At 56.3% G+C, this 230686-nt stretch carries 212 protein-coding genes, 8 tRNA genes, 4 pseudogenes, 1 riboswitch and 1 other annotated feature (1 of these 226 running past the window's edge); of the genes and pseudogenes, 88 read left to right on the forward strand and 136 right to left on the reverse strand.

The annotated features are described in order from the left end of the window. The 3 genes from rsmF to ACQUTI_RS04710 all read left to right on the forward strand — a co-directional run. Positions 1–598, forward strand: the end of a protein-coding gene (gene rsmF / locus ACQUTI_RS04700) for a 16S rRNA (cytosine(1407)-C(5))-methyltransferase RsmF (RefSeq protein WP_053810194.1). 836 nt of this gene lie to the left of the window's left edge; only the last 598 of its 1434 coding nucleotides appear in the window; its start codon lies off the left edge, out of view; it ends in the stop codon at positions 596–598. Positions 599–714: 116 nt separating this feature from the next. Continuing rightward, positions 715–954 (forward strand): YebV family protein, encoded by a 240-nt coding sequence (locus ACQUTI_RS04705; RefSeq protein ID WP_002911393.1) that lies wholly within the window; start codon positions 715–717, stop codon positions 952–954. A 97-nt stretch (positions 955–1051) separates the two neighbouring features. Beyond that, positions 1052–1243 carry a YebW family protein gene (locus ACQUTI_RS04710; protein ID WP_002911395.1) on the forward strand — a complete coding sequence of 64 codons (192 nt, stop codon included), beginning with the start codon at positions 1052–1054 and terminating at the stop codon, positions 1241–1243. Here the strand turns inward: ACQUTI_RS04710 and pphA are convergent. Further along, the gene (gene pphA, locus ACQUTI_RS04715) at positions 1240–1893 is read right to left on the reverse strand and encodes a protein-serine/threonine phosphatase (protein WP_023318613.1); all 654 of its coding nucleotides are present in this window, start codon (positions 1891–1893) and stop codon (positions 1240–1242) included. The two genes, ACQUTI_RS04710 and pphA, sit on opposite strands and share 4 nt — an antisense overlap. Before the next feature lie 156 nt (positions 1894–2049). On the opposite strand from pphA, the gene ACQUTI_RS04720 reads away from it, so the two are divergent. Further along, on the forward strand, positions 2050–3018 hold the full coding sequence (locus ACQUTI_RS04720; RefSeq protein WP_004203383.1) for a VirK/YbjX family protein: 969 nt from the start codon (positions 2050–2052) through the stop codon (positions 3016–3018). A gap of 103 nt (positions 3019–3121) precedes the next feature. Continuing rightward, positions 3122–3265: an Ecr family regulatory small membrane protein gene (locus tag ACQUTI_RS04725; protein ID WP_032425946.1), complete on the forward strand. Its 144-nt coding sequence runs from the start codon at positions 3122–3124 to the stop codon at positions 3263–3265. Positions 3266–3913: 648 nt separating this feature from the next. On the opposite strand, the gene ACQUTI_RS04730 is transcribed toward ACQUTI_RS04725, so the two are convergent. From ACQUTI_RS04730 to yobA, 3 genes are read right to left on the reverse strand one after another with little or no spacing between them, the layout of a single operon-like run. Continuing rightward, complete coding sequence (locus ACQUTI_RS04730) at positions 3914–4252, reverse strand: YebY family protein (protein WP_002911404.1); 339 nt, start codon at positions 4250–4252, stop codon at positions 3914–3916. A 16-nt stretch (positions 4253–4268) separates the two neighbouring features. Then, complete coding sequence (gene copD, locus ACQUTI_RS04735) at positions 4269–5138, reverse strand: copper homeostasis membrane protein CopD (protein ID WP_064183814.1); 870 nt, start codon at positions 5136–5138, stop codon at positions 4269–4271. Between the two features lie 3 nt (positions 5139–5141). After that, positions 5142–5516 (reverse strand): CopC domain-containing protein YobA, encoded by a 375-nt coding sequence (yobA, locus tag ACQUTI_RS04740; protein ID WP_004203386.1) that lies wholly within the window; start codon positions 5514–5516, stop codon positions 5142–5144. Between the two features lie 112 nt (positions 5517–5628). Between yobA and ACQUTI_RS04745 the strand changes: the two genes are divergently transcribed. Further along, a complete protein-coding gene (locus ACQUTI_RS04745) occupies positions 5629–5859 on the forward strand; it encodes a DNA polymerase III subunit theta (protein ID WP_002911406.1) in 231 nt (76 codons plus the stop codon). Positions 5860–5937: 78 nt separating this feature from the next. Beyond that, positions 5938–6597 carry an exodeoxyribonuclease X gene (gene exoX / locus ACQUTI_RS04750; protein WP_004203387.1) on the forward strand — a complete coding sequence of 220 codons (660 nt, stop codon included), beginning with the start codon at positions 5938–5940 and terminating at the stop codon, positions 6595–6597. 3 nt (positions 6598–6600) lie between these two features. Here the strand turns inward: exoX and ptrB are convergent, their stop codons facing one another. From ptrB to ACQUTI_RS04765, 3 genes are all read right to left on the reverse strand, one after another. Beyond that, the gene (gene ptrB / locus ACQUTI_RS04755) at positions 6601–8661 is read right to left on the reverse strand and encodes an oligopeptidase B (protein ID WP_004203388.1); all 2061 of its coding nucleotides are present in this window, start codon (positions 8659–8661) and stop codon (positions 6601–6603) included. 120 nt (positions 8662–8781) lie between these two features. Further along, the gene (locus ACQUTI_RS04760) at positions 8782–9441 is read right to left on the reverse strand and encodes a tellurite resistance TerB family protein (protein WP_004203389.1); all 660 of its coding nucleotides are present in this window, start codon (positions 9439–9441) and stop codon (positions 8782–8784) included. Positions 9442–9668: 227 nt separating this feature from the next. Beyond that, entirely contained in the window at positions 9669–10016 is a 348-nt protein-coding gene (locus ACQUTI_RS04765; protein WP_017900213.1) for a YebG family protein, read from the reverse strand. 135 nt (positions 10017–10151) lie between these two features. On the opposite strand from ACQUTI_RS04765, the gene purT reads away from it, so the two are divergent. After that, entirely contained in the window at positions 10152–11330 is a 1179-nt protein-coding gene (purT, locus tag ACQUTI_RS04770) for a formate-dependent phosphoribosylglycinamide formyltransferase (protein ID WP_122543192.1), read from the forward strand. Between the two features lie 57 nt (positions 11331–11387). Here the strand turns inward: purT and ACQUTI_RS04775 are convergent, their stop codons facing one another. From ACQUTI_RS04775 to ACQUTI_RS04790, 4 genes are all read right to left on the reverse strand, one after another. Further along, positions 11388–12029: a bifunctional 4-hydroxy-2-oxoglutarate aldolase/2-dehydro-3-deoxy-phosphogluconate aldolase gene (locus ACQUTI_RS04775; protein WP_002911423.1), complete on the reverse strand. Its 642-nt coding sequence runs from the start codon at positions 12027–12029 to the stop codon at positions 11388–11390. Between the two features lie 38 nt (positions 12030–12067). Beyond that, positions 12068–13879 (reverse strand): phosphogluconate dehydratase, encoded by a 1812-nt coding sequence (edd, locus tag ACQUTI_RS04780; protein ID WP_004203393.1) that lies wholly within the window; start codon positions 13877–13879, stop codon positions 12068–12070. A 222-nt stretch (positions 13880–14101) separates the two neighbouring features. Continuing rightward, positions 14102–15577: a glucose-6-phosphate dehydrogenase gene (gene zwf / locus ACQUTI_RS04785; protein ID WP_004203394.1), complete on the reverse strand. Its 1476-nt coding sequence runs from the start codon at positions 15575–15577 to the stop codon at positions 14102–14104. A 10-nt stretch (positions 15578–15587) separates the two neighbouring features. After that, positions 15588–15737 (reverse strand): hypothetical protein, encoded by a 150-nt coding sequence (locus ACQUTI_RS04790; RefSeq protein WP_032425929.1) that lies wholly within the window; start codon positions 15735–15737, stop codon positions 15588–15590. A 159-nt stretch (positions 15738–15896) separates the two neighbouring features. On the opposite strand from ACQUTI_RS04790, the gene ACQUTI_RS04795 reads away from it, so the two are divergent. After that, positions 15897–16802 carry a MurR/RpiR family transcriptional regulator gene (locus ACQUTI_RS04795; protein WP_072096624.1) on the forward strand — a complete coding sequence of 302 codons (906 nt, stop codon included), beginning with the start codon at positions 15897–15899 and terminating at the stop codon, positions 16800–16802. A 125-nt stretch (positions 16803–16927) separates the two neighbouring features. Next, positions 16928–18370 carry a pyruvate kinase gene (pyk, locus tag ACQUTI_RS04800; RefSeq protein WP_002911440.1) on the forward strand — a complete coding sequence of 481 codons (1443 nt, stop codon included), beginning with the start codon at positions 16928–16930 and terminating at the stop codon, positions 18368–18370. Between the two features lie 59 nt (positions 18371–18429). Here pyk and ACQUTI_RS04805 read toward each other — a convergent pair whose 3' ends face one another. Then, positions 18430–19764: a 2-hydroxycarboxylate transporter family protein gene (locus ACQUTI_RS04805; protein ID WP_053810189.1), complete on the reverse strand. Its 1335-nt coding sequence runs from the start codon at positions 19762–19764 to the stop codon at positions 18430–18432. 416 nt (positions 19765–20180) lie between these two features. Here ACQUTI_RS04805 and ACQUTI_RS04810 point away from each other — a divergent pair, with 416 nt between their 5' ends. The 3 genes from ACQUTI_RS04810 to dcuR all read left to right on the forward strand — a co-directional run bounded on the left by ACQUTI_RS04810 (position 20181) and on the right by dcuR (position 23646). Next, positions 20181–21128: an AEC family transporter gene (locus ACQUTI_RS04810; protein WP_004203397.1), complete on the forward strand. Its 948-nt coding sequence runs from the start codon at positions 20181–20183 to the stop codon at positions 21126–21128. A gap of 62 nt (positions 21129–21190) precedes the next feature. Continuing rightward, on the forward strand, positions 21191–22876 hold the full coding sequence (locus ACQUTI_RS04815) for an NAD-dependent malic enzyme (RefSeq protein ID WP_087832167.1): 1686 nt from the start codon (positions 21191–21193) through the stop codon (positions 22874–22876). Between the two features lie 53 nt (positions 22877–22929). Further along, entirely contained in the window at positions 22930–23646 is a 717-nt protein-coding gene (gene dcuR, locus ACQUTI_RS04820) for a two-component system response regulator DcuR (protein ID WP_428923213.1), read from the forward strand. Between the two features lie 30 nt (positions 23647–23676). Here dcuR and lpxM read toward each other — a convergent pair whose 3' ends face one another. The 3 genes from lpxM to znuA all read right to left on the reverse strand — a co-directional run bounded on the left by lpxM (position 23677) and on the right by znuA (position 27045). Then, the gene (gene lpxM / locus ACQUTI_RS04825) at positions 23677–24648 is read right to left on the reverse strand and encodes a lauroyl-Kdo(2)-lipid IV(A) myristoyltransferase (RefSeq protein ID WP_017900217.1); all 972 of its coding nucleotides are present in this window, start codon (positions 24646–24648) and stop codon (positions 23677–23679) included. A gap of 117 nt (positions 24649–24765) precedes the next feature. Continuing rightward, on the reverse strand, positions 24766–26085 hold the full coding sequence (mepM, locus tag ACQUTI_RS04830) for a murein DD-endopeptidase MepM (protein WP_004203403.1): 1320 nt from the start codon (positions 26083–26085) through the stop codon (positions 24766–24768). Positions 26086–26100: 15 nt separating this feature from the next. Continuing rightward, entirely contained in the window at positions 26101–27045 is a 945-nt protein-coding gene (gene znuA, locus ACQUTI_RS04835; RefSeq protein ID WP_122543190.1) for a zinc ABC transporter substrate-binding protein ZnuA, read from the reverse strand. 111 nt (positions 27046–27156) lie between these two features. On the opposite strand from znuA, the gene znuC reads away from it, so the two are divergent. Both znuC and znuB read left to right on the forward strand, forming a co-directional pair. Further along, a complete protein-coding gene (gene znuC / locus ACQUTI_RS04840; protein ID WP_228958578.1) occupies positions 27157–27876 on the forward strand; it encodes a zinc ABC transporter ATP-binding protein ZnuC in 720 nt (239 codons plus the stop codon). Further along, on the forward strand, positions 27876–28661 hold the full coding sequence (znuB, locus tag ACQUTI_RS04845; protein WP_004203408.1) for a zinc ABC transporter permease subunit ZnuB: 786 nt from the start codon (positions 27876–27878) through the stop codon (positions 28659–28661). The genes znuC and znuB overlap by 1 nt, the downstream gene beginning before the upstream one ends. A gap of 63 nt (positions 28662–28724) precedes the next feature. Here the strand turns inward: znuB and ruvB are convergent, their stop codons facing one another. From ruvB to aspS, 6 genes are all read right to left on the reverse strand, one after another. Further along, positions 28725–29735 (reverse strand): Holliday junction branch migration DNA helicase RuvB, encoded by a 1011-nt coding sequence (gene ruvB, locus ACQUTI_RS04850; RefSeq protein ID WP_004203409.1) that lies wholly within the window; start codon positions 29733–29735, stop codon positions 28725–28727. Positions 29736–29743: 8 nt separating this feature from the next. Continuing rightward, positions 29744–30355, reverse strand: a complete 612-nt coding sequence (gene ruvA / locus ACQUTI_RS04855; RefSeq protein ID WP_002911454.1) for a Holliday junction branch migration protein RuvA — start codon at positions 30353–30355, stop codon at positions 29744–29746. A gap of 79 nt (positions 30356–30434) precedes the next feature. After that, entirely contained in the window at positions 30435–30956 is a 522-nt protein-coding gene (gene ruvC, locus ACQUTI_RS04860) for a crossover junction endodeoxyribonuclease RuvC (RefSeq protein WP_004203412.1), read from the reverse strand. A 34-nt stretch (positions 30957–30990) separates the two neighbouring features. Beyond that, positions 30991–31731, reverse strand: coding sequence for a YebC/PmpR family DNA-binding transcriptional regulator (locus ACQUTI_RS04865; protein WP_002911459.1), 741 nt, complete (start codon positions 31729–31731; stop codon positions 30991–30993). A gap of 27 nt (positions 31732–31758) precedes the next feature. Further along, positions 31759–32202: a dihydroneopterin triphosphate diphosphatase gene (gene nudB, locus ACQUTI_RS04870; RefSeq protein ID WP_002911477.1), complete on the reverse strand. Its 444-nt coding sequence runs from the start codon at positions 32200–32202 to the stop codon at positions 31759–31761. Between the two features lies 1 nt (position 32203). Then, the gene (gene aspS, locus ACQUTI_RS04875; RefSeq protein ID WP_004203416.1) at positions 32204–33991 is read right to left on the reverse strand and encodes an aspartate--tRNA ligase; all 1788 of its coding nucleotides are present in this window, start codon (positions 33989–33991) and stop codon (positions 32204–32206) included. A 267-nt stretch (positions 33992–34258) separates the two neighbouring features. Here aspS and ACQUTI_RS04880 point away from each other — a divergent pair, with 267 nt between their 5' ends. Genes ACQUTI_RS04880 through cmoB form a run of 5 tightly spaced genes read left to right on the forward strand, consistent with a single transcriptional unit; the run spans position 34259 to position 37872 of the window. Further along, complete coding sequence (locus ACQUTI_RS04880) at positions 34259–34825, forward strand: hydrolase (RefSeq protein ID WP_064187744.1); 567 nt, start codon at positions 34259–34261, stop codon at positions 34823–34825. After that, positions 34822–35640 carry a DUF72 domain-containing protein gene (locus ACQUTI_RS04885; RefSeq protein WP_004203419.1) on the forward strand — a complete coding sequence of 273 codons (819 nt, stop codon included), beginning with the start codon at positions 34822–34824 and terminating at the stop codon, positions 35638–35640. Before ACQUTI_RS04880 ends, ACQUTI_RS04885 begins: the two co-directional genes overlap by 4 nt. A gap of 52 nt (positions 35641–35692) precedes the next feature. Beyond that, positions 35693–36088 carry an MAPEG family protein gene (locus tag ACQUTI_RS04890; protein WP_004203421.1) on the forward strand — a complete coding sequence of 132 codons (396 nt, stop codon included), beginning with the start codon at positions 35693–35695 and terminating at the stop codon, positions 36086–36088. A gap of 39 nt (positions 36089–36127) precedes the next feature. Further along, complete coding sequence (cmoA, locus tag ACQUTI_RS04895) at positions 36128–36871, forward strand: carboxy-S-adenosyl-L-methionine synthase CmoA (RefSeq protein WP_004203422.1); 744 nt, start codon at positions 36128–36130, stop codon at positions 36869–36871. Next, entirely contained in the window at positions 36868–37872 is a 1005-nt protein-coding gene (gene cmoB, locus ACQUTI_RS04900; RefSeq protein ID WP_004203423.1) for a tRNA 5-methoxyuridine(34)/uridine 5-oxyacetic acid(34) synthase CmoB, read from the forward strand. Before cmoA ends, cmoB begins: the two co-directional genes overlap by 4 nt. An 80-nt stretch (positions 37873–37952) precedes the next feature. On the opposite strand, the gene cutC is transcribed toward cmoB, so the two are convergent. Together cutC and ACQUTI_RS04910 are read right to left on the reverse strand one after the other, a co-directional pair. Then, complete coding sequence (cutC, locus tag ACQUTI_RS04905; protein WP_094311914.1) at positions 37953–38696, reverse strand: copper homeostasis protein CutC; 744 nt, start codon at positions 38694–38696, stop codon at positions 37953–37955. A 76-nt stretch (positions 38697–38772) separates the two neighbouring features. After that, positions 38773–39342, reverse strand: a complete 570-nt coding sequence (locus ACQUTI_RS04910; protein ID WP_048295107.1) for a VOC family protein — start codon at positions 39340–39342, stop codon at positions 38773–38775. Positions 39343–39578: 236 nt separating this feature from the next. Between ACQUTI_RS04910 and argS the strand changes: the two genes are divergently transcribed. Then, positions 39579–41312 (forward strand): arginine--tRNA ligase, encoded by a 1734-nt coding sequence (gene argS / locus ACQUTI_RS04915; RefSeq protein ID WP_004203428.1) that lies wholly within the window; start codon positions 39579–39581, stop codon positions 41310–41312. Between the two features lie 60 nt (positions 41313–41372). Here the strand turns inward: argS and ACQUTI_RS04920 are convergent, their stop codons facing one another. Both ACQUTI_RS04920 and ACQUTI_RS04925 read right to left on the reverse strand, forming a co-directional pair. After that, on the reverse strand, positions 41373–42512 hold the full coding sequence (locus tag ACQUTI_RS04920) for a glycoside hydrolase family 88/105 protein (RefSeq protein WP_004203430.1): 1140 nt from the start codon (positions 42510–42512) through the stop codon (positions 41373–41375). Between the two features lie 4 nt (positions 42513–42516). After that, a complete protein-coding gene (locus ACQUTI_RS04925; protein WP_049116936.1) occupies positions 42517–44100 on the reverse strand; it encodes an MFS transporter in 1584 nt (527 codons plus the stop codon). A gap of 352 nt (positions 44101–44452) precedes the next feature. Between ACQUTI_RS04925 and uspC the strand changes: the two genes are divergently transcribed. Beyond that, a complete protein-coding gene (uspC, locus tag ACQUTI_RS04930; RefSeq protein ID WP_004203433.1) occupies positions 44453–44881 on the forward strand; it encodes a universal stress protein UspC in 429 nt (142 codons plus the stop codon). Between the two features lie 23 nt (positions 44882–44904). Here the strand turns inward: uspC and otsA are convergent, their stop codons facing one another. From otsA to ACQUTI_RS04955, 5 genes are all read right to left on the reverse strand, one after another. Beyond that, the gene (gene otsA / locus ACQUTI_RS04935; protein WP_004203435.1) at positions 44905–46329 is read right to left on the reverse strand and encodes an alpha,alpha-trehalose-phosphate synthase; all 1425 of its coding nucleotides are present in this window, start codon (positions 46327–46329) and stop codon (positions 44905–44907) included. Further along, positions 46304–47092 carry a trehalose-phosphatase gene (otsB, locus tag ACQUTI_RS04940; protein ID WP_048324860.1) on the reverse strand — a complete coding sequence of 263 codons (789 nt, stop codon included), beginning with the start codon at positions 47090–47092 and terminating at the stop codon, positions 46304–46306. The genes otsA and otsB overlap by 26 nt, the downstream gene beginning before the upstream one ends. A gap of 161 nt (positions 47093–47253) precedes the next feature. After that, positions 47254–48234: an L-arabinose ABC transporter permease AraH gene (gene araH / locus ACQUTI_RS04945; RefSeq protein ID WP_004203438.1), complete on the reverse strand. Its 981-nt coding sequence runs from the start codon at positions 48232–48234 to the stop codon at positions 47254–47256. 14 nt (positions 48235–48248) lie between these two features. Continuing rightward, positions 48249–49763 (reverse strand): L-arabinose ABC transporter ATP-binding protein AraG, encoded by a 1515-nt coding sequence (gene araG / locus ACQUTI_RS04950; protein WP_062914118.1) that lies wholly within the window; start codon positions 49761–49763, stop codon positions 48249–48251. A 60-nt stretch (positions 49764–49823) separates the two neighbouring features. Continuing rightward, positions 49824–50804: an arabinose ABC transporter substrate-binding protein gene (locus tag ACQUTI_RS04955; protein ID WP_004203441.1), complete on the reverse strand. Its 981-nt coding sequence runs from the start codon at positions 50802–50804 to the stop codon at positions 49824–49826. Positions 50805–51696: 892 nt separating this feature from the next. Between ACQUTI_RS04955 and ACQUTI_RS04960 the strand changes: the two genes are divergently transcribed. Further along, a complete protein-coding gene (locus ACQUTI_RS04960) occupies positions 51697–52206 on the forward strand; it encodes a non-heme ferritin-like protein (RefSeq protein ID WP_032425947.1) in 510 nt (169 codons plus the stop codon). A gap of 160 nt (positions 52207–52366) precedes the next feature. Here ACQUTI_RS04960 and ACQUTI_RS04965 read toward each other — a convergent pair. Continuing rightward, positions 52367–52444 (reverse strand): annotated as a pseudogene (locus ACQUTI_RS04965) (succinate dehydrogenase); the annotation flags it as partial. A 65-nt stretch (positions 52445–52509) separates the two neighbouring features. On the opposite strand from ACQUTI_RS04965, the gene ACQUTI_RS04970 reads away from it, so the two are divergent. Beyond that, positions 52510–54021 (forward strand): MFS transporter, encoded by a 1512-nt coding sequence (locus ACQUTI_RS04970; protein WP_004203444.1) that lies wholly within the window; start codon positions 52510–52512, stop codon positions 54019–54021. A 37-nt stretch (positions 54022–54058) separates the two neighbouring features. On the opposite strand, the gene ACQUTI_RS04975 is transcribed toward ACQUTI_RS04970, so the two are convergent. Beyond that, on the reverse strand, positions 54059–54310 hold the full coding sequence (locus ACQUTI_RS04975; protein ID WP_004203448.1) for a DUF2766 family protein: 252 nt from the start codon (positions 54308–54310) through the stop codon (positions 54059–54061). A gap of 147 nt (positions 54311–54457) precedes the next feature. On the opposite strand from ACQUTI_RS04975, the gene ACQUTI_RS04980 reads away from it, so the two are divergent. After that, positions 54458–55879, forward strand: coding sequence for an MFS transporter (locus tag ACQUTI_RS04980; RefSeq protein ID WP_053810180.1), 1422 nt, complete (start codon positions 54458–54460; stop codon positions 55877–55879). A gap of 37 nt (positions 55880–55916) precedes the next feature. Here ACQUTI_RS04980 and ACQUTI_RS04985 read toward each other — a convergent pair whose 3' ends face one another. Beyond that, positions 55917–56555, reverse strand: coding sequence for an RpiB/LacA/LacB family sugar-phosphate isomerase (locus ACQUTI_RS04985; protein WP_004203450.1), 639 nt, complete (start codon positions 56553–56555; stop codon positions 55917–55919). A gap of 187 nt (positions 56556–56742) precedes the next feature. Here ACQUTI_RS04985 and ACQUTI_RS04990 point away from each other — a divergent pair, with 187 nt between their 5' ends. Both ACQUTI_RS04990 and ftnA read left to right on the forward strand, forming a co-directional pair. Further along, complete coding sequence (locus tag ACQUTI_RS04990) at positions 56743–56907, forward strand: hypothetical protein (RefSeq protein WP_227659786.1); 165 nt, start codon at positions 56743–56745, stop codon at positions 56905–56907. A 57-nt stretch (positions 56908–56964) separates the two neighbouring features. Further along, positions 56965–57462 carry a non-heme ferritin gene (gene ftnA / locus ACQUTI_RS04995; RefSeq protein WP_114508275.1) on the forward strand — a complete coding sequence of 166 codons (498 nt, stop codon included), beginning with the start codon at positions 56965–56967 and terminating at the stop codon, positions 57460–57462. A gap of 36 nt (positions 57463–57498) precedes the next feature. Here ftnA and ACQUTI_RS05000 read toward each other — a convergent pair whose 3' ends face one another. Beyond that, a complete protein-coding gene (locus ACQUTI_RS05000) occupies positions 57499–57738 on the reverse strand; it encodes a YecH family metal-binding protein (RefSeq protein ID WP_004203452.1) in 240 nt (79 codons plus the stop codon). 192 nt (positions 57739–57930) lie between these two features. Between ACQUTI_RS05000 and tyrP the strand changes: the two genes are divergently transcribed. Further along, positions 57931–59142 carry a tyrosine transporter TyrP gene (gene tyrP, locus ACQUTI_RS05005; protein ID WP_048324873.1) on the forward strand — a complete coding sequence of 404 codons (1212 nt, stop codon included), beginning with the start codon at positions 57931–57933 and terminating at the stop codon, positions 59140–59142. Between the two features lie 25 nt (positions 59143–59167). Here the strand turns inward: tyrP and ACQUTI_RS05010 are convergent, their stop codons facing one another. The 8 genes from ACQUTI_RS05010 to uvrY form a co-directional block, all read right to left on the reverse strand. Continuing rightward, positions 59168–59836 carry a YecA family protein gene (locus ACQUTI_RS05010; RefSeq protein ID WP_032456330.1) on the reverse strand — a complete coding sequence of 223 codons (669 nt, stop codon included), beginning with the start codon at positions 59834–59836 and terminating at the stop codon, positions 59168–59170. A 98-nt stretch (positions 59837–59934) separates the two neighbouring features. Continuing rightward, complete coding sequence (locus ACQUTI_RS05015) at positions 59935–60816, reverse strand: dihydrodipicolinate synthase family protein (protein ID WP_048295115.1); 882 nt, start codon at positions 60814–60816, stop codon at positions 59935–59937. 1478 nt (positions 60817–62294) lie between these two features. After that, a tRNA-Leu gene (locus ACQUTI_RS05020) sits at positions 62295–62381 on the reverse strand. Between the two features lie 13 nt (positions 62382–62394). Further along, positions 62395–62468, reverse strand: a tRNA-Cys gene (locus tag ACQUTI_RS05025). Positions 62469–62508: 40 nt separating this feature from the next. After that, positions 62509–62584 (reverse strand) — tRNA-Gly (locus ACQUTI_RS05030). A gap of 150 nt (positions 62585–62734) precedes the next feature. Continuing rightward, the gene (gene pgsA, locus ACQUTI_RS05035) at positions 62735–63283 is read right to left on the reverse strand and encodes a CDP-diacylglycerol--glycerol-3-phosphate 3-phosphatidyltransferase (RefSeq protein ID WP_004141115.1); all 549 of its coding nucleotides are present in this window, start codon (positions 63281–63283) and stop codon (positions 62735–62737) included. 57 nt (positions 63284–63340) lie between these two features. Continuing rightward, on the reverse strand, positions 63341–65173 hold the full coding sequence (gene uvrC / locus ACQUTI_RS05040; RefSeq protein ID WP_004203456.1) for an excinuclease ABC subunit UvrC: 1833 nt from the start codon (positions 65171–65173) through the stop codon (positions 63341–63343). After that, complete coding sequence (uvrY, locus tag ACQUTI_RS05045; protein ID WP_002911539.1) at positions 65170–65826, reverse strand: UvrY/SirA/GacA family response regulator transcription factor; 657 nt, start codon at positions 65824–65826, stop codon at positions 65170–65172. Before uvrY ends, uvrC begins: the two co-directional genes overlap by 4 nt. Before the next feature lie 461 nt (positions 65827–66287). Between uvrY and ACQUTI_RS05050 the strand changes: the two genes are divergently transcribed. Next, on the forward strand, positions 66288–66512 hold the full coding sequence (locus tag ACQUTI_RS05050; RefSeq protein ID WP_004203457.1) for a DUF2594 family protein: 225 nt from the start codon (positions 66288–66290) through the stop codon (positions 66510–66512). 67 nt (positions 66513–66579) lie between these two features. On the opposite strand, the gene sdiA is transcribed toward ACQUTI_RS05050, so the two are convergent. The 5 genes from sdiA to tcyJ all read right to left on the reverse strand — a co-directional run bounded on the left by sdiA (position 66580) and on the right by tcyJ (position 70932). Then, on the reverse strand, positions 66580–67302 hold the full coding sequence (gene sdiA, locus ACQUTI_RS05055) for a transcriptional regulator SdiA (protein WP_004203458.1): 723 nt from the start codon (positions 67300–67302) through the stop codon (positions 66580–66582). Between the two features lie 314 nt (positions 67303–67616). Then, positions 67617–68369 carry an L-cystine ABC transporter ATP-binding protein TcyN gene (gene tcyN, locus ACQUTI_RS05060; protein WP_004203465.1) on the reverse strand — a complete coding sequence of 251 codons (753 nt, stop codon included), beginning with the start codon at positions 68367–68369 and terminating at the stop codon, positions 67617–67619. After that, positions 68366–69034 (reverse strand): cystine ABC transporter permease, encoded by a 669-nt coding sequence (gene tcyL / locus ACQUTI_RS05065; RefSeq protein WP_122543178.1) that lies wholly within the window; start codon positions 69032–69034, stop codon positions 68366–68368. The genes tcyN and tcyL overlap by 4 nt, the downstream gene beginning before the upstream one ends. A 15-nt stretch (positions 69035–69049) precedes the next feature. Next, positions 69050–70036 (reverse strand): D-cysteine desulfhydrase, encoded by a 987-nt coding sequence (dcyD, locus tag ACQUTI_RS05070; RefSeq protein WP_004203467.1) that lies wholly within the window; start codon positions 70034–70036, stop codon positions 69050–69052. A 95-nt stretch (positions 70037–70131) separates the two neighbouring features. Next, positions 70132–70932 carry a cystine ABC transporter substrate-binding protein gene (tcyJ, locus tag ACQUTI_RS05075; protein ID WP_004203468.1) on the reverse strand — a complete coding sequence of 267 codons (801 nt, stop codon included), beginning with the start codon at positions 70930–70932 and terminating at the stop codon, positions 70132–70134. A 200-nt stretch (positions 70933–71132) separates the two neighbouring features. On the opposite strand from tcyJ, the gene amyA reads away from it, so the two are divergent. Further along, positions 71133–72620 (forward strand): alpha-amylase, encoded by a 1488-nt coding sequence (gene amyA, locus ACQUTI_RS05080; protein WP_004203469.1) that lies wholly within the window; start codon positions 71133–71135, stop codon positions 72618–72620. 41 nt (positions 72621–72661) lie between these two features. Here amyA and yedD read toward each other — a convergent pair whose 3' ends face one another. Next, positions 72662–73096, reverse strand: coding sequence for a lipoprotein YedD (gene yedD, locus ACQUTI_RS05085; RefSeq protein ID WP_072140493.1), 435 nt, complete (start codon positions 73094–73096; stop codon positions 72662–72664). Positions 73097–73470: 374 nt separating this feature from the next. On the opposite strand from yedD, the gene rcsA reads away from it, so the two are divergent. Further along, positions 73471–74094 (forward strand): transcriptional regulator RcsA, encoded by a 624-nt coding sequence (gene rcsA / locus ACQUTI_RS05090; RefSeq protein WP_004203475.1) that lies wholly within the window; start codon positions 73471–73473, stop codon positions 74092–74094. A 32-nt stretch (positions 74095–74126) separates the two neighbouring features. Here the strand turns inward: rcsA and dsrB are convergent, their stop codons facing one another. Then, positions 74127–74318, reverse strand: a complete 192-nt coding sequence (gene dsrB, locus ACQUTI_RS05095; protein ID WP_004203477.1) for a protein DsrB — start codon at positions 74316–74318, stop codon at positions 74127–74129. Positions 74319–74452: 134 nt separating this feature from the next. Between dsrB and yodD the strand changes: the two genes are divergently transcribed. After that, complete coding sequence (yodD, locus tag ACQUTI_RS05100; protein WP_004203478.1) at positions 74453–74674, forward strand: YodD family peroxide/acid resistance protein; 222 nt, start codon at positions 74453–74455, stop codon at positions 74672–74674. A 299-nt stretch (positions 74675–74973) separates the two neighbouring features. Here yodD and dgcQ read toward each other — a convergent pair whose 3' ends face one another. Both dgcQ and ACQUTI_RS05110 read right to left on the reverse strand, forming a co-directional pair. Next, a complete protein-coding gene (dgcQ, locus tag ACQUTI_RS05105) occupies positions 74974–76653 on the reverse strand; it encodes a cellulose biosynthesis regulator diguanylate cyclase DgcQ (protein WP_428923214.1) in 1680 nt (559 codons plus the stop codon). A 117-nt stretch (positions 76654–76770) separates the two neighbouring features. After that, the gene (locus ACQUTI_RS05110) at positions 76771–77682 is read right to left on the reverse strand and encodes a DUF808 domain-containing protein (protein WP_023318643.1); all 912 of its coding nucleotides are present in this window, start codon (positions 77680–77682) and stop codon (positions 76771–76773) included. Between the two features lie 183 nt (positions 77683–77865). Here ACQUTI_RS05110 and yedA point away from each other — a divergent pair, with 183 nt between their 5' ends. Continuing rightward, positions 77866–78777: a drug/metabolite exporter YedA gene (gene yedA, locus ACQUTI_RS05115; RefSeq protein ID WP_023318644.1), complete on the forward strand. Its 912-nt coding sequence runs from the start codon at positions 77866–77868 to the stop codon at positions 78775–78777. On the opposite strand, the gene ACQUTI_RS05120 is transcribed toward yedA, so the two are convergent. The 4 genes from ACQUTI_RS05120 to drpB all read right to left on the reverse strand — a co-directional run bounded on the left by ACQUTI_RS05120 (position 78752) and on the right by drpB (position 81737). Continuing rightward, entirely contained in the window at positions 78752–79246 is a 495-nt protein-coding gene (locus ACQUTI_RS05120; RefSeq protein ID WP_122543176.1) for a very short patch repair endonuclease, read from the reverse strand. The genes yedA and ACQUTI_RS05120 overlap by 26 nt on opposite strands. Continuing rightward, complete coding sequence (locus ACQUTI_RS05125; protein ID WP_072206876.1) at positions 79227–80627, reverse strand: DNA cytosine methyltransferase; 1401 nt, start codon at positions 80625–80627, stop codon at positions 79227–79229. Before ACQUTI_RS05125 ends, ACQUTI_RS05120 begins: the two co-directional genes overlap by 20 nt. A 76-nt stretch (positions 80628–80703) precedes the next feature. After that, entirely contained in the window at positions 80704–81414 is a 711-nt protein-coding gene (locus ACQUTI_RS05130; RefSeq protein WP_004203487.1) for a phosphohydrolase, read from the reverse strand. Positions 81415–81455: 41 nt separating this feature from the next. Beyond that, positions 81456–81737 (reverse strand): cell division protein DrpB, encoded by a 282-nt coding sequence (gene drpB / locus ACQUTI_RS05135; RefSeq protein ID WP_004203489.1) that lies wholly within the window; start codon positions 81735–81737, stop codon positions 81456–81458. A 537-nt stretch (positions 81738–82274) separates the two neighbouring features. Between drpB and ompC the strand changes: the two genes are divergently transcribed. Next, complete coding sequence (gene ompC, locus ACQUTI_RS05140) at positions 82275–83411, forward strand: porin OmpC (RefSeq protein WP_017900242.1); 1137 nt, start codon at positions 82275–82277, stop codon at positions 83409–83411. Positions 83412–83685: 274 nt separating this feature from the next. Here ompC and ACQUTI_RS05145 read toward each other — a convergent pair. After that, positions 83686–83775: transfer RNA gene (locus tag ACQUTI_RS05145), tRNA-Ser, on the reverse strand. Positions 83776–83865: 90 nt separating this feature from the next. On the opposite strand from ACQUTI_RS05145, the gene mtfA reads away from it, so the two are divergent. Beyond that, complete coding sequence (gene mtfA, locus ACQUTI_RS05150; protein WP_072140495.1) at positions 83866–84666, forward strand: DgsA anti-repressor MtfA; 801 nt, start codon at positions 83866–83868, stop codon at positions 84664–84666. Between the two features lie 100 nt (positions 84667–84766). Further along, positions 84767–84842: transfer RNA gene (locus ACQUTI_RS05155), tRNA-Asn, on the forward strand. 89 nt (positions 84843–84931) lie between these two features. Here ACQUTI_RS05155 and ldtA read toward each other — a convergent pair. The 3 genes from ldtA to nac all read right to left on the reverse strand — a co-directional run bounded on the left by ldtA (position 84932) and on the right by nac (position 87926). Further along, positions 84932–85873, reverse strand: a complete 942-nt coding sequence (gene ldtA / locus ACQUTI_RS05160) for a L,D-transpeptidase (RefSeq protein WP_023318650.1) — start codon at positions 85871–85873, stop codon at positions 84932–84934. Between the two features lie 78 nt (positions 85874–85951). After that, on the reverse strand, positions 85952–86902 hold the full coding sequence (gene cbl / locus ACQUTI_RS05165) for an HTH-type transcriptional regulator Cbl (RefSeq protein WP_004180456.1): 951 nt from the start codon (positions 86900–86902) through the stop codon (positions 85952–85954). Between the two features lie 106 nt (positions 86903–87008). Then, on the reverse strand, positions 87009–87926 hold the full coding sequence (gene nac, locus ACQUTI_RS05170) for a nitrogen assimilation transcriptional regulator NAC (RefSeq protein ID WP_004203498.1): 918 nt from the start codon (positions 87924–87926) through the stop codon (positions 87009–87011). 330 nt (positions 87927–88256) lie between these two features. Between nac and ACQUTI_RS05175 the strand changes: the two genes are divergently transcribed. Beyond that, positions 88257–88332 (forward strand) — tRNA-Asn (locus ACQUTI_RS05175). Positions 88333–88425: 93 nt separating this feature from the next. On the opposite strand, the gene ACQUTI_RS05180 is transcribed toward ACQUTI_RS05175, so the two are convergent. Together ACQUTI_RS05180 and ACQUTI_RS05185 are read right to left on the reverse strand one after the other, a co-directional pair. After that, positions 88426–90060: a Na+/H+ antiporter gene (locus ACQUTI_RS05180; RefSeq protein WP_004203499.1), complete on the reverse strand. Its 1635-nt coding sequence runs from the start codon at positions 90058–90060 to the stop codon at positions 88426–88428. A 139-nt stretch (positions 90061–90199) separates the two neighbouring features. After that, a complete protein-coding gene (locus tag ACQUTI_RS05185; RefSeq protein WP_135698797.1) occupies positions 90200–90481 on the reverse strand; it encodes a hypothetical protein in 282 nt (93 codons plus the stop codon). A gap of 62 nt (positions 90482–90543) precedes the next feature. On the opposite strand from ACQUTI_RS05185, the pseudogene ACQUTI_RS05190 reads away from it, so the two are divergent. From ACQUTI_RS05190 to ACQUTI_RS05200, 3 genes and pseudogenes are all read left to right on the forward strand, one after another. Then, positions 90544–91369, forward strand: a pseudogene (locus tag ACQUTI_RS05190) (TetR/AcrR family transcriptional regulator). Beyond that, entirely contained in the window at positions 91308–92222 is a 915-nt protein-coding gene (locus ACQUTI_RS05195) for an MDR family oxidoreductase (RefSeq protein WP_223171745.1), read from the forward strand. The pseudogene ACQUTI_RS05190 and the gene ACQUTI_RS05195 overlap by 62 nt, the downstream one beginning before the upstream one ends. 118 nt (positions 92223–92340) lie before the next feature. Next, positions 92341–93273 carry a nucleoside recognition domain-containing protein gene (locus ACQUTI_RS05200; protein ID WP_004203502.1) on the forward strand — a complete coding sequence of 311 codons (933 nt, stop codon included), beginning with the start codon at positions 92341–92343 and terminating at the stop codon, positions 93271–93273. Here the strand turns inward: ACQUTI_RS05200 and ACQUTI_RS05205 are convergent. Further along, entirely contained in the window at positions 93184–94806 is a 1623-nt protein-coding gene (locus tag ACQUTI_RS05205) for an alpha/beta hydrolase (RefSeq protein WP_135698799.1), read from the reverse strand. The two genes, ACQUTI_RS05200 and ACQUTI_RS05205, sit on opposite strands and share 90 nt — an antisense overlap. A 270-nt stretch (positions 94807–95076) precedes the next feature. On the opposite strand from ACQUTI_RS05205, the gene pmrD reads away from it, so the two are divergent. Further along, positions 95077–95322, forward strand: coding sequence for a signal transduction protein PmrD (gene pmrD, locus ACQUTI_RS05210; protein ID WP_004203504.1), 246 nt, complete (start codon positions 95077–95079; stop codon positions 95320–95322). A gap of 129 nt (positions 95323–95451) precedes the next feature. Next, positions 95452–96906 (forward strand): AMP nucleosidase, encoded by a 1455-nt coding sequence (locus ACQUTI_RS05215; RefSeq protein WP_004203506.1) that lies wholly within the window; start codon positions 95452–95454, stop codon positions 96904–96906. A gap of 167 nt (positions 96907–97073) precedes the next feature. Here the strand turns inward: ACQUTI_RS05215 and ACQUTI_RS05220 are convergent. From ACQUTI_RS05220 to ACQUTI_RS05230, 3 genes are all read right to left on the reverse strand, one after another. Beyond that, positions 97074–97149 (reverse strand) — tRNA-Asn (locus ACQUTI_RS05220). A gap of 126 nt (positions 97150–97275) precedes the next feature. After that, positions 97276–98712 carry an EmmdR/YeeO family multidrug/toxin efflux MATE transporter gene (locus ACQUTI_RS05225; RefSeq protein ID WP_167878462.1) on the reverse strand — a complete coding sequence of 479 codons (1437 nt, stop codon included), beginning with the start codon at positions 98710–98712 and terminating at the stop codon, positions 97276–97278. 8 nt (positions 98713–98720) lie between these two features. Beyond that, positions 98721–98900: a DUF5951 family protein gene (locus ACQUTI_RS05230; protein ID WP_219633510.1), complete on the reverse strand. Its 180-nt coding sequence runs from the start codon at positions 98898–98900 to the stop codon at positions 98721–98723. Positions 98901–98905: 5 nt separating this feature from the next. Between ACQUTI_RS05230 and ACQUTI_RS05235 the strand changes: the two genes are divergently transcribed. Both ACQUTI_RS05235 and ACQUTI_RS05240 read left to right on the forward strand, forming a co-directional pair. After that, positions 98906–98981: transfer RNA gene (locus ACQUTI_RS05235), tRNA-Asn, on the forward strand. A 281-nt stretch (positions 98982–99262) separates the two neighbouring features. Continuing rightward, on the forward strand, positions 99263–100366 hold the full coding sequence (locus tag ACQUTI_RS05240) for an AarF/UbiB family protein (protein ID WP_017899683.1): 1104 nt from the start codon (positions 99263–99265) through the stop codon (positions 100364–100366). Here ACQUTI_RS05240 and ACQUTI_RS05245 read toward each other — a convergent pair. From ACQUTI_RS05245 to ACQUTI_RS05255, 3 genes are all read right to left on the reverse strand, one after another. Beyond that, positions 100363–101334, reverse strand: a complete 972-nt coding sequence (locus tag ACQUTI_RS05245; protein WP_023318656.1) for a sensor domain-containing diguanylate cyclase — start codon at positions 101332–101334, stop codon at positions 100363–100365. The two genes, ACQUTI_RS05240 and ACQUTI_RS05245, sit on opposite strands and share 4 nt — an antisense overlap. Positions 101335–101539: 205 nt before the next feature. Further along, positions 101540–102376, reverse strand: a complete 837-nt coding sequence (locus ACQUTI_RS05250) for an alpha/beta fold hydrolase (RefSeq protein WP_004203515.1) — start codon at positions 102374–102376, stop codon at positions 101540–101542. Between the two features lie 192 nt (positions 102377–102568). Then, complete coding sequence (locus ACQUTI_RS05255; RefSeq protein ID WP_064183792.1) at positions 102569–103144, reverse strand: hypothetical protein; 576 nt, start codon at positions 103142–103144, stop codon at positions 102569–102571. Positions 103145–103275: 131 nt separating this feature from the next. Here ACQUTI_RS05255 and ACQUTI_RS05260 point away from each other — a divergent pair, with 131 nt between their 5' ends. Beyond that, positions 103276–104190, forward strand: coding sequence for a LysR substrate-binding domain-containing protein (locus ACQUTI_RS05260; RefSeq protein ID WP_049093796.1), 915 nt, complete (start codon positions 103276–103278; stop codon positions 104188–104190). Between the two features lie 5 nt (positions 104191–104195). On the opposite strand, the gene ACQUTI_RS05265 is transcribed toward ACQUTI_RS05260, so the two are convergent. Together ACQUTI_RS05265 and ACQUTI_RS05270 are read right to left on the reverse strand one after the other, a co-directional pair. Next, a complete protein-coding gene (locus ACQUTI_RS05265) occupies positions 104196–104531 on the reverse strand; it encodes a DUF1869 domain-containing protein (RefSeq protein ID WP_043520610.1) in 336 nt (111 codons plus the stop codon). A gap of 4 nt (positions 104532–104535) precedes the next feature. Further along, complete coding sequence (locus ACQUTI_RS05270) at positions 104536–104868, reverse strand: DUF1971 domain-containing protein (protein WP_004203524.1); 333 nt, start codon at positions 104866–104868, stop codon at positions 104536–104538. On the opposite strand from ACQUTI_RS05270, the pseudogene ACQUTI_RS05275 reads away from it, so the two are divergent. Beyond that, positions 104867–105121: pseudogene (locus ACQUTI_RS05275) on the forward strand (hypothetical protein). The gene ACQUTI_RS05270 and the pseudogene ACQUTI_RS05275 sit on opposite strands and share 2 nt — an antisense overlap. Here the strand turns inward: ACQUTI_RS05275 and ACQUTI_RS05280 are convergent. After that, the gene (locus ACQUTI_RS05280) at positions 105092–107002 is read right to left on the reverse strand and encodes a putative bifunctional diguanylate cyclase/phosphodiesterase (protein WP_017899687.1); all 1911 of its coding nucleotides are present in this window, start codon (positions 107000–107002) and stop codon (positions 105092–105094) included. The pseudogene ACQUTI_RS05275 and the gene ACQUTI_RS05280 sit on opposite strands and share 30 nt — an antisense overlap. A gap of 10 nt (positions 107003–107012) precedes the next feature. Then, positions 107013–107510 carry a molybdopterin-dependent oxidoreductase gene (locus tag ACQUTI_RS05285; protein WP_017899688.1) on the reverse strand — a complete coding sequence of 166 codons (498 nt, stop codon included), beginning with the start codon at positions 107508–107510 and terminating at the stop codon, positions 107013–107015. A 304-nt stretch (positions 107511–107814) separates the two neighbouring features. On the opposite strand from ACQUTI_RS05285, the gene shiA reads away from it, so the two are divergent. Together shiA and ACQUTI_RS05295 are read left to right on the forward strand one after the other, a co-directional pair. Next, on the forward strand, positions 107815–109134 hold the full coding sequence (gene shiA / locus ACQUTI_RS05290; protein ID WP_428923215.1) for a shikimate transporter: 1320 nt from the start codon (positions 107815–107817) through the stop codon (positions 109132–109134). A 46-nt stretch (positions 109135–109180) separates the two neighbouring features. After that, a complete protein-coding gene (locus tag ACQUTI_RS05295; RefSeq protein WP_065696908.1) occupies positions 109181–109921 on the forward strand; it encodes a lipoyl protein ligase domain-containing protein in 741 nt (246 codons plus the stop codon). Here the strand turns inward: ACQUTI_RS05295 and ACQUTI_RS05300 are convergent. Next, positions 109881–110837, reverse strand: a complete 957-nt coding sequence (locus ACQUTI_RS05300; RefSeq protein WP_049116300.1) for a LysR family transcriptional regulator — start codon at positions 110835–110837, stop codon at positions 109881–109883. The two genes, ACQUTI_RS05295 and ACQUTI_RS05300, sit on opposite strands and share 41 nt — an antisense overlap. A 116-nt stretch (positions 110838–110953) precedes the next feature. Between ACQUTI_RS05300 and ACQUTI_RS05305 the strand changes: the two genes are divergently transcribed. Next, on the forward strand, positions 110954–111343 hold the full coding sequence (locus ACQUTI_RS05305; RefSeq protein ID WP_004203532.1) for a tautomerase family protein: 390 nt from the start codon (positions 110954–110956) through the stop codon (positions 111341–111343). Between the two features lie 21 nt (positions 111344–111364). Here the strand turns inward: ACQUTI_RS05305 and ACQUTI_RS05310 are convergent, their stop codons facing one another. Continuing rightward, positions 111365–112096, reverse strand: a complete 732-nt coding sequence (locus ACQUTI_RS05310) for an HPP family protein (protein WP_017899693.1) — start codon at positions 112094–112096, stop codon at positions 111365–111367. Positions 112097–112294: 198 nt separating this feature from the next. Between ACQUTI_RS05310 and ACQUTI_RS05315 the strand changes: the two genes are divergently transcribed. Continuing rightward, complete coding sequence (locus ACQUTI_RS05315; RefSeq protein WP_254465435.1) at positions 112295–113404, forward strand: adenosylhomocysteinase; 1110 nt, start codon at positions 112295–112297, stop codon at positions 113402–113404. Positions 113405–113438: 34 nt separating this feature from the next. Here the strand turns inward: ACQUTI_RS05315 and cobT are convergent, their stop codons facing one another. From cobT to dacD, 6 genes are all read right to left on the reverse strand, one after another. Then, positions 113439–114506, reverse strand: a complete 1068-nt coding sequence (gene cobT, locus ACQUTI_RS05320; protein ID WP_254465434.1) for a nicotinate-nucleotide--dimethylbenzimidazole phosphoribosyltransferase — start codon at positions 114504–114506, stop codon at positions 113439–113441. Between the two features lie 27 nt (positions 114507–114533). Further along, positions 114534–115274: an adenosylcobinamide-GDP ribazoletransferase gene (gene cobS / locus ACQUTI_RS05325; protein WP_004203543.1), complete on the reverse strand. Its 741-nt coding sequence runs from the start codon at positions 115272–115274 to the stop codon at positions 114534–114536. A 312-nt stretch (positions 115275–115586) separates the two neighbouring features. Then, the gene (locus ACQUTI_RS05330; RefSeq protein WP_002911883.1) at positions 115587–115910 is read right to left on the reverse strand and encodes a DUF496 family protein; all 324 of its coding nucleotides are present in this window, start codon (positions 115908–115910) and stop codon (positions 115587–115589) included. A 167-nt stretch (positions 115911–116077) separates the two neighbouring features. Then, positions 116078–117136 carry an FUSC family protein gene (locus tag ACQUTI_RS05335; protein ID WP_004203544.1) on the reverse strand — a complete coding sequence of 353 codons (1059 nt, stop codon included), beginning with the start codon at positions 117134–117136 and terminating at the stop codon, positions 116078–116080. A 98-nt stretch (positions 117137–117234) separates the two neighbouring features. Then, on the reverse strand, positions 117235–117708 hold the full coding sequence (gene sbmC / locus ACQUTI_RS05340; RefSeq protein ID WP_017899697.1) for a DNA gyrase inhibitor SbmC: 474 nt from the start codon (positions 117706–117708) through the stop codon (positions 117235–117237). Between the two features lie 185 nt (positions 117709–117893). Continuing rightward, positions 117894–119057: a serine-type D-Ala-D-Ala carboxypeptidase DacD gene (dacD, locus tag ACQUTI_RS05345; protein WP_004203546.1), complete on the reverse strand. Its 1164-nt coding sequence runs from the start codon at positions 119055–119057 to the stop codon at positions 117894–117896. 180 nt (positions 119058–119237) lie between these two features. Here dacD and sbcB point away from each other — a divergent pair, with 180 nt between their 5' ends. Then, entirely contained in the window at positions 119238–120662 is a 1425-nt protein-coding gene (gene sbcB / locus ACQUTI_RS05350; protein ID WP_017899700.1) for an exodeoxyribonuclease I, read from the forward strand. Between the two features lie 199 nt (positions 120663–120861). Here the strand turns inward: sbcB and fusA are convergent, their stop codons facing one another. Further along, positions 120862–122964 (reverse strand): elongation factor G, encoded by a 2103-nt coding sequence (gene fusA / locus ACQUTI_RS05355; protein WP_049092573.1) that lies wholly within the window; start codon positions 122962–122964, stop codon positions 120862–120864. Positions 122965–123204: 240 nt separating this feature from the next. On the opposite strand from fusA, the gene ACQUTI_RS05360 reads away from it, so the two are divergent. Then, entirely contained in the window at positions 123205–123516 is a 312-nt protein-coding gene (locus ACQUTI_RS05360; protein WP_160124934.1) for an ArsR/SmtB family transcription factor, read from the forward strand. 174 nt (positions 123517–123690) lie between these two features. Here ACQUTI_RS05360 and plaP read toward each other — a convergent pair whose 3' ends face one another. The 4 genes from plaP to ACQUTI_RS05380 all read right to left on the reverse strand — a co-directional run bounded on the left by plaP (position 123691) and on the right by ACQUTI_RS05380 (position 127092). Next, entirely contained in the window at positions 123691–125049 is a 1359-nt protein-coding gene (gene plaP, locus ACQUTI_RS05365) for a putrescine/proton symporter PlaP (protein WP_004148994.1), read from the reverse strand. Next, positions 125039–125101: a membrane protein YoeI gene (gene yoeI / locus ACQUTI_RS05370; protein ID WP_096335043.1), complete on the reverse strand. Its 63-nt coding sequence runs from the start codon at positions 125099–125101 to the stop codon at positions 125039–125041. The genes plaP and yoeI overlap by 11 nt, the downstream gene beginning before the upstream one ends. Before the next feature lie 237 nt (positions 125102–125338). After that, complete coding sequence (locus ACQUTI_RS05375; protein WP_017899703.1) at positions 125339–126229, reverse strand: LysR family transcriptional regulator; 891 nt, start codon at positions 126227–126229, stop codon at positions 125339–125341. A gap of 38 nt (positions 126230–126267) precedes the next feature. Further along, complete coding sequence (locus tag ACQUTI_RS05380; RefSeq protein ID WP_004203585.1) at positions 126268–127092, reverse strand: SDR family oxidoreductase; 825 nt, start codon at positions 127090–127092, stop codon at positions 126268–126270. A gap of 175 nt (positions 127093–127267) precedes the next feature. On the opposite strand from ACQUTI_RS05380, the gene hisL reads away from it, so the two are divergent. The 9 genes from hisL to hisIE all read left to right on the forward strand — a co-directional run bounded on the left by hisL (position 127268) and on the right by hisIE (position 134507). Next, on the forward strand, positions 127268–127318 hold the full coding sequence (hisL, locus tag ACQUTI_RS05385; protein WP_004899375.1) for a his operon leader peptide: 51 nt from the start codon (positions 127268–127270) through the stop codon (positions 127316–127318). Further along, positions 127294–127416 (forward strand) — a sequence feature (His leader region). It overlaps the preceding gene by 25 nt. A 47-nt stretch (positions 127417–127463) precedes the next feature. Further along, a complete protein-coding gene (gene hisG, locus ACQUTI_RS05390; protein WP_002912152.1) occupies positions 127464–128363 on the forward strand; it encodes an ATP phosphoribosyltransferase in 900 nt (299 codons plus the stop codon). Positions 128364–128402: 39 nt separating this feature from the next. Further along, a complete protein-coding gene (gene hisD, locus ACQUTI_RS05395; protein ID WP_049004244.1) occupies positions 128403–129707 on the forward strand; it encodes a histidinol dehydrogenase in 1305 nt (434 codons plus the stop codon). Beyond that, positions 129704–130765 carry a histidinol-phosphate transaminase gene (gene hisC / locus ACQUTI_RS05400; protein ID WP_064183786.1) on the forward strand — a complete coding sequence of 354 codons (1062 nt, stop codon included), beginning with the start codon at positions 129704–129706 and terminating at the stop codon, positions 130763–130765. Before hisD ends, hisC begins: the two co-directional genes overlap by 4 nt. Next, the gene (gene hisB / locus ACQUTI_RS05405; RefSeq protein ID WP_043520635.1) at positions 130762–131829 is read left to right on the forward strand and encodes a bifunctional histidinol-phosphatase/imidazoleglycerol-phosphate dehydratase HisB; all 1068 of its coding nucleotides are present in this window, start codon (positions 130762–130764) and stop codon (positions 131827–131829) included. The genes hisC and hisB overlap by 4 nt, the downstream gene beginning before the upstream one ends. Then, entirely contained in the window at positions 131829–132419 is a 591-nt protein-coding gene (gene hisH, locus ACQUTI_RS05410; RefSeq protein WP_002912227.1) for an imidazole glycerol phosphate synthase subunit HisH, read from the forward strand. The genes hisB and hisH overlap by 1 nt, the downstream gene beginning before the upstream one ends. Continuing rightward, positions 132419–133156, forward strand: coding sequence for a 1-(5-phosphoribosyl)-5-[(5-phosphoribosylamino)methylideneamino]imidazole-4-carboxamide isomerase (hisA, locus tag ACQUTI_RS05415; protein ID WP_004200373.1), 738 nt, complete (start codon positions 132419–132421; stop codon positions 133154–133156). Before hisH ends, hisA begins: the two co-directional genes overlap by 1 nt. Continuing rightward, the gene (hisF, locus tag ACQUTI_RS05420; RefSeq protein ID WP_017899707.1) at positions 133138–133914 is read left to right on the forward strand and encodes an imidazole glycerol phosphate synthase subunit HisF; all 777 of its coding nucleotides are present in this window, start codon (positions 133138–133140) and stop codon (positions 133912–133914) included. Before hisA ends, hisF begins: the two co-directional genes overlap by 19 nt. Further along, a complete protein-coding gene (hisIE, locus tag ACQUTI_RS05425) occupies positions 133908–134507 on the forward strand; it encodes a bifunctional phosphoribosyl-AMP cyclohydrolase/phosphoribosyl-ATP diphosphatase HisIE (protein WP_023318677.1) in 600 nt (199 codons plus the stop codon). The genes hisF and hisIE overlap by 7 nt, the downstream gene beginning before the upstream one ends. A gap of 75 nt (positions 134508–134582) precedes the next feature. Here the strand turns inward: hisIE and ACQUTI_RS05430 are convergent, their stop codons facing one another. The 8 genes from ACQUTI_RS05430 to rfbB all read right to left on the reverse strand — a co-directional run bounded on the left by ACQUTI_RS05430 (position 134583) and on the right by rfbB (position 144379). After that, complete coding sequence (locus tag ACQUTI_RS05430) at positions 134583–137840, reverse strand: GT99 family glycosyltransferase N-terminal domain-containing protein (RefSeq protein ID WP_254465433.1); 3258 nt, start codon at positions 137838–137840, stop codon at positions 134583–134585. Between the two features lie 3 nt (positions 137841–137843). Further along, complete coding sequence (locus ACQUTI_RS05435; protein WP_023318679.1) at positions 137844–139166, reverse strand: ABC transporter ATP-binding protein; 1323 nt, start codon at positions 139164–139166, stop codon at positions 137844–137846. Further along, on the reverse strand, positions 139156–139989 hold the full coding sequence (locus ACQUTI_RS05440; protein ID WP_023318680.1) for an ABC transporter permease: 834 nt from the start codon (positions 139987–139989) through the stop codon (positions 139156–139158). The genes ACQUTI_RS05435 and ACQUTI_RS05440 overlap by 11 nt, the downstream gene beginning before the upstream one ends. Before the next feature lie 29 nt (positions 139990–140018). Continuing rightward, positions 140019–140849, reverse strand: coding sequence for a glycosyltransferase (locus tag ACQUTI_RS05445; RefSeq protein WP_023318681.1), 831 nt, complete (start codon positions 140847–140849; stop codon positions 140019–140021). Positions 140850–140939: 90 nt separating this feature from the next. Then, a complete protein-coding gene (gene rfbC, locus ACQUTI_RS05450) occupies positions 140940–141494 on the reverse strand; it encodes a dTDP-4-dehydrorhamnose 3,5-epimerase (RefSeq protein WP_049004240.1) in 555 nt (184 codons plus the stop codon). Between the two features lie 14 nt (positions 141495–141508). Next, a complete protein-coding gene (gene rfbD / locus ACQUTI_RS05455; RefSeq protein WP_049004239.1) occupies positions 141509–142399 on the reverse strand; it encodes a dTDP-4-dehydrorhamnose reductase in 891 nt (296 codons plus the stop codon). Positions 142400–142430: 31 nt separating this feature from the next. Beyond that, the gene (gene rfbA, locus ACQUTI_RS05460; protein ID WP_053810159.1) at positions 142431–143300 is read right to left on the reverse strand and encodes a glucose-1-phosphate thymidylyltransferase RfbA; all 870 of its coding nucleotides are present in this window, start codon (positions 143298–143300) and stop codon (positions 142431–142433) included. 14 nt (positions 143301–143314) lie between these two features. Then, positions 143315–144379: a dTDP-glucose 4,6-dehydratase gene (rfbB, locus tag ACQUTI_RS05465; protein WP_305242645.1), complete on the reverse strand. Its 1065-nt coding sequence runs from the start codon at positions 144377–144379 to the stop codon at positions 143315–143317. Between the two features lie 846 nt (positions 144380–145225). On the opposite strand from rfbB, the gene ACQUTI_RS05470 reads away from it, so the two are divergent. Continuing rightward, complete coding sequence (locus ACQUTI_RS05470; RefSeq protein WP_423692509.1) at positions 145226–146230, forward strand: NAD-dependent epimerase; 1005 nt, start codon at positions 145226–145228, stop codon at positions 146228–146230. Positions 146231–146629: 399 nt separating this feature from the next. Then, a complete protein-coding gene (locus ACQUTI_RS05475; protein ID WP_000429184.1) occupies positions 146630–146752 on the forward strand; it encodes a small membrane protein in 123 nt (40 codons plus the stop codon). Positions 146753–147176: 424 nt separating this feature from the next. Here ACQUTI_RS05475 and ugd read toward each other — a convergent pair whose 3' ends face one another. From ugd to ACQUTI_RS05555, 16 genes are all read right to left on the reverse strand, one after another. Further along, complete coding sequence (gene ugd, locus ACQUTI_RS05480) at positions 147177–148343, reverse strand: UDP-glucose 6-dehydrogenase (RefSeq protein WP_004206789.1); 1167 nt, start codon at positions 148341–148343, stop codon at positions 147177–147179. 242 nt (positions 148344–148585) lie between these two features. Beyond that, the gene (gndA, locus tag ACQUTI_RS05485) at positions 148586–149992 is read right to left on the reverse strand and encodes an NADP-dependent phosphogluconate dehydrogenase (protein ID WP_053810156.1); all 1407 of its coding nucleotides are present in this window, start codon (positions 149990–149992) and stop codon (positions 148586–148588) included. A gap of 210 nt (positions 149993–150202) precedes the next feature. Beyond that, positions 150203–151597, reverse strand: coding sequence for an undecaprenyl-phosphate glucose phosphotransferase (gene wcaJ, locus ACQUTI_RS05490; RefSeq protein ID WP_023282822.1), 1395 nt, complete (start codon positions 151595–151597; stop codon positions 150203–150205). A gap of 55 nt (positions 151598–151652) precedes the next feature. Beyond that, positions 151653–152921 (reverse strand): oligosaccharide flippase family protein, encoded by a 1269-nt coding sequence (locus ACQUTI_RS05495; RefSeq protein WP_071845743.1) that lies wholly within the window; start codon positions 152919–152921, stop codon positions 151653–151655. A gap of 5 nt (positions 152922–152926) precedes the next feature. Continuing rightward, positions 152927–153829, reverse strand: coding sequence for a glycosyltransferase family 2 protein (locus tag ACQUTI_RS05500; RefSeq protein ID WP_023282824.1), 903 nt, complete (start codon positions 153827–153829; stop codon positions 152927–152929). A 10-nt stretch (positions 153830–153839) separates the two neighbouring features. Continuing rightward, positions 153840–154631, reverse strand: a complete 792-nt coding sequence (locus tag ACQUTI_RS05505; protein ID WP_071845742.1) for a glycoside hydrolase family 16 protein — start codon at positions 154629–154631, stop codon at positions 153840–153842. 3 nt (positions 154632–154634) lie between these two features. Next, positions 154635–155330 carry a WecB/TagA/CpsF family glycosyltransferase gene (locus ACQUTI_RS05510; RefSeq protein WP_023282826.1) on the reverse strand — a complete coding sequence of 232 codons (696 nt, stop codon included), beginning with the start codon at positions 155328–155330 and terminating at the stop codon, positions 154635–154637. Beyond that, a complete protein-coding gene (locus ACQUTI_RS05515) occupies positions 155287–156483 on the reverse strand; it encodes a glycosyltransferase (protein WP_064759797.1) in 1197 nt (398 codons plus the stop codon). The genes ACQUTI_RS05510 and ACQUTI_RS05515 overlap by 44 nt, the downstream gene beginning before the upstream one ends. A 4-nt stretch (positions 156484–156487) precedes the next feature. Continuing rightward, entirely contained in the window at positions 156488–157492 is a 1005-nt protein-coding gene (locus ACQUTI_RS05520; RefSeq protein WP_071845741.1) for a polysaccharide pyruvyl transferase family protein, read from the reverse strand. 7 nt (positions 157493–157499) lie between these two features. Continuing rightward, the gene (locus ACQUTI_RS05525; RefSeq protein ID WP_053810154.1) at positions 157500–158537 is read right to left on the reverse strand and encodes a glycosyltransferase family 2 protein; all 1038 of its coding nucleotides are present in this window, start codon (positions 158535–158537) and stop codon (positions 157500–157502) included. A gap of 29 nt (positions 158538–158566) precedes the next feature. Further along, positions 158567–159076, reverse strand: a complete 510-nt coding sequence (locus ACQUTI_RS05530) for a serine acetyltransferase (protein WP_023282830.1) — start codon at positions 159074–159076, stop codon at positions 158567–158569. 34 nt (positions 159077–159110) lie between these two features. Beyond that, positions 159111–160163, reverse strand: a complete 1053-nt coding sequence (locus ACQUTI_RS05535; RefSeq protein ID WP_053810153.1) for an EpsG family protein — start codon at positions 160161–160163, stop codon at positions 159111–159113. Positions 160164–160235: 72 nt separating this feature from the next. Further along, positions 160236–162404 (reverse strand): polysaccharide biosynthesis tyrosine autokinase, encoded by a 2169-nt coding sequence (locus tag ACQUTI_RS05540; protein WP_053810152.1) that lies wholly within the window; start codon positions 162402–162404, stop codon positions 160236–160238. Positions 162405–162421: 17 nt separating this feature from the next. Next, positions 162422–162856 (reverse strand): protein tyrosine phosphatase, encoded by a 435-nt coding sequence (locus tag ACQUTI_RS05545; RefSeq protein WP_071786167.1) that lies wholly within the window; start codon positions 162854–162856, stop codon positions 162422–162424. 2 nt (positions 162857–162858) lie between these two features. Next, positions 162859–163995: a polysaccharide export protein gene (locus ACQUTI_RS05550; protein ID WP_023282833.1), complete on the reverse strand. Its 1137-nt coding sequence runs from the start codon at positions 163993–163995 to the stop codon at positions 162859–162861. A gap of 145 nt (positions 163996–164140) precedes the next feature. After that, positions 164141–165574 (reverse strand): capsule assembly Wzi family protein, encoded by a 1434-nt coding sequence (locus ACQUTI_RS05555; RefSeq protein WP_053810151.1) that lies wholly within the window; start codon positions 165572–165574, stop codon positions 164141–164143. 286 nt (positions 165575–165860) lie between these two features. Between ACQUTI_RS05555 and ACQUTI_RS05560 the strand changes: the two genes are divergently transcribed. Further along, positions 165861–165986 (forward strand): hypothetical protein, encoded by a 126-nt coding sequence (locus ACQUTI_RS05560; protein WP_369744290.1) that lies wholly within the window; start codon positions 165861–165863, stop codon positions 165984–165986. A gap of 547 nt (positions 165987–166533) precedes the next feature. On the opposite strand, the gene ACQUTI_RS05565 is transcribed toward ACQUTI_RS05560, so the two are convergent. Next, positions 166534–167163, reverse strand: coding sequence for a phosphatase PAP2 family protein (locus ACQUTI_RS05565; protein WP_325926415.1), 630 nt, complete (start codon positions 167161–167163; stop codon positions 166534–166536). A gap of 315 nt (positions 167164–167478) precedes the next feature. Continuing rightward, a pseudogene (gene galF / locus ACQUTI_RS05570) lies at positions 167479–168452 on the reverse strand (GalU regulator GalF). A gap of 757 nt (positions 168453–169209) precedes the next feature. On the opposite strand from galF, the gene ACQUTI_RS05575 reads away from it, so the two are divergent. After that, the gene (locus ACQUTI_RS05575) at positions 169210–170793 is read left to right on the forward strand and encodes a TerC family protein (protein ID WP_048295153.1); all 1584 of its coding nucleotides are present in this window, start codon (positions 169210–169212) and stop codon (positions 170791–170793) included. Between the two features lie 418 nt (positions 170794–171211). Here the strand turns inward: ACQUTI_RS05575 and asmA are convergent, their stop codons facing one another. From asmA to alkA, 4 genes are all read right to left on the reverse strand, one after another. Then, on the reverse strand, positions 171212–173059 hold the full coding sequence (asmA, locus tag ACQUTI_RS05580; RefSeq protein ID WP_423692567.1) for an outer membrane assembly protein AsmA: 1848 nt from the start codon (positions 173057–173059) through the stop codon (positions 171212–171214). 30 nt (positions 173060–173089) lie between these two features. Next, the gene (gene dcd / locus ACQUTI_RS05585; RefSeq protein WP_004151145.1) at positions 173090–173671 is read right to left on the reverse strand and encodes a dCTP deaminase; all 582 of its coding nucleotides are present in this window, start codon (positions 173669–173671) and stop codon (positions 173090–173092) included. Positions 173672–173761: 90 nt separating this feature from the next. Further along, a complete protein-coding gene (gene udk / locus ACQUTI_RS05590; protein WP_002912442.1) occupies positions 173762–174403 on the reverse strand; it encodes a uridine kinase in 642 nt (213 codons plus the stop codon). 114 nt (positions 174404–174517) lie between these two features. Continuing rightward, positions 174518–175366 carry a DNA-3-methyladenine glycosylase 2 gene (gene alkA / locus ACQUTI_RS05595; protein ID WP_048295154.1) on the reverse strand — a complete coding sequence of 283 codons (849 nt, stop codon included), beginning with the start codon at positions 175364–175366 and terminating at the stop codon, positions 174518–174520. A gap of 137 nt (positions 175367–175503) precedes the next feature. Between alkA and yegD the strand changes: the two genes are divergently transcribed. The 5 genes from yegD (at position 175504) to ACQUTI_RS05620 (ending at position 180841) form a co-directional block, all read left to right on the forward strand. Continuing rightward, positions 175504–176856, forward strand: coding sequence for a molecular chaperone (gene yegD / locus ACQUTI_RS05600; protein WP_004201546.1), 1353 nt, complete (start codon positions 175504–175506; stop codon positions 176854–176856). A gap of 288 nt (positions 176857–177144) precedes the next feature. Next, the gene (locus ACQUTI_RS05605) at positions 177145–179001 is read left to right on the forward strand and encodes a sensor histidine kinase (protein ID WP_025999156.1); all 1857 of its coding nucleotides are present in this window, start codon (positions 177145–177147) and stop codon (positions 178999–179001) included. A gap of 14 nt (positions 179002–179015) precedes the next feature. Then, on the forward strand, positions 179016–179735 hold the full coding sequence (locus ACQUTI_RS05610) for a response regulator transcription factor (protein ID WP_240709182.1): 720 nt from the start codon (positions 179016–179018) through the stop codon (positions 179733–179735). 237 nt (positions 179736–179972) lie between these two features. Then, positions 179973–180113: a small membrane protein gene (locus ACQUTI_RS05615; protein ID WP_004146563.1), complete on the forward strand. Its 141-nt coding sequence runs from the start codon at positions 179973–179975 to the stop codon at positions 180111–180113. A gap of 116 nt (positions 180114–180229) precedes the next feature. After that, a complete protein-coding gene (locus ACQUTI_RS05620; protein ID WP_114508304.1) occupies positions 180230–180841 on the forward strand; it encodes a helix-turn-helix transcriptional regulator in 612 nt (203 codons plus the stop codon). Between the two features lie 274 nt (positions 180842–181115). Here the strand turns inward: ACQUTI_RS05620 and ACQUTI_RS05625 are convergent, their stop codons facing one another. Further along, positions 181116–182390, reverse strand: a complete 1275-nt coding sequence (locus ACQUTI_RS05625) for a dicarboxylate/amino acid:cation symporter (RefSeq protein WP_004201551.1) — start codon at positions 182388–182390, stop codon at positions 181116–181118. 301 nt (positions 182391–182691) lie between these two features. On the opposite strand from ACQUTI_RS05625, the gene ACQUTI_RS05630 reads away from it, so the two are divergent. The 8 genes from ACQUTI_RS05630 to yegS all read left to right on the forward strand — a co-directional run bounded on the left by ACQUTI_RS05630 (position 182692) and on the right by yegS (position 196569). Then, a complete protein-coding gene (locus ACQUTI_RS05630; RefSeq protein ID WP_004201552.1) occupies positions 182692–183930 on the forward strand; it encodes an MdtA/MuxA family multidrug efflux RND transporter periplasmic adaptor subunit in 1239 nt (412 codons plus the stop codon). Next, positions 183930–187052 carry an MdtB/MuxB family multidrug efflux RND transporter permease subunit gene (locus tag ACQUTI_RS05635; protein ID WP_428923216.1) on the forward strand — a complete coding sequence of 1041 codons (3123 nt, stop codon included), beginning with the start codon at positions 183930–183932 and terminating at the stop codon, positions 187050–187052. The genes ACQUTI_RS05630 and ACQUTI_RS05635 overlap by 1 nt, the downstream gene beginning before the upstream one ends. After that, positions 187053–190130: a multidrug efflux RND transporter permease subunit MdtC gene (mdtC, locus tag ACQUTI_RS05640; protein ID WP_428923217.1), complete on the forward strand. Its 3078-nt coding sequence runs from the start codon at positions 187053–187055 to the stop codon at positions 190128–190130. Between the two features lies 1 nt (position 190131). Further along, positions 190132–191547 (forward strand): MFS transporter, encoded by a 1416-nt coding sequence (locus ACQUTI_RS05645; protein ID WP_064183485.1) that lies wholly within the window; start codon positions 190132–190134, stop codon positions 191545–191547. Continuing rightward, positions 191544–193031, forward strand: coding sequence for a two-component system sensor histidine kinase BaeS (gene baeS, locus ACQUTI_RS05650; RefSeq protein WP_180242008.1), 1488 nt, complete (start codon positions 191544–191546; stop codon positions 193029–193031). Before ACQUTI_RS05645 ends, baeS begins: the two co-directional genes overlap by 4 nt. Beyond that, a complete protein-coding gene (gene baeR, locus ACQUTI_RS05655) occupies positions 193028–193750 on the forward strand; it encodes a two-component system response regulator BaeR (RefSeq protein ID WP_004201558.1) in 723 nt (240 codons plus the stop codon). The genes baeS and baeR overlap by 4 nt, the downstream gene beginning before the upstream one ends. A 318-nt stretch (positions 193751–194068) precedes the next feature. Continuing rightward, complete coding sequence (gene yegQ, locus ACQUTI_RS05660) at positions 194069–195430, forward strand: tRNA 5-hydroxyuridine modification protein YegQ (RefSeq protein ID WP_017899358.1); 1362 nt, start codon at positions 194069–194071, stop codon at positions 195428–195430. Between the two features lie 242 nt (positions 195431–195672). After that, complete coding sequence (yegS, locus tag ACQUTI_RS05665; protein WP_017899357.1) at positions 195673–196569, forward strand: lipid kinase YegS; 897 nt, start codon at positions 195673–195675, stop codon at positions 196567–196569. Between the two features lie 240 nt (positions 196570–196809). Here the strand turns inward: yegS and ACQUTI_RS05670 are convergent, their stop codons facing one another. From ACQUTI_RS05670 to dalD, 10 genes are all read right to left on the reverse strand, one after another. Continuing rightward, a complete protein-coding gene (locus ACQUTI_RS05670; protein WP_428923218.1) occupies positions 196810–197583 on the reverse strand; it encodes an ABC transporter ATP-binding protein in 774 nt (257 codons plus the stop codon). A 10-nt stretch (positions 197584–197593) separates the two neighbouring features. Further along, the gene (locus tag ACQUTI_RS05675; protein ID WP_004175147.1) at positions 197594–198457 is read right to left on the reverse strand and encodes an ABC transporter ATP-binding protein; all 864 of its coding nucleotides are present in this window, start codon (positions 198455–198457) and stop codon (positions 197594–197596) included. After that, positions 198429–199334: an ABC transporter permease gene (locus tag ACQUTI_RS05680; protein WP_004200464.1), complete on the reverse strand. Its 906-nt coding sequence runs from the start codon at positions 199332–199334 to the stop codon at positions 198429–198431. Before ACQUTI_RS05680 ends, ACQUTI_RS05675 begins: the two co-directional genes overlap by 29 nt. Then, positions 199331–200368 carry an ABC transporter permease gene (locus tag ACQUTI_RS05685; protein ID WP_032456380.1) on the reverse strand — a complete coding sequence of 346 codons (1038 nt, stop codon included), beginning with the start codon at positions 200366–200368 and terminating at the stop codon, positions 199331–199333. Before ACQUTI_RS05685 ends, ACQUTI_RS05680 begins: the two co-directional genes overlap by 4 nt. Then, positions 200365–201987 carry an ABC transporter substrate-binding protein gene (locus tag ACQUTI_RS05690; RefSeq protein ID WP_004180553.1) on the reverse strand — a complete coding sequence of 541 codons (1623 nt, stop codon included), beginning with the start codon at positions 201985–201987 and terminating at the stop codon, positions 200365–200367. The genes ACQUTI_RS05685 and ACQUTI_RS05690 overlap by 4 nt, the downstream gene beginning before the upstream one ends. A 119-nt stretch (positions 201988–202106) precedes the next feature. Then, entirely contained in the window at positions 202107–203261 is a 1155-nt protein-coding gene (locus ACQUTI_RS05695) for a mandelate racemase family protein (RefSeq protein WP_080838081.1), read from the reverse strand. Positions 203262–203558: 297 nt separating this feature from the next. Continuing rightward, on the reverse strand, positions 203559–204221 hold the full coding sequence (locus ACQUTI_RS05700) for an HAD family hydrolase (RefSeq protein ID WP_043520368.1): 663 nt from the start codon (positions 204219–204221) through the stop codon (positions 203559–203561). A 49-nt stretch (positions 204222–204270) separates the two neighbouring features. Next, positions 204271–205548 carry a D-arabinitol transporter gene (gene dalT / locus ACQUTI_RS05705; RefSeq protein ID WP_080838084.1) on the reverse strand — a complete coding sequence of 426 codons (1278 nt, stop codon included), beginning with the start codon at positions 205546–205548 and terminating at the stop codon, positions 204271–204273. Positions 205549–205617: 69 nt separating this feature from the next. Then, positions 205618–207081, reverse strand: a complete 1464-nt coding sequence (xylB, locus tag ACQUTI_RS05710) for a xylulokinase (protein ID WP_064187894.1) — start codon at positions 207079–207081, stop codon at positions 205618–205620. Between the two features lie 9 nt (positions 207082–207090). Further along, positions 207091–208458 carry a D-arabinitol 4-dehydrogenase gene (gene dalD, locus ACQUTI_RS05715; protein WP_080838087.1) on the reverse strand — a complete coding sequence of 456 codons (1368 nt, stop codon included), beginning with the start codon at positions 208456–208458 and terminating at the stop codon, positions 207091–207093. 206 nt (positions 208459–208664) lie between these two features. Here dalD and ACQUTI_RS05720 point away from each other — a divergent pair, with 206 nt between their 5' ends. After that, the gene (locus ACQUTI_RS05720) at positions 208665–209606 is read left to right on the forward strand and encodes a sugar-binding transcriptional regulator (RefSeq protein ID WP_004201572.1); all 942 of its coding nucleotides are present in this window, start codon (positions 208665–208667) and stop codon (positions 209604–209606) included. A 21-nt stretch (positions 209607–209627) separates the two neighbouring features. Here the strand turns inward: ACQUTI_RS05720 and ACQUTI_RS05725 are convergent, their stop codons facing one another. Beyond that, positions 209628–210629 (reverse strand): LacI family DNA-binding transcriptional regulator, encoded by a 1002-nt coding sequence (locus ACQUTI_RS05725; protein WP_023318719.1) that lies wholly within the window; start codon positions 210627–210629, stop codon positions 209628–209630. A 255-nt stretch (positions 210630–210884) separates the two neighbouring features. Here ACQUTI_RS05725 and ACQUTI_RS05730 point away from each other — a divergent pair, with 255 nt between their 5' ends. The 3 genes from ACQUTI_RS05730 (at position 210885) to ACQUTI_RS05740 (ending at position 214633) form a co-directional block, all read left to right on the forward strand. Then, complete coding sequence (locus ACQUTI_RS05730; RefSeq protein WP_023318720.1) at positions 210885–211634, forward strand: SDR family oxidoreductase; 750 nt, start codon at positions 210885–210887, stop codon at positions 211632–211634. 27 nt (positions 211635–211661) lie between these two features. After that, positions 211662–213269 (forward strand): FGGY-family carbohydrate kinase, encoded by a 1608-nt coding sequence (locus ACQUTI_RS05735; protein WP_080838091.1) that lies wholly within the window; start codon positions 211662–211664, stop codon positions 213267–213269. A gap of 80 nt (positions 213270–213349) precedes the next feature. Continuing rightward, positions 213350–214633, forward strand: a complete 1284-nt coding sequence (locus tag ACQUTI_RS05740; protein ID WP_060656124.1) for an RbtT/DalT/CsbX family MFS transporter — start codon at positions 213350–213352, stop codon at positions 214631–214633. A 60-nt stretch (positions 214634–214693) separates the two neighbouring features. Here ACQUTI_RS05740 and fbaB read toward each other — a convergent pair whose 3' ends face one another. The 3 genes from fbaB to thiM form a co-directional block, all read right to left on the reverse strand. Next, a complete protein-coding gene (gene fbaB, locus ACQUTI_RS05745) occupies positions 214694–215746 on the reverse strand; it encodes a class I fructose-bisphosphate aldolase (RefSeq protein WP_254465670.1) in 1053 nt (350 codons plus the stop codon). A 147-nt stretch (positions 215747–215893) separates the two neighbouring features. Then, the gene (thiD, locus tag ACQUTI_RS05750) at positions 215894–216694 is read right to left on the reverse strand and encodes a bifunctional hydroxymethylpyrimidine kinase/phosphomethylpyrimidine kinase (RefSeq protein WP_009307429.1); all 801 of its coding nucleotides are present in this window, start codon (positions 216692–216694) and stop codon (positions 215894–215896) included. Next, positions 216691–217464, reverse strand: coding sequence for a hydroxyethylthiazole kinase (gene thiM, locus ACQUTI_RS05755; protein ID WP_080838096.1), 774 nt, complete (start codon positions 217462–217464; stop codon positions 216691–216693). The genes thiD and thiM overlap by 4 nt, the downstream gene beginning before the upstream one ends. Positions 217465–217498: 34 nt before the next feature. Continuing rightward, positions 217499–217596, reverse strand: a riboswitch (TPP riboswitch). Between the two features lie 185 nt (positions 217597–217781). Here thiM and ACQUTI_RS05760 point away from each other — a divergent pair. Further along, positions 217782–218204 carry a universal stress protein gene (locus ACQUTI_RS05760; protein WP_043520354.1) on the forward strand — a complete coding sequence of 141 codons (423 nt, stop codon included), beginning with the start codon at positions 217782–217784 and terminating at the stop codon, positions 218202–218204. Here the strand turns inward: ACQUTI_RS05760 and ACQUTI_RS05765 are convergent. Beyond that, a complete protein-coding gene (locus tag ACQUTI_RS05765; RefSeq protein WP_064189976.1) occupies positions 218201–219115 on the reverse strand; it encodes a LysR family transcriptional regulator in 915 nt (304 codons plus the stop codon). The genes ACQUTI_RS05760 and ACQUTI_RS05765 overlap by 4 nt on opposite strands. 120 nt (positions 219116–219235) lie before the next feature. On the opposite strand from ACQUTI_RS05765, the gene ACQUTI_RS05770 reads away from it, so the two are divergent. Then, complete coding sequence (locus ACQUTI_RS05770) at positions 219236–221047, forward strand: adenine deaminase (RefSeq protein WP_048295199.1); 1812 nt, start codon at positions 219236–219238, stop codon at positions 221045–221047. 2 nt (positions 221048–221049) lie between these two features. After that, a complete protein-coding gene (locus ACQUTI_RS05775) occupies positions 221050–222393 on the forward strand; it encodes an NCS2 family permease (protein WP_004201588.1) in 1344 nt (447 codons plus the stop codon). Here ACQUTI_RS05775 and ACQUTI_RS05780 read toward each other — a convergent pair. Beyond that, positions 222383–223282 (reverse strand): LysR family transcriptional regulator, encoded by a 900-nt coding sequence (locus tag ACQUTI_RS05780; RefSeq protein ID WP_004201589.1) that lies wholly within the window; start codon positions 223280–223282, stop codon positions 222383–222385. The genes ACQUTI_RS05775 and ACQUTI_RS05780 overlap by 11 nt on opposite strands. 183 nt (positions 223283–223465) lie before the next feature. On the opposite strand from ACQUTI_RS05780, the gene ACQUTI_RS05785 reads away from it, so the two are divergent. After that, the gene (locus ACQUTI_RS05785) at positions 223466–223783 is read left to right on the forward strand and encodes an RcnB family protein (protein WP_017899344.1); all 318 of its coding nucleotides are present in this window, start codon (positions 223466–223468) and stop codon (positions 223781–223783) included. Beyond that, on the forward strand, positions 223758–224219 hold the full coding sequence (locus tag ACQUTI_RS05790) for a GNAT family N-acetyltransferase (RefSeq protein WP_017899343.1): 462 nt from the start codon (positions 223758–223760) through the stop codon (positions 224217–224219). The genes ACQUTI_RS05785 and ACQUTI_RS05790 overlap by 26 nt, the downstream gene beginning before the upstream one ends. Here ACQUTI_RS05790 and apbC read toward each other — a convergent pair. Next, complete coding sequence (gene apbC, locus ACQUTI_RS05795) at positions 224216–225325, reverse strand: iron-sulfur cluster carrier protein ApbC (RefSeq protein ID WP_004201592.1); 1110 nt, start codon at positions 225323–225325, stop codon at positions 224216–224218. The two genes, ACQUTI_RS05790 and apbC, sit on opposite strands and share 4 nt — an antisense overlap. A gap of 153 nt (positions 225326–225478) precedes the next feature. Here apbC and metG point away from each other — a divergent pair, with 153 nt between their 5' ends. Continuing rightward, a complete protein-coding gene (gene metG, locus ACQUTI_RS05800; RefSeq protein WP_064150986.1) occupies positions 225479–227512 on the forward strand; it encodes a methionine--tRNA ligase in 2034 nt (677 codons plus the stop codon). Between the two features lie 109 nt (positions 227513–227621). Here the strand turns inward: metG and ACQUTI_RS05805 are convergent, their stop codons facing one another. Genes ACQUTI_RS05805 through ACQUTI_RS05815 form a run of 3 tightly spaced genes read right to left on the reverse strand, consistent with a single transcriptional unit; the run spans position 227622 to position 230541 of the window. Beyond that, entirely contained in the window at positions 227622–228092 is a 471-nt protein-coding gene (locus ACQUTI_RS05805; RefSeq protein ID WP_017899341.1) for a DUF1456 family protein, read from the reverse strand. 47 nt (positions 228093–228139) lie between these two features. Further along, positions 228140–228859: a two-component system response regulator BtsR gene (gene btsR, locus ACQUTI_RS05810; protein ID WP_122543272.1), complete on the reverse strand. Its 720-nt coding sequence runs from the start codon at positions 228857–228859 to the stop codon at positions 228140–228142. After that, positions 228853–230541, reverse strand: a complete 1689-nt coding sequence (locus ACQUTI_RS05815) for a sensor histidine kinase (protein WP_004201596.1) — start codon at positions 230539–230541, stop codon at positions 228853–228855. The genes btsR and ACQUTI_RS05815 overlap by 7 nt, the downstream gene beginning before the upstream one ends. Between the last annotated feature and the right edge of the window lie 145 nt (positions 230542–230686).

Consider the following 230686-nt stretch of genomic DNA (forward strand, 5'->3'; position numbering starts at 1 on the left):
CGGCGCGGCCGATGCCTTAACCGCCGAGGGATTTCTGCATGTCTTCCCGCAGATCTTCGATTGTGAAGGCTTCTTTGTCGCCCGCTTGCGCAAGACGGCGTCGATCGATCCGCTCCCGGCGCCGGGCTACAAGGTCGGCAAGTTCCCGTTTGCGCCGCTGAAGGGCCGGGAGGCCGCCGCGGCGACCGCCGCCGCCCGCGCTGTCGGGCTGGAATGGGACGCGAGCCACACGCTGTGGCAACGGGATAAAGAGCTGTGGCTGTTTCCGCAGTCTATGGAGCCTCTGTTTGGTCAGGTGCGGTTTTCGCGCATTGGCGTGCGTCTGGCGGAACTGCACAATAAGGGTTACCGCTGGCAGCATGAGGCGGTTATTGCCTTTGCCGCGCCGCAGCGCGCCTTCGAGCTGACGCTGGAGGAAGCGGAGGAATGGTATCGCGGACGCGACGTCTATCCGCAAACCCCGCCAGCGCAGGATGAAGTCATTGTCACCTTCCAGGGCGTGCCGCTGGGCCTGGCCAAGCGCGTCGGCTCCCGTCTGAAGAACAGTTACCCGCGCGAGCTGGTACGCGATGGGAAACTTTTTGCCGGCAAGGTGTGACGCCGCGCAAAAAATACGCACTTTTTGACTGGCGGTTTTCCCCCCATTGACTACGCTGAAAAATGACGGCCGCAACTGGTCGTACCACAACTCAGCTGAAAAAATGGGGTGAAGCGATGAGTAAAACCAATGTCCGCATCGGCGCGTTTGAGATAGACGATGCCGAACTGCATGGTGAACATCAGGGTGAGCGAACGTTAAGCATTCCCTGCAAATCCGATCCAGATTTATGTATGCAGCTTGACGCCTGGGATGCCGACACCAGCGTTCCCGCGATTCTCAATGGTGAGCATTCCGTCCTCTACCGTAAACATTACGACCGCCAGTCCGATGCCTGGGTCATGCGCCTTGCCTGACGCCAATGAACCCGTCGCCTGAGACGGGTTATTTATTTCCCCGTCCCGCCGTCATCCCCTACACTAAACAGTATGTCCCCCCGAACATGAGGCCAGGATGTTTGCCTTAGTGTTGTTTATTTGCTATCTGGATGGCGGCTGCGAGGACATTGTGGTTGACGTCTACCGCGAGGAAACGCAGTGCCTGGTGGCGATGGAAGATCAGCGGATCCGCCACGGCGGCTGCTACCCGATAGAAGATTTTATTGACGGCTTCTGGCAACCCGCCAGCGAATACAGTGACTTTTAGTCTGCCGACTGCAGCGCCACCAGCGTCAGCGTGCCGCCGAACACAGCGCCGGTGTCAATATAGTGTTGATTGTCGTAGTCATAACGCGCGCGAAGCGGCGTATGGCCAAACCAGAAATGGTCAGCCCCGGCGATAGCGCCATGACGCCCGGCCAGATGTTCACTCAGACGATGGCGGCTCCACAGGACCCGCTGGGGATCCACCGGCTGCTGCCAGCGATAGACCGGCGCCGGATAATCGGCATGGGCGATCACATGCCGCGCTTTTGCGCACTCCACTTCAATAATCAACGGCAGCCGCTGACAGCGCGCCAGCAGGCGATCGACGTCATCCCGCTGCCGCACGTTGCTCCGGGCGTACCAGTCGCCGCCGTTCATCTGCCAGAGCGTCATATCTCCGCTCTCCAGCGCCTCGAGCGCCATCTGCTCATGATTCCCGCGCACGGCCCGGAACCAGCGGCTGCGCAACAGGCCGAGACAGTCAGCGCTTTGCGGCCCGCGATCGATCAGATCGCCCACCGAGATCAGCAGATCGGCCCAGGGATCAAAGCGCAGTCGGCGCAGGCGAGCCATCAGCAGCGCAAAGCAGCCATGCAGATCGCCCATCAGCCAGATATTACGCCAGTCTCTGCCATTAATACGCTGATACATATAATTACCTCTCTGCTGTAATTATAGGTAATTCCAGCTTATAGCCGCTGTTTTTTATTTACACCTCAATCGATTTTAAACAAACGGCAAATATAGTCGGCCAGAGGATTAAGCTTATCAGCGCCTCGTTTTAAAATAGCAGGAAATAACAACGAGGTGTTTATCGTGACAGACAATAGCCTGCATTCATCCAGCGTGCTTACGCCGCGCTCGCATCTCATTGCCGATCTGGTGATGGGTAGATTAACACCCGCACCTATATGGCGGCAGAAAAATTACCGCTTTAAATTTCTGCTGCGCACGGCATTATTTTATAGCCCGACCAAAGCGATGCTGGAGGCGCTGAGCGCTCGTGACGATTTTAACCAGCTGCTGGCGGCGCAGGCGACGCTGCCGGGGAAAGTGCACCGTCAATATCTAACGCGCGATCTCAACGCCTGGCAGCGAGCGATGGCGGTAATAAGCCATTATCGCTATGTCGATACCCTGCGCGGTTCCCGGCTGGCGCATGCCATGACCGCGGTGTGCGAGGTCCCGTTGCTGACGCTCAATGGAAAGGATGAGCGCCAGTTTTCCCTCTCGGCCTCTTCGGCCGGGAAGGCCGAGCGTGAGGGTGAAACCACCCTGTGGCTGCGCGACAGCGATCATACCCTGCTGGCCAGCGCCACCTTCAGCGTGACCTGGGATGGCGAAGCCTGGCAGCTGATCATCGGCGGCTTGCAGGGACCGCGACGCCACGTTTCTCACGAGGTGATCAAGCAGGCGACCCGCGCCTGCTACGGTCTGTTCCCGAAGCGCCTGCTGCTGGAGTTTATCTGGCTGCTGGCCGCTCGCAGCCATATCGCAGCGATTTACGGCGTTAGCGATAATGGCCATGTGTTTCGCGCCCTGCGCTATCGCCTGAGCAAGGGGCGCCATTTCCACGCCAGCTACGACGAATTCTGGCAATCCATCGACGGCAAGCCGGAAAGCCCCTGGCGCTGGCAGCTACCGCTGCGTCTGGAAAGAAAACCGCTGGAGAGCATCGCCAGTAAAAAACGGGCCGAATACCGGCGTCGATTCCAGCTGCTGGATCAGCTGGCGGAGCAGGTGGCAATATTGACGCAGCCGCTGCCGGGCGAGTAATTTCACGACCAGTGAACTCGCCCCGTCACGCGGCGTTTGCTTATTATGTTCTTATTTCGCTACTATCATGGTCCCCGCAGACCACTGGATAGTCGTTAGCATGATGAGTAAAACCGAAATTTTCCTGCTGATTATTCTCGCGGTCGTGCTGCTGGGCAGCATATGGTTTATTTTCAGCGATGAAATTTGGCTTCTACTCTGCTATCTGGAAAGTCAGATATTTCCCACCTTCAGCGTTCCGGAATAATACCGGACGCTCGGAACTACGCCCCTCAATATTATTTCCCGCCCTTTCGTGGGGCGCGGACGGCTAATCGCATGAATTGCCAAATCAATAAGGTTTTGTTTATTCTATTTATCATACAAATATGTATACTAGCAGCCTTCCGATGTTGGCCCGCCAGTTAACCTGCACGCCGGGCCTGTTTAGGTGCAGGTTTTTTCTTTTCCTCTCCCCTCGCTTACGGTTCCGCCTTCCCCATAACGTTCTTCCGCAGGATGCAATTTGTGTGTAAATGAATTGTGTATGCTAAAAACGGTGTGCTATAACGGGACATCCAGAGGCCAGCCTGGTGATTGACTGAATTGACTGACAGGATGTCGCTGGTGATCGCGAAAGCAGACAGATTAAGATAAAAAGAGACCGAATACGATTCCTGTATTCGGTCCAGGGAAATGGCTCTTGGGAGAGAGCCGTGCGCTAAAAGTTGGCATTAATGCAGGCTAAGTCGCCTTGCACTATAAGAATAGTTTAACGCGTCAGCTTTTCCAGTCTGCGGCCAATGTGGCCGAATAATTCCTGGAAAAGTGGGCGCTGCCAGCCAAAAAACCGCCACTGCCGTTGTCCGGCAAGGGCGGTTTTTTTTATGCTATTACAGCGAGATAGCGCAAAAATCTAGCAGAGCTTCTGCGCGCGCTCGATAAACGGCGCGAGGCTCATTTTTTGCCCAGGATGCTGCGGATCGTCGATCTGGATCACTGAGATCGGCTGGGCGGTGGTTTTGCCGGCTTTGACCTGCTGCTCAGCCACCTCATTGAGCGGATACTGGACCAGAGTGCTCGGGTTGATAGCGTAAAGGGCATTGCCCGGACGACAGGTCAACATCACCTCTTCACGGTTGAACGCCCAGCTCTCCTTCCCTACCTCAAAGCGGCTCACGGTGATAATTTGCGGCGCCGCCAGTGCAGCGCCGGAGCTTGCCAGTAACAACATGGTCAGAACAATTTTTTTCATGATTTTGCCAGTTAATTCAATAAGGTTCCCAGGTGGCAAACAGACTGACGGTCAGCAGCGCCAGCGCGCCCAGCCCTATCTCAGCCTGCGTGGTTCGCAGGATCAGACTTTCCGCCCGCGAACCGCTTGCCGACATGCGCGGTACCAGAACATACCTGTTCACTAACGCAATTACCACCATCCCGGCCACCAGCGCACATTTGATCAACAGCAGACGTCCCCAGGGCGATGCGCCAATCATCCCTCCCTGGATCAACAGCGCATTGATCGCCCCGCTGGCAAGGGTGCCGGCGACGGCCAGATGCCCGTAACGTGAAAAGCGCGCCATGGTATAGACCGCGGCCTGCCGCCAGCGCCCCTGCGCCAGGCGCAGGCAATAGATAAAGGGCAACAGGCCGCCGAACCAGCTGGCAACGCAGAAGAGGTGGACAGCATGATTAGTCCGCTGCAGGGCGCCGAGTAAACCATCATGCATGGCGGCATGCCCTACCCCAGCGGAAAGCAGCAGCTGGGCCGCCAGCAGGGCCACCAGCTGGCGAGCGCCATGTCGGGGACGGATCCACACTACGGCGAGGGCGATCCACGCCAGCAGGATCTGCCAGATCCACACCCCGCCGAAGCGGGTGCCCGCCACCGCCTGCCAGACGGCGGGTTGCCAGACATCCGCCCAGCCGTCGCCCATCAATCCCCCCTGCAGCAGATACAGCGCCAGGGTAGAGAGGGCGCCGATCAGCAGCAGCGGGCGCAGCAGCGGATAGAAGCGCAGCATCAGTACGCGTCGCAGCGGCACCGGCGCCCACCAGGCGCCATACAGCACGCAGCCAAAAGCCAGCATCAGGGTGATAAAGTGCCCAAAGCGCAGAGTAATGTAGAGCCCGGTCAGCATCGCTTACTTCACGCTAAAGGTGTATTGCCCTTTGGTTTTATGGCCATCCACTGAGACCACATGCCAAGCCACAGTGTATTCTCCCGGCGGCAAGGTTTCCGCTACAGGCACGGTGACCTGGGCGGGGTTGTCGGCGCTGCGGGTCAGTTTGCCGGTGGCTACCGCATGCTGCTGTGGACCGGTGACGGTCACGCCGCTGAACGCGGGTTCAATGCCTTCGGAGAAACTGAGCGTCAACGTCTGCGGGGAGGCCGCCAGCTGCGCTCCGGCGGCGGGGATCTGCTGCTGCAGGTGAGCGTGGGCGAGCGCGCCCGCCGCGGTTAATAGCCCGGCAAACGCAACGGAGAGGCGCAATGCGCGTCCAGCAAGAAGTCGCATATTCGTCATTCCCTTTTGTTATGTCTGTAGCACAGAGAATAACCCTGTATAATGGCAGAGTCGAGCCGGGCGTCAGGCCCTGACCGGGTTTACAAGCAGAGTGGAGTGTATGATGGAAAGAAATCTGGCCAAAATTTCGCAAGATGAGATGGATAAAGTTAACGTCGATCTCGCCGCCGCCGGCGTCGCCTTTAAAGAGCGGTATAATATGCCGGTGGTCGCTGATTTGGTCGAGCGTGAACAGCCCGCCCATCTGCGCGACTGGTTCCGCGAACGGCTGATCGCCCATCGGCTGGCCTCCGTTTCACTGTCCCGCCTGCCCTGGGAGCCGAAACAGAAATAATGCCTACTTGCCCCCTCGCCGTCGGTTGGCAAGCCCGACCAATTACTTTACGCTTATTGTTTTGCTCTGGAGCGAGCCATGCTGCGCGTCATTGATACCGAAACCTGCGGACTGCAGGGGGGCATCGTTGAAATCGCCTCGGTCGACATTGTCGACGGGCAAATCACCAATCCCATGAGTCATCTGGTGCGTCCTGACCGCCCCATCAGCCCGCAGGCGATGGCTATCCACCGGATTACCGAAGAGATGGTCGCCGATAAGCCGTGGATTGAGGAGATTATTCCGCACTATCATGGCAGCCCGTGGTACGTCGCGCATAACGCCAGCTTCGATCGTCGGGTGCTACCGGAGATGCATGGCGAGTGGATCTGTACGATGAAGCTGGCCCGCCGGCTGTGGCCGGGGATCAAATACAGTAATATGGGGCTCTATAAATCACGTAAGCTGAACGTGGCCACGCCGCCGGGGCTGCATCACCACCGGGCGCTGTATGACTGCTATATCACCGCTGCGCTGCTGCTGGATATCATCAACGTTTCCGGCTGGACGCCTGACGAAATGGCCGATATCACCGGTCGGCCGGCGCTGCTCACCACCTTTACCTTCGGCAAATATCGCGGTAAAGCCGTCGCCGAGATTGCTGAAAACGATCCAGGCTATCTGCGCTGGTTATTCAACAATCTCGACCGCATGAGCCCCGAACTGCGCCTCACGCTCAAGCATTACCTCGGGGAATAGCCCCTACACTGCCGCTTTCCCCGGCAGTGTCCCCTGCGCCAGGGCGATGAAAAAGGCGTACTCCAGCGCCACCCCCTCATAGCTTTTAAAGCGCCCGGATTTTCCGCCATGCCCGGAGTCCATATCGGTGCAAAGCAGCAGCAGGTTATCGTCGGTTTTCAGTTCACGCAGTTTTGCCACCCACTTCGCCGGCTCCCAGTATTGCACCTGGGAATCGTGCAGCCCGGTGGTCACCAGCATATGCGGATACGCCTGCGCCTTCACGCCGTCGTAGGGGCTGTAGCTTTTCATGTAGTGGTAATAGGTTTCATCCTGCGGGTTCCCCCACTCTTCAAATTCGCCGGTCGTCAGCGGAATGGTCTCATCCAGCATCGTGGTTACCACGTCGACGAACGGCACCTGGGCTATCACGCCGTGGAACAGCTCTGGACGCTCGTTAACGGCCACCCCCATCAGCATCCCGCCGGCGCTGCCGCCCATGCCATAGCAGAGCCGCGGGTCGCCGTACCCCTGAGCCAGCAGCGCGTCGCAGACGTCGAGATAGTCGTTAAAGGTATTTTTCTTACACAGGAATTTACCGTCCTCATACCACTGCTGACCCAGCTCGCCGCCGCCGCGGACGTGGGCGATGGCGTAGACAAAGCCGCGGTTGAGCAGGCTCAGCCGACTGGCGCTGAAATCGGCATCGATACTGTCGCCATACGAGCCATAGCCATAGACCAGCAGCGGATTGCTCCCTTTACGAAAATGGTCGCGATGGTAGACCAGCGAGACCGGGACTTCGACGCCATCGCGGGCGGTGACCCACAGATGCTCGCTCTGATAGCAGCGGGTGTCCAGCCCCTTCACCTCCTGCTGCTTGATCACCCGTCGTTCGCCGGTATCCATATCCAGTTCAAACAGGGTGTCGGGCGTCGTCATCGAGGAGTAGCCGTAGCGCAGGCGCGACGTTTCGGGCTCCGGATTATAGGCAAGCCAGGTGACATAGGCCGGATCGTCAAAGGCGATCCCCACCACCTCCCGGGTCTTGCGGTTAATCTGCCGCAGACTGGTCAGGCCGCGCTGACGCTCCTCGACGACCAGCCAGTCGGTAAACAGGGTAAATCCTTCAAGCATCACGTCGTGACGCGGCGGGATCAGCGTGGTCCACTGATCTTCATCGCGTAGCACGGTACGATAGAGACCAAAATTCTTCCCGTCCCGGTTGGATCGCAGATAGAAGGCGTGCTGATAGTGATCGAGGCTATATTCATGATCTTTACGCCGCGGAAGGAAGCAGACCGGCTCAGCGTCTGGCAGTTCGGCGTTGAGCAGCAGTACTTCGCTGGTGGTGGCGCTGGAGAGATAAATCACCACGAACTGCTGGGATGTGGTTTTATGCACGCTGACGTAGAAGGTCTCATCTTTTTCCTCGTAGACCAGCACGTCGCTCTGCGCCGGCGTCCCGACGGTGTGGCGCCAGACCTGATAAGGAAGCAGCGTGGTGGGATGTTTACGCACGTACCACACAAAGCGTGAATCATTGCTCCAGGCAAAGCCGGAGGTGACATTTTCCAGGGTCTCCGGATACCACTCGCCGTTGCTGAGGTCGCAAAAACGCAGACCGTACTGGCGACGGGAGAGATAATCTTCCGCCACCGCCATCAGCTGGTTGTTGGGCGCAATACCCAGCCCGCCCAGGGTGTAAAACTCGCTCTTTGCCGCCCGCTGGTTGGCATCAAGCAGGATCTCCCACTCGTCCCACTCTTCTTTCAGCACCGACTGTCGCTGGTAGATAGCGTATTCGCAGCCCGGCTCATACACCTGCCGGTAGCGAAAGCCGTTTTTACTATAGGGGGCAGAGACTTCCCGCTGCGGAATGCGGTCGATAATCTCTTTCAGCAGACGCTCCTGCAGGCTGAGCTGCGAATCCATCACTTGCTTGCCGTAGGCGTTTTCCGCGTGCAGATATTCCAGCACATCAGGCCGCGCGCGTTCATCGTCGCGCAGCCAGTAATAGTTATCGATGCGTGTATCGCCATGCAAGGTCATGGCGTGAGGGATCCGTTTGGCTTTAGGTGGCATGTTATTCTTCTGCTGCTTTTTCGTGACACAAGAGCATTCAGGCCGCAGGGTGGCGCCTGAATGATGACGTGTCTATAAGGGTGGCAAAAGACGCGGGCGATGCAAGCGAAACGTGATAATTTAAACGCTTAGCGCCTGTTTTTGTGACTGGATGTCCTGTTCGATGTCGGCCCGGACATCTTTTGGCAACGCCAGAGCCTCACCCAGGGCGTTGAGATAGCTGCGCTCCATAAAGTGGTCGATATCAATCACCGCGCAGCTGACGTAGTAGATCTCCAGCGCCTCCTGCGGGTCAACGATGCCCTCGGCGAGACGCTGCGGATCCAGCGGCTGAGCCAGCGCCTGGTCAATCAGCACCCGGGCCTGCACGTCAATATTGGCCTCCCGAAGCTGGGCTTCAATCCTCGCCCGCTCGTGATCGTCGATATGACCATCGCTTTTGGCGGCAAACACCAGGGCGGTGATCAACCGCACGCTGCGCGGATCGACCTCCGTCGGCGCCGCAGCCGTCTCGGGTGTCGGAGCGGGCGTGTTCTGAGCACGCATTTTCTGCTGATACTTGTTCCACAATACGGTACCCGCCACCGCCCCACCGCCAGCCAGCAGCGCGCTGGTGCCATATTTCGCCAGCAGCTTGCGTGACGATTTGCTGGCCACCAGCAGCCCCGCCAGCCCGCCGATGGCGCCGGGCAGCAGGGCGCTCCCTTTTGACGACTCGCCGGACGGCGACGCGCCCTGCTGTCCGAGCAACGACTGCAGTTGATTTAGCCAGTTAGCCATGGTTTTCCTCTCAGGTGACAAACACTGTTATCAGCCTAAACGACGCGATGTCAGGAAATGTTAGACATGGCTAAAGATGCGCAAAGGTGCGCGCGGCGGCGGCACCGGGTCCAGCCGACCGACCGACCGACCGACCGACCGACCGACCGACCGACCGACCAGCCCATCAACCCATCAGCCCATCAGCCCATCAGCCCATCAGCCCATCAGCGGCTGACCGCCAGCCATCAGGCCGCTTTGGCTTTCCGCGTTTTGGCAGCCGGCGCGGCGGCCTCTTCCGCCGGGGAAGCCTCAGCGTCCGTTGACGGCGCGGGCGCATCGTGCACAGTCGCATCCTGCTCCGGCAGTCTGCCGGCGCGCAGAATATGCTGCAGCGCCTCTTTACGCTCCGCCAGCCACATCGCCATGGTATCGCGCTGGGCATCGTCCATTTCCAGCGGCGATGCTACCAGCCAGTCATTCAGCACCTCTGCCAGATCGAGCATTTTGTCGTAAGCGTCGGCCTCTTTTTTGCTGGCAAAAGACATTTTTTCCTCACCTTCGCGGATCACTACATATTTAATTTCAACCGCCATGCTGCAGCCTCTTAGTACTGTATTTTTATACAGTATAGCAAATTTCCCTTCCGGACTCAACTCACGCGCATAAAGACAGACGCAAACGTTTTCGTTTATAATCGACCGCATCTTTTTTTACTGCGGAAGAGAGTTATGACTGTATTAGGCACCGCGCTGCGCCCGGCAGCCACCAAAGTTATGCTGTTAGGCTCCGGCGAGCTGGGTAAAGAAGTCGCCATCGAATGTCAGCGTCTGGGCATTGAAACTATCGCCGTCGACCGATACCCCAACGCCCCGGCGATGCAGGTCGCCCACCGCGCCCACGTCATCAATATGCTGCACGGCGAGAGCCTGCGCGCGCTGATCGAACAGGAAAAACCCGATTACATCGTGCCGGAGATCGAAGCTATCGCCACCGATACCCTGGTCGAACTGGAGCAGGCCGGGCAGAAAGTGGTCCCCACGGCGCGGGCAGCGAAGCTCACCATGAACCGCGAAGGCATTCGCCGTCTGGCGGCCGAAGAGCTGCAGCTCCCCACCTCCAGCTACCGTTTCGCCGACAGTGAAGAAGCCTTCCGCGCGGCGGTAGCGGAGATCGGCTTGCCGTGCATCGTCAAGCCGGTGATGAGCTCCTCCGGTAAAGGCCAGAGCTTTATCCGCTCGGCTGACCAGCTCAGCGAAGCCTGGCGCTACGCCCAGCAGGGCGGCCGCGCCGGCGCCGGGCGGGTGATCGTCGAAGGGGTGGTGAATTTCGACTTTGAAATCACCCTGCTCACCGTCAGCGCCGTCGATGGCGTGCATTTCTGCGCCCCGGTAGGTCATCGTCAGGAAGATGGCGATTATCGTGAATCCTGGCAGCCGCAGCAGATGAGTGACCTGGCCCTTGAACGCGCGCAGAATATCGCCCGTAAGGTGGTGCTGGCGCTGGGAGGGCATGGCCTGTTCGGCGTGGAGCTGTTCGTTTGCGGCGATGAGGTGATCTTCAGCGAAGTCTCCCCGCGCCCGCACGACACCGGAATGGTAACGCTTATCTCGCAGGATCTCTCGGAATTCGCCCTGCACGTTCGCGCCTTTCTTGGGCTGCCTATCGGCGCCATCCGCCAGTATGGCCCAGCAGCTTCCGCGGTGATCCTTCCGCAGCTGACCAGTCAGAACGTCAGCTTCGGCCAGCTGCAGTCGGCCGTCGGAGCTGGCCTGCAGCTGCGTCTGTTCGGTAAGCCGGAGATTGACGGCACCCGTCGTCTGGGGGTAACCCTCGCCGTCGCCGATTCGGTGGAAGAGGCTGTGACGCGGGCTAAAACCGCCGCCGCGGCGGTTATCGTCGAGGGGTAAAGACAAAAAAACCCGGTCGCGTTGCCGCTGACCGGGTTGTTGACCTTGAGGCGCGGTTTACTTCGCGCCTTCCACCGCTTCACGCGCCAGGGTGGTGATGCGATCGTAGTCGCCAGCTTCCAGGGCGTCGGCCGGCACCAGCCAGGAGCCCCCGATGCACAGCACGCTGTTCAGCGCCAGGTAATCACGGTAGTTAGCCGGGGAGATACCGCCGGTCGGGCAGAAACGAATGTGACCGAACGGACCAGCAATCGCCTGCAGCGCTTTCACGCCGCCGTTGGCTTCTGCCGGGAAGAATTTAAACTCTTTCAGACCGTACTGCATGCCCAGCATCAGCTCGGAGACGGTGCTGATCCCTGGGATCAGCGGAATAGTGCCGTCTTCGGTCGCCGCTTTCAGCAGAGATTCGGTCAGCCCCGGGCTGATAGCGAACTGCGCGCCGGCTTCCGTTACCGCTTTCAGCTGCTCGACGTTGGTCACCGTGCCCGCGCCGACAATCGCATCCGGCACTTCTTTAGCAATTGCGCGGATCGCCTCCAGGGCGCACTCGGTGCGCAGAGTCACTTCCAGGACGCGCACGCCGCCCGCGACCAGCGCTTTCGCCATCGGTACCGCGTGTTCCAGCTTTTTCACTACGATAACCGGGACAACCGGACCGGAGGTGAGGATTGCTTCTGCTGTTGTTTTCCAGTTTTTCATCAGGATTTTCTCTCGCCAGATCTACAAATTAAATCGTCTTAAAAAGTGATGCAGGTTGCGCCCTGCTCCGCGCCAGAGAGCTTCTCACGCAGCGCCCCAAACATCTCCCGACCGGTTCCTACGCGCGACGCGCTGAGGTCAGGGATATGCGGCTGACGCGCCGCCAGTTCGGCATCGTCCACCAGCAGCGTCAGTTCCCCCGTCTGCCCGTTCACGCGAATAAGGTCGCCATCGCGCACTTTCGCCAGCAACCCGCCGTCATAGGCTTCAGGCGTGACGTGGATGGCTGACGGGACTTTACCGGAGGCGCCAGAGAGTCGGCCATCGGTCACCAGCGCTATTTTGAAACGGCGGTCCAATAATACACCAAGTGGCGGCATAAGTTTATGTAATTCTGGCATCCCGTTCGCTTTTGGCCCCTGATGACGGACCACCACCACGCAGTCTTTGTCCAGCAGACCCGCTTCGAAGGCTGGCAACACGTCGTGCTGGCTCTCGAACACCACCGCCGGCGCTTCGATCACCTGGTTCTCAGCCGGGACTGCCGAAGTTTTCATGACCGCGCGTCCCAGGTTACCGCTCAGCACCTTGGTGCCGCCGTGACGGGAGAACGGTTTCTCGAATGTCGCGATGACCTGATCGTCAAGCGGTGCCGTCGCTCCTTCCCGCCAGTCCAGCTCGCCGTTGTTGAGCCACGGCTCGAGGGTGTAGCGCGACAGACCGAAGCCAGCGACGGTGTGAACGTCCTCATGCAGCAGGCCGCCTTTCAGCAGCTCGCGCACCAGAACCGGAACGCCGCCCGCTGCCTGGAAATGGTTGATATCCGCCGGACCGTTGGGGTAGAGGCGCGCCAGCAGCGGTACCACGTCTGACAGGTCGGAGAAATCATCCCAGTTAATAATAATGCCCGCCGCGCGGGCCATCGCCACCAGGTGCATAGTGTGGTTGGTGGAGCCGCCGGTCGCCAGCAGCGCCACAATGCCGTTGACCACCACTTTTTCGTCAAACATTTTGCCCAACGGCATCCACTCGTTGCCATTGCCGGTCATGCGGGTGACCTGGCGCGCGGCGGCGGCTGTCAGCGCTTCCCGCAGCGGAGCATCCGGATGGACAAAGGACGAGCCCGGCAACTGCATGCCCATAAACTCCACCACCATCTGGTTGGTGTTCGCCGTACCGTAGAACGTACAGGTTCCCGGCGCGTGGTAAGAAGCGGCTTCGGACTCCAGCAGCGCCATGCGGTCAACTTTGCCCTCCGCGTACAGCTGGCGAATGCGAACCTTTTCTTTATTAGGCAGGCCGCTGGCCATCGGACCGGAGGGAATAAAGACCGACGGCAGGTGGCCGAATGAGAGCGCCGCCATGGTCAGTCCGGGCACAATTTTATCACACACGCCGAGGTACAGAGCGCCATCGAACATGTTATGCGACAGGCCGATGGCCGCGGACATGGCGATCACTTCGCGACTCAGGAGAGAGAGCTCCATGCCGTCCTGTCCCTGGGTCACGCCATCGCACATCGCCGGCACGCCGCCGGCCACCTGACCGACCGCATTGGCGCTGTGCAGCGCTTTGCGAATGATATCCGGGTAGTGTTCATAGGGCTGGTGCGCGGACAACATATCGTTGTAGGAGGTGATGATGGCGATGTTGTTGCGCAACATGCTTTTCAGAGAGGCTTTGTCGTCGGCCTGACAGGCCGCGAAACCGTGAGCCAGATTGCCGCAGGCCAGTTGCGCACGATGCACGGTGTCGGTTTTGGCCTGGTTAATCCTTGCGAGGTAAGCCGCGCGGGTATCACGCGACCGTTCGATAATGCGATTTGTTACCCGTAACATTGTCGAATTCATAAAGGCTCCTCAAAATTTTATCTGTCCGGCCGCTGCGAGATGACGTGTTTTGGTGTCCGAAGCCACCAACACCAGCGCTCAGGGGCAAAATGTCTGAAGGCAGTGTAATAAAAAAAGCCCCGTGGGTGAATCCTCACGGGGCTTAAAAGATTAAAAAGCGTGCGACTTTCTGCGTCAGATCATGTTACCGGTAAAATAACCCTGACGGATAAGATCGCGAGCTTACTCAAACTCGTTCCACGAGCGTCCATCGCGGGTGATCATGGCCACCGAGGCCACCGGTCCCCAGGTCCCGGCCTGATACGGTTTCGGCGCATCGCGGTCGGCCGCCCAGGCTTCGGTGATGGAGTCCACCCACTTCCATGCCTCTTCCACTTCATCGCGGCGGACGAACAGCGCCTGGATACCGCGCATGGTCTCCAGCAGCAGACGTTCATAGGCATCGGCCAGATGCGTCTGGTTGAAGGTTTCGGAGTAGCTCAGATCCAGCTTGGTGATCTGCAGGTTATGCTTATGGTCAAGGCCCGGCACTTTGTTCAGGACCTGGATATCCACCCCTTCGTCCGGCTGCAGACGAATGGTCAGCTTGTTCTGCGGCAGCTCCTGCCAGGTCTCTTTAAACAGGTTCAGCTCCGGCGTTTTGAAGTAAACCACCACTTCGGAACATTTGGTCGGCAGACGTTTGCCGGTACGCAGATAGAACGGTACGCCAGCCCAGCGCCAGTTATCGATATCAACGCGGATCGCCACGAAGGTTTCGGTGTTGCTGGTTTTGTTCGCCCCCTCTTCTTCGAGGTAGCCTGGCACTTTTTTGCCCTGGGCAAAGCCGGCGGTGTACTGGCCGCGAACGGTTTTCTCGCGCACATTGGAGCGGTCAATACGGCGCAGGGATTTCAGCACCTTGACCTTTTCATCACGGATGCTGTCGGCGCTGAGATCGGACGGCGGCGACATGGCAATCATGCACAGGATCTGCAGCAGGTGGTTCTGGATCATGTCGCGCATCTGTCCGGCCTGGTCGAAGTACCCCCAGCGCCCTTCAATGCCTACCTCTTCCGCGACGGTGATTTCCACATGATCGATGGTACGGCAGTCCCAGTTATTGACGAACAGAGAGTTGGCAAAGCGCAGCGCCAGCAGGTTGAGGACTGTCTCTTTTCCGAGGTAGTGGTCGATACGGTAGACCTGGCACTCTTCAAAAAACTCGCCGACCTGATCGTTGATTTCCCGCGAGGTTTCCAGCGAGGTGCCCAGCGGTTTTTCCATAACCACGCGCGCAGGCTTGGCATTGAGCTTCGCTTCGCCCAGACCTTTACAGATGGCGCCAAAGGTGCTCGGCGGCATGGCGAAATAGTTGATGGTGACGCGATTTTTTTGGTCCAGCATGTCACCCAGGCGGGTGAAGCCGCTGGTGTCATTGACGTCAAGATTACAGAACTCCAGGCGGCCGCTCAGGGAATCCCACAAACCTTCATCAATTTTTTCCTTCATGAAGGTTTCCAGCGCTTCGCGCACCACTTTGGTGTAAGCCGCTTTATCCCAGTCGGCACGGCCGACGCCAATGATCCGGGTGTCGGCGTGGATCTGGCCCGCCTTTTCAAGCTGATACAGGGAAGGCAACAATTTACGCCGCGCCAGGTCGCCCTTCGCGCCGAAAATGACCAGGTCGCATGCCTGGGCCGTTTGCGTTACCGCCATGTCATTCTCCTCAGTTGATAGTCTGGTGCTTTTGCCAGGCTATATTTGTAATTTTCTTACACTGCACTGTACTGTGTTTACCTGTTTCCCGAAAGCCTTCCCCTCCGTTTGCAGCGGGAAAACCGCACAGGGTGAAAACATTCGGCGATGATTTAGGCATTTGGCTGATATTGTTCGTTGTTTGTACCTGTTTCAGGTCAGTAAAATACGACTCTGATCATGTAATGAAAAAAAACAACATTTTTTCCCGTCATTCCTCACCGCTTGCGCTTGCGGAGGGGTATATTCTTGCTAAAACGCCCGATGATTTCACCCATTAATGAAATCGTTTCCATTGATGAGCGCCCTGTTACTAATGAACATGCTGGAAAAAATCCAGTCCCGACTGGAACACCTTAGCAAATCTGAACGCAAAGTGGCGGAAGTGATCCTTGCCACCCCCGCGCAGGCCATTCATTCGAGCATCGCCGCCCTCGCCCTTGAGGCCGGAGTGAGCGAACCGACCGTCAATCGCTTCTGCCGTAGTCTCGAAACCCGCGGCTTTCCTGACTTCAAACTGCATCTCGCCCAGAGCCTTGCGCACGGCACGCTCTATGTTAACCGCAATGTTGATGAAGACGACAGCGTTGAGTCATACACGGGAAAAATATTTGAATCGGCCATGGCGAGTTTAGATCAGGTCCACCATTCTCTCGACATGTCGGCGGTGAATCGTGCGGTGGATCTGCTGACTCAGGCAAAAAAAATCGCCTTTTTCGGCCTCGGCTCCTCGGCGGCGGTCGCTCATGACGCGATGAACAAATTTTTCCGCTTTAACGTGCCGGTCATCTATTCCGACGACATTGTCCTGCAACGCATGAGTTGTATGAATTGCGATGACGATGATGTGGTGGTGATTATCTCACATACCGGAAGAACCAAGAGCCTGGTAGAGCTGGCGCAGCTGGCGCGTGAAAACGATGCCATGGTGATCGCTCTCACCTCCCCCGGCTCGCCGCTGGCCCGGGAAGCCACGCTGGCCATTACCCTGGATGTGCCGGAAGATACCGACATCTATATGCCGATGGTCTCGCGTCTGGCCCAGTTGACCGTCATTGACGTGCTGGCGACAGGCTTTACCCTGCGCCGGGGGGCAAAATTCAGAGATAACTTGAAGAGGGTCAAGGAAGCGCTGAAGGAATCGCGTTTTGATAAAGAACCGTTCGTACCCAGTGATAATCAATAAAAGTTGATAACAAGCAGTACCCCATTACACCTTCGATAACGATCCGGCTGTGCGACGTTGCAGGCTGGCGCTACCGAATCCATGTTCACGCAACACCAAAGTTGTATCAGTCAACGGAGTATTACATGTCCAGAAGGCTTCGCAGAACCAAAATCGTTACTACCTTAGGCCCGGCAACTGACCGCGATAACAACCTGGAAAAAGTTATCGCCGCGGGCGCAAACGTAGTGCGTATGAACTTCTCTCACGGCACCCCGGAAGATCATCAGCTCCGTGCCGATAAAGTGCGTGAGATTGCGGCAAAACTGGGCCGTCACGTGGCCATCCTCGGCGACCTCCAGGGACCAAAAATTCGCGTATCGACCTTCAAAGAAGGCAAAATTTTCCTCAACGTCGGCGACAAATTCCTGCTCGATGCCAACCTCGGCAAGGGCGAAGGCGATAAAGAGAAAGTCGGAATCGACTATAAAGGCCTGCCGGCGGACGTCGTGCCTGGCGATATCCTGCTGCTCGACGATGGTCGTGTGCAGCTGAAAGTCCTCGAAGTTCAGGGGATGAAAGTCTTCACTGAAGTGACCGTTGGTGGCCCGCTGTCCAATAACAAAGGGATCAACAAGCTCGGCGGCGGCCTGTCTGCCGAAGCGCTGACCGACAAAGACAAGGCCGATATCGTCACCGCCGCTAAAATCGGCGTCGACTATCTCGCCGTCTCCTTCCCGCGCTGCGGCGAAGACCTGAACTACGCCCGTCGCCTGGCGCGCGATGCCGGCTGTGATGCGAAAATCGTCGCCAAAGTCGAGCGTGCGGAAGCCGTCTGCGATCAGGACGCCATGGACGACGTGATCCTCGCCTCCGATGTGGTGATGGTTGCCCGCGGTGACCTTGGCGTCGAAATCGGCGATCCGGAGCTGGTGGGCATCCAGAAAGCGCTGATTCGTCGTGCACGTCAGCTGAACCGTTCCGTCATTACCGCCACCCAGATGATGGAGTCGATGATCACCAACCCGATGCCGACCCGTGCGGAAGTCATGGACGTGGCCAACGCCGTGCTGGATGGTACCGATGCCGTGATGCTCTCCGCGGAAACCGCTGCCGGCCAATACCCGTCCGAAACCGTGGCCGCGATGGCGCGCGTGTGTCTGGGCGCCGAAAAAATCCCGAGCCTCAACGTCTCCAAACACCGTCTGGACGTCCAGTTCGACAACGTGGAAGAAGCGATTGCTATGTCGGCGATGTATGCCGCCAACCACCTGAAAGGCATCACGGCTATCATCACCATGACCGAATCAGGCCGCACCGCGCTGATGACCTCGCGCATCAGCTCCGGTCTGCCAATTTTCGCTCTCTCCCGCCACGAGCGCACCCTGAACCTGACCGCCCTCTACCGCGGGGTGACGCCGGTGTTCTTCGACAGCCAGAATGACGGGGTGGCCGCTGCGCACGATGCCGTCAATCTGCTGCGGGACAAAGGCTACCTGGTCTCCGGCGATCTGGTGGTTGTTACCCAGGGTGACGTGATGAGCACCATCGGCAGCACCAACACCACGCGTATCCTCACCGTCGAGTAAGCCTCGGTGTATACCTGCCAGCGATACGGCTGGCAGGTTTTTTTTTGCCCTCCGGCAGGCTACACCATCCAGCTCAGTAATAGCGTCGCGGCGATCACCGTCGACGCCCCGCCGATACGCGTCGCAATCTGTGCAAACGGCATCAATCCCATGCGGTTTGAGGCCGAGAGAATGGCCACATCCCCCGTTCCGCCTAACCCGCTGTGGCAGCTGGTGACAATGGCGGCTTCCACAGGATACATATTTAGACGTGAAGCGATAAAGAACCCGCTCAGCGCCATGGCAATGACAATTGAGCCGCACACCACGACGTAGCCAACGGAGAAGACCGATACCACGCTCTCCAGCGGTACATACAGCATGCCCAGGCCGATCATCAGCGGCCACACCAGCGCGGCGGAGACGAACTTGTAGCAGCTGTGCGCCCCCAGCTCCATCGCCGCCGGGATAACTTTGGTATATTTGCAGAATACCGCCGCCAGAATCATCAGCACCGGCCCCGGAATATGCACCACCTTCTCCAGCAGGCCGCCGACAATAAAAAAGGCACAAATCATCAGCAACCCGGCGCCCATGAGCTGAAAATCGGTCGGCTGCGTACTCTGATTCTGCGCAAAGACGCTGTTATCTTCATGGCTGCGGATCAGTAGCCCGTTGCCGGACAGCGCCGGGCGACGGGCGCCCATGCGGGCCAGAAAGCCGGCGCAGATAATGGCGAAGATGTTACCCACCACCGCCGCCGGCGCCAGCTGGGCCACGTAGACATCAGGCGTCTGCCCGAGGATCGCCGAATAAGCCAGCGACAACGGCAGGATCCCTTCGCCAATGCCGCCGCCGATAATCGGCACAATGATAAAGAAGAAGGTGTGATACAGACTGTAGCCGAATAAGCTGCCCACCAGCAGGCCGGTGGCGATTGCCGCGCCGGTCCCAACTACCAGCGGGACAAACATGCGCACCATCCCCTGGATCAGAATCGTGCGGTTCATTCCCAGGATACTGCCGACCACCAGGCAGGCGATGACGAAATAGAGGAGATTGGCCTCCTTCATCAGTAAATGCACGGTATCGAGCGTATGCGCTTCAAACACGCCAAAGTAGACCAGCACTGAGGGCATCATCAAACACAAAATCGCCGGACCGCCAATATCTTTTAACACCGGCACCATGCGGCCAATTTTCGCCAGCGCGAACCCCAGGGTCATGATGACCGCCAGTCCGCCAATCATGTTTTTTGGCAACAACCCCGCGCCCGCGGAGAGCGCCACTATCGCGGCGATACCGATGAACAGCGTTAATGGCACAGCGCCGACTTCGATATTGGCGAAAAGTCGAGTCGCTTGCCCGTTTGGCAATGTTTTATCTATCGGTTGGTTGAGTGAATTATTTTTCATATTTTTACCTGAATAATAAAGAGGTCACGTAGGGTCAGGATGCAATATTAAAATTGCGCAGCACTATGAATTCAAAAGCGCTAAACGCCGTATCAACTAAATACACCGAAACGGTAACACAGGACTTTAAAACTAAAAACGACAACCGTATTAACGCTGTCGGCTTTGTGACTGAACCATAAAGTTTATTTTAAGTAATTTAATTTATTATCACGAAGCTAAAGTTATCGCCCGCTAAAATAATTATTCCTGTTAATGCAACCCCATGATTTAATCCTCTTTTCCCTATTTGTAACTAAAGTAGCCAAGGCGAAATTATTTAAATCCAGATGACTGTGATGGCTATCACCTTTTAAATATTAGGGGATCGTTAGATTGGCAGCACAACAAACCGATAATATATGTCAGGACATTTTATGCCTTCACTGCTCTTGCAATCTCTTTTCCCGTTGGTATTTATCATGCTGCTCGGATGGCTTAGCGGCAAACTCGGCTATACTCGCCGTGAGGACGCATCCGTTCTCGCCACGGTAGTTATCCGCTTTGCGCTTCCTTTTCATCTTTTTATCGGCGCATTACATACCAGCCCGGATAAAATAAAAAACTTCACCTTTATGGCGGTGCTGGTTATCGGTCTGATGGGGTCGTATTTTCTTACGCTACTGATCTCGCGCTATGTTTTTCGTCATGATATTAAAACTAGCGCGATTCAGTCGCTGGTTTGCGCCTTCCCCGATATGGCCTACTTCGGCGCTCCCGTGCTGGCGGTGCTGATAGGTCCGGAGGGCTTTCTCGGGGTGCTTATCGGAAACCTGGTGACCAGCGTGTTGATGATCCCTCTGACCATCATCCTGATCCGCATGGGAGACCAGCCCGGAGACGCTGGGGCTCCCCAGCTCCACGCCGGGCAGTTGATCCTGCAAAACCTGCTGAAAGCCGTGAGAAACCCCATTGTCTGGATCCCCATTTCCGGCGTACTGCTCAGCCTGGCCGGGATCCAGCTGCCGCATCTGCTCAGCGTACCCGTTGAAATGGTGGGTAAAATCGCCGGCGGTCTGTCACTCTTCGCCCTTGGGCTGCTGTTTTACGGTGAACGTCCGACGGTCAATATTCAAACCTGCACCAACATCAGTATTAAAAACCTGATCCAGCCGGCCATGATGGCGCTGGCCGGGCTGGCCTTTGGGCTCAGTCATACCCTGATGCAACAGGTTATTATCATCGGCGCGACGCCTTCCGCTATCGCGGCAGGGATGTTTGCCCTGCGCAGCGATACCTATATTGAACCCGCCTCATCTTCTATTTTGCTGGGCACCGCCATCGGCGTGGTCACCGAAGGCGTCATGATTTATCTCATTTCGTAATCACGGAAATAAAATACCTAGACATCAGGCAACGTTTTAATTTGATATTCAGGAGTCATGTCATGTTAGCCACAGAAACCTTATACACCCCCTATAATGGTGCCGTCCTGCTGGAAAACCCGTTATTAAATAAAGGCCTCGCGTTTACGGAAAGCGAACGCACAGCGTTTAATCTTCAGGGACTGTTACCGCACAATGTGGAAACCATTGAAGAACAAACCGAGCGCGCATGGGGCCAGTTTTGCCAGTTCAAAAAAAGTATTTCGCGCCATATTTATCTCAGAAATATTCAGGACACCAACGAGACGTTATTCTATAACCTGCTGCGCAGCCATATGAAAGAGACGCTGCCGATTATTTATACCCCGACGGTGGGTGAAGCATGCGAACATTTTTCAGAAATATATCGCCGAGGACGCGGCCTGTTCATCTCCTGGCCCAACCGTCACCATATTGACGAGATGCTGCAGGGATTTTCCCGCAACGATATCAAAGTCATCGTGGTGACCGATGGCGAGCGTATTCTGGGGTTGGGCGACCAGGGGATTGGCGGGATGGGGATCCCCATCGGCAAACTCTCGTTATATACCGCCTGCGGGGGTATTCATCCGGCATCAACGCTGCCCATTATGTTAGATGTCGGTACCAACAATCCGCAGCATCTGGAAGATCCGCTGTATATGGGCTGGCGACATCCGCGCATCAGCGACGAGCAATACCTGGAGTTTATGGACATGTTTGTCCATGCCGTTCAACAGCGCTGGCCGAATGTCTTGCTCCAGTTTGAAGATTTTGCCCAAAAAAATGCCACGCGACTGCTCAACCGCTATCGACACCAGCTGTGTTGTTTTAACGATGATATTCAGGGAACCGCCGCCGTGACATCGGGGACGCTGATCGCCGCCGCTGCCGCCGCCGGGACGCCGCTCCGCGATCAGCGGGTGGTTTTCCTTGGCGGCGGTTCGGCCGGATGCGGCATTGCGGAAAAAATCATTGCGCTGATGGTGGATGATGGGCTCTCAGAGACGGAAGCACGCCGACGCATCTTTATGGTTGACCGCTTTGGTCTGCTGATTGATGAGATGCCTAATCTGCTCGATTTTCAGCGCGAGCTGGTCACCCCCCGAGCCAGTATCGCCCACTGGGATACCGAGGCGGCCCAGCTGTCGCTGATGGATGTCGTACGCAACGTCCACCCTACCGTGCTGATCGGCGTGTCAGGCCAGCCGGGGCTGTTTAGCGAAGAGATAGTGAAAGAGATGCATCGGCACTGCCCGCGTCCGATTATTATGCCGCTCTCTAACCCCACTTCCCGGGCCGAGGCCCAGCCGAAGGATCTGCTGGAGTGGACTCGGGGTAGCGCGCTTATCGCCACCGGCAGCCCGTTCGACCCCGTCTTCTATGACGGCAAAACCTACGACATCGCCCAGTGCAATAACGCCTATATTTTCCCCGGTCTGGGGCTGGGGATCCTTGCCAGTAAAGCCGAGCGCGTCACCGAAGCAATGCTTATCACCTGCAGTAAAACGCTGGCCGCCCACTCGCCTCTGGCGACCCGCGAAACCGGCGGGTTGCTGCCGCCGGTAGAAGAGATCGAAATGATTTCCCGGGCCATTGCCGCTGATGTCGCCCGCGCGGCTCAGCAGGACGGCGTAGCGCCGCAGATTGACGAGGTGCAACTGGCGGCGAATATCGATAAAACCTTCTGGCGAGCGCGCTACACCGCGTATAAACGTTCGTCATTGTGATCGCTCATCTCGCGGGAAGCCGGCAGGCTTCCCGCCACTCGGGGGAACCACTCATGTTCAATGTGCTGATTGTCGATGATGATCCCATGGTGGCCGAACTGAACCAGTTATTTATCAGCCGGGTAGCTGATTTTCACTGCTGCGGAGTAGCGGCGACGATCGCCGACGCCAAAGCGATGCTAAGCCATCTGGCGCAGGTCGATCTGCTGCTGCTGGATGTCTATATGCACCAGGAGAGTGGCCTGGACCTGCTGCCAGCGCTTCGCGCTGATGGGCGGAATATTGACGTCATCATGATGACGTCCGCTGCCGATGCGCTCACCGTCCAGACGGCACTGCGCTATGGCGTGGTTGATTACCTGATTAAACCGTTTCAGTTGTCGCGCTTTGAGGAGGCGCTGCGGACCTGGCGCAATAAACGCGATGCGAAGCAAGCGAAATCCTGCTACGCCCAGGCGGATATCGACACCCTGCTACGCCGCGGGGTTCTGCAACAGGACGGTCCCCGCCGCTTGCCGAAAGGGCTGACGCCGCAAACGCTTCGCCTGGTGTGCCGGTGGATAATCGCGCATCAGGCGCGGGATTTTTCAACCAATGAGCTGGCGGCGGAGCTGCAGATCTCCCGAGTATCGTGCCGCAAATACCTGATCTGGCTTGAGCAGATCAACGTGCTCTTCACCAGCAATCACTACGGCATCACCGGCCGCCCGGAGTATCGCTACCGGCTTGTGGCCGAGAGCGTGATGTTGCTGACGCAATATAGCCAGTGAGCCTGGAATGCCCACTGGCGCGCTTGCAGTCTACTTCTTAGGGTACAGCTCTTTGCGTTTGTAGGGCTCGATTTCACCCGGCTTGCGCGTCTTCAGCAGCTTCAGGATCCAGGTGTACTGCTCGGTGTGCGGCGTAACAAACACCTCCACCTCTTCGTTCATCCGCCGGGCGATTGTTGTATCGTCAGCGTCCAGCAGATCGTCCATCGGCGGGCGCACCAGCACCGTCAGGCGATGCGTCTTGCCATCGTAGACCGGGAACAGCGGAACGACGCGGGCGCGGCATACCTTCATTAAGCGGCCAATCGCCGGCAGGGTGGCCTTATAGGTAGCGAAGAAATCCACAAACTCGCTGTGCTCGGCGCCGTGATCCTGATCGGGCAAATAGTAGCCCCAGTAGCCCTGGCGCACCGACTGAATAAACGGTTTGATCCCGTCGTTGCGCGCATGCATCCGTCCGCCAAAACGACGACGCACGGTATTCCACACGTAATCGAAGACCGGGTTGCCCTGGTTGTGGAACATCGCCGCCATCTTCTGCCCGCCGGAGGCCATCAGCATCGCCGGGATATCCACGCCCCATGCATGCGGGACGAGGAAAATCACCTTCTCGTTATTGCGCTGCAGCTCGTCGATGATCGCTTTACCCTGCCAGTCGACGCGGGCGAGAATTTTCTGCGGATCGCGCAGACCCAGCTCGGCCATCATCACCATCGCCTGCGGCGCCGAGGCGTACATGGCGTCGATGATCGCTTCCCGCTCGTGCTCGCTTTTTTCCGGGAAGCAATACAGCAAATTAATCTGCGCCCGGCGGCGCGAGCTTTTCGCCAGACGCCCGACCAGACGACCGAGTTTGCCGAGGAGCGGATCGCGGAAGGATGGCGGCGTCAGCGCAATACCGGCGAAGGCAAAAACACCCAGCCAGGCGCCCCAGTAGCGCGGCAGTAAAAAAGATTTTTCAAACTTAGGGATAAACTCAATATTATTTTTTTTCGTTTCCATGCCCAATCCGCAGATCGACTGCTTAATCAAGATAATGGGATAGTGTAGCGAGACGTTGGGTATCCTACAAAAGAAAAAGCCGGCGCCCTGGGGCACCGGCTTTCCACTGACCGGTGGTTAGTCAAACCGCAGCTGCGGAACGACCTCTTTGACCTGCGCCAGATAATCGGTACGGTCGGAACCGCTCAGCCCTTCGGTACGCGGCAGTTTCGCCGTCAGCGGGTTGACCGCCTGCTGGTTGATCCACACTTCGTAGTGCAGGTGCGGCCCGGTAGAGCGTCCGGTATTCCCCGATAGCGCAATACGATCGCCGCGCTTCACTTTCTGCCCCGGCTTCACCAGCAGCTTACGCAGGTGCATGTAGCGAGTGGTATAGGTACGGCCGTGGCGGATTGCCACGTAATACCCGGCGGCGCCGCTGCGCTTGGCCACCACCACTTCGCCATCGCCCACTGCCAGCACCGGCGTTCCCTGCGGCATCGCAAAATCGACGCCACGGTGCGGCGCGACGCGCCCGGTGACCGGATTCAGACGACGCGGGTTAAAATTAGAGGAGACGCGGAACTGACGCGCTGTCGGGAAGCGCATAAAGCCTTTCGCCAGCCCTGTCCCGTTGCGGTCGTAGAATTTACCGTCTTCGGCACGGATGGCAAAGTAGTCCTTCCCGTCGGAGCGCAGACGCACGCCGAGCAGCTGGCTTTGCTCGCGTTTGCCGTCAAGCATTTCGCGGGACATCAATACCGAGAACTCATCGCCTTTCTTCAGCTTACGGAAATCCATCTGCCACTGCATGGCCTTGATCACCGCGCTGATTTCCGTGCTGGTCAGCCCGGCATCGCGCGCGCTGGAGACAAAGCTGGCGCCGACGGTGCCCTTCAGCACGCTGTTGACCCAGTCGCCTTTCTGCAGCTCGCTGCTCATTTTAAAGCCGTTATCCACGCGGGTGTAGGTGCGGGTTTCGCGGCGGGACATCTCCCAGGTCAGACTCTGCAGATCGCCGTCGGCGGTCAGGGTCCAGGAGAGCTGCTGGCCAATCTTCAGATTACGCAGCTCTTTATCGGCGGAGGAGAGCTGGGCGATATCACCCATATCGATACCGTACTGATTCAGGATGCTGCTAAGGGTATCGCCGGTCGACACCACGTATTCGTGCCCGCCGGCATCGCTATCGGCTTTTTCGTCGAGTTCATCCTGAGGAATGGCTTCTTCTTCCTGCGGGGCCTGATCGATCGGCTCGGAGGCTTCCGGCAGCAGGGAGCGGATCTCGCTTTTTTCCAGCTCAATGGTTCTGACGATGGGGGCGGATTCCGGGTGGTAAATGTAGGGTCGCCAGACGGCGACCGCTAAGGTAAGAACGCTAAGCGACCCCAGCATAACGCGATGAGGTCGTGGCAGATTGTTAAATGCCTGAGTGACAGCGCGGGCTATCTGTTGCACGTATTCACTTCCTCGTTAATCTCCTTTCAGGCAGCTCGAATACTGATTCGCCAGTTGGGTGAGGAATTGCGGGTAACTCGCTTTACCCAGCTTAATTCCGCTACCCAGTGGATCCAGGGTCCCCATGCGCACAGACGTGCCCCGGGCAACAGCTTCGATAACCGCTGGCCTGAACTGTGGCTCAGCAAAAACGCAAGTGGCTTTCTGCTCAACCAGTTGTGTTCTGATTTCGTGTAAACGCTGCGCACCAGGCTGTATTTCAGGATTGACGGTAAAATGCCCCAGCGAGGTTAAACCGTAGTGCTTTTCAAAGTAACCGTAGGCGTCATGAAAAACGAAATAACCCTTTCCTTTCAGCGGTGCCAGCTCATTGCTAACCTGCTTGTCGGTCGCCGCCAGCGCGGCCTCGAACTGCTGCAGGTTGCTGTCGAGTTTGGCTCGACTCTGCGGCATAAGTTCCAATAATTTATCGTGGATTGCAACCGCCGAAAGCCGTGCTATCTCTGGGGATAACCACAGATGCATATTGTAGATACCGTGATGGTGATCGCCGTCACTTTTTTCCGCTGCGCCATGGTTATGACCATGATGATCGTCATCATCGTCAGCGCCGGCGATCAGCAGCGGTTTGACCCCATCCAGCTCAGCGATGGTCACCTTTTTATTCGCCGCAATGCTTTGCGTCGACTTATCCATAAAGGCTTCCATTTCCGGACCGATCCACACCACTAAGTCTGCGTTCTGTAAGCGTTTTACATCGGAAGGACGCAGGGAATAATCATGCTCAGAGGCACCATCGGGCAGCAGCACCTGGGTGTCGGTGACCCCATCGGCGATGGCTGCTGCGATAAAGCCCAGCGGTTTCATGGAAGTCACCACGGCGGCGCTGGCCTGCGGTACCTGTGCGAACAAAAAAACAGCGCCAAGTCCAGCGCAAAGAAGCGTATTTTTATGTAACATAATGCGTCTAGTCATCGAAACGAGTGAGTGTGATGTGATATTATAACATTCACTAGCTTGTGCAACCCCTAAATGATTATGACAAACCTTGTAACGCTGGAAAATGTCTCGGTGGCCTTTGGCCAACGCCGCGTGCTTTCTGACATCTCGCTGGCTCTCACGCCAGGCAAAATATTGACCCTGCTGGGCCCCAACGGCGCCGGCAAATCGACGCTTGTGCGGGTGGTTCTGGGGCTGGTAGCACCGACAGAGGGTGTTATCAAGCGCGAAGAACGCCTGCGGATAGGCTATGTGCCGCAGAAACTGCATCTGGACGCCACGCTGCCGCTGACCGTCAGCCGCTTCCTGCGTTTACGTCCGGGTACCCGCAAAGACGACATCCTGCCGGCGCTGAAGCGCGTGCAGGCCGGGCACCTGATCGACGCGCCGATGCAAAAACTTTCCGGCGGCGAAACCCAGCGCGTGCTGCTGGCCCGCGCCCTGCTCAATCGTCCGCAGCTGCTGGTGCTGGATGAACCGACCCAGGGCGTCGACGTCAATGGCCAGGTGGCGCTCTACGATCTTATCGACCAGCTGCGCCATGAGCTGGACTGCGCGGTGCTGATGGTCTCCCACGACCTGCATCTGGTGATGGCCAAAACCGACGAGGTATTATGCCTGAACCAGCATATCTGCTGCTCTGGCGCACCGGAAGTCGTCTCGATGCATCCGGAGTTTATCTCCATGTTCGGCCCGCGCGGCGCGGAACAGCTGGGGATCTACCGCCATCACCATAATCACCGCCACGATCTTCAGGGGCGAATTGTATTGCGTCGGGGAAACAGCCGCTAATGATTGAACTTCTCTTACCTGGCTGGCTGGCCGGGATGATGCTGGCCTGCGCCGCCGGCCCGCTGGGCTCCTTTGTGGTCTGGCGCCGCATGTCCTATTTCGGCGATACGCTGGCGCATGCGTCGCTACTCGGCGTCGCTTTCGGTTTACTGCTTAACGTCAATCCGTTTTATGCGGTGATCGCCGTGACCCTGCTGCTGGCCGGCGGGCTGGTATGGCTGGAAAAACGGCCGCATCTGGCGATTGATACCCTGCTGGGCATCATGGCGCACAGCGCGCTGTCCCTTGGGCTGGTGGTGGTCAGTCTGATGTCTAACGTCCGCGTCGATTTGATGGCGTATCTGTTCGGCGATCTGCTGGCGGTCACGCCGCAGGATCTGATCGCCATTGCTATTGGCGTGGTGATTGTGATTGGCATTCTGCTCTGGCAGTGGCGGAATCTGCTGGCGATGACCATCAGTCCGGACCTGGCGTTTGTCGATGGCGTGAAGCTGCAGCGGGTCAAGCTGCTGTTGATGCTGGTCACCGCCCTGACTATCGGCGTGGCGATGAAGTTCGTCGGGGCGCTGATCATCACTTCTCTGCTGATTATCCCGGCCGCTACCGCCCGCCGTTTTGCCCGCACGCCGGAGCAGATGGCCGCCGTGGCGGTGGGCGTGGGCATGCTGGCCGTCACCGGCGGGTTAACCTTCTCAGCTTTCTACGACACGCCGGCCGGGCCGTCGGTGGTGCTGAGCGCTGCGGTGCTGTTTATTCTCAGCATGACGAAAAAAGCCGCCAGCTAAAAGTGAATAAGCCCGGTCGCGCTGCTGACCGGGCTTCACCATGAACGGCTCAACCACAACGCGCTACGGCATTTCCGGCGGCGTAATCCCGAAATGGTTCCAGGCGCGCACCGTCGCCATTCTTCCCCGCGGCGTACGCTGTAGAAAACCCTGCTGAATTAAGTAGGGCTCCAGCACATCTTCAATGGTTTCCCGCTCTTCGCCAATCGCGGCGGCGAGGTTATCCAGCCCCACCGGCCCGCCGAAGAACTTATCTATCACCGCCAGCAGCAGCTTGCGGTCCATATAGTCGAACCCTTCCGCATCGACGTTGAGCATATCCAGCGCCTGGGCGGCAATGTCGGCGGAGATAGTGCCGTCGTGGCGCACTTCCGCGAAGTCACGCACCCGGCGCAGCAGACGGTTGGCAATACGCGGCGTGCCGCGTGAACGGCGGGCCACTTCCAGCGCGCCATCGTCGCTCATCTCCAGCCCCATATGGCGGGCGCTGCGGCTGACAATATGCTGCAGATCGGGGATCTGATAGAACTCCAGACGCTGCACGATGCCAAAGCGGTCGCGCAGCGGCGAGGTCAACGAACCGGCCCGGGTGGTGGCGCCAATCAGGGTAAACGGCGGCAGGTCGATTTTAATCGAGCGCGCCGCCGGCCCTTCGCCAATCATGATATCCAGCTGGTAGTCTTCCATTGCCGGATAGAGCACCTCTTCCACCACCGGCGAGAGGCGATGGATCTCATCGATAAACAGCACATCGTGTGGTTCGAGGTTGGTGAGCATCGCGGCGAGATCGCCCGCTTTCTCCAGCACCGGGCCGGAGGTGGTACGCAGATTCACCCCCATTTCATTGGCGACGATATTGGCCAGGGTGGTTTTCCCCAACCCTGGCGGGCCAAAAATCAGCAGGTGATCGAGGGCGTCGCCGCGCAGCTTCGCCGCCTGGATAAAGATCTCCATCTGCGAACGCACCTGCGGCTGGCCGACATACTCTGCCAGCAATTTTGGGCGGATGGCGCGGTCAGCGGCCTCTTCGAAGCCGCTGCTGTCTGCCGATACCAGCCGGTCTGCTTCAATCATCCCTTACCTCACAACGCGGCGCGCAGCGCTTCGCGGATTAGCGTTTCACTGTTGGCGTCCGGACGCGCGATCTTGCTGACCATCCGGCTGGCCTCCTGCGGTTTATAGCCCAGCGCGACCAGCGCGGCAACCGCTTCCTGCTCGGCATCGTCCGCCGTCGGGCCTGCCGGCGAGGTTAGCACCAGATCGGCCGCCGGGGTGAACAGATCGCCGTGCAGCCCTTTGAAGCGGTCTTTCATCTCGACGATCAGGCGTTCAGCGGTTTTTTTACCAATCCCCGGCAGCTTCACCAGCGAGGCGACCTCTTCCCGCTCAACGGCGTTGACGAACTGCTGCGCCGACATGCCGGAGAGGATCGCCAGCGCCAGCTTTGGCCCTACGCCGTTGGTTTTAATCAACTCTTTAAACAGGGTACGCTCCTGTTTATTGTTAAACCCATACAGCAGCTGGGCATCTTCACGCACCACAAAGTGGGTGAAGACAATCGCCTCCTGCCCGGCCTCCGGCAGCTCATAAAAGCAGGTCATTGGCATGTGCACTTCATAGCCGACGCCCGCCGTTTCCAGCAACACCAGCGGGGGTTGTTTTTCGAGAATGATGCCTCTGAGTCTGCCTATCACGTGGGGCTCCTGCGTTATGGTCTAAGTATCTGGCGGTATCATAAAAAAAGGCTGGATAGATATCCAGCCTGATTTGCGATTATCGTAAGCGCCCTCGCGCCAGATTGAGCCGGGTCTCGCTGATCTGAGCGGCATTCTGGCTGACATGGCAATGGGTGATGGCGATCGCCAGCGCATCCGCCGCATCCGCCTGCGGATTGGCAGGCAGCTTGAGCAAGGTGCGCACCATGTGCTGGACCTGACTCTTTTCAGCGCTGCCGATGCCGACAACCGTCTGCTTAACCTGGCGGGCGGCGTATTCAAACACCGGTAGCGACTGATTGGTTGCCGCCACGATCGCCACCCCGCGCGCCTGCCCGAGCTTTAACGCCGAGTCGGCATTCTTGGCCATAAAGACCTGCTCAATGGCGAAAAAGTCGGGCTGGAACTGGGTGATGATCTCCGTCACCCCGGCGTAGATCAGCTTCAGCCGCGACGGCAGATCGTCCACTTTGGTGCGGATACAGCCGCTGCCAAGGTAGCTCAGCTGCCGGCCGACCTGACGGATCACGCCATAACCGGTAACGCGCGACCCCGGGTCAATGCCGAGAATAATAGCCATCACGCGCCTCCGGTGAACCGTGGATGCGGCTGCATCACAGGGTGGCTGCGACCTCGTCGGAGATCTCGCCGTTATGGTACACTTCCTGCACGTCGTCGCAGTCTTCGAGCATATCGATCAGACGCAGCAGCTTCGGCGCCGTCTCGGCATCCATATCCGCTTTGGTGGACGGGATCATCGAGACTTCAGCAGCGTCGGCTTTCAGGCCAGCGGCTTCCAGGGCGTCGCGCACGGCGCCCATCTCTTCCCATGCGGTGTAGACGTCGATCGCGCCGTCGTCATAGGTCACCACGTCTTCAGCGCCAGCTTCCAGCGCCGCTTCCATGATAGTGTCTTCATCGCCTTTCTCGAAGGAGATGACGCCTTTTTTGCTGAACAGGTAGGAGACAGAACCGTCGGTGCCGAGGTTACCACCGGTTTTAGTGAAGGCATGACGCACTTCCGCAACGGTACGGTTACGGTTGTCGGACAGACATTCCACCATCACCGCGGTGCCGCCAGGGCCATAGCCTTCGTAAATGATGGTTTCCATGTTCGCGTCTTCATCGCCGCCGACGCCGCGCGCGATGGCGCGGTTCAGAGTGTCGCGGGTCATGTTGTTAGACAGCGCTTTATCCACCGCCGCACGCAGACGCGGGTTGGACGCCGGATCGCCGCCGCCCAGACGCGCTGCGGTAACCAGTTCGCGAATGATTTTCGTAAAGATTTTACCGCGCTTGGCATCCTGTGCCGCTTTGCGGTGTTTGGTGTTGGCCCATTTACTATGACCTGCCATAAAAAACTCTCCAAAAAGCGCGCCCTTTCAGGCGGCGTTAATTACAAATTCTTCAATCGCCTGCCGGTTGCTCCACGACTTGGTCAGCGCAGCGGCTTCCGTCGCGCTGACCCAGCGGTAGGCCAGATGTTCGGTAAAGGTAATTTCCCGCTCATGAGGCAGCGCAAGACAGAACCAGAATTCCGTATTTCGCTCCACTCCCGGCGCATAGCGATGACGCAAATGAGAAAAGATCTCAAACTCCACCGTGCGCTGACAGTCGATTAAGGTCAGTTGCTCGCAGGCAACGTCAATGGCGACCTCTTCCTTTACTTCACGCGCGGCAGCCTGCAGCGCGGTCTCTCCTGCTTCCAGGCTGCCGGTGACCGACTGCCAGAACGCGGGATCGTCGCGCCGCTGCAACATCAGCACCCGTTTCGTATCTTCGGCGTAAATCACCACCAGCACCGAAACGGGCAGCTTAAATGACATATTACTTGTTCTCCAGAGACGCTTTTGCCTCTTTCTCCACAACCTGAATACCCAGTTCACCGAGCGCCGCCGGATTGGCGAAGCTTGGCGCTTCGGTCATCAGGCAGGCGGCCGCAGTGGTTTTCGGGAAAGCGATAACGTCGCGGATGTTATCGGTACCGGTCAGCAGCATGGTCAGACGGTCAAGACCGAACGCCAGGCCCGCATGCGGCGGGGTACCGTATTTCAGCGCATCGAGCAGGAAGCCGAATTTTTCACGCTGCTCTTGCTCGTTAATGCCCAGAATACCAAATACCGTCTGCTGCATGTCGCCGCGGTGGATACGCACCGAACCGCCGCCGACTTCATAACCGTTAATGACCATATCGTAGGCGTTGGCCACGGCCTCTTCCGGCGCGGCTTTCAGCTCGTCCGCCGTCATATCTTTCGGCGAGGTGAACGGATGGTGCATCGCCGTCAGGCCGCCTTCGCCGTCGTCTTCGAACATCGGGAAGTCGATCACCCACAGCGGCGCCCATTTGCTCTCGTCAGTCAGGCTCAGGTCTTTACCCAGCTTCAGACGCAGCGCGCCCAGCGCGTCGGCCACCACTTTCTTATTATCGGCGCCGAAGAAGATCATGTCTCCGTCCTGCGCACCGGTGCGGTCAAGGATCGCTTCCACGATTTCAGCGGTGAGGAATTTGGCCACCGGGCTGTTGATCCCGTCCATGCCTTTGGCACGCTCGGTCACTTTAATATAGGCCAGCCCCTTCGCGCCGTAGATCTTCACAAAGTTGCCGTATTCGTCAATCAGCTTGCGGGTCAGAGAAGCCCCGCCCGGAACGCGCAGCGCCGCCACGCGCCCTTTCGGATCGTTGGCCGGGCCGGCAAAGACCGCGAACTCCACCGATTTCAGCAGGTCGGCGACGTCCACCAGCTCCATCGGGTTACGCAGATCCGGTTTATCGGAACCGTAGCGACGTTCGGCTTCGGCGAAGGTCATGATCGGGAAATCGCCCAGGTCGACGCCTTTAATCTCCAGCCACAGCTGACGCACCATCGCTTCCATGATCTCACGCACCTGCGGCGCGGTCATAAAGGAGGTTTCCACGTCGATCTGGGTAAATTCAGGCTGACGGTCGGCACGCAGGTCTTCATCGCGGAAGCATTTGACGATCTGATAGTAGCGGTCGAAGCCGGACATCATCAGCAGCTGTTTAAACAGCTGCGGCGACTGCGGCAGCGCGTAGAATTTGCCTTTATGCACGCGGGAAGGCACGAGGTAATCGCGGGCGCCTTCCGGGGTGGCTTTGGTCAGCATCGGGGTTTCGATGTCGAGGAAGCCATGGTCATCCATAAAGCGGCGCACAAAGCTGGTGATTTTCGCGCGAGTCTTCAGACGCTGCGCCATTTCCGGACGACGCAGGTCGAGGTAGCGGTATTTCAGACGCGCTTCTTCGGTGTTGACGTGATTGGAGTCCAGCGGCAGCGATTCTGAGCGGTTAATGATCGTCAGATCGGAAGCCAGCACTTCGATAGCGCCGGTGGCCATGTCCGCGTTGATGTTTTTCTCTTCACGCGCGCGAACGGTGCCAGTGACCTGAATGCAGAACTCATTACGCAGTTCAGAGGCTAACTTCAACGCATCCGCACGATCCGGATCGAAAAACACCTGAACGATGCCTTCGCGGTCGCGCATATCGATAAAAATGAGGCTACCGAGATCGCGACGGCGGTTGACCCAACCACACAGAGTCACCTGCTGCCCAACGTGGGACTGTCGAAGCTGTCCGCAATATTCTGTACGCATGAGATATCCCTTAACTTAGCCGTCGGCGGATTGTCGTCTGCCCTGCAGGCGACGAGGTCGCAGCTTTAGCTGATGTCACAACTGAATGAAAAAAGGCGGCTATTATACTGGAAATTCTGTCGTTCGATAAGTCCGACGCACGATGTACGCTGCTTTGCTGCGCGCTTAACGTCCACACTCACATAAATTAACAAAATTTGTTACCCTTTTGCTGAAGCCGCAAAGGTATTGTAGCCGCCTGACAACAGATGAAGATACGGGGATACCATGTTAGAACTCAATGCGAAAAACACGGCGCTGGTGGTGATCGATCTGCAGGAAGGCATTCTGCCTTTCGCCGGCGGCCCACATCGGGCTGACGAGGTGGTGGCGCGCGCCGCTCGCCTGGCAGACAAATGCCGGCAACAGGGTTCGCCGGTGATCATGGTCCGCGTCGGCTGGTCGGCCGATTTCGCCGAAGCGCTGAAACAGCCTGTCGACGCTCAGGCCGGGGCGCATACGCTGCCTGAGAACTGGTGGGCCTATCCGGCCGCGCTGGGTAAACAAGAGAGCGATATCGAAGTGACCAAACGCCAGTGGGGTGCGTTCTATGGCACCGACCTTGAGCTTCAGCTGCGCCGCCGCGGTATCGACACCATTATTCTCTGCGGCATCTCCACCAACATCGGCGTCGAATCCACCGCCCGCAACGCCTGGGAGCTGGGCTTTAACCTGGTCATCGCTGAAGATGCCTGCAGCGCCGCCTCCACCGAACAGCATCAGGGCAGCATGACGCATATTTTCCCGCGCATCGGCCGCGTGCGCAGCACCGAGGAGATCCTCGCCGCGTTATGATTTATATTGGGCTTCCCCAGTGGTCGCACCCGAAATGGGTGCGCCTTGGCATCACCAGCCTTGAAGAGTACGCCCGCCACTTCAATTGCGTCGAGGGCAACACCACCCTGTATGCGCTGCCCAAGCCGGAGATTGTCGCCCGCTGGTACGAGCAGACCCACGATGACTTCCGCTTCTGCTTTAAATTCCCGGCGACTATCTCGCACCAGGCCGCCCTGCGCCATTGCGACGAGTTAAGTAGTGAATTCTTCACCCGCCTGGCGCCGCTGGCCTCGCGCATCGGCCAGTACTGGCTGCAGCTGCCGGCGACCTTTGGTCCTCGCGATCTCCCCGCGCTATGGCACTTTCTCGATGGGCTACCGAAGGATTTCACCTACGGCGTCGAAGTTCGTCACCCCGAGTTCTTCGCCAAAGGGGAAGCGGAACAGCAGCTCAACCGCGGGCTGCACCAGCGCAACGTCAACCGCGTGATCCTCGACAGCCGCCCGGTCCACAGCGCCGCGGCCACCAGTCCGGCGATGATCGACGCGCAACAAAAGAAACCGAAGGTGCCGGTGCATGCAGTGATGACCGCCCGGCAGCCAATGGTGCGCTTTATTGGCGGCGACGATATGGTCCATAATCGGGAACTGTTTCGCGTCTGGCTGCAGACGCTGCCGAAATGGCATCAGTCGGGGACGCCGTGGCTGTTCCTCCATACCCCCGACATTGCTTACGCGCCGGCGCTGGTGGATACCCTGTGGGGCGATCTGCGCGCTGCCCTGCCGGCGCTAGGAAATGCGCCGTCGATTCCGCAGCAATCTTCTCTTTTCTGATATCCTGCTATCATATCCGGAGCCATCTGCCAGAGTTAAAGGGAGTTTTCGTATGGTCAGCGCGCTGTATGCCGTTTTAGGTGCGTTATTGTTAGTGAAGTTCTCATTTGACGTGGTGCGTTTGCGCACCCAATACCATGTAGGCTATGGCGACGGCGGCTTCAGCGAGCTGCAGGTCGCCATCCGCGTTCACGGCAATGCCGTCGAATATGTGCCGATTGGCCTCATTTTGCTGTTATTTATGGAGATGAACGGCGCCCAGACCTGGATGGTGCACGTTTGCGGCATTTTATTGATCCTCGGACGACTAATGCACTCCTGGGGTTTTCATCACCGTGTCTACCACTGGCGCCGCTCCGGCATGAGCGCCACCTGGTGCGCGTTGTTGCTGATGGTGCTGGCCAATCTCTGGTATATGCCCTGGGAGTTGGTTTTCTCCCTCCGTTAGCGCACAATACGCCGTTTTCGTTTTTTCGGGTTTAACGTTATGTCTCACCGCGATACGCTTTTTTCCGCGCCGATTGCCAGCCTCGGCGACTGGACCTTTGATGAACGGGTTGCTGAAGTCTTCCCCGATATGATCCAGCGTTCTGTGCCTGGCTACTCCAATATCATCTCGATGATCGGCATGCTGGCTGAGCGCTTCGTTCAGCCCCACACCCAGGTTTACGATCTTGGCTGTTCGCTGGGCGCCGCCACTCTTTCCGTGCGCCGCAATATTAGCCATCCGGGCTGCCGCATTATCGCCATCGATAACTCCCCGGCGATGGTAGAGCGCTGCCGTCGCCATATTGACGCCTATAAAGCGCCGACGCCGGTCGAGGTGATTGAAGGGGATATCCGCGATGTGGCCATTGAAAACGCCTCGCTGGTGATCCTGAACTTTACCATTCAGTTCCTTGAGCCGGGCGATCGCCAGGCGATCCTCAATAAAGTCTATCAGGGGCTGAATCCCGGCGGCGCGCTGGTGCTCTCGGAGAAATTTAGCTTCGAAGACGCCCACGTCGGCGAGCTGCTGTTCAATATGCATCATGACTTTAAGCGCGCGAACGGCTACAGCGAGCTGGAGATCAGTCAAAAACGCAGCATGCTGGAAAATGTAATGCTGACCGACTCTGTGGAAACCCATAAAAAACGCCTGCGTCAGGCTGGGTTCGAACATGCCGAACTGTGGTTCCAGTGCTTTAACTTTGGCTCGCTGGTGGCAGTAAAATCCGGGGAGCAGGCATGATCGACTTCAGTAACTTCTATCAGCTGATCGCCAAAAGCCCGCTTTCTCACTGGCTGGAGACGCTGCCTGCCCAGGTAGCCGCCTGGCAGCGCGAGGCCCTGCACGGCAAGTTTCGCGAATGGGAGCGCGCCGTTGAGTTTCTTCCGGAATTAACGCCCTGGCGTCTGGACCTCCTGCACAGCGTCACCGCCGAAAGCGAAACGCCGCTCAGCGAAGGCCATCGGCTGCGGATAGAAAATCTGCTGAAAAACCTGATGCCATGGCGCAAAGGGCCTTATTCGCTGTACGGCATCAACATCGATACCGAATGGCGCTCCGACTGGAAATGGGAGCGCGTCCTGCCGCACCTGTCCGATCTTAGCGGACGAACCATCCTCGACGTGGGCTGCGGCAGCGGCTATCACATGTGGCGGATGATCGGCGCCGGCGCGCATCTGGCGGTCGGCATCGATCCCACCCAGCTGTTCCTGTGTCAGTTTGAAGCGGTACGTAAGCTCCTCGGCAACGACCAGCGGGCGCATCTCCTGCCGCTGGGCATCGAGCAGTTGCCGGCGCTGGAGGCCTTCGACACCGTGTTCTCGATGGGCGTGCTCTACCACCGCCGCTCGCCGCTGGATCATCTGTGGCAGCTGAAAGATCAGCTGGCGCCGGGAGGCGAGCTGGTGCTGGAGACGCTGGTGGTCGAAGGGGATGAAAATACGGTGCTGGTTCCGGGCGACCGTTATGCGCAGATGCGCAACGTCTATTTTATCCCCTCGGCGGCGGCCCTGAAAATGTGGCTGGAGAAGTGCGGATTTATCGATGTGCGCATCGTCGACGCCTGCGTCACCTCGACGGAGGAGCAGCGGCGCACAGAATGGATGACCAGCGAATCGCTGGCCGATTTCCTCGACCCGCAGGATCAGCGCAAAACCGTGGAAGGCTATCCGGCGCCGCTGCGCGCGGTGATTATCGCCACTAAACCGGAAACCCAGCAATCGCTGGCAAAAAAAGCGAGATAAAAAAAGGCCCCTGTTTAATGGGCAGGGGCCTGGTACGGGCAATCATCATATTGGGCGACATGATGTGCAGCAAAAACCGTTTAACTTCTGTTAGCGGAAATTATCTTTTTCATCTCCGCCACCGCTGCGCCATTCACGGCGTAGCGTCTGTATTCGTCCGCATCGGGATCGGCTGACATCGAAACGCCTGGATGACGAAAGCGCATTTCCGATGGCAACCACTGGCCTGCAGAGCTATGAACCTCTTTCACCCCCGCCTGCAGAAACAGCGGCAGGTTCGCGGCGCGCACTCCCGCACCGGCCATAATGATTGGAGTATCCCCTGCGGCAATAAGTTCCGTAATTAATGAAATACCTTTCTCCGCCGAGGATTGCTGACCGGAAGTCAGGATACGTTTAACCCCCAGCTCACCCAGCGTCTTCCAGGCCTGACGCGGGTCGGCGCACAGATCGAACGCGCGATGAAAGGTCACCGCCAGCGGCCCGGCCGCAGCCATTATTTTTTTCATCCGCGGGATATCGACCTGACCATCGACATCCAGTACGCCGGTCACCAGCCCGGGAAAGCCGAGCTCCCGCACCATGCGGATGTCGCTAAGCATCGCGGCGAACTCCTCTTCGGTATAGCTGAAGTCGCCGCCACGCGGGCGGATAATCGGATGCACCGGGAGAGTAATCGCCTCGCGGACCGAGACCAGCACCCCGTAAGAGGGGGTTAATCCCCCTTCCTGCGGCGCGGCGCAGAGTTCAATACGATCGGCGCCGCAGCGCTCAGCTTCCCTGGCGCACGCCATGCTGTAACAACAAACTTCCAGTACCGCCATTCCTCACTCCCTGATTCAGACAACTTTCTTAGCATGTCATGATTTCACGCGGCAGACGCCGCGCAGCTTCACACTGTTACGTATCGGCTTGCTCGCTGGCGACGATTTGTTCAATAGACCACGGATGAAATTTGACCGTCACGCTGCCGTCGGTGACCGCCAGGGTGGGATTCGGCAGGCGCTCGTGTTCCCCTTTCGGCGAGCTGGTTTTGACGACGATCCCCGGCTGGCTGAGTCCGTCATCGGCCAGCAGCGCCAGAGCGCGGGCATTTAAGGTAGCCGGATCGCCGGGCAGGACAATTTCGATATGCTCCCAGCCTTCATGGGGATAGCGCTTTTCACCCGGCCACGGCAGCTCAACGATATGGAAGCGCCAGTGCGCCACGCAGACCGGCTCCGCCAGTTTAAACAGGCAGATAGGCCGGCCGTTGATTATATTCTCCGACAGCAGAGTGCCGCACTGCGCCAGACCGCTGCGCCAGCGCTCCGCGGTAGCGTTCTGATGACAGCGCAGGGAGATATGGTCGGCGTCGAGTCCGCCGATCTCCAGTCCCAGTCGCGCAGCGAAGCGCTGCAGCGCATCGGAAAATCGCGGGAGATCCGCCGTAATATCGGCCAGTTGTTCAATCTGCTGCCAGTTCGCCATGGGTTTGCTCGTCAATTAGGTTCGTCAATAATAAAAAGGCTAATCTACCGTGTTTCCGGCCGCGGACCAACCGCCACCCTGCCGATGCGTGACTGACCGGCGATGGATTGCCCACGCCGCCGGGCCGCGCGCGATGCTGACGGACGGGGACAAATGCAGTATACTCCCGCCCTAATTTGTCCACATTCCGGCGCCGCCTCCCTCGGGGGCTGGCGCATTACACGTAAGGTATTCCGGTGAATATTCAGGCTCTTCTCTCAGAAAAAGTCAGCCAGGCCCTGATCGCGGCAGGCGCGCCTGCCGATTGCGAACCTCAGGTCCGCCAGTCAGCAAAAGTTCAGTTCGGTGACTATCAGGCCAACGGCGTGATGGCTGTCGCCAAAAAACTGGGCATGGCGCCGCGACAACTTGCAGAGCAGGTACTGTCTCATCTTGACCTCAACGGCATTGCCAGCAAGGTTGAAATCGCCGGGCCGGGCTTTATCAATATTTTCCTTGACCCCGCGTTCCTGGCGGACAACGTCAACCGCGCGCTGCAGTCCGAACGCCTGGGCGTCGCCACGCCGCAGGTACAGACCATCGTCGTCGACTACTCGGCGCCGAACGTGGCGAAAGAGATGCACGTCGGCCATCTGCGTTCGACCATCATCGGCGATGCCTCGGTCCGTACCCTGGAGTTTCTTGGCCATAAGGTGATCCGCGCCAACCACGTCGGCGACTGGGGCACCCAGTTCGGCATGCTGATCGCGTATCTGGAAAAACAGCAGCAGGAAAACGCCGGTGAGATGGCCCTGGCCGACCTCGAAGGTTTCTATCGCGAAGCGAAAAAACACTACGACGAAGACGAAGCCTTCGCCGAGCGTGCGCGCAGCTACGTGGTTAAGCTGCAGGGCGGCGATGAGTACTTCCTGCAGATGTGGCGTAAGCTGGTCGACATCACCATGTCGCAGAACCAGATCACCTACGATCGCCTGAATGTGACGCTGACCCGCGATGACGTGATGGGCGAAAGCCTGTACAACCCGATGCTGCCGGGAATCGTCGCCGATCTGAAAGCCAAAGGTCTGGCCGTTGAGAGCGAAGGCGCCACCGTGGTGTTCCTTGATGAGTATAAAAACAAGGAAGGCGAACCGATGGGCGTCATCATCCAGAAAAAGGATGGCGGCTACCTCTATACCACCACCGATATCGCCTGTGCGAAGTATCGCTATGAAACGCTGCACGCCGACCGCGTGCTCTACTACATCGACTCCCGTCAGCACCAGCACCTGATGCAGGCGTGGACCATCGTGCGCAAGGCAGGCTATGTGCCGGACTCCGTGCCGCTGGAGCACCATATGTTCGGCATGATGCTGGGTAAAGATGGTAAGCCGTTTAAAACCCGCGCCGGCGGCACCGTGAAGCTGGCGGATCTGCTGGACGAAGCGCTGGAGCGCGCGCGTCGCCTGGTGGCCGAGAAGAACCCGGAGATGTCCGCTGATGAGCTGGAAAATCTGGCGAAAGTGGTGGGTATCGGCGCGGTGAAATATGCCGACCTGTCGAAAAACCGCACCACCGACTACGTTTTCGACTGGGATAATATGCTGGCGTTCGAAGGCAACACCGCGCCGTATATGCAGTATGCCTATACCCGCGTGCTCTCCGTGTTCCGCAAAGCCGGCATTGATGAAAACGCCCTCACCGACGCGCCGGTGGTAATTGCGGAAGATCGCGAAGCCCAGCTGGCCGCGCGTCTGCTGCAGTTTGAAGAGACCCTCTCCGTGGTCGCTCGCGAAGGGACGCCGCACGTGATGTGCGCCTACCTCTACGATCTGGCGGGCCTGTTCTCCGGTTTCTACGAGCACTGCCCGATCCTCAGCGCAGAGAGCGAAGCGACCCGCAACAGCCGCCTGAAGCTGGCGCTGCTGACGGCGAAAACCCTCAAGCTGGGTCTTGATACCCTCGGTATCGAAACCGTCGAGCGTATGTAAAACCAACCCGGCGAAAGCCGGGTTAGTTTTTTCAGGCGCCGCGCCAGCGGGCTCTCTTGCTCAAAAATACTTGCGCAGATACTCGGTCAGACAGAGGATCGCCATCGCCTGGCCGTAGGGCATCGAGGTGAGTGGGATCTGGCGATAGAAATCGAGGTCTGACCCCATTCCGGTGCCAAAGGAAGTCTGCAGCAGCTCCCCCTGCGGCGATATATTCTGCACAATTCCGCGAATCGCTTTTTCTGCCACCCCGGCATAGTGCTGCCCGACATATCGCTTGCGCACCGCTTTAAGTATGCCGTAGGCAAAGCCGGCGGTCGCCGAAGCCTCAGGATAAGAGTGCGGGTCGTCCAGCAGGGTATGCCACAGGCCGCTGTCATCCTGGCATTTCGCTAAAGCGGCAATTTGCGCGTTCAGCACCTCGGTCAGATAGCGCCGTACCGCATTCCCTTCTGGAAGATCCACTAACTCAAGAAAATCCGGGATCACCATGGTGAGCCAGCTGTTGCCCCGTGCCCAGCGCGCCCGGGCAAAGTTATGCCGACCGTCATAGCTCCAGCCGTGAAACCACAGTCCGGTTTCCCGGTCCATCAGGTTTTGCACATGAAGCAGGAACTGATAGGTCGCCTCCTCCACATAATGCGGACGGTGAAGCAGCTTGCCTATTTTGGCTAACGGCAACACGGTCATCATCAGCGTGTCATCCCACATTTGCTGGTGGTTCTCTTCCGCCAGGGTGATGTGCTGCATACCGCCCTGCTCGGTACGCGGCATCTCATACATCGCCCACTCCGCCCAGCTCTCCAGCCACGGCAGATACGCCTTACACCCGGTCTCTTCAAAGCGATAAGCCAGGGTCAGAAACGGCGCCATGGTATTGACGTTTTTGGTCGTGGCCCCCTCGGCGAAGCGATCGGCAAACCAGCGGTCGATGATATCGCGCATCTCGATATCGCCGGTTTGCTGATAATACTGATAGATGCCGTACAGTCCGACGCCGTGGGTCCACTCCCAGCCGGCCCAGCCTTTGGTATCAATAACGCGCCCGTCATCCAGGCGCAGTAAAAATTGCCCGCTCTCATCCTTAATATTCACCAGGTTTTGCGTCACGTTGCGGATCAGCGCCTGCAGTTCGCTGCGGGCGATAAAACGCTCAGGCTGACAGAGTAATGGGCTATGTTTGACCGGCCAAACTTTCATGTTGTTAACCTCGGGTATATGTCGAATTCAAAGCGCCGCCCTGGGTGAGCGCCGGGGCAGCAGGTTTATGACGATTCAGATAGCCAATATTGTTATTCCCCCACAGGCAGTCGTAGGGCATCCCCGCCAGCATCTCGACCACCGCGCGGTGTTCCGCACTGGTCAGCTCCGGCCGGGCGTGACCGCTTTCGCGCATTCTGAGGGTTTCGCTGCGCAGGACGCTGTGGGTATGCAGATTGAGTTTGAAGCGCAGTGAAACGAGGAAACCGCAGGCTAACACCACCAATGTACCGACGCTGAGGATCAGCAGAATGGTATGGCTGACCCCTTCAGGCTGTATTTTTTGCCCGGAGACAAACCCCGACAGTTGCATAATGATGCCCACCAGCATCACCGCCCCCGCCTGCGAGGCTTTGCGGGTCAGGGTCATGATGCCGGCAAAAATCCCCTCCCGGCGCTGGCCGGTGATCGCTTCATCGACGTCGGCAATATAGGTGTAGGTATTCCACGGCACGTAGTTAATCCCGCCGCGTCCCAGTCCGGCGACAGCAGAGATGAGCAACAATAATGAATAGGCGTCGCTCAGTCCGGCGTAATAGAGCAGCGCATAGGAGAGCGAACTCAGGCCAAAGAGGACCACCACCATGCGGTACGACGGCGCGGGGCCAAAGCGAATGCACAGCGGGATCATGGCGATCACGGCAATAAACTGGAAAATCGCCATCGTCCCCAGCAGATTCGAGGCGACAGAAGCTTCCTGCATCAGAACAAAGACCACGTAATAGGTAAACACGGCATTGAAGACGTCCTGGGCGATATAGCCCCCCAGATACATGCCGAGGTGCTGGCGGAAAATTTTTATCCGCAGCGTAGAGCTCAGCTCAATCACCAGGCGATTGAGGCTCTGGGCGAGAGTGAGGTTCTGTTTTTCCGCTTCCGCCCGCAGCGCCGCCTCTGACCAGGCCTCACGCGGCCGCTCCCAGGTGAAACACCAGACGAAGGTCAGCATCACCGCGCACAGGACCGAGAACACCAGACTGGCATAAAAGAACGAGCTGGCATTGTCTTTGCCGAGCCAGGTAAGGAGGATCCCCGGCAGAAAGGAGGCTAAAATCGCCGACATTTGCGCCATTGAGATGCGCGCGCCGGAGAATTTGGTTTTCTGTTTAAAGTCATCGGTCATCTCCGGCACCAGCGTCTCGTAGGGCACCAGAATCATGGTGTAGACCATATCAAACAGCAGATAGGTGACCAGGTAGTACCAGAATCCCATCTCGCCGACCCACATCGCCGAGTAGCTGAATACGCAGGGGATGCCGAGCAGAATAAAGAATTTTCTGCGGCCGAAGCGCTTGCCGAGCCAGGTGGTGCCGAAGTTATCGGTGAGAAAGCCCATCAGCGGGCTCACCACCGCATCCAGTACGCGGGCGGAAGCGAATATAAGCGTGGCTTCTATCGGGGAGAGTCCGCAGAAGGTGGTGTAAAAGTAGAGCAGCCATGCGGCGGTTAGCGCCGTGGTGCCGGCGCCGAGGAAATCGCCCGCGCCGTAGGCCAGGTAGTTAGCCAGTCCAATCTTTCGTGTTTTCATCGCCGTGATCCTGTGTCTTTTTTTAAGAGAACGCCGACAATCTTTCCGGATTTGCCACCGGAAGGGAGTGGGTACCTGGCTACACTAAAAGCAGTGAAACGACGTTACCTTTGTGTTTTTGCCACGGAAGAACCGCCGATGGCAAAATGACAAAGAGACGATGTCTCAACTTCACTCATTTATAAAACAGCATTTCTTTTAAATAAAAAATTAGGTTCATTTATGTGATCTTGTCGGGAAAACGCGGACTGGCGAAGAGCGTCGCAAATCACGGGAGCGGCCCTTGCGTAGCCGGGTAAACAGGAGTAAAGAAGGAAAGAAAGGGTTATTCCGCGTATCTCAAGGAGGCCAGATGCCTTATTCACATCTGCTGGTTGCCGTCGCGCCAACGCCGGAGAGTCAGGTATTAATTAAAAAAGCGGTGTCAATTGCCCGCCCCGTGAACGCGAAAGTGAGCTTTATCACCCTCGCCACGGATCCGGAGCTGTATAACCAGTTCGCCGCGCCGATGATGGAAAATCTGCGCGAGGTGATGCAGGAAGAGACGCGTGATTTTCTCAACGAGTTGGCGCGTCACGCGGACTACCCGATAGAAAAAATGACCATCGCCTGCGGCGAACTGGGCCATCATATTAAGGACTTCTGCCGGTCACACCAGGTCGATCTGGTGATCTGCGGCAATCATAATCATTCCCTTTTTTCGCGCGCCACCTGCTCGGCGAAAAATATCGTCGGCAGCTGCGGCGTCGATGTCCTGCTGGTTTCCCTTGAAAAGGGCTAACGCCGGTTAGCCCTTTTCCTGAACTAGGCCAGTTTAGGGAACGTGGCTATCTTCCCCCGCAGGCGGCTCTCCTCGCTGCGCGGCGAAATATGCTGCAGATCGTCGACAAAGCGCGCCTGCCAGTTATGAATATCATTTTCTCTGATCACATCCAGCATCGCGGAATGACGGGCAATACGTTCCGCCAGCGGCATGCTTAGGGCGCGATCCAGCGCGGCGGCAACCTCGTCGCGATCGTAGGGATTGACGATCAGGGCGCTGTTCAGCTCCTGCGCCGCGCCGGCAAACTGCGACAGGACCAGTACGCCAGGGTTATCCGGATCTTGCGCCGCCACGTATTCCTTCGCCACCAGGTTCATGCCATCGCGCAGCGGCGTCACCAGCCCAACGTCAGAGTAGCGGAAGACCTTCATCAGCAGCTTACGATCAAAATGCTGGTTCAGATAGTAAAGCGGAGTCCAGCCAAGCTGGCCGAACTGGCCATTGATGCGTCCGGCTGCGGTTTCCAGCTGGTGGCGGATATCCTGATAGGCCTGCACATCGCCGCGGGACGTCGGCGCGATCTGGGTATAACGGATCTTACCGTGATGCTGAGGATACTTTTCGAGCAGCGTCTCATAGGCGAGGAACCGCTCCGGCAACCCTTTCGAGTAGTCAAGGCGCTCCACCGAGAAGATATTCTTCACGTTTTTGAGCTCGTTTTTCAGCTGGACCAGCTTCGGCGGCAGCGGACCTTTGGCATTGCGCGTAATCTCGTCCGGATCGATCCCTATCGGATAAACCTCGGTGCTAAACGCTTTACCCCACGCCTGATAGCGTTTGTCTCCGAGGTCGGAGAGTCGGGTCTGCATGGCTATGCTGTCGAGAAAAGCGGTTCTGTCGCTTTCAGTCTGGAAGCCCAACAGATCGTAGTCGCACAGTTGCTCCAGCAGCTCAGCGTGCGGCGGTAGCGCGTTAAAAATCTCCGGCGTCGGGAAAGGAATATGCAAGAAGAAGCCGATGCGGTTGTTGACCCCGCGCTTGCGCAGTTCGCTGGCGAAGGGCAGCAGATGGTAATCATGGATCCACAACGTATCATCTGGCTCGATCAGCGGTAGAAGCTTGTCCGCCAGCATGGCGTTAACTCGCTGATATCCCTCCCAGGCTTCGCGCTGGAAGCTGACCAGATCAAGACGATAGTGGAAGGCCGGCCACAGCACGGCGTTAGAGAACTGGTTGTAGTATTCATCATGGTCACGTTCGTTAAGGTTGAACGATGCCCATGAAATATTTCCGCGGGAGACCTGCTTCAGCGGCTGCTGGTCATCGCCAATTTCGCCGCTCCAGCCAAACCACAGACCCCCTGCCGCTTTCAGTGCCCCCAGGATGCCGACGGCCAGACCGCCAGCGCTCGATTTTTTATCGTCCGGTAAGGCGATACGGTTAGAGACTACGACTAAACGACTCATGGTCATCCCTCCTTTCGGTTTGCGCGTCATACGCCAGATGTTGCAACCACGTCCTTACGGCGGCGGCATCCGCCAACCGCCAGTGCGCCTGAGTTTCCCCGGCGCCAACTTTTATCGACATTCCCTGCAGTTGATTCACCACGCTGAATCCCGCCTCGTCGGTCAAATCATCGCCGACAAAAACCGGTTCGCGACCGGCAAACGGCGCTTCCTGCATGAAGGCAGTGATCGCCTCCCCTTTGTTGACACCGCGGGGTTTAATCTCCACCACGCACTTGCCAAGCTGCAGCGCCAGCAGCGGGTAGCGCTGAACAATGCGCTGCGCCAGCTCCAGCACCGCGGTCTGCTGCTGCGGGGCCTGACGGTAGTGCAGCGCGAAGGCCATCTCTTTACTCTCCAGCTCGCACCCGGGGAGCGCCTGCAGCGCCGAGCTCAGCTCAGCCGCGATTTCATCCCGCAGGGCCGACGGCAGAGAGACAATAAAGGTTTTACCATTGATATCACGGCGCTCGGCCCCGTGAACGCCGGCCAGCGGTAGCCGCCAGGGATGGGTCAGCGCGTCAAGTTCAGCCATTGAGCGCCCTGAAATCAATGCCACCGCCCCGCCCTGCTGCCGGGCCAGCGCGTTGAGCGCCTGCAGCGTGTTGTCGGGTATCACCACCTGATCGGGGTGCGGCTGGATATCGGCAAGAGTACCGTCGAGGTCAAAGAAAAAAGCGTAGTTTCCGGTTAGCGCAGGCGGTACAGATATCTGGTTATCCACCCTGTTTCCTCCTTATCATGGCCAGCCGAAGCTGGTTGTTAATTATATGTTAGCCATGTAAGTATAGACAGTGTGACCAACCTCGCCATTTTTGATAGATACCGCCAGCGAAACGGGCGCTGGCGGCAATTACTCTGTAGACTTAAAAGTTATGCCTGAAATCAGGCGGCACGTTTGGCTTTTTGTTTGTAGCGGTCAAAGATCACCGCCGCCAGCAGGATGACCCCGCGCACGACGTATTGCGAGAACGGCGAGATGTTAAGCAGGTTCATCGCATTCTCCACGGTCCCGAGGATCAGGATCCCGGCCACCACGTAGGAGATCTTGCCGATCCCGCCCTTCAGCGACACCCCGCCCAGCACACAGGCCGAAATAACAATCAGCTCATAGCCAATCGAAGTCATCGGCTGGCCGCTGGTCATTCGCGACGCCAGGATAATCCCCGCCGCGGCCGACACCAGACCGGAGAGCACAAAGATAATAATCTTGGTGCGCACCACCGGAACGCCGGCCAGACGCGCCGCCTCTTCATTGCCGCCTATAGCCAGCGTATTACGGCCAAAGGTGGTTTTGTTTAGTAATAATCCGAAAACCACCAGGCAGGCGACCGTCAGCCAGATCGGCGCCGGCAGACCAAACCAGTTGGCGTAACCGAGGGTGAAGAAGCGCTCATCTTCGATCCCCACCGCTTTACCGTCGGAGATAATGTAGGCCAGGCCGCGGACAATCTGCATAGTGGCCAGCGTGGTGATCAGGGCGTTTATCTTCAGACGGGCAATGACAAAGCCGTTGACCAGGCCACTGACCGCCCCCAGCAGCAGACCGGCGGCAATCCCGAGCCACAGACTTTCGCTCAGGTTAATCACCACCGCGGTAGTGACCCCGGCACAGGCGATAACCGACGCCACCGACAGGTCGAAATCGCCGGAGGCCAGGCAGAAGAGCATGCCGCAGGCCACCATCCCGGACATCGAGATCGCCAGCCCCAACCCCTTCATGTTGACGAATGAGGCAAAGTTAGGCACAAAAATTACGCAGCCGATAAACAGCACCGCAAACACCACCAGCATGCCAAACTGATCCCAGATACGGGCGAAGCTAAAGGCAGAGCGGGTAGCGCCGGACGTAGTCACTGATGACATCATTTACTCCTTACTCAGGCGACAGCCTGACTCACTTTTGGCATCGCAAGGCTTAACGCCTGCTGTTCATTGGCTTCTTCATGCAGCAGTTCGCCGGCGACTTGCCCTTCACGCATCACCACGATGCGGTCGGCGACGCCCAGCACTTCCGGCAGGTCGCTGGAGGCAAATACCACGGCGACACCGGCGGCGGCGAGGCCATATATCACGTTGTAAATTTCATGTTTGGCGCCGACATCGATGCCGCGGGTGGGCTCATCGAGCAGGATCACCTTCATCTCTTCCGACAGCCAGCGGCCAAGGATCGCTTTCTGCTGGTTGCCGCCAGACAGGTTCATGATCAGCTGTTCCGGGCCCGGCGTTTTAATGTTCAGCGACTGGATATGCTGATCGGCGTTGTCCGCCTCCCAGGCGTTGTTGATCAGGCAGCCGGCGTGGATATGCTTGCGCCGGGCGCTGATATTGATATTGTCGCGCACGGAGTGAACCGGAATAATCCCCTCCGCTTTACGATCTTCCGGACACAGCATCATCCCGGCCTGGATGGCCTGGGCCGGTTTGCGGATGTTGACGGGCTGGCCATCGATATACACCTGACCGCCGGTGATCCGCGTCCCGCCGAACAGACCTTTCATCAGTTCGCTGCGCCCGGCGCCCACCAGCCCGAACAGGCCGACGATTTCGCCACTGCGCACCGAGAGGCTGACCGGCGTGCGCACGCCCGGGGCTTTGACCTCCTCCAGACGCAGCCGCTCTTCGCCATAGGGACGAGGTTTCCAGCCGTAAATATCACCCAGATTGCGCCCGACCATCGCCTGGACCAGCGCGTCGTGGCTGACGCTCGACATATCGTCAAAGGTGCAGACGTAGCGACCATCCTTAAAGACGGTGATGGCATCGCTGAGGGCAAAAATTTCTTCCATCCGGTGTGAGACATAGATGATGACCCGCCCCTCCTCCCGTAGCTCGCGGATAACGCGAAACAGATTGTCGATCTCCCGGGCGGAGAGCGAGCTGGTCGGTTCATCGAAGGCGATAATCTTGGCATTACGCGCCAGCGCTTTGGCAATCTCCACCATCTGCCACTGGCCTATAGAGAGATACTTCAGCGGCGTCTCCGGGTCGATATCCAGCCCCAGATGCTCCAGCTGCAGACGGGCCTCATAGTTGAGCAGCGAGCGGTTGACGATGCCGCCTTTGTGCGGCAGCTGGCCAAGATAGATATTTTCGGCGACGGTCATCTCCGGGATCAGATGCAGCTCCTGATAGATAATCGCCACGCCGGCGTTGAGCGCCGCCATCGTATTAGTGAACGCCATCTGCTGGCCGCCGATCTGCAGGTGGCCAGCGGTGGGGGTGTAGTTACCGCTGAGAATTTTCAACAGCGTCGATTTGCCTGCGCCATTTTCGCCCATCAGCGCGTGGATCTGTCCTGGGTAGCAGTCAAAACTGATATCGGACAAGGCCTTTACGCCAGGGAACGTCATGGTGATGCCGCGAAATGAGAGATAAGGGGTAGACTGTTGCATAACGACTCCGCTCTTCTGCACTCAGCCCCCGCCGCGGCGGGGGCCAGTTCAACCGGGCTGTTACAGCCCTTTTTTCGCCAGCTCTTCTTTGAAGTTATCGCGGGTAATCAGCACCACATCGGTCACCGCAGTGAACTTCGGCGGCTCAACGCCCTTGGTGACCCAGTTGTAGAGCATTTCACTGGTTTTATAGCCATGGATGTCCGGGCTTGGCAGCAGGGAGCCATAGAAGCCGGTCGGCTGCGCCTTCGACAGTTCGTTGACGGCATCCACGCCGTTGATGCCAATACCAATCACATCCGGCGCTTTAAAGCCCTGCCCTTCTGTGGCACGCACGCCGCCAAGCACAGTGTTATCGTTCATCCCAACGATCAGCCAGTGTTTCACCTGCGGGTGCTGGACCAGCATTGAGTTACCGGCGTCAAACGCCCCCGGGATATCGTTAGATTTTGTCGGAACGCGGTAGATTTGCGCTTCCGGGAAGCCGGCCGCCTTCAGGGCATCGATGGAGCCGGTGGTGCGACGACGGGCGGTGTCCAGCTCATCGGCGGTGATGGCCATCACCGCAGTGTCTTTGACATCCCAGCCGCGTTTCTGCATTTCTTTATACAGCTCCTGTCCCTGGCGGGCGCCAATTTCGCTGGCCGCCATCATCACCAGCGGCACGCTCTCCATCGGTTTACCTTTGGCGTTGACGAACTGGTCATCGACGGTAATCACCTTCATGTCATAGCCGCGTGCTTTAGCGACTATCGCCGAGCCGAGCTTAGGATCGGGGGTACAGATGACAAAGCCCTTCGCGCCGCTGGCCGCCAGGCTATCGATGGCGTTCAGGGTTTTCTCACCATCCGGTACCGCTATTTTAATGACGTCAAAGCCTAAATCTTTTCCTGCTTTATCAGCAAATTTCCACTCGGTCTGGAACCATGGCTCTTCCGGCTGTTTCACCAGAAAACCTAATTTAAGGTTTTCCGCCATAGCTGATTGTGACATAACCGCTGCGAGACCAATGGCCGCCAGCGCTTTAGTAAATTTGTGCATGGTAAACTCCAGCTTTAATTCGCTTTCATGTAGGGAAAAATCGGAATTAACTTTTTTATCAGCATCAAAACAAGGCATTAGAAAAATCGCATCCCCTACTGCCGTTGTTAGAGTAGTAATACCCGGAAATTATTTCTCCATACGAGAGCATTATCACATCGCGGAATTACAGTAATTGCGTACATAGATTTAGCAAAAAAAGACATAAAAAAAGACATAATTGTCATACAATTTAACCAGTGAATAGCAGGATCATCTATACCACCAGCAGGCTTATCCTTGTGATGTCAGTGGGTGTTTAACAGAGGGTTACGGCACTGTTATAACCAGCGGCTAAGGGGATCGCAGCGGCGGTCGACTGCCCGCCGGCGCTGTTGTGCAACAGACGCGCGCCGCCAGTCCAGCGTCGGCCGTTTTATATCGCGATAAAACGGATCTTTTGCGTAATTTATTCCGAATTGATAAAAGATATTCCCGCTGCATAGAAAAGCCTGCAACAAAAAATAAAAATAATTATCATCACAACGAAACATTGCCCTCTGAAATAACTTATAGCTTTGAGTTATACGATGAATCTCGTAGTCAAATATCTATAACTTATACCTGACACACCGCACCCACGCCCCAGCCTGAGCCGCAATCCCACTGCATGTCGTCATGCAGGAATAATGGTGTAACAAAACGTAAATTATCCATCTTGAGAGTTTTCTTAATCACATTCAGCGAGTATTCTTAAATTGTCGGCAAGTGGAAAAATTACCCGACTCATACGGAATGTGTAGAGTTTTATTATTCTGCAACAGTGCAGCGCGTCACTCTTTTATCCTGTTGTTTGCTCCAGGAACCGTTGACGCGCACCAGTAACCCCTTCCCGGTTAATAAGGATATTTTTATGGCAGTTCCAGGAATGGCACAAAAGCTAAACACCCAGATGAACCTTGAGTTCCACGCCTCTAACGTTTACCTGAACTTAAGCGAGTGGTGTGCCCGGCATCGCTTCGACGGCGCCGCGACATTTCTGCGCAACCGCGCGCAATGCAGCATCACCCTCACCATGCGCGTATTTGACTATCTGAAAAAAGCCGGCAGCTGGCCGATAGTCAATCCCGACCGCGCCTGTAATCCCGAATGTACCTCGCTGGAAGATCTCTTTACCCAAACCCTGGTCGATTACCGCCAGCGGAGCAGTATGCTGAGCGGTCTCGCCGAGGAAGCCAAAGCGCAGAGCGATGACAACACCTGGCGTTTTCTGACCCGCCTGGCGGAAGAGCAGCAGCAGGATGGGCTGCTGCTGCAAAGCGTGCTCGAGGAAATTCGCAATGCCGACAAAGCCGGGATAGGTATGGAACAGACCGATCGCCGTCTGATGACCCTCGTCGGAGCGTCACAGAACCCCCACTAATCAGACGCGCCGGGCCTTTCTCGCCCGGTCAGGGGGAGCGCGTTCGCGCTGCCCCGCCCTGTTTATTAATCCGTTCTTGCTATTCTCCCCTGCTATTTATTCCTCAAACGAATAAAAAAGTTTTAACTCGATCCCATTCCCTCGTCACCGTTACCCCTTAGGGGGGATTAGTGAGCGCGGTCACTTTTTGTTGAGTCATAAAGAAATATAAAAACACTGTTTCAAAAATATAAAACACGAGGTTTATTTTTTATGGCTAGATACACGGCTTCAGCCTCTGAAGGGCTGCAGGGAAGACCGATCTTGTTACGCCATCAGTTAGCCTACGGCGGCGGTAACCTGTTAGGGAGTGGCGCACTGGCGATAAGCGGAGCATGGCTACTCTATTTTTATACGACCTTTTGCGGCCTGACGCTGATCGAGGCCTCATTTATCTTCTCCGTCGCCAGCATCATCGACGCCATCAGCAACCCGCTGATGGGCTATCTGACGGATAATTTTGGCAAAACGCGGTTAGGCAAGCGCTTTGGCCGTCGGCGCTTCTTTTTGCTGATCGGCATTCCTCTGATGCTGTTCTACCCGCTGCTATGGGTAGAGGGCCTGAGTTTCTGGTACTACCTGTGTACCTATGTGGTGTTTGAGATCATCTATACCTCCATCATGGTGCCCTATGAGACGCTGGCGACAGAGATGACCGATGATTTCTCGCTACGCTCAAAGCTCACCGGCTATAAAGCCATCTTCGGCAAGCTGGCCAACTTCCTCGCCGCGTTTATTCCCGGACAGTTCATTCTGCTGTACGGCAAAGATTCCGCCACCCCTTTCTTCCTCACCGGGCTGACCTATGGCGCGATCCTGATCGTCGCGATTACCTGCCTGTGGCTGTGCAGCTGGGAGCGCGAGCGTGCGGAAGCCGTGGATACCAGCGCGAAAAAGGGGCTGCTGAGCACCCTGCTGTCGCTGGCGAAAGACATGCGTTCCACCTTTTATCTGCGCGTGTTCCGCAAACATCTCGGTATGTACCTGTGCGGGTTTGGCGCGGAATGGCTGTTTGCCTCCATCTTCACCTATTTCGTGATATTCGTTCTGCAGCACGATCCGGCAATGGTGGCCGGGCTGAACAGCCTGAACTCGATTCTGCAGCTGATCTCCACCGCGCTGTTTATCGGCCTGTGTGTGAAAAAGGGCTTTAGCAAACCCTATATCCTCGCGCTGGGGATCGTGATTTTCGCAGTCCTGCTGTATACCTCGCTGTGGTTCTTCCATCTGCCGTCAGGCCTGGCGACAGTGCTGATGTTCGGTATTACCGTGCTGTTCGGCCTGGGGACCGGCGGGGTTTACTATATTCCCTGGACCGTTTACACCTTCCTCGCCGATGTCGACGAAATCTACACCGGACGCCGCCGGGAAGGCATCTATGCCGGCGCCATGACCTTCTCAGGGAAAATTCTGCGCTCGATTGTGGTGTTTTCGATGGGGGCCATCCTGAGCTTTTACGGTTTCCAGTCAAAAGCGCACAGCCAACCGGAAAGCGCCGTGACCGCCATCGCGGTGGTATTCTGCGTCGGTGTCGTCGCCTTAGCCCTGGCCGCCATCGTCTTCAGTAAGCAGATGAAACTGGACCGTAAAGCCCATCTGGTGGTTCTGCAGGAAGTCGCGCGGATTAAAGCTGGCGGTAAAATCAGTGATATTGCGCCGGAGGTGCGGGCAATCGTTGAGGATCTGGTTGGCCATCGCTACGAAGAGTGCTGGGGCAACAGCAAATTGTTTAAAACCGCTGAGCCTGCGCCAGTGCAGACCGTGGTTTCTCATTAAAGAAAAAGGCCCCGGCGGGAATCCGCGGGGCCGGTTATTAATGCGTTTCTTCCTGCGGGGTAAACTTCAGCTCAATCAGGGCAATCGCTTTTTGCACCGCGCGAAGCGTCACCGGGTCGGCAGAAGCCGGGTGACTGGCGAAGTCGATGGCTTTCAGCTGACTGGTCATTTTTTCACGCACTTCCACCGGCGCGATGACGTCAATCACGTCGAGGATCTGCTTGATAACCAGCTGGCAGGCAACCACATCGGAAACCAGCTCGTCGTGTTCGGTAAGATGTTGAGACATTAATTACTCCTTTTTTCAGGAGCGTAATAGTACCCTAAATCGATAACGATAATAAAACCTGCCGCGGCAGGTTTTTTTCACCACCCGAGTGGCTGGCGGCGCCTCTGCTGCCGCTTTGCCGAGGATCCTCTTGATGGCAGCGACAACATGAACACCGCGATCTCTTCCGGTAACGAACGTGCCTTTTCAGCCCCGGCGCTGCTGGTGGCTGGCGCCTTTTTTATGGAGTTTCTCGACGGGACGGTGATCGCTACTGCCCTGCCCGACATGGCGAGAGATTTTGGCGTCACCGCCGTCGAGCTTAATATCGGCATCAGCGCCTATCTGATAACCCTCGCGGTGCTGATCCCGGCCAGCGGCTGGATCGCCGATCGCTTCGGCGCCCGGGCTATCTTCACCCTCGCTCTGGCCATTTTTACCCTTGCCTCGATCTTTTGCGGCCTCTCCAGCGACGTGCATACCTTTGTCGCCATGCGTATCCTGCAGGGGATCGGCGGCGCGCTGATGGTCCCCGTCGGCCGTCTGGCGGTACTGCGCACCACGCCGAAACACCTGCTGATCAAGGCCATCGCCACCCTCACCTGGCCTGCGCTGGTGGCCCCCATTATCGGCCCGCCTTTGGGAGGCTTTATTACCCGCTACGCCAGCTGGCACTGGATCTTCTTTATCAATGTCCCGCTGGGCGTTGCGGCGATTATCCTGTCGCTGCGCATCATTCCTGATATCCGCGAAACGGAGCGGCGCGCCTTCGATATGACAGGATTTATCACGACCGCGGTGGCGATGGTTAGCCTGGTCACCGCGATGGAACGGCTCGGCGCTCGCCAGCCGGAGATCTGGCCCACGCTGGCCCTCGCGGCGCTGGGCTTCGGCTGTCTGTTATATTCCATTCGTCATTTCCGCCGGGCGGCGGCGCCTATGGTTCGTCTCGACGCCCTGCAGGTGCCGACGTTCCGGGTGACGATGTACGGCGGCTCGCTGTTCCGGGCCTCCATCAGCGCGGTGCCCTTTCTGCTCCCCCTGCTGTTCCAGGTGGGGTTCGGTATGGATCCCTTTCACTCCGGCCTGCTGGTGCTGGCGGTATTTGTCGGCAATTTAACCATTAAACCCGCCACCACGCCGCTGATCCGCTGGCTGGGCTTTCGTCGCCTGCTGTTGGTCAACGGCGCGCTGAACGTCTGTTCGCTGCTGGCATGCGCGCTGCTCACGCCGCAAACCCCGGTCTGGGCGATCATGCTGATCCTTTATCTCGGCGGGGTGTTTCGCTCTGTTCAGTTCACGGGCGTGAGCACGCTGGCCTTTGCCGATGTCCCCGCCGCGCAGATGAGCGATGCCAATACCCTGTTCAGTACCGCGTCGCAGCTGGCGGTGGGGCTGGGGATCACGCTTGGGGCGATCGGCATTCGCCTGGGGGAACAGGTCGGCGACTGGCTGCACCTTTCCGCCGTGCCGGGGATCAGCTTTCGCCTGGCGTTTGTGTTTATCGCGGTGATCTGTCTGGTGGGGATGATCGACAGCCTGCATCTGGCTAAAACGGCAGGCAGCAGCGTGTCGGCGAAGAAAACCTGAATGATGGAAGGGCCAGCGGCGCTGGCCCTGATAACGATTACCCGACGATCTGACGGACGAACGCTTCGATCGCTTTATCCTGGCAGTTTTCGAAGAAGCATTGCTGGAAGCGAGGGCCAGAGACCGCAGTTTTCACCAGCTCCGGATCGATGGCGCGCAGGGTGTCGAGATAATTTTCTTTGACTACCGCCGCTTTGACCTGGTTGAGGATCCCGGCATTACGCACCTGCGGTTCTTTGCGCTCCGGCGGGTAGCCTTCCCCGTTACGACCGGTAAAGGCTTTTTCAAAGATAAAGCGCACATTCAGCTCGGCGCCCCACCCGAAACCTTTGGCAAACGGCAGCGACAGCGCGTTACCGTTGTTGATCTGGGCAAACAGGAACGCGTCCGCCGGGTCGATACAGTAGCCGCAGACCACGCCAGGATGGATGTTCAGCGACATCAGCGCTCCCTGGCCGGTACCGCAGCCGGTGACCACGAAGTCAACCGCCTTCGAATTCAGCAGGATGCTGGCCATGATCCCGAGGTGAATATAGGTCAGATGATGATCGTTCTCATCGCTCATACCGACGTTAAAGACCGGAAATCCTTTTTCGTCGGCAACCGCGTTAAGCTCCTTGAGGATGATGGCGTTTTTGTTCGCCTGGCTGTTCTCCATCATCAGTGCAATCTTCATGGTTTACTCTCCTGAATGCTGTGCGGGCCTGCCCGCAGAATGTCATTGGCGTTGACTGCACTCTACTACCTGGAAAACAAACTTTCAAATTTTATGAAAAGTTGTTTTAAAAATTACGCAGCGCTTCACACTTTCACCGCCTCTGCCGCTCAGGTTACCGTGTCGCCCCTCATCAGGACCACTCCGCATGGCGCTCCCCACCAGGCAACCCGCAGAGGGCGTCGTTTCGCCTCCGGAAAAAACTAATAATAAATTAAAACCATTCTCATTTATTATTAAATTGCCAATGCGTGTTATTCCCATTAGCATTTTAAATAAATCCTTTTTAAATTTACTTTTTGCAAATAATTAAATAACAAATTATAGTGGCAGCCGATAACATCTATTTTTTAATTCCAGGAGCGCGACGATGCTGAAAACGGAAATGATCGACAAACTGAATGAACAGATGAATCTTGAACTTTATTCTTCTCTTCTTTATCAGCAGATGAGCGCCTGGTGCAGTTACCATAGTTTTGAAGGGGCTGCGGCCTTCCTGCGTCGCCATGCCCAGGAAGAGATGACCCATATGCAGCGCCTGTTCGACTACCTGACCGACACCGGCAGCCTGCCGCGCATCAACGCCATCGTCTCCCCGTTTGCCGAGTATGCGTCACTGGATGAACTGTTCCGCCAGACCTATGAGCACGAGCAGCTGATCACGCAAAAAATTAATGAACTGGCGCACGCGGCTATGACCAGTCAGGATTACCCGACCTTTAATTTCCTGCAGTGGTATGTCGCCGAACAGCATGAAGAAGAGAAATTATTTAAATCGGTAATTGACAAACTGACCCTCGCCGGGAAAAGCGGTGAAGGTCTGTACTTTATCGACAAAGAGCTGGCCACTCTCGATACGCAGAATTAATTGCTCGCGCCGCGACGCTTCTCCGTCGCGGCATTTTTAATGCTGGCAAATCTTATTTTCTGCGGTGGTAAACCCTGTCGCTCTGGCAATAAATTTACCTTTTTGCTCTAAAAACGCCACCAGCTCCGCAGCGCTCAGATTTTCCGCCGAACAGGTATGAAAGCGCGCCTCTGCGCCAAAGCGACGGTGAATGGCCGCCTCCAGCGAAGCTGCCGTCCAGCACTCCCCCGACGCCAGCATCATCTGCAGCACTTCATGACCATGTATAGAAGACATAACCCCTCCGGAAAAAAACGTCAGCTTAGGCCAGACCGGCGGCCCGCGCCTTGCGCCAGCGCAGGCTTTCGCCCTTTCGAATTCGTAAAGTTTTGATTACACTGCTTGTAACCCTGATTTGACGAAAGACGCAATATCCCCTACTCTGCGCGGCATAAATTATTGTGATTTGCTGTAGGGATAGCGAAAAGCGTGAAGAACCGCACTCTGGGCAGTATTTTAATCGTAGCCGGCACCACAATCGGTGCAGGAATGTTGGCAATGCCATTGGCCGCCGCAGGCGTCGGGTTTACCGTCACGCTGGGTTTACTTTTCACCCTGTGGGCATTGATGTGCTATACCGCCCTTTTGCTGCTGGAAGTCTACCAGCATGTCCCTGCCGATATGGGGCTCGGTTCTCTGGCGGCGCGCTATCTGGGCCGTTACGGACAGTGGATCACCGGGTTGTGCATGCTGTTTCTGTTATACGCCCTCACGGCGGCCTACATCAGTGGCGCCGGCGAATTACTCGCTTCCAGCCTCAACCAGTGGCTGGACTGGCAGCTGCCGCCGGCCGCAGGCGTACTGATCTTCACCCTGCTCGGCGGGGCGGTGGTGTGCATTGGCACCGCGCTGGTCGACCTGTTCAATCGCTTCCTGTTTAGCGCCAAAATCGTCTTCCTGGTGATTATGCTGGCCCTGCTGATGCCGCACATTCATCAGGTGAATCTCCTCACGCTGCCGGTTGAGCAAGGCCTGGCGCTGTCGGCCATTCCGGTGATCTTTACCTCCTTCGGCTTTCACGGCAGCGTGCCGAGCATCGTCAGCTATCTGGGGGGCGATATCCGTAAACTGCGCCGGGTGTTTATTATCGGCAGTTTTATTCCGCTGGTGGCCTATATTTTCTGGCAGCTGGCGACGCTGGGCAGTATCGACGCCCCAGCCTTTACCGCCCTGCTGGCGCAACATTCAGGTCTGAACGGTCTGCTGGAGGCGATCCGCGAAGTGGTAGCGTCACCGCACGTGGAGCTGGCAGTACACCTGTTTGCCGACCTTGCGCTGGCGACCTCCTTCCTCGGCGTCTCGCTCGGGCTGTTTGATTATCTGGCCGATATGTTTCAGCGCAAAAACAACGTCAGCGGGCGTCTGCAGAGCGGGATGATCACCTTTCTGCCGCCGCTGGCGTTCGCCCTGTTCTATCCCCGCGGCTTCGTCATGGCCCTGGGCTACGCCGGGGTGGCGTTGGCCGTGCTGGCCCTGATGTTACCGGCCATGCTGGTCATGAAGAGTCGCCGACTGCATCCGCAGGCCGCCTGGCGGGTGGCCGGCGGCGCCCCGGCGCTGTGGCTGGTCCTGCTGTGCGGGATCGGCATCGTGGCGATCCAGTTCTGCATCGTCGCCGGGCTGTTACCGGCGGTGGGATAAAAGAAGGGGCCAGCCGGCCCCTTTTTCATTTCGCTAAGCAACACTGCTTATACTTTTTACCGCTGCCGCACGGACAGGGATCGTTACGTCCGACTTTCGCCTCATTTCTTACCGGCTGCGGGACCACCTCCGGCTGCGGATTCGCCATCCAGTACTGGTAAAGCGCCAGCGCCGCCGGGGTGATACGCTCGATACTGGCGATAAATTCATCCGCCGTCAGATTATCCAGCGCGGAAAACTGTTCTTCGCTACCGTGAAGCGCAATCGCCTCCAGCTCAGGCTGAAGTTCAGCGGGCAGCGTCGACCAGTCGCTCAGCGCCACGCCGCGCAGATAGCCAAAACACCACTCTTCAACGATGGTCAGCTCCTGACCTTCCGCTTCGCGGGTGCCGAACAGCGGTTCGAACTGATCGGGATAAGACTCAAGTCGTTCGGCGATATCGCTCATATGCTGCAGCGTCAGATTGACAAAGCGATCGCGCTCGCGGTCGTTGGCCCAGCGTGGCACGTTATCTGCGCCACCCCAGATCGCCAACAGCCACTGGGCGGGTTCAATAGCGGTGGGCGCCGAGAGGATCGCCGTCAGCAGGCCATCCAGTTCAGAGACATCCAGAATAGCGCCCTCGGTGGCGTATTTCGCCAGCGTCTCGTCCAGCCATTCCAGTTCGTTTTCGTTTAAGGGTCCGGTATTCATTCACAGGCTCGCATGGTAAAAATCGGGCCTACAGTAGCCGAAATGCCGGCAGAAAGCCACCCGGCAGCGCCCATTGCGCCTGCGCTGACCCGACACAATCAGGCCAGCCCTTGTAGCGCCGCCGCCACGTCGCGACAGGCCTCCTCCCCTAACGGCAGCAAGGGCCGGGGAAGCGAGTCAGGGTCGCACAATCCCAGAATGGCCGCAGCGGCGGCGATCACCCGCAGGCTGCCGCCGTAGCGGTCAAAGCACCGCCAGAGGGGCGCCAGTTGCTTATTCAGCGCCGCCACCTGTTCCGCGTCGCCGTGACGGATGGCTTTTACCAGCGCCAGTGAGATCCGGGGAAAGAGTCCGCCGCAGACCGAGTACCAGACCTCACAGCCGGCCTGCAAGCCGGCTGTCGCCCGGACGTCACCGCTCACGCCAAGCGTGACGCCGCAAGGCAGATGACGACGCAGCGCCGCCACCCGTTCGCTGGCCTGTGGCGCGGGCAGACCGGGAATTTTAATCGAGGCGATGGCCGGTAAGGCGGCAATGCGCCCCTGCAGCTCATCCGATAACGTCACATGGGTGGTACGGGGATTGTCATACAGGCAAACCGGCACCGAGGCATGCCGGCAGACCTCCTCGTAAAAAGCATAGATCTCCTCCGCAAACAGCGGCTGATAGGACATCATCGGCAGGAGCAATGCATCCGCCCCGGCCTGCTGAGCATCCTCCACCAGCCGCAGCACCTCGCTGGTGGCGATGGCGCCGACGCCGACCATCATCGGGGTCGGCCCGGCATGCGCCTTCGCCACCTGCACGACCCGCTTGCGCTGCTCACGACTGAGATAAGCGTAGCTGCCGGTTGAGCCTAAGATGCCCAGGGAGTCGACTCCGGCATCGGTAAGACGAGCAAGAATACGAATAAACGCTTTTTCATCGATATTTTGCTGATGCAGCGGCGTTAACGGAAATGCGCAAAGCCCTGTGAACATGATGCCTCCGGCAGGCAGGGAGAAGTGTCCGGACGATAGTAGCAGGGAGAGATCGTTTTGTCCTGGGACAAATGAGCGATTGCCGGTGACAATGGGGTGGTTCCCCACTACGGGGTGATCCCATTCGCGATATTGCCGCTTTCAGCCCAGACATCGATAACCACCCGATTCTGCCGAGGATATTCAACGACGCCGTTCCCTGCAGTCGCTATTTTTGCTGCATTGCCAATCTTAAATCAATTTGCCATAAGACCGCATGATTGATGTTGTTATATATAAGCAGCAATTAAATAAGGTACCACTACGGCTTCAAATGGATAAAAAATGGCAGATGACAATCAGGAAAAATATCTAAAAATATGATTAATAAAGTCAACGTATAAAATATTACTGGGTCGACCTGGAGATCCTCACGCAACTTCTGACAAGCCGCTTGCAGAATCAGCGCAACTTCTTAACGCATCGCTGATAAACAGTGACGAGTTCAAGGGATTAACAACATCCAGAATGGCATTCGAGAATATGTGTCTCCCGCCACATTGTGTATCAGGGACGGAGACTCAAGAGCGGTTGGCTGTAAAGCACATTGTGTCGCCAGGAAGTCATTGTTTAACATCGCGGACACTGAAAAAATTCAATCTGAAAACACCACACTGCCTTTTGACTGGATTTTTTCCTGCCCCGCGATGGTCATCGATTGCCTGAAGGACGATTTTCACCCATCGCGATCCCTCGAACCGTTTAGGCGTATTACGTCCGGGCAGTAAATAGGTTCAGGAACATATTAAAAAGCGCGGATGGCAAGCTTTTTGTCATTTGCTGCAGAGAAGAGATCAATCTTGTAAAGGTGCCCCCGGCATTAGTCGCCGAACTTGCTCAGCATACGACGAACTTCTATCTGTTAGCTTTTTCACTGCGGAAACCCCCTCACCTTCAGCTGGAGAGCATCGCGTCCGGGGATAATTATTCGCTATATCGTTTTACTCCAGAGTCTGAAGAAAAATTTACCGGCAAATTCCCTTCGCTTACGGATGAGATGGTATTTATATCGAAAGTACTTTCTTTCAACCTCGAACTATAGAGACGGTTCCAACACCGGTCCGCTGTCTCGTATTCTTCCCACTCGCTTCCTCCCTGTTGGCCTGGGGGAGCGAGATCGTCCCGAACGTATAATCACCCACCCGTTAAGCCCATTATCCGCCGCGACCCGGACCTGCTTCACTACGGTAAGCTTCTATGCCAGAAGTCTGTGCTGACCACAGACCTTGACTTCAAGCCTCTCCTTGCCCGGAGTCAGAACGCCATACCGTATCATCAGGCGCAGGCTTAACCAGTGACAATAATTCGGGTGTAGCGCAAGATGGACAAGAGAAACAGGATGACATGTCGTGATGAAGAGGGATTTAAAAACAAAAAAACCACCCGTAGGTGGTTTCACGACACTGCTTATTGCTTTGATTATTCTGCTTTTATCCCAATGGTACCCGGAGTGGGACTTGAACCCACACAGCGCGAACGCCGAGGGATTTTAAATCCCTTGTGTCTACCGATTCCACCATCCGGGCTCGGGATATAAAGTGGAGGCGCGTTCCGGAGTCGAACCGGACTAGACGGATTTGCAATCCGCTACATAACCGCTTTGCTAACGCGCCTTTGATACTGAAGCACCCGCCTATGCCGATGCTATTAATTTGGAGCGGGAAACGAGACTCGAACTCGCGACCCCGACCTTGGCAAGGTCGTGCTCTACCAACTGAGCTATTCCCGCATCATCAAGTTATTTGCTAATCACTTGATTTTGTTATCGTCTGGAAGACTGTGCCGCCGTTCGATGCGTTGCATTCTACTTATCTCTCGCGGTGAGTCAACGGTATTTTTCGCAACTTTGCATCGTTTGCTGAAAATAACGGCGAAACGATCACTGATCAAGCAAATCGCCGCGCGCCGCGTTCAAATATTGCAGCATCGACCACAGCGTCAGCACCGCCGCCACGAGGAAAAGCGCGATCCCTGCCCATTCCACCCACGGATAAGGACGCCACAGCATCCACACCAGGGCGGTCATCTGCGCGGTGGTTTTTACTTTGCCAATCCACGAGACCGCCACGCTGCTGCGTTTTCCAAGCTCCGCCATCCACTCGCGCAGCGCGGAGATAATAATTTCCCGGGCAATCATCGTCGCCGCCGGCAGCGTAACCCACCAGGTGTGATAGTGCTCAGCGACCAGCACCATGGCGATAGCCACCATGACTTTATCGGCCACCGGATCGAGGAAGGCGCCGAACCGGGTACTCTGGTTCCAGCGACGGGCGAGGAAACCATCAAACCAGTCGGTCACAGCGGCAACAAAGAAAATCAGCGCACAGGCAAACGGCGCCCAGCTAAAGGGCAGGTAAAACGCCAGCACAAAGAACGGGATCAGGATGACGCGGAACAGAGTAAGCAACGTAGGGATATTAAATTGCATAGTGACGGGTAACTATCTGTTGTAAGTAAAAATTAGCCCTATGTTGCTACAGAGCCCCTAATGTTTCAACGAGTAGAAGATCTTTTCTGCCAGAGCGTGAGAGATGCCCGGTACTTTGGCAATTTCTTCGACGCTGGCCTGCTGCAGCCCCTGCAGTCCACCCATGTACTTCAGCAGCATCTGGCGACGCTTCGGCCCCACCCCCTCGATAGTCTCAAGTGAGCTGGTGTTCTTCACTTTCGCCCGTTTTTTGCGATGGCCGGAGATTGCATGATCATGCGATTCATCGCGGATATGCTGGATCACGTGCAGAGCCGGCGAATCCGGCGGCAGGCTAAACCCCTCGCCTTCCGGCTCAAAGAATAACGTTTCCAGGCCGGCTTTACGATCGCTACCTTTCGCCACGCCCAGCAGCAGCGGATGATGTTTATCCCAGGGGACGTCCAGCTCCGCAAACACCGCTTTCGCCTGCGCCAGCTGCCCCTTGCCGCCGTCTATCAGGATCACATCAGGAATCTTGTTGTCATCAATCGCTTTGCCATAGCGACGGCGCAGGACCTGATTCATCGCCGCGTAGTCATCGCCCGGGGTGATGCCGGCGATATTATATCGCCGGTACTCCGCGCGCAGCGGACCATTGCTGTCAAATACCACGCAGGAGGCGACGGTCTGTTCGCCCATGGTGTGGCTGATATCAAAGCACTCCATCCGCTTCACCGCCGGCAGCTCCAGCACGGAGGCCAGCGCCTGCAGACGCTGATGAATGGTCGATTGCTGAGACAATTTGGTGGTTAACGCCGTCGCGGCATTGGTGCGCGCCAGCTTAAGATAACGCGCCCGGTCGCCGCGCGGCCTGGTCTGCACATGGATTCGACGCCCCGCCAGTTCTGACAGCGACTCGGCCAGCAGCGTCTTATCTCCGAGGTTAAAGTCGAGCAAAATTTCCCCCGGCAGCGTGCGCATCTGGCTGCCCTGCAGATAGAACTGGCCGACAAAGGTCTCGACGACCTCGCCCAGCTCGGTGCCGCCAGGCACTTTCGGGAAGTAGCTGCGGCTGCCCAGTACTTTACCCTGGCGGATAAACAGTACATGGACGCAAGCCATGCCGGCATCGAAGGCAACCCCGATCACGTCAAGATCGTCGCCGGTGTTAGAGACAAACTGTTTCTCAGTCACGCGGCGGACGGCCTGAATCTGGTCGCGAATGCGCGCCGCCTCTTCAAACTCAAGGTTCTGGCTCGCCTTCTCCATCCGCGCGATGAGCTGAGTCAGCACCTGGTCATCTTTGCCGGCAAGAAACAGCCGCACATACTCCACCTGCTGTGCATACTCGTCTTCACTGACCAGCCCCGCCACGCACGGCCCGAGGCAGCGGCCAATCTGATACTGTAGACAGGGACGGGAGCGATTGCGGTAGACGCTGTTTTCACACTGACGGATGGGAAAGATCTTCTGCAGCAGCGCCAGGGTCTCGCGCACGGCATAGCCGTTGGGAAAAGGACCAAAATACTCGCCCTTCGCATGTTTGGCGCCACGATGCATCGCCAGACGCGGATGGGTATCGCCACTGAGGAAAATAAAAGGATACGACTTATCGTCGCGCAACAGCACGTTGTACCGCGGCTGGTACAGCTTGATATAGTTGTGCTCAAGCAGCAGCGCTTCCGTCTCGGTATGGGTGACGGTCACGTCGATTTGCGCGATCAGCGCCACCAGCGCTTCCGTTTTACGCGACGCGAGGTTGCTGCGGAAGTAGCTGCTGAGCCGCTTTTTCAAATCTTTGGCTTTGCCAACATAGATGACGGTTCCGCCAGCATCATACATCCGATACACACCGGGCTGGCTAGTTACCGTTTTCAGGAAAGCTTTTGCGTCAAAAACATCACTCACTGGCTTGCTAACGACTCCGCATTACACAGGCCATGGCGAATTGCCAGGTGGGTCAGCTCGACATCGCCATGAATGTTCAATTTGCTGAACATCCGATAGCGATAGCTGTTAACCGTTTTAGGACTCAGATTCAGCTGCTCTGAGATCTCATTCACCTTCTGACCTTTGGTGATCATCAGCATAATCTGCAATTCGCGTTCAGACAAACTGGCAAACGGCGATTCTGTTTTTTCCGGTTCAATCTGACTTAACGCCATTTGCTGAGCAATATCAGAGGCAATATAACGTTGCCCTGACGCGACGCAGCGAATCGCATTCACCACTTCCTGTGGCGCGGCGCCCTTACTGAGATAACCTGCCGCCCCCGCCTGCATGACCTTGGCAGGTAAGGGATTCTCAGTATGCACGGTCAACATGATCACTTTCGTGCCCGCTACCGAGCGCGCAATTTTGCGCGTCGCTTCCAGACCCCCGATCCCGGGCATGTTCATGTCCATCAAGACGACATCGGCGGAATTAGCCCGGCACCACTTGACGGCGTCTTCGCCGCAGCAGGCTTCGCCAGCGACTTTAATCCCTTTTATATCTTCCAGAATGCGTCGTATCCCTGCGCGCACCAGTTCGTGGTCATCAACAAGAAGAACGTTGATCAAAGGAATAATCTCCAGAATGAGGGATAACGCTACTGATACTTTATCTCCCACATATTACCGGGTTTTATTGCTATTTTAAAAGGCAAAAAAATGCCCTCGCCTCGATTTGGCTCTCATTTATGGCAATGTCTGTGCACACTCAGTGGAAAGTCATTGCGAACAGTCGGTTGCACGAGTCTTATTTTTTAACAATCCCCATACAGAAGGCACAAAAAACACAACAGATTACGTAGCGCATAAATACGAAGCTAAATATGTAACAATTATTAACGTACTAAATAGATAGTGGCAATTATTGGCCTGACGATGGCTATTACGTCTTATCTGAAGCATAAAACCATTCACAGCTCAGATGAGAGAACAGAAATTAAGCACTCCTTTTTTTTCTGTCGCTTGTGGTATACTGCGCGGCCTTCACATTGAGTAGAGCGCAATAGCGCAGCGAGTAAACGAGGATATCGATGAGCACACCAGATTTTTCCACTGCAGAAAATAATCAGGAACTGGCGCAGGAAGTCTCCTGCCTGAAAGCGATGATGACGCTGATGCTGCAGGCGATGGGCCAGGCAGATGCGGGTCGCGTGATTATTAAAATGGAAAAGCAGATCGCGCAGATGGAAGATGAGGCTCAGGCCGCCGTATTCTCCAGCACCGTTAAGCAAATTAAACAAGCTTATCGGCAGTAATCCTGTACCGGCTGAAAGTATGACTGACAGCCGGTATCACGTCTGGCACGCAGAACGGCAGGCGCCTTCAGATTAACCCTGTCGCCACAGCGTAACAGGCAATTTGCGTTTTATTCGGCGCGTTAAATTTCCGTTGCATATTCTTCTGATGGAAATTGACCGTATTTTCCGAAATCGAGAGGATCATCGCCACCTCCGCAGAGGTCTTTCCTTCCGCGGTCCATTTGAGGATCTCCAGTTCGCGCCGGCTGAACTTCATCTCCGGTGGCATCACCATCTCATCTTCAAGACGCAAGAGCGTCAGCAGGCTCAGCTCCGTCAGCGTTCGCAAGCGCAGCTCCAGCTCATCTTCAGCATAAGCATTCGGCAAACGGTTGTTCGCGGAGACGGAGAGAAAACCCTGAGCATGATTCGGCAACGTCAGGCACTGTGTCACCCCTTTTTGCAGACCATGGTCGCGCGCGCCGTCCCATAACGCCTGCGCATCGCGAAACAGCCCATCTTCCCACGGCAGATGGCCACGCATAAAATTCTCCGGGCGTAATACGGGATCTATGGCGAAATAATTCTCTGCCTGGTAATGAGACATCCATGCGCGGGGATAGGTCGACTGAAACGTGACGCGGGGGCGAGTGAAAGGCACCGGGTGACGCACACAAAGCGTATAGAAATCATATTCCAGCGTTTCTGTTTCTCGTTGCAGGAGATTATAAACCTCCTGAGCGGCGGCCATGGACTGAAATTGATGCAGCATATCCCGCCGCCAGCTGAAAAAATCATTGTCCCTCATAGCTGTGCAAATAACTCCTGATTGATAATCATTATTATAAATACAGAAAACTAACACATAAATCTTATTTATATGTATAAAATATCGTAGCTGTCGCATTTATTAGCCTGAAGACTTGCCTTTTCCCAGTTCGCTGCGCTGAAACTAAGGCCCCTCCCTTCATTTTCTACACCCTACAAGGGGGGATGGGAAGCGGTGTATACGGCCAGGGGAGTAAATAGCACAAAGACGTGACGATGGGGTGTTGCCCCAGCGTGGAATTGGGCTCATTGCGGCGGCTCACACGAAGGCGAGCCGCCGCGCCTGCGCCTGCTCTATTGCATCAGGAATTTTTCGAGGAACTGGCGGGTACGCGGCTGCTGAGGCGAGGCGAACAGCGCTTTGGCCTCGCCTTGTTCAACGATGCGTCCCTGATCCATAAAAATCGCCCGATCGGCAACGTCGCGAGCGAAGCTCATTTCATGGGTCACGATAACCATGGTACGTTTCTCCTGCGCCAGCTGGCGGATGGTATTGAGCACCTCCCCTACCAGCTCGGGATCGAGAGCCGAGGTCGGTTCATCAAACAGGATCACGTCCGGACGCATGGCCAGCGCGCGGGCAATGGCGACCCGCTGCTGCTGCCCGCCAGAGAGGCGGCGCGGATAGCTGTTCTCTTTGCCGCTGAGGCCCACTTTCGCCAGCAGATCGCGCGCCCGCGCCATCGACTCCTGCTTGTCTTCACCTTTTACGATGACCGGCCCTTCAATGATGTTCTCCAGCACCGTCCGGTGGGGAAACAGGTTGAAGTTCTGGAAGACAAAGCCAACGTGCTGGCGCAGCCGACGGATAAGCCCTTTTTGCGGCCCGAGGCTGCGACCAGCGTCGATCGTCACATCGCCGACGCGGATAGTGCCGCTCTCCGGTTGCTCCAGCAGATTAATGCTGCGCAGCAGGGTGGTTTTACCCGAGCCGCTGGGGCCGATGATTGCCACCACTTCGCCTTCCTGCACCTCGAGGTCGATACCGTGGAGCACCGTCTGGCCATGGAATTTTTTCACCAGGCTTTTTACTTCAATCGCACTCATTTCGGTTCACGCTCCTGGCGGTTCAGCTGGTTTTCAAAATAGTTCTGCAGCGAGGAGAGTACCGTCGCCATCACCCAGTAGATCAGAGAGGCGGCCAGATACATGGTGAAGACCTCCAGCGTACGCGAGGTGATAAGCTGCGCCTGACGGAACAGCTCCGGCACCTGGATCGTCGCCGCCAGCGAGGTATCTTTTACCAGGCTGATAAAACTGTTAGAGAGCGGCGGCAAAGCGACCCGCGCCGCCTGGGGTAAAATAGCCCGACGCATCGTCTGCCAGGGGGTCATACCGATACTGGCCGCCGCTTCCCATTGCCCTTTGTCAATCGAGGCGATGGCCGCGCGCAGGGTTTCCGCCGCGTAGGCCGCCGTGTTCAGCGATAAGCCGATCATCGCCGCCGGGATCGGGTCAAGCTCAATGCCAAACTGCGGCAAACCGTAGTAGATCATAAACAGCTGAGCGATAAGCGGTGTCCCGCGAAAAATGGAGATATACATGCGCGCCAGCCATTTTACCGGCCAGAGGGTCGACATGCGCATCAGCGCCAGGATAAAGCCCAGCACCAGGCCGAAAAACATCCCGCCAATGCTCAGCTGCAGCGTAAAGACGGCGCCTTTCAGCAGAAAAGGCGCAGAATCGATGACCAGTTGAATACTTTCTTGCATGCTGTGGTTTCTGTATTAGAGGTGAGGATGATAGGCAAACAGCGCCGGCGCTCCGCCGGTATGGACGAACAAAATCGGCCCTTCATCCTTAAAGCGTTTCTGCGTAATGCCATCGATAAGTCCGGCCATCGCTTTGCCGGTATAAACCGGGTCGAGCAAAATACCTTCCAGTTGCGCCAGCAGCTTCACGGCGGCCATTCCTTCCTCATTTGGCGTCCCGTAGCCTGGGGCAAAGTAATCGTCCCACAGGATGATGTCGGCTTTCGCCTGCAGCTCAAGGCTGTTGGCCACGGCCTGCTGCAGCGCTACCACTTTCGGCAGCTGGTCGGCAACCGCGCGCGACACCGTCACCCCAATCAGTTCCGCCTGCGGCATCAGCTGTTCAAGGCCGACCGCCAGTCCGGCATGGGTGCCGGCGCTCCCGGAGGCCACCACCACCGACGAAATCTCCACCGCGTCTTCGCACTGCTGGGCGATTTCCAGCGCGCTTTCCACATAGCCTAGCGCCCCAAGGGCGTTTGAACCGCCGACCGGAATGACATACGGGCGGTACCCCTGCGCTTCGATACGGGTCGCCAGCTCGTCGAGCTGCGCAGCGGGATCGGTCAGGGCATCGCACATCTCAACCTGGGTATTAAACAGATCCAGCAGCAGGCGGTTGCCATTGCTCAGATAGTTCTCCGCACGGGTGCCGATGGGATTTTCCAGCAGCGCCACGCAGTGCAGGCCCAGTTTGGCGGCGACCGCCGCCGTCTGGCGCACATGGTTAGACTGGATCGCGCCGGCGGTAATTAAAGTATCCGCCCCTTCGCGCAGCGCATCGGCGGCGAGAAACTCCAGCTTGCGCAGTTTGTTTCCCCCCATCGCCAGCGGCGTCGTATCATCACGTTTGATAAATATTTCGCGCCCGAGGTGATCGGACAGACGCGGCAGATACTCCAGCGGCGTCGGCGCGCCGATCAATTCCAGACGCGGAAAGCGGGTTAAATTTTGCAGTGACATGGCCCCTCCTGACTCAGTTATGCTTCATTATGCACACAGTTACGCGCTAAATAAAAAAAGGCGCTTCCAGGAGCGCCTTTTTTCACCGCTGGCCTTTATTTTGTCACGTCAGCGCCAAACCATTTCTCTGACAGGGCCTTCAGGCTGCCATCTTTCTGCATATCCGCGATCGCGCCATCTACCGCTTTCAGCAGGTCATCGTTGCCTTTGCGCAGTGCAACGCCAGCTTCCTGACGGGAGAACGCTTCGCCGGTTACCGCCAGCGTGTTGTTAGTTTTCTTCACCAGATCCAGCGCCGCCAGACGGTCAACCAGAATGGCGTCAATACGGCCTACGCGCAGATCCTGGTATTTGGTCGGATCGTCATCATAGGTGCGGACATCCACGCCCTGGACGTTCTGACGCAGCCACTCTTCATAGTTAGTGCCCAGCCCGACGCCCACTTTCTTGCCTTTCAGATCCGCCGCGGTTTTAATCGCGCCTTCGTTGCCTTTCTTCACCAGCGCCTGCACACCGGAGATCGTGTACGGGGTAGAGAAATCGTATTTTTTCTTACGTTCATCAGAGATAGTGACCTGGTTAATCACCACGTCAATGCGCTTGGAATCCAGCGAGGCCAGCATACCGTCCCACTTGGTCGGTTTGAGGTCAGCCTTCACGCCCAGATGTTTCGCCAGCTCGTTGGCGAACTCCACTTCAAAGCCGGTCAGCTTACCGTCATCGCCCTGGAAGCTAAAAGGAGGATAGGTGCCTTCGAGGCCCACGCGCAGGGTGCCGCGCTCTTTAATCTGATTGAGCAGGTTTTCCGCCGCAAAAGTTTTCACGCTAACGCCAGCCATCAAAACAACGGCCATCGCGCCCATCAGCGCCTGACGACCCAGAAGTGCTAATTTCATAGATACCCCGAAGGTTAGGATTTTCCTGTAGTGTAAAGCGCTTAACGGCCCGACACCAACATCGTTACGCTACATCTTATGCAAATTTATTATATATGATCCGCTTTAGGGTATAGCGAAATTCAGGGCTTTCCTCACCCGTTTTGCGGGATATCTCCCATACTGCAAAGGTCAGCCTGTTGACGTCTGGAGCATGGAAGATGAAAAACCCCACCTTGTTGCAATGTTTTCACTGGTACTACCCCGCCGGCGGCGAACTGTGGCGTGAAGTCGAAGCGCTGGCCCCCAGTCTTAACGAAATCGGCATCAATATGGTCTGGTTGCCCCCCGCCTACAAAGGCGCCTCGGGCGGCTATTCCGTCGGCTATGACACCTACGATCTCTTCGACCTCGGCGAGTTTGATCAAAAGGGCTCTGTCGCCACCAAATATGGCGATAAGACCCAGCTGCTGGCGGCAATCAACGCCCTGAAGGAGCACGACATCGCCGTGCTGCTGGACGTGGTGGTGAACCATAAAATGGGCGCCGATGAAAAAGAGGCCCTGCGCGTGCAGCGCGTCGATGAGCAGGATCGCACGCAAATTGACGAGACGATTATCGAGTGCGAGGCATGGACTCGCTATACCTTCCCGGTGCGCGCCGGGCAGTATTCGCAGTTTGTCTGGGACTACAAGTGCTTTAGCGGCATTGACCACATCGAGAATCCGACAGAAGACGGTGTATTTAAAATCGTCAACGACTACACCGGCGAAGGCTGGAATGAACAGGTCGATGACGAGCTTGGCAACTTCGACTACCTGATGGGCGCCAATATCGATTTTCGTAATCACGCCGTCACCGAAGAGATCAAATACTGGGCGCGCTGGGTGATGGAGCAAACCGGTTGCGACGGTTTTCGTCTTGACGCTGTGAAGCATATCCCCGCATGGTTTTACAAAGCGTGGATCGAGCATGTTCAGGAGGTGGCCCCGCAGCCGCTGTTTATTGTTGCGGAATACTGGTCCCATGAAGTGGAAAAGCTCCAGCAGTATATCGATCTGGTCGAGGGCAAGACGATGCTGTTTGACGCCCCGCTGCAGATGAAATTTCATGAAGCGTCCCGCCAGGGGCGCGATTACGACATGAGCCAGATTTTCAGCGGGACGCTGGTGGAAGCCGACCCCTTCCATGCCGTCACCCTGGTCACCAACCATGATACCCAGCCGCTGCAGGCGCTCGAGGCGCCTGTTGAGCCATGGTTTAAACCGCTGGCCTATGCGCTGATCCTGTTGCGTGAAAATGGCGTACCCTCGGTCTTCTATGCCGATCTCTTCGGCGCCTCCTATGAGGATACCGGCGGCGACGGACAAACCTACGCCATAGAAATGCCCGTTATCGAACAACTCCACGAGCTGATCGACGCCCGTCAGCGTTTTGCCCACGGCGTGCAGACTCTCTGGTTCGATCACCCCAACTGCATTGCCTTCAGCCGCAGCGGCACGGACGAGGATCCCGGCTGCGTGGTGGTGATGTCCAATGGTGATGAGGGAGAAAAGACCCTGACGCTGGGCGAGAATTATGGCAACAAACGCTGGCGGGATTTCCTGGGCAATCGGGAAGAGATTGTCGAAACCGACGGCGAAGGCTGCGCCACCTTTACCTGTAACGGAGGAAGCGTCAGCGTGTGGGTGCTGGAGGCGGTGCTGTAGTCATCTGACGCCGGACGGGCCAGCGGTGGCCCGCCGGAATCTTAGTGCGCGGTGGTCGGCGCGCTGACTGGAGCGGTGGCACGCGCTTTAGCCCACGCTTTCTCGCACTCCGGGGTGAGACGTTCAACGCGGGTCAACGTCATACGATCGTAGGAAAGGGTGTTGCCCTCGCGCTCGATCGGGTAGATATCCAGGGAAGCGGTCACGTTGTAGATATCGCTATCGCGGTTCATCAGTTTCCCCGGCTGGGCGATCACGCGCTGCCACTGGCGGCAGTCGAAGGTGTCCCCATCTTTGGTGACGATCAGGCTGGCGATGGCGTCCGGACTCATCATCTCACTCTGCGGCCCTTTCGTCTGCCAGTAGCCTTCCAGGCCTGCCGGCGCGGGGGCTTTAACAACGTCTTCGTAACGATCAACCTGCACGCATCCGGCCAGCGCCACCACCATGCCAGCAAAAACTAACTGTTTCATCATTCATCCCACAAGCTGATAAAAAAGTATTGTGGCATTAAAGCGTTAAGCCTTCCACCCCCGCTGCGGGCGGAGAAGCCGGGTAAAACACGGCCAGGCATCGCGACCTTCATATGAAATAAGGAAATTCTGAAAGTAAAAGAATCTTTGGCGCCTAACCATAGCAGCCACGGGCACTTTTTGTTTTTAATTCGCTCACACTACCGGTTCTCGACTTTACTTTAAGAGTTTTCCTGGCAAATTATATGCAGAGATGCGGAATAGTTTAATGGAACTAATGGGTTCTTTCTTAAACCTACTATTATTACCGCCCGCAAGGACTGCTTCGCACAGCCAGTGCGAAGTGTATATCGTTACGTGTTGATTGAGGATGGGTCATGTCAACGATGATTATGGATTTGTGCAGTTATACCCGGTTAGGACTTACGGGATATCTGACCAGTCGGGGAATTAAAAAACAGGAAATCGTTGAGGTCAACTGCGCTGAGGATCTGCACAGGCACTGTGCGTCATGTTGCCCGGCGGTGGTGTTTCTGAATGAAGATTGCTTTGTGCATGATGATGAAAGTAATAACATTATTCGCCAGATCATCACGCAAAATCCGGCGACGCTGTTTGTGATTTTTATGTCGCTGGCGAACATCCATTTTGACCGCTATCTGCGGGTACGTAAGAATCTGCTAATCAGTTCAAAATCGATCACCCCAAAAGACCTTGATGTCATTCTGGTTAATTATCTTAAATACAAGAACACGAGCCTGGGGCAGTTGAATTTACCGACGTTGTCGCTAAGCAAAACAGAATCAAATATGCTGCAAATGTGGATGGCCGGGCATGGTACTTCGCAAATTTCAACGCAAATGAACATCAAAGCGAAAACGGTATCATCGCACAAAGGTAATATTAAAAAGAAAATACAGACGCATAATAAGCAGGTGATTTACCACATCGTTCGGCTGACCGAAAACATTACCAGTGGTATTCAGGTGAATCTACGCTGAAACAAACTGGCGGTGGTCCCGCCAGTTCGGTTTTACGAGATTTCTTTTTCCACGAAGATCCCATCCGGGTGCCCTATTTCATTGAAAAACCAGATCCCCAGGGGATAGTCTTCCAGCGAAACCAGATACATCGTCCCTTCGCTAAACGACTCAATTGCCAGCACTACGCCCGATCGACGTGGGCCACCGTCGGTCTTCACCGTGACACGATCGTTCACCTGCATAATCCATCTCCTCTCTATTTTCAGCCAGTGTAGAACAAAACCACGCCGCTCGCAGCGTCGCGGCCGGTGACTGGCGTTTTTTTAGACCGACTATACTTAAAAAGGCTTGAGCGACGCTCAGCGAGGGGGTAATGATGAAGAACCGATTGACAGACCAGACCGGGAACGACGTTGATGTCAACGTTGATGCTCTACTGGCGGCGATTAATGAGATCAGCGAAAGCGAAGTCCACCGCATCCTCGATGACCCTCAGCGCGCCAGTATCGATGGCCGCGGGGCGCATACCTGGCGCGAACTGGCGGAGGCATTTGAACTCGATATTCATGATTTCAGCGCCAGTGAAGCCAACCGCTAGTGATGGGCGAAAAAAATCCCGACTCGCAGGAGTCGGGATCAAACTTGCTAATGCAAGAAGCACTTGAAAATTCGTTACACCGGGAAATCCGATGCGTTGAAACATTATCCTCAATTATTTTGCATGACAAGAGATATTCATGACGCAAAATATTGAGAAAGTCGGCGCTTCGCAGCAGAAAGGGCTGCAAGGCTGATGCGAGAAGGCTTAGCCGCAAACCGGTTTCATCCGATAGTACGATCGCCAGACATTACTTTAAGATAAATCTCAAATCCGCTGGCGCGAGCGAAACGTTTTACTCACGCTTCGCTGCGAAAACAGACCTGGTTGCGGCCATTCTGCTTGGCCAGATACAGTCGACCATCGGCGACCGACTGCAGCGCTTCAAAGTGATACTCTCCCTGCTCTTCGCTGGCGCTTACCCCTAACGACGCGCTGACCCGCAGCGTCACGTTATTATGCAAAAAGACCTCCCGGCCATGAATACGCAGGCGTAGCCGCTCCGCTATCGCCGCCGCTTCCTGCAGCGTGGTATTCGGCAGCACGACACAAAACTCCTCTCCCCCCACGCGGCCCAGCAAATCGCCTTCCCGCACAGTGCCGGCAAGGGTACTGGCCACCATCGACAGCACCCTGTCACCCGCCTGATGACCATAGCGATCGTTAATGCTCTTAAAGTGATCCAGATCGAGCTGGATCACCGCCAGCGGTAGTCCGCTGCGCTGGCAGGCGCTGGCGAGCGCCATCGCCTTTTCAAACAGCGCCCCGCGATTGAGCAGGCGGGTTAAGGCATCGTGCCAGGCCTGCCACTCCAGAGAGGTCTGGAGGACGCTCATATTGCGGACCATACGGCGGATCACCAGCCAGGAGAGCAGCAGCATCAAGGTGAAGAGGATCCACATCAGGGTCAGGGCGATGGTGATGGTGCCAAAGTTGCCGCGTACGCCTTCCCGCAGGGTGTGGATCCGCAGCAGCACGCCGTCAAAATTCCGTAGTTTGGCCCAACTGATATAGCGCGTCAGCAGACGCAGGCCGCCCTGGTTATCATGGGCAAACGCGCGGCTGAGCAGCTCCTGCTCGCGCGGCGACAGCAGCGTCAGGACATTCCCCGGCGCAGAGGAGGCCAGCAGGCTAAGATGGCTGTCATAAAGCTGGTATTCCCCCACCTGCCCGCCCTTCATCGCGCTGATTAAAAATGCTTTTATTTCGCTGACTGAGAAATCCATCGCCAGCACGCCGCGCCAGTAACCGGCAAAATCCAGCGGTATCGAGGCGGTAACCACCTGCTCTTCCAGCTGTGGGTCATCGTCAGGAAAGGTTTGCCAGATAACGCCGCGGTACGGATTGTTCCGCTGGGTCTGCCGGGTAAACCAGAGGGCGCTGATAGCGCGCGAATAGTGCGTCTTCACCTGCGATTCATCGCGCAGCGGCAGGGTCGAGGTGAAAAAGCCGCTGCGGGAGATATATTGCATCCGCTCGGCAAAATCGCGGTCATGCTGCGTCAGATTTAACAGATAACCCAGCTCCAGCGTCGCCATCAGTTCATTGACCACCAGCGGATCGTCCGGCAAGAGCAGCGGGTGCTCCCTGACGACGCTCTCCGAGACGCCAAACACCGGCAGCGTCCGGCGGTTCGGGAGCGCCACCCGCCAAATCTCCTGATGGCGCTGGTTCAGATAGCGCTGGCTGGCCTCGTGCAACACATCGACGTCGAGGGGGCGTTCAAGTGCGGACTGCATACCGTGGCGAAAAAACATCATCCTGTCGATGTTAAACTGCAGCAGCCCATCCATTTCATGCGCGACGTTAGCCAGATTATTGCGCTGGTTCGCCACGTAGGCCTCTTCCAGGACGTTGATTTCACGCCAGATCAACAGCGTGGAGAAAAATAGCACCACGATAAAACAAACGTTAACCACATGTGCCGGGCGAGTCAGGAAGTAGCGCTTTTTCAACTTCAACCGCAGTGGCTTATCCATCTTTCTCTCGTAGTACGTTGCGCAAACCTGACGTTGTCAGCGCACGCGGTTTCTGTCGATACCGGACGCGCTTTTTAGCGTAGACCACGCGGCGCCAATCCGCTGCGCCGCACCTGACTACTTCGCCGCGCCACGCAGGCGGCTCACCGCCTTGACGCCGGCCAGTACCACCGCACCGATGATAAAACCCAGCACCAGATTGACCACCATCGGCAGCAAGGCGGCCAACATGCCGCCCAGGCCCGCGCTCCAGTGCTCAATGGCATGGTGCAGCGGCGCAATACCGTGGACCACAATCCCGCCGCCAACGAGGAACATGGCCAGCGTCCCGACGACAGAGAGCAGTTTCATCAGCCAGGGAGCCACGGCCAATAACCCTTTGCCCAGCCACTGCGCCAGCGTACTGCGTTTCTCCGCCAGCCAGTAACCCATGTCATCCAGCTTGACGATCACCCCCACCAGGCCATAGACCCCGACGGTGACCAGAATCGCGATCCCTGAGAGAATGAGGATCTGATTCAGCAGCGGCGCTTCCGCGACAATGCCGAGGGTGATGGCGACAATTTCCGCGGACAAAATAAAGTCGGTGCGAATCGCCCCTTTTACTTTGTCACGCTCAAAGGCCAGCGGGTCACGATCCGCCAACGCCTGAAGACGCTGCTGCCGTTGCGCTGGGTCCTCCTTGTGCTTACGCGCTTCCAGACTGTGGAGCACCTTCTCCACCCCTTCAAAACAGAGAAACGCGCCACCCACCATCAGCAGCGGCGTGATCGCCCAGGGAATAAAGGCGCTGATCAGCAGGGCCAGCGGCACGAGGATGATTTTATTGACGAACGACCCTTTCGCCACACCCCAGACCACGGGCAGCTCACGATTTGCCCGCACGCCGGTCACCTGTTGGGCATTCAGGGAAAGATCGTCGCCCAGCACCCCCGCCGTTTTTTTCGCCGCCAGCTTGCCCATCATGGAGATATCGTCCAGCAGCGTGGCGATATCATCAAGTAACGTTAAAAGACTACTTCCTGCCAAAATGATTTTCCTTCTCTCTTCATCAATGTCTCCCTCGAGTATGCGTTAAAAAACGGCCGCTGCCCAAGGTACAATTAGTCAATATAAATTTAACAACCTGGCGCAAATTAAGCGCTCGCCAGCAGGATAGTTTTCACGTTTACTATATGTCCCCTTTCTATCTCTGCACCGTCGTGAGGAAGTATGTCTACCCGTCAGCTGTTACCGCTTATCGGGGCGCTGTTTGCGCTGTATATCATTTGGGGCTCTACCTATTTCGCCATCGCCGTCGGCGTCGCCAGCTGGCCGCCGCTGATGATGGCCGGAATTCGCTTTCTCTCTGCCGGCGTGCTGCTGCTGGGATGGCTGTTGGCCACCGGCCATAAACTGCCGGCCCGCAGGCCATTGCTTAATGCCGCGCTGATCGGGGTTTTGCTGCTGGCCGTCGGCAACGGCTTTGTCACCCTGGCCGAACATCAGCACGTTCCCTCCGGGATCGCCGCGGTGATGGTCGCCACCGTTCCGCTGTTCACCCTGTGCTTCAGCCGCTTTTTCGGCATCGCCACTCGGAAGCTGGAGTGGCTGGGGATTGCCATTGGCCTCGCGGGTATTGTGATGCTTAACAGCGGGGGCAACCTGAACGGCAACCCCTGGGGCGCACTGCTGATTCTGATTGGCTCTCTGAGCTGGGCCTTCGGCTCGGTTTACGGCTCGCGGATCGTGCTGCCGACCGGCATGATGGCGGGGGCAATCGAGATGCTCGCCGCCGGGATCGTCCTGCTGGCCGCCTCATGGCTGAGCGGTGAAACCTTAACCCGCGTTCCGTCGTGGTCCGGGATCGCCGCCGTAGCCTATCTGGCTATCTTTGGCTCGCTGATTGCCATCAACGCCTACATGTTTTTGATCCGCAATGTCACCCCGGCGGTGGCCACCAGCTACGCCTATGTCAACCCGGTGGTAGCGGTTCTCCTTGGCACCGGATTCGGTGGCGAAAGCCTGTCACTGATCGAGTGGCTGGCGCTGGCGGTGATTATTTTCGCCGTCGTGCTGGTGACGCTGGGCAAATATCTCTTCCCGGTTCGCAGCGAAGTTACTCCTTGTAAGGCGTCGAAATAAGCGCCAGTTCGCGGATCCCCTGGGTGTCGATCTGCGCGTCGTGTCCGGCGCCGCAGATCCACTCTTCCAGACGCTCGGTGAGCGCCTTGTCATTCAGCTTCAGGCGACCGCGCAGGGCGCACTCCCAGACGATAAGCACCCGCCAGCCCTGCGCGGCCAGCTTTTGCCGGTCACGGGCATCGCGCGCTACGTTGCCGGCGATCTTGTCCAGCCAGAACGCCGTCCGGGTGGCCGGCACCTTAAACAGGTAACAGTCATGGTGGTGCCAGAAACAGCCGTGGGTAAAGATGACGCAACGGTAGTCGGGTAAAGCGAAATCGGGGCGCCCCGGCAGCTCGCGATCCTGAGCAATAAAGGTGAATCCCGCCTGAGTCAACAGCGCCGCTATCCGCTTTTCGATCGCCGTATCGCGCGTGGCGATAGCCCGCATATTTTTACTGCGTGTGGCTTTATCGTGAACATCCGCCATCGTTATCATCCGCTTCGCGACGCGCCACCGCCTGAGCGATGCGCGGGGCCAGGAGCTTCGCCACCGCGGCGAAGACCGGAACCACTACCGAGTTGCCGAACTGACGATAGGCCTGGGTATCCGACACCGGGATGCGGAAACGCGCCCCCTGAGGCGATTCGAAGCCCATCAATCGGGCGCACTCCCGCGGCGTCAGCCGACGAGGACGCCGCTGTTGATTCTGCGGATCGTCAAAATGCGTCTCGCCCAGCGGCCGGTCCCAGCCGCGATCGACGAGAATTTCGGCGCCATCTTTATAGTAGCGGGCGGAGAGCGTCCGGGCCACGCTGTGAGGATTCGCGGGGTCCACCAGGCCATAACCAAAGCCATTGCCCCGCGCCTGATGCTTGCGCGCATAGCGATAAAGATATTTCCACAGTACCGGCGTGAGGATAAATTTGGCATCCACCGTCGGCTCCAGCAGCTCGCCAAATGTTGGCCGAACCGCCGGGTAAAGCGCCGCGATATCGCGCAGCGTAAACCCTTCGTGCAGCTGCAGATCGCGACGGAAGCCTACCAGCACGATGCGCTCCCGGTGCTGTGGTAAGAAATGGCGCCCGTCGATCACTTTCGGATCGTCCGGCCCGCTATGCCCGGCGTCAGCGACCTCATACCCCAGCTCATCCAGCGTCTGCATGATGATGCGGAAGGTGCGTCCCTGATCGTGACTTTTGAGATTTTTAACATTCTCCAGCACAAAGATCGCCGGCTGACGGGCGGCGATAATTCTCACCACATCAAAAAACAGCGTCCCCTGGGTTTCGCAGGCAAAGCCGTGGGCGCGACCCATGGCATTTTTTTTCGATACGCCGGCGAGTGAGAAAGGCTGGCAGGGAAAGCCGGCCAGCAGCACATCATGCTGCGGGATAGTCTCGCGGATATGCTGCGCCGCCTCGTCATCGCTAACGTCGGGGCGATGGCTGAGGGTGATATCGCGGATATCTTCATTGAAACGGTGTTGCTGCGGATCGCAATACCAGTTGGCCTTATAGGTGCGCACCGCATGCTTATTCCACTCGCTGGTAAAGACGCACTGCCCGCCGATGGCTTCAAAACCGCTGCGGATCCCGCCGATACCGGCAAACAGATCGACAAAGCGGAACCCATAGTGCGGATGATGGGCCGGCGGCGACGGCAGCAGCGTCGCCAGATGAGCGACCTCCTGCGGACGCAAACGCCCCGCCGCGCGGCTGAGGGCCGCCACGCGCTTGAGGATCGCCGCGCTCCAGTGCTGCTCCCCGACGCTCACCAGCTCGGCGACCAGCGTTTTCACATCGTAGATCGTCATCAGCTGACGCAGCAGCGCCTGAGCCTCTTCACCGGCCTGCTCCGTCAATGACAACGACCTGTTTTCCTTAATTAACTTTTGTGGCATACCCTCAACCAGCGCGGACGATTTTTGCAGAGAGTACCATAAATCACTGGTCGGTTGACGGCTGCGGTGCAAAGCGGCGTAAAACCGCCTCATCCAGCGCCATAGGCTCCCCCTTCAGCTCCGCGCTGATCTTGGCCATAAACTCAACGAGGAAGCGCGCATTATGCTGCGCCATAGCCCTTCCTGCGGCGGTCTGCATGGTTTCCGGCAGGCGCAGGAGTTTGCACTGGAAATGGTCGAGGGCATATTTTCTGTCATCCAGCGCTCGCCGGTCGGCGAAAGGATCGTCGGCATCAAACAGAATGGTGTTCAGGGCGCCGGCGACGGCGAAGACCCGCGCCAGGCCAATCGCCCCAAGCGACTCGAGACGGTCGGCGTCCTGGACGATTTTCGCCTCCAGCGTGCGCGGCGGGATCGCCGCGCTAAAGCTGTGCGCCTCAATAGCATGGCTGACCGCCGCATAGCGGTCTGCGGGAAAATCGGTAAACGACGACTGCAAAATCGCCAGGGTTTTCTCGGCAGCCATCATCGAAGAGCGGCTTCGCTCCGGATGATTTTTAGGCAGACTGACAATGTCATGAAAATAGCAGGCCGTGAGAAGCACCAGCCTGTCGACTTCCACCTCCCCGGCGGCCAGCCGGGTGGCGGTGGCCCAGACGCGACGAAAATGGGACAGATCGTGCGCCGCATCCTCCTGGGCGTGGTGCGTCAGTATCCAGTGCTCAAATCGTTGCTGCCAGTCTACCAGGTTCATAGGCGTTCCTTATCTGAAGGTCAGCCTCGAGCATAGCAACTTTACGACCGATGATCCCGCCTGCTTCTGGCGGGTCGTGTATACCAGACGACAGCACCTAGGATCGCGCCAATGCCGGCGAGCACCAGCATCCCCAACAGGGCGCCAAGCCATTTCCCTGCCATTGTGCCAAAGTCGCCCTCCGCGCTGGCGCCGGGAACGCTGTGAATTTTCCCAACCACCCACCAGTAACGCACAATGACCCAGACACAATATCCGCAAAAGGCATACAACGCCCAGAGCGCGAGTTTGCCGCCCGGGCTGCGTTTTGCCTGCTCTTCCATCTCATTCTTCTCCGTGACAAATCATACTACTGCCACCCAAAACGTGACACGCATCACATTATAGCGCCAACCTGCGCCACAGGCAGCAGTTTCATCCTTGTCTTCTGCACCCACTTATCACTTATGCTGCCAATGGAAATACCCAAGGGTTTGTTCTTTATTACTTACCCACAGGATTAAACATTAACGACATCAACCATGCCGCGTATTGTACTTATCTCACCCGGCGAGTTTGTCTCATAAATTATATTTAAATGCTGAACAACCCCCTCGCCGTAAATTAATAAAAATAATTTCATTTGGTTAACAGAGGTCGCAACAAAACAACATAACCCATTGCTATATAATAAAATAATAATAAAATCAGATTCATTCAAATTTAATATAACGAACCATTTGGAAATATTTTGCAATATTTTACATTATTTATTTACATATTTTATTTTAAATAAAAATGAACCTGGTCGTTAGTATCTGATAGTCATTCCGGAGGGATTGTCATAATTCACAGAAATTATTATTAAAAGGGAATATATAATGAAAAGAAAAGTACTGGCTCTCATGGTTCCGGCATTATTAATGGCCAATGCCGTTAATGCCGCGGAAATCTATAACAACAACGGCAACAAACTGGACCTTTACGGGAAAGTCGCCGGCCTGCACTATTTCTCAGACGACACTTCAGAGGACGGCGATCAGACCTATGCACGCTTTGGCATCAAAGGCGAAACGCAGATCGCTTCCGAGTTAACCGGCTACGGTCAGTGGGAATACAATATCAAGGCCAATACCAGCGAAAATGAAGGAGCGAATTCCTGGACCCGTCTGGCCTTCGCCGGTCTGAAATTTGCTGACTATGGCTCACTGGACTATGGCCGTAATTACGGCGTGGTGTACGACATCGAATCCTGGACTGATATGCTGCCAGAATTCGGCGGTGATACCTACACCCAGACCGACGTCTACATGACCGGCCGCACCAACGGGGTGGCCACCTACCGTAACAGCGATTTCTTCGGCCTCGTCGACGGCCTGCATTTCGCCCTGCAGTATCAGGGTAATAATGAAAACGCCGGTTCTGGCGAAGGCACTAACAACGGTGGTGCTCGTAAACTGGCGCGGGAAAATGGCGACGGGTTTGGTATCTCCAGCTACTACGATCTCGATATGGGCATCAGCTTCGGGGCCGCCTACTCATCTTCCGACCGTACCCATAACCAGCTGGCGGCAGCACGTAGCAGCCATATTTATGCCAACGGTGATAAAGCCGACGCCTGGACCGTCGGCGCCAAATATGACGCCAACAACATCTATCTGGCCGCCATGTATGCGGAAACCCGCAACATGACCTTCTACGGCAACGGCGCTATTGCCAACAAGACGCAGAACTTTGAAGTCGTCGCCCAGTACCAGTTCGATGAGTATAATTTACCGCTGCGTCCGTCTGTGGCCTATCTGCAATCAAAGGGTAAAGATCTCTACTCCTCTTCTCGCTTCGGCGACAAGGATCTGGTCAAGTATGTCGACATCGGCATGACCTACTACTTCAATAAAAATATGTCCACCTATGTGGATTATAAAATCAATCTGCTGGACGAAGACGACCGCTTCTACAGCAACAACGGTATCTCGACCGATGATATCGTGGCCCTCGGTCTGGTTTACCAGTTCTGATCCCCATCTAAGCCCGCGCTCAGCGGGCTTTTTCTTGTTCCCGCTCCGTTGAGATCACTCTTTTCGACATTGCCGCTTTCCAGGCGTACCTTCCCTCTTTATGATGCGTTTAAGCTCGTTCGGGCAAATTGCGGCGGTAAGACCACACAAGGACAAGGCAAAGTACCGCGTCTTTACGCTGAAACCAGGACGATGATGATGGCGATACCCCAGCGCAGGCGTTATACCTGAAGCTAACGGTGTTATTGAAGGGGAATGGTCAGAGAAAGAATAGTGGCGGAGAGAGGGGGATTTGAACCCCCGGTAGAGTTGCCCCTACTCCGGTTTTCGAGACCGGTCCGTTCAGCCGCTCCGGCATCTCTCCGCTGTTGTGGTTGCTATAATGCCAGGATCTTTGGCATTTTAATAGCTCCCGTTTCGGTAATCGTGTTCAAGTGACGACTTTGCGAGCAATATGATGTTTAAATGGCCCTGGAAAGCAGATGATGAGTCCGGCAACGCAGAGATGCCCTGGGAGCAAGCGCTTGCCATTCCGGTTTTAGCCCACCTTTCGCCCGCTGAGCAGCATAAGCTGACGCAGATGGCTGGCCGTTTCCTACAGCAAAAACGTCTGGTAGCGCTTCAGGGACTGGAGCTGACTCCGCTGCATCAGGCGCGGATAGCTATGCTCTTTTGCCTGCCGGTACTTGAGCTGGGGATAGAGTGGCTGGACGGTTTTCATGAAGTGCTGATCTACCCTGCCCCGTTTGTCGTGGATGATGAATGGGAGGATGATATTGGCCTGGTCCACAACCAGCGGGTGGTGCAATCGGGGCAAAGCTGGCAGCAGGGTCCCGTGGTGCTGAACTGGCTGGATATTCAGGACTCCTTTGATGCGTCAGGCTTTAACCTTGTGGTGCATGAGGTAGCGCATAAGCTCGATACGCGGAATGGCGATCGGGCCAGCGGGGTACCGCTGATCCCACTGCGCGAAGTCGCCGGCTGGGAGCACGATCTCCACGCGGCGATGAACAACATTCAGGATGAGATAGATCTGGTGGGGGAAAGCGCAGCCAGCATTGACGCCTATGCCGCCACCGATCCCGCTGAGTGCTTTGCCGTCCTATCGGAATATTTTTTCAGCGCGCCTGAACTGTTCGCGCCCCGCTTCCCGGCCCTGTGGCAGCGTTTTTGCCATTTTTACCGCCAGGATCCGCTGGCGCGCAGACGGGAGAATGGCCTGCAGGACGAAGACGATCGGCGCACTGTTCACTAAAACAACGTGTTGAGCTAAATTTAGCCATTTGAATCAGCAAGTTAATTTTAGTGTTGACACAAAAATGCCGGGCCAGTAGTATGCGCCTCGTTCACACCATTCCTCTGTAGTTCAGTCGGTAGAACGGCGGACTGTTAATCCGTATGTCACTGGTTCGAGTCCAGTCAGAGGAGCCAAATTTAAAAAGCCTGCTTTTAAGCAGGCTTTTTGCTTTTCGGGCCCCGCCGGGCCGCCATCCCGCATCAAGGCTTAACTTTTTCCACCGCTACAAACTTCCCTGCGCCGCTGTGGCGCTGATATTCACCGGCATGCCGGAGCGGCGCTGCAGGGTTTGCTCGGCCTGCGAAGAACTCACTCCCGGCCCCTGAGTAAACTCGCGCAGCGCCGAGGTCATCGGCAAGGGGACTTTTCTGTCGGATTCAAACTCCGCCCGGTTGCGCGACAGCGGCTCGTGCACCTCCAGCCAGTGGCTGCCGTCCGGCTCCACGGTATACTTCACCGGCTGATCGATCAGCTGGACGCGCGTTCCCACCGGGACGTTATCAAACAGGAATTTAATGTCGTCATTACGCAGGCGGATGCATCCCTGGCTGACGCGCAGCCCGATACCAAAGTTGGCATTGGTGCCGTGGATGGCGTACAGCCTGCCGATATAGATCGCATACAGCCCCATCGGATTATCGGGCCCGGGCGGCACCATCGCCGGCAGCGTTTTGCCCTCTTTCGCATACTCGCGGCGGGTATTGGCGGTCGGTACCCAGGTGGGTCCCTCCTGCTTGCGCTCTACCGCCGTCACCCAGTTACGCGGCGTTTCACGTCCCGCCTGACCAATGCCGATTGGCAGGACTTCCACGCTATTGCCCAGCGGCGGGTAATAATAGAGACGCATCTCGGCGACGTTGATGACGATCCCCTCCCGCACGGTGTCAGGCAGGATCAGCTGTTGCGGAATGGTCAGCGTCGAACCGGAGTGCGGCAAATAGACATCGACGCCGGGGTTAGCCTCCAGCATATTGCTCAACCCCTGGCCGTACTGGGCGGCAAAACTTTCCAGTGGTTGAGTGTTGTTCTCCGGCACGGCAATGGTAAATGCGCTGCCCACCAGACGGCTCCCCTCCGGCGGCAGCGGATAGCTAACGGCCAGCGCGCTGTGGCTGGCGAGCAGCATCAGCGCCGAACAAAGTAATTTCACACGCCGCATCGTCATTTTCCCTTCCTCAGTCGCGACTCTCGTGTGTGAATTATAGCGGTATTTCCTCTCCCCGATCCGCTGGCCAGCATTTCCTTAAATCTGATAGTCGATAGCGGCCTCTTCCGGCTCCATCGCCTGGCGCTTGATCTCATCCAGCGACAGTCCGGCATTGCACAATTCGATAAAGCGCCAGACGTAATTACGCTGCAGCTGGCCCCGCTTCAGTCCCAGCCACACGGTATTGGCATCAAACAGATGGCGGGTATCGAGGCGCGTAAAGGTGTCCGCTTCGCGGGCATCCCCGGACTGCTCGGCGACCAGCCCGACGCCCAGCCCCAGCTCGACGTAGGTCTTGATGACATCGGAATCCTGGGCGCTCAGCACAATATCCGGCATCAGCCCTTTGCGGTTGAAGGCCTCATCGATCCGCGAACGGCCGGTGATCCCCTGGCGATAGGTGATTAACGGCCAGCGGGCAATCGCCTCCAGCGTCAGAGGAGACACCTGGGTCAGGGGATGGTCTTTGGGTACCAGCAGGCTGTGATGCCAGCGGAACCAGGGGAAAGCCGCCAGCGTAGGATCGTTGCTCAGACGCTCGCTGGCGATGCCGATATCCGCCCCACCGTTATGCAGCAGCGCTTCAATTTCCTGCGGAGTGCCCTGCACCAACTCGACGCGAACGTCGGAGAACAGCTCGCGGAAGGCTTTAATCACCGGGGGCAGGCTGTAGCGCGCCTGAGTATGGGTGGTGGCGATGGTTAAGACGCCGGAGGCATCGTTAGTGAAGAGATCCGCCAGCCGCCGGACGTTGCTGGCTTCATTGAGGATCCGCTCGGCAATGGATAACAGCGCTTTACCCGGCTCGGTCATTCCTAACAGGCGTTTGCCGCGACGGATAAAGATCTCAATCCCCAGCTCCTCTTCCAGTTCCCGGATATGGCGGCTGACGCCTGACTGCGAGGTATAGAGCATATTCGCGACTTCCGTCAGGTTGTAATCCTGACGGGCCGCCTCACGGATAATTTTCAGTTGCTGGAAGTTCACCCTTTCCTCCGGGCCAATGGACTTAACGTATCTGCTATTGTTAAAGTCTGTTGTCCCGGGTAACAAATAATAAAAACCAGCAACTTATTCCTTAAGAGAATATAGCCTAACTCACCAGCTGCAGTTCACGGTTCTCCAGCGATGGACGGCTCACCAGAGACAGCAGGATCTCCTTCACCGCCTGCGCCTGCGGCGACAAACCGCCGCGCGCCGACATGTTCAACGACAGCGACAGGCTCATTGACGGCGTGCTAATCCGCGCCATCCAGCCGTTCGCCGCGCCGCACAGGGAGCGGGCAGCGGATTCCGGCAGGACCGTCGCCCCCATGCCGCTGGCGATGGCCGCGGTCAGGGTGGTAATGGATTCAATCTCGCCGATAATTTTCGCCGACAGCCGACGCAGGGTGAACGCTTCGGTGACCCGCGCCCGTACCGCGCTGTAATCGCGCGGCAGAAACAGGTTCATCTCCGCTACCGCCGTGAGGTCCACGCTCTGCCCCGGGCAATCGCGGGTACCGACCAGGTAGAGATCTTCTTTCAGCAGCGGCTGGCTGACGATGCCGGCCACCGGCGAACGCTCATACAGCACCGCCATATCCAGCTGGCCCGCCAGCAGCTTGTCATTCAGCGCCGTGCCGCTGCTCTCTTGCAGATAGACCATCACCTCGGGCAGTTCATTACGCACCGTCTGCAGCAACGGCATAGTAATGGCGGAGGCCGCCGTGCCCGGCGCCAGGCCGATCGAGACCTGGCCACGCAGCGTCTGACCGACGTTATTGACCGCCAGCTGCGCCTGCTCACACTGGCGCAGGATGGTCCGCGCATGGGTATACAGGATTTTACCGGCTTCCGTTGGCGTGACCCCTCGCTTAGTGCGTATCAGCAGCTGCTGGTCCATTTCACCTTCCAGGGTCGCGACCTGCTGGCTGAGGGCCGGTTGGGCGATGTGCAAGACTTCAGCGGCCTGGGTCAGACTGCCGATATCGACGATTTTCACAAAATATTTCAGTCGTCTTAAGTTCATTTTGCCTCCTGTAAGGAACGCCAGCGTTAACGCTGGAAGTATGATGAAACTGGTTTTGCAATTTGCTTGCCAGCTTTTCATTTCCGCTGCCGCTGCCCGCCACAGGCGGTGTTATAAGGGATAGTGATAGCAATCCGGTTTTTATTTGCCTGGTAAGCAGATTGCGGTATGCCCCATTAGGGGTACATTCGCACTACAACGGTGCAATCTGCTGAAAAAAACAGCGCACGAGTGAGGGTTGTTGAAATTGTCAGCAGTCGAACGCAATTCTTTGAATCAGGCTTTGACAAGGCCGGGTGGCATCGTTAATATGCGCCCCGTTCACACGATTCCTCTGTAGTTCAGTCGGTAGAACGGCGGACTGTTAATCCGTATGTCACTGGTTCGAGTCCAGTCAGAGGAGCCAAATTTAAAAAAGCCTGCTTTCGAGCAGGCTTTTTGCTTTTCCGCGCCAGCTGCGCGGCCGGAGGGCGAAGGCTCCCCTCCAGCAATGGCGCCCCTAGCGCAAACTCTCTTCCTTCAGGTCTATCTCCCGCAGCACCTCATAAAAGGTGATATCGCTAATGTTGTGGGCGCGACGCAGCCGGAACAGCTCCTGACGCTGGGCGATAATGACCTCTCTTTGCATATATTTCTCCAGCCTGGCGCGCTTCGCCAGCTCCAGCCCGACGTCCTGCCCTTCGTCATTGTCGTTATAGTGAAGCCGACGCTGGTAGGTTTCCAGTAGCATATTACCGGCATCCGCCCGCAGGGCCTGCTCAGTGGGATCCTCCACCGGCTCGTCGAGTAGCGCATTTAGCCGGTTGATGGCCACTTCGGTCATGACGGCGCCAATATCGTCCTTGCCGGTGTCATGGGGTAAATCATCGGCAAGATAGCGGGTCATGAACGGCAGACCGATAGCCGCCACCACCAGCGACATCAGGATCACCGCCATTGAGAGAAAGATCAGCAGTTCGCGGCCCGGGAATGGTGAACCATCCGCCAGCACCGCCGGCAGCGTCAGAATACCGGCGAGCGTCACGGAGCCTTTAACCCCCGCCAGCGCCATGACGGCGAGGATGCTGAATCGCGGACGGACGGTGATGGCCTTGCCCCGGCGTTTACGGCGAAAAATGGTCAGCGTCATCGACAGCCATACCCAGGCGAAACGCATCAGACCGAGCGCGAGAGTGATGGCCACGGCGTACAGCAGCAGATACCAGGGCGAAGGGACGCCGGCCTGGCTGGCTACCGCCGGCAACGTCCTGAGCATGCGGGGCAACTGCTCGCCCAGCATCAGGAAGATCATCCCATTGAGGGTAGTCTGCAGCATGGACCACACCGCGCTGCTTTTCATCCGCGTCGCGGGAAGCCGTGGCCCCGACAGCTGCTCATAGTGCATCGCAATGCCGGCGGCGACGGCGGCAAGAATGCCGGAGACATGGAACGCCTCGGCCAGCAGGTAGGCGGCGAAGGGGATGAGCAGGCTGATCAGGATCTGGATGGCCGGCTCCTCGCGGGTGCGCCGCACCAGAAAGTTATTACATTTGCCGGTGACCCACACCACCACGAGCCCACTGAGGATGCCCCCGAACGCCATCAGGAAAAACTTCATCACCGCCTCTCCCGGTGAGAAGCTGCCGGTCAGCACCGCGGCGATGGCGAAATTAAAAGCGACGAGACCCGAAGCATCGTTTAACAGCGACTCCCCTTCGAGGATATGCGCCATCCGGGAAGGCAGCGGCGAGCTGGCGGTCATTGCCGATACCGCCACCGGATCGGTGGGTGACAGAATCGCCGCCAGGGCGAACCCCGCCGCCACGGTAATCGCCGGAATAAGCCAGTGAATAAACAGGCCAATACCGAGGATAGTCACCATCACCAGGCCTATCGCCAGCGACAGAATAGGCTTCATATCGCGGAAAAACGCGTCTTTCGGGATCCGCCAGCCATCGAGGAAAAGCAGCGGCGGGATAAACAACAGCAAAAAGATGTGCGGATCGAAATCGACCTGAAAACCACCGGCGGCCAGCGCGGCGCCCGCCGCAATCTGGATCAACGGCAGCGGCACTTTAACGGGCAGAAGATGGGAAATGAACACCGTCACCACGATGGCCATGATAAAGACCAGCACAATAGCGATTAGCGACATTCCTCCCCTCCTTTGACGGCAATATTCATTCTGTACATCAGGCTGTTATTCCTTTTTCGCAGGTGTGGTTTCAGCGGCGGGTTATTTATCCAGACGCCGATAATAAAGGACAGGCTTTCCTGTCTGGCGGCGTGTTTATTTAAACTGAGGTGGCAACCGGCGCCCGTTCAGGGGGGACAATGTGTTTTATCATGCCGGCATTGTCAATCCGCCATGGTCTGCAAATCATCGTCAGCCCGGCAATATAATCTCTACCATTCATCCTTATCATTCCGTGGCGACCAGAGAGATATATGGTCAGCGGAATAGCCTCAGCGGATTGATATTCTCTGCAGCAGCCGCGCGGAGAACCACACATTAATAATTGATGATAATCCGCGTCGCCTTCTGCCTCGAAATCCCGCCCTTCTCTGCCATACATAGCTTGCCCCCCACCGGGATTGGGGGTACCCTGACAAACAATTAAACCATACGGTCTAAATGATGAATCCCGCTACCTCCGCCAACCTGAAGCCCCGCCGCGGCCGACCTCCAAAGGCCGATCGGCAGTTTGTCGACACTCGCCAGGCGCTGATTCGCTCGGGCCTGGAGGTGCTGACCGAAACGGGCTATCTCGCGGCGGGGATTGATGCGGTAATCAAGAATATCGCCGTGCCAAAGGGGTCGTTTTACCACTGTTTCAAAAGCAAGGAGGCCTTTGGCCTCGCCGTGCTTGCCGCCTATGGCGATTACTTTGCGCATAAATTAGATAAATTCCTGCTGGACGACGCCGTGCCGCCGCTGGAACGGATGGCGGCCTTCGTGCGTGATGCCGGTCAGGGAATGGAGAAATACCAGTTTCGTCGCGGCTGTCTGGTAGGCAACCTGCTGCAGGAAGCTCCGCTGTTGCCCGAGGCATTTACCCAGCGGTTGCAGGCCATCCTGGCGGCATGGGAGGAGCGCGTGGCCCGCTGCCTGCACGAGGCGCAGGCTGCCGGGGCGATTGCCAGCGACACCTCACCGGAGGCGCTGGCCCAGGTGTTCTGGATCGGCTGGGAAGGCGCGGTGATGCGCGCCAGGCTGGTCCAGTCCGCCGCTCCCCTTAACCAGTACTGGGATTTCTTTGCGCACAATATGATGACAATAACACCTGCACAGGACGGCGATAGCGCCGATAACTCCCTTCAGACGAGGAATACTCAGTCATGAAAGCATTAGTTCTGGACCAGATTGACAACCGCACCGTGGCCGCCGTCAAAGCGATTGACCTGCCTGCCCTTGCCGAAGGCGACGTGCGGGTCGCCATCGACTGGTCGAGTCTCAACTATAAAGATGCCCTGGCGATCACCGGCAAAGGCAAAATCATCCGCCAGTTCCCGATGGTGCCGGGGATTGATTTTGCCGGCAGGGTAAGTGAAAGCCGCGATCCGCGCTTTGTTCCCGGCCAGGCCGTGATCCTCACCGGCTGGGGCGTGGGCGAAAACCACTGGGGCGGTCTGGCCACCGAGGCCTGTGTCAAAGGCGACTGGCTGGTTGCCCTGCCGGAGGCACTCAGCGCGCGCCAGGCAATGATCATCGGCACCGCCGGCTTTACCGCAATGCTGTGCGTCGATGCCCTCGTCAGTGCGGGCATCACCCCGGAAAGCGGTGATATCCTGGTCACCGGCGCCAGCGGCGGGGTCGGCAGCACCGCCGTGGTACTGCTGAAAGCGCTCGGCTACCGGGTGACAGCCGTATCGGGCCGCGAGTCGACGCACGATTACCTTCGCCAGCTCGGCGCCGACGCCATCCTGCCGCGCAGCGACTTCGCAGAGACCCGCCCGCTGGAGAAACAGCTGTGGGCGGGCGCGGTGGATACCGTTGGCGGCACGATGCTGGCTAAAGTGCTGGCGCAAACGCAATATCGCGGCTGCGTCGCCGCCTGCGGTCTGGCCGGGGGCTTCGATCTGCCGACCACCGTAATGCCGTTTATTCTGCGCAATGTGCGTCTGCAGGGGGTGGATTCGGTGATGGTGCCCACCGCAGAACGCGACGCGGTCTGGCAGCGTCTGGCCCAGCTGCTGCCGGAGGGCTACTACCAGCAGGCAGCCACCGAAATCACGCTGGAGCAGGCGCCAGCGTATGCCGCAGATTTCCTCAGCAACAATATTCATGGCCGCACGCTGGTCAACATCGGCCAGTAATTCTCTCCTCCCGGCGCCCCATGGCGCCGGTCCCCGGGGCGATCCTGACATATCATTTCCTTCCCCACGGGATTATGATGACGCGAACGAATGGCTTTGCGAGTGGTAAAGAACGTAAATGGATGTCATAAGCATCATTATGGCGGCGGGCAAATCGTCCGTTGACGTCGCGCTGTATACGCTGTTGCCGATCATGGTGATCATGCTGATTATCATGAAATATCTGGAGGTCCGCGGCATCCTCGATGTGATTGTGCGCTGGGTTGCGCCATTGCTGAAGCCCTTCGGCTTAACCGGGATGAGCGCCTTCGCCCTGATCCAGATTAACTTTGTCAGCTTCGCCGCCCCGCTGGCCACGCTGTCGATTATGGACAAACGCGGCGTTTCTGACCGGCAAATGGCCGCCACGCTGGCCATGGTCTTCGCCATGGGGCAAGGCAACGTCTTCTATCCCCTCACCCCTTTCGGCCTCCACTGGCTGGCCTCGATCGTTATCTCAGTGGTCGGCGGCCTGTGCGCGGCCGCCGTCGCCTGGCACGTCACCGGACGGCGCTTATCGGTCGCCGAGAATCCTCGCGCGGAAGCGCTGCCCAACGCCGAGCAGAACAGTCAGGGCATTCTGGCGGTGATCAATAGCGCCGGCTCCGACGCCATCCGCCTGGCGCTCGGCGCGGTGCCGATGCTGATCCTGTCGTTAACCATCGTCGGACTGCTGCAGGGCGCTGGCGCCATCGACCTGCTGCAGCAGCTGCTGAAACCGGTGCTCGGCTGGCTGCACATTCCGCAGAACTTTGTGCTGCCGGCGCTGGTGAAGTGCGTCGCCGGAGGCACCGCTTACTTTGGCGTCATTTCCGAGCTGATCCAGCAGGGCAAAGTCACCGTCAGCCAGGTCAACGCCTCGGCAGGCCTGCTGATCCAGACCTTCGATCTGCCCGGAATCGGTATTTTCCTCGGCATCAGCTCACGGTTTGTCCGCCTGTTTCGCTTCGTGGTTCCCGCGGCGATCGTCGGCATTCTGCTGCGCACCGTCCTGCACCTGAGCCTCTTTTAACGCCTGCGCGCTGGCCTGCGCCTTCAGGCAGGCCACTACCGCCGCTTGCTCGCCGCAGGCGATATGCTCATCGACGCGCGCCAGCATCCACGGAAAGAAAGGATTAGAGGTGACGCGCATTAACGTCTCCAGCCCCACGCTCAGCGTTCCGGTTTCTCCACGCAGTGAAATGGTGCCCAGGCTAATGCCGTAGCGGTTCTTCTCGTCCGGCTCGCGGCCATACAGCGAGTCGCTCAGGGGAAACGGCACCGCCACATGCGACAGGGAGTACATATCCGCCGGCCAGGCAAGGTGTAGAGGATAACGATGCTCTTCCCGTTCCTGGGCCAGCGTAGTGCGGGCGACGGTCTGCAGCGTGTGCGCCGTCGCGTTGGTCACCACCGTGGTGGTATAGGCCCTCGGCGCCGGCGGCAGCAGCGTATTCACCGCCGCATAGAGCGCGGGACGGAACAGGACCCGGAGATCCGCCGCTTGGTTTATGTCGAACACCACCAGCTCACTGCCGTTGTCCGGCAGGTAGCGATACAGGGACTCCACCACCGCCCGGGTGCTGACGGTGGAATCCATCACCGACTGAAAGGTGAGGACTGGCGGCAGCGCTTTCAGCTCCCCCTGACGGGACGCGCGAAGAATCTGCTGCTGCAGCGCCTGGCTTAACAGCCAGGACTGTCTCGCCGCTTTTACCGGAAAAGAGTTGTACTTGAACGGGTTAAATTCAGGCGCCACGTTTAGCCAGGCCGCACGGGCAAACGCCGGGAAGATGGACGGCAGCCCGGCGAGACCGGCAAAACGGGCAAACGCCGTCACGCCGATCATCGGCGACAGCAGGATAATCTGCTGCGGCTGGCGTAAATGGCTGTCCTCCAGGCTATCGAGGGCATACTTGAGCGCCAGCGCGCCGCCGTTAGAGTAGCCGACCAGATGCAGCGGCACGTCCGCCCCGGCCAGGCGCGTCGCTTCGCGCACCGCCAGACGCGTTGCCGCCAGCCAGGTCTCCCAGTCAACGGCGGTTAACGCCCCCGGCGCGGTGCCATGGCCCGGCAAACGCGGCGCCACCGCCACATAGCCCCGCTGCCGCCAGAGTTGCGCCAGATAGCGCACGCTGTAGGGCGAATCGGTCAGGCCATGGAGCAGCACCACGCTGCCGCGCGGTTTGCCCTGCGGCAATAGTACAAAAGAGCGGTTCCAGTCCTGCGTAAACTGCCCCGGCCAGACCCGGCTATGGCGATAAAAGCGGTTGACAGGGGTTTTATCTTCTTCCGGCAAGGCCTCTGTCACCTCGCGCTGAAGATCGGCGAAAATCGTTTTCTCCCGCGCCAGATACTGGGCAAAGGTCGCCTGGTCGATCTCTTTGGCCGCCATCTCGTTGCCATGCCAGGTATGCCAGGAATGCAGCGCGGGGCCGCGCTGGGACTCATAGATCCGTCCGGCGAGAAACACCACCAGCAGCGCCAGCACCGCAACGATCCCTTTTTTTAACAGTGAGCCAATAACGGCGCCTGACGTTCGCCAGTGGCGTAAAACATGCTTCATGACGCTCTCTCTATTATTTTTCGCATAGCCGAACTCAGCTGCCCTATTCCTGACAGGCTATTTTCACTGTCTGCTTCTCAGCATAGCCATCGGCTCCGGCAAATTAAACCCGGCAGATCATTCATGTTCAGCGAAAAAAAGCCTACCGCTGAGATCAACGTTAGGTCGCCTATTTTTAAACACTGTATAAACCAAGGGGATAATCTTATTGTCAGGCCTTCAGGAAACATGAATTATCGGCAGGGATGTGATCAGGACAGGAAGATATAGATGGAGTGGTGGGTAAAAAAAGTGAGAAAAAATTCAATGACCAGCCCCTGCTGCGTCGTGCTTCAGAGCGGTACATTAGCGATGATTGCTGAAATTGAAGCCTGTCGCCTTCACCTGCAGGAAGGCGATAAACTTACTCCGCTGGCCGATGCGCGTTATTGTCTGAATAATAACCCGACACAGACGTTGAAGATCCTCAAAGCAACCCATTATAGCAGTGAGCGCTGGGCAAACGCCGGCAAATAAATCGGGTCCGACCCCTTTGCCAGAGATGATCGGGGTCTCTTCGCATCTGACAGATAAATTCCCCTTCGCCCTTTTCACGCTGTGACATACTATCGGGAATGTCAGCAGACCTGAAACAAGGAGCGAATCATGAATAACAAGGCCGCCAGTCTGACCCCGGAACAAGCGCTTGCCGAGCTGGAAGCGCGCTATGAAGCCTCGGTCACGGCATTACGCAAAGCCATCGGCGACTATATCGACCATAATACGCTCCCCGATACCGAAGCCCGCGCGGAAGGTCTTTTTGTCTATCCGCAGCTCTCGGTCTCCTGGGACGGCGCCGATCATAAAGCCCTCAAAACGCGCGCCTGGGGACGTTTCACCCATGCAGGGTGCTATACCACCACCATCACCAATCCGAAACTGTTCCGCCACTATTTGCTGGAACAGCTGACGCTGCTGTATCAGGACTATGGCGCGCATATCAGCGTCGAGCTGTCGCAGCATGAGATCCCCTATCCTTACGTGATAGATGGTTCCACCCTGACACTCGACCGCTCGATGAGCGCCGGTCTGACGCGCTATTTCCCTACCACCGAGCTGTCGCAGATTGGCGATGAGACCGCAGACGGCCTGTTCCATCCTACCGAGTTCTATCCGTTGTCGCACTTTGACGCCCGCCGCGTCGATTTTTCGCTGGCGCGTCTGCGGCACTATACCGGCACGCCGGCGGAACACTTCCAGCCCTACGTGCTGTTCACCAACTATACCCGCTACGTGGATGAGTTCGTCAGCTGGGGCTGCAGCCAGATCCTCGATCCCGACAGCCCGTATATCGCTCTCTCCTGCGCCGGCGGGATCTGGATCACCGCCGAAACCGAAGCGCCGGAGCAGGCCATTTCCGATCTGGCGTGGAAGAAGCACCAGATGCCGGCCTGGCATTTGATCACCCACGACGGCAAAGGGATCACGCTGATTAATATTGGCGTCGGCCCGGCCAACGCCAAAACCATCTGCGACCACCTGGCGGTGCTGCGCCCGGATGTCTGGCTGATGATCGGCCACTGCGGCGGCCTGCGCGAAAGCCAGGCTATCGGCGACTATGTGCTGGCCCACGCCTATCTGCGCGACGACCATGTACTGGATGCGGTGCTGCCGCCGGATATCCCCATCCCCAGCATTGCCGAAGTGCAGCGCGCCCTGTACGACGCCACCAAGCAGGTGAGCGGGATGCCGGGCGAGGAGGTGAAGCAGCGGCTGCGTACCGGGACGGTGGTCACCACCGACGACCGTAACTGGGAGCTGCGCTATTCCGCTTCCGCGCTGCGCTTTAACCTCAGCCGCGCGGTGGCTATCGATATGGAGAGTGCGACCATCGCCGCCCAGGGCTATCGCTTTCGCGTCCCCTACGGCACGCTGCTTTGCGTCTCGGACAAGCCGCTGCACGGTGAGATCAAGCTCCCCGGTCAGGCCAACCGCTTCTATGAGGGGGCCATCTCTGAGCATCTGCAGATCGGCATCCGGGCTATCGACCTGCTGCGCGCCGAGGGGGATCACATGCACTCGCGTAAGCTACGCACCTTCAACGAACCGCCGTTCCGCTAACCGGTGACGTGGGAATAAAGAGGAAAACGCTGGCGTTCCCCGCAGGGGAGCGTCAGCGCTCGGGTGAGCGAAACAAACGTCCCGGCGGTGACTCCGGGTTTTCGTCCGCAAGGAAACAGGCAGACAGAAAAGCAAAAAGCCTGCTCGAAAGCAGGCTTTTTTAAATTTGGCTCCTCTGACTGGACTCGAACCAGTGACATACGGATTAACAGTCCGCCGTTCTACCGACTGAACTACAGAGGAATCGTGTGAACGGGGCGAATATTAACGATGACGCCGGACGCTGTAAAGCCTGTTTTTAATAAAATGAATCGTTTGCCGAATTATTCCTCACTTTGCGCAAAAAATGGCGCTTATCCTGCAAATGGATCAGGTTTCCGGCGTTGAGGCCTTAACCCGCGGGTACTTCCACAGCCAGCGACCGCTCACCATGCGGAAGTAAAACAGCGCGCCGCGCACGGCCCAGTCGAGCACCATCCCTAACCAGACGCCGATCACCCCCATCCCCAGCACGATGCCCAGCGTATAGCCCGCCACCACCCGACAGCCCCACATACCGAGCATCGACACCCACATGGTATAGCGTACGTCACGGGCGCCTTTGAAGGCGCAGGGTAAAGTCCACGACAGCGACCAGATCGGCATAAACAGGGCGTTGAGCCACAGCAGCTGCTTCACCACCTCTTTTACATCCTCTTCATGGGTATAGAAAGAGGCGATAAAGCCCGCGAACGGGGCGCTGCCCCAGGCAATCAGCGTCAGAATAATGGTCGACAGCCAGAACACATGCCAGGCCTGGAATTCCGCCTGACCAATCTGCCCTTTCCCCAGCCGCTTGCCGGTGATGATCGTCGAGGCGGAGCCGAGGGCGTTGCCCGGCAGGTTAATCAGCGACGCCACCGAAAAAGCAATGAAGTTGCCGGCGATAACGTTGGTGCCCATCCCGGCGACGAACATCTGGGTCAGCAGCTTACCGCCATTGAACAGAACCGATTCGATACTGGCCGGGATGCCGATCCCCATCACCTCCCAGATAATGGCGAAGTTAAAGGGTTTGAAGTAGCCTTTCAGCGACAGCCGCAGCGCGGGATTGAGGCCCACCATCAGCACCCAGATAGTGGCGATGGCGCCAATATAGCGGGCAATGGTCAGCCCGAGACCGGCGCCGACAAAGCCCAGCCCCGGCCAGGAGAAGAGGCCATAGATGAGCACGCTGCTGATTAGGATATTGAGGATGTTCATCCCGCCGTTGATCAACAGCGGGATTTTAGTGGTACCGGCCCCGCGCAGCGCCCCGCTGCCGATCAGCGCAACCGCCGCCGCCGGATAGCTCAGCACCGTCAGCTCGAGATAGGTCAGCGCCAGGTCCTTGACCTGCGGGGTGGCATCGCCGGCGACAAAATTAATAATTTCCTGACCAAAGGCGTGGATCACCCCCGCCAGCACAATGGAAAACAGGGTCATAATGGCCAGCGACTGGCGCGCGGCCGCTCTCGCTCGCCGCCGATCTCGCTTGCCGAGGCTAAAGGCCACCACCACCGTGGTACCCAGATCGATGGCGGCAAAGAACGACATGATCACCATGTTAAAGCTATCGGCCAGACCCACCCCGGCCATGGCCTCTTTTCCCAGCCAGCTGACAAGGAAGGTGCTCAACACCCCCATCAACAATACGCAGGCATTTTCCAGCAGAATGGGCACAGCGAGGGGGCTGATTTCGCGCCAGTACAGCACACGATAACGCTGACGTTTTTTAAACCAGGATGTTCGTTCGACGGCCTGGCGTACGGCGGAGGTGACGTTCAAGAGAGACCTTAGTGAGAGATGTTGAAACAACATTTCAAATGATGATCGAGAAATGGATATCCTGCAAAGTATTTTTCCGTAATAATTGTCGGAAATGACAACAAATTGTTGATGGAAGCGGCAGTTGCACCTGAACGGACGAATTGATGTTTGACAAAAGATTTTTCGCCGCTAAGATACGACTCCACACGATTCCTCTGTAGTTCAGTCGGTAGAACGGCGGACTGTTAATCCGTATGTCACTGGTTCGAGTCCAGTCAGAGGAGCCACATTTAAGAAGCCTGCTTTCGAGCAGGCTTTTTGCTTTTCTGCGTCTCTGGCCTTAACGCAGAATCGCATCCAGCCCGGCAAGCACCTCATTGACAACGGCGACAGGTATGCGTTTCAGACGCTTGCCTTTCGCTACCGCCGCCCTACGCCCCAGGTATCCTCCATGAACACGCCGCCGCTCAGCCTGAAAAAGCGCCCGGCGGTAGGATGATTTTGCTGACGCTTGCGGGTGAGATAGCGTGAATGAATCACTCTGTCCCATGTCTTATAAGGAGGCGCCATGAACCTCAGACAACAGCAGCAGCAAGCGTTTGACCGCAGCGGTCAGCCGCTTATCGTCGGCGACGTCAACCACTGTCCACTGCCGCCGGAGACCCTCGCCGCGCTGGGTCCGGATTCCCCCTATGTGGTGCAGGTATACGGTTCGGGTCTGACCGGCGAGGTTTACCGGCTGCGCATCGCCGGCAAGGAGTATAATTTAAAGAAACGACGTGCCGTCGCCGGCGTTGCCAACCTTAACGGCCAGCTGTCGTTTTTGAATGAGGTACAGCGCCGGCAGGCGTTGCAACGGCTGAAGGATGACCCGAATACCGCACCGCGCTTCACCCACATCGTCCCAACGCTGTATGCCGACTATCGCCTCGGCATCCTGCTCTCCCCCTGGATCGATGGCGAGCCGATTCACCAGCTGACCCCGCCGCTGATCGCCCAGCTGTTCACCACGCTGGAAGCCTGCGAGGAGCAGGGGCTGATGGAGTGGGATCTCTGTAGCGGGAACCTGTTGGTGGACCGGGAGGAGCAGCTGTGGCTGTTCGATTTTGGCTATATGTATCCCTTCGACCCGCTGAAAGAATTCAACAGCAACGGTCTGGCCGATCCCCTGTTTCACTTTGTCGAGCGCTTTGAGACCCGCTTCTTTTTTAGCTGGCTGATGACCCGGGTGCCCGATGCCGAACAGCAGCTGGCGCAGTATCGCGAGATGAAGCGGCTGGCCGTCGAAAGCTACCGGCGCAAGCTGGTCTGGCTTCGCGCCCGGCGGGCAGCCCCGCAGGTGCAGGCTCATTTTCAGCAGATAACGACGCGCTGGGAGACGGCGCTGGCTGACCCTGCCGCGCTGCGCCGCTTGTTCGCCCTGGAAGCCTTCCGCTCCCATGTGCTGGATATTGAAGACGACCTGCATGGCCAGTCCTGCACCTTGCTCACCCTGCAACGTATCGACTGGGTGATAGGCCAGCTGGAACAGCATTATCGCTTTATCGCCGACGAAGGCGGCCTGTTTTACGACAACGCTGGGAAATCGCAGCAGGCGCTACTCGGTGACTATGCGCAGAAGCGGCAGCAGGCGCAGCAGTACCTGCTCAATGCCGCCGCGGCAAAGGATTAACGGCGTTCGCGCCCCTGTTTCTGCTTCGCCTGATACATCAGGCGGTCGGCGGTGGCCACCAGCGCGTTGAGACTGGGATGGCTGGCGGGATCGTACTCGACGCAGCCCCAGGAGAACGCCAGCTGCCAGGGGTGAGCCGCCTGTTGATTGAAACGCGCTACGTTGTGGCTGAGCGTCTCCATTGCCGCCGCGGCATCGTGGCGGCTGGTATTGGCGAACAGAATAATAAACTCATCGCCTCCCTGCCTGGCGAGGATATCGGATTCACGGAAGGCGGTTTTCATCAAATCGGCGATGGCGATCAGCGCGCGATCGCCCTCTTCATGCCCCCAGGTATCGTTGATGTGCTTAAAGCGATCGAGGTCGACAAACGCCAGGCTCACCGGCTCATGGCGGCGCTGGGCCGTCAGCAGGGCATACTCGGCCAGGGTGAGGAATCCCCGGCGGTTAAACAGTCCCGTCAGCTCATCGGAGGTTGCCGCATCCAGCACCTTGAACTCATCCTCCACGATCGCCGCCAGATCGCTTAAGATCTGTATTTCATGCGCGGAGAACGAACGCGGCTGATGGTCCATCAGACAAAAAGACCCCACCGTCGCGCCATCCGGCAGCTGAACCGGGTACCCGGCGTAAAAGCGGATAAACGGCGCCTGAATCACCAGCGGATTGTCGTGAAAACGCTCGTCCTGCTGCATGTCGTTAACGATAAGCGGGTCGGTTTGCAAAATGGTATGGGCGCAAAATGAAATATCTCTCGGCACCGTGTCCACATCCAGACCGGCACAGGATTTGATGTGCAGCAGATCTTCCCCTACCAGGCTGATGGAGGCCACCGGCAGGTTATACAGCGAACGGGCAAGCCTGGTCAGGCGATCAAAGCGTTCTTCTTTTCCGCTATTCAACAGCCCGGAAGAGCGAAGCGATTGAAGGCGACGCTGCTCGTCGGGATGAAGTCCGGCTAATTTCATTGTCTCTCTCTTGTCTCTTGCGCAGAATTCCACCGGGATTCCCGCTGGAAACCCGGTGTTTTATCCTGCCAGGGGAAAAATAGTCGTCAGGTATCCCATGAGTTAAGCAGATTTCCCCTGCTCGTCAACCGGCGCGCCCCGGCGACTGGCGGCCAGGGCGCTGGCGGAAGGCCATTGACGGCTTTCCGCCCGGCGAAAGGGAAGATCAGGCGCGGATAAACGCCAGCAGGTCGGCGTTGATGGTATCGGCGTGAGAAGTGTGCATCCCGTGCGGGAAGCCAGGATAAATGATCAGCTGGCTGTTGGGCAGCAGCTGGTCCTGCAGGATAGCGGCATTTTTATAGGGAACGACCTGATCGTCATCCCCCTGCATAACCAGCACCGGCAGCGTAATCGACTTAAGATCTTCGGTCTGGTCGGTTTCTGAAAACGCCTTGATGCCTTCATAATGGGCTTTGGCGCTACCGATCATCCCCTGTCGCCACCAGTTCTGGATCGTCCCCTGCGACACCTCCGCCCCGTCACGATTGAAGCCATAGAACGGGCCAGAGGCGACGTCGAGATAGAACTGGGCGCGGTTAGCCGCCAGCGCTTTGCGGAAACCGTCAAACACCTCGATCGGCGTGCCGCCAGGATTCTGTTCGGTCTTAACCATCAGGGGCGGGACGGCGCTGATGAGCACCGCCTTCGCCACCCGCCCCTGCGGCTGACCGTAGCGGGCCACGTAGCGGGCGACCTGGCCACCGCCGGTAGAGTGTCCAACATGGACCGCATTGTGCAGATCCAGATGCTCCACTACCGCCGAGACGTCTGCCGCATAATGGTCCATATCATGCCCCTCGCTGACCTGATCGGAGCGGCCATGGCCCCGGCGGTCGATAGCGATGACCCGAAAACCTTCGGCAAGGAAAAACAACATCTGGTTATCCCAGTCGTCGGCGCTTAACGGCCAGCCGTGATGGAAAACAATCGGCTGAGCTTCCTTTGGACCCCAGTCTTTGAAGTAAATATTGACGCCGTCTTGGGTGGTGACAAATGCCATGTTACAGACTCCTCTCTCAGGATAACCAGCCTGCAGGCCCGTGCCTGGGCTGAATGCCGACGGCGGCCGGCTGAGATGCCAGCCGCGCAGGAATGTGATGCCAGTAACAGTGTAGAAGAAATTTATCACCCCGCCGGACGACTTATCCCGTCTCGCTTGATCGGCTCGCTCAAGCCCAGCAAGCGCCAGCGGCTACGCCGCACTCTCCTGCTGGCGGATCCGCACAATCAGCGCGCCGAGCAGCGCCCAGTCCAGCAGCACGGCGAAGGCAAAGCACACACCGCCGCGTCCTGCCCCGGCGGTGTGCCAGGTCAGCAGCGTCGCCGCGATGGCGACAGCCACGCTCAGCGCCGTGGCGCCGCTGATGCGGCTACCCGACAGTGCCGCCCGTCCCGCGGCAACGCGCCAGGCGACAGCCGCCCCCGCGCTGCCGAACGTCACGCCGGGGAGCAGCGCCGGCCAGGCCTGGCCGCCATACCACGCCACCAGCGCCAGCAGCCAGCCGGCCGCCGACAGCAGGAAAGCCCAGCGCGTTGCCGCCAGGGGCGCCCGATAGAGCCTGGGCTGCGCGCGCGCGAATCCCCATCCGGCGCCGAAGGCCGCGATCAGGAGCGCCAGCAGACCCAGCGTGCCGCTCGCCCCGATAACGGGAGCCATGATTAACAGCAAGGCCCCGGCGGCGAAGAGCACGCTGAGAGCGATGGCGCGGCCGCGCGGGTCGATGGTTCCCGCCGCGTCCGCGGCGGCATGGTGGTGTAAAACGTGCATATTCAGCTCCTGACACTGTAAACGACATGAAAATAACTCATGCCATCGTCTTTACATGCCCGTAGCCTATCGCCACTATACAGGGACACACAAACGCATAGTTTTCAGCCATAGATGAGAAAAACTCAGCCATGAGAACACCCCGCCTGCCGCCGCTGGGCGCCCTGCGCGCCTTCCACGCCGTCGCCCGCCAGCGTAGTTTTAAACTGGCCGCCGGGGCGCTCGGCGTCAGCGCGACGGCGGTCAGCCATCAGATTAAACTGCTGGAATCGGTCCTGGAGTGCCGGGTCTGCGAGCGCAGCGCGCAGGGCGTCAGCCTGACCGCCGACGGCGAGATCCTCTACGCCGCCACCCAGCGCGCCTTCAGCGCCCTGGAGCAGGCCGTTGTGCAGATAGCCCAGGCCCGCCAGCCGCCATCCTTAACCGTCACCACCACCTCCAATTTTCTCACCCACTGGCTGGTGCCACGGCTGGCGGACTTCACCGCCCGCTTTCCGGCTATCGACCTGCGTCTGCACACCAGCGTCGAACGGGTAGATCTGCATCTGGGCACGGTGGACGCCGCGATTCGCTATCGCGAAACGCCCGAGCCGGATCTGTGCTGTACGCTGCTGCATGAGGATCGCTTTATCGTGGTCGCCAGCCCGACGCTGGCCCTCAGTCGGCCTGACGATCTGGCGCAAGTGACGCTATTTCACGTCGCCAACCGGCACGTACCGGCGGATTCGCCGAGCTGGGAGAACTGGCGTCGCCGCTATGGACCGCCGACGCTGAATATTGACGCGGGGTTAACTTTTAGCGATGAAACCCATGCCCTGCAGGCGGCGGTGGCTGGCCAGGGGGCGGTGATCGCCAGCGAACTGCTGGCGCGGGATCTGCTGCAGCGCGGAGTGTTATCCGCGCCATTCAGCAGCGCGTTACCGGGCGCCAGTTACTACCTGGTCACCACCGAGGCGGCAGCGCAGCGGGGGGATATTATCGCGCTGCGGGAGTGGCTGGTGGGGCAGATGGCCTCGGGCGACAGCGGCCAGCCGGCAGCGGGATAGCGGCCTTACCAGCCGCAAACGTTGGTCTCTTCGTCGGACTCATAGCCGCGGACGATATTGATCAGCTCCTTCACCGCATCGGCCGCGGTGAGCGGGTCGCGCAGCGCCGCCAGCGAGGAAAAGCTTTTATCGACCGAGACGCCGTTATTGTTATTGGTGACCGTCAGCACAAACTCCCCCTCTAAATTGTCGTCCGGCAGATCGCTCAGCAGCCCATTAACGGCCTCCACCGCCTGCTGCGGAATATACAATACCATCGGTTTGAGGAATATTTTTTCTTGTTTCCGCTGAAGGCGGCCATTCTCTACCGCTAAGGTATAACCTTTATTTTCACTGTTCATGCTTTTAGCCCTCGATGAGAATATTCGGATCAACATAGAAGTCGACATTAAATACCGTGTCCTCCGACAGGGCCTCAATGCAGTGCCATTTTTCCGGCGGAAAAACGCCAAACTGGCCGGCTTCAATGGTCAGGGTTTCAACCGGCTCGGGGCTGCTCTCATCGGCATAGCCGAGATAGCGGATCGCCCCCTGCATCACCGACAGCCGGGGATAGACCCCCTGGCGGGTGCCAGCGTCCAGATGGCGGCGCCAGATAGAAGCCGGCGCGGTCTCCTTTGTCCACAGCGGCGTGCTGCGGGTATGAACGTAATGGGTGGGAATAATAATTCGCTGCATGATTGCGCCTCACTTTACCGTCGCACAGGATACGGTCAGAAATAATCGATATGATGCATATCATATACCTCTTTCAAAGGGGAAGGATATTATTTTGCTGGTGAATTTTACCTCTACTCCTTTTTATACCCCTCAGGGATTAACGCTTTGATAAAATAAAAAAGGCGATTACAGTGTCCTGAAATCGCCCCGCAATAATTATGTTAAGCCGTTTACATTTAAATTAGCGCAGCGGACTCGGTTTGCCGATTAAATAGCCCTGCACCAGGTCGCAGCCCAGCGCCTGTAGCGAGGCCAACTGCTCTTCGGTCTCCACGCCTTCAGCCACAATACGCATATGCAGGCTCTTTCCCATGCTGATAATCAGGCGCACGATATCCAGATCGTCTTTTTGCTCCGGAATATTAATAACAAACGAGCGGTCGATTTTGATTTTGTCGAACGGGAAGTAGCTTAAACGTGACAACGAAGAATAGCCGGTACCGAAGTCATCGATGGAGATTTGAATGCCCTGCTCGCGCAGCTGGCTGAGAATTTCCAGCGAACGGGTGTTCTCATTGAACACGTCCGACTCGGTGATCTCCAGATCCAACCGTCGCGGGTCGAGGCCAGTCTGCTGCAATACGCTGATAATGGTGTCGGTCAGCGAGGTGTTCATCAGCTGAATCGGCGAAACGTTGACCGAGACCTTGAGCGGCGTCGCCCAGCTGGCCGCTTCGGCACAGGCGGTTTTCAGCACCCACTCGCCGAGGGCATTGATAAGGCCGATTTTCTCTGCCACCGGGATAAACACCGTCGGCGGCACGGCGCCGCGCACCGGATGGAACCAGCGAACCAGCGCTTCGTAGCCGTAGATTTCGCGCGTGACGGTATCGGCGATCGGCTGGTAGTAGACTTTGAATTCGTCATGGGACAGGGCCTGCAGCAGATCGTCTTCAAACGATTTATTCTCCTGCAGACGCTGCAGCATCCCCGGCCGGAAGATTTGTACATGGCCGCTGCCCTCTTTTTTCGCCTCATACAGCGCGAGGTCGGCGCACTTGTACAGATAATCGGTCCGGCTTTCGCCATCAGAGATCACGATCCCGATGCAGGCGTCGATATTAATCTGCGCATCGTAGATCTGATAGGGCTGGCTGATCTTCTCCCGGATAACATTGGCCCGCTCGAGGGCCATCTCTTCGGTGAGATCGTAAGAGAGCATCGCGAACTCATCGCCGCCGAGGCGATACAGCGTCTCAGAGGTTTTACGGAAAAAAGAGAGGCGGCTGGCCAGATCCTGCAGCAGCTTATCGCCGGCGTCATGGCCGAGGGTATCGTTTACATCCTTAAAGCTGTCGAGGTCAAAAAGCATCACCACGGCGCATCCGTTATAGGGACGCACCTGATTGACGATCTCCTGCAGACGCTGCCAGAAAGAGAGACGGTTTGGCATACCGGTCAGCGAATCATGGTAGGCGTCGTACTGCAGACGACGGTTCTGCACCTGCAGCTTCTCTTTCGAGACCTGCAGATCGTTGGCCAGGGTTTTCATACGAACGTGGGCGCGCCGCAGATTATTATTCTGCCGCAGCATCAGCAGCCCGAGGGTAATACACATGGCGATCAGCAAAATGGAGATCACCGAGTAGATATAATAGAGATGCTGAATTTTATCATGGGTGATATTAACGATATTAATATCTTGCGTCAGCGTGGCGGCCGCCATTGAGGTCAGGGGACCATCCAGCTCGCTTAACACCGGCAGGATCGCTTTAACCTGTGCCGGCGTCATGGTGTCAACTTGTTTATCAAGCAAATGAAGATTGCGGATCAGCGTGGCGACCACCGCCTTCCGCTGTTCGCTTTTATTAATAAAGCGACCCAGATCGCCCTGCTGCAGAAGTTCGATCTGGCTCATCATGATCTCGAGGCGCAGGCGCACCTCATCGTGGTCCGCCCCTTCGGCCCCAATCGCCATGCCCGCCAGACGAGACTCCAGTCGCATATATTCCGATACCATCTGCGACATTGACCACGAGTCCGTATAGCGGGTAAATTTTTGCAACTCACTTTGTCGCTCATGCACCAGATAAGTAATATATCCAGTAACAATAAACAACGACAAAATAATAGCCGTGAGTATTCGATTCAAGATCCAACCCTTACTCTATAATAATCTTAGAAACTTGCCAGGCCGATCGGGAATAATAGATCTGGTTCTGTAATTCAGCACTGCTGTCGTAAGGGTAGACGATAAATAACGGGCCTTTATCCCGAACGCGCATATATTCGCCGTTCATTTTTAACGCCATAATGACCGGGAATTTATAAAAATCGTCCATCGGGATAAGGGTGGTGTAGTCGTTGAGCGCCAGCACGCGGACGGATTGGCCTTTAGCGCCGACTAAATCCATGAGTTTATTAAGGGGAATGCCATCAAAACGGACCTTCCCGGTGTACCAGGGGGTGGTGGTTTCCACCGTCTTCATACCCAGTTTTTCCAGCATCGCGAGATCAAAAACCGCCTTGTCACCGACGTTCGTATTCCCGATTTTCCCGGAAATGGTCAGTACAGGTTTTCCTGTCGGCGCAGGCAGTTTTTCAGCATAAGCAGAAGGCAACATGACAGAACAAAATAAAACTGCAAGAAGTAGACGCATTTAACTCACCATTCCAGAGAAGGAGACATGTTAAGTGTAAACCATTTACGTCAATTCTTAAAAGGTGCTCCTCTTTGTTATCCGTTGATTTAATTAAAAGTATAAGCTGGCTGGCAAATTGCCAGAATGTTTAGTAAAGGGTGTGATTTCGCCCGCCTTTCCGGCCGCTTATTTTTGCACCAGTTCTCCGCTTAGCAGGCAAACTACTTTCCTCCACGGCCGCCGCGCGGTAGTCTCAGAGCAGACGCTACGCGAAAAGCGTCTCATTCCAATAACAACGAATATGTGACTGACAGGACAGGGTATGGATTCAACAATAAGCGTGCAGCCCGACGAGGCGCCGGATTCGCTGCATCGGGCCCGGCGGGCGGCATGGGGCAGCTTTGCCGGCGCCGTGGTCGACTGGTACGATTTTCTTCTCTATGGCATTACCGCCGCGCTGGTGTTCAACCGCGAATTTTTCCCGCAAATCAGCCCGGCGATGGGCACCCTTGCCGCATTTGCCACCTTCGGCGTCGGGTTTCTTTTTCGCCCGCTGGGCGGGATTATCTTTGGCCACTTCGGCGACCGTCTCGGGCGCAAGCGGATGCTGATGATGACCGTCTGGATGATGGGTATCGCCACCGCCTGCATCGGCCTGCTCCCGTCGTTCAGCCAGATCGGCTGGTGGGCGCCGGTGCTGCTGGTATTCCTGCGGGCGGTTCAGGGCTTTGCCGTCGGCGGCGAATGGGGCGGCGCGGCGCTGCTCTCGGTGGAGAACGCTCCGAAGGGAAAAAAAGCCTTTTACAGCAGCGGCGTGCAGGTGGGCTACGGCGTCGGCCTGCTGCTCTCCACCGGGCTGGTATCGCTGATCAGCAGCCTGACCACCGACGAGCAGTTTCTCAGCTGGGGCTGGCGCTTACCCTTCCTGTTCAGCGTGGCGCTGGTCCTGATTGCGCTGTGGATCCGTAACGGTATGGCCGAATCGCAGGAGTTTGAGGCCCAACAGCGCCAGACCAACGCGCCGCAGGTGAAAAAGCGGCTGCCGGTGGTGGAAGCCCTGCTTCGCCATCCCGGGGCGTTTTTACTGATTATTGCCCTGCGGTTGTGCGAACTGCTGACCATGTATATCGTTACCGCCTTCGCCCTCAATTACTCAACGCAAAACCTCGGCCTGCCGCGTGAGCTGTTTCTCAACATCGGCCTGCTGGTGGGCGGCCTCAGCTGTCTGACTATCCCCTGCTTCGCCTGGCTGGCGGACCGTTTTGGCCGTCGGCGGATCTACATTACCGGGACGCTAATCGGCACGCTGAGCGGTTTCCCGTTCTTTATGGCGCTGGAGAGTCAGTCCGTTTTCTGGATCCTGTTCTTCGCCCTGATGCTGGCCAATATCGCTCATGATATGGTGGTCTGCGTCCAGCAGCCGATGTTTACCGAGCTGTTCGGCGCCAGCTATCGCTATAGCGGCGCCGGCGTCGGCTACCAGGTAGCGAGCGTAGTCGGCGGCGGCTTTACGCCGTTTATCGCCGCGGCGCTGGTCACCTTCTCCGGGGGAGCCTGGCACAGCGTGGCCCTCTATCTGACCGCGGGATGCCTGCTGTCAGCACTCACCGCGCTGCTGATGAAAAAACATACCGTCGACTGACCAGCCTTCGGAGGGCGCGACCCGCGCCCTCCGGTAAGGAAAATGCATGTCTTTATTGCCTCTGGCCGACTGCTGGCCACGCCGCTTTACCCCCGCCTCGCTGGCGCTGCAGTTTTGCGAGGACCCCACCCAGGCGGAACAACCGCTGTTTGCCAAAGCCGGCGCCGGCGAGGCCGTCGCCCAGCTCTGGCAGGCGCCGCAGGGATTCGTGGTGCCGGGGAGCTATCGTCAGTTTGCGGACCTGCCGGCGGTCAGCGCGCATTTTGCCGCGCGGGGCTGGCCGGTATGGCTCCGCCGCTCCGGGGGCGGTCTGGTGCCCCAGGGGCCGGGGATTATCAACCTCAGCCTCGCCTGGCCGGTGCAGCAGCCGCTCGGCGAAGCCGCCGAACCCATCTATCACTCGCTGTGCGCTGTGCTTCAGCGCACCCTCGCGCGCTTCGGCGTTGCCAGCCACCCCCGGGCGGTGAGCGGTTCCTTTTGCGATGGCCGGTATAACCTCGCCTGCGGGGAGGGAGAGGCGGCGCGTAAGATTGTCGGTACCGCCCAGTACTGGCGGCCGCTGACGGCGAGCGGCGGCCATGTGGTGCTGGCCCATGCGGTGATCCTTATTGACGCCGACCTTAGCGCGGCGCATCAGGCGGCGAACGCCTTCGAAGCGCAGCTCGGCAGCGGGCGGGTCTACCGCGCCGACAAAACCGTCACCCTGGCGCAGTTGCTTCCCGGCGAGCGCCATCTGCTCCCCCGATTCAGCGAGGCGCTGGCGCGGGAGCTGGACGCGGCTCGCTGAAGGTCGCTTTCAGGTAGCGGCTGAATGTCTCCACCGCGCGCGACACCCGCGGAGCATAGGGCCGGATGACGTACAGCCGATCGGCGAACACTTCCACCGGCTGCCACGCCGGCAGCAGCTCCTGCACCTGCCCGCGGCCGATGGCCTCCCGGGCGCTAAAATCCGGCAGCAGCGCCACCCCCAACCCCGCCAGCACCGCATCGCGCAGCGACTCGCTGTTGTTGGTGGCGAACGGCCCCTGCACGTTGATGGTCACCCGTTCATCGGGCGTCTGGCGGGAGGCAAACGTCCACTGCGGGCGCTGGGGCCCACGGGGGTAGGTCAGGCACTGGTGATGACGCAGATCGTCAGGCGTCTCGGGGCGGCCATGGCGGCGGATATAGTCGGCGGACGCGACGATCAGCGTCGCGGTGTGGCACAGCGGCCAGGCGACGTGGGTGTCCGGGAGCGCCTCGCGCCGACAGTGGCGGATGGCGAGGTCGAACCCTTCGCTGCCGAGAGAGACCAGCCTGTCGGTCACCTCCAGCTGCAGATGCAGCTGGGGATGCTGATGCAAAAAGGGCGCGATCGCCGGCACCAGCTGTTGACGGGAAAAAGCCACCGGCGCGGTCAGGCGCAGCGTCCCCCGCAGCGGCCCGCCCTCATCGCAAGCGCCGGTGAAAATATCCCGCAGCTGGCCAAACGGCTCATTGAGCTCCGCCACCAGCCGCAGCCCGTCGTCGCTGAGGCTGACGCTGCGGGTGGTGCGATGGACCAGTGTTTTACCGGTCACCCGCTCCAGCTCGCTGATTTTCTGGCTGATGGCCGACTTGCTGATCCCCAGCTTTTCCGCGGCCCGGGTATAGCTTTTCTGCTCTTCCAGCACCGTTAGCCAGTAGAGATGGGCCCAGTAACTCTCCGGACGACTCTCGCTCATGTTGATTGTTCACCAGTAAAAACAATGTATTCAACTATAGCGGTTTTTGCCCGCGACGGCATCGGCTAGCATCTTTATCAGACCGCGATTATTGCCTAACGATAAGGAACACCTGCATGCCATTACTGACATTTGATCTGATTGAAGGCCGTACGGAACAGGAGATCAGAACCCTGCTGGATGCCGCTCATCGCGCCGTGCTGCGCGCCTTCGAGGTACCGGAACGCGACCGCTACCAGATTGTTCACGAAAACAAGGCCCATCATATGGTGATTGAAGATACCGGTCTCGGACTGACCCGCACGCGGGATCTGGTGGTGGTGCGGGTCTATACCAGCCCGCGCAGCGACGCGCAGAAGCAGCGCTTCTTCGCCATATTGCAGGAGGAGCTGGCGGAACACTGCGGCCTGAGCGGCGATGATCTGATGGTGTCGATTATCAGCAACCAGAAAGGCGACTGGAGCTTTGGCCGCGGGGTCGCTCAGTATCTTACCGGCGATCTCTAACCCGCGGCCGGGAGAGCGCTGTCAGCGGCGGCCAGCCGCCGCGATGCGCTGGCGCGCCTGCTGTTCGATATTTTCCAGCAGTTCCTGGACATCGTCTTCGTCAATATCGAGGAACTGTCCTTCCAGCAGCGCGGCGTGAATATCTTCCCGGGTAACCGAAATGCCCAGCGGCACCGTCCGGGATTTGACCTCCTCTGCCGCCAGCGGATGGGGGTAGCGGCGGCCAACCAGATTGTTAAACACGATGGCCAGCAGCGCCAGCATCAGGGAGTTGAGCAGCACCGGCGTCAGCACAAAGTGATAGCCTTCGCTGTGCACCCCGGCGCCGCCGAGGATCGCCGTCAGGGCCACCGCGCCGCCGGGAGGATGCAAGCAGCGCAGAAAATACATTCCGGCGATGGCCAGCGCCGCCGCCAGCCCGCAGGCCAGCGCCGGGTCGGGCACCAGCATACCCACCGTGACGCCGATCAGCGCCGACAGCACATTGCCGCCGACAATCGACCACGGCTGCGCCAGCGGACTGCTCGGCACGCCAAACAGGAGTACCGCCGAGGCGCCCATGGGGGCAATAAACCACAGGTTAACTTCGCCCAGCAGCCAGTGGCTGAACATGCTGGTCACCGCCAGGCCGGTGCCGGCGCCGATGGATCCCAGCACAATATGCCGTCGAGCCACCGGCAGCGCATGCGGCTTCAACCGCCCAAGGAAAATCCGCAGCCGTGAAAACAGGCCCGCGGGAATGACACTCAACATCGCTTTATCGCTCAGATCATAGGAATAACTTATATTTTATTTTCTTTTTTTAACCTTTCATTAACAACCCTGTATTTCGCAGGGGATTGCACGGGCGGCGATTTCCAGGCGGCACAGGGCTGTGAATTCTCGCCCGGACTGATAGAATCCCTTTTCTGTCAGGGGGATACCCCTTTGCGAACTGAAGGTCATAACCCAGTGAATAATAAAATCTCTTTAGCGAAAGAAGTGGCATGGGCCAGCCAGAATATGCCGCGTACCCTGCGCCAGGTCGCCGCCCTGCCCGACCTCAGCGGCGTCCGCCTGGCCTGCTGTATGCACCTCGACATGAAAATGATCCCGCTGGTGCAGGGGATCCTCGACAAGGGCGCTCAGGTCTTTTTAACTACCTGTAACCCCACCACCGTGCAGGACGACGTGGTGGCCTGGCTGGAGGAGCGTGGGGCCGAGGCCTGCGCCTGGCGCAATATGAGCGATGCCGACTGGCAACAGTCATGGGAAAAAGCGATCGCCTGGCAGCCGACTCATCTGTGCGAAATGGGAGCCGATATCACCACCCTCCTCCACCAGCGCGGCGAGTTCGGCAACATCGTGGCGGGTCTGGAAGCCACCGGCTCCGGCGTCAATCGGCTGGGGGATATTCAGCCCGGCTATCCGATCTTTAACTGGGACGATCTGCCGGTCAAAGAGGGGCTGCATAACCGCCATATGGTCGGACTCACCGCCTGGCATACCTTCTTCCAGACCACTCATCTCACCCTGCATGAGAAAAAAGTGCTGGTCATCGGCTACGGCCTGGTTGGCCAGGGCGTCGCGGCGGCGGCAAAAGCTTTTGGCGGCCAGGTGATGGTGGCGGAGATCGATCCTGCCCGTCGACTGCAGGCGGCCTATGACGGCTGGCACGTGGTCGATCTCCAGGAGGCTATCGCCTCGGCGGACGTGGTCGCCACGGCGACAGGCGGTAAAAACGTGGTTAATCGCCAGGCGCTGGACCGGGCGAAAGCGGGAGTGTTTATCCTTAACGTCGGCCACGTGGCGGAAGAGATCGACGGCGAATACCTGCGCCAGTATCCTCAGGAAGAGGTGATGCCGTATATCAACGCCTACCGCATGGCTGACAAAACCGTCTACCTGATGGCCAATGGCTCGATGCTCAACCTGACCGCCGGCTTCGGCGACAGCCTGAACGCCTTTGACGTCACCCTGGCGGTGATGGCCAGCGGTATCGGTCATATTGTCAGCGACGGTATGCGCGCCCCGGCGCAGGTTTACCTGCTACCGCAGGCGGTCTGGCAGCAGGCGCTGTAAACCCGGCGCATCGTCGAAACGATGCGCTTTATCATCAGGACGCTGGCGCGCTATCGGGCAGCACAATGTTGCTCTGCGCCAGGGTCCCCATCTGATGGTACATTGCACTGGCGGCATCCAGCAGGTGCATGGCCAGCGCGGCGCCGCTGCCCTCACCCAGGCGCATGTCCATATCGAGATACGGGCGCAGACCCAGCGCGTCGAGGGCGATCCGCGCCCCTTTCTCCGCCGACAGGTGCGAAGGGATAAGATACGGGTGCGCCGCCGGGGCCATGCGGCAGGCCGCCAGAGCCGAAGCGTAGGAGAGGAAACCATCCAGCACCACCGGCAGACCGCAGGAAGCCGCCCCGAGGATCACCCCGCTCATGCCCACCAGATCAAAACCGCCCACCTTCGCCAGCACGTCCAGCCCGTCCGCCGGGTTCGGCTGGTTATAAGCGATCGCCTGGCGCACCACCGCCACCTTATGGCCCCGCTGCGCCAGCGGCAGATTGGCCCCGCAGCCCACCACCGCGTCGGGGTCGCTGCCGGTCAGGACGCTGATCGTCGCTGCCGCCGGGGTGGTATTGGCCATCCCCAGCTCTCCCACGCCAAAGACTTTCACTCCGTCGGCGGCAAGCTGGCGGGTGAAACGCATGCTGGCCAGCAGCACCGTCTCCGCCTGCTGACGGCTCATCGCCGCCGTCCGGGCGATATTCCCGCTACCGCGGGCCACCTTGAGGTTGATCAGGCCCGGCAGCGGCTCGGCGTCGATGCCGACATCCACCACCTCCACTCTCACCCCAGCCTGCGCCGCCAGCACGCAAACCCCGGTGTTGCCCCGCACCATATTGCCGGCATGAATGGCCGTCACCGCCTGCGGCGAAGGGGTCACGCCTTCATGCCAGACGCCGTGGTCGGCGCACATGACCACGATGGCTTTATCGCTCAGCGCCAGCTGCCCCTGCAGCCCCGGCAGACCGGCCAGCTGCACCGCCAGGCTCTCCAGACGGCCAAGGCTGCCGGGCGGCTTTAACAGGCCGTCAATATGCTGCTGCGCGCGCGCCATGCCCGCCACATCGGGCTGCGGAATGGCAGCCAGTAACGCCGAAAGTGTTTCCATTCTGTTCCTCACCGTGGATACCAGGCCTTACAGTAGCGCCAGTAAAAAGAATACTTCGCCCAGCTCGATCGCCGCTCCGAGGGTATCCCCGGTCTGCCCGCCGAGGGTGCGCTTCAGCGCCCACCCCAGGCCCCCGATCAGCACCAGGGCGATCAGCGCGGCGCGCAGCCCCTGCAGCCCCAGCAGGGCGGTGGCCAGCGCGATCGCTATCGCCAACGTCGTTAGCGTCTGCTGCAGGCTAATTTTGCCAATAAACAGATTGCCCAACCCTTTTTCCCGCGCATAGCGATGGCGATACATCAGCAGTACCGCCATCCCGCGACCGACGGCGCAGGCCGCCGCCAGCGCTGCGATGGGGTTGACATCGCGCAGCAGCAGTTCGCCGACCACCAGCACCTTGGCCACCAGCACAAAAATCAGCGCCAGCCCGCCGTGGGTACCCAGCCGGCTGTCGCGCATGATCTCCAGCATCCGATCGCGGGTGCGGGCGGAGAAGATGCCGTCGCAGGTATCGGCCAGCCCGTCAAGGTGAAATCCGCCGGTGAGCAGCGCCAGCGCCAGCGCGCCGAACAGCGCCGCCAGCGGGACGCCGCACCATGGCTGCAGGAGGTACACCACCGCGCCGGCGATGGCGCCGAGCAGTAAACCGACCAGCGGGAAGGTAACGATACTGCGCTGGTACTGTTCGATCTCCAGGCCCTGGGATAACCGCGCCGGGACCGGCAGACGGCTGATAAACGAGAGTGCAGCAAAGAATGACTTAATCACGTGGGGTTGACTCCTGTCGGCGAAAGCAGCGGAAGAGTTCTGTCGCGCCCGGTCAGCACCTGAGTTTGTCTTCTGGCGAATCGATCGTCGGAGAGGTGAGAGGTGTTGAGATATCGCCCTGACGCCGCTGCGTCAGATGCCCGGCCAGGATGAGAGAAACCTTTCCGATATCAATACGTTTTCGCGGGGCAGTATAGCAAAGAGTCGGTGAGGAGAGGCAGTTGCCGGGACAAAGTTTTCGCAGGAATATGCGTTGAGGAGATGGTAGTGCTGAACAGTCCGGCGACGCTGACCGCCGCCGGACAGCAGGGATTAGCCTTCGACTTTAGCTTCGCCCATCACTTTCAGTTTTTTGGAGATGTCGCGACGCTCTTTGGACAGCTCGGCATTCTTGATGATGTAGTCATCAACGCGGTCTTCGTAATCGCTCTTCATGCTGGCGATGATGCCCTGGATGGCTTCCACGCTCATGCCCGGCTTGATGTAGTCGCTGAGGTTGTCCAGCAGCAGAACGCGCTTCTGGTTATCACGGATCTTTTTCTCAACGTCCTGAATTTCACGCTGCAGTTTGTTCTTACGACGGTACAGACGAACAAACTCCAGTACGTCCTGGAAAGAAGGCTTAGTTGTTTCCATTTTTACACCCCTAATAATTGAGATTCGGATTCGTAAAGCGACTGCGTTATAGGGCTAACATAACTGCTAGCAGTCGCTGATGACAATGTTTTTTCCTTTGCGTTTATCATAACCCTAAACGCTGCTGAATCGAAACAACCCATGCAGTTACCCGGCGCATCTGGTGATTATTTGCGCAATGCGCGGCAGATCAGATGCGACAGCAGCTCCAGCTGGCGTGCCAGTTCAATAGAGAGCCAAACATAGCCATGGATCGGGGTTTCCGCCAGGCTGTCGTCCCCCTGCTCTTTCATCAGCTGGCGCAGTTCGAGGACAATCTCGTTCAGCTTTTCATTGTTGGCGCGCACAGGCTGAGGGTTTCCTTCGTACAGCGCGTGGGCGATGGCCAACAGCGTCTGCTGGGTCATCTGCTGCGTCTCGCGCAGGGTGTGCGCATTGAGCATCACGAAGTGACCCGGACGGGTTGCCCACCAGGCGTTGATCTGCAGCTCCAGCATGCACACGAGGTTGCGGCTGACGGTCTGGATAGCCTCGAAGATCGCCTTCTGGATATGCGTCTCTTTGCTGGCGGGAGTGATCAGCCCGCGCATTTTGACGACGTCGTTGAGCGCCTGCTGAAGATGTTTTTCCAGCCGCGGCCGATCCACCAGATTTGGCGAGAAGCCGGCCTGGTAGAGGCGGTTGAAGTTGGTGACGTAGCTGGCCATCTGGATACGCCAGTGGATAAACGCCCGCTGCGGCCAGATACCGGTAAACAACATTGCCAGCAGCGAGCCGAAGATCACGTCGCCGCTTCGCCACAGCGCGGTATGCATATCGCCGGGCGGCGCCCCGACCACCACCGACAGGGTAATGCCGATCAGCAGCGCCTGATAGGGTTTCTTGCCCAGCGCCAGCCAGCCGCAGAGGAACATTGCCGCCGCGCACCAGAGGACCATCAGCGGCAGGGAGATAAGCTCAAGCTTCAGCGCCACCAGCCCCAGCGCCGAGCCGAGGATCGTGCCGCCGATGCGCTGAAACGCCCGCGGCACGACGTTGCCCCAGAAGGAGATCGGCCCCATCACCACCACCAGGGTAATAAGAGGCCAAGTCCCCTCGGGCACGTTCAGCAGCCGCACCAGCAAAAAGGTGAGCACAAAGGCCAGCGCAATCCGCACACCATGCACCACCCGATAATGGCGATACAAGCGGATCTCAAATGGCTTGAGTGATTTATCAGCGCGCACAACCCTCTCCGGCAAAACGAAAAGGCCAATTGTAACTGCTTTTTCGCCCGGAGCATGCCGGGAATGTAAAAATCCTTGTCCGGAACAGGGGTAAACCGCTACGACGCAACGCGCTCAACGGGGACATACATGTCGATATCCCAGTAGCCGTCATGGTTGCCATCGTTGAGATAGATCTCAAAACAGGGCCTGGGGGCCACGCGATGCGTTGTGCTCTGCAGCAGACTGTCGAAAAACTGCATCCACGGGGTAGCAAAATCGTAATCCACCACTCGCGCGCGGGCGCAGGCGTAATCCCCGCCGGCAATCGCCGCCAGTATCACCCCTTCGCTGTTGGCGGGAATGACGTAATCCTCGTCAACGGCGACCACGGTGGCGCAGCGTAGTTTTTCCGCTGGCACGTCCTCCGGGTTATCGTAGTAGACGGCAAGCCACTCGCGGGCGGGCACCTGATGGTTCTCAACCCACATCATCAGTTGCTCAAACCCCTGCTTGACGGTTTGATCCCAGGGCCCGACCAGATGGAAACCGGCAATGGTTTTCTTGCCGAGGGTGGTGACGCTGTAGTTCATCTTGCCTCCTTCGTGAACATATTACTGTATAAATGTACAGTTAATCTAGCAGGAGATCCCCCCTCAGTATGTGCGCGAATTCACAGAGTCGCCATTGCGGCTGATGAAAAAAACGGCGATTTTGTCGCCGCGTCTGCCGGGCGGCAGGCGAAAAAAAACCGCCTGCAAAGAGGCGGTTATCATGGTTACAGCTCGTGGTGCAGGTAATCGCTCATTCGCGAGAACACCCCGCCTTTATTGATGCTTTCGAGGGTGACCAGCGGATAGTGGCCCACGACCTTGTCGCCGTCATACAGCGAAATCTCGCCGACCCGCTGGTTGGCGGCGATCGGCGCCTCCAGATCCTTTTTATCCAGCACGTATTTCGCCTTAATCCGCGATACTTCCGCCTTCGGCAGCGCTAACCAGAAATCTTGATCGGTGCCGAGCTTAATCTGCTCTTTATCGCCGTACCAGATGCGCTCAGTGCCGACCTTCTGCCCTTTCTGCAGCACTTGCACGGTGTCGAAGTTCTGCTGACCCCAGTGCAGCAGTTTCGCGGCCTGCTGCTCGCGGCCTTTCGGGCTGTCGGCCCCCATCACCACGGCGATCAGCCGGCGCTGGCCATCCACCGCCGAGGCGATCAGGTTGAACCCGGCGCCCGATGTGTGGCCGGTTTTCAGGCCATCGACGTTCATGGTTTTATCCCACAGCAGACCGTTACGGTTTTGCTGGGTAATGCCGTTCCACGTCAGGCTTTTCTGGCTGTACATGTGGTAGACGTCAGGCTCGCCATGGATAATCGCCCGCGACAGCACCGCCAGGTCATAGGCCGAACTGTGCTGGCCCGGGGCATCGAGGCCGTGGACGGTTTCGAAATGGGTGTCCTGCAGATGCAGTTTTTCGACATACTGATTCATCAGGGCGACAAACTGCGGCTGACCACCGGCGACATAGTCGGCCAGCGCGACGCAGGCGTCGTTGCCGGAGTCGACAATCAGCCCGCGGCTGAGGTCGCGGACGCTGACGCGATCCCCTGGCTTTAAGAACATCAGGGATGACCCGTCGAACACCGGGTTGCCCTTCGCCCAGGCGTCTTTACCTACGGTGACGATATCGTCAAAGGTGATACGATGGCTGTCGATGGCACGATCGACCACGTAGCCGGTCATCAGTTTGGTCAGGCTGGCAGGATTACGCTGCTGATGTTCGTTACCCGCGGTCAGCACCTGACCGGTGGTGTAATCCATCAGCACCCAGGAGCCAGCCTGAATGGAAGGCGGCGCGACCGTAGCAGGTAAGTCGACGGCAAATGCGCAGGAAACGCTCGAAGCGAGCAAAGATACAGCAATAAACAAACGGCCTTTCAACGGCATATCCTCTAGATTTACAGATCCGCCGTCCTTTTTACGGAACTTCGCGTTTCATATCAGGGTTTAATTGCAAGAAAATATGACACAGCAGAGGAAGTTGCTTGCCGTTACCCTTCTGATGACCGGGCAAATCGTTTACCATACCGGTCGCACGCCACCACGGATAATGAACAGACTATGCAAGATAGCGTCAACCAGCCCGGATTTTTATTCCACGATTATGAAACCTTCGGCACCAGCCCTTCCCTCGACCGGCCGGCGCAGTTCGCCGCCATCCGCACCGACGCGGAGTTAAACGTGCTCGGCGAGCCCGAGGTGTTTTACTGCAAGCCCGCTGACGATTATCTGCCGCAGCCGCAGGCGGTGATGATCACCGGGATCACCCCGCAGGAAGCGCTGGCCAAAGGGGATAACGAGGCCGCGTTTGCCCGCCGCATCCACGATCTGTTCACGGTGCCGCAGACCTGCATCGTCGGTTATAACAACGTGCGCTTTGACGACGAAGTGACGCGGAATATCTTCTATCGCAACTTCTATGACCCTTATGCCTGGAGCTGGCAGCACGATAACTCGCGCTGGGATCTGCTCGACGTGATGCGCGCCTGCTATGCCCTGCGTCCGGAAGGGATCGTCTGGCCGGAGAATGACGAGGGTCTGCCGAGCTTCCGGCTTGAACATCTGACCGTCGCCAACGGTATTGAACACCAGAACGCCCATGACGCGATGGCCGACGTTTACGCCACCATCGCCATGGCGAAGCTGGTGAAAAACCGGCAGCCGCGGCTGTTTGACTATCTCTACAGCCACCGCAATAAGCGCAAGCTGGCGACGCTCATCGACGTGCCGCAGATGAAGCCGCTGGTGCATGTCTCCGGCATGTTCGGCGCCGCGCGCGGCAACACCAGCCTGGTGGCGCCCCTGGCCTGGCATCCGGAAAACCGCAATGCGGTGATCATGGTCGATCTGGCGGGGGATATGGCGCCGCTGCTGGAACTGGATGCCGACGCCCTGCGCGAGCGGCTTTACACCCCGCGCGCCGAGCTTGGCGATCTGCCGGCGGCGCCGATTAAGCTGGTGCATTTGAACAAATGTCCGGTGCTGGCCCAGGCCAATACCCTGCGCCCGCAGGATGCCGACCGGCTGGGGATCTCCATTCAACGCTGTCTGGAGAATGCCCAGCTGCTGCGGGCGAATCCGCAGGTGCGGGAGAAAGTGGTGGCGGTCTATGCCGAAGCCGAGCCGTTCGTGCCGTCCGAAAACGTCGACGCCCAGCTTTACAATGGGTTCTTTAGCGATGCCGACCGCGCGGCGATGAAAATCGTGCTGGAAACCGAACCGCGCAATCTGCCGGCGCTGGATATCACCTTCGCCGACAAGCGCATCGAACGCCTGCTGTTTAACTACCGGGCGCGCAACTTCCCCGGCACGCTCGATGAACATGAGCAGCAGCGCTGGTTAGAACACCGTCGTCAGGTATTTACGCCTGAGTTTTTGCAGGCCTATGCCGATGAGCTGCAGATGCTGTATCAGCAGTATGCGGATGATAAAGAGAAGCTGGCGCAGCTGAAGGCGCTGTGGCAGTACGCACAGGATATTGTCTGATTGGCGGACATGCCCGGGCTACAAACGATGACCGGGGAGGACGCCTGACCGTAGGCCCGCGCAAGCGCAGCGCCGCCGGGCATTGCCTCCCCAGTTCGTGCTTACCTTTTTGCCCGGTGGCGGCTTCGCCTTACCGGGCCTGGACGCTGGTACCAGAGTAGCCCGGGTAAGGCGCTAGCCGCTACCCGGGATGACTGGCTTAACTTTTCGCACGGCTGGCGATGATTTCATCCGCTACGTTGCGCGGCGCTTCCGCGTAGTGGTGGAACTCCATGCTGTAGGTTGCTCGTCCCTGAGACATCGAGCGCAGCGTGGTGGAATAACCAAACATCTCCGCCAGCGGCACATCGGCGCGGATGATCTGGCTGCCGAAGCGCTCTTCCATCCCCTGCACCATCCCGCGACGGGAAGAGAGATCGCCCATGATATTCCCGGCGTACTCTTCCGGCGTCTCCACCTCCACGTGCATCACCGGCTCAAGGATCACCGGGTCCGCTTTGCGCGCCCCTTCCCGGAAGCCGAAGATCGCCGCCATGCGGAACGCCATTTCCGAGGAGTCCACGTCGTGGTACGACCCGAAGGTCAGGGTCGCTTTCACGTCAACCACCGGATAGCCCGCCAGCACGCCGGTGCCCATCGCTTCGCGCAGCCCTTTCTCCACGGAAGGGATGTACTCGCGCGGCACTACCCCGCCTTTGGTGGCGTCCTCGAAGACGAAACCGCTGCCCGGCTCCAGCGGCTCCAGGGTCAGCACGACGTGCCCGTACTGTCCTTTACCGCCGGACTGGCGCACAAATTTGCCTTCCACGTCCGTCACTTTCTTGCGCAGGGTTTCGCGGTAGGTGACCTGCGGACGACCAATGTTGGCCTCGACGCCAAACTCGCGCTTCATCCGGTCGACAATGATCTCCAGATGCAGCTCGCCCATACCGGAGATAATCGTCTGGCCGGACTCTTCATCGGTATGCAGACGGAACGACGGATCTTCCGCCGCCAGCCGCTGCAGCGCGATGCCCATTTTCTCCTGGTCCGCTTTGGTCTTCGGCTCAATCGCCAGCGAAATCACCGGCTCCGGAAACTCCATCCGCTCAAGGGTAATAATCGCATCCGGGTCGCATAGGGTATCGCCGGTAGTGACATCCTTCAGCCCAACGCAGGCCGCGATATCCCCGGTGTGCAGTTCGTCAACTTCATGGCGATCGTTGGCCTGCATCAGCACGATACGCCCGATGCGCTCTTTCTTGCCCTTCACCGGGTTCCACACCGCATCGCCTTTCTTCAGCGTCCCGGAGTAGACGCGGATAAAGGTCAGCTGGCCGACGTAGGGGTCGGTCATCAGTTTGAACGCCAGCGCCGACAGCGGCTCATCGTCGCTCGGATGGCGTTCCGCCGGCTGGCCTTTCTCATCCACGCCCTGTATCGCCGGAATATCCAACGGCGACGGCATCAGCTCCACCACCGCGTCGAGCATGCGCTGCACGCCTTTGTTTTTAAAGGCGCTCCCGCAGAGCACCGCCTGGATTTCGCCCTTCACCGTGCGCTGGCGCAGACCGGCGACGATCTCCGCCTCGTCCAGCTCGCCGGTTTCGAGGTATTTATCCATCAGCGCGTCGCTGGCCTCCGCCGCCGCCGAGACCATTTTCTCCCGCCACTCGCGGGCAGTCGCCAGCAGATCGTCAGGGACCGGCCCGTAGCTGAAGGTCATGCCCTGAGTGGCGTCATCCCACAGGATGGCGCGCATTTTCACCAGGTCGACGACGCCGGTGAAGTGCTCTTCGGCGCCAATAGGGATGACAATCGGCACCGGGTTGGCCTTCAGGCGGTCGATCATCATCTGCACCACGCGGAAGAAATCCGCCCCGGGGCGGTCCATCTTGTTGACGAAGGCCAGCCGCGGGACATGGTATTTATTCGCCTGGCGCCAGACAGTCTCCGACTGGGGCTGCACTCCGCCGACGGAGTCATACACCATCACCGCGCCGTCGAGCACGCGCATGGAACGTTCCACCTCAATGGTGAAATCCACGTGCCCCGGGGTGTCGATGATATTGATCCGGTGCGGCTCGAAGCTGCGGTCCATACCCGGCCAGAAGCAGCTCACCGCCGCCGAGGTAATGGTGATCCCGCGCTCCTGCTCCTGGGCCATCCAGTCGGTGGTTGCCGCGCCATCGTGTACTTCACCCAGCTTATGGCTCATCCCGGTGTAAAACAGGATGCGCTCGGTAGTGGTGGTTTTACCGGCATCGATATGCGCGGAGATACCGATGTTGCGATAACGTTCGAGGGGGATGGGTCGGGGCATGATGCGTCCTTAGTCGTTTTGACTGTCAGTCTGCGGTCGGAATGATCCACAGTTCATTTAACTGCCGCCTATGATAGTACAATAGTACGAGTATATTCGAACTATTTTGACTATTATTATGATTGGTCAGGTTGCGGCGGCGCGCGTGGTATCAGACCTGGAGTTTGGGTATAGTAGCCGCCAGCCGCCGATACGGGCTGCGACCGCCATGCGCAGCGCCACCGCCGACACAGGATTATTATGATCGTCAATCACCCCGAACGAGAACAAATTCGCCTGGAAAATGTCCTTTCCGCGCTCGGCAACCCGCTGCGACTGGAGATCATCCGCACGCTGGCGGACGGCAGCGAGCAGAGCTGTAACGCGCTGCGTCAGGAAGAGGTGGCCAAGTCCACCATGACCCACCACTGGCGCGTCCTGCGCGACAGCGGTGTGATCTGGCAGCGGCCTCAGGGACGGGAGAATATGATTTCGCTGCGCAGGGAAGATCTGGACGCCCGTTTTCCCGGCCTGCTGGATACGCTGCTTAACGTGATGGTGCGGGAGGGATAAGTATTTACGCCGGGTAGCCACTGCGCCTGACCCGGCCTACGGAGGCCTCCCGTCAGCTTATATACCCCAGGCCCGGCAAGCGCAGCGCCGCCGGGCAAAAGATATAGCACCGGGCCAAACGAAAAAAAGCCGGAGGTTTCCCTCCGGCTTTTCTCAATCACATCACGCTACGCCTTACGCCACGTCTTCGTACTGCGGCACGGGGTTGCGGAAGCTTTTGGTCACGCAGGCCAGATAGACCAGACCGATACCGGCCCAGATCAGGCCCAGAATCATCGAGCTCTCTTCCAGGTTGACCCACAGCGCGCCGACGGTCAGGGCGCCGCACATCGGCAGGAACAGATACTGGAAGTGGTCTTTCAGCGTCTTGTTGCGTTTCTCACGGATCCAGAACTGCGAAATTACCGACAGGTTAACGAAAGTAAACGCCACCAGCGCACCAAAGTTAATCAGCGCCGTCGCCATCACCAGGTCGAAGTTAATCGCCAGCAGGGCAATAGCGCCGACCAGGATGATGTTCATCGCCGGAGTGCGCCAGGTCGGGTGGACGTAGCCGAAGAAGCTTTTCGGGAACACGCCGTCACGACCCATCACGTACATCAGACGCGCCACGCCAGCGTGCGCCGCCATACCGGAAGCCAGTACGGTGATGGTGGAGAAGATCAGCGCGCCCACCTGGAAGGCTTTACCTGCCACGTAGAGCATAATTTCCGGCTGTGACGCATCCGGATCTTTAAAGCGCGAGATATCCGGGAAGTACAGCTGCAGGAAGTAGGTGGCAAAGATGAAGATCAGGCCGCCGATCAGCGCGGTCAGGAAGATCGCGCGCGGAATGACGCGCTCTGCATCTTTGGTCTCTTCAGACAGGTTGCTGATGCCGTCGAAGCCGGTAAACGAGAAGCACAGGATCGTCGCCCCGGTAATCATCGGGATCACGTGCGCGTCACCGGACCAGAACGGACGGCTGCTGGCCAGCGTACCGGCGCCTTCGCCTTCAAACACGCCATAAATCACCATGCCGAGAATGACGGCAATCAGCACCACCTGCAGCACCACGATCACGGTGTTGAAGTTGGCTACGGATTTAATGCTGCGCAAGTTAAAGGCGGTCATAAAGGCGACCAGCGCGATAACAAACACCCACGACGGAATCGAAGGCACCAGCGCTTCAAAATAGATTTTCGCCAGCAGAATGTTGATCATCGGCGCGAACAGGTAGTCGAGCAGCGAGGACCAACCCACCATAAAGCCAACGGTCGGGCTGATGGATTTCTGCGCATAGGTATACGCCGAGCCGGCGGACGGGTAACGACGTACCAGCTTGCCATAGCTCAGGGCAGTAAACAGGATAGCGATTAACGCAAAGGCGTAGGCCGTCGGCACGTGACCGTCGGTCATACCAGAGACGATACCAAACGTATCGAACAGCGTCATCGGCTGCATATAGGCCAGGCCCATCATTACAACCGGAACTAACGTAAGCGTTTTACGTAATTCCACGCGAGAGGTATTTGGAGTAGCGTTATGCGACATAGTTATCCCCTTTTACGGTGAACGCCAGCGCGTAAGCAAAAAATTGCCCCATTTCTTTCTATTCCTCAGCGACAACGACTGTCGGTTTTTAGTAAATATCTATCCGGTACGAAGCCCGGCCTCTTGGTATTGAATGATGTGTCTTTCGACCAAAAAAATAACCGACACTTTAAAAAAAAGCGTCGGCTAGTCTCTGGTTTTCAGGCCGCATATTTTGCAACAAATTCAACGGCGTTGACAAGATGTTATGAAGTTCATTGCGTAAGCATATTTTTTAACGTGCTAATATCTATACGGTTTCCATATGATAAATTGTAAAAATAGCACTATTTGCTAATAGCGTTTCCCGCCACCATTTGCCAGCCAAACCGCAGGTAGCGTCATTCCAGCCGATCCACGCGTGCTGACGAGGCGACTGCCCGCGCACGGTCAAGCTGACCAGTTCGCCGCTCTCCAGCAGCCCCTGCACCTGGTAACGCGGCAGGCAGCCCCACCCCAGCCCCATGCGCAGCAGCGCCAGCTGCGCCGTAACGTCACATACCGTCAGGGTCTCCTGATCGCCGAGCAGCGCCCCGCCCTCGCCGGTGGCGACCGCGCGGTAACGGCGCAGAGTTCGCCAGCTCAACGGGGCGCGACGCTCCGCCAGAGGATGCTGCGGGGAGACCACCAGCTCCAGATCCAGCTCGCCAAGGGGAAGATAATCATAGCCGCTCAGCGGCGGCGGCTCGCCGAGCGCCCCCAGCAGGAGATCGGCCTGCCCTTCAGTCAGCGGCCGCCAGTCCAGCAGCGAGGGGTTCAGCGTGAAGTGCAGCCGGGTCAGCGGCTGCTGTTGATAAAATGCGGCGATCAGCGGCGAGAGTTGCGCCACGGGAAAAGTGCTGTCCACCGCCAGGCGGAGGGTATGCTCCCACCCCTGCTGCAGCTTAACCGCCCGGATCTCCAGTTCGCGGGCAATATGCAGCACTTCCCGTCCTTTCTCCAGCAGCATCTGTCCGGTGGGGGTAAAGCGCGCGCGGTGACCGCTGCGGTCGAGCAGCTGAATATTGAGATCGCTTTCCAGCCGGTGAATGGTGTAGCTCAGCGCCGAGGGCGTTTTAAAGAGCCTTGCCGACGCCGCGGCAAAGCTCCCCTCTTTTTCCAGTGCGTCGAGGATCACGAGGACATCCAGCAGTGGTTTCATCGCTACCCCCTTACGGTATGCGAATCACCGCTGGCGCATCACTCCATCGGCATCACCAGCGGATCGGGGTACTGGTACTCAAATCCCAGCTCATTGCAGATTCGATTGCCATCCACAATCTTGCCCTGGCCACCGTCCGGGCTGTCACTGAACACCGGCGGCGGCAGCCCCAGCTCGCGGGCCATCTGCGGATAAAAGAGGCCGCGTGCCGGATGGCGGGGCGCACATAGATTATAGATGTGCCCGCCCTTCGGAGCCTGCAGCAGCAGTTCGATGGCGGCCACCACATCCTGCAAATGCACCAGATTGACCACATGCTGGCCATCCGGCGCCGACTTGCCGGCGAAAAAACGTCCCGGATGACGGGACGGCCCCACCAGCCCGGCCAGGCGCAGAATATCCACCGACGTCCCCGGCAGGTTGTGCAGCCAGTCTTCCAGCTCCTTGAGCACCTGCCCGCTGGCGGTCTCCGGCAGTCGCGGGGAGTTCTCTTTCACCGTGCCGTTGACGTTGCCATACACCGAGGTGGAGCTGGTGAAGACGATCCGCGGAATATGGTACGCCAGCGCGGTATCGACGATCTCCTGCACCGCCTGCAGATAAAACCCTTCCCCCGCGCCGGTCCGCCGGGCCGGCAGCGTGATCACCAGCGCATCGACGTTCATCAGCGCGTCGAGGTCCTCGGTATCACAGACCAGCTGCGGCTCCAGGCGCAGCGGATAGCTGTCGATCCCGCACATCCGCGCCGCCTCCACGCCATCCTGCGTGGTTTTACTGCCGGTGACCTGCCAGCCTCGCGCCGTCAACGACAGCGCCAGCGGCATCCCCAGCCATCCCAAACCGACTATCGCGACCTTTTTCATCCCAGGCTCCTGACTCTTTCGCTGTGCTGATTACAGGCTACGCCAGCCAGCGGCAACTGACAATTTCTTCGCTCAATGTGAAATGAATTAATGATAGAAAAAAGCCCTTGCTTTCTGCGGCGGAAGTGGTTTAGGTTAAAGGACATCAAATGCATAGTCATTCACAGAGAATTTTATGAACCGCGTTCAATTTAAACACCACCATCATCACCATCATCCTGACTAGTCTTTCAGGCGATGTGTGCTGGAAGACATTTGGATCTTCCAGTGGTGCATGAACGCGCAGAGAGCCCCCGGAAGATTCACTTCCGGGGGCTTTTTTTTGGACCAAATTCGGACAGATTCAGACAGGTATTCAGAGGAAAAGAACAATGTTAGACAACACCCGTTTACGCATAGCTATTCAGAAATCAGGCCGTTTAAGCGAAGATTCACGCGAATTACTCAGCCGCTGCGGCATTAAAGTCAATTTGCACACCCAGCGTCTGATTGCGCTGGCGGAAAATATGCCAATCGACATTCTGCGCGTGCGTGATGACGATATCCCGGGCCTGGTGATGGACGGTGTTGTCGACCTCGGCATTATCGGCGAAAACGTGCTGGAAGAAGAGCTGCTCAGCCGCCGCGCCCAGGGCGAAGACCCGCGCTATTTCACCCTGCGCCGTCTCGACTTCGGCGGCTGCCGCCTGTCGCTGGCGACCCCGGTGGATGAAGCCTGGAACGGCCCGGCGGCGCTGGACGGCAAACGTATCGCCACCTCTTACCCGCACCTGCTGAAGCGCTACCTCGATCAAAAAGGTATCTCCTTTAAATCCTGTCTGCTGAACGGCTCCGTGGAAGTGGCGCCGCGCGCCGGCCTCGCCGACGCCATTTGCGACCTCGTCTCCACCGGCGCCACCCTGGAAGCCAACGGCCTGCGCGAAGTGGAAGTGATCTACCGCTCCAAAGCCTGCCTGATCCAGCGCGACGGCGAAATGGCCGACGCCAAACAGCAGCTGATTGACCGCCTGCTGACCCGTATTCAGGGCGTGATCCAGGCCCGCGAGTCGAAATACATCATGATGCACGCCCCGACCGAACGCCTTGAGGAAGTGGTTGCCCTGCTGCCGGGCGCCGAGCGTCCGACCATTCTGCCGCTGGCAGGCGACAAGCAGCGCGTGGCGATGCACATGGTCAGCAGCGAAACCCTGTTCTGGGAGACCATGGAAAAACTGAAGGCGCTGGGCGCCAGCTCCATTCTGGTGCTGCCGATTGAGAAGATGATGGAGTAATCGGCCAGCCGGTCACGGGACACACAGGGGAAAACAATCATGAGCTTCAACACAATCATCGACTGGAACGGCTGTAGCGCTGACCAACAGCGACAACTCTTAACGCGCCCGGCGATTTCCGCCTCCGACAGCATCAGTAAAACGGTGGCGGAGATCCTCGATAACGTCAAAGCCAATGGCGATGCGGCGCTGCGCGAATACAGCGCGAAGTTTGATAAAACCACCGTCGCCGCGCTGCAGGTGAGCGAGGCGGAGATCGCCGCCGCCGGCGAGCGCCTCAGCGACGAGCTGAAGCAGGCGATGGCGGTGGCGGTGCAAAACATCGAGACCTTCCACAACGCGCAAAAGCTGCAGGCGGTGGATGTCGAAACGCTGCCGGGGGTGCGCTGCCAGCAAGTGACCCGCCCTATCGCCTCCGTCGGGCTGTATATTCCGGGCGGCTCGGCGCCGCTGTTCTCCACGGTGCTGATGCTGGCGACGCCGGCGCGCATCGCCGGCTGTCAGCAGGTGGTGCTCTGCTCGCCGCCGCCGATCGCCGATGAGATCCTCTACGCCGCGCAGCTGTGCGGCGTGAAAACCATCTTTAACGTCGGCGGCGCGCAGGCCATCGCCGCCCTCGCCCTCGGAACCGAGTCGGTGCCGAAGGTGGATAAAATCTTTGGCCCGGGTAACGCTTACGTCACGGAGGCCAAACGCCAGGTCAGCCAGCGTCTGGACGGCGCGGCCATCGACATGCCGGCCGGCCCGTCGGAAGTGCTGGTGATCGCCGACAGCGGCGCCAATCCGGACTTTGTCGCCTCCGACCTGCTGTCGCAGGCGGAACACGGCCCGGACTCGCAGGTGATCCTCCTGACCCCGGACGCCGGGATGGGCAACCGCGTCGCCGAGGCCGTGGAGCGCCAGCTGGCAGCCCTGCCGCGCGCCGAAACCGCCCGCGTGGCGCTCTCCGCCAGCCGGATCATCGTGGCCCGCGACCTGACGCAGTGCGTGGCCATCTCCAACCAGTACGGTCCGGAGCACCTGATCATTCAGACCCGCCAGGCCCGTGAGCTGGTGGACAGCATCACCAGCGCCGGCTCGGTTTTCCTTGGCGACTGGTCGCCGGAATCCGCGGGCGACTATGCCTCGGGCACCAACCACGTCCTGCCGACCTATGGCTATACCGCCACCTGCTCGAGCCTCGGCCTGGCCGACTTCCAGAAACGGATGACCGTGCAGGAGCTGTCGCGCGACGGCTTTGCCGCCCTCGCCTCGACGATTGAGATTCTGGCCGCCGCCGAGCGCCTTGACGCCCACAAAAACGCCGTAACGCTGCGCGTTGCCGCCCTGAAGGAGCAAGCATGAGCATTGAAGATTTAGCCCGCGCCAACGTTCGCGCGCTGACCCCGTATCAATCCGCTCGCCGCCTGGGCGGGAAAGGCGATGTCTGGCTGAACGCTAACGAATTCCCCACCGCCGTGGCCTTCCAGCTGACCGAGCAGACGCTGAACCGCTATCCGGAGCCGCAGCCGAAGGCGGTGATTGAGAGCTACGCCCGCTACGCCGAGGTTAAACCGGAGCAGGTGCTGGTCAGCCGCGGCGCCGACGAAGGCATTGAGCTGCTGATCCGCGCCTTCTGCGAGCCAGGCGAAGACGCCGTGCTCTACTGCCCGCCGACCTACGGCATGTACAGCGTCAGCGCCGAGACCATCGGCGTCGAGTGCCGCACCGTGCCGACGCTGGCCGACTGGCAGCTCGACCTGCCGGGCATCGAGGCGCAGCTGGGCGGGGTGAAGGTGGTCTTCGTCTGCAGCCCGAACAACCCGACCGGGCAGATTATCGACCCGCAGTCGATGCGCGACCTGCTGGAGATGACCCGCGGCAAAGCTATCGTGGTAGCCGACGAAGCCTATATTGAATTCTGCCCGCAGGCGACGCTCGCCGGCTGGCTCAGCGACTACCCGCACCTGGTGGTGCTGCGCACGCTGTCCAAAGCCTTCGCCCTCGCCGGCCTGCGCTGCGGCTTCACACTCGCCAACGCCGAGGTGATTAACGTGCTGCTGAAAGTGATCGCCCCGTACCCGCTCTCCACGCCGGTGGCCGATATCGCCGCCCAGGCGCTGAGCGCGGAAGGGATCGCCGCGATGCGTCAGCGCGTGGCGCAGATCCTCGACGAGCGCCGCTACCTGGTGGAACAGCTGCGCGGCATCGCTTGCGTGGAACAGGTCTTCGATTCCGAAACCAACTACGTCCTGGCGCGGATAACCGCCTCCAGCGCAGTGTTTAAATCTTTGTGGGATCAGGGCATTATCTTACGTGACCAGAATAAACAACCTTCATTGAGCGGCTGTTTGCGTATCACTATCGGTACCCGTGCCGAGAGCCAGCGCGTGATTGACGCCTTGACTGCGGAGAATGTATGACCCAGAAGTATCTCTTTATTGACCGTGACGGCACCCTGATTTCCGAACCGCCGGTGGATTTCCAGGTGGACCGTTTCGACAAGCTGGCGTTTGAGCCGCAGGTGATCCCGGCGCTGCTGAAGCTGCAGCAGGAAGGCTATAAGCTGGTGATGATCACCAACCAGGATGGTCTGGGCACCGACAGCCTGCCGCAGGAGGCGTTTGATGGCCCGCACAACCTGATGATGCAGATCTTCGCCTCGCAGGGCGTTAACTTTGAAGAAGTGCTGATTTGTCCGCACTTCCCGGGCGACAACTGCGACTGCCGCAAGCCGAAAACCCAGCTGGTGCTGCCGTGGCTGGAAGAGGGCGTACTGGATAAAGCCCACAGCTATGTGATTGGCGACCGGGCCACCGACCTTGAGCTGGCGGATAACATGGGGATTATCGGTCTGCGCTATGACCGCGAGACGCTGAACTGGCCGACCATCTGCGAACAGCTGACCCGCCGCGACCGCTATGCCCACGTCGAGCGCATCACCAAAGAGACCCAGGTGGATGTGAAAGTGTGGCTGGACCGCGAAGGCGGCAGCAAGATCCACACCGGCGTCGGCTTTTTTGACCATATGCTCGACCAAATCGCCACCCATGGCGGCTTCCGCATGGAGGTCAACGTCGGCGGCGATCTGTACATCGACGATCACCACACGGTGGAAGATACCGGCCTGGCCCTCGGCGAAGCACTGAAGCTGGCGCTTGGCGACAAGCGCGGCATCAACCGTTTCGGCTTCGTGCTGCCGATGGACGAGTGTCTCGCCCGCTGCGCGCTGGATATCTCCGGCCGTCCGCACCTGGAGTATAAGGCGGACTTCACCTATCAGCGCGTCGGCGATCTGAGCACCGAGATGGTGGAACACTTCTTCCGCTCGCTCTCTTACACCATGGCGGTGACGCTGCACCTGAAAACCAAGGGCAAGAACGATCACCACCGCGTGGAAAGCCTGTTCAAAGCCTTTGGCCGTACGCTGCGCCAGGCGATCCGCGTCCAGGGCGATGCCCTGCCGTCTTCCAAAGGGGTGCTGTAATGAATGTGGTGATCCTTGATACCGGGTGCGCCAACCTCAATTCGGTGAAATCGGCGATTGGCCGCCACGGCTATGAGCCGGTGGTTAGCCGCGACCCGGAGGTGGTATTGCGTGCCGATAAACTGTTTCTTCCCGGCGTCGGCACCGCCCAGGCGGCGATGGACCAGCTGCGCGACCGCGAGCTGATCGACCTGATCAAAGCCTGTACCCAGCCGGTGCTGGGGATTTGCCTGGGTATGCAGCTGCTCGGCAAGCGCAGTGAAGAGAACAACGGCGTCGATCTGCTGGGCATTATCGAGGAAGAGGTGCCGAAGATGACCGACCACGGCCTGCCGCTGCCGCACATGGGCTGGAACCGGGTGTATGCCAAAGCAGGCGATCGTCTGTTCCGCGGCATTGAAGAAGGGGCTTACTTCTACTTCGTGCACAGCTACGCCATGCCGGTCAACCCGTACACCATCGCCCAGTGCAATTACGGCGAGGCGTTTACCGCCGCGGTGCAGAAAGATAACTTCTTTGGCGTGCAGTTCCACCCGGAGCGCTCCGGGAGCGCCGGGGCGCAGCTGCTGAAAAACTTTCTGGAGATGTGATGATTATTCCTGCTTTAGATTTAATCGACGGCACCGTCGTTCGTCTCCACCAGGGCGATTACGGCCAGCAGCGCGACTATGGCAGCGATCCGCTGCCGCGCCTGCAGTCCTATGCCGCTCAGGGAGCGGAAGTCCTGCACCTGGTCGACCTGACCGGGGCGAAGGATCCGGCGAAGCGCCAGATCCCGCTGCTGAAATCGCTGGTCGCCGGCGTTGACGTCCCGGTGCAGGTCGGCGGCGGCGTGCGGACCGAGGCGGATGTCGCGGCCCTGCTTGAAGCCGGCGTCGCCCGCGTGGTGGTCGGCTCCACTGCGGTGAAATCCCCGGAGGAAGTGAAAGGCTGGTTTAAACGCTTTGGCCCTGAGCGGCTGGTGCTGGCCCTCGACGTGCGTATCGACGCCGACGGCAATAAGCAGGTGGCGGTCAGCGGCTGGCAGGAAAACTCCGGCGTGACCCTGGAGGAGCTGGTGGAGAGCTATCTGCCGGTCGGCCTGCAGCATGTGCTGTGCACCGATATCTCCCGCGACGGCACGCTGGCGGGCTCCAACGTCTCGCTGTACGAGGAAGTCTGCGCCCGCTACCCGCAGGTGGCGTTTCAGTCGTCCGGCGGCATCGGCGATCTCAATGATATTGCCGCCCTGCGCGGCACCGGGGTGCGCGGCGTGATTGTCGGTCGCGCGCTGCTGGAAGGCAAATTCAACGTAACGGAGGCCATTCAATGCTGGCAAAACGGATAATCCCCTGCCTCGACGTCCGCGACGGTCAGGTAGTGAAAGGCGTGCAGTTCCGTAATCACGAGATCATCGGCGATATCGTCCCGCTGGCTAAGCGCTATGCCGACGAAGGCGCCGACGAGCTGGTGTTCTATGATATCACCGCCTCCAGCGACGGCCGGGTGGTCGACAAGAGCTGGGTGTCGCGGGTGGCGGAAGTAATCGATATTCCTTTCTGCGTGGCGGGCGGGATCAAGTCGCTGGAAGACGCGGCGCAGATCCTCTCCTTCGGCGCCGATAAGATCTCGATTAACTCCCCTGCTCTCGCCGACCCGACGCTGATCACCCGCCTTGCCGACCGCTTTGGCGTGCAGTGCATCGTGGTGGGGATTGATACCTGGTTTGATGCACAGACCGGCAAGTATCACGTTAATCAGTACACCGGCGACGAGAGCCGCACCCGGGTGACGCAGTGGGAAACCCTCGACTGGGTGGAGGAAGTGCAGAAGCGTGGCGCGGGCGAGATCGTCCTCAATATGATGAACCAGGACGGGGTGCGCAACGGCTACGACCTGCAGCAGCTGGCGAAGGTCCGCGCGGTGTGCCATGTGCCGCTGATCGCCTCCGGCGGCGCAGGCACCATGGAACACTTCCTCGAAGCCTTCCGCGACGCCGACGTTGACGGCGCGCTGGCGGCCTCGGTATTCCACAAACAGATTATTAATATTGGCGAACTGAAAGCGTACCTGGCGGCACAGGGCGTGGAGATAAGGGTATGTTGACTGAACAGCTGGACTGGGAAAAAACGGACGGCATGATGCCGGCCATCGTGCAGCACGCCGTATCCGGCGAAGTGCTGATGCTGGGCTACATGAATAAGGACGCGCTGGAGAAAACCGAAGCCACCGGCAAGGTCACCTTTTACTCACGCACCAAACAGCGGCTGTGGACCAAGGGTGAAACCTCGGGCAATGTCCTCAACGTGGTGAGCATCACACCGGACTGCGACAACGATACGCTGCTGGTGCTGGTGAACCCGATCGGGCCGACCTGCCACAAAGGCACCACCAGCTGCTTCGGCGACGCCGGGCACCAGTGGCTGTTCCTGTATCAGCTGGAGCAGCTGCTGGCCGAGCGTAAGCACGCCGACCCGGAGAGCTCCTACACGGCGAAGCTGTATGCCAGCGGCACCAAGCGCATCGCGCAGAAAGTGGGAGAAGAAGGCGTAGAGACCGCGCTGGCCGCCACGGTGAACGACCGCTTCGAGCTGAAGAATGAGGCGTCGGACCTGATGTATCACCTGCTGGTGCTGCTGCAGGACCAGGGGCTTTCATTACAAGATATTATTGCCAACCTTAAGAGTCGGCATAAATAATCTGCAGGATGAAAGAAAAAAGGCCGGAAGCTGAAAAGTTCAGCAACCGGCCTTTATATTTTCAGGTCGAATTTTTTAGCGATTCTTTTTAAATTCTGCAACCTTTTCAGCTAACAGTTTTTCACTGGCTTTTATTAACGATGTATATTGAGAGTTCTCAAAACCCCATAATGTTGACTGTTGCTCTTCTGCGTATCCTACAAGGAAAGGTAATGTAGTCACGACGACCAGATCTTGAGCTGATTCAACATAGCGGTCAATAGTATTGGTTTCGGCATCAATATTTTTCTCATCCCACTGGCTAATAAGATCCATACCACGGCGAGAATAAATATTCATAACCATACTAGTCATTTTGTCAATGTAGATATACTCAATACCATCCATTACCTTAACATCCAGTACCTTCGTGTCCTCATGCAGATGTGCAATTATGCCAGCAAAAATATGCCATTTAGCCTCAGTACTCTGTAGATGGTTAATAATTTTATTTAATTTATTATCATAATCAACCGGGAAAATAACATCATCTTCACAGATAATCCCCATTTCCGCCTTACTGGCCAGCATGCCTGAAAGCATATATTTATAGCTCATGCCACAACCAATCCAACCAATGCGATAACGGATCCCCTCGAAAAATTGGAATCCATGGGATGGACTAGCGAAAAAAGCTTTCCGGCGGACGGGTGTTTCAGACAATGATAAACAAAGGCGTGGGACATCTCCAGTTTGAAATTGCTCAAATGAGAAAATACTTTTGTATTGTGAAAAATTGAGTTTATCAATCGACAGCAGATAACGTCGCAGATAATAATTATTTTTATTATCTACATTAGTAAAGTGCTTAATTTTTTCTTTTCTTTCGTTGTAATATTCTTTATCAGATAACAAATTCTGAATTTTCTCGACCATTGCCGGAATATCACCGATGGGGCAAAAATCGATCACATCCTGTAGGTCTTCATGCTCTACAATATCTGAACTGCTTTCACTCACTACAGGCGTCCCAAGCGAAATCGTTTCATATAGACGTGTGGTTTCAAGCAACGCATTTTCATAGTAATGAATGTTGACGACGACTTTCGCATTCTTAACCATTCTGGTGAGTTTATCACCGAAAACTTCCGAAGCGACAGTGACATTAAAATGCTTCTTCAATTCCTGAAGATAGGCCTTGCGGCGCTCACAGTTTGGATCGCCATAGAATAGAACATCTGCGTGTATATCACCTTTCTGATCATCCAGTACATAACCGTTATCTGCTAAATGGGCTGGGTAATCTGGAAAGCTGGAAATCGGCATATAAAACAATTTCTGATACGGAATGCCTTTATCCAGTAAATATTCAATATTTTTCAAGGAATAATCAAAAATAGCAACAGCATTATTGAGACGAGAAAAATACTCATCGGTAAACCATCTTGAGTTGACCGACTGCTCCATCTGGAAAGCAATGTAGTTACGGGGCAGTTGTTTGAACATTTGCGGACAAACTACAATGTGCATCTGCCCCATATCCTGCTCAACGGAATAAGCAGTACTGACATGGCCCTTAATTCCGCAATCAAGCAGATTCTTTTCAATCAAATGTGCAACGAATAGGGTATGCTGAGTAGCAAGAATTCTTACCGTTCCAGTATCGACAAATGGCGTAGCTGGTGAAGAGTCGATAGCAGCTCGGCTTAAAACACGTTTAAAACCATCAACCATCCCTGACCAGTTTCCTGACAATAGAAGACGAATAGCCGTTTTATATTTCGATTTTGAAAGAAGTCCACCCGATAAAATATAGCGAGAAAAAACATTATTACCGGAAGTCGTGTATTCCCTCATCATTGCTTTTATAGTGCTAAATTCACCTCGGGAAATCCTACCAGACATACGAACTGGCATGGTTAACTTCCACGACAGACTTCTGCGCATACGATCTACTTCATCTTGTTTGACTGCCAGGGCGGAAACTAATATATCCCTGTCTTTTGCTGCCAAGTCTGCCGTTTGCTGGAGTTTGGTAATCGCTGCAGCTAATTTTTCGCGCTCAGTAACCTCGGCAGCAAGTTGCGTTTTCAAATCTTCAAGTTGTTTGTTATTCTCGGCTAATGAGTTTTCTAAAATGGTTCTCATGGTGATATCTTTGGAAATCGCTTCGTTTATTAATGTTGACAGCGTATGGCTGTTTTCTTCACGCTCATCCGGCATTTTAGAATAAAATTGCAGGTGTTTACGTACGATATCCAGTTCTGCTGGATGGTCCAACCTGAATCGCAAATATTCCAGATTAAATATAAGTTCAAAGGGCACCAGATAAGCAAACAGATAAAATGCCATGGCATTTACTCTGTTGGGACCTGAGGCCTCCTCAGCGACAAAAGCATAGGAACAATCACCGAGAATATTAGTCTTTTTCTCGCATAAAAGCGCCTCTAAGCCAACGCTTGAGTTAATAGTATAAATAGAATGACATTTTTGAATAAATTCGAGGCTGTTTGCCGATGCATCAATGCTAAATATGTCATCTCGTAAACGAAACAAACTCCCGGGATGCGCCCGAACTAATATATTCTCGAGAGAATGCTGTTGACGAACATAAGAAATTAGAGATATATTCGTAAAATTATGGCTGTAAGCAATGATATTGGAATCGTCTTCTACCTGTAACACAATCCCAGCAACTTGGTTTTCACTTGACGAAGGTAATGAGATTGCTTCAAGAAAATAACGATGCAAATCATTCATTGAGCACGTAATATTAATTTCCGTCTGGCAAGATTCATAGCGTGCCCGAGCCTCGGTATTACCATTAACGCCGGTGAAATCCAGATATGCTGTATTGCGATACATCGGGGCTCGCAATGGCCCGATCTCAAGGTGTATAACCTCTTTATTTAAAGCTCTTGCGACTTTTTCAAGCGATGGACAGTTGCAGATAGAGACAAAAGCATCAACGCGTTGAATTATTTCCTTTGTAAGTAAAGAAAACAACTCATTTTCAAGCTCGGAAATAGATTCGGTTAAAAATGTGGTAAATGATTTTATGGGGTCATGATGATGTTGAGCCAACATGGTTTCATACAAAGCATGATCAAGGTACAGATATTCATGTCTGGCAAGGCTTTGTTCATCAGGAATAGAATATCCTAAAGATGCCATCGAGGCAGCATCAAACTCCCAACGGGAATGTTGTGTTTCATCGTTTATTACTTCAACATAATCAGGACTTGTGATAAAAAGTATCTTTTCGTTTGAACAATGCAAATACTTTAAAAAAAGCCATAAATAAGGGGCTTTCACCCCTCTGAACGGATATGGAGGAAGAAAAACAGCAAACATGTTTTACTCTCCATTTGTAATGATTTTTAACGGAGCATGAATGACCCCGCCTAGCTCTCTGGCCGACCAAAACTTTATTTTCATCATCGGGCGACGTTGATCAAGCTCCTCTCGAGCACCGTTGCCAACCATAGCGAGGCCGCAGTGTATTAGGTAATCGCCCGAATTTATAGGCAGCGTTGCTTTATAAACGATACGCTGACTACCTGGACGAAGTGTAATTGGCGAACCTGCGCCAATATTACTATCTCCCCAAATATCCCCTCCCTGAGCTTTGGATATGGAAAGGCCAAGAGCAACATCCTTAATCTCTTCGGTAGCTAATATGGTGAAATCAAATGTAACTTCTTCACCTGATTTGATGAGTGGTTTCTCTGTCAAAGTCGTACCATCTGATTTGTAGATGGTAAGATTTTTAATAATAGCACGCGCAGTACCAAAACGTTTTTCCCCAATTTCTTCATTAGCAGTATGTAACTGAATGCTTTTGAGGTCTTCCAAACTGCAAGTTTCAGAAGAGCGGTTCTCTGCAAGTTTTGTAGGCTCTGGTTTATCGTTGGCCAGGATCATCCCTTTCTCATAGGCCAGAACTGCAGCGAGAACATCATTGGTATCACCGATTAGTTTTCCGTGTTCCATCACCAGGCAGCGATCAGCATACTCAAGGATGCTGCCTGTTGAATGAGTTACCATAATGATGGTTACACCTTTCGCACGTAATGCTTCCATCCGTTTATAGCATTTATACTGGAAGCCAATATCGCCAACAGCTAACGCCTCATCAACAATCAAAATTTCCGGTTCAACACATGCTTGAACGGCAAAGGCTAAACGGACATACATACCGCTAGAGTATGTTTTTACGGGTTGATCAATGAACTGGCCGATATCTGCAAATTCTTCAATTTCAGCAAACTTAGCCGCAATCTGCTCTTTGGTTAAACCTAATACCGAACCATTTAAATAAACGTTCTCACGACCGGTAAACTCCGGGTTGAACCCAGCACCTAATTCAAGTAATGCAGCAATACGCCCATTAACACGTACATCTCCAGCGGAGGGGGTTAGTGTGCCGCAGATAATCTGCAGCAAAGTCGACTTCCCGGCACCATTTCGTCCAATAATACCTACCGTTTCCCCTTTTTTGATACTGAAGGAAACGTCATCGAGGGCCCAAAACTCACGAAAATAGCAGTTTCGCTCTCTGCGGACCACCTGTTGAAGTTTCGGCACAAAAAACTGTTTTAGACGATCAGTTGGACGCGCATATATCTGATAACATTTACTCAGGTTTGTAACTTGAATGGCAATTTCATTAGAGGACATCAGCAAATCCCTTCCTGGTTTTCTGGAAGAAGGCAAAACCCATCCAGGCTATGACTAAGGCACCCAAAGAATATAAAAACAGACCGATAAAATTAGGCATACCACCCCAAATAAGAACCGTTCGGGCTTGTTCAATAATAAAGGTTAATGGATTGAGCATGATCCAGATATGATACTTTTCAGGCAAGGCGCTTATAGGGAAGAATACCGGTGATAAAAACATTAATACTGTAGTAATGATTACCGTAGTTTGACTTACATCTCTTAGGAATACGCCAAGTGATGCTAAGATCCACGAAATGCCAAGGCAAAAAATAATTAAAGGGAAAAAGACCACAGGTAAAAATACTATGGTCCAATGTAAATATCCATTAAAAATGAAAAACGCCATCAGTAACACACAAAGGCTGATACAAGTATGAAATAATGCCGCAAATAAAGAGATAACAGGCAGCGTTTCCAATGGAAATATAACTTTCTTCACATAGTTTGTATTTCCCAAAATAATCAACGGTGCTTTATTTACCACTTCACTTAAAAAACCATGAACTATCATTCCGACAAATAAAATTATAGCAAACTGTGTCCTGCTTTCATCCCCACCAGTTGACCATCTGGCTTTGAATACCACGGAGAAGACAAAAGTATATACTGTTAACATAAATAAAGGGTTCAGAAAAGACCAAAGCAGGCCCATCACAGAACCTTTATATCTTCCAACAACATCACGTTTAGCCATCTGCAGAATAATACTCCAGTGAGTGGCAATACTGCGCACCACTGCTAATGGTGATGATGAAAGTTTTTGATGAGGGTTTTTCATTTTAAACTCGTATTTTATGGCAAATAATATTAAATTATTTTTTTGGGAATTTCATATATGGCTTGCTTATTATACGCATGTCTTTTACGATCAAGAAACCATCCCCATTTATTAAAATAGGAGACTGCGGAGCGAATATGGTACCAAAGTAATAATTTGCTTTTATACGAACCTTTATTAAAGGCATGGACAATAGTTGTTCCAGGATAATAATATATTTTGGTTAGCTGTAATGCTCGGCGACATAAATCTACATCTTCCAGATACATAAAGTATCGTTCATCAAAACCGTTAAGTTTTTGTAATAATACATTACTTAATAACATGAAACAGCCAGATACCGTTGGTGGGGAAAATATCTCATCATAGGCTGCATCTTTCAGTTCATATTTAACATCGTACTTTATTGCAGTCACTGGAAAGAAACGTCTTAAAAAAAGATTACCGGGAGTAGGTAGTAGACGGCAACTATATTGTCTCTCACCATTTCTATATATTATTTGCGGGGAAACAAAACTATACTCATTTTCCCACGCAAACGAAACTAATTTATCAAGTGACTGCTTATCAAAGCTAATATCCGGATTACATATCAAGAAATAACCGTCAAAGTCTGCACTTGCTTTTATTGCAAGATTATGTCCAGCACCAAAACCACAGTTGTAAGGAGACTTGATATAGCTCACCTTAGGTTCATTCAATGATGCCGCCCACTGACAACCACCATTATCAACGAAGATTATTTTTTCAACGCTCTCTTCATGGCATAATGAGAGAAACGTATCTTTAATATCATCATAGGAATGATTAAATAATACAATAGAAGCGATAACTTTAGGCTTCATTGCTTTATAATTCATTAATCGATTACCTTTAGGATAAAAATTATTTTTTATTATTATTTTTGATAGTAACTTGTGATATCCATTATCGAACAAGAATATTTATACTTAAGCGTAGACTTCCGCAGTGGCCAGAGTATGTGCCCGCAGGTCTTTCTCCGACAGCGACAGCACGCAGTCGCTCAGCGCCGGCCAGTTAATCCCTATCTCCGGATCGTTCCAGATGATGCTCCGTTCTGACTGCGGCGCGTAGTAATTCGTCGCTTTATAGACAAACTGCACCGTGTCGCTCAGCGCCATAAACCCGTGGGCGAATCCTTCCGGGATCCACAGCTGACGTTTATTCTCTGCGCTGAGCACCGCGCCCACCCATTTACCAAAGGTAGGCGATGAACGACGGATATCCACTGCCACGTCAAACACCTCACCTTCCACACAGCGGACCAGCTTGCCCTGAGCGTGCGGATCCAGCTGATAGTGCAACCCGCGCAATACGCCTTTCTGGGACTGGGAATGGTTGTCCTGGACGAATTCCACCTGACGGCCCACCGCCTCATTAAACACCTTGCTGCTGAAGCTCTCAAAGAAGAAGCCTCGCGCATCACCAAACACGCGCGGTTCAAAAATCAGCACGTCAGGAATATCTGTTTTAATAATGTTCATCTTTTGCTAACCGTTTATTTGCCCAGGACTTCTGTTACCACGCGAGCCACACCCTGACGCCAGTCCGGGAGAGTCACCCCGAATGCCTGCTGGAATTTTTCATTCGACAGGCGCGAGTTGAGCGGACGCTTCGCCGGCGTAGGATAGGCCGTCGTCGGAATGCCCTTCACTTCCTGCACCGCCAGCTCGGCACCGTGCGCTCTCGCCACCTCAAACACATAGCGGGCATAGTCGCACCAGCTGGTTTCACCGCTGGCCACCAGGTGATACGTGCCGGCCAGCGCCGGATTACGCAGCGTTTCACGGATTGCCGTCGCCGTGCAGTCTGCCAGCAGCTCAGCGCCGGTGGGCGCCCCATGCTGGTCATCAATGATGGTGAGGGTCTCTTTCTCCCCCGCCAGGCGGAGCATGGTTTTGGCAAAGTTGGCGCCGCGGGTGGCATACACCCAGCTGGTACGGAAAATCAGGTGACGCGGGTTGCCCTGCTCCAGGGCCAGCTCACCGGCACGCTTGGTTTCACCGTAGACGTTCAGCGGGCCGGTTGCCTCATCTTCCCGGCGATAATGGCTGCCGGCGCCGTCGAACACATAGTCGGTGGAATAGTGCACCATCAGGGCACCGAGCTTCGCCGACTCCGCCGCCAGCACCGCCACCCCTTTGTCGTTCAGCAGGTCGGAGAGCTCCCGCTCGCTTTCTGCCTTGTCCACGGCCGTGTGCGCGGCGGCATTCACCACCACATCCGGGCGGACGGTACGCACGGTCTGCGCGATGCCTGCCAGGTTCGTCAGGTCACCGCAAAGCTCTTTATCAAAATAATCCACCGCGACCACGTCGCCGAGGGTGGACAGGGAACGCTGCAGCTCCCAGCCCACCTGGCCATTCTTGCCAATCAGTAAAATCTTCATTCTCTGTATCCTGTCGTTGACGAAGAAGGCATTAACGCTCGTTCAGCAGGCGCTTGAGATAAGCACCGTACTCGGTTTTCTTCAGGCGTTCGGCCTGAGCCGCCACCCCTTCCGCCGACAACCATTTGTTGCGGTAACCGATCTCTTCCAGGCACGCGACCTTCATCCCCTGACGCTTCTCAATGGTGTGAATGAACTGTGATGCGTCCATCAGGCTGTCATGAGTGCCTGTATCCAGCCAGGCAAAGCCGCGCCCCAGGAGTTCAACATGCAGGTCACCGCGCTCCAGATACATCTGGTTGAGAGTGGTAATCTCGAGTTCCCCGCGTGCTGAAGGCTTAACGTCCTTCGCCATCTCCACCACGTTATTGTCGTAGAAATAGAGACCAGTTACGGCCCAATTTGATTTCGGCTTTAATGGTTTCTCTTCAATTGACAGCGCTTTAAAGTGCTCGTCAAACTCCACCACGCCAAAGCGCTCCGGATCCAGCACCTGGTAACCAAACACCGTGGCACCGGAGGTCTTCGCCGCCGCTGCTTCCAGCTTTTTACCGAAGCTCTGGCCAAAGTAGATATTATCCCCCAGCACCAGGGCGCAGGCATCGTTGCCGATAAACCTCTCGCCAATGATAAAGGCCTGCGCCAGACCGTCCGGCGACGGCTGAATGGCGTAGCTGAAGTTCACCCCGAACTGCGACCCGTCACCCAGCAGGCGCTGGAAGGAAGGCATGTCGTCATGCGTGGAGATGATAAGGATATCGCGAATGCCCGCCAGCATCAGGACAGACACCGGGTAGAAAATCATCGGCTTGTCGTAGATAGGCAGCAGCTGCTTGGAGACGCCCTGGGTGATGGGATATAAACGCGTGCCGGAGCCGCCGGCCAGAACAATGCCCTTCATCTTCAGTTCCTTTTTTATTTATTCAGGCCAAGACGCTCGCCGGCATAGGAGCCGTCCAGCACACGCTGCCACCAGGTCTGGTTGTTCAGGTACCAGTGCACAGTTTTCTCAATTCCGCTCTCGAACGTTTCCTGCGGCACCCAGCCCAGATCGCGCTGGATTTTCGTGGCATCAATGGCATAACGCAGGTCATGTCCCGGACGGTCGGTGACAAAAGTGATCAGGTCAGCAAAGTGGGTGATGTTTCCCGGCTTCTGCGCCACCACCTTGTCGAGAATGGTGCAGATGGTGCGCACCACATCGATATTTTTACGCTCGTTATGACCGCCGATGTTGTAGGTCTCGCCGCTCTTGCCTTCGGTCGCCACTTTGTACAGCGCACGGGCATGGTCCTCAACATACAGCCAGTCACGGATCTGCTCCCCGTTGCCATATACCGGCAGCGGTTTACCCGCCAGGGCATTAAGGATAGTCAGCGGGATCAGTTTTTCCGGGAAGTGATACGGACCGTAGTTGTTGGAGCAGTTGGTCACCACCACCGGCAGGCCGTAGGTGCGGTTCCAGGCGCGAACCAGATGGTCGCTGCCCGCTTTGGAGGCGGAGTACGGGCTGCTCGGCGCGTACGGGGTTTCTTCGGTGAACAGGTCATCGGTGCCGTGCAGGTCGCCGTACACCTCATCGGTGGAGATGTGGTGGAAGCGGAAGGCCTGCTTCTGTTCCTCTACAAGCCCGGACCAGTAGTGGCGGGCTGCCTCCAGCAGAGTGAAGGTGCCGATCACGTTGGTCTGGATGAAGGCGGCCGGGCCATCAATGGAACGGTCCACATGACTTTCTGCAGCCAGGTGCATCACGATATCCGGATGGAACTCGCTGAACTGGGCCGCCACGGCAGCGGCATCGGTGATATCGGTCTGGGAAAACGAGTAGCGTTCACTCCCGGCAACCGGCGCCAGGGATTCAAGGTTGCCGGCGTAGGTCAGGCAGTCCATCACACGGACTTCGTCCAGGGTATTTTCAATGATATGACGAACCACGGCAGAACCGATAAAGCCTGCGCCCCCGGTGACAAGAATCTTCATACTCTCTCTCGTTTTTCAATGAATTACATACAATTTTCTGAAGTAGCAAACGACCGCAGGCACGCTACCGCCATTGGCTTTCGCAACCAAAATGCGTAGTGCCTGCAGTAATTTGTATATGTCATCAGCTAAAGTTAGCGGAACATGAACCACGCTCTCATTGTGCTGGAAACGGCAAGTCGGCCAAACAGCGGTCACTTTGCTTGCTTCTATGTCCTTTCGCTATCAGGACTTTCCCAAACAGCTAAAGGAATCTCTCTGAAGCAGAGAGATGCGCTCAGTGCCGGGCTATCATCCCTCTCAGCATCACTTCGGTCGTTGATATCATGGCAAAGCCGCACTATCACCATTACGAAGTGCAGCACACTCAACATCGCTTAGTACCCAACAAGGTAGCGCCGCATTATAGCGCTGGTTATACAGAATAAAAATCAAAAAGCGGTGTGAATTAATTCAAGGTATGAATGGAACACTTTTGATACAATGTTAAAACATTCAATAGCTTGCTATACATCCTTTGATTACAAGTTATCTCTGGTGACAACAACACTAATTAATTCGAATTTCACGAACAACAATACCTCTTCATTCGGAAATACATGTCATGTTTTTTCAAGATATCGAACTTGTATGGGCTGATTCCTGCAAACTGTTTTTTTCCGTGTAACCATAGTGATGGTTTGACTCGATTTCAAATGCAAATCATTTGCATTAAAGCATTTGATTTTCCCGGCCAGCTTCATGTCAACGCACACTCTGCAACTGTAAAGCAAGTGATCCCAACAGCAAGCCAGTGTAAAATCGGCACTTATGTAGAACGGGATATCCACACCCCGGAGGAAAAATATGAAGTTTTTGGTCACTGGTGCCGCAGGTTTTATCGGCTTTCATATCGCGCAGCGCCTGATGAATGAAGGGCATGATGTTGTCGGGATCGACAACATGAATGACTATTATGACGTCAGCCTGAAGCAGGCTCGCCTGGATCGTCTGACATCTCCGGCATTTCGTTTCCAGCAGCTGGATCTTGCCGACCGTGAGGGAATGGCGAAGCTGTTCGCCGCAGAACAATTTGACCGCGTGATCCACCTGGCGGCCCAGGCGGGCGTGCGCTATTCGCTGGAAAACCCCTATGCCTACGCGGACGCTAACCTGATGGGGTATCTGAACATTCTGGAGGGCTGCCGTCACACCAAAGTGAAACACCTGGTGTACGCCTCCTCCAGTTCGGTTTACGGCCTTAACCGCAAAATGCCGTTCTCCACGGAGGATTCCGTCGATCATCCGGTCTCCCTGTACGCCGCCACTAAGAAAGCCAATGAGCTGATGGCGCATACCTATTCCCATCTGTACGGCATCCCGACTACCGGCCTGCGCTTCTTTACGGTCTATGGTCCGTGGGGACGCCCGGATATGGCGCTGTTCAAGTTTACGAAAGCGATGCTGGAAGGGAAAAGTATAGACGTTTACAACTACGGCAAAATGAAGCGCGACTTCACCTACATCGACGACATCGTCGAGGCGGTGATGCGCGTCCAGGATGTGATCCCGCAGGCTAATGCCGACTGGACCGTTGAGAGCGGTTCCCCGGCGACAAGTTCCGCGCCGTATCGGGTCTATAACATTGGCAACAGCTCGCCGGTGGAACTGATGGACTACATCACCGCTCTGGAAGAGGCGCTGGGGATGGAGGCGAAGAAGAATATGATGCCGATCCAGCCGGGCGATGTACTGGACACCAGCGCAGACACCCAACCGCTATATGACCTGGTGGGTTTCAAGCCGCAGACGTCAGTGAAGGAAGGCGTGAAGAACTTCGTTGAGTGGTATAAGGATTACTATCAGATCTAACCTGTCTCTGCCCTGCCGCGATCAGCTGATTGCGGCAATGGATAAACCTCCCGTATTGCCTTCATTTATCATTCATTTCTTTATCCGAGCCTGGCACAGGCTATAATTTTTTGTACTAAAGAATAATTTTTACTGGTTTTAACGACGGTGCTGAAACCAGTTTCATCTACCCGCCAGCGAAAAAGACAACAACTATAAGCCTGGTCCCCTGCTGTCACTCTTTTCAATACTATTTTTAATGGCTCCTTCAGCATTTTCTCCTGATAAATAAAAGACATTACTTTCTATAGGAATTTTCTTAAGAACAGGATATGTTAGAGATCGCAATAAAGCACCTTCCACGCTGACATATTGCTTAACTTGCTAATGATTCAACCAACTAAAGCTGTGGTAGATATTATGGAAAACCTGTTTTTCTTAGTGGTGGCTGCCATACTACTTGCTGTGTCTGTTTTCTTTTTAATTTCATATCTGAAAGACAGAAAGAAAACGAAACTGACGTTTAATAAACGCAAGTGGTAAGTCCCGCTCCATATTGCAATTAGATTAAGATAATATTAAGAGATAAAAAAATGATATGACAGAATGACCGTTCATTCTGCGTTTTGGCATGGCCTTAAGGCAAGAAAAAAAATAACGCTATTCGCGCCCAGTCCCTCGTATTTCCCCAGGGCATAAATAACAAAAGCCTGCGTTGCAGGCTTTGTTTTACCTCCCGGCGCTTATCTCCGGCATCTACATCACAGTGACGGTAGCTCTTCACAAGGTAAGTTTAACTTATCGGACCTGTTTTCAACCCGCAACGGGTTTCGTGCAGGATCGTAATGTCCATCACAATTTATTGAGGTTAATCTGAATGTGCGAGAAATACGCGCAGTGAGGGATATAGCGGGGAGATAAAGAAGCATACTGGCGGCGAGGAGCCGCCAGTGTCAGACAGGCAGGATTAATCGTTACCAAACAGATCGCGGGTATAAACCTTTTCTGAGACATCCGCCAGCTCTTCCGCCATACGGTTGGAAATGATGACATCCGCCTCTTGTTTGAAGGCATCCAGATCGCGCACGACGCGGGAATTGAAGAACTCATCTTCCTGCATCACTGGTTCATAGATAATAACCGGAATACCTTTCGCCTTGATGCGCTTCATAATCCCCTGAATAGAAGAGGCACGGAAGTTGTCTGACCCGCTCTTCATGATCAGGCGATATACACCCACTACTTTCGGCTTACGGGCGAGAATAGAATCCGCAATAAAGTCTTTACGGGTACGGTTAGCATCCACGATAGCCGCGATGATATTGTTCGGGACCGATTCGTAGTTCGCCAGCAGCTGCTTAGTATCTTTCGGCAGGCAGTAGCCGCCATAGCCAAAGGACGGGTTGTTATAGTGGTTGCCGATACGCGGATCCAGGCATACCCCTTCGATAATCTGCTTGCTGTTCAGCCCCTGGCTTTCAGCATAGCTGTCGAGCTCGTTGAAATAGGCAACGCGCAGCGCCAGATAGGTGTTCGCGAACAGTTTGATCGCTTCCGCTTCAGTGGAGTCGGTAAACAGGGTCGGGATATCCTGCTTGATCGCGCCTTCTTTCAGCAGGTCTGCGAAACGTTCGGCACGCGCAGAGCGCTCACCAATGACAATGCGCGATGGGTGCAGGTTGTCGTACAGCGCACGGCCTTCACGCAGGAACTCAGGAGAGAAAATAACATTATCAATCCCTAAACGTTCTTTGATGTCGCGGGTGAACCCCACCGGGATGGTCGATTTAATGATCATCACCGCGTTCGGGTTGATCTCTGTGACATCGCGAATAACCGCTTCCACTGTAGAGGTGTTGAAGTAGTTGGTTTTGGGATCGTAATCGGTCGGCGTCGCAATGATCACGTAGTCGGCATTACGATAGGCGTCGTGCTTGTCCGTGGTAGCACGGAAATTTAACGGTTTTTCTGCCAGATATTCCTGAATCTCTTTATCCACAATCGGAGAGATCTTCTGGTTAAGCATATCCACTTTGGCCTGTACGATATCCAGGGCCACCACTTCGTGGTTTTGCGCAATCAGGACACCGTTCGATAAACCAACATAACCTGTACCGGAAATAGTAATTTTCATTCGATCACACTTTAATCAGTTAACTGGACGGCGGCTTAGTAACCACCCTGTAATCAACACTTGTGGCGGTTTTACTCTCTGTCTTAGTACATGTCAAGAAACTGACATGGGATGGTAGAGGACAAGCATCAGAACTCTAATAGGAGGATAAACATCCTTAACAGAAAGTATTTAAATAGAGAGAGTTTTATAGAAAAATCCCGGTTAGTAGATAACCGGGATTTGATTGTCTTTGTAGAAAATTATTCCATCCACTCAGTATGGAATACGCCTTCTTTATCAGTGCGCTTATAGGTATGAGCACCGAAATAGTCGCGTTGAGCTTGGATCAGGTTAGCCGGCAGGACTGCGGAGCGATAACTGTCGTAGTAGGAAATAGCAGCAGAGAATGTCGGAACCGGGATGCCGTTCTGCACGGCATAGGCCACCACATCACGCAGCGCTTGCTGATAGTCATCAGCGATCTGTTTGAAGTATGGTGCCAGTAGGAGGTTAGCAATGCCAGCGTTTTGCGCATAAGCATCGGTGATCTTCTGCAGGAACTGCGCACGAATAATGCAGCCAGCACGGAAAATCTTAGCAATTTCGCCGTAGTTCAGATCCCAGTTGTACTCGTCAGAAGCAGCGCGCAGTTGGGAGAAGCCCTGAGCATAGGAAACGATTTTACCGAGGTACAGTGCACGACGTACTTTCTCAATAAATTCAGCTTTATCACCGGCCGGCTTAGCCTGCGGACCACTCAGCACTTTTGAAGCGGCTACACGCTGATCTTTAAGCGAAGAAATATAGCGAGCAAACACAGACTCCGTGATCAGGGACAGAGGTTCCCCAAGATCTAGTGAGCTCTGACTGGTCCACTTACCGGTACCTTTGTTTGCTGCTTCATCAAGAATGACATCAACGAGGTATTTACCTTCTTCATCCTTCTTGGTGAAGATATCTTTGGTAATGTCGATCAGGTAGCTGCTCAACTCGCCTTCGTTCCATTCGGTGAAGGTTTGCGCCAGCTCTTCGTTGGAAAGTGCCAGACCGCCTTTCAACAGCGCATAAGCTTCAGCAATCAGCTGCATGTCACCATACTCAATGCCGTTATGAACCATCTTCACATAATGGCCAGCACCGTCAGCACCGATATAGGTCACACATGGCTCACCATCTTCAGCAACTGCAGCAATCTGCTTCAGAATCGGAGCAACTAACTCATAGGCTTCTTTCTGCCCACCAGGCATGATAGAAGGCCCTTTCAGAGCGCCCTCTTCACCACCGGAAACACCGGTACCGATAAAGTTAAAACCTTCGGCAGACAGCTCACGGTTACGACGGATGGTGTCCTGGAAGAAGGTGTTGCCGCCATCAATGATGATGTCGCCTTTATCAAGGTAAGGCTTCAGGGAATCGATGGCACTGTCGGTGCCAGCCCCGGCCTTCACCATCAACAGGATACGACGTGGTGTTTCGAGGGATTCAACAAACTCCTGTACTGTGTAGTAAGGGACCAGTTTCTTGCCTGGGTTCTCGGCAATCACTTCTTCAGTCTTTTCACGGGAGCGGTTGAACACGGAGACAGTATAACCACGGCTTTCGATGTTTAGCGCAAGGTTACGCCCCATCACTGCCATACCGACGACCCCGATCTGTTGCTTGGACATTACATACTCCTGTCTGGTGTGGTCACTGCGACACGTTCGCAGCTTAAATGTAGTGATTATTTTAGCGTAAGTTAAACAAAGGATATAGTAAAAAAACTTTTTTATCACTATGTTGGGAATGCCAGAAAATATAATATTGCATAATTATTCTAAGAGACACACAAATTAAACTATAGACACTACATTTTTCATTAGATTATGAACATATATTTAATACGCCGTTTTACTGACAAACCCTTTAAACACGGTCAATATTATAATATATAAATCAAACCAAATACTCCATTCTCTAATATAATCAAGGTCATACTCTACTCTCTTTTGCATTTTTTCAAGAGTATCAGTTTCCCCCCGCCAACCATTTATCTGGGCCCAACCAGTGATCCCAGGTTTTACTTTATGGCGTAGCATATATCCTTCAATGAGATCTCTATATTGTTCGTTATGAGCAACAGCATGTGGCCTCGGGCCTACAATAGACATTTCACCCGAAAGCACATTAAAAAACTGGGGTAACTCGTCCAAAGAGGTACGTCTCAAAAACCGCCCAACTCTTGTGACACGGATATCATTTTGTTTAGCCTGAGTAACGACACCACCATCTTCCATGACCTTCATTGAACGAAATTTCCAAACCTTAATAGGCTTGCCATCCATACCATATCTAGTTTGCCTAAAGATAACAGGCCCTGAAGAGGTTAGTTTCACAGCAAACGAAATAATGATGAGAACTGGGGATATTAAGGTTAATATAAGAATTGACAAAATGATATCTTCTAATCTTTTAAAAACCATATTAATGCCGTTTAAAGGTGTATCAAATAAGGGGACGACAGGAACCCCATTGACTTCCTCAGTACGTGACTGAAGAATATTAAACGTAAATATATCTGGAATCAACATAACAGAGCAAGTAGTATTCGTTAATTGCCTAACCAATAACTTTATTTTCTTTTCATCACTCATATTCATTGCTATGTAAATACGGTCGAGTTTACCGTTTTTTGCATCAGCAATTAGTTGTTCAAAATCCCCTACATATCTTATACCCGCAGTGTGAATAACATTGTCATTATAGATCCCTTCAACTTTAAAACCAAGCCATGGCTCATCATTAAAGCTTTTCAACAGCTCGATACCAGCTTCCATAGAACCAGCTATTGCGACACGGCGGGTATTATAACCAAAACGCCTCAGTTTTCCGAAGCAGTACCTGATTAAAATTCGACAAAGCACAATCCCAAATGAGACAACAACATACCAACACATATAAATATCAAAATTAATTTGAAGGTGTGTTGAAAGAGAAATAAAACCAACAGCAATAATTAAGCTCAAACTCCAGTTCTGCAAAACAAGCTTAAGTTCAGAAATTAATCTTACGCCACGCCAGGACCTATAAAAATCCGTAACCCCGCCAATCATCTGGAATACAAAAAGAACAATCAACGCGTTCAAAAATAGATTACTTGATATATCAATGCCAGCAACATAATATACAAAACATAAACCAAAAATGATTACTGATACATCAAAAAAACGTTGTACGATGGAGATCAAAGATGCATTGGTTTTTGAGTGAGTTCTTCGCTTGAGTATTTTCATAGTAATTAACTTTTAGTTGAAATATAATTCATTGCAAGCATTATTAGGACATTATTTAACTAACCTTTGATGAAGTCCTAAACAGGATATTTTTATGCACTTTAAACACAATTCCATGCTTAAAGAAATAATTTAAAACTGTGAGAGAGAACAGCTCAGTAGCTAACGTCGCCCAAGCAGCTCCCTGCATCCCATAATACTTAACAGAATAATAATTAAAACATGCACTTAAAAATAAAACAACGATAGTTTTTTTAGCTAAATATGAATAACCAGAATATTTGGCAATAAAACGAGAAGAAATAACGCCTAAAGATGAAACCATTGTTGATATAGACAATATTATCAAGGGTTCAAAAGAACTAGAGTATTTTTCTCCATACAAAAGTTGAAGCAAATACCCACCGATTAAATAAATAAAAATTATTATAAAAATGGATATAACTAAAATCACTCGCCCCAAGTTACCTGCTTTTCTTATTGCTTCTAAATCTTTATTTTCCGAAAAAATCTGTGGAAAACTGGAAGTAATAATCGCGAGTAAAACAAACGACCATGAACTAGCTAATGAGACTGCTATGGAAAAAATACCTACATAAGATTTCCCATAAAAATAATCAAGAAACCAGATAGATAGACGTGTATATATAGCAACAGATACAGCTGAGATGACAAATGTCATCCCTGTTAACAAGAGGTATCGAGAATATTTAAAGACTTTTCTTCTGTTGATATTGACACCATCGTTTTCCATACGATTAAACATTATGCTACGTAAAATGAAAGGTATCAGAGTAGTCACTACAATAGGTATTGATAATGTTTCAGCAGGTAATTTAAAATAGGCAATAACCCATCGAATTATTAGACTTATAACTAACCCGACAACATTTATCATTGCATTTTTTTTTGACTCCAAACGAACATTATAGTAAATACTATAAACATCTAAGGATGAAAACAAACAAGCAAAGAATGATGCTATAATGAAATAATTTATAGTATGGCTATTGATATCAAAATTCAAGATGACAATCGGGATAGAAACAAGACTATAAATAAAAATTCTAATAGGAACTGTAGTCTTTAGTAGCCGTATACCAGATTTCTTATTCTTGCTTAAGCGCTTAAAAATAATAACATCACTGCCGAGTTGAGCTATCACTAAAGTAATTTGAAACAATGATGATACGTAAGCTATTTCCCCATAAATATATGGCCCAACATACTTAGCGACAAATGATGTAACAAAAAAAAGGCCAAAAATTGAGACAATTTTTTCAGACACCATCCATATGGAGTTAAATAATATTTTCTTATTCAACTAAATCACCTCAATTTTATTTTATTTAAAACCTTGAATTTTATTGCACGAAACCCGGTGAAAGGAAGGTTAAGCATGGCATATAATACAGCTTTTAAATTATTATTATCCATTCGACATCTAGACGGAAGAATATATGCTCTATAAGCGCATCGCTCCCTGAAACGCATAATACTCTTCATTTCCTTTAACCAAAACAATGAATATGCTTCAGACTCTTTTTTCCCATTTAGAGCACGAGCGCTCGTATTATTAAATTTATTATAGATAGTTAAGACTTCATCTATAAAGTGGAATTTAATCCCTAAGTAATCACAATGGATACAAAAATCATAATCTTGGTGTCTAATAAACTTCTCATTAAACATAACCTTATCAAGTATTGATCTATGGGCCACGATTGTGCTTGTCTGTATAAACCCATTTAAGGAGAAAAGATATTCCGCAATACTCATATTCGGCTCATGATCAACTCCATAGCTAGGTCGAATAGCCATAATATTCCCTGTTTCAATATCTCTTATTTTCAATTTGCTATAAAAAACTTTTTTCTCGTTTTCTATATCAACTTTTTTAATCACTTGATGATAATATGATAATTTAATAGGAAGCCATTCATCATCCGCATCTAAAAATGCTATATATTCACCATTTGCAAGTGTGATACCTAAATTACGAGCAGCAGCTCCATTTTTATTTTCAATATGCCTAACAATAGTGAATGGAACTATTCCAGATAGGGAATCAATTATTATTTTCTCTGTATTAGAAAAATCATCCGAGGCATCATCTACAAATATAACTTCAAATGAAGTGAAAGTTTGCTTTTTTAACGAATCTAATGTCAGATTTATTGTTTTACTATTGTTATGCATTGGGACAATAACTGAAAAAAAAGGATTTTCCATTTAAACTGCCTTATTCAGAAGTGGGGGCGACAATAACATTAGATACGGTCATATTTTTATCAATTTTGAACTTTGAATCATATCCAGAATATCTACTAACTGCAGTAGAAAGTTTTAGAGTGCCAGCATATATATTGTCCCCAAACCCGGACACCCTTAAAATCGGCTCATTATCAAAATAAAAAATCATATTATCAGTTTGCCATTTTATTCCATACAAATGAAATTCACTACTTAAGTTAGATTTTGTCTTGAATATAAACCCATAAGAAAGAGGTTTACCATCAATCCATTTATGAATAGTAATATTTATAATATTTGGCGAATGGATTTCAGCAATATCAATTTCATATCCATTATCTGATTTGAACCAAAAAGCATTATTTATCCCTTTAGATGCTGATTTAATCCTCGCTTGGTAATATCCATAATGAACATCTTTATAATAATCTAAATATGCGGTTGAATATTTTGATTTGTTAGGGCAGTTATTCTTCGAAGTAACAAAAACAATATTTCCATCTTGAGAGGAAATATTGTTCTTTAGCCTACAAGATAAAATATTATTATGAAAATCTTCCTTTGCGATCCAAGTTTTAGATAAATTTGCATCCATTTTATCAATACTATTTTGTAACTGTTTTTTTCCAAAATCCTCCTCTAAATTATGAGGGAAAATAGAATAATCCCAATCATCGAAATAATTTGAATTAGAAAATTTTTTTATAAGTTGAATATTTTCAGTACAAAAAGCATTGTAACTGAATAAGGATATAAAGAAAAATAATGTCTTATATTTCATATACTATCCACTAATCAAATCATAAATAAATAAAATAGGGAATAATATACCAGCCCTAATATATCTTAGTCTAGTATGCTTTTCTTTAACCATTCGATATACAAATCTCAAATTAAATCGATTTATCCATGTTGGATAATATGCATTGCCTGACATTGACAATTGATGAAAAAAACCTCCACATGTAAAAGCCAACTTACCAAAACCTTGGGATTTGAGCTCTAGTAAGAATTTCTCCTGTAACCCGCACCCCATTCCAGCAATAACAATATCGACATTTTGTTTCATAATCCCATTAGCAACACTAATTAATTCCTCTTCATTCTTAAAATATCCATGCCTATGTCCAATAATAAATATACCAGGATAAGAACCCTCAATTACCTTTTTAGCTTTATCTACAGATAATTCATCAGAGCCAATAATATAAATACTCTTATGATTCTTTACGGCATATTGGAATACCATAGGTGCTAAGGAGGTCATATCAAAACTAAATCTTTCCAGTTTTTCACGATAGAAGAAGTTTATAAATTTAACTAAAACTCCGCCATCACAAAACACACCAGTGAAACCATCAAGTAAATTAGTTTTTCTAAGTTGTAAATACGAAACTGGATTTAAAAAAGTATAGATCCCTCCCTTTTTGAAAATATCAATCCGGGAAGTCTTTATTATTTTCTTTATGTATATTTTCATTTATAGATATCTCACAATATTGCTTAAACTGGTATTCCTTATCATTATGTGAATTCCATTCGCTAGTAGCAGCAAGCAACTCTTCTGAAAATGTGTCTGTCGAAAAAACACTATTCATAATTAATTTGAATTTAGCAACTCCCTCTATCTCATATAGATCGTGGAAAGTGCACATATCGTAAGCAGAATTGCTAGTGAACATTTCTTGGGGAATAGAATAATGTGTCCCACAAAAAGGAATCCCCAAACTCCTGGTTTCCGCAATAACAATAGGAAAACCTTCAAACTTACTACTTAGCACTAGAAGCTTGCATTGAGCCAGAAACTTATATGGATTTACCTGGAAATCAATTATAGTTACTTTTTCCTCTAATTTTAGTTCTTTAATTTTTTGTCTTAAATTTTCTTCGTTCTCGCCTTCCCCCATTATCAACAAATGGACTTTATTTTCTATTGGATTATCTTTCAAATATTGAGAAAATGCATACAATAAAGAACCTTGGTTTTTTTGATCACTTAACCTACCAATATTAATAGCATAGCTTACATCATCGTAAAAATTAAATTCCGTAACCTCTTCTCTGCTTTTTATATGGATAGCATGCGAATCAACAAAATTATTGACAACAAAAATATTTTCTCCATCCACATCGAAATTATTAATTAAATCTGTTTTCACTTGCTCTGATACAGCAATTATAGTTGTTTTATCAGAGTTATAGATGGACGATATTGCCTTTGCCCACAATTTTTTTATAGTCGGATTTGCAATTTTTAAATATTGAATTGATAAAACATTGTGAACTGTGCAGACGTGTTTAACACCCTTAAAATTAGATAAATAAGAGAAAATGTTACTTTTTTCTAAAAACGTGAATATTACATCATATTTGCCACAGTTTATTTTTGTAAGCAGCCGTGTATAGATCTTAATATGTGTAAAGAGTTTAGAGGCCATACTGGCCCCTACCTCCTTATTACTTCCATAAGTTACACGTAGATTATCCAACCAGGGACTGCTCGTAGCCTCACGGTAAAGCACATAAATATCAACTTTATGACCACATTTAATTAAATAATTATAGTAGTCAATTAATATTCGTTCCGCACCACCAGTTCTAACTCTATCAATCACTAGTAAGTAATACTTCATAATATTAAATTTCTCTCAGAATATTCCTAAGATTATTGATTTGTTCATCTTGATATGTAGATAAATTAGTAATACCTACCACCTCGTTTTTTACATTACTTAAATTCACATTATCAAAAAGAGCGACTCTTTTGCTATGCGAGTAAATTCTGCATTTCCCACCAAATGATAGAGTTGGAATACATGAATGAACCCTATCAGAATGTACTTCCTTAGCATTAGCTAATAAGATCAGATAATCTAAAGGAGTGTCTGAAACAAAAATATCTTGTGCTAATAAACTTTTTACATAAGACAAAGGGTAAGGTTTATTATTAGTCACAACAACTTTATTAAACTTACCAGACAGTTCTTGAATCATATGATCATTTTTTGGGTGATCAAAATTCAATACAACATAATCTTCGCTTGCAATATTTTTGGGTACTGTAACTTTATTAACAAAAAATGCATTATCAATACCATTATGTGATACTTCAACAATATCTTTGTAGTTCTCATATGCTACATGGTCACGGAAAATAATTCCCTTTGGCTCTAGTTTCTTAATATATTCTTTAACAAATGATACTTCATAATCTGTATAATAATTACCGCTAGCCCCCAAAAATATTAACTCGGTACCTTTATTTTTTAATGCTTCTAATTCAGCACCAAAAATTTTAAAAAATGGAACTGTCAGTACACAACCAGGAATAATCAGGGCATCTAGTTTGACATAATCCATTAAAGTTATAGTTTTTTTAGTTGGGATCGCAGTGTATAATTTGTCATGAATTTTATGTGCATGATTTTTCATTACACCATTCCAGACTGCACGTACAACTCGAGATTCTCTTAGTCCCATCCCAGCTTGCATTGCATTCACAAAAGACTGAAATTGGCTAACTTTTACTAACTGATAGCCATCTGGTAATGCCCCCTCGATAGTTGCTTGCGCACCAAAATCAATAAACGCGTTACCGATATTATTAAAATACACAGATGTAAAAAGCCCGATATTTTTCATAGATTCCTCAGTTTATAAATTTTTTCTTTTTTGAAAAGATGTTAGTTAATAAAAAAAGCCTAGGAATTATATTCATATTTCTAAGCAGGAAACTAGCAGCAATAATTTTACCTCGAATACCGCCTAATTTAATAAATGATATTAACACAGCAAGCATTTTAAAAGAAATAAATTCTTCAAAAACAGCCATATCACTTGGTCCTAACGAACCATCCTGATTTATTTTATCAAAAAAAGCTCTCAACTCCTTATGGAACCTATCCAACGAGAAATATTTAAATGAATCAAATTCACCCCAGTTATATTTTAGCGAATCTACCGAAAATTCAAAAGAAAAGTCATTTTTAATATTTTTTGCAGAAAGAGCAATCAGTCGGTTATGCTGTTCATTCTGTTTAGTTCGACTGATACTATTCGGATTAAAGCGATAATAAAGGAGCTCATCGTCAATAGTAAAGCATTTATATCCAGCATTAAAGAGTCGTAGCCATAAATCGTAATCCTCAATATGCAATACCTCTTCTGAATCCCGATATTTGAAATGCTGCATAATATCTTTTTTTACCATGACACCTGGGTGCATGATCATGTTTCTTAGATACTGCAAATATCTCATTGTATTTGAACTAGCTGCGAAACTACCTTTATTTTTTGTATAAAATGTTCCAGAATCATTGAGGATGTAAGCTTTAATATTTACTATATCTATCGATTCATCATTTTCTAAAACTTCAATCTGCCTCTTCAATCTATTTGGCATACTTATATCATCGGCGTCCATTCTTGCAATATATTTCCCTTTTGCATTATCTATCCCTTTGTTTAAAGTTTTTATAATGCCTAAGTTAATAGTATTTTTCAAATAGACAATTCTATTGTCGCTGAATGATTTAATAATATCTTCCGTAGAATCTGTACTCCCATCATTTATTATGACCAATTCAATATTTTTTAGACTCTGATTCAAAATACTTGATATCGATTCTCGTAAAAAAATCTCAGCATTAAATGCTGGTAGAATAACCGAAACTAAAGGGGTAGACATTTAAAACTCCATAAACTTATCACTTTGAATTATGATATAATATCACCATTTGCATTTTTAATTATCGGTTTATGGCCAATAATGATACTATCATCTGGTACGTCTTTCATTAAAATAACACCGGCCCCCAGCTTCACGTTATTACCAATGGCAATATCATCACCAAGAATACATGAATTGGCACCCATAGATACATTGTCTCCAATGCGTACTACCCCGGCCCCTAAAGACCTATTAGCACCACATGTACAACACTGCCTGATATGAAAGTTCTTACCGATGCTACAACGTGAGCTAATAACAACAGAATACGCATGCCAGATAACAAAGCCATTTCCAATTTTAGCTTTGTAGCTTATTTCCACACCAAAAATGAGCTCATTGAATATTTTATGCATTAATAAAAAAAATAATGTAAAGGGATAGAGTATAATATTACTATTAGCATGATATGTAGCTAAACGAAAAAATAAAACTGCCAACTTGGATTTAAGCCCTGGATTTAATTTAAATTCTTTTATTATTTCAATAATACTCATCTAATGCTAACCCCACCTTTCACTAGAAATAATTTTAGAATGCCCAAACTGTGTATGGGACTATCCCACCGAAATCCTTAATAATTGAATTAGTAAAGTAAACAAATCCATACATTATGACTGAAAATTTGAATGTAATCCTAAGCAATTGATTTTCTGTATAGTACCAGAGATAGGTGTAATATATAATATTGAAAATCAAGAAACAGCTTGCCACCCGTATAAATAAAGGATTTATAGCCCCCATAACATTTAAGATAAATATACCTAACACATAGGAAAAAAGATATTCTCGCGGTGTATTTTTAGAAGAAATAAATATACAAAATATACAAAAAAGAGTGTGCAATGTAATTGTAATAGTTGAACTATCAACTGCAGCCTCTCCTCTTAGGTGCATTGTATATCGCTCACTCAAGAAATAAATACTATGAGCGAAACTAATCACTGGTCCTTTAAGAATAAAAAGACAGTAACTCAATAAGACGGGTATGAGTAATAATTTCTTTTTCTTCAACGCTTCAGACCAGTTGAGTTTGAAGATAAGAAGAAAAAGAAGTATAAATAATGTATTATGGAATAGAAATGCCGTTGTAGCTATAGTAATAAAGAGTAAACTTGTTTTAGTTTTAACATAAGGATAAAGACCTAAAATAATACCCAGGCCAAAAAACTGTCTCATTATATTAAAATTATAAAAATAATAATAAAAAATGTAAAAGAAAAAGAGAGTTAATATAGGTCGATCACTTTCTTTTCGAATGAAGTTCACAAACCCCAAAAATGCAAATATAAAAATCGCTCTAAAAAAAAGTGTGGGTTCTTTAGTAACAAAGTCTTTATAAAATGCTATAAGGTAATTAAATCCATCTTCGAATTTTGTACAATAATTCCAAGTCGCAGGATTAAAACTAATTTGTTTAAAATTACATGTATATATTCCAATATCTGTACCTACGCTATCCCCTCTAAGAAAACCGACTAGAAATAATATAACTACTGAGATAAAGAAAGTGACTGTATCATATTTCCTTTTAAGAAATATGCTTAAAAGCAAAAATAGCAATATCAGGAAATAAATAAACATATACTCACCGGTATTTATTAGTAATAATACCATTTAAATCTGAAAAAGAGGGGCTCCCCCCTCTTTTCGATTTTATTTATCGGAGGAGCTTTCATAGCTATAACCATAGTGGTTATAACCGTAGCCATAATAGCTACTGGATTTTTTTACAACTCCATTTAAAATACACCCTTTTACCTTCACACCACTTTGTTCGAATCGTCTTATACTTATCTCAATCTCTTTAGTTGTATTTTTTTCAAAACGAGCAACCAACAAAGTAGTGCCGGAGTAATTACCTATTATAGCTGCATCCGTGACTGCTAAAATTGGAGGAGTGTCAATTATGACCAAATCGTAATTCTCGCCTCCCCATTTAAGGAGTTCACCAAATCTTGGATGCATTAATAATTCAGCAGGATTAGGGGGTACTGTTCCTCGAGTTATATAATCAAATCCACCACCAGACATTCTCTTGATTGCATCGGTAATATTAATACCTCCCGATAATATATCCGACAAGCCATTCTCATTCGTAGAATTAAATAACTTATGAACATACCCTTTTCGCATATCCGTATCAATGAAAAGAACTTTTTTACCGGTTTGTGCTATCACAGCTGCTAAGTTAGTACTTACGAATGTTTTACCCGCATTAGGGCTAGCACCCGAAATCATTAAAATATTATTTCGAGCTTCCATCATTGCAAAATGTAAACTAGTTCGTAGGCCTCTAATTGTCTCTATTGCTATATCTGCAGGGTTAGCAATTGCAAGAAATGACTTATGTTCTAGTTTATCCGCTCTTATTCGTATACCTTTCTTCTGATTATAATTTGACAGAGTATCAGATACGGGAATACTTGCATACACATTAATACCCACTTCCTCTAGCTGTTCAGGAGATTCAATACCACGACGTAGAAGCATTCTAAGAAGCACTATGCTAATTGAGGCCATTACACCTAAAATAAAACCAACAATAACTATTATTGTTTTTTTAGGTTTTACAGGCTTGGGATGTGTAATCGCATCATCAATAATGCGAACATTCCCTATGGCACTAGATTTGGCGATACTTAGCTCTTGCTGCCTATTTAGTAACTGCATATAAACTGCCCGTCCTGACTCGACATCTCGGCTTAATCGTAACACCTCCTGTTGCGTACCGGGCATATCAGATACTTTTTTATTAAGTTTATTTTTCTCGTCCTGTAACGTCTTCCGTTTTTCCATTAATGCTTTATATGTTGGATGCTCACGGGTGTATAGTTGAGAAATTTCTGACTCACGAAAAGTCAACTCATTAAGTTGATTTTCGACATTAACGATTTGGTCTAATACAGATTTTGCTTCCAAAGTTAGATCAACCGAGTCTTTTGTCCGCCGATAATCGTTTAACTTATCCTCAGCGATGTCAAGGTCACTTCTTACTTTGGGAAGTTGTTTATTCAAAAATTCTAAACTTTTCTCATCCTGAGCAGCCTGTCTATCTATATTTTGCATTAAATAATTAGTTGTAATATTATTTAATATCTTAGTGATAAGTTCTGGGTCTTCTCCAACTAATGATAAGGAAAGAATCCCCGTATCCTTACCTTGTTCTTCTATTGTGAAGTTTTTCTGAAGAAGACTTATAGCTCTAAGTCTACTCATGTAAGTAATTTTGAACCGAGAACCTTCAACCGCATTTATTTCATTAACTTCTAATAATAAATTTTTATTTTTTAATTGCTCGCCTACTTTACCCGAAATTTCATACCCATTTCCGGTTATAACGTAATGTTCTTTATCCTTGACCGTTAAATAAATACTATCTATGTCGTCATCTGTTCCAAATAAAGAAAATCTTGAAACAGATATAGAACCAGGTTTCTCACCAAGTAATCTTGCCCATCCCTCTCCAAATATAGGAAAATATTCCGGTGTAACTAACGCCTGTAAGTTAAGATCCTCTACTGATTTACCTAAAATCATCCGTGATTGCAATAAAGCCATCTCTGGTGCAGATTGTGGCTGCACATTAGGTAGTACTTGACTTAGGCTACTAAGAATTGCATTCCCTTGTTTTTGCTCAACTTGCACTAGGGCATCAGATTGGTAAATAGGGGTTGCAAATAAAGCATATACTAGTGCTATCAAGACGAAAATTGAAGTTACCGAAATAATTAACTTACGGTGATCGATTAACTCACCAATTAATCGGCCTAAATCAATTTCAGCTGACTCTGTTTTATCGATTTTATTTTTAATTGAAGACATTAATTTTTTCCCGTATCTTAGTCACTAAGTTTATCAGCCCAATATCGTCCAGACGTTTCAATTAACTGATAGACTGACTCAAAAGCCTCATTACTTTTCCTATACGGATCTGGTATATCTCGCTGATTTAACCAATGACCATAAAGCATAGTTTTCCCACGAAGCTCAGGTGCAAGAAAACTTATTTTATTAAGGTGTTCCTTTTCCATTACTAATATTAGTTCGTATTCCCTTCCCAATTTAGCTGTAAATTGACGGCCACTATGTCCTTCAAGAGATAAACCATGCTTGCTAGCTACCTCGACAGCACTAGCATCTGCAGGATAATTAACCAATGCTGAAGTCCCTGCAGAATCAATTCTTCTTCCTGGAAGAAGTTTGCGTAACACCCTTTCTCCTATAGGTGAACGGCATATATTTCCGGTGCACACAACGAGAATTGAATCAAACATAATTATGGCCACGTTCTGATGTAACGAACAGTTTCTGTCATATCATGGACCCCAGTGATTGTCGGTACTAATTGCGAGATCACTCGGTTCCAGCGAACAAGAGGAGCTGTTGTTACATAAACTATATCATAAGGTTGCAACTGGAATTCCGTGCCTAGCACCATTGCTGACGCATCCTGTGCATTAAGCTGATATATATTTGCAATCTTACCCTGTTTATCGCCTTTCAACTGACGGATAACAAAAATTCCCGTTGCATCACTCATTGTCTGAGATAAACCATCTGCATTACCTAATGCTTCAGCAAGGGTCATACCACTACGATCCATCTTCATCGTACTCTGCTTACCAACTTCACCCATTACGAACACTTTTAGATCATCGTTACGAGGAACAAACAGAATATCACCAGGATACAGTAGATGATTCTGGGTTAAATCGCCTTTTTGCATTAACGCATACAAAGAAATTTTTGTATCTTTACCATTATGCGTCAACACAACATTACGCCAATCGGCATTAGCTTCTAATCCGCCGGCAGCATTCACAGCATCCATTACCGTCAACGGTATATTTGTAATTGGTTGCTGACCTGATTTAGCAACCTCTCCTGTAACATATACCTTTTGAGAACGGAAAGCAGCAATACTTACATCAACCTGCGGGCTTTCAATATAGGTAGTCAAGCGACTAGTGATCTCCTGTCGTACCTGACTCAGAGTCTTACCTGCCACCTTGACCTTGCCAATATAAGGATAGAATATGGTTCCGTCAGAGTTGACCCAGTTACCTGTATCGCTGGCACTACGGTACTGACCAGCAGGGGTAGTCAGTTCAGGGTGATCCCATACTGTAACCATCAGTACGTCACCAACCCCAATGCGATATTCGTAACTGCGCAGTAAATTATCAAGCTGCGGGTTTGGACGAGCGAGTACAGTCTCCGGACGAAGCTGATCGATCAGTCCTGGGGTCATTGGATACACGTTAACCAGTTTATCCAGATCGTAGTCACTGTCCGGAAGCTCAACCACGTTCTTGCGCAGACTATTTAATCCTTGACCAGGGATGATTGTACAACCCGATAAGAACCCAATTGCCAATGCTAACACCGAAAATCTAACAAGTTTTTTCTTCATAATGTCACATCATCAGTAAACCAAAATTTGCCAATTCCTGAGCAGCTGTCATCGCCGTTGCTTCCCTGCCGGCTTGTGGAGAGATAAAAACTGACTGCCTCCTGCAGCACTACCACCCTCTCTCCTCTATTTTCAGCATTCAGCCTTATAAACTAAACGGTATCTCTATCCCTGCGCTGGCCCCAACATCGTCGCTGTCGCTGTTGTTAGCGTTTGTGTACCACAAAGAGGTATTCAGACGAACAGACTGATACACATCCCCGCTCCAACCGAGCTGTACACCTTTCAAGGTATCAGCATGAGGGAATGCTTTATTGATCGACTGATTCTCCGGGTTAACTTTGGCGTAAACCAGGCGCGTACTCCAGCGCTGGTTATCTTCTGTAATAAGTTCAATCTTACCGGCAATGAGTTGACCATCCCCGCCCATCGCATCCCCCAACGGATATCCCTGTTGGTAGTAACCATCCTTGTAAATATGATGCGTGTAAATGTAGTTAGTACGGCTCATATTAGATCTTGTATCGTGGGCCTCAACGTACCAGTTTACCGCATCCTTACCCCAGCCGTGGTGCCCTTCCACCCCACCAAGGAATGTATTTGCTGAAGGAAGAAAACCAGCCTCATCCTCGCCGATCATCTGTCCGTAAAAACTCACCGGCCAACCAAGGGTCGGTTCCAGTTTAAACTTGAAGTCAAACCCGGCCAGCTGGTTCCCCGGTTCGTTATCTGTCCCTGTATTATCCTGTCCGGTGAACCCGTCCCAGAAACTACTCAAAGATTGCGGACGCCCTTTCCCACCCCACTGCATAATGCGTGATGCGCCTAATTCCAGTGACTGGAACGGCGTAAAGGTGAAACGGCCACCGATAATTTTCGTGTGTGGCACAGCAGTATATTGATTCATCTGGCTGGCGGAGATCTGGTACTGCCATGGCCCCACCCAGCGTAACCACCAGGTTTCCGGCGCCGCCTGCTCTGCGCGCTGCATCAGGAAACCGGTCATCGGCCGCATCGCATCCCCGCGGATCAGGCTACCTTCATAGCCAGGTCCCCACCACTGCGGAACCTGACCAAAAGAGAGCCACTGGTTCCAGAACTTCACCGCGCCGTATGCGCCGTTGGCGTTGAAGCGCGATCCGTTGCTGATCCGCTCCCCTCCTTCGACGTTGCCCTGGAGGTGGATATCCCACCACTCGCCGCTGTTGTTGAACGCCAGGCCTAACGAGTTATCTGCCGGCTGTGTCTGACCAAACCCCTGCGGAGTGCCCGGCTGATCGGTTGAAGTGTAGCCGGTGACCCGGAAATCGGCTTTTAAGGCAGACAGTCGCTGGTTAATACGCGCCAGCACCACTTGTTCAGAAGAATAGGACGGTTTAGCCTTTTTCAGTGCCCGGGCGATCTCTTCCTGGCTCAGCGGCCAGGTCGACAGGCTCAGATGGATGACCCCGCGATCGGAAAGCCAGGCCAGGTCGTTACGCAAGTCGTTGTCATTTACCACTAACCCGGCCGCGTAAGCCTGGGCTCCCAGGGAGGAAAGCAAACCCAACGTCACGGCAATGCGCGCAATTTTTATCATTGTACAAGATCCATTTTCAGCCCCGCTGTCGTATCTCAATGAGAATGAGGGGAATACCAAGATAGAAAGCGCTCGCGGCACCAGCTGACTTCGCTGTGCAACACCGGCGAGGCAAGTACATTTACCCTAAGCTGCTTGTTAGCCTTATAACATCCACTCAGCTCACAATGTAGGCGAATATTACCCTACAGGCTATCGATGAGACAGGAAAGTTAATGTCCAGGCGATATCAGCAGCCGCTCCTGGCCAACTTCTGAGGATATCCGTAGAAAATTGATAGATATCTATTGAGGGCGATCATCCTGACCGGGACGATTTTTCAGCCGTTGAAGAGAACCTCTGTGCAGCAGCAAGTGGCTTCAGCGACGCTACCGCCCCTGGCTTAACAGCTACCAGCGCACTGACTACCTGAACGACTTAATTTTTTATCGACCTGTGGATGAATAATTGGTCAGGCCATTATTTTTGGCGGCGTTAAGTTTACGGGATTTCGGTCACAATTGGGAGTGTTGTTACCGAATATCTGCCAATTAATGCCGCCTGTCGTCCTACTGACAAAAAATAAGCGGGTCACCAATTAAGATTATTCCCTGATTTCCAGGGTTAAAGATCTTCCCGGTACTGCTACAACAACACATATGCAGCTAACTGCCTGTAAAAAAACGTCTTTTTCCATAGCTCATCTTCATGCAAAAATCAGATGATGGCGTTATAGTCAACTACAATTTCTAATAGTTTCCAGTGTCTGGATATTCATTGAATGTGCATCAGGTAACGTCTCAGCGCATTTAAGAAACGTCTGATCAAAGCTATATCCAGACAAATATGCAATAACAATGTAGTAGCACTTCATTATTTCATAAATATGAATTATCAATTGCCTGTCATATAGTAGATTATTGTCTTATTTGTCTAATTAACCGGCGAAAACTTAATTTCCCCTGTAAAACAAATGGCGATTACCAGACCTGCTTATGTAGATCAGTTCGAGTAAAGGGTTTATCCAGCGGCCCAATTGCAGTGGCGATTTGCCCCAGCAGGGACTGAGTCGGCGCTTTATTGCCGCTATGCAACAGGATAAGCGGGACCATCACCAGGCACGCGACGCCGCCCCAGGAAATACTCAGGCTTTCCGAAGGGGTGGTACGTTTTTGCAGCAACAGGAACAAAGCGCTGCCAGCAGCGCCGAGTAGCAGGCCAGCTATCACTTCCGAGACGGAATGCGCATGGATGACCAGCCGTGAATACCCCACCACTGCGGCTAAAGCATAGCCGGCAGCGACAGCTGCTTTTTGCACACCCGCCGAAAAACGGGCGCTGAGCAGCCATAAGAAGATAGGCCAGAAGGCCGCGGAGAGCGCGGAGTGGCCACTGAAGCCGGTGTAATCCAGCTCACGAATACCCAGCCCCCAGCCCATAAAGGCCAGTTTAGAGGCGCAGACGATAGCGCCGGTGATGCCGAACAGCAAACTCCACTGCCACGCCAGCAACCGCGACGTTTTACGCAGCATCAGGACAATAAACAGCGCCGCTGCGCTGGGCAGCAAAACGGTGCTATCGCCAAAAAATGAGATGAGTTGCCAGTTCATATACCTGTGATCCTTCGATGATGTCCACTGCCGTGCTCAGGGATTATCCGTAATGTCTGTACCAGCCCGCATGCCAATTCATTTCACATTTTTATGCATGCAAGTGAGATGTTTAAAGCGGAAACATGATCGCAGTCAAGTTTTATTTTAGGCTGACGTTGACCGCTTACCCTGCACTTTAGGAATTGTCGCACTAAGTGACTATTCGCAAAGCATTATTGCCGCTACTCCGACCATTGCACCACAGAGGCCAGAGACAAACTACCAGAAGTCTCCGAAGCCATACGTTTCTTTACAATCGTTATAACATTCACGTTATGAATAAATTCTGCATAACGTTATGAGCGGCGTGGCGAAAGGTTTTGCCCTGCCGCTCATCTTTACGCCAGCGGTCAGGCCAGCAGTTTTTTAATGCTTTCGCGGAATTTGGCACCTTCTTTCAGGTTACGCATTCCGTAGGTGACGAAGGCCTGCATGTAGCCCATTTTCTTACCGCAGTCATAGCTTTCGCCGGTCATCAGCATCGCGTCAACGGACTGCTTCTTCGCCAGTTCGGCAATGGCGTCGGTCAGCTGGATACGGCCCCAGGCACCCGGTTCGGTACGCTCCAGTTCGGCCCAGATATCCGCCGACAGCACATAGCGGCCCACCGCCATCAGGTCGGAGTCCAGGGTCTGCGGCTCGTCCGGTTTTTCAATAAACTCAACGATACGCGCAACCTGCCCTTCCGCCACCATCGGCTCTTTGGTCTGAATCACGGAATATTCGGAGAGATCCCCCGGCATGCGTTTCGCCAGCACCTGGCTACGGCCGGTCTCGTTAAAGCGGGCGACCATGGCGGCGAGGTTATAGCGCAGCGGGTCCGCAGTGCCGCCGTCGAGGATGATATCCGGCAGCACCACGACAAACGGATTATCCCCGACGACCGGGCGGGCGCAGAGGATGGAGTGGCCCAGACCCAGCGGCTGTGCCTGGCGCACGTTCATGATGGTCACGCCCGGCGGGCAAATGGCCTGGACTTCCGCAAGCAGCTGGCGCTTCACGCGCTGCTCAAGCAGGGCTTCCAGCTCGTAGGAGGTGTCGAAGTGGTTTTCCACCGCGTTCTTCGAGGAGTGCGTCACCAGGACAATCTCTTTGATCCCGGCGGCGACGATTTCATCAACGATGTACTGAATCATTGGCTTATCAACGATCGGCAGCATCTCCTTTGGAATTGCCTTTGTGGCCGGCAGCATATGCATGCCTAGTCCTGCGACCGGAATAACCGCTTTCAAATTCGCCATATTCATCTTCACCTGTTTGGTTGCAAAACACGCAGTTATGCAAAATTGTACATGTCACAAATCCATTGAAACTGATAATACACGGATACTGCCCGGGCATCTGCCCGCCAAATTCTTAAATTCACTGTCACGTAAAAGAATACACACAACTTCCATTTACCAACAGTTAGAGCTGAGAATAATCTTATTTTCGTTCAGGTTATTCAGCGGCTCGTTTACTACACCACGCCATGTGGCGGAGAGGCGCGCCAGGCGGGCTTTCCGGGGCGCCGGGCCAGCCACGCTGTGCCTGTGCCCGCAAAGAATAGATATAGATAATAAATTTCGCCAGACAATATATTTCAGCATAAACAGCCAGATATGGTGACATATTACCGCAATTCGGCGTCTATGAACTGCGATCTGCCCTATTCTGCGCTCACTTCATAATATGAATTTTGCCGGTTTTGTGAGCGGGCTTCGCGCTTCGCGTCTCCTGTGCGCATCAATGCTCGCCGTAACGAACCGTGGGATGAAGCCCTTTTACCGCCCTCGCTGATACGCAGCCGAAAAGTTCTTATACCGGCTCGCTTATTCCAGAGCAGTCGCCATGGTGTTATTTTCTCACTGTTCTTTACCGGAACATAATTCTTATCGGTTCGCTTTATGTGCTGGAAATATATCCATCCATGGCAGGGCGATATCCGCGTCGTTATTGCATTTTAGACTCATCTTATCCATGATCGTGGTAACACATACCGCAGTCGTACAGGTTTTAATACATATGGAATGGATTGCCGATCCGTCAATCTGGGCAGGTCTCGTCACGCTGGTGGTTATCGAACTGGTGTTGGGCATCGATAACCTGGTCTTTATCGCTATCCTCGCCGAGAAGCTCCCGCCCGCCCAGCGCGACCGCGCGCGGATCACTGGTCTGATGCTGGCGATGGTCATGCGTCTCCTGCTGCTGGCCTCTATCTCCTGGCTGGTCACCCTGACCAAACCGTTAATTGCTTTTCGCGACTTCAGCTTTAGCGCCCGCGATTTAATCATGCTGTTTGGCGGCTTATTCCTGCTGTTCAAAGCGACCGTCGAGCTTAATGAGCGGCTGGAGGGGAAAGACAGCGATAACCCCACCCAGCGCAAAGGGGCGAAATTCTGGGCCGTGGTGGCGCAGATCGTGGTGCTCGACGCCATCTTTTCGCTCGACTCGGTGATCACCGCCGTCGGCATGGTCGATCACCTGGCGGTGATGATGGCCGCCGTGGTTATCGCCATCAGCCTGATGCTGATGGCCAGCAAGGCACTGACGCGCTTTGTTAACAGCCATCCGACCATCGTGATCCTCTGTCTGAGCTTCCTGCTGATGATCGGCTTCAGCCTGATTGCTGAAGGCTTCAGCTTTATTATTCCGAAAGGCTATTTATATGCGGCAATTGGCTTCTCGGTGATGATTGAAGCCCTTAACCAGCTGGCGCTGTTTAACCGCCGTCGCTTTCTTTCCGCCAATATGACGCTGCGTCAGCGCACCACCGAGGCGGTGATGAGCCTGCTGAGCGGTCAGAAAGAAAAAGCTGAACTGGATGCTGACACGGCGTCACTAGTCGCCGATCAGGATCATCATCCGCTGTTTAATCCGCAGGAACGCTTGATGATTGAGCGGGTGCTGAACCTGAATCAGCGCAGCGTCAGCAGTATTATGACCTCCCGCCATGATATCGAGCGCATCAACCTCAGTGCGCCGGAGGAAGAGATCCGCAGCCTGGTGGAAAAAAATCAGCATACCCGCCTGGTGGTGACCGGCGGGAAAGATAATGAAGACCTGCTGGGAGTGGTGCATGTTATCGACCTGCTCCAGCAGTCCCTGCGCCAGGAGCCGCTGGATCTGCAGGCGCTGGTGCGCCAACCGCTGGTCTTTCCTGAGGGGCTGCCGCTCCTCTCCGCGCTCGAGCAGTTCCGTCAGGCCCGCACCCACTTTGCCTTTGTGGTGGACGAGTTTGGCTCCGTCGAGGGGATTGTGACCCTGAGCGACGTGATGGAGACCATCGCCGGCAACCTGCCCAACGAGGTGGAGGAGATCGACGCCCGACACGATATTCAGCATCATCAGGACGGTTCATGGACGGTCAACGGCCATATGCCGCTGGAGGACCTGGTGCAGTACGTTCCGCTGCCGCTGGATGATAAGCGTGAGTACCACACCGTTGCCGGTCTGCTGATGGAGTATCTGCAGCATGTGCCGCAGGTGGGGGAAACCATTGAGATTGACGGTTATACCCTGCGCACGCTGCAGGTCGACAGCCATCGGGTGCAAAAGGTGCAGATCGTCCCGCCGGTAAAGCAGGAAGAGCTGGATTATGAGGTGTAATCCTAAGGGATAAATAACGGCCCGGGGTATCCCGGGCCGTAAAATTGATAGCCAGGTACCCTGTTTATTGCCTGATGGCGCTTCGCTTATCAGGCCTACGGAATAGGCGACACAAACCGGGGAATTACCCCCTGCTGCACAACCCAGGCGGAGTCAAGCGTAGCCGCCGCCCGGCATTAACGTGACATCACACTTTGACGACATGCTCACATCACAGGGAATTGATGCTCTACAGCCGCCACACTGCCTGATGGCGCTTCGCTTATCAGGCCTACGGAATGGCGACACAAACCGGGGAATTACCCCCTGCCGCACAACCCTGGCCGGATCAGGCGTAGCCGCCGCCAGTCATCAACATGACATCACACTTTGACGACAATGACACAGCCCGGAACTCCCGGGCTGCTGGTCTGGACAATTACAGCTTATCGAGCAGCTTTTTGGCGTCTTTGCTCTCTTTGCTGCCTTTATTACGTTCGACCCAGTCGTTGAGGCGCTGCTTCGCTTCATCCTGCAGCTGTTTGCGCAGGATCTGGTCGACCTGCAGGCTGTAGCTCAGCGACTGCCAGTCGCCATAGATGCGCAGCGGGATAGCGGTCTGTTTCAGGCGGTCGATAAGTTTGCCCTCGCCTTTCCAGCCGCCGAGCACGCGCACGTTAAAGCGCATATCGCAGTTCTCTTTCTGCAGATCGAGCTGACCTTCGCCGGTCATCGCCATCACATCGGACTGCCCCTGCAGGCGGTTCAGCGTCACCAGCCCGTTATCCAGCGTGAGCTGGCTGCTCACGGCATCCAGGCGGGTGGTATTGTCATAATTCTCCTGCGCCCGCACGTTGGTGCTGCGCTCCACGGCCTGTTGCACCAGCTGCTGGAAGTTAAGTCCTTCGGTTCGGGTATCGGTCATCTGGAGCTGCGCCTGGCCCTGCCAGTGACGGCGGAAATCATCCGCGTCAATGCGCGTTCCGGAAAACTCGCCGGTCAGCGACAGCTTGCCGGTCAGGCTTAATGAATAGTTGAAGGCTTTGATCAGCGAACCAATCTCCACGTTCTGCAGCGCCGGCTGGAACGTCGCCTGCGGCGTGTCGCCACGGGCATCCAGAGTGCCGGGGAGAGAGAGCTGGCCGCCGTCGAGGTTGCCCTGCATTTTGCTGACTGTCAGCAGCCCCTGCTGGTTGCTGATTTCGCTCTGCACCTGGGTGAAGTTCAGGCCGCGCCACTGCAACTGGTCGGCGCTCAGGGCCATCCGGCCGTTAAAGCCGCGCAGGCTCTGATAATCTTCGCGCTCATCGCTGTCGGCGATCACCGGACGCAGCGGTCGCGTCTGGCTCTGGCCCTGCTGGCTGGCGCTGCTGTCGGTCGCCGGCGAAGAGGATGCCAGCAGACTGTCAAGATTCAGGGTGGTGGCGTGCAGATCCAATGACCAGTCCGGGCGGTCTCCCAGCACCACGCTGCCGTTGCCGGTGAGGGTGCTGCCGCTGGCCATCAGGTTCAGATTATCAAAACGCAGGGTTTTGCTATCTTCCTGCCAGCTGGCCTGCAGGCTCCCCTGACCATTGATGCCGTCGGGGGGCAGCTCGGCGCCGCGCAGCTGCCAGCTGAGCTGGCTAAAGTCGGCTTTTAACGAGTGCGGATAGTCGCCACCCTGCACGGTGGCGGAGAAGCTCAGCGCCAGGTCGCGCTGGTCGCGGTTGACGCGGCCGGAGAAATCGACGGTGGCCCGGTGGTTCTCATCCTGCTCCATCTGCAGGCGGATGTCGCGCACGGTCACCTGCTCGCCGTTCTCATGCTGGAAGAAGAGCACGCTGTCGGCCACCTGCAGCTGGCGCACATCGTAGGACCATCCGCGGTCCTCCGGAGCCAGCGGCAGGGTGTTGTCATGCGGCACCACCGGCGCGGCGCTGTCGCGAACCGCCTCGGTTTTCGGGGTCAGCTGGATCACCGCCCCCTTGAGCATCACCTGCTTCACCTGCAGCTGGTGCGAAAGCAGCGGCAACAGCGCCACGTCGAGGCGCATGTTGTCGGCGCGGATCACCGGCTCCTCGGCGCCTCGGGCGGTCAGCGTCATGCGTCCGCTGAGAATGCTGAGCTGCGGCCAGACGTGCCAGCGCAACGGGCCATCGAGTTCAAGCTGATAACCGCTGCGCTCTGCCACCTGATGCACCATATAGGCGCGAAAATCGTTGGGATTGACCAGCAATACCAACGAGGTAAGCCCGGCGACAATGACCGCCAGCAGGATCATCAGCGTTGTCAGTATTCGTCTCATGGCACCCTCAGCAACACCCCGTTGACGTTATCAATCCTTGTCGATTCGGCTCGCCACCGCGCCCTGTTGGTCGCGATATTTGGCGTCTTCACGGCGATTATATGGCCGCGCCGCCGGGCCCGATAAGGGTTCAAAGCTCAGCGCGCCGATGGGCATCCCCGGGCGCAGCGCCAGCGGCAGTTTGCCGGAGTTGTAGAACTCAAGCACGATGCAGCCGGACCAGCCCGGGTCGATGCGGTGCGCAGTCACGTGCACCATCAGCCCCAGGCGCGCCAGCGAGGAGCGTCCGTCAAGCCAGCCCACCAGGTCGGCAGGCAGGGTGACCGACTCGTAGGTCACCGCCAGCGCCAGTTCGCCCGGATGTAGGAAAAAGGCCTCCCCTTCCGGCAGGACAATCTCTTCGCTCATCACGCGGTCCAGCGCGGCGCTGACCTCGGCCTTCGGGCCGCTTAAATCGATAAACGGCGCCGTGTGGCCGCGGAAGGTGCGGAATTTATTACCCAGCCGTACATCAACCGTCGCGCCATTAATACGCTCAACGGGCGGGCGCGGATTGATGGCCAGTCGCCCTTCATCCAACCAGGCTTCGATATCTCGGTCACACAGACGCATGGGCTTTCTCCTTATAAGGCTGCTTCCCGCACGCTTCGCGGCGGAGAGGGCAACAGGGCTACTCTTTGCACGTTACACAATTCGGCCAGGTTATTCAAAGAACTGACTGATTTTGGCCTTCAGAATATCAATCGCGATGCGGTTTTTGCCGCCGCGCGGCACGATGATGTCGGCATACTGCTTCGACGGCTCAATAAACTGCAGGAACATCGGGCGCACGGTTTTCTGATACTGGGCCATCACCGAGTCCATGGAGCGGCCGCGCTCGTTTACGTCGCGCTTAATGCGGCGCATCAGGCAAATATCGAGCGGGGTGTCGACGAAAATAGAGAAGTTGAGCTCGTTACGCAGCCGCGCGTCGGTCAGCAGCAGGATCCCTTCAAGAATAATCACCTTCTTCGGCTCGACGTGAATGGTGTTCGGCGTGCGGGTATGCTCGACGTAGCTGTAGACCGGCAGTTCAATCGGCTGGCCGCTTTTCAGCATCTGCAGGTGCTGGAACAACAGACTGTGGTCCATTGAGCTCGGGTGGTCATAGTTGGTTTTGACGCGCTCTTCCATCGACAGATGACTTTGATCTTTGTAATAGCTGTCTTCCGGAATGACGCCAATATGTTCGTCGCCAACTTGTTCACGCAATTCGCGATAGAGAGTACTGGCAATAAGACTTTTGCCAGAAGCCGATGCGCCGGCGATACCTACAATGACGCACTGATGGGACATATCAGTCATAAATTTTTGCGACCTGATTAACCTGGATAGAGATGGAGGGTGGCGGCGGACCGCCAAACGCGGCAATTATAGGGATTTCAGCGTCCCGATACCAGTGGTATGCGCCCCGGACGGCTATTCCGCCGCCGGCGCCCAGTCATCGGTATACCAGATATGCAACAGCGCATAAGATCGCATCGGCTGCCAGCGGCGGGCATAGCGGGCGATGGCGGCTGGCGTCATTCCCGGAAAGCGCTGTTTAATCAGGTAGTCGTCCGGCAAAAAGATATCCTTCGCCTGCCAGCCGCGCAGGGCAAAGTAGTTTGCCGTCCAGCGGCCAATCCCGGGCAGAGTCTGCAGCTGACGCAGCCCGGCGTCGATATCGGCCGGTGCCGTCAGGGGCAGCTCGCCGCTGAGCGCCGCCCGGGCGAGGTGGATCAGCGCCTCCGCGCGGCGAAGCGGCATCCCCAGCGCCTTCAGCCCCTGCGGATCGGCCCGGGAGAGAGCCTCCGGCGTCGGGAATAAGACATAGCCGGGGGCGTCCGCCAGCGGTTCGCCCCAGCCGGCCGCCACTTTGGCGGTGAGCCGGGCGGCCATCGCCACGCTCACCAGCTGGCCGAGCACCGCGCGCACCGCCTGTTCGAAAGCGTCCAGCGCCCCGGGCAGGCGCAGCCCCGGTCGCGCCTGTGCCAGGTCGCCCAGCGTGCGAGCGACCTGCTGCGGGTCGCAGGCCAGATCGAACAGCTGGCCAATTCGCGCATAGCAGATCTCAGCCACCGGCTGCAGCCCCGGGGAGAGCGTCACCCGCAGGCCCTGCGCCTCCTCGTCCGGCGCCAGATGAATCAGCCCGCCGTGGCCTGCTACGCGAAAGCTGCGGCTGTAGCCGCCGTCATGAAAACGCTCAACGCCAGCGACCGCACGCGCCTGCAGAAAACCAACCATCCACGCCCAGTCGTAAGGCGGGGTCCAGGGTAACAACACCATAAGCTCTCCTTTATATAGCGTTTCAATGATAGTCGCCCTTCACCGTCAGCGCCTTGCTTTTAAATTCCGGTTGTCGGCATGACGGCGATCCGCTAAAGTCGCCCCCCTTCTTCACCGGCATGGGGATTTTGCAGACGATGTTTATTGGTTTTGACTACGGCACCGCCAACTGTTCGGTGGCCGTGATGCGGGAAAACAAGCCCCAGCTGTTGACGCTGGAAAACGGCAGCGCCCTGCTGCCCTCCATGCTCTGCGCGCCGACGCGCGAAGCGGTCAGCGAGTGGCTCTATCGCCATCACGATGTGCCCACCCACAGCGACGAAAACCAGGCGCTGCTGCGCCGGGCGATTGCCGCCAACCGCGACGAAGACATCGAGGTGCTGCGTAACAGCGTGCAGTTCGGCCTCGCCTCACTGCATCAATATGTTGAAGATCCGCAAGAGGTCTACTTCGTTAAATCGCCAAAGTCCTTCCTCGGCGCCAGCGGCCTCAAGCCGCAGCAGGTGGCCCTGTTTGAAGACCTGGTCTGCGCCATGATGCTGCACATCAAACTGCAGGCGGAAAGCCAGCTGCCCGAGCAGATTGACCAGGCGGTGATTGGCCGACCGATTAACTTCCAGGGCCTCGGCGGCGACGACGCCAACGCCCAGGCGCAGGGGATCCTTGAGCGGGCCGCCCTCCGCGCCGGTTTCCGCGACGTGGTCTTCCAGTTTGAACCGGTGGCCGCCGGTCTGGATTTCGAAGCTACCCTCAATGAAGAGAAGCGGGTGCTGGTCGTCGATATCGGCGGCGGCACCACCGACTGTTCCCTGCTGCTGATGGGCCCGCAGTGGCGGGAGCGCGCCGACCGCCAGCAGAGCCTGCTCGGCCACAGCGGCTGCCGCATCGGCGGTAACGACCTCGACATTGCCCTGGCCTTTAAATGCCTGATGCCCCTTCTCGGCATGGGCGGCGAAACGGAGAAAGGCACCGCGCTGCCGATCCTCCCGTGGTGGAATGCGGTGGCGATCAACGACGTCCCGGCGCAGAGCGATTTCTACAGTACCGCCAATGGCCGACTGCTGAACGATCTGCTGCGTAGCGCCCGGGATGCCGATAAGGTGGCCCTGCTGCTGAAGGTCTGGCGTCAGCGTCTGAGCTATCGCCTGGTGCGCAGCGCCGAAGAGAGCAAAATCGCCCTCTCCAGCGCCGCCCGCGTTGAGACCGCGCTGCCGTTTATTCAGGACGAGCTGGCTACCGATATCGCTCAGCAGGGTCTGGAAGCGGCGCTGGATCAGCCTCTGGCCCGCATTATGGAGCAGGTGCAGCTCGCCCTCGACAGCAGCCAGACCACCCCGGATGTGATCTATCTTACCGGCGGTAGCGCCCGCTCGCCGCTGATCAAAAAGGCGCTGGCGGCCCGGCTGCCCGGTATTCCGCTGGCCGGTGGCGATGATTTTGGCTCGGTAACCGCCGGGCTGGCCCGCTGGGCGCAGGTGGTTTTCCGCTAGTCCCCCCCGGCGCTGCCGCGCAGCAGGTCTGTCCTGATCGTGGCGCTGCAGATTACGCTGGAATATTCCTGGTCTCCCACGCAAAATGGCCTGTTCTTCCGGACAGGCCTGTCCACTTTCCTCCGATTCAGGGGGCGTATTATCCATACCGTAGCCAGTCGTCTGCGGTCAGTAATCTTTGCATGCCGCAAGGGGGCGTGATTGAAAAGGGTGTCTGCGATCTTCGCGGCGGTCCGGCGTTGCCGGCCGCAGTTCCTGACAGGCTGGCTGGTCAACTGCGGATTGCTCTTGCTGCTGGCCGCCCCACAGGCGCAGGCGGCGCCCCGACAACTGGGGACGGATATCCCCGTCGAATGGTACGCGGACGACAGCGGCCAGATGACCATCGATCGCTTTGCCGGCCTGCCCGTGGACCAGCTCGCCACCACCCGGCAGATCCCCTCCTTCGGCTATTCACGCAAAACCCTGTGGCTGCGCAGCGAGCTGCCTGGCAGCTGGTTTGCCGACGAGTCGCGCTGGCTGCAGATTGGTCCCTCTTTCGTCGACCACCTGACTCTCTATTACCGGCCGTTGGGCAGCGACGCGCCGTGGACAGCGCGTACCTTTGGCGACCGCGACCCGGCCCGCGAGAGCGATCTTCACTATCGGGAAAGCGTGCTGATCCTCCCTCCGCCGCCGACCGCCGCCGGCTATGAGATAGTCTTTCGTCTGCAGAGCACCAGCACTCTGATCCTGCTGGCCTCGCTCTCTTCGCCGCAGGCCTATGTGCAACGGGCCGCCGCCGACACCGCCTTCTGGAGCTTCTATTTTGGTCTCGCGGCGGTCGCCAGCGGCGTGGCGCTGTGGCTGGCCCTGGCCCTGCGCCGGCGTCTGCTATGGGGCATCTGCTTCTTCTCGCTCAATTATCCGCTGGTGGCTGCCCTGCACGGCTTCCCGGAGTGGTTCTTCGGCCACGCCGCGCTGCCCTTCCAGGATTTTATGATCAGCAGCCTCTCGCTGTTCAGCTATGCCACCGCCCTCTGGCTACACAGTGAGATATTCGATTTAAAGAAAAATATGCCGCGGCTTTACCGGCTGCTGATCGCCGCCGTGGTGCTCAACCTGCTGCTGCAGGTCAGTATTCCGCTGGGTTTTTACGGCCTCGCGATGCAGATTGAAGGAGTGATCTTTATCATTATCACTCCGGTGCTGCTGTTCACCTCCTGGTGGCTGTGGCGCAAAAAAGCTATCGACCGCAACACTCTCCTGCTGGGGCTCCTGCCGCCGTTCTATGTCGCCGCCGCGGTGCTGGTGCAGCTGTCGATCCACGGTATTATCCCGTTTCATATGGCGATCTATTCCCTCTGGCAGTATGCGCTGATCGTCCACATCATTACGGTGCTGATCATTGCCATCCTGCGGGTGCGGGCTGAAAACCGCCAGCTGGAGCAGAAGCAGCGCCTGGCGCGCGAGCTGCAGATTGAGCGCGAGGCCAGCTTCCACCAGCGGCAGTTTATGGGCATGGTGGCGCACGAATTCCGCACCCCGCTGGCGGTGATCCAGGCTGCGCTGGAGAATCTCCGCCTCTCGGCGGCCTCCGCCAGCCAGGAGGCGCGCTTCGATCGCATCGGCCGCGCCGCCACCCGTCTGGTACAGCTCACCGATAACTGCCTCGCCGACGCGCGCCTCGCCTCCCACGATCTGCACGTTGACCGCCAGCAGACCGCCCTGCTGGCGGTGATCAACATGGCCGCCTCGGTGGTAGCCATCTCCCATGATCACTACCTGAACATCCGCCATCACGGCGCGGTGGAAAGCCCCCAGCTGCAGGCCGATGCCGGTCTGCTGTGCATCGCCATCGCTAACCTGCTGGATAACGCGGTCAAGTATTCGCCGCCGGGCGAAATCACCATCGATATTCACGCTGATGCCGGGCAAACAGAGCTGCGCATTCGCGACTACGGCCCTGGGCTCCCCGCCGGACAGGCGGAACTGATCTTTGAGCGCTATCGCCGCGGGGAACATACGTCGCCGGTGCCGGGCGGCACCGGTCTCGGACTGTATGTTGCGCGTCAGATCGTGCAGGCTCATGATGGCAAACTGTGGCTGGCCGAGCATGGCCCGGACGGCTGCACCTTTATTCTCACCCTCCCCACGGTTGCTTAAGAGGAGAACGACGCATGGCTTTACGGCTGGCGATAATTGAAGATAACCCCGATCTGCTGGATGAACTGCTGGCCTGGTTGGGCTATCGCGGCTTCGAGGTATGGGGGACGCGGAGCGCTGAGGCCTTCTGGCGGCAACTGCACAGCCATCCGGTGGACATCGTGCTGATTGATATCGGTCTGCCCGGCGAGGATGGCTTCAGCGTGCTGAGCTACCTGCACGAGCTGGGGCACTACGGTCTGGTGGTGGTCAGCGCCCGCGGCCAACAGCAGGATAAACTGCAGGCGCTGAGCCTCGGGGCCGATGCCTATCTGATCAAGCCGGTTAACTTCGCCCATCTCGCGGAGACCCTGACCGCCCTCGGCGCCCGCCTGCAGCAGGATCGGCCGGCCCCTCAGCAGCCAGAGATGGCCAGCGCCGCCCCCGCTCCCGCCCCCGCTCCCGCTCCCGCTACCGGACTGTGGCGTCTGCATGAGGATAAACTGATCTCCCCAGACGCCCGGACGCTGGAATTAACCCAGCAGGAATATCGCCTGGTGGAACTCTTAATGCGCAATCGCAACGAAGTGTGTAGCAAACTGGATCTTCATGCTTGCCTGTTTGCCCATGAAAGCGAGCCTGACCTGCACCGTATCGACGTGGTGGTTAGCCGCCTGCGCCACAAGGCTCGCCAGCAGGGGATCCACCTGCCCGTACGCGCAATCTTTGGTAAGGGGCTGGCTTTTATCTCCTGAACGACGGGGCATGTCGGCGGCCGCGCGGGATATGAATGACTCGCAAGTGTTAATTTTTCTCATTTTCTGAGAGAAATGAGAGGAATGAGACTGACGATAACCTTAAGAACTTTCTTATAGTGCTACTACATCAGGATGATGTCGTATGATTTTCATCGGACAGAAAAGCATATAACAAAACGTATTAGCCGTTCGCGGCAAATTCTGACACCATGCAACACAAACAAGGTATAAACAATGGCCATGCAAACGTGGTTAGTTTTATTGCTATGCATTTTTTTCTTTAGCATCTCTGTATACAGTTTTATTTCCTATCTGAAAGACAGGAGACGGCAGAAATTTACCTTTAACGATAAGCGTTCAATGCGTCGTAAATAATTCACTGTAGAATAATAAAAACATATTGTAGGTACTTTAATACAGTCAACACACCGCATACGCCCGGAGGATGTGTCACAGCATGGCGTTATGTTTTTGCGTAAGGAAATAACGCCATGAGAAACATTAATGTCACCATCAACACCCGCAATACCTTTGTCCGTGAATCGCTGATGGCTATGGTCAATGACCTCACGCAGGGCGAAATACGGGCGCGTTTTTCCTGGCGTAATAATGACCTGTCAGGGGAAGATATCATCATTTGCGAAGTGATCCCCGGCGAAATCTACCTGTGCAATACGCTGATTAAAAACAGGAAAAAAGGCAGTTCGCTGATTATCCTCCACAGCTACGACCAGTTGCCGGAAGATGATTTCATGATTAACTGCCTGAAAGGGGTTATTTTTGTTTCGCTAAAAACCGCCAGTATTCCGCAACTGCTGACGATCATTAAAAGCGAGCTCCAGCATTGTATGAGCCCGGCAGCCACCGACGCCGCGGGTCGGGAACTCAGCTGCGCCAGCTGCCCGCACCGCGTGCTGTCGCGCTCGCAGACCGCCGTGGTGCACGGTATTCTCGAAGGGATGGATATGAGTAAAATCGCCGCCCTGCAGCGCGTCAGTCCCCGTACCGCCGCCTATCATAAAAATAAGATTATGGAAAAATACAGTCTGAATAATAACCATGACTTTTTCCAGTTTATGAATCTGTTACGAGAGCGCTGGTAGCTAAATAGCGAGCAGAAGAGAATAAGATATTCGCCTGGCGATATTGTCGTAAATCCGAAAATAGCCACAGGATGCTAAAAAAGCGCCAGCGCTGCCAGACATAACGTTAAACTCTGACGCTTCCTCGGTATAAAGACGTTACCGCGCGCCTTTATATAAGAAAAAAGACTATTTACGAGGAAAACTGATACTTCGTCACATTGCCCCTGACGTGCCTGTCAGGGGTCTTTTTTTCGGTGTGGAATGGCGCCCTCTGCGCGAGGGCGCGGCAGGATCAGGCTTCCACTTTCTCCACTTGCCAGTCCGGCTGCGCTTCCTCGTCGGTCAGCAGACCTTCGTTTTTCGACAGCATAGCGGTGGCGATGCCGTTACCCAGCACGTTGATGGCGGAGCGCCCCATATCGAGGAAATGGTCGATGCCCATCAGCAGCAGGATCCCGGCAACCGGGATATGGAAGCTGGGGATAGTGGCCGCCAGCACCACCAGCGCCGAACGCGGTACCCCGGCGATGCCTTTCGAGGCCAGCATCAGGGTCAACATCATGACCGTAATCTCGCTGAAGCTCAGCGGGACGTTATAGGCCTGGGCGATAAACATCGCGGCGAAGGAGCAGTAGACCATCGAGCCGACGAGGTTAAACGAGTAGCCAATCGGCAGAACGAACGAGACGATATTGCGCGAACAACCAAACTTCACCAGCCGTTCGAGGGTCTTCGGATAGGCAGCTTCCGAGCTGCTGGTGGTAAAGGCTACCAGCACCGGATCTTTCAGCATGTTCAGCAGACGGAAGACCTCTTTCTTCAGCACCATATAGCCGACGGCAATCAGCACCGCGCTGGTCAACAGCACCGCCAGGTAATAACCGCCGATGAACGAAGCGTAGTTGAGTAAAATCCCCAACCCCTGCGAGGCAATCACCGACGAGATGGCGGCGAAGATGGCCAGCGGCGCAACGTACATTACATAGCCGGTCACCTTCAGCATAATGTGCGACACCACGTTAAGGGCCGCCACCAGCGGAGCATTAAACTTCTCGCCCAGCGACGCGCCGGCGATGCCAAAGAACATCGAGAACACCACGATCTGCAGGATCTCGTTGTTGGCCATCGCCTCGGTGATGCTGGTAGGGATGGTATGCGACAGGAACCCTTTCAGGGTCATGCCGCTGACCGCCAGGCCGGTATCCACCGCCTCTTTCGGTACCGTCAGGTTCAGCCCGGCGCCCGGGTGCTGGAAGGTGACGATCACCAGCCCGACGAGAATGGATAATACCGATGAAGTGATAAACCACACCATCGCCTTACCGCCCACCCGGCCGATGGTCGCCGTCTCGCCGAGGCGCATGATCCCGACCGTCAGGGTGCTGAACACCAAGGGCGCGATAACCATTTTGATTAAGCGCAGAAACAGATCGGTCAGCAGCGTGATGTTGTCTGCCCAGGCGGAGATAGTAGTCGGCGTCGCGTAGGCATGGATAGCCGCGCCGGAGAGGATCCCCATCAGCATAAAAATGACGATGAAGAGCGTGAGTTTGTTTGCGTTTGCCACAGCAATGACCCCTGATTATTTAACACGTTGATTTTTAAGTGCATATTTTATTATTATGGGAATGCACGGATTTATTCACCGCATAAATCTAATTAAAGCCCCCGCGGATACAACTATTTTTTGCTTTTTTTAAACTAAAAGTTGATATCACCCCGGAAATCAGCGACGAGACCGCCCGCCATCGCCGCCGTTATCCAGACATTTCTCAACCTTCTTTTCATAATTCCTCCATTTTTACGGCCCCTTCCCTCACTAAACTAGTATCATTCAGCGAAACGCTTCAGGATGAGACCGTAAACTAATGAAAGGCAGTAACATACGTCGTTGGGGCGCCGCGCTGGCGGTAGTGATTATCGCCGGGGCCGCCTACTGGTTCTGGCACGATCGTGGAACGAGCGGCAGCGGGACGCCCGCCGCCGGGCAGGGTCCGCAGGGTCCGGGCGGCGCGCGCCATGGCCGCTTTGGCGGCGCGCTGGCGCCAGTGCAGGCCGCCACCGCGACCGAACAAGCGGTCCCGCGCTATCTCACCGGGCTGGGTACCGTGACGGCAGCCAATACCGTCACCGTGCGCAGCCGGGTCGACGGCCAGCTGCTTAGCCTTCACTTCCAGGAGGGTCAGCAGGTCAAAGCCGGCGATCTGCTGGCGCAGATCGATCCCAGCCAGTTTAAAGTCGCCCTCGCCCAGGCGCAGGGTCAGCTGGCGAAAGATAACGCCACTCTGGCGAATGCCCGCCGCGATCTCGCCCGTTACCAGCAGCTGGTGAAAACCAATCTCGTCTCCCGCCAGGAGCTCGACACCCAGCAGTCGCTGGTGGTGGAATCCGCTGGCACCGTAAAAGCCGATGAAGCAGCCGTCGCCAGCGCCCAGCTGCAGCTGGACTGGACGCGCATTACCGCGCCGATCGACGGCCGCGTTGGGTTAAAGCAGGTCGATATCGGCAACCAGATTTCCAGCGGGGATACCACCGGGATTGTGGTTCTCACCCAGACGCATCCGATCGACGTGGTCTTTACCCTGCCGGAAAACAGCATCGCCACGGTGGTGCAGGCGCAGAAAGCGGGTAAAGCGCTCAGCGTCGAAGCCTGGGACCGCACCAATAAGCAGAAAATCAGCGTCGGGGAGCTGCTGAGCCTCGACAACCAGATCGATGCGACCACCGGGACCATCAAGCTGAAGGCGCGCTTCAGCAATCTGGACGACGCCCTGTTCCCCAACCAGTTCGTTAACGCCCGCCTGCTGGTGGACACCCAGCAGAACGCGGTGGTCATCCCTGCCGCCGCCCTGCAGATGGGCAACGAAGGGCATTTTGTATGGGTGCTGAACGATGAGAATAAGGTCAGCAAACACAGCGTCACCCCGGGGATCCAGGACAGCCAGAAAGTGGTCATCAGCGCCGGGCTTTCCGCCGGGGATCGCGTGGTCACCGACGGGATTGACCGCCTGACCGAAGGGGCGAAAGTGGAAGTTGTCACCGCCAGCGGCAGCGAGCAGGCGCAGCCCGCCCCGCGCCAGAGCGGTAAACACGGAGCGCGTTCCTGATGCAGGTGTTACCCCCAGGCCGCACCGGCGGCCCGTCCCGGCTGTTTATTATGCGTCCGGTGGCCACCACTCTGCTGATGGTGGCGATCCTGTTAGCCGGGATCATCGGCTACCGCTTTCTGCCGGTCTCCGCGTTACCGGAGGTGGATTACCCGACCATTCAGGTAGTCACCCTCTATCCGGGCGCCAGCCCGGACGTGGTGACCTCCGCCATCACCGCCCCGCTGGAACGCCAGTTCGGCCAGATGTCCGGGCTTAAACAGATGTCATCGCAAAGTTCCGGCGGCGCCTCGGTCGTCACGCTGCAGTTCCAGCTGACCCTGCCGCTGGACGTTGCCGAGCAGGAAGTGCAGGCGGCCATCAACGCCGCCACCAACCTGCTGCCGAACGATCTGCCCAACCCGCCGGTCTACAGCAAGGTGAACCCGGCGGATCCGCCGATCATGACCCTCGCCGTTACCTCCTCCGCGATCCCGATGACCCAGGTAGAGGATATGGTGGAGACGCGGGTGGCGCAGAAGATCTCTCAGGTTTCCGGCGTCGGTCTGGTGACCCTCGCCGGCGGCCAGCGCCCGGCGGTGCGGGTGAAGCTTAACGCCCAGGCCATCGCCGCCCTCGGCCTGACCAGCGAAACCGTGCGCACCGCCATCACCAGCGCCAACGTTAACTCGGCGAAAGGCAGCCTCGACGGCCCGGCCCGCGCGGTAACGCTTTCCGCTAACGATCAGATGCAGTCCGCTGAGGATTACCGCCGCCTGATTATCGCTTATCAGAACGGGGCGCCGATCCGGCTCGGCGATGTCGCCAGCGTCGAACAAGGGGCCGAAAACAGCTGGCTGGGGGCGTGGGCCAACCAGCAGCGGGCGATCGTGATGAACGTCCAGCGTCAGCCGGGGGCCAACATCATCGACACCGCCGACAGCATTCGCCAGATGCTGCCGCAGCTCACCGAGAGCCTGCCGAAATCGGTGAAGGTGCAGGTTCTCTCCGACCGGACCACCAACATTCGCGCCTCGGTGCGCGACACCCAGTTTGAGCTGATGCTGGCCATCGCCCTGGTGGTGATGATCATTTACCTGTTCCTGCGCAACGTGCCGGCGACCATTATTCCCGGCGTCGCGGTGCCGCTGTCGCTGGTGGGTACCTTCGCGGTGATGGTGTTCCTCGACTTCTCGATCAACAACCTGACGCTGATGGCCCTGACCATCGCCACCGGCTTTGTGGTGGATGACGCCATCGTGGTGATCGAGAACATCTCGCGCTATATCGAGAAAGGCGAGAAGCCGCTGGCCGCTGCGCTGAAAGGCGCGGGAGAAATCGGCTTCACCATCATCTCCCTCACCTTCTCGCTGATCGCGGTGCTGATCCCGCTGCTGTTTATGGGCGATATCGTCGGCCGCTTGTTCCGCGAATTCGCCGTTACCCTCGCCGTCGCCATCCTGATCTCGGCGGTGGTCTCCCTGACCCTGACGCCGATGATGTGCGCCCGCATGTTAAGCCACGAATCGCTGCGTAAGCAGAACCGCTTCTCGCGGGCCAGCGAGCGCTTCTTTGACCGGGTGATCGCCGTCTATGGCCGCTGGCTGAGCCGGGTGCTGAACCATCCTTGGCTGACGCTCGGCGTCGCCCTGAGCACCCTGGCGCTGTCGATTCTGCTGTGGGTCTTTATCCCGAAAGGCTTTTTCCCGATCCAGGATAACGGCATTATCCAGGGCACCCTCCAGGCGCCGCAGTCGGTCTCCTTCGCCAGTATGGCCCAGCGCCAGCAGCAGGTTTCCGACATTATTCTCAAGGATCCGGCGGTTGAGAGCCTGACCTCGTTCGTCGGCGTCGACGGCACCAACCCGGCGCTGAACAGCGCCCGCCTGCAGATCAACCTCAAGCCGCTGGATGAACGCGACGACCGCGTCCAGACGGTGATTAGCCGTCTGCAGCAGGCGGTGGCCGGCGTCCCGGGCGTGGCGCTCTATCTGCAGCCGACCCAGGATCTGACCATCGACACCACGGTGAGCCGCACCCAGTACCAGTTCACTCTGCAGGCGAACTCCCTCGAGGCGTTGAGCACCTGGGTGCCGCCCCTGCTCAGTCGCCTGCAGGCCCAGCCGCAGCTGGCCGACGTCAGCAGCGACTGGCAGGACAAAGGCCTGGCCGCCTATATCAAGGTGGACAGGGACAGCGCCAGCCGCCTCGGTATCTCGATGGCCGATGTCGATAACGCGCTGTACAACGCCTTCGGCCAGCGGCTGATCTCCACCATTTACACCCAGGCGAATCAGTATCGCGTGGTGCTTGAGCAGGATACCGAGGCGACCCCGGGCCTGGCGGCGCTGGATAATATCCGCCTGACCAGCAGCGACGGCGGCATCGTGCCGCTGACCGCCATCGCCACGGTGGAGCAGCGCTTTACCCCGCTGTCGGTGAACCACCTCGATCAGTTCCCGGTGACCACGATCTCGTTTAACGTTCCGGACAACTACTCGCTGGGCGAAGCGGTAGAGGCTATCCTCACCGCCGAACAGTCGCTGGATTTCCCGAGCGATATTCGCACTAAGTTCCAGGGCAGCTCGCTGGCCTTCCAGTCGGCGCTGGGCAGCACCGTCTGGCTGGTCGTGGCCGCGGTAGTGGCGATGTATATCGTCCTGGGGGTGCTGTATGAGAGCTTTATCCATCCGATCACCATTCTCTCCACCCTGCCCACCGCCGGGGTCGGGGCGCTGCTGGCGCTGTGGCTGGCGGGCAGCGAGCTGGACGTGATCGCCATCATCGGCATCATTCTGCTGATCGGCATCGTGAAGAAGAACGCCATCATGATGATCGACTTCGCGCTGGCCGCCGAGCGCGAGCAGGGCATGCCGCCGCGGGAGGCGATCTACCAGGCCTGTCTGCTCCGCTTCCGACCGATCCTGATGACCACCCTCGCCGCCCTGCTCGGCGCCCTGCCGCTGATGCTGAGCACCGGCGTCGGCGCGGAGCTGCGGCGTCCGTTGGGGATCGGCATGGTTGGCGGCCTGATGCTCAGCCAGGTGCTGACCCTGTTCACCACCCCGGTGATCTATCTGCTGTTCGACCGCCTGTCGCTGCACCTGAAGCGCCGCTTCCCGCGTCAGGAAGAGGAGGCGTAAGTGAAGTTTTTCGCCCTCTTCATTTACCGCCCGGTGGCGACGATCCTCATCTCGCTGGCCATCACCCTGTGCGGCATTCTCGGCTTCCGGCTGCTGCCGGTGGCCCCGCTGCCGCAGGTCGATTTCCCGGTGATTATGGTCAGCGCCTCGCTGCCGGGGGCCTCGCCGGAGACCATGGCCTCGTCGGTGGCCACCCCGCTGGAGCGCTCCCTGGGGCGGATTGCCGGGGTCAATGAGATGACCTCCTCCAGCTCGCTCGGCAGCACCCGCATCATTCTCGAGTTTAACTTCGACCGCGATATCAACGGCGCGGCGCGCGATGTCCAGGCAGCGATCAACGCCGCGCAAAGTCTGCTGCCGAGCGGGATGCCCAGCCGGCCGACCTACCGCAAAGCCAACCCGTCGGATGCGCCGATCATGATCCTGACGCTGACCTCCGACACCTACTCCCAGGGTGAGCTGTATGATTTCGCCTCCACCCAGCTGGCGCAGACCATCGCGCAGATTGACGGCGTCGGCGATGTCGACGTCGGCGGCAGCTCCCTGCCGGCGGTGCGCGTCGACCTCAACCCGCAGGCGCTGTTCAACCAGGGCGTGTCGCTGGACGCGGTGCGCACCGCCATCAGCGACGCCAACGTGCGCAAGCCGCAGGGGGCGCTGGAGGACAGCGCCCACCGCTGGCAGGTGCATACCAACGATGAGCTGAAGACCGCCGCCGACTATCAGCCGCTGATCGTCCACTACCAGAATGGCGCCGCGGTGCGGCTGGGGGATGTTGCCACCGTCTCAGATTCGGTGCAGGACGTGCGCAACGCCGGGATGACCAACGCCAAGCCGGCGATCCTGCTGATGATCCGCAAACTGCCGGAAGCCAATATCATTCAGACGGTGGACAGCATCCGCGCCCGCCTGCCGGAGCTACAGCAGACCATCCCGGCGGCCATCGACCTGCAGATCGCCCAGGATCGCTCGCCGACCATCCGCGCCTCGCTGGAGGAGGTGGAGCAGACGCTGGTGATTTCGGTGGCGCTGGTGATCCTGGTGGTGTTCCTGTTCCTGCGCTCCGGACGCGCCACGCTGATCCCCGCCGTCGCCGTTCCGGTTTCCTTAATCGGCACCTTCGCCGCGATGTACTTATGCGGTTTCAGCCTCAATAACCTGTCGCTGATGGCTCTGACCATCGCCACCGGCTTCGTGGTGGATGACGCTATCGTGGTGCTGGAGGATATCTCCCGCCATCTGGAAGCGGGGATGAAACCGCTGCTGGCGGCGCTGCAGGGGAGCCGCGAAGTCGGCTTTACCGTGCTGTCGATGAGCCTGTCGCTGGTGGCGGTGTTTCTGCCGCTGCTGCTGATGGGCGGCCTGCCCGGCCGCCTGCTGCGCGAGTTCGCCGTCACCCTGTCGGTGGCGATCGGCATCTCGCTGGCGGTGTCCCTCACCCTGACGCCGATGATGTGCGGCTGGCTGCTGAAAAGCGGTAAGCCCCACCAGCCGACGCGCAACCGCGGCTTTGGCCGCCTGCTGGTGGCCGTGCAGGGCGGCTATGGGAAATCGTTAAAATGGGTGCTCAGGCACAGCCGGCTGACCGGCCTGGTGGTGCTCGGCACCATCGGCCTCAGCGTCTGGCTCTACATTTCGATCCCGAAAACCTTCTTCCCGGAGCAGGACACCGGGGTGCTGATGGGCGGCATTCAGGCCGACCAGAGCATCTCCTTTCAGGCGATGCGCGGCAAGCTGCAGGACTTTATGAAGATCATTCGTGAAGATCCGGCGGTGGATAACGTCACCGGCTTTACCGGTGGCTCGCGGGTCAACAGCGGGATGATGTTTATCACCCTCAAGCCACGGGACCAGCGCCACGAGACGGCGCAGCAGGTGATCGACCGGCTGCGCAAAAAGCTGGCCAACGAGCCCGGGGCCAACCTGTTCCTGATGGCGGTGCAGGATATTCGCGTCGGCGGCCGGCAGTCGAACGCCAGCTATCAGTACACTCTGCTGTCCGACGACCTGTCGGCGCTGCGCGAGTGGGAGCCGAAGATCCGCAAAGCGCTGGCGGCGCTGCCTGAGCTGGCGGACGTCAACTCGGATCAGCAGGACAATGGCGCCGAAATGGACCTGGTCTATGACCGGGACACGATGTCGCGCCTCGGCATCAGCGTCCAGGACGCCAACAACCTGCTGAACAACGCCTTCGGCCAGCGGCAGATCTCCACCATCTACCAGCCGCTCAACCAGTACAAGGTGGTGATGGAGGTGGATCCGGCCTACACCCAGGACGTCAGCGCCCTCGACAAGATGTTTGTTATCAACAGCGAGGGCAAGCCGATCCCGCTGGCCTACTTCGCCAAATGGCAGCCGGCCAACGCCCCGCTGTCGGTGAACCACCAGGGGCTGTCGGCGGCGTCCACAATCTCCTTTAACCTGCCCACCGGCCGCTCGCTGTCGGAAGCCAGCGAGGCGATTAACCGCGCGATGACCCAGCTCGGGGTGCCGTCCACCGTACGTGGCTCATTTGCCGGTACCGCTCAGGTGTTCCAGCAGACCATGAACGCGCAGGTGATCCTGATCCTCGCGGCCATTGCCACGGTCTATATCGTGCTGGGGATGCTCTACGAGAGCTATGTACATCCGTTGACCATCCTTTCGACGCTTCCCTCCGCCGGGGTGGGCGCGCTGCTGGCGCTGGAGATATTCGATGCCCCATTCAGCCTAATCGCCCTTATCGGGATCATGTTATTAATTGGCATCGTGAAGAAAAACGCCATCATGATGGTTGATTTTGCCCTTGAGGCGCAGCGCACCGGCAACCTGACGCCGGAAGAGGCGATTTTCCAGGCCTGCCTGCTGCGTTTCCGGCCGATTATGATGACCACCCTCGCCGCGCTGTTCGGCGCCCTGCCGCTGGTGCTCTCCGGCGGCGACGGCTCCGAACTGCGCCAGCCGCTGGGGATCACTATCGTCGGCGGTCTGGTGATGAGCCAGCTGTTAACGCTCTACACCACGCCGGTGGTCTATCTTTTCTTTGACCGTTTGCGGCTGCGTTTTTCGCGTCATTCCACTCAACCGGTAAGCGAATAAGATGACAGACCTCCCGGCCAGCGTGCGCTGGCAGCTATGGATAGTGGCGTTCGGCTTCTTTATGCAGTCGCTGGACACCACCATCGTCAACACCGCCCTCCCCTCGATGGCCAAAAGCCTCGGGGAGAGTCCGCTGCATATGCATATGATCATCGTCTCCTATGTCCTGACGGTGGCGGTGATGCTGCCGGCCAGCGGCTGGCTGGCCGACCGGGTCGGGGTGCGCAATATTTTCTTTACCGCCATCGTGCTGTTTACCGCTGGATCGCTGTTTTGCGCCCGGGCCAGCACCCTTGACCAGCTGGTGATGGCGCGGGTGCTGCAGGGTATCGGCGGCGCGATGATGGTGCCGGTCGGTCGCCTGACGGTGATGAAGATCGTCCCGCGCGATCAGTACATGGCGGCGATGACCTTCGTTACCCTGCCGGGCCAGGTCGGCCCGCTGCTCGGCCCGGCGCTGGGCGGGGTACTGGTGGAGTACGCCTCCTGGCACTGGATCTTCCTCATTAACATCCCGGTGGGGATCGTCGGCGCCATCGCCACCCTCAGCCTGATGCCCAACTACACCATGCAGACCCGACGCTTCGATCTCGCCGGCTTTGTGCTGCTGGCGGCCGGGATGGCGACCCTGACCCTGGCGCTGGATGGCCAGAAAGGGCTCGGCATTTCCCCCGCCTGGCTGGCGGGACTGGTGGCCGTCGGCCTCGCCGCCCTGCTGCTCTACCTGTGGCACGCCCGCGGTAACGCCCGGGCGCTGTTCAGCCTTAACCTGTTTCGCAACCGCACCTTCTCCCTTGGCCTCGGCGGCAGCTTCGCCGGGCGCATCGGCAGCGGCATGCTGCCGTTTATGACCCCGGTGTTTCTGCAGATCGGCCTCGGTTTTAGCCCCTTCCACGCCGGGCTGATGATGATCCCGATGGTGCTCGGCAGCATGGGGATGAAGCGGATCGTGGTCCAGGTGGTCAACCGCTTCGGCTACCGTCGGGTGCTGGTCGCCAGCACTCTGGGGCTGGCGGCGGTCAGCCTGCTGTTTATGTTTTGCGCCCTGGCGGGCTGGTATTACGCGCTGCCGCTGATCCTGTTTCTGCAGGGGATGATCAACGCCAGCCGCTTCTCGTCGATGAATACCCTGACCCTGAAAGATCTCCCGGACGATCTGGCCAGCAGCGGCAACAGCCTGCTGTCGATGGTGATGCAGCTGTCGATGAGTATTGGCGTGACCATCGCCGGGCTGCTGCTGGGGCTGTACGGCCAGCAGCATCTGAGCCTCGACGCCGCCGGCACCCATCAGGTCTTTCTCTATACCTATCTGAGCATGGCGGCGATCATCGCCCTGCCGGCGCTCATCTTTTCCCGGGTACCGGATGACGTCGGCAGCAATACCGTCATCCGTCGACGCAACAGGAGTGGATCGTGAAATTTTGGCGCCCGGGCATTACCGGCAAGCTGTTCCTCGCTATTTTCGCCACCTGCATCGTGCTGCTGATCAGCATGCACTGGGCGGTGCGCATCAGTTTCGAACGCGGGTTTATCGATTACATCAAGCGCGGCAATGAGCAGCGGTTAACCATGCTTAGCGACGCGCTGAGCGAGCAGTATGCCCAGCACGGCAGCTGGGCGTTTCTGCGCAACAATGACCGCTTTATCTTCCAGCTGCTGCGCACCTTCGAACGGGATAATGACGACCGCTCGCCGCCGGGGCACGCCATGAAGCCGGGGGCGATGGACTCCGGTCCCGATGGGCCGCCGCCGGATGGTCCCCCTGACGGCCCGCGCCCGAGGCCGGAAATGCCGCCCCACGGCTGGCGCACCATGTTCTGGGTGGTCGATCAGTCTGGCCGGGTGCTGGTGGGCCCCCGCGAGCGCGTGCCGGAGGACGGCAGCCAGCGCAGCATTATGGTCAACGGCGTGGAGGTAGGCAGAGTGATCGCCTCGCCGGTGGAGCGGCTAACCCGCAATACCGACATTAACTTCGACCGGCAGCAGAAGCGCACCAGCTGGCTGATTGTCGCCCTCGCCACCCTGCTTGCCGCGCTGGCCACCTTCCCGCTGGCCCGCGGCCTGCTGGCGCCGGTGAAACGGCTGGTGGAAGGCACCCATAAGCTGGCGGCGGGCGACTTTTCCACCCGCGTGACGGTGACCGGCGGCGATGAGCTCGGCCGCCTGGCGCAGGATTTTAACCAGCTCGCCAGCACCCTGGAGCGCAACCAGCAGATGCGTCGCGACCTGATGGCCGATATCTCCCATGAACTGCGTACCCCGCTGGCGGTGCTGCGCGGCGAGCTGGAGGCGATTCAGGACGGGGTCCGGCGTTTTACCCCTGAATCCATTCCCTCTCTGCAGGCTGAAGTGGCCACCCTCACCAAGCTGGTAGACGATCTCCATCAGCTGTCGATGTCCGATGAGGGAGCGCTGGCCTACCAGAAAACCTCGCTGGATATCATCACCCTGCTGGAGGTAGCCGCAGGCGCTTTTCACGAGCGCTTCGCCGGCCGGCAGCTGAGCATCCAGGTGTCGCTCCCGGAGCAGGCGATGATCTTCGGCGACCGCGACCGCCTGATGCAGCTCTTCAACAATCTGCTGGAAAACAGCCTGCGCTATACCGACAGCGGCGGCAGCCTGCACATCACCGCCCGCCGCAGCGGACGGATGCTGGTGATCGACTTCGCCGACAGCGCCCCCGGGGTCAGCGATGAGCAGCTGGCCCGCCTGTGCGAGCGCTTTTACCGGGCAGAAGGATCGCGCAACCGCGCCAGCGGCGGCTCCGGCCTTGGGCTGGCGATTTGCCTCAATATCGTAGCGGCCCACGGCGGCACCCTGCGTGCCGACCATTCGCCTTTTGGCGGGGTTAGCATTAAAGTTGAGTTACCTCTGGAACATGATTTACCGAGAGACGTATGACTGAATTGCCTGTAGATGAAAACACCCCGCGCATTCTTATCGTGGAAGATGAACCCAAGCTCGGCCAGCTGCTGATTGATTATCTGCAGGCCGCCGGCTATGCGCCTACGCTGATTAACCATGGCGACAAGGTCCTGCCCTACGTTCGCCAGACTCCGCCGCACCTGATCCTGCTGGATCTGATGCTGCCCGGTACCGACGGCCTGACGCTGTGCCGCGAAATTCGCCGCTTCTCCGACGTTCCGGTGGTGATGGTGACGGCGAAAATCGAAGAGATCGACCGCCTGCTGGGGCTGGAGATTGGCGCCGACGACTATATCTGCAAGCCCTACAGCCCGCGGGAAGTGGTCGCCCGGGTGAAAACCATTCTCCGCCGCTGCAAGCCGCAGCGCGACCTGCAGGCGCTGGACGCGCAGAGTCCGCTGATTGTCGACGAGGGCCGTTTTCAGGCCTCGTGGCGCGACAAGCTGCTGGACCTCACCCCCGCCGAGTTCCGGCTGCTGAAAACCCTCTCCCAGGAGCCGGGGAAGGTCTTCTCCCGCGAACAGTTGCTCAACCATCTGTATGACGACTATCGGGTAGTGACCGACCGCACCATTGACAGCCACATCAAAAATCTGCGGCGCAAGCTGGAGGCGCTGGACGCCGAACAGTCGTTCATCCGCGCCGTGTACGGGGTTGGCTACCGCTGGGAAGCCGACGCCTGTCGACTGGCGTAGTGAGCCTTTTCCCGGCTCGCGCTGCGCTTAGCCGGGCTACAAGTCCACCGCCGTCTGCAATCCGTAGCCCGGGTAAGGCGTTTACGCCGCAACCCGGGAAACTCCGTAGCGACTATGACACCAGGCGTTATGAGCGCTGTCAGTGTGAGCACTGCCCAGGTTCAAAATGGCAAACAAATTAGCCATACTGAAAGATACCCATCTGATATTTACTCCCCTTCGCCGCGGCGCTACAATGCCCGCCCTTAATGTGGGGACACTCCCCAACTCGCCGCACCCGGTGCGGCGAATCTGACCTGTCATCAGAACGAGAACACCATGTTTAAACCAGAACTCCTTTCCCCGGCGGGGACGCTGAAGAATATGCGTTACGCTTTCGCCTATGGCGCCGATGCCGTTTATGCCGGCCAGCCGCGCTACTCACTGCGCGTGCGTAACAACGAATTCAATCACGAAAATCTGCAGCTCGGCATCAATGAAGCCCACGCGTTGGGTAAAAAATTCTATGTGGTGGTCAACATCGCCCCGCATAACGCCAAGCTGAAAACGTTTATTCGCGATCTGAAGCCGGTGGTGGAGATGGGTCCGGACGCGCTGATCATGTCCGATCCGGGTTTAATCATGCTGGTGCGGGAAAACTTTCCGGATATGCCGATCCATCTTTCGGTGCAGGCCAACGCCGTCAACTGGGCGACGGTAAAATTCTGGCAGCAGATGGGCCTCACCCGCGTGATCCTGTCGCGTGAACTGTCGCTGGATGAAATCGAAGAGATCCGCCGCCAGGTGCCGGAGATGGAAATTGAGATTTTCGTCCACGGCGCGCTGTGCATGGCCTACTCCGGCCGCTGCCTGCTCTCCGGGTATATCAACAAGCGCGACCCGAATCAGGGAACCTGCACCAACGCCTGCCGCTGGGAATACAACGTGGCGGAAGGTAAAGAGGACGACGTCGGCAATATCGTTCACAAATATGAGCCGATTCCGGTGCAGACCGTGGAGCCAACCCTCGGCATTGGCGCGCCGACCGATAAAGTCTTTATGATCGAGGAAGCCAAACGTCCGGGCGAGTACATGACCGCCTTCGAAGATGAGCACGGCACCTACATCATGAACTCGAAAGATCTGCGGGCTATCGCCCACGTTGAGCGTCTGACCCAGATGGGCGTTCACTCGCTGAAGATCGAAGGCCGCACCAAATCCTTCTACTACTGCGCGCGCACCGCCCAGGTTTACCGCAAGGCGATCGATGATGCCGCCGCCGGCAAACCGTTCGATACCAGCCTGCTGGAAACCCTTGAGGGGCTGGCCCATCGCGGGTACACCGAAGGCTTCCTGCGCCGCCATACCCATGACGATTACCAGAACTATGAATATGGCTACTCCCTCTCCGAACGCCAGCAGTTTGTCGGTGAATTCACCGGGGAGCGTAACGGCCCGCTGGCGGCAGTGGCGGTCAAAAATAAGTTCAGCGTTGGCGACAGCCTTGAACTGATGACTCCGCAGGGTAACGTCAACTTCACCCTCGAGCATATGGTAAATGGCAAAGGCGAAGCCATGCCGGTGGCCCCGGGCGACGGCTATACCGTATGGTTGCCTGTGCCGGACGACCTGCCCCTGCAGTATGCGCTGCTGATGCGCAACTTTACTGGTCAGACAACCAGAAACCCGCACGGTAACTAGTTAATTTGCGTTATTTTTTCACGATGTAAGGATATTAGAATCGGATCACATACCGTTTCGATCGAAACAGGTATCATCCATTTCGCTGAAAAACATAACCCATAAATGCTAGTTGTACCAGGAACCACCTCCTTAGCCTGCGTAATCTCCCTTACGCGGGCTTATTTTTTTGCCTCTCTTCCGGCCTTCGCTTGCGTCATGCGGTACACTTTATGCAACATTGAGCAATAAAGGTTCCCTTGATGATGTCTACGTTTCCTGCCAGCTTACTGATCCTTAACGGCAAAGGTGCCAATGAACCGCAGCTACGCGAAGCGGTTAACCTGTTACGCGATGAAGGGATTGATATTCACGTCCGCGTGACCTGGGAAAAGGGCGATGCCGCGCGGTTTATCGATGAAGCCCTGCAGCTGAACGTTGAAACGGTGATCGCCGGCGGCGGCGACGGCACGATTAATGAAGTGGCGACCGCGCTGGTGGAGCGCGGCAGCAACATGGCGCTGGGGATTTTACCGCTGGGCACGGCCAACGACTTCGCCACCAGCGTCGGTATTCCACAGGATCTGGCCAGCGCCCTCAAGCTGGCGATCGTCGGTCGCGATGTGCCGATAGATATCGCCCGGGTTAATGATAAGACCGGCTTTATTAATATGGCGACCGGCGGGTTCGGCACCCGGATCACCACCGAAACACCGGAAAAGCTCAAAGCCGCGCTCGGCGGTGTCTCTTATTTAATCCATGGCCTGATGCGCATGGATACCCTGAAGCCGGACCGCTGCGAGATCCGCGGGGAGAACTTTCACTGGCAGGGCGATGCGCTGGTCATCGGCATCGGCAACGGCCGCCAGGCGGGCGGCGGCCAGCAGCTATGTCCGGAGGCGTTGATTAACGATGGTCTGCTGCATCTGCGCATTTTCACCGGCGAAGAGCTGATCCCTGCCCTCTTCAGCACCCTGGCGAATCCGGAAAACTCGCCGAATATTGTCGACGGCGTCTCCTCCTGGTTTGAGATCACCGCCCCCCATGAGATGACGTTTAACCTCGACGGCGAGCCGCTCAGCGGAAAAACCTTCCGTATGGAGCTGTTACCGGCGGCCCTGCGCTGCCGGCTGCCGCCCGACTGCCCGCTGCTACGCTGATCAGGCTTCGCAAAGCAAAGACGGTGCCCGGCTGGTATACAGCAGCCGGGTTCGTTGATTGAGCCTCTGAATGTTAAGGTAAAACGGCACCTGCGGCTGCAGGAAAAACCTAGGCAGGATATCGATCCAAACAACGCGCTTACATTAATAGACGATACCTACAACCACAAAAAACCTATAACATCAAATAGTTACCTATTAAAATGGGCGCATCTTCCGTGAGACAATGCGCCATAAAGCTTAGTATTCCGCCACCTCACGCGCCATTTCGCGCGTATATTGCCGACTGGCGTTAACCAGCATCTGCGTATAGGCCGTCTGCGCCTGGCCGCTGACCAGCGCATCGACCGTCAGGGTTTCGAGGATCTTCCCGTACTGCATCACCACCACTTTCTGGCATAAGTGGGCAATAACCCCAAGATCGTGGGTGACCATCAGGTAAGTGAGCTTAGCCTCCCGCTGCAATTCTGCCAGCAGGTTAAGGATCTCAGCCTGCACCGACACATCCAGCGCCGACGTCGGCTCATCCAGCAGCAGCACCTGAGGCTCAAGAATCAGCGCTCTGGCTATCGCCACGCGCTGCCGCTGCCCGCCGGAGAGCTGATGCGGATAGCGCTCGCGAAAGGCGCGGTTGAGGCCAACTTTATCCAGCAGCACATTGATCCGCCGGTCGCGGTCGTTGATACGATGGATCTGCAGCGGCTCTTCGAGGATATCGCCAATGGTGTGACGGGGATGCAGCGATCCGTAGGGGTCCTGAAATACCATCTGCACCTGACGGCAGCGCTCGCGGCTAATTTCATGCCCTAAGGGCTGAGCATCGATGGTCAGTTCCCCCTGCCAGTGGGTAAACAGCCCCGCCAGGCACTTGAGCACCGTCGTTTTACCGGAACCGGACTCTCCTACCAGACCGTAGATCTCGCCGGGCTTAACGTGGAAACTGACGTCATACAGCACCTGGTTACGCTTCTCCCCCTCGCCAAACGCGAGGTTGAGATGTTGAACTTCAATCATTATCCGCTCCTTAATCCGTTAACCAGCTGGCCTGACGCTGCAGCACCGGCAGTATCGGGCGACGATGCTGCATATCCGGCAGCGAGTTAATCAATCCCTGAGTGTAGGGGTGACGGGCGTGATCGAGATCTTTAGCGGCGATGGACTCCACTACCCGTCCGGCGTACATCACCAGCACCCGGTCGCAGAAGCTGCGCACCAGGTTGATATCGTGGCTGATAAAAATCAGCCCCAGCCCGCGCGACTGGACCAGGTCATCCAGCAGGCCCAGCACCTGCAGGCGCACCGACACGTCCAGCGCGGAGGTGGGCTCATCGGCAATGATCAGCTCCGGGTCGGTAATCAGCATCATGGCGATCATGATGCGCTGCCCCTGTCCGCCGGATATTTCATGCGGATAAAGCTGATAAACGCGCTCCGGCTGGCGAATACGCACCACCTCCAGCATCTCCAGCGCCCTGGCTTTCGCCTCATCTTTGCGCCCGGGATGATGAGTAAGCCAGGCCTCGGCGATTTGCTTACCCACGCAGACCACCGGATTAAGCGAATATTTCGGGTCCTGCATAATCATAGAGATACGTTTGCCGCGTACGCCGCGCATCTGCGCTTCGCTAAGATGCTGCAGATCGAGGTCGGCAAACTGCATCCGGCTGGCGCTGACGCGGGCCTTTTTCGGATGCAGCTGCAGCAGCGCGCGCCCAACGGTGGACTTACCCGAACCGGACTCGCCGACAATAGCCAGCTTCTCATGCCCCAGCTGGAAGGAGACGCCGCGCACGGCGTGGGTCACCGCGCTACCGTTAACAAAGTCGACGCACAAATCGCGCACGTCGAGCAGCGGTGCATTATTCACTACGGGGATCGAGGATGTCACGTAGGCCATCTCCTAAGAAGTTGAACGCTAAGCTATTGATCAAAATCGCCAGCCCCGGAATGGTTACGACCCACCAGCACTCCATCATATAAGTGCGCCCGCTGGAGATCATCGCTCCCCACTCCGGCTCTGGCGGCTGCGCGCCGAGGCCGAGAAAGCCTAGGCCGGCCGCGGTCAGAATGATCCCGGCCATATTCATGGTGATACGGATAATGACCGAGGGCAGACACAGCGGCACGATATGGCGCCAGAGGACGCGGGCCGATGAAGCGCCCTGCAGACGCACGGCGGAGATAAAATCAGCCTGGCGCAGAGAGAGCGTTTCGGCGCGCGCCAGACGGGCAATCGGCGGCCAGGCGGTCAGCGTGATGGCGATAACCACGTGCTCCAGCCCCGGTCCTAAAGCGGCGACAAACGCCAGCGCCAGGACCAGACTCGGGAAGGAGATGAAAATATCGGTGACGCGCATCAGCACCATATCGACTTTACCGCCGAAATAGCCGGCACTGACGCCCAGCAGCAGTCCGAGCGGACCGACGGTCACTGAGACCAGCAGCACGATATAGAGCGTGATGCGGGAGCCGTACACCAGGCGACTAAAGATATCTCGGCCAAACTCATCGGTGCCGAACCAGTGCTGCGCATTCGGCGCGACCAGCGCACTATTCAGGTCCTGTACCAGCGGGTTATAAGGCGCAATCAGCGGCGCGAAAATCGCCACCACCAGCAGCATAAAGATAATTCCTCCGCCGATGGCCGTGAGCGGATTGCGCGCCATTTTGCCGATAAACCCGACGGCCCGCGCCGCCGCGCGTTGCAGCCGCTGACGGCCTTCGCCCGCACCACCTGAAAGCGGCGAATCCAGAGAAACGGTCATGATTTTGTCCTCGGGTCAAAGAATTGATACAGCATGTCGGAGAGCAGGTTGAGCATCACGAAGATCACCCCCACCAGCAGCACGCAGCCCATCACCGCATTCATATCGCCCAGCAGCAAGCTTCCGGTAAGGTAGGAGCCAAACCCCGGCCATGAGAAGACGGTTTCAATCAGCACCGCGCCTTCCAGCAGCGCGCCGTAGGCCAGCGCCACCACCGTCAGCAGTTGCACGAGGATGTTACGAAACGCATGGTTCCAGATAACCTGGCGCTCGGTCAGCCCTTTCACCCGGGCGGTAATAATGAACTCCTGCGACAGCTGGGCCAGCATAAAGCTGCGGGTCATACGGCTGATATAAGCCAGCGAGTGAAAACCCAGCAGCGAGGCGGGAAGAATCAGATGATTAATGGCGTTCCAGAACACCTGGCCGTTGCCGGCCAGCAGCGCATCAACGGTCATCAGCCCGGTGCAGCGCGGCACCACACCATCCAGCCCGAGCTCTACCCTCCCGGCGCCGCCTACCCAGCCAAGCCAGGCATAGAACACCAGCAGCCCCATCATCCCGACCCAAAAGATCGGCATCGAGTAGCCCGCCAGGCTGATAATGCGTACCACATAATCGGAGACGCTATTGCGCCGCGCCGCCGCCAACACGCCCAGCGGAATACCAAGACCCGCGCCGACAATAATCGCCATCGTTGCCAGCTCCATGGTGGCCGGGAAGACGCGGATAATATCGTCCACCACCGGTTTCCCGGTCAGCAGCGCGTTGCCCAGATCGCCGTGCAACAGGTTGACGAAATAGATGCCAAACTGGGTGGTCAGCGATTTATCAAACCCCAGCTGCTGGTAAACCTGCTGATAGGTACTCTGGTCAGCATCCGGGCCGACAATCGCCAGCACCGGGTCGATGGGCATGACGCGGCCAATGGTAAAGGTCAGCAGCAGCAGGCCGAACAGTGTAATCACCACCTGCAGTAGCCGTTTTGATAAGCGCCGGCCGCGTGAGCCGGGCGCAAGGATTGCGGTACTCATCCTTTCTCTCCTTCGCGGACTTTATAGACGTCACGCAGAAAAGTGGTGGCGGAGGGGTGCGGCTGATACTCCCGTACCTCGTTGCGCACGACGACCGAATCAACCATCTGCGAAAGCGGAATTAAAGCCGGAACCAGCTGGTCGTAGCGTGTCTGGATGGCCTGGTAGTCAGCCACCTGTTTTTGCGGATCGCGTTCCAGCAGGGCCTGGTCAATCATCGTATTCAGTTGCGGGTCGTAAAAACCGGTACGCCAGCCCTGGAAGTTGGTCAGGCGCGCCTTATCGCTGTTATCCGGGTTATAGACCAGCGCGCGCAGGCTGGAGTGCGGATGCGGCTCCATCCCGCTGCCGCCGCGACCTACCAGCAGGTCAAATTTACGCTCGCGCATTGCGCCGTAGATCTGGTTACCAGTGCCGGTGATGATTTTGGCGTTAATCCCCGCCTGCATCAGCGTCGACTGCACGGCGATAGCGATGTTAAGAAATGGCTGATCGGAGAGTACCCGCAGCGTGGTATCAAAGCCGTTGGGATATCCCGCTTCCGCCAGCAGCTTTTTCGCCCGCGCCACATCCAGCCTGTAGCCGGGATCGGGTAGCGTGGACGGCATTCCCGCTTTGATAGGCCGCTGGTGCAGCACGCCGTAGCCCGGCATCAGCGCTTTATTGATACCCTGGTAATCAATCAGATAGCGCACCGCCTCGCGCACTTTCGGATTGGCGAAGTGCGCCTCTTTCATGCTCATCGCCACGTAGTACATGGTGCCGCGCTGCACCGCATCGACGGTCAGCTGCGGATCGCTGCGCAGGGCGTTGATATCGGAAACCGCCATATTGTTGGCAATATCAAGGTCGCCTTTTTCGATCATCAGGCGCAGAGTTTGCGACTCCTGGAAATGACGCAGTACCACGCGGCTCATTTTCGCCTCGCCGCGCCAGTAGTCCGGGTTGCGCTTCATGCGCAGCACATCTTTCGCCTGCCAGGTTTCGAGGATAAACGGCCCGGAACCGGCTTCATGGGTGGTTAGCCAGCGGTTACCCCAGTCGTTATCCTGCTGGTGGCTTTGCACCGTTTTACTGTCCAGCACTCCGAGGTTGCCCAGCGCCGCCAGCGAGTAAATCACCAGCTGCGGATCGTTATCTTTGGGTAATACGATTTGCACCGTGAAGCGGTCCGGCGCGCTGACCTGGCTGTCGATATTTTTCTTACTGAAGCCATAGGATTTCCATACTGAGGCCTGGGCCAGGTTGAGGTGCAGGATGCGCCGCATTGACCACACGACGTCGGCGGCGGTCAGCGGGTTGCCGGAGTGAAACTTAACGTCATCGCGCAGATGAAAGGTCAGGGTTTTGCCGTCGGGGCTGATATCCCAGGATTTCGCCAGCGCGGGCCTGACGGTGGTGAGCTGCTCAGGGTCAAGCTCCACCAGCGAGTCGTAGAGGTTGACCACGATCCCCACCACTTCGTTACCGGTCATCGCCGCCGGGTCAAGGGTGAGCAGGTTATTCATATTCATGCCGATGATCAGCTGGTCGGGCGGCGTTTTCGCCACCGCCTCCCCGCTCCCCATCGACATGGCGAGCGCGAGAATACACGCTCCCAGTAAGGAGGTTTTTTTCATATCTCTGTTTGCCTGTACTGTAGGGTACATGTTGCCGGATGGCGGCATTTTCGGCTTATCCGGTCTACCGGGCCGCAGGCTCGATAAGCGCAGCGCCATCGGGTATTTATTTTTTTAAATCAGTCGTGGCTAATGGTATTGGCTTCGATATACGCAAAATTAATGTCTTCACCGAGACCCGGACGTTGTGACAAATGCACAAATCCCTGGTCATCCATCGGGTCGACAATGCTGTTGAGATAGGCCGCCGGTTCATCGTAGTCGAGGAACGGATGCAGCAGGCCGCGCTCGTACCAGCGGCAGTTGCGGATCGCGCCCACCACCGCCAGGCTTGCCGCTCCGTTGCCGTGGACTTCGCAATCCATGCCGAAAGATTCCGCCAGCGCCGCCACCTTCATGGTCGGTGTAATCCCCCCCACGCCGTTAGCGCCGGCGCGCAGAATGTCGCAGGCCCCGGCTTTCACCCATTCGGCGCGCATGTGGTGCTTGCCGCCGAAGCTCTCCGGCCCGACGATGGGAATCGACAGGTTTTCCGCCAGCCACGCATAGGAGGACATCGAATCCTCCTCCATCGGCTCTTCAAACCAGGCGAAATTGAGTTTTTCCAGCTCTTTGCCGATCCACAGCGCCTCGGCGCGGCTGTACCAGTGATAGCCATCAATCATCAGGTCAATATCCGGCCCTACGGCTTCGCGCACCGCCGCGCAGGCTTTAATGTCCATTTTGGGATTGGGCGCAAAAGAGATTGGCGGCATCCAGGTGTGCAGCTTGATGGCCTTGTAGCCGCGGGCGACCAGCTTCTCAGCAAAAGCGGCATACTCTTCCGGGGTCGACAGGCCGCCCGGCAGATCGTCGCCGCACATGGTGCTACCGTAAGCCGGGACAGTGTCGCGATAGCCGCCGAGCAGCTTATAAACCGGCATCTTAAGGCTGCGGCCGATCAGGTCCCACAGCGCCTGTTCAACAAACGACAGCGCGCGCTCCGTTAGCTGATGTGCGCTGCCGCGCTGCCAGTGGTTAAGATCCTGCCAGATACGCTCACGGTTAAACGGGTCCTGTCCCACCAGCACTTTGCGAAAAAAAGTATTCACCACGAACGGGCGCACGACTTCCGGAGGCGCAAACGAAAAGCCCTGCGCCCCATCATCAGCGGTGATGGTCAGCATCGCCATTTTGGCCATGCTTTCACCCCCCGGATGGGAGTGCCCGGCGCTGTCGGAAACCCGACGAGTGGGATATTGGAAAACGGTGACATTCACAGATTCAATTTTCATGCTCGGTCCTTATCACGGCCAAATCCGATCGACATAATCAAATCGGCAAAGCGGTTTCACATTATTGAAAATACGTTTCAATATATAATCTAAGCACAACTTCGTAGTAGTGCCTCGGACAAACACCGCTAAGCAAGGCCATAAATTTGGGCATTGGCACAACAAGACGTGACTGTTTTCACAAAAGATGAGCGAAATGTGAGGCAGATCGACCAGGAGAAAAAAGGGCGTGAGCGCAGAGAAGAGATTAACCGACCAGCTACATCCCGGGAATGTCTGCGCCCACAAATGGCTGACTTAAACCGCCGCCGCTGGCTCCGCGCTAAGCGCTTCCAGCAGTTCAGGTAAGGTTTGATAGCGGCCAGCGGCGGCCTGAAAACGCGCGTGCTGGCTATCTTCTGCAATCACTATCGTGGCAATCCCCGCCGACTGGGCCGCGCAAAAGCCGGTAAAGCTATCCTCAATCACCAGACACTGGCTGGCGTTGAGATTGAGCTTCCGCAGCGTCGTGAGGTACACCGCCGGGTGCGGTTTGCCGCGTGGTTCATCATCTGCGCTGGAGATCGCGTCAAAAAAGTGCCAGAGCGAGAGCTTGTTCAGCACGGCGGCGATAACCTGGCGGGATGATGACGTGGCGAGCGCAATTTTATAGCCGGCAGCGCGAAAATAGCCTAACGCCTCCTGCACCCCACGCATCGGCTCGCCATCGGCGGCAATCAGGCCGGTGATGCGCTGCAATATGGCCTCTTCCAGCAGCGATGGGGCAAGGTTAAGCTGAAAATAGCGGCACCAGGTGTCGGCGATTTCGTCGAGACGCTTGCCCTTGGTCAGGGTTTCACACTCAGCCACGCTCGCCGTTGTTCCCCACTGCGCAAGGGCGTCAATCTGCGCCTGGCGCCACAGCGCCTCGGAATCAATAATCACGCCATCCATGTCAAAAATAACCGCCTGCATACTCATTCGTTCACCTCATTAAGGCTGGCATGGAGCCCATGCCCGCCGCATCACCTTAAGAGAATTCAACCTGCTCACGGGCAGTCGCTTCCTTGTGGGAAAATCCCGTCTGCTCCACGCGGATAAAGGCGCAGAGGAAAAAGGCCACCACGTACAATGCGGTGTAGGCGATCACCACCCCGATGGTGCTGAAGAACGGCAGCAGCACCACGGCAATCGCCGGCGCGAGAAAGTTCGACATCCCCGCCGACAGGTTATAGACCGAAATCGCCGCGCCTTTGTGCTTCGGCTCCAGCGCCGGGAACACGGCGGCCAGCGGCACGAAGGCGGCGACAAAGATCCCGAGGGCGATGGCGGGGATCAGCGCCATCGCAAAGCTATGGCCAAAGTGCTGAGGGATGTAGTAAAACGCCAGGCTGGAGAGCGCCATCCCAATGCAGCCGAACCAGCGCACCACCTTCATCCAGCCCAGTTTTTCACCCAAAATGCCCCACAGCACGTTAGAGAAAATGGTGGTGAAGAAGAAGACCGCCCACACCTGAAGCCATTCTGAAGTGCTGAAGCCCAGCTCATCAACGAACATCATCGGCATAATCACCGCAAACCCGAACAGCGAGAGGGTATTGATGATCCTGACCATGCTCGACAGCAGAATATTGCGGTTGGTATAGAGCAGCGTCGCGGCGCGTCCCAGCTCGGCAAACTTCTCACGGGTGGTGAGATTCTGCATATGCTGCGGCGTTTGAATATGGCGCAGGGAAGCCAGAGCAATCCCCCCCCCGGTAAGGCAGAAGGCCAGCGCCAGCCACAGGGTGCCCATTTCGCCAATATGCGGAATGGTGAAACTCGGAATATAGCTGCCGAAGACCCCGATGCCGATGGAATAGACCGCCCAGAACCAACCGATGGCCGAGCTGGCGTTGTCGCTTTTGACGTTATGGACAATCGCCACGATAAACGAGTAGAGGAACAGCGGATAGGCGAAGCCGCGGATGCCGTAGAAAAGCAGGATCAGCGCATAGTTGGCGTGACCGAGGCCGAAAACGAGGAACAGCACGTGGAACACGCACCACAGTACGAAGCCAATCATCATCGTTTTCAGCGGGGTGATAATTTCCGCCACCACGCCGGAAATCCACGCCGACAGCGCGGCGGCCAGGCCGTAGAGGGTAAAGGCAAAGGAGGCCTCCGCCGGAGAGAAGCCGAGCGCTTTGATATAGTGCGAGAGAAAAGCTAATTCGAAACCGTCGCCGGTCATAAATACGGCAATGGCGATGTATCCCCAGAGCAGGTTCAGGGGTAAACCGAGCCACTGTTTATTATTGATAGACATAATGACCTCGTTTTCAGGGTACAGGGTGGCCGCTCCGCGACGTTCAACGAAGCGGCTGTGGTGGTAAAATCAGTGCTGCCGATAGTGCAGATCGTTTAAATACAGGGCCTTAAACTGCGCGTAGCGTTGCATCAGGGTGTGGTGGCGAACAGGATCCGCACGCCAGGTCTGCCAGACTTCCGGTTTTTCACACACCGCGTCAATGGGTTTGCCCGTCGCCAGGCAGGCCAGCCGCGCCGCTCCCAGCGCGCCGCCGGTCTCTCCGCCTTTGTGGGTCACCACCGGCATAGCGAGAATATCGGCCAGCAGCTGGGCCCAGAACGGACTGCGGGCGCCCCCGCCCACCAGCGAGCACTGCGCGATCGGCGTCCCGCTCTCTTTCAATGCCTGCAGACCGTCATTGATGCCAAAGCTCACCCCTTCCAGTACCGCGTAGCCGAGCTGGGCACGCAGGCTGGAGTGGGTCATGCCCCAGAAGATGCCGCGGGCGTCAGGATCGTTATGCGGGGTTCTTTCCCCGGAGAGATAAGGCAGGAAGAACGGCGCGTTGGCTTTATCCTCCTCGCTTAGCTCGGCAATCTCCGCCAGCAGCGCCACCTCCGTGGTGCCGGTGAGGCGGCAGAACCACTGCAAACAGCTGGCGGCGCTAAGCATCACGCTCATCTGATGCCACAGGTTCGGCAGAACGTGACAAAACGCATGGACCGCCGACTGCGGCGCCGGACGATAGGCGTCGGTCACCACAAACAGCACCCCGGAGGTACCGAGCGAAATAAACGCGTCCCCCGGCGAGACCGCGCCGACGCCAATGGCGCTGACCGCGTTATCGCCGCCGCCCCCGGCCACCACCACCGAGGCGTTCAGCCCCCAGCGCGCAGCCACCTGCGGGTCAAGGGTGGCGGAAACCTCACAGCCTTCCACCAGCATCGGCATCTGGCTGCGCGACAGGCCGCATTTATCCAGCAGCGAGTCGGACCAGTCGCGCTTCGCCACGTCCAGCCACAGCGTTCCGGCGGCGTCCGACATATCGGAGACTTTCTTCCCGGTCATCCGGTAGCGCAGATAATCTTTCGGCAGCAGCACCGTGGCGGTGCGCTGAAAGTTTTGCGGCTCGTGACGACGCACCCACAGCAGCTTCGGCGCGGTAAAGCCCGGCATCGCCAGGTTGCCCGCCACCTGATGCAGCTCCGGCGCCATCTCCTCCAGCTCTGCGCACTCTGCGGCGCAGCGGGTGTCGTTCCACAGAATGGCCGGACGGATCGTCTCCCCCTTTTCATCCAGCAGCACCGCGCCGTGCATCTGTCCGGAGAGGCCAATCGCCTTGACGGCCGACCAGTGCTGAGCGCATTTTTCCCGTAGGGTGGCCATCAGGTACTCCGTCGCCTCCCACCATAACTCCGGCGATTGTTCTGACCAGTGCGGATGAGGCCGCTGAATGCTCAGCGGCGCGCTATGGCTGGCGATAACCTGATTGTTCTCATCAATGATCAGCGCTTTGACTTCCGATGTGCCAAGATCGATACCCAGATACATAGCCACCTCTTATTTAATCAGCGTGTAAACAGCGGCGACTTTCTCGCGCATTAGCGCCAGGAAATCCGCGTTGTCGGCCAGGTCGCCAAACAGGGCTTTATCACGGGCGAAGACAGCCACCGGATCCTGAGCCTCATACATCTCATGCACCGCCTGCTCATCCAGGATGCCGTCCTGGTACTGATACGGCAGGGTTCCCTTATGCCACTGCTCCATAAAGACGAAGAACAGCGCCGGCAGCATGGCGGTCGCTTCCGGACGGACGCCGCGCTGATAGCACTCCTGCAAGGTTGGCGCGATCATCGCCGGAATCTTTGAGAAACCATCGGCGGCAACGCGCTGGTTGGTGTCCTGGATATGCGGGTTGGTAAAGCGCTTGAGCACCACATCGCGGTAGGTCGGCAGATCAATGCCGTTATCGTGGAGGCAAGGAATGACATCCTCCGTGACGTAGCGGTCGGCAATGGCGTAGATAGCATCGGTGAGCGTGCTTTCGTGAATATACTGCTGGCCGATTAAGGTCCCCGCCCAGGCAATGCAGCTGTGGGACGCGTTCAGGATGCGGATTTTCGCCTCTTCATAGGGGATAACCGACTCGACCATCTCCACGCCGACCGCTTCCAGATTTGGGCGGGCATCGCGGAAGTTGTTCTCCACCACCCACTGGATAAAGGTCTCGCCCATTACCGGCGCCTTATCGTCAATGCCGGTTTGCGCTTTGATACGGGCCGGCAGATCGGCCGCCGGACGCGGGGTGATGCGGTCCACCATGGTATTCGGACAGGTGGTATTCGCGGCCATCCAGTCAATCACCGCCTGTTTGCCGGTAAGCTGCAGGAACTCCACCATCCCGTCGTGGAAGCGCTCACCGTTATGCCGCACGTTGTCGCAGTTGAGCAGGGTCAGCGGCCCGGCGTTGTCCGCCATGCGCTTTTCCAGAATTCGTGCGAGGGTGCCGTAAATGGTTTTGCATTCGCCTTTCAGGTCGGCCTGCAGATCGGGGTTGCTGGTTTCCAGCTGATGGCGGGTGTTCAGGTAGTACCCCCCTTCCGTCACGGTAAAGGCGATAACTTTTGTTTGCGGATTGGCCCCTTCGTTAATCAGCGGCTGCAGCCCTGCCTGCCACGGCAGCAGTTTCTGAATAGAGGTGATTTCTTCATATTCGCGCTCCCCTTCCGGGCTGACGGTCTCCAGCACGTAACGTCCTCCCTGCGCCGCCAGCGCCTGCACCACCTGCTCGGCGTCGTTGCGGATATTGCCCGCCGCGATGCGCCAGCGCTTATCCCCGGAAGCCATCAGACGATGCAGATACCACGCCTGATGCGCGCGATGAAAAGAACCCAGACCAATGTGAAGCCATGTGAATTGATTGTTCATGTTCTGCTCTCCTTGAGTTGATGGCGCCACTGTAATTGATCATTTGACCAAAATAAGAGCCACAGATCACAAAAGAACAATTACCCAATTAAATTACAAATGACCAGTCGAGAGCAAAAGCTTGCCAGTTATGCCAACCACGGCGAGAATGCGGGTATTCGCCGGGCCAATTGCGTGCCCAGGCCAGCAACTTAGGGCGGGAAACCATGAGTAAAGAAGACGATATCCGGTTGGATCAGAAGGTGCGTGCCGCATGGATGTACTACATCGCCGGCCAGAATCAGAGCGAGATTGCCAGCCAGCTGGGCACCTCCAGACCGGTGGTGCAACGGCTGATCGCCGCCGCGAAAGAAGAAGGGATTGTGTCGATTAATCTGCACCATCCAGTGGCGAACTGCCTCGATTATGCGCAGTTGTTGCAGGAAAAGTATCGGCTTCTTGAGTGCAATGTGGTCCCCGCCTTTAGCGAAGAAAGCACCCTCGATAGCGTATCGTTTGGCTGCTATCAGCTGATGGCTCGCTACCTGCAGGATGATAAAGAGAAAATCATCGGTCTGGGCTCGGGCCTGACCCTGAAAAAAGCGCTGCAGCGCATCGATTTCGACAGCCTGAATACCCGCTGCGTGGCGCTGATCAGCGCCATGGACGCCGACGGGCAGTGCAACTATTACGATGACGTGCCCCTGCTGCTGACGAGCAAAATAAAAGCCAAGTACTATCAGTGGCCGGCGCCGCGCTACGCCCAGACCGCGGATGAGTATGAGATGTGGTGCACCAATCGCTTATTCCGCAGCGTCTCTGGCGTCGCCCGGGAGGCGGACGTGATTTTTGTCGGTATTGGTCCGCTGGGCACGCAAAGCCCGATCTTTAAAGACGGATTTATCAATCAGGCGCAGATGGATGAGCTGACCGCCCGCGGCGGCATCGGGGAGATCCTCGGGCGGTTTATTGATGCAGAAGGCGAGGTGGTCGACAGCGAGATCAACCGCATGATCACCAGCTATGATATCCGCCAGAACCACTGCCCGCGGATTGCCGCGGCCTGTGGAGAATACAAACGACCGGCGATCCTGGCCGCCCTTAAAGGCGGCTGGATCAACGGCCTGGTGACCGATGAACATACCGCTCGCTGGCTGCTGACGCGCTAACGGCAAACAGCAGACAGCGACTCAACTGCTGCTCATCAGTCGCGGCGGAATTTCAATCCGCTGCTGGCTGGCTTCGCCGGCGTCAATAATCGAAAAAACAGCGTCCAGCATCGCCGGCACGTCCTGCTGCACCATGTCGATATCGTGCCCCAGCAGATAGACAAACGGATCCCAGTCGAAGCAGCCCATCGGCGGCTGCTCGCTGCCGGTCAGCCCCACCTGCGACAGCCAGCGCACAACCCCTTCAAGGGATATCGTCGAGTTAACAAATATCCCCTGCAATAGCGTCTTCGCGCTGCCAAACCGCTCCTGCAGGCAGTCCTCGACGTGACCTTTCGAATAGCCGGGAGCCAGAATATTCGCCTGCGGCACGCTCAGCCCCTGCTCGTGATGCGCATCGTGGAAACCGCGTAAACGCTCGCTGGTGTTATGGTCGCTGCTGCGCCCGCCGATGAAGGTCAGCGGCGCCAGCGATCCCCGACGGCGGGCGCTGTTAGCGAGGATCTTGTGGGTCAGCGCTTTCGCACCGCCGTAGTTATCCGAAATCACCGACGGAGAGAGAGACCCCGGCAGGTCGAGATTGACCGTAGGCACGCCCGCCTGCTGGCAGAGCGCGGAAATTTTATCCGGATTGGTCGCCCCGGTCGCGATCACCCAGTCAACCTGCCAGGAGAGCATCGCTTTTACCGCTTCGAGCTCCAGCTCCGGGCTTCGGCGCGTACAGGTGATAATCGGCAGCAGGCCACGCTCGCGGGCCATCTCCTCAAAGCGTTCAGCGACGGAACCGAAGTAGCGGTTATCGTATTTGGGGATAATCATGCCAATGACGTGTGATTTTTTACTGCGCAGCATGCTGGCCTGGCGGTTAATCGCATAGCCCTGCTCCTCAGCAATCCGGGTCACCTTCTCGGCAAGCTTTGCGCTGATGCGGCGCTTTTTCCAGTTACCGTTGAGGATAGCGCTCACCGCGCTCGCCGAAACGCCGGAAAGCTCCGCCAGGTCGTAAATCGTTATCTTCTTCATTTTTCCAACTTGCGTCACAAAATCATGTCGCTGTTAATTTCCCCACTTGCTCAATCGATGAAGCGAGCGCAACATAGCTTCATCGATTGAGCATCCATTTCACGCCAGAAAGTACGCGCGCATACTGCCTTAACATGCCAGCAAGCCTGAATAATGATGCTGATATTCAATATGTTACCAGGTTTTTGTCCATAACCTCGAACGCGATGCCCTCGGGTTCGATAGTTTTAACCAGACACGGCAAAGGATTATAAAATGAACCACTCCGTCTCCTCTATGAATACTTCCCTCAGCGGTAAAGTCGCCGCGATCACTGGCGCGGCGTCCGGTATCGGCCTCGAGTGCGCGAAGACCCTGCTGGGGGCTGGCGCAAAAGTAGTGCTAATCGACCGCGAAGGCGAAAAGCTCAACAAACTGGTCGCCGAACTTGGCGAAAACGCCTTCGCTCTGCAGGTGGATCTGATGCAGGCGGACCAGGTCGATAATCTTCTGCAGGGCATTTTGCAGCTTACCGGGCGTCTCGATATCTTCCACGCCAACGCCGGCGCCTATATCGGCGGGCCGGTGGCCGAGGGCGACCCGGACGTCTGGGACCGCGTGCTGCACCTCAACATCAACGCCGCCTTCCGCTGCGTGCGCAGCGTCCTGCCGCATCTGATCGCGCAACAATCCGGCGATATTATTTTCACCAGCTCCATCGCGGGCGTGGTGCCGGTGATCTGGGAGCCTGTCTATACCGCGTCGAAATTCGCCGTGCAGGCGTTTGTCCACACCACTCGTCGTCAGGTGGCGCAGTATGGCGTGCGCGTCGGCGCCGTACTGCCGGGCCCGGTGGTGACCGCGCTGCTGGACGACTGGCCAAAAGCCAAAATGGATGAAGCGCTGGCCAACGGCAGTCTGATGCAGCCGATTGAAGTGGCGGAGTCGGTGCTGTTTATGGTGACGCGTTCGAAAAACGTCACCGTACGCGACATTGTGATCCTGCCGAACAGCGTGGATCTCTGACCCGTAACCAGCCTGTGAGAGGATGTGATGCAAAACGATACGCAAAACATTATTGGTGTGGATGTCGGTTCGGGCAGCGTGCGCGCCGGGGTCTTCAATCTGCGGGGCGAGCTTCTCGCCCACGCGACCCGGGAAATTACCCTGTTTCGCAGCGCCGGAAACAAGGTCGAGCAGTCGAGCCGTGAAATCTGGCAGGCGGTGTGCTACTGCATTAAAACCGCGGTGGCCAGCGCCGGCGTCCCGCCGTCGTCGATCGCCGGGCTCGGCTTCGATGCCACCTGCTCGCTGGTGGTGATTGGCGATAACGACGCGCCGCTGGCGGTCGGGCCTTCGGACGATCCGGACCGCAATATTATTGTCTGGATGGATCATCGCGCCACCGCGCAGGCGGAAAAGATCAACGCGACGGGCCACCCGGTACTGCAGTACGTTGGCGGCAAAATCTCGCCGGAGATGGAAACGCCGAAAATTCTGTGGCTGAAGGAGAATCGCCCGCACATCTATCAGCAGGCGCGCCACTTCTTCGACCTCGCCGATTACCTTACCTGGCGCTCAACCGGCGATGACGCCCGCTCGGTCTGCACTGTGACCTGTAAATGGACCTACCTGGCGCATGAACAACGCTGGGATGCCGACTACTTCCGCCAGATTGGCCTCGACGAGCTGGCGGATGAAGATTTTGTCCGCATCGGCCAGCGGATTGTCGACCCTGGAACCCCCTGCGGCGACGGTCTTTGCGCCACGGCGGCAGAAGAGATGGGCCTGCCGATCGGCACGCCGGTAGCGGTGGGGATGATTGACGCTCATGCGGGCGGCATCGGCACCGTTGGGGTGCTTAACGGCGCGGTCAACAATATGGCCTACGTCTTCGGCACCTCCTCCTGCACCATGACCACCACTGAGGAAGCGGTGTTCGTCCCCGGCGTCTGGGGCCCCTACTATTCGGCGATGGTCCCGGGCTACTGGCTGATTGAAGGCGGACAAAGCGCCGCCGGCGCAGCAATCGACCAGCTGCTGAGCTTCCATCCGGCGGCGGCGGCGGCTCGCGAGCAGGCTAAAGCCGCGGGCGTCCCTCTGCCGGTCTGGCTGGCAGATCGCGTACTGGCGCAGGCTGCCTCGCCTTCTGAGGCTGTCACGCTGGCCGCCGGTCTACACGTGGTGCCCGAGTTTCTCGGTAACCGCGCGCCGCTTGCCGACCCCCACGCGAAAGCGCTGATTGCCGGGCTGGGGATGGAGCGGGACCTGGATAACCTGACCGCGCTGTACGTTGCCGGGTTATGCGGGATTGGCTATGGCCTGCGACAGATCCTCGACGCCCAGCGCGCCTGCGGAATTGAGAGTGAAAATATCGTCATCAGCGGCGGGGCCGGACAGCATCCGCTGGTGCGGCAGCTGCTGGCCGACGCCTGCGGCGTTAGCGTCGTGAGCACCGCCTGCAGCGAGCCGGTGCTGTTAGGCTCCGCCATCCTCGGCGCCGTCGCGGGCGGAATCACGGCTTCGCTGCCGGAGGCCATGAAGCAATTTACTCAGGTGGATGCCACCTATCACAGCGAGACTGCGTTTAGCTCGCTACATCAGCGCAGGTATGAGGCCTATAAGGCGCTACAACAGGCCGGCAGGCTGATTCGCGAATAACAACCCTCTTTTTTAATAACAATAATGCTCCGCTGCTGTGCAGCGGAGACACTCATCTGCACTCTGAAATCGAGGTCAACATGTCCGTTAATAACAAACAGTGGTACGGTCTACCGCTCAACCTCATCTGGGGATATGTCGCCATCGCCGTGTTTATGACCGGCGACGGCTTTGAGCTGGCTTTTCTGTCGCACTACATCAAAGCACTCGGATTCACCCCGGCGCAGGCTTCCTTTGCCTTTACGCTATACGGTCTGGCCGCCGCCCTGTCGGCGTGGGTCTCCGGCGTGGTGGCGGAGATCATCACCCCACGCAAGGCCATGATGATCGGCTTCGTGCTGTGGTGCGTATTCCATGTACTGTTCCTCGTCTTCGGCCTCGGTCGCGCCAACTATGCGCTGATCCTGCTGTTTTATGGCATCCGCGGCCTGGCCTACCCGCTGTTCCTCTACTCATTTATCGTCGCCATTATCCACAACGTTCGCAGCGACAGTTCCAGCTCTGCGCTGGGCTGGTTCTGGGCGGTCTACTCCGTGGGCATCGGCGTGTTCGGCAGCTATATTCCGAGTTTCACCATTCCTCACATTGGCGAAATGGGCACCCTGTGGCTGGCGCTGGTCTTTTGCGCCACCGGCGGCATCATTGCGCTGGTGTCGATGCGTCATACCGAAACGCCGCGCCATATGCAGAACCTGACCACTCGCGAAAAACTCGCCGAACTGGGGCGCGCCGCGACGCTGCTCTATACCAACCGCAGCATCCTGTTCTCGAGCATTGTGCGCATTATTAACACCCTGTCGCTGTTTGGTTTTGCGGTGATTATGCCGATGATGTTCGTTGATGAGCTGGGCTTTACCACCTCGGAGTGGCTCCAGGTGTGGGCGGCCTTCTTCTTCACCACTATCTTTTCGAACGTTTTCTGGGGGATCGTGGCGGAGAAAATGGGCTGGATGAAGGTGATTCGCTGGTTCGGCTGCATCGGGATGGCGTTCTCCAGCCTGGCGTTTTACTACATCCCTCAGCACTTTGGCCACAGCTTTGCGATGGCGCTGGTGCCGGCTATTGCCCTGGGTATTTTCGTCGCCGCATTCGTGCCGATGGCGGCGGTGTTCCCGGCGCTGGAGCCGAACCATAAAGGCGCGGCGATTTCGGTCTATAACCTGTCAGCCGGGCTGTCGAACTTTCTGGCGCCGGCGATCGCCGTGGTGCTGCTGCCCTATTTCAGCACCATCGGGGTGGTGATTGCCTATACCGCCTTATATATCCTGGCCTTCTTCCTGTGCCCGTTAATCCGCGTTGAACAGCCTGGCTTTACCAGTGCTCAGGGCGCAAAACCGTTTACCGCCAACGCGGCGGAGTCTTAATAAACCCGACATCGGGTAGGAACAACGAGCAATCCGGGCGGTAACGCCCGGATTTTCGCCTTAGGCGATGGTGACTTTGCCGTCGAGGTAGACATCCTGCACGGCATTGATCAGCTTCACGCCGTCGGCCATCGATTTCTTAAACGCTTTACGGCCGAGGATCAGCCCCATGCCGCCGGCGCGTTTATTGATCACCGCCGTGCGCACCGCGTCGGCAAGGTCGGTCTCCCCGCCCGCTGCGCCGCCGGAGTTAATCAGCCCGGCGCGGCCCATATAGCAGTTGGCCAGCTGGTAGCGCACCAGATCGATAGGGTTATCGCTGGTCAGTTTGCTGTACACCCGGTCGTCGGTATAGCCGAAGTTAACCGCTTTGTAGCCGCCGTTATTCTCCGCCATTTTCTGCTTAACGATATCGGCGCCGATGGTGGCCGCCAGGTGGTTGGCCTGACCGGTCAGGTCAGCGGAAACATGATAGTCGACACCGTCTTTCTTGAAAGCCGAATTGCGCAGATAGGCCCACAGCACGGTGACCAGGCCCAGATCATGCGCCCGCTCAAAGGCAGCGGAGATCTCTTCTATCTGACGACGCGATTGTTCCGAGCCGAAATAGATCGTCGCGCCCACGGCCACCGCCCCCATATTGAACGCCTGCTCAACGCTGGCGTAGAGGGTCTGGTCGTACTCGGTGGGGTAGCTCAGCGTTTCGTTATGGTTGAGCTTCACCAGGAAAGGAATGCGATGCGCGTAACGGCGCGACACCGAGGCCAGCACGCCGTAGGTCGACGCCACGCAGTTACAGCCGGCTTCGATCGCCAGCTCGACGATATTTTTCGGATCGAAGTACAGCGGGTTGGCGGCGAAGGAGGCCCCCGCCGAGTGCTCCACGCCCTGGTCGACCGGCAGAATGGAAAGGTAACCGGTCCCCCCCAGACGTCCGGTGTTGTACAGGGTTTGCATATTGCGTAGCACCGCCGGTGGCCGGTTGTTATCCACCATCACCCGATCAACATAATCTGCGCCAGGCAGATACAGCTGGTCGGCCGGAATGGTTATACAACGGTGCTGCAAAAGGCTCTCGGCATCTTTGCCCAGCAACTGCGTAATATCAGTCATAGCAATCTCCCGTAAGGCCGGCCGGAGCCGGCATGCATTATCCCAACCCAATTATTTTGGGCAGGTTAAGCCTGGTACCGACTTAGCCTATTTTCCAGCCGGGAGGGCATTTTTTCAGGAGATTCTGCTGTCCCGTTACGCTGCCATTTACCACCAGGCGTGGAAATGGTGTACCGGTCCGATGCCGTGGCCCACCTCCAGGGAGTCGGCCTGGGCCAGGGCCGCCGACAGCCAGGCCTTGGCCTCGGTAACGGTGGCCGCCCAGTCGGCGTGACGCGGGCGCAGCGCCGCCAGCGCGGCGGAGAGTGTGCAGCCGGTGCCGTGGGTGTTTTTGGTCTGCACTCGCGGCGCGGTAAATCGCTGTTCCCCTTCGCGGGTGAAGAGCCAGTCCGGGCTTTCGGCATCGTCGAGATGGCCGCCTTTCATTAATACTGCGCCGCAGCCCAGCGCCAGCAGCGCCCGCCCCTGCTCCAGCATTTCGCGCTCGTTGCGCGCATGGGGGGCGTCAAGCAGGGCGGCCGCTTCCGGCAGGTTTGGAGTGATCAGCGACACCTGCGGCAACAATCGTTGACGCAGGGTCTCTACCGCCGAGGCCGACAGCAGCGGATCGCCGCTTTTCGCCAGCATGACGGTATCCAGCACCACATTGGCCACCCGGTAGCGCGCCAGCCGCTCGGCCACGGCTTCCACAATATCGGTCTCCGCCAGCATGCCGATTTTGGTGGTATCGATGCGCACATCGCTGAATACCGAATCGAGCTGCGCCGCCACAAAGTCCGGTTCAATACGATAGACCGACTGCACGCCGCGGGTATTCTGCGCCACCAGGGCGGTGATCGCCGAGCAGCCATAGGCTCCCAGCGCGGAGAAGGTTTTCAGATCGGCCTGGATACCGGCCCCGCCGCTGGGATCAGTGCCGGCGATGGTCAGGGCGTTGATGCGTTTCATCCCTGCACCTCCTGATACAGCGCGTCGAGAAACGCCGGAATAAAGCTGCCTGGGCCTCCCTGACAGGCGGCGATTTCCCCGGCCTGCTTCATTAGCCCGCAGGCGGCGGCCACGTTTTCCAGCCGGTCGCCCGGCAGCGCCGCGCTCGCCGCCACCACCGCCGACAGCGCGCAGCCGGTGCCCACCACCCGGGTCATCAGCGCACTGCCGCCCGCCACGCTGAGCACCCGCTCGCCGTCGGTGACGTAGTCCACCTCGCCGGTGACCGCCACTACGGTACTCAGCTGACGAGCCAGCGCCTGGGCCGCCGGCAGCGCTGCGGCGGCCGTATCGGTGGTATCCACCCCGCGCCCGCCACCGCTCATCCCGGCCAGCGCCAGAATTTCAGAGGCATTGCCGCGAATGGCCGCCGGCTGCAGGGCCAGCAGCTCGTGACAAAAGGCCGTGCGCACGGTCAGGGCGCCGACCGCTACCGGATCCAGCGTCCAGGGCTTGCCGGCCTGGCGGGCCTGCTCCACTGCGGCGCGCATGGCCACGGCGCGGTCTGCGGTCAGGGTGCCGACGTTGATTAACAGCGCATCGGCGATGGCGGCGAACTGCGCCGCTTCGCGGGGATCGATCACCATCGCCGGCGAGGCGCCGACGGCCAGCAGAACATTGGCGGTAAAGGTCTGCACCACGTCATTGGTCATGCAGTGCACAAGGGGGGAATGGGCGCGCAGCAGATGGCGCAGGTGCGCGACAGGCGCGGGATTCAGCAGCTCAGGCATGGTTTGCTCCCGCCAGACGAGGTAGAAGCAATGACCCTGCGGTCTCTGACTTCCCTACGCTGGCATTATCCAGATCAGGTGGTACGGGTATTTCTCAGCCTTCAACGAAGAAGGGCACCCCGAGTCAAAATAGTGAAATTGTTAAGCGTTGTGGAATTTACCGCAACTCACCGGTTCATACAACAAGCCTTTAACCCTGCATACGATACCATCGCGGCCATCATGCTCATCAAGCGACCGGGCAAGATTGCATTCCGCTGCTGGCGGGCGGAAAATGATGACATCATGAGCTAATTAGCCTACTGAGGATATACGCCATGGCCGTTTATCACCATGCGCTGGTACTGATTAACAGCAGTCAGGACGGCGTCCCGCTGCTCGAGCATGCCGCCAGAATGGCAGAAGAGAACGGCATGCGCATCACCATCGCCCACATCAGCACCGACTACCGGGCGCTGAACTATGTTTCCGACAGCCTGCGCGACGATCAGGTCTCGCAGGAGGTGATCCAGGCCAAAGCCCTGCTCAACGAGCTGGCCTGCACCGTCTCCCTGCCGGTGGATACCCTCTCGCTGGTGACCACCCGCCGGTTTGAAGACGTAGAAACCTGCGTTCGGCAGCGGCAGATCGATTTAATTATTGCCGGGCACCATAACCGGTTGCTGGGCGTCCTCTCCTCACACTCGCTGGAGTACATCAACCACTTAACCGTAGACGTGCTGATCAAGCACCTGCCCTAGCGCAAGGCGGCCTGCAGCAGGGAAAAACAGTCTTCAATAAGCGGGGGCAGCGCCTGCGGGCCGCGCATCAGGGCCACCGTGCGGGTCAACGCCGGCTGCTGCAGGTGGGCGACCCTGAGCGCCGGGTCCTGCAGATGGGTGGTGTACAGCGCCGGCAGAATCGCCACCGCTAAGCGCGAGCGCACCAGGCCATACAGGGTTTCGATATAGTCCACCTGGTAGCGGGTGGTCAGCGTCAGGCGATGGCTCTCCACTAATGCCGCCACCAGCCGCTGGATATTGCCCTTCGAGAACACAGCAATATCCCGCCCCACCAGCTGTTTCCACGGCAGATGCGCCTGCGCGGCCAGCGGATCGTCGCGGTGCAGCACCGCCACGAAGGGATCGTCGCGTAGCGGATAGACCAGCAGTTCTGCGGGCAGTGAGCTGTCGATCGCCCCGATGCCGAAATCAATCTCGCCGCGCTGCAGCGCCTGGATAAGCGCATCGTTGGTCTGATCGTGAAATTCAATGCGCAGACGCGGAAAGGCCTCAGCCAGGGTCTGCGGCAGCAACGGAAACAGCAGCGAACTGACCGACGGCACCAGACCGATACGCACCGTCCCGTCGCCACCCGCCTCGACAATCTGCTGCATATCGGAAAAGGCCGCCTGCGCCACGCTGAGGATCCGCTGGGCGTGGGGTAAAATCGCCGCCCCCAGTTCAGTCAGAGTGACCGTCGCAGCGGTACGGTTGACCAGTTTGCCGCCGAGTACCGTTTCAATCTGCCGCAGGGCGCTGCTCAGCGCCGGCTGGCTAATCGCCAGCCGACTGGCGGTATCGGTAAAATGGCGCAGCTGGGCCAGGGTGACGAAATACTGAAGCTGTTTAAGAGAGAGCGCGGGCAGCCGCTGCCAGGGTTCGTTCATCATCGGGTTCGCTACGGTGGTCCTGCACAATAACCCGAGCTTATCGGGTGATAAATTTATTCATCTGGGCAAACGTTTGCTGTGCCTCTAGAGTATCCGCATTATCCTTGTGCCGGAGTGGTTATGTCCAGCAATGCTCAAGTCCGCCGTCGCGCCGTACAGGCCGCGCGCGGCGAATCCCCGTTTGATCTGCTGCTGGTCGATGCGCAGATCGTCGATATGGCCACGGGCGAAATTCGCCCCGCTGACGTCGGTATCGTCGGCGAGATGATCGCCAGCGTCCACCCCCGCGGCAGCCGCGCCGACGCCCATAAAGTGCGTTCCCTGGCCGGTAGCTACCTGTCGCCCGGCCTGATGGACACCCACGTGCACCTCGAAAGCTCGCATCTGCCACCTGAGCGCTACGCCGAAATCGTCCTCACCCAGGGCACCACCGCGGTGTTCTGGGATCCGCATGAGCTGGCCAATGTGCTCGGCGTCGAGGGCGTGCGCTACGCGGTAGACGCCAGCCGCCACCTGCCGCTGCAGGTGATGGTCGCCGCGCCGTCGAGCGTGCCCTCCACCCCCGGCCTCGAAATGTCCGGCGCCGATTTCGCCGGCGCGGAAATGGAGACCATGCTCGGCTGGCCGGAAGTGCGCGGTGTGGCGGAAGTGATGGATATGCACGGCGTGCTGCACGGCAGCGAGCGGATGCAGGAGATTGTCCAGGCCGGTCTCAACAGCGGCAAACTGATTGAAGGCCACGCCCGCGGCCTGAGCGGCGCCGACCTGCAGGCCTACCTCGCCGCCGGCGTCACCTCCGATCATGAACTGACCTCGGCGGACGACGCGCTGGAAAAACTGCGCGCCGGTCTGACGATCGAGATCCGCGGCTCGCACCCCTATCTGCTGCCGGATATCGTCGCGGCGTTGAAAACGCTGCCGCACCTCTCCTCGCAGATCACCGTCTGCACCGATGACGTGCCGCCGGATATGCTGCTGGAGAAAGGCGGGATCATCGCCCTGCTCAACCTGCTGATCGAACACGGTTTACCGGCGGTCGACGCGCTGCGTTTCGCCACCCTCAACGCCGCTATTCGTCTGCAGCGCCACGATCTCGGGCTGATTGCCGCCGGGCGACGCGCCGACCTGGTGGTGTTTGATTCCCTGGAAAAACTGGCGGCCCGCGAAGTCTATGTTGGCGGGGAACGGCTGGCCCATGCCGGCCGCCTGCTGAAGCCGATCGCCCCGGCGCCGGGCGTGACGCCGCCGCGCGATACCTTACAGATAGCCCCCCTCGCCGCCGATGACTTTATCCTGCGCATCAAGGGCATTCGCCACGGCGTCGCCCGCCTGCGCCATATCCGCGGCGCGCGCTTCACCCAGTGGGGTGAGGTCGAGGTGCAGATCCGCGACGGCCAGGTCCAGCTGCCCGCCGGCTTCAGCCTGATCTGGGTCAAGCACCGCCACGGCCGCCATCAGGCGACGCCGCAAATCGCCCTGCTTGAAGGCTGGGGCGAGCTGCGCGGCGCCATCGCCACCAGCTACTCCCACGACTCACATAATCTGGTGGTGCTCGGGCGCGATGCTGAGGATATGGCGCTGGCGGCCAACCAGCTTATCGCCTCCGGCGGCGGGATGGCGCTGGCGCAACAGGGCGAGATCCTCGCCCATGTGGCGATGCCGATTGCCGGCATGCTGTCGGATCTGCCGGCCGCCGAGCTGGCGCGTCAGTTCCGCGAGCTGCGCGATCTGAGCAGCAGAGTCGCTGACTGGGAGCCGCCGTACCGGGTCTTCAAGGCTATTGAAGGCACCTGTCTTGCCTGTAACGCCGGGCCGCATTTAACCGATTTGGGTCTCACCGACGGCGGCAGCCGCCAGATAGTCGACCCGTTGATAGCCTGCCGGGAGACCCCGGCGCCAACGCCTCACAACAATAATCCTCAGGGAGCCTGAACATGGCCGATAACACACTTCACTCTTCCGCCCGCGATAACTGGCTGGAGCGCCGCTTTGCGCTGCGCTCGCGCGGCGGCACGCTACGCACTGAATGCCTGGCCGGGATCACCGGTTTCCTCGCCGCCGCCTATTTACTGGTGGTCATCCCGGGACTGCTGGCGATCGGCGGGATGGACAAAGGCGCCGCGACCACCGGCACCATTCTGGTCTTCGTCGTCGGTTCGCTGCTGATGGCGTTTTACGCCAACCTGCCGTTTATCGTCGGCCCGGGCATTGGCGGCTCGGTGCTGGTAGGGGTCACGCTGGCAGGTAGCGAGGGGATTGGCTGGCAGACAGGCCTCGGGATCGCCTGCTGGTCAGGGGTTCTCTTCTTCCTGCTGACCCGCTTTGGCCTGCGCGAAGTGGTCACCCGCTCGGTGCCACAGTCGATCAAGCTGGGGCTGACGGCCTCCATCGGCCTGTTTGTCGCCGTTCTCGGCTTTCGCAACGCCGGGCTGGTGCTCGCCAATGCCAAAACCAACGCCCTGATGCTCGGCGACTTTCTCGCCCCCAGCGCGCTGGTGGCGCTGTGCGGCCTGTTCCTGGCGATAGCCCTGCAGGCGCGTAAGGTGCCGGGCGCCATTTTGTGGGCCATTCTGTGCGCTACCCTGGTGGGGATCCCGTTCGGCGTGACCAAACTGCCGACGCATTTTATCGATGTCCCCCACTCGCTGGCGCCGGTGCTGGGACAGGTCGACCTGCTGGGGGCGTTAAACATCGCCTTCCTGCCGTTCCTGTTCGTCTTTTTCGCTTCTGAGTTTTTCTCCACCATGGGGACGACGCTGGCGGTGGGCGGCGAGGCAGGTCTGCTGGATGAAGAAGGCAACATGCCGCAGATTAATCGCCCGTTTATGGTCGATTCGATTGCTGCGGCGCTCGGCCCGTGGGTGGGGATTCCGGCGGCAACGGCGCTGATCGAGTCCTCGGCGGCAGCGGAAGCCGGCGGCAAAACCGGCCTCACCGCGCTGTCGGCGGCGGTGATGTTCCTGCTGATGCTGCTGTTCACGCCGGTGGCGCTGATGATCCCGAAGGAGGCCACCGCCCCGGCGCTGATCCTGATCGGCCTGAACATGTTCAGCGGCCTGCGCAAAGTGGATCTCGGCAACTTCACCGACGGCCTGCCGGTACTGATGATGGTGATGATCACCCTCATCGCCAACAGCTTCGGCACCGGTATCGCCGGCGGGCTGCTGTTTTACATTGTGATCAAGGCCATCGCCGGCAAGTGGCGGGAAATCCCGATTGGCCTGTGGGTGCTGGCCGTCCCGCTGGTCTACTACTTCGCGACCTTAGTCAGACATTAAGCCCTTCACAATGTGCTTTCACCTCTTCATATAACAAACGCACCGCGGCAGAGAGCTGCTTGCGGTGCGGACAAATCAGGTTCAACGGCACCATATCCCCCTGGTAACGCGGCAGCAGGCGCCGCAGGCGGCCCGCCCGCAGATCGTCGCTGACGTCGAGCATCGATTTATAGGCAATGCCCTCCCCGGCCACCGCCAGCCGCCGGATCACCTCCGCGTCGTCGCTCATCACCGTGCCGGAGACCTTCTGCTGCTGAACTTCTCCGTCGAGGCTCAGTGACCAGCGGTCGAACGGGCGGCCGCGCAAAATGTAGATCAACGCATTGTGCTGGCCGAGCTCCTGAAGGGTCTGCGGCTCGCCGTGGCGGGCGATCCACTCTGGGGAGGCCACCAGCACCCGACGATTTTCCGGCGCCACCGGCAGCGAAATAAACGAGGCGTCATCGTTATTGCCATAGCGGAACGCGACGTCCACCGGATCTTTAAACACGTCGGTCAGCTGGTCGGAAAAGAGCAGCCGCAGGCGCAGCGCCGGATGGCGTTGCCGAAAGTCGCGGAACAAGGTCAGGAGCAGGTTACGCCCGAGGTCTGACGGCACGGCAATCTGCAGCATGCCGCGAATTTCATCATCCGGGGTCTGGATCTTCTGCAGGCCGGCCTCGAGGGTATCGAGCATCTGGGTGGCATACGGCAGCCAGGTCTCCCCCTCCGGCGTCAGGCGCAGGCTGCGGGTCGAGCGGGCGAACAGGCGAATATTGAGGATCGTCTCCAGACGTTTAATCGCCGCGCTCACCTGCGCCGGCTGCTGCCCCGCCTCGCGCGCGGCGTCGCTAAAACTGCCCAGTGCCGCGGCGCGGACAAATAAGGTCAGATCTTCCAACCTGAACATGCCGATTCTCCCCTGCTTCAGATTGCTCCCAAAATACGCATCACCGTCGCTGCAACGCAAGCGGCGCAGGACTTGCGCCGTGTTTTGCTTACACTTTTTAAAAATCCAGTGCTTGCCATTTCAGCAACGCATCAGGAATGATACGAGGCTGCTATTTTGAGTCCAGGTAATATTGAGGAAATTATGCGTAAAACAAAAATGATGCTTCTGGGCGTACTCCTTGCCACCGCTGGCGCCAGCTGGACGGCTTCTGCCGCGGGGATCGAGCAGTATGCGCTGAAAGAGTTCACCGCCGACTTCACCCAGTTTCACATTGGCGACACCGTTCCGGCGATGTACCTTACCCCGGAATACAACATCAAAGGCTGGCAGCAGCGTAATCTTCCCGCGCCGGACGCCGGCAGCCACTGGACCTATATGGGCGGTAACTACGTGCTGATCACCGACACCGAAGGCAAAATCCTCAAGGTGTACGATGGCGAGATCTTCTATCATCGCTGATCCGCTTAATATCCGCATCCGCCCCGGCGAACCAGCGGACTCTCCGGCGCTGCGCCAGCTCTTCCTGCGGGCGCGCAGTGTATCGTGGACCTGGCTTCCCTCCACGACCTGGCGGCTGGAAGATTTCGATGCCGCCACCGCGGATGAACAGCTGTGGGTCGCGGAATGCGACGGCCTGCCGGTGGGCTTTGCCGCCGTATGGACCGCCGATAATTTCCTTCACCATCTGTTCGTCGACCCGGACTGGCAGGGCAAACATATCGGCAGCGCGCTGCTGGCGCAGGTCGAACGGACCTTTACCGCCAGCGGGACGCTGAAGTGCCTGATGGAAAATAAAAACGCCCTGCGCTTCTACCAGCGTCACGGCTGGACCATCGAAGCACAGGGCGCCTCGCCCGAGGGCGGATACTGGCTGATGCGCTCGCCGCGGCCTTAAACGGCGCGGAAGGCAATCTCACCCGGGATCACTTCTCCCTGCCAGTACATCTGGGCCGCCACCCGGCCCGCCAGCTGGCGGTAAATGTCGGTAAATTCGCTTTCCGGACGCGCCACCACCGTCGGCGTGCCGTTATCCAGATCTTCCCGCAGCGTAATATGCAGCGGCAGCTGGCCCAGCAGCTGGGTGTGGTATTTCTCGGCCAGTTTTTGCGCGCCGCCGGTGCCGAAGATCGGCTCGTGGTGCCCGCAGTTGCTGCAGATATGCATGCTCATGTTTTCCACGATCCCCAGCACTGGCACTTCCACTTTCTCGAACATCACGATGCCCTTTTTGGCGTCGATCAGCGCGATGTCCTGCGGCGTGGTGACCACCACCGCGCCGGTGACCGGAATGTTCTGCGCCAGCGTCAGTTGAATGTCGCCAGTGCCCGGCGGCATATCCAGCACCAGGTAATCCAGATCCGGCCACAGGGTCTCCTGCAGCATCTGCATCAGCGCCTTGCTGGCCATCGGGCCGCGCCAGACCATGGCGTTGTCGTCAGTCACCAGGTAGCCGATGGAATTGGTGGCCAGCCCGTACTTCATGATCGGCGCCATATGGGTGCCGTCCGGCGAGGTCGGGCGGCTGTCCTCCGCGCCAAGCATGGTGGGAATCGACGGGCCGTAGATATCGGCATCCAGAATGCCCACCTTCGCCCCTTCCGCGGCGAGTGCCAGCGCCAGGTTTACCGCCGTGGAGGATTTACCGACGCCGCCTTTCCCGGAGCTGATGGCGATAATGTTCTTCACGCCGTTGATCCCGGGCTGGTTTTTCACGCGCTTGAGGGTGGCGATGCTGTGGGTCAGCTTCCAGTCGATAGCCTTCGCGCCAGTGATGCGCAGCAGCTCGGCGCTACACTGCTCTTTCAGCGCTTCGAAGGCGCTGCTCCAGACGAACGGCATCTGCAGCTCAATATGAATGGTATCATCCAGCCAGGCGACATGGTGCAGCGCCTTGAGGGTGGTGAGGTTATGCTTCAGGGTTGGGTGCTGGAAATTGGCCAGCGTCCCGGCGACCATCGCACGTAGGCGCTCGGGGGATTTGGCCTGGGATTGCGAATTCATCCCGACTCCTTTGTTGTTTTGAGATGCTTTCAGTAATCACAGAGTTTATCACAGGTAAGGATTATCCATATATGGGCAGCCATTTATGGCGCACCCACAGCCCTTTTGGTAATATCGGAAGCCCTTTTTACAACAGAAGATGTAATGCTCACTATGACTCAAGTCGCGAAGAAAATTCTGGTAACGTGCGCCCTGCCGTACGCCAACGGCTCCATCCACCTCGGCCACATGCTGGAGCACATCCAGGCTGATGTCTGGGTCCGTTACCAGCGAATGCGCGGCCATGAAGTCAACTTCATCTGCGCCGACGACGCCCACGGCACGCCGATTATGCTCAAGGCGCAACAGCTCGGTATCACTCCGGAGCAGATGATTGGCGAGATGAGTCAGGAGCATCAGACCGATTTTGCCGGCTTCGACATCAGCTACGATAACTATCACTCGACGCATAGCGATGAGAACCGCGAGCTGTCGGAGCTGATCTACACTCGTCTGAAAGAGAACGGTTTTATCAAAAACCGTACCATCTCTCAGCTCTACGATCCGGAAAAAGGCATGTTCCTGCCGGACCGTTTTGTGAAAGGCACCTGTCCGAAGTGTAAATCTCCAGACCAGTACGGCGATAACTGCGAAGTGTGCGGCGCGACCTACAGCCCTACCGAGCTTATCGACCCGAAATCGGTGGTCTCCGGCGCCACGCCGGTGATGCGTGACTCCGAACATTTCTTCTTCGACCTGCCATCATTCAGCGAAATGCTGCAGGCGTGGACCCGCAGCGGCGCGCTGCAGGAGCAGGTGGCGAACAAAATGCAGGAGTGGTTTGAGTCCGGCCTGCAGCAGTGGGACATCTCCCGCGATGCGCCGTACTTCGGCTTCGAAATTCCGAACGCGCCGGGCAAATACTTCTACGTCTGGCTGGACGCGCCGATCGGCTACATGGGCTCCTTCAAGAACCTGTGCGACAAGCGCGGCGACACCACCAGCTTCGACGAATACTGGAAGAAAGACTCCACGGCCGAGCTGTATCACTTTATCGGCAAGGACATCGTCTACTTCCACAGCCTGTTCTGGCCGGCGATGCTGGAAGGCAGCCAGTTCCGTAAGCCGACTAACCTGTTCGTGCACGGCTACGTGACGGTCAACGGCGCGAAGATGTCCAAGTCGCGCGGGACCTTTATCAAGGCCAGCACCTGGTTAAATCATTTCGACGCTGACAGCCTGCGCTACTACTACACCGCCAAGCTCTCTTCGCGCATCGATGACATCGACCTTAACCTGGAAGACTTTATCCAGCGCGTGAATGCCGACATCGTCAACAAGGTGGTTAACCTCGCCTCGCGCAACGCCGGCTTTATCAGCAAGCGTTTTGACGGCGTGCTGGCCGCTGAGCTGGCCGACCCGGCGCTGTACAAAACCTTCACCGACGCGGCGGAAAGCATCGGCGAAGCGTGGGACAGCCGCGAGTTCGGTAAGGCCATCCGCGAAATCATGGCGCTCGCCGACGTGGCCAACCGCTATGTCGATGAGCAGGCGCCGTGGGTAGTGGCGAAACAGGAAGGCCGCGACGCCGACCTGCAGGCCATCTGCACCATGGGTCTGAACATGTTCCGCGTGCTGATGACCTGGCTGAAACCGGTCCTGCCGCAGCTGGCCGCGCGTGCGGAAGCGTTCCTCAACAGCGAGCTGAGCTGGGACGCCATTCAGCAGCCGCTGCTGGCGCACAAGGTCAATCCGTTTAAGGCGCTGTACAACCGCATCGAGATGAAACAGGTGGAAGCCCTGGTTGAAGCGTCAAAAGAAGAGGTGAAAGCCGCAGCTGCGCCAGTGACCGGCCCGCTGGCGGACGATCCGATTCAGGACACCATCACCTTTGATGATTTCGCCAAAGTCGATCTGCGCGTGGCGCTGATTGAGAACGCGGAATTTGTTGAAGGCTCCGACAAGCTGCTGCGCCTGACGCTGGATCTGGGCGGCGAGAAACGTAACGTCTTCTCCGGCATCCGCTCCGCTTATCCGGATCCGCAGCCGCTGATTGGCCGCCTGACGGTGATGGTCGCCAACCTGGCGCCGCGCAAAATGCGCTTCGGTATCTCGGAAGGGATGGTGATGGCCGCCGGCCCTGGCGGGAAGGATATCTTCCTGTTAAGCCCTGACGACGGCGCCAGGCCGGGTCAGCAGGTGAAATAATAAAAAAGCCGGATTAACCATCCGGCTTTTTTTTGCCCGGCGGCGCTGCGCTTGCACGGGCCTACGGGTTATGTAGACCGGGTAAGGCGAAACCGCCACCCGGCAAAAATCACGGTTTCGGGTGATGCACCCGCTGGGTCAGCCCGCGCAGGAAATTGCGCAGAAACTGGTCGCCGCACTCGCGGTAGTTTTTGTGGTCAGGCGATCGCATCATGGCGGTCACTTCCGGCACTGACACGCGGTATTTCTGCTCGCTCATGATCGCCACAATATCGTCCGTTTTCAGCGAGAAGGCGATCCGTAGCTTTTTCAGCACCGTGTTGTTATTCACCCGACGCTCCAGCGCTAACTCCGGCGCCGAATCGTCTTTGCCGCGCTTATCATAGATCAGGCCGTTGAGGAAACCCGACAGAATAATGTCCGGGCAGCGGACAAAGCCCTCTTCATCCTCTTTCGTGGTCCAGGTGTCGAAGCTGGCGGAGGTGGATTCCATAGCGGATAGCGCAAGAATGCGCACCATATCGTTATTATTGACTTTCAGGGTGTAGCGCAGGCTACGAAGAATATCATTACTGAGCATGAGTGCCTTTTACTGTCGATGATGCAATGGGGCGCAGTGTAGCAGCTTTACAGGCCAATCGCCTCTTTCAGGCTTTTTAAATAGCGTCGGCTCACTGGCACCGTTTGCCCGGCGCGCATTAGCAGCTCCGCCTGACCATTCTCCTCCAGGCGAATCTCCTTCAGGTGCGCCAAATTCACCAGATACTGGCGATGGCAGCGCAGCAGCGGCGTGCGGCTCTCAAGGGTGCGCAGGGTCAGCTCGGTAAACCCTTCCTTGCCCTCGCGGTCGGTCACGTAGATGCCGCTCATCCGACTGCTGACGAAGGCTACATCCTCCATCTGCAGCAGCCAGATACGGCTGTGACCGGTACAGGGTATGTATTTCAGCGTCTGCTGAGCATCATCCAGCAGCGACACATCCTGCAGATTACGCTCCTGGCGCAGGCGGGCGAGGGTTTTCTCCAGCCGCGCAGCTTCAATCGGCTTGAGCAGATAGTCAAAAGCATGCTCCTCAAAGGCTTTCACCGCGTATTCATCAAAGGCGGTGAGAAACACAATATAGGGGCGGTGCTCCGGGTCGAGCATCCCGACCATCTCCAGACCGCTGATGCGCGGCATCTGGATGTCGAGAAACAACACGTCGGGACGCAGTTTATGTACCGCGCCAATCGCCTCCACCGCGTTGCCGCACTCGCCGACGATCTCGATATCGCGCTGTGTCTCCAGCAATATACGCAGGTTTTCCCGCGCCAGCGGCTCATCATCGACGATCAATACTCTCAGCATGCATTCTCCTCCAGGGGCAGACGTAGGGTGACACGGGTAAAGCGCTCCGGCTCGCAGGTGACGCTGATGCCGCAGTCGGCGCCAAAACGCGCCCGCAGCCGCCTGTCCACCAGATTCATCCCCAGCCCGCTGGCCTGAGGGTTGGCCTGGTACAGCCCGGCGTTATCTTCGATATCCAGCTGCAGCCAGCGATCGTCCTGGCTGGCGCGAATGGTAATTTCGCCGACGCCTAGATGCTGCGATGTGCCATGCTTAATGGCGTTCTCCACGATCGGCTGCAGGGTAAAGGCCGGCAGCTGGTGATGCGCCAGCCCTTCCGGCACCGCCATCTGGATCTGCAGGTTAGCCTGAAAGCGGGCCTTCTCAATCTGCAGATAGGCGTTAACATGCTCTATCTCATCGGCGAGGGTGACGATTTCCGTCGGCCGCTTCAGGTTCTTGCGAAAGAAGGTCGACAGATACTGCACTAGCTGGCCGGCCTGCTCGCTGTCGCGACGGATCACCGCCTTCAGGGTGTTGAGCGCGTTAAACAGGAAGTGCGGGTTAACCTGGGCATGCAGGAGCTTGATTTCGGATTGCGTCAGCAGCGCCTTCTGCCGCTCGTACTGCCCGGCGAGGATCTGCGCCGACAGCAGCTGAGCAATACCCTCTCCGAGGGTGCGGTTGATCGAACTGAACAGACGGTTTTTCGCCTCATACAGTTTGATGGTGCCGATCACCCGCTGGTTCTCACCGCGTAAGGGGATCACCAGCGTCGATCCCAGCTTACAGTGCGGATGAATCGAGCAGCGGTAGGGCACCTCGTTGCCGTCGGCATACACCACCTCCCCGGTCTCAATCGCCCGTTGCGTATACGACGAGGAGATAGGTTTGCCCGGCAGATGGTGGTCGTCGCCGATGCCGGTAAACGCCAGCAGCTTGTCGCGATCGGTGATCGCCACCGCGCCGATATCCAGCTCCTGGATAAGCACCTGGGCCACCTTCATGCTGTTCTCTTCGTTGAACCCCTGACGCAGGATCCCCTCGGTGGACGCCGCCACCTTCAGCGCCGTGGCGGAAAAAGCGGAGGTGTACTTCTCGAACATCGCCCGCTTGTCCAGCAGAATGCGCATAAACAGCGCCGCACCGACGGTATTGGTCACCATCATCGGCGCGGCAATGCTCTGCACCAGATGCAGGGCGTCCTGGAACGGGCGGGCAATCAGCAGAATGATCATCATCTGCACCAGCTCGGCCACGAAGGTGATCGCCCCGGCGGTGAGCGGGCTAAAGACTTTGTCCGGCCGGCCGCGTTTGACCAGCACGCTGTGCACCAGACCGCCCAGTAGCCCCTCGACGATGGTGGAGACCATGCAGCTTAAGGCGGTCATCCCCCCCAGCGAGTAGCGGTGCAGTCCGCCGGTCAGCCCCACCAGCCCGCCGACCACCGGGCCGCCGAGCAGGCCGCCCATCACGGCGCCGATGGCGCGGGTGTTGGCGATAGAGTCTTCGATATGCAGACCAAAATAGGTCCCCATAATGCAGAAAATGGAGAAGGTGACGTAGCACAGCAGCTTGTGCGGCAGGCGAACGGTGACTTGCATCAGGGGGATAAACAGTCGGGTTTTGCTCATCAACCACGCGATGACCAAAAATACGCACATCTGCTGAAGCAGCAGCAACACCAGATCAAACTCGTACATACCCGCAAACCACACATTTCAGAAAGCGCGTACCATACCCTGACTGGCGAAAACTTTCTTTGAAGCCCTGCATAAAAATGAAAAATGACGGGCAGGATCACACTTTTTTGCGGCGCGTTGCTCAGCCAAATAGGCAAAAAGCCCG

Origin of the sequence: Klebsiella sp. 7-CIP_Kleb., assembly GCF_050378655.1 — a bacterium.
Lineage (GTDB): Bacteria > Pseudomonadota > Gammaproteobacteria > Enterobacterales > Enterobacteriaceae > Klebsiella > Klebsiella quasipneumoniae.

Excerpts from the sequence above, each read along its gene's own strand:
- hisIE (WP_023318677.1), top strand. The coding sequence starts at position 133,908 with ATGTTGACTGAACAGCTGGACTGGGAAAAAACGGACGGCATGATGCCG.
- dgcQ (WP_428923214.1), bottom strand. The coding sequence starts at position 76,653 with ATGGATAAGCCACTGCGGTTGAAGTTGAAAAAGCGCTACTTCCTGACT.
- ACQUTI_RS05050 (WP_004203457.1), top strand. The coding sequence starts at position 66,288 with ATGAGCACACCAGATTTTTCCACTGCAGAAAATAATCAGGAACTGGCG.
- mtfA (WP_072140495.1), top strand. The coding sequence starts at position 83,866 with ATGATGTTTAAATGGCCCTGGAAAGCAGATGATGAGTCCGGCAACGCA.
- wcaJ (WP_023282822.1), bottom strand. The coding sequence starts at position 151,597 with ATGAAAATACTCAAGCGAAGAACTCACTCAAAAACCAATGCATCTTTG.
- ACQUTI_RS05505 (WP_071845742.1), bottom strand. The coding sequence starts at position 154,631 with ATGAAATATAAGACATTATTTTTCTTTATATCCTTATTCAGTTACAAT.
- ACQUTI_RS05260 (WP_049093796.1), top strand. The coding sequence starts at position 103,276 with ATGAGAACACCCCGCCTGCCGCCGCTGGGCGCCCTGCGCGCCTTCCAC.
- ACQUTI_RS05015 (WP_048295115.1), bottom strand. The coding sequence starts at position 60,816 with ATGTTCACAGGGCTTTGCGCATTTCCGTTAACGCCGCTGCATCAGCAA.
- dalT (WP_080838084.1), bottom strand. The coding sequence starts at position 205,548 with ATGTCTATCAATAATAAACAGTGGCTCGGTTTACCCCTGAACCTGCTC.
- uspC (WP_004203433.1), top strand. The coding sequence starts at position 44,453 with ATGCCTTATTCACATCTGCTGGTTGCCGTCGCGCCAACGCCGGAGAGT.
- udk (WP_002912442.1), bottom strand. The coding sequence starts at position 174,403 with ATGACTGATATGTCCCATCAGTGCGTCATTGTAGGTATCGCCGGCGCA.
- tcyL (WP_122543178.1), bottom strand. The coding sequence starts at position 69,034 with ATGCAAGAAAGTATTCAACTGGTCATCGATTCTGCGCCTTTTCTGCTG.
- baeR (WP_004201558.1), top strand. The coding sequence starts at position 193,028 with ATGACTGAATTGCCTGTAGATGAAAACACCCCGCGCATTCTTATCGTG.
- ACQUTI_RS05475 (WP_000429184.1), top strand. The coding sequence starts at position 146,630 with ATGGAAAACCTGTTTTTCTTAGTGGTGGCTGCCATACTACTTGCTGTG.
- dalD (WP_080838087.1), bottom strand. The coding sequence starts at position 208,458 with ATGAACAATCAATTCACATGGCTTCACATTGGTCTGGGTTCTTTTCAT.
- drpB (WP_004203489.1), bottom strand. The coding sequence starts at position 81,737 with ATGGAAGAGCAGGCAAAACGCAGCCCGGGCGGCAAACTCGCGCTCTGG.
- ACQUTI_RS05440 (WP_023318680.1), bottom strand. The coding sequence starts at position 139,989 with ATGAAAAACCCTCATCAAAAACTTTCATCATCACCATTAGCAGTGGTG.
- ACQUTI_RS05295 (WP_065696908.1), top strand. The coding sequence starts at position 109,181 with ATGTCTTTATTGCCTCTGGCCGACTGCTGGCCACGCCGCTTTACCCCC.
- ACQUTI_RS05645 (WP_064183485.1), top strand. The coding sequence starts at position 190,132 with ATGACAGACCTCCCGGCCAGCGTGCGCTGGCAGCTATGGATAGTGGCG.
- asmA (WP_423692567.1), bottom strand. The coding sequence starts at position 173,059 with ATGAGACGAATACTGACAACGCTGATGATCCTGCTGGCGGTCATTGTC.
- ACQUTI_RS05515 (WP_064759797.1), bottom strand. The coding sequence starts at position 156,483 with ATGAAGTATTACTTACTAGTGATTGATAGAGTTAGAACTGGTGGTGCG.
- ACQUTI_RS05545 (WP_071786167.1), bottom strand. The coding sequence starts at position 162,856 with ATGTTTGATTCAATTCTCGTTGTGTGCACCGGAAATATATGCCGTTCA.
- lpxM (WP_017900217.1), bottom strand. The coding sequence starts at position 24,648 with ATGGAAACGAAAAAAAATAATATTGAGTTTATCCCTAAGTTTGAAAAA.
- hisA (WP_004200373.1), top strand. The coding sequence starts at position 132,419 with ATGATTATTCCTGCTTTAGATTTAATCGACGGCACCGTCGTTCGTCTC.
- gndA (WP_053810156.1), bottom strand. The coding sequence starts at position 149,992 with ATGTCCAAGCAACAGATCGGGGTCGTCGGTATGGCAGTGATGGGGCGT.
- dsrB (WP_004203477.1), bottom strand. The coding sequence starts at position 74,318 with ATGCAGGTGAACGATCGTGTCACGGTGAAGACCGACGGTGGCCCACGT.
- cmoB (WP_004203423.1), top strand. The coding sequence starts at position 36,868 with ATGATCGACTTCAGTAACTTCTATCAGCTGATCGCCAAAAGCCCGCTT.
- ACQUTI_RS05535 (WP_053810153.1), bottom strand. The coding sequence starts at position 160,163 with ATGTTTATTTATTTCCTGATATTGCTATTTTTGCTTTTAAGCATATTT.
- ACQUTI_RS05265 (WP_043520610.1), bottom strand. The coding sequence starts at position 104,531 with ATGAACAGTGAAAATAAAGGTTATACCTTAGCGGTAGAGAATGGCCGC.
- plaP (WP_004148994.1), bottom strand. The coding sequence starts at position 125,049 with ATGTCGCATAACGCTACTCCAAATACCTCTCGCGTGGAATTACGTAAA.
- ACQUTI_RS05250 (WP_004203515.1), bottom strand. The coding sequence starts at position 102,376 with ATGGCATTTGTCACCACCCAAGACGGCGTCAATATTTACTTCAAAGAC.
- dcd (WP_004151145.1), bottom strand. The coding sequence starts at position 173,671 with ATGCGTCTGTGTGACCGAGATATCGAAGCCTGGTTGGATGAAGGGCGA.
- yedD (WP_072140493.1), bottom strand. The coding sequence starts at position 73,096 with ATGATGAAACAGTTAGTTTTTGCTGGCATGGTGGTGGCGCTGGCCGGA.
- yodD (WP_004203478.1), top strand. The coding sequence starts at position 74,453 with ATGAAGAACCGATTGACAGACCAGACCGGGAACGACGTTGATGTCAAC.
- aspS (WP_004203416.1), bottom strand. The coding sequence starts at position 33,991 with ATGCGTACAGAATATTGCGGACAGCTTCGACAGTCCCACGTTGGGCAG.
- cmoA (WP_004203422.1), top strand. The coding sequence starts at position 36,128 with ATGTCTCACCGCGATACGCTTTTTTCCGCGCCGATTGCCAGCCTCGGC.
- ACQUTI_RS04985 (WP_004203450.1), bottom strand. The coding sequence starts at position 56,555 with ATGAAGATTGCACTGATGATGGAGAACAGCCAGGCGAACAAAAACGCC.
- ACQUTI_RS05790 (WP_017899343.1), top strand. The coding sequence starts at position 223,758 with ATGGCGAGATCTTCTATCATCGCTGATCCGCTTAATATCCGCATCCGC.
- ACQUTI_RS05610 (WP_240709182.1), top strand. The coding sequence starts at position 179,016 with ATGGCTTTACGGCTGGCGATAATTGAAGATAACCCCGATCTGCTGGAT.
- ompC (WP_017900242.1), top strand. The coding sequence starts at position 82,275 with ATGAAAAGAAAAGTACTGGCTCTCATGGTTCCGGCATTATTAATGGCC.
- ACQUTI_RS04795 (WP_072096624.1), top strand. The coding sequence starts at position 15,897 with ATGAAATCGTTTCCATTGATGAGCGCCCTGTTACTAATGAACATGCTG.
- edd (WP_004203393.1), bottom strand. The coding sequence starts at position 13,879 with ATGAATTCGACAATGTTACGGGTAACAAATCGCATTATCGAACGGTCG.
- ACQUTI_RS05310 (WP_017899693.1), bottom strand. The coding sequence starts at position 112,096 with ATGTTGAGTGTCATTCCCGCGGGCCTGTTTTCACGGCTGCGGATTTTC.
- ACQUTI_RS05670 (WP_428923218.1), bottom strand. The coding sequence starts at position 197,583 with ATGATTGAAGTTCAACATCTCAACCTCGCGTTTGGCGAGGGGGAGAAG.
- hisH (WP_002912227.1), top strand. The coding sequence starts at position 131,829 with ATGAATGTGGTGATCCTTGATACCGGGTGCGCCAACCTCAATTCGGTG.
- ACQUTI_RS04765 (WP_017900213.1), bottom strand. The coding sequence starts at position 10,016 with ATGGCGGTTGAAATTAAATATGTAGTGATCCGCGAAGGTGAGGAAAAA.
- yobA (WP_004203386.1), bottom strand. The coding sequence starts at position 5,516 with ATGCGACTTCTTGCTGGACGCGCATTGCGCCTCTCCGTTGCGTTTGCC.
- ACQUTI_RS05305 (WP_004203532.1), top strand. The coding sequence starts at position 110,954 with ATGCCATTACTGACATTTGATCTGATTGAAGGCCGTACGGAACAGGAG.
- ACQUTI_RS04710 (WP_002911395.1), top strand. The coding sequence starts at position 1,052 with ATGTTTGCCTTAGTGTTGTTTATTTGCTATCTGGATGGCGGCTGCGAG.
- ruvC (WP_004203412.1), bottom strand. The coding sequence starts at position 30,956 with ATGGCTATTATTCTCGGCATTGACCCGGGGTCGCGCGTTACCGGTTAT.
- ACQUTI_RS04745 (WP_002911406.1), top strand. The coding sequence starts at position 5,629 with ATGGAAAGAAATCTGGCCAAAATTTCGCAAGATGAGATGGATAAAGTT.
- ACQUTI_RS05630 (WP_004201552.1), top strand. The coding sequence starts at position 182,692 with ATGAAAGGCAGTAACATACGTCGTTGGGGCGCCGCGCTGGCGGTAGTG.
- zwf (WP_004203394.1), bottom strand. The coding sequence starts at position 15,577 with ATGGCGGTAACGCAAACGGCCCAGGCATGCGACCTGGTCATTTTCGGC.
- ACQUTI_RS05780 (WP_004201589.1), bottom strand. The coding sequence starts at position 223,282 with ATGTTCAGGTTGGAAGATCTGACCTTATTTGTCCGCGCCGCGGCACTG.
- thiD (WP_009307429.1), bottom strand. The coding sequence starts at position 216,694 with ATGAAACGCATCAACGCCCTGACCATCGCCGGCACTGATCCCAGCGGC.
- purT (WP_122543192.1), top strand. The coding sequence starts at position 10,152 with ATGACTGTATTAGGCACCGCGCTGCGCCCGGCAGCCACCAAAGTTATG.
- ACQUTI_RS04925 (WP_049116936.1), bottom strand. The coding sequence starts at position 44,100 with ATGAAAACACGAAAGATTGGACTGGCTAACTACCTGGCCTACGGCGCG.
- ACQUTI_RS05575 (WP_048295153.1), top strand. The coding sequence starts at position 169,210 with ATGGAATGGATTGCCGATCCGTCAATCTGGGCAGGTCTCGTCACGCTG.
- ACQUTI_RS05735 (WP_080838091.1), top strand. The coding sequence starts at position 211,662 with ATGCAAAACGATACGCAAAACATTATTGGTGTGGATGTCGGTTCGGGC.
- ACQUTI_RS05730 (WP_023318720.1), top strand. The coding sequence starts at position 210,885 with ATGAACCACTCCGTCTCCTCTATGAATACTTCCCTCAGCGGTAAAGTC.
- ACQUTI_RS05720 (WP_004201572.1), top strand. The coding sequence starts at position 208,665 with ATGAGTAAAGAAGACGATATCCGGTTGGATCAGAAGGTGCGTGCCGCA.
- ACQUTI_RS05470 (WP_423692509.1), top strand. The coding sequence starts at position 145,226 with ATGAAGTTTTTGGTCACTGGTGCCGCAGGTTTTATCGGCTTTCATATC.
- ACQUTI_RS05500 (WP_023282824.1), bottom strand. The coding sequence starts at position 153,829 with ATGGAAAATCCTTTTTTTTCAGTTATTGTCCCAATGCATAACAATAGT.
- pphA (WP_023318613.1), bottom strand. The coding sequence starts at position 1,893 with ATGTATCAGCGTATTAATGGCAGAGACTGGCGTAATATCTGGCTGATG.
- ACQUTI_RS04815 (WP_087832167.1), top strand. The coding sequence starts at position 21,191 with ATGTTAGCCACAGAAACCTTATACACCCCCTATAATGGTGCCGTCCTG.
- znuB (WP_004203408.1), top strand. The coding sequence starts at position 27,876 with ATGATTGAACTTCTCTTACCTGGCTGGCTGGCCGGGATGATGCTGGCC.
- pgsA (WP_004141115.1), bottom strand. The coding sequence starts at position 63,283 with ATGCAATTTAATATCCCTACGTTGCTTACTCTGTTCCGCGTCATCCTG.
- pyk (WP_002911440.1), top strand. The coding sequence starts at position 16,928 with ATGTCCAGAAGGCTTCGCAGAACCAAAATCGTTACTACCTTAGGCCCG.
- ACQUTI_RS05525 (WP_053810154.1), bottom strand. The coding sequence starts at position 158,537 with ATGTCTACCCCTTTAGTTTCGGTTATTCTACCAGCATTTAATGCTGAG.
- rfbB (WP_305242645.1), bottom strand. The coding sequence starts at position 144,379 with ATGAAGATTCTTGTCACCGGGGGCGCAGGCTTTATCGGTTCTGCCGTG.
- yegQ (WP_017899358.1), top strand. The coding sequence starts at position 194,069 with ATGTTTAAACCAGAACTCCTTTCCCCGGCGGGGACGCTGAAGAATATG.
- ACQUTI_RS05615 (WP_004146563.1), top strand. The coding sequence starts at position 179,973 with ATGGCCATGCAAACGTGGTTAGTTTTATTGCTATGCATTTTTTTCTTT.
- ACQUTI_RS05245 (WP_023318656.1), bottom strand. The coding sequence starts at position 101,334 with ATGAAATTAGCCGGACTTCATCCCGACGAGCAGCGTCGCCTTCAATCG.
- tcyN (WP_004203465.1), bottom strand. The coding sequence starts at position 68,369 with ATGAGTGCGATTGAAGTAAAAAGCCTGGTGAAAAAATTCCATGGCCAG.
- alkA (WP_048295154.1), bottom strand. The coding sequence starts at position 175,366 with ATGGTGTTGTTACCCTGGACCCCGCCTTACGACTGGGCGTGGATGGTT.
- otsA (WP_004203435.1), bottom strand. The coding sequence starts at position 46,329 with ATGAGTCGTTTAGTCGTAGTCTCTAACCGTATCGCCTTACCGGACGAT.
- ptrB (WP_004203388.1), bottom strand. The coding sequence starts at position 8,661 with ATGCCACCTAAAGCCAAACGGATCCCTCACGCCATGACCTTGCATGGC.
- ACQUTI_RS05635 (WP_428923216.1), top strand. The coding sequence starts at position 183,930 with ATGCAGGTGTTACCCCCAGGCCGCACCGGCGGCCCGTCCCGGCTGTTT.
- znuA (WP_122543190.1), bottom strand. The coding sequence starts at position 27,045 with ATGTTACATAAAAATACGCTTCTTTGCGCTGGACTTGGCGCTGTTTTT.
- ACQUTI_RS04910 (WP_048295107.1), bottom strand. The coding sequence starts at position 39,342 with ATGGCGAACTGGCAGCAGATTGAACAACTGGCCGATATTACGGCGGAT.
- ACQUTI_RS05725 (WP_023318719.1), bottom strand. The coding sequence starts at position 210,629 with ATGAAGAAGATAACGATTTACGACCTGGCGGAGCTTTCCGGCGTTTCG.
- thiM (WP_080838096.1), bottom strand. The coding sequence starts at position 217,464 with ATGCCTGAGCTGCTGAATCCCGCGCCTGTCGCGCACCTGCGCCATCTG.
- ACQUTI_RS05010 (WP_032456330.1), bottom strand. The coding sequence starts at position 59,836 with ATGAATACCGGACCCTTAAACGAAAACGAACTGGAATGGCTGGACGAG.
- amyA (WP_004203469.1), top strand. The coding sequence starts at position 71,133 with ATGAAAAACCCCACCTTGTTGCAATGTTTTCACTGGTACTACCCCGCC.
- rfbA (WP_053810159.1), bottom strand. The coding sequence starts at position 143,300 with ATGAAGGGCATTGTTCTGGCCGGCGGCTCCGGCACGCGTTTATATCCC.
- ACQUTI_RS04880 (WP_064187744.1), top strand. The coding sequence starts at position 34,259 with ATGTTAGAACTCAATGCGAAAAACACGGCGCTGGTGGTGATCGATCTG.
- hisF (WP_017899707.1), top strand. The coding sequence starts at position 133,138 with ATGCTGGCAAAACGGATAATCCCCTGCCTCGACGTCCGCGACGGTCAG.
- rfbC (WP_049004240.1), bottom strand. The coding sequence starts at position 141,494 with ATGAACATTATTAAAACAGATATTCCTGACGTGCTGATTTTTGAACCG.
- sbcB (WP_017899700.1), top strand. The coding sequence starts at position 119,238 with ATGCAAGATAGCGTCAACCAGCCCGGATTTTTATTCCACGATTATGAA.
- ACQUTI_RS05785 (WP_017899344.1), top strand. The coding sequence starts at position 223,466 with ATGCGTAAAACAAAAATGATGCTTCTGGGCGTACTCCTTGCCACCGCT.
- ACQUTI_RS05690 (WP_004180553.1), bottom strand. The coding sequence starts at position 201,987 with ATGAAAAAAACCTCCTTACTGGGAGCGTGTATTCTCGCGCTCGCCATG.
- ACQUTI_RS04955 (WP_004203441.1), bottom strand. The coding sequence starts at position 50,804 with ATGCACAAATTTACTAAAGCGCTGGCGGCCATTGGTCTCGCAGCGGTT.
- yegS (WP_017899357.1), top strand. The coding sequence starts at position 195,673 with ATGATGTCTACGTTTCCTGCCAGCTTACTGATCCTTAACGGCAAAGGT.
- ACQUTI_RS05740 (WP_060656124.1), top strand. The coding sequence starts at position 213,350 with ATGTCCGTTAATAACAAACAGTGGTACGGTCTACCGCTCAACCTCATC.
- ACQUTI_RS05120 (WP_122543176.1), bottom strand. The coding sequence starts at position 79,246 with ATGGCGGATGTTCACGATAAAGCCACACGCAGTAAAAATATGCGGGCT.
- ACQUTI_RS05815 (WP_004201596.1), bottom strand. The coding sequence starts at position 230,541 with ATGTACGAGTTTGATCTGGTGTTGCTGCTGCTTCAGCAGATGTGCGTA.
- ACQUTI_RS05680 (WP_004200464.1), bottom strand. The coding sequence starts at position 199,334 with ATGACCGTTTCTCTGGATTCGCCGCTTTCAGGTGGTGCGGGCGAAGGC.
- exoX (WP_004203387.1), top strand. The coding sequence starts at position 5,938 with ATGCTGCGCGTCATTGATACCGAAACCTGCGGACTGCAGGGGGGCATC.
- nudB (WP_002911477.1), bottom strand. The coding sequence starts at position 32,202 with ATGTCATTTAAGCTGCCCGTTTCGGTGCTGGTGGTGATTTACGCCGAA.
- hisG (WP_002912152.1), top strand. The coding sequence starts at position 127,464 with ATGTTAGACAACACCCGTTTACGCATAGCTATTCAGAAATCAGGCCGT.
- ruvB (WP_004203409.1), bottom strand. The coding sequence starts at position 29,735 with ATGATTGAAGCAGACCGGCTGGTATCGGCAGACAGCAGCGGCTTCGAA.
- shiA (WP_428923215.1), top strand. The coding sequence starts at position 107,815 with ATGGATTCAACAATAAGCGTGCAGCCCGACGAGGCGCCGGATTCGCTG.
- rfbD (WP_049004239.1), bottom strand. The coding sequence starts at position 142,399 with ATGAAGATTTTACTGATTGGCAAGAATGGCCAGGTGGGCTGGGAGCTG.
- ACQUTI_RS04725 (WP_032425946.1), top strand. The coding sequence starts at position 3,122 with ATGAGTAAAACCGAAATTTTCCTGCTGATTATTCTCGCGGTCGTGCTG.
- ACQUTI_RS04790 (WP_032425929.1), bottom strand. The coding sequence starts at position 15,737 with ATGCCTAAATCATCGCCGAATGTTTTCACCCTGTGCGGTTTTCCCGCT.
- ACQUTI_RS05000 (WP_004203452.1), bottom strand. The coding sequence starts at position 57,738 with ATGTCTTCTATACATGGTCATGAAGTGCTGCAGATGATGCTGGCGTCG.
- fusA (WP_049092573.1), bottom strand. The coding sequence starts at position 122,964 with ATGCCCCGACCCATCCCCCTCGAACGTTATCGCAACATCGGTATCTCC.
- ACQUTI_RS05215 (WP_004203506.1), top strand. The coding sequence starts at position 95,452 with ATGAATAACAAGGCCGCCAGTCTGACCCCGGAACAAGCGCTTGCCGAG.
- yegD (WP_004201546.1), top strand. The coding sequence starts at position 175,504 with ATGTTTATTGGTTTTGACTACGGCACCGCCAACTGTTCGGTGGCCGTG.
- ACQUTI_RS05685 (WP_032456380.1), bottom strand. The coding sequence starts at position 200,368 with ATGAGTACCGCAATCCTTGCGCCCGGCTCACGCGGCCGGCGCTTATCA.
- nac (WP_004203498.1), bottom strand. The coding sequence starts at position 87,926 with ATGAACTTAAGACGACTGAAATATTTTGTGAAAATCGTCGATATCGGC.
- ACQUTI_RS04890 (WP_004203421.1), top strand. The coding sequence starts at position 35,693 with ATGGTCAGCGCGCTGTATGCCGTTTTAGGTGCGTTATTGTTAGTGAAG.
- dcuR (WP_428923213.1), top strand. The coding sequence starts at position 22,930 with ATGTTCAATGTGCTGATTGTCGATGATGATCCCATGGTGGCCGAACTG.
- ACQUTI_RS05300 (WP_049116300.1), bottom strand. The coding sequence starts at position 110,837 with ATGAGCGAGAGTCGTCCGGAGAGTTACTGGGCCCATCTCTACTGGCTA.
- ACQUTI_RS05435 (WP_023318679.1), bottom strand. The coding sequence starts at position 139,166 with ATGTCCTCTAATGAAATTGCCATTCAAGTTACAAACCTGAGTAAATGT.
- ACQUTI_RS05510 (WP_023282826.1), bottom strand. The coding sequence starts at position 155,330 with ATGAAAATATACATAAAGAAAATAATAAAGACTTCCCGGATTGATATT.
- ACQUTI_RS05240 (WP_017899683.1), top strand. The coding sequence starts at position 99,263 with ATGAACCTCAGACAACAGCAGCAGCAAGCGTTTGACCGCAGCGGTCAG.
- ugd (WP_004206789.1), bottom strand. The coding sequence starts at position 148,343 with ATGAAAATTACTATTTCCGGTACAGGTTATGTTGGTTTATCGAACGGT.
- tcyJ (WP_004203468.1), bottom strand. The coding sequence starts at position 70,932 with ATGAAATTAGCACTTCTGGGTCGTCAGGCGCTGATGGGCGCGATGGCC.
- araG (WP_062914118.1), bottom strand. The coding sequence starts at position 49,763 with ATGCAACAGTCTACCCCTTATCTCTCATTTCGCGGCATCACCATGACG.
- ACQUTI_RS04960 (WP_032425947.1), top strand. The coding sequence starts at position 51,697 with ATGGCAGTTCCAGGAATGGCACAAAAGCTAAACACCCAGATGAACCTT.
- ACQUTI_RS05520 (WP_071845741.1), bottom strand. The coding sequence starts at position 157,492 with ATGAAAAATATCGGGCTTTTTACATCTGTGTATTTTAATAATATCGGT.
- ACQUTI_RS04760 (WP_004203389.1), bottom strand. The coding sequence starts at position 9,441 with ATGGCTAACTGGCTAAATCAACTGCAGTCGTTGCTCGGACAGCAGGGC.
- ACQUTI_RS05540 (WP_053810152.1), bottom strand. The coding sequence starts at position 162,404 with ATGTCTTCAATTAAAAATAAAATCGATAAAACAGAGTCAGCTGAAATT.
- metG (WP_064150986.1), top strand. The coding sequence starts at position 225,479 with ATGACTCAAGTCGCGAAGAAAATTCTGGTAACGTGCGCCCTGCCGTAC.
- ACQUTI_RS05380 (WP_004203585.1), bottom strand. The coding sequence starts at position 127,092 with ATGAAAAAGGTCGCGATAGTCGGTTTGGGATGGCTGGGGATGCCGCTG.
- ACQUTI_RS05530 (WP_023282830.1), bottom strand. The coding sequence starts at position 159,076 with ATGAGTATTATTGAAATAATAAAAGAATTTAAATTAAATCCAGGGCTT.
- ACQUTI_RS05555 (WP_053810151.1), bottom strand. The coding sequence starts at position 165,574 with ATGATAAAAATTGCGCGCATTGCCGTGACGTTGGGTTTGCTTTCCTCC.
- ACQUTI_RS05270 (WP_004203524.1), bottom strand. The coding sequence starts at position 104,868 with ATGCAGCGAATTATTATTCCCACCCATTACGTTCATACCCGCAGCACG.
- ACQUTI_RS05185 (WP_135698797.1), bottom strand. The coding sequence starts at position 90,481 with ATGTATGGCAGAGAAGGGCGGGATTTCGAGGCAGAAGGCGACGCGGAT.
- ACQUTI_RS05200 (WP_004203502.1), top strand. The coding sequence starts at position 92,341 with ATGGATGTCATAAGCATCATTATGGCGGCGGGCAAATCGTCCGTTGAC.
- ACQUTI_RS05330 (WP_002911883.1), bottom strand. The coding sequence starts at position 115,910 with ATGGAAACAACTAAGCCTTCTTTCCAGGACGTACTGGAGTTTGTTCGT.
- ACQUTI_RS05765 (WP_064189976.1), bottom strand. The coding sequence starts at position 219,115 with ATGATGAACGAACCCTGGCAGCGGCTGCCCGCGCTCTCTCTTAAACAG.
- ACQUTI_RS05430 (WP_254465433.1), bottom strand. The coding sequence starts at position 137,840 with ATGTTTGCTGTTTTTCTTCCTCCATATCCGTTCAGAGGGGTGAAAGCC.
- ACQUTI_RS04975 (WP_004203448.1), bottom strand. The coding sequence starts at position 54,310 with ATGTCTCAACATCTTACCGAACACGACGAGCTGGTTTCCGATGTGGTT.
- ACQUTI_RS05775 (WP_004201588.1), top strand. The coding sequence starts at position 221,050 with ATGGCCGATAACACACTTCACTCTTCCGCCCGCGATAACTGGCTGGAG.
- apbC (WP_004201592.1), bottom strand. The coding sequence starts at position 225,325 with ATGAATTCGCAATCCCAGGCCAAATCCCCCGAGCGCCTACGTGCGATG.
- ACQUTI_RS05695 (WP_080838081.1), bottom strand. The coding sequence starts at position 203,261 with ATGAAAATTGAATCTGTGAATGTCACCGTTTTCCAATATCCCACTCGT.
- ACQUTI_RS05700 (WP_043520368.1), bottom strand. The coding sequence starts at position 204,221 with ATGAGTATGCAGGCGGTTATTTTTGACATGGATGGCGTGATTATTGAT.
- ACQUTI_RS05180 (WP_004203499.1), bottom strand. The coding sequence starts at position 90,060 with ATGTCGCTAATCGCTATTGTGCTGGTCTTTATCATGGCCATCGTGGTG.
- yedA (WP_023318644.1), top strand. The coding sequence starts at position 77,866 with ATGTCTACCCGTCAGCTGTTACCGCTTATCGGGGCGCTGTTTGCGCTG.
- ACQUTI_RS05770 (WP_048295199.1), top strand. The coding sequence starts at position 219,236 with ATGTCCAGCAATGCTCAAGTCCGCCGTCGCGCCGTACAGGCCGCGCGC.
- hisD (WP_049004244.1), top strand. The coding sequence starts at position 128,403 with ATGAGCTTCAACACAATCATCGACTGGAACGGCTGTAGCGCTGACCAA.
- ldtA (WP_023318650.1), bottom strand. The coding sequence starts at position 85,873 with ATGACGATGCGGCGTGTGAAATTACTTTGTTCGGCGCTGATGCTGCTC.
- ACQUTI_RS05130 (WP_004203487.1), bottom strand. The coding sequence starts at position 81,414 with ATGAACCTGGTAGACTGGCAGCAACGATTTGAGCACTGGATACTGACG.
- ACQUTI_RS04920 (WP_004203430.1), bottom strand. The coding sequence starts at position 42,512 with ATGAAAGTTTGGCCGGTCAAACATAGCCCATTACTCTGTCAGCCTGAG.
- btsR (WP_122543272.1), bottom strand. The coding sequence starts at position 228,859 with ATGCTGAGAGTATTGATCGTCGATGATGAGCCGCTGGCGCGGGAAAAC.
- sbmC (WP_017899697.1), bottom strand. The coding sequence starts at position 117,708 with ATGAACTACAGCGTCACCACCCTCGGCAAGAAAACCATTGCCGGTTTC.
- ACQUTI_RS04990 (WP_227659786.1), top strand. The coding sequence starts at position 56,743 with ATGGCGCTCCCCACCAGGCAACCCGCAGAGGGCGTCGTTTCGCCTCCG.
- ACQUTI_RS04705 (WP_002911393.1), top strand. The coding sequence starts at position 715 with ATGAGTAAAACCAATGTCCGCATCGGCGCGTTTGAGATAGACGATGCC.
- ACQUTI_RS05285 (WP_017899688.1), bottom strand. The coding sequence starts at position 107,510 with ATGCGTCTACTTCTTGCAGTTTTATTTTGTTCTGTCATGTTGCCTTCT.
- ACQUTI_RS04730 (WP_002911404.1), bottom strand. The coding sequence starts at position 4,252 with ATGAAAAAAATTGTTCTGACCATGTTGTTACTGGCAAGCTCCGGCGCT.
- fbaB (WP_254465670.1), bottom strand. The coding sequence starts at position 215,746 with ATGACTGATATTACGCAGTTGCTGGGCAAAGATGCCGAGAGCCTTTTG.
- ACQUTI_RS04805 (WP_053810189.1), bottom strand. The coding sequence starts at position 19,764 with ATGAAAAATAATTCACTCAACCAACCGATAGATAAAACATTGCCAAAC.
- cobT (WP_254465434.1), bottom strand. The coding sequence starts at position 114,506 with ATGGAAACACTTTCGGCGTTACTGGCTGCCATTCCGCAGCCCGATGTG.
- ACQUTI_RS05805 (WP_017899341.1), bottom strand. The coding sequence starts at position 228,092 with ATGCTCAGTAATGATATTCTTCGTAGCCTGCGCTACACCCTGAAAGTC.
- ACQUTI_RS05760 (WP_043520354.1), top strand. The coding sequence starts at position 217,782 with ATGGCCGTTTATCACCATGCGCTGGTACTGATTAACAGCAGTCAGGAC.
- ACQUTI_RS04980 (WP_053810180.1), top strand. The coding sequence starts at position 54,458 with ATGAACACCGCGATCTCTTCCGGTAACGAACGTGCCTTTTCAGCCCCG.
- ACQUTI_RS05445 (WP_023318681.1), bottom strand. The coding sequence starts at position 140,849 with ATGAATTATAAAGCAATGAAGCCTAAAGTTATCGCTTCTATTGTATTA.
- copD (WP_064183814.1), bottom strand. The coding sequence starts at position 5,138 with ATGCTGACCGGGCTCTACATTACTCTGCGCTTTGGGCACTTTATCACC.
- ACQUTI_RS04885 (WP_004203419.1), top strand. The coding sequence starts at position 34,822 with ATGATTTATATTGGGCTTCCCCAGTGGTCGCACCCGAAATGGGTGCGC.
- ACQUTI_RS04775 (WP_002911423.1), bottom strand. The coding sequence starts at position 12,029 with ATGAAAAACTGGAAAACAACAGCAGAAGCAATCCTCACCTCCGGTCCG.
- dcyD (WP_004203467.1), bottom strand. The coding sequence starts at position 70,036 with ATGTCACTGCAAAATTTAACCCGCTTTCCGCGTCTGGAATTGATCGGC.
- hisC (WP_064183786.1), top strand. The coding sequence starts at position 129,704 with ATGAGCATTGAAGATTTAGCCCGCGCCAACGTTCGCGCGCTGACCCCG.
- ACQUTI_RS04865 (WP_002911459.1), bottom strand. The coding sequence starts at position 31,731 with ATGGCAGGTCATAGTAAATGGGCCAACACCAAACACCGCAAAGCGGCA.
- cutC (WP_094311914.1), bottom strand. The coding sequence starts at position 38,696 with ATGGCGGTACTGGAAGTTTGTTGTTACAGCATGGCGTGCGCCAGGGAA.
- ACQUTI_RS05550 (WP_023282833.1), bottom strand. The coding sequence starts at position 163,995 with ATGAAGAAAAAACTTGTTAGATTTTCGGTGTTAGCATTGGCAATTGGG.
- ftnA (WP_114508275.1), top strand. The coding sequence starts at position 56,965 with ATGCTGAAAACGGAAATGATCGACAAACTGAATGAACAGATGAATCTT.
- hisB (WP_043520635.1), top strand. The coding sequence starts at position 130,762 with ATGACCCAGAAGTATCTCTTTATTGACCGTGACGGCACCCTGATTTCC.
- rcsA (WP_004203475.1), top strand. The coding sequence starts at position 73,471 with ATGTCAACGATGATTATGGATTTGTGCAGTTATACCCGGTTAGGACTT.
- araH (WP_004203438.1), bottom strand. The coding sequence starts at position 48,234 with ATGTCATCAGTGACTACGTCCGGCGCTACCCGCTCTGCCTTTAGCTTC.
- ACQUTI_RS04810 (WP_004203397.1), top strand. The coding sequence starts at position 20,181 with ATGCCTTCACTGCTCTTGCAATCTCTTTTCCCGTTGGTATTTATCATG.
- ACQUTI_RS05255 (WP_064183792.1), bottom strand. The coding sequence starts at position 103,144 with ATGCACGTTTTACACCACCATGCCGCCGCGGACGCGGCGGGAACCATC.
- sdiA (WP_004203458.1), bottom strand. The coding sequence starts at position 67,302 with ATGAGGGACAATGATTTTTTCAGCTGGCGGCGGGATATGCTGCATCAA.
- ACQUTI_RS05565 (WP_325926415.1), bottom strand. The coding sequence starts at position 167,163 with ATGAACTGGCAACTCATCTCATTTTTTGGCGATAGCACCGTTTTGCTG.
- ACQUTI_RS05360 (WP_160124934.1), top strand. The coding sequence starts at position 123,205 with ATGATCGTCAATCACCCCGAACGAGAACAAATTCGCCTGGAAAATGTC.
- ACQUTI_RS05205 (WP_135698799.1), bottom strand. The coding sequence starts at position 94,806 with ATGAAGCATGTTTTACGCCACTGGCGAACGTCAGGCGCCGTTATTGGC.
- pmrD (WP_004203504.1), top strand. The coding sequence starts at position 95,077 with ATGGAGTGGTGGGTAAAAAAAGTGAGAAAAAATTCAATGACCAGCCCC.
- xylB (WP_064187894.1), bottom strand. The coding sequence starts at position 207,081 with ATGTATCTGGGTATCGATCTTGGCACATCGGAAGTCAAAGCGCTGATC.
- ACQUTI_RS05620 (WP_114508304.1), top strand. The coding sequence starts at position 180,230 with ATGAGAAACATTAATGTCACCATCAACACCCGCAATACCTTTGTCCGT.
- ACQUTI_RS05375 (WP_017899703.1), bottom strand. The coding sequence starts at position 126,229 with ATGAAACCACTGCTGGATGTCCTCGTGATCCTCGACGCACTGGAAAAA.